The following is a 230,686-nucleotide window of genomic DNA, read 5'->3' on the forward strand; positions in this document are numbered from 1 at the left end:
AAGCCCGCCTGCGCAGATGGTACTGCAATCCTGTGGGAGAGTATGTCGCCGCCTTCCTTTGAAAAGGGTTCCCATAGGGAACCCTTTTTTGTTTTGGAGATAATTTAAATGTATGGAATGATAAAGTTTTTTTAAAATTCTTTTACACTAATCCAGAATAAGGTAACTTTATGTAGTAACATAAAACCAAATGCTATGAAAAAGTTACTTTATTTATCGATATTATTCTTGAGTTTAGGTATATTCGCTTCTTTTGAGAGTGTGAAAGCCTTAAAAAATGATTCATTTATTCAGGAGAAAGAATATAAAAAGATCGCTCCGGAAGAAGTGAAGAAGGAAGCCATAATAAATATAAAAGCAAAATATGGTGATTACCAGATAGTTGAAGCAGCAGTGGCTCCTGATGGAGAATATAAGCTGGTTTTAAAAAAGGATAATGCTTCTATAACTGCATTATTTACTGCTTCAGGCGAATTAATTAAGATATTATAAAAAAATCCGGTTAACTACCGGATTTTTTGTTTTTGTAAAACTCACATACAGAATTCATTATGCATTCGCTGTGTTTTGGATTGGATGGCCTGCAAGTTTCCCTTCCCAGGAAAGATATTGCCATACCAACTTCTGACCACATTGATCGTGGTACTATTTCCATCATTTCTTTCTCAATTTTGTCAGCTTCTTTTCCCTTAGCAATTCCAAGTCTCGGAGCTACTCTAACTACATGCAAATCAACCATTATACCTTCAGCAGGAACTCCGGCTTCTCTCATAATTACATTAGCGGATTTTCTGCCAATACCTTTTAAAGCTGTCAATTCCTTCATAGTAACAGGAATATTTTTATCCTGTTTTATGGTATCTGCAATTTCAAGAAGCCATTTGATTTTATTACCATGAAAACGTACTTCTTCAATATAAGGTAGCAACGATTTCTCATCAGTTTCAGCCAAAGATTTCATGTTTGGAAAAGCTTTGAATAAATTGGGAGCAATTTTATTGATATGTGCATCACTGTCTTGTGCAGATAAGACAACCATAACCAACAATTGATATAGATTTTTATAATCTAATGGATGTTGTTTGTTTTTATATTTCGCAATTAATGGCTTGAGAGCCGTAGCCCAATCAGTAGACTCATTAAATAGATCCATATTACTTTTCTTTAAAGTCTACAGATAAAGAATTGACACAATAACGCTGCCCTGTTTCAGTTGGTCCATCATCAAAGACATGGCCTAAATGACCGCCACAATTTGAACATAGAATTTCAGTACGTAACATTCCATGTGTAGTATCTCTGACATATTCAATTTTTCCAGGCAATGCTTCATCAAAGGATGGCCAGCCGCAATGGGAATCAAATTTAGAGCTGCTTTCGAATAAAGGTTCACCACAAGCACCACAACAATAGGTTCCTTTTTCAAAAAATAAGTTGTATTTTCCGGAATGGGGAAATTCAGTTCCTTTTTGGCGTAAAATTTTATAACGTTCGGAACCTAATTCGGTTTTCCATTCTTCTTCGGTTTTATTTACTGGATATTTCATAGTATCATTTTTTATCAGGTACAAATTTTATGGCAACAGAATTAGTACAGAAGCGTTTGCCGGTAGTTTCTGAAGGGCCATCATCAAAAACATGCCCAAGATGTCCGCCGCATTTTGCACATATCACTTCCGTTCTGACCATACCAAAACTGGTATCTTCCTTATAGATTACAGAACCTTTGATTGCCTGGTCGAAAGAAGGCCAGCCACAATCAGAATGGAATTTGGCACTCGAATTAAAAATGACATTTCCGCATGCTGCACAGACATATTTGCCTTTTTCAAAATGATTGTAATATTCTCCGGTAAAGGCTCTTTCGGTTCCTTTTTTCCGAAGCACTTCATATTGTTCAGGCGTCAGTTCTTTTTTCCATTCTGCATCGGTTTTTTGAACTTGTCCTGCTGTTTCTTTCTTCGATATTTCTTTTTTTTCCTGACTTTGACAGGATATAAAAGCAAAAAGCGAAACCAATAATACAATATAATGTTTCATGGGTTTTAATTTAGAAATTCTACAATTTTTTTTATGACTTTAGCATCACCTAATATTTTCCGGTGACCAAGGCCTTCTGTGATGAGTAATTCGTTATGTTTTAAATTTTCCTGAATATGGTAAGCAGCTTTAACTGGTACATCATCATCATCTTTATCATGAATGACCAAAACCGGAATCGCTACTTCTTTGGCAGCTTTATAGGCAGAAAAATTATCCATAGGCTCATTAATTTTCTTCTCAAAACTGGCCTTCATTTTTTTACTTATAGCAATATTCAGTCCTAATTTTTCAATAAAATCGTCCATAATATCTTCTACAACATCACCGCTTCCAATAATCACCGCTTTTTTTACTTTTAATCCTCTTTTTATAGCATTAAGAATTGACATACCTCCCAATGAATGTCCAATAGCAAATTCAAATGGTCCGAATTTTTTTTCTAATTCCAATATACTGGCAATAAATTCAGTCATATTGCTGGTTTTTCCTGCTGATTTTCCATGTGCCGGTGCATCAAAACTTACGGTAGAATAGCCTAATTTCAACATTTCATCAGCAATTTTAACCAATTGAGTGCCTCTGCCGGACCAACCGTGAACAAGTAATATTTTTTTATCGCTTGCACCATAATTATATACGACAATTTCTTTGTCTAGGTTTGGAATGAATACGTTTTGCTGAAGTGAATTTTGGTCCATCCCGATTTCTCGTTTTGGCAATTTATATTTTATAGGTGATGTAAAAAGTTTTGCCGCAAATTTCATTGCCAGTTTGGGTGAAATAGCTTCGGTTATTTTGGCAGCTATAAGTATAGATTTCGGTATTTTAAGCGATTGCTGGTGCGTTTTCGGATTTTCAGACATAACCAATTTTTATGCAAGTTAAAGTTTAATAAATTTAGGAATCATAAATTAAATATAAAAGATATTCACAGGTTGAAATAGGGAAACCCGAATCATTTCTAAATCAATTGGTTGCTTTGATGTCTGGTTTGGCTGTTTAAAAAAAACAAGACGTGGCATAAAGATTGTTAACATTTTAACAATAAATAAAGATTTCTAAAAAATTAAGTATCAAAGTAAATTAGTAAATTTGAGTAATAACCAATCAAAAATAGTTCTCATGAAAAGAAGATATCTGTTAATACCGATTGCAATATTTGGTATTGTTTATTCCTGTGCGACCAATCCATTTACCGGAAAAAGCACATTGGCACTGGTTCCTGATTCGCAGATTTTACCGTCAGCTTTTCAGCAGTATAGTACTTTTCTAAAGGAAAATAAAGTAGTAACCGGAACTGCTGATGCGCAAAGAGTGGTAACCGTTGGAACAAAAATTAAAAATGCAGCCGAAAAGTATTTGAATGCTAATGGTTATAAGGGTTATTTGAAAGATTACCAATGGGAATATAAATTGGTAGAAAGCAAAGAAGTAAATGCTTGGTGTATGCCGGGAGGAAAGATTGTTTTTTATACCGGAATCCTTCCAATTACAAAAGACGAAACGGGTATGGCTGTAGTTATGGGACACGAAGTAGCTCACGCCTTGCTAAATCACGGACAGCAAAGAATGAGTGCTGATGTATTACAACAACTGGGAAGTGTTGGTGTTGGAGCTGCTGTTGGAAACCAAAGCGAATCCATTCAGAAAATAGCCATGCAGGCGTATGGAGTAGGTACCCAATATGGTGTTACTTTGCCTTTTAGCCGAAGCCATGAAAGCGAAGCAGATAAAGTAGGTCTGACATTAATGGCAATTGCAGGTTACAATCCTGACCAGTCAGTTGCTTTTTGGGAAAGAATGGCTGCCAATTCAGGAGGCAATGCACCACCGGAATTTATGAGTACGCACCCGTCCAATGCAACAAGAATTGCAAACCTGAAAGCGTTGATTCCACAGGCAAAAGCAGAAGCTGCAAAATACGGCGTGACATTTAAATAAAAGATAATCTGGATTAGATAAAAAAATAATATCTTCGAAGCTGTTCTAATGAACAGCTTTTTTTATACCTAAAAACGAACTTATGCAAACACCTTTACCTAAGGGAAGTAAGAAATTAATGAACGCCTGGGCGTTTTATGATTGGGCAAACTCAGTATATCCTCTTGTGATATCTTCCGCAATTTTTCCTTTGTATTTTGGATTTCTTTTTCCAAGAGAAGCTTCCGATGTACAGTTTTTAGGATACGATTTCAAGGCGACGGCATTAATAAGTTTTGTTACTGCTTTCGCGTTTTTAGTTGTGGCTTTCATTTCTCCATTTCTTTCTGGTATAGCTGATTTTGTAGGCAATAAAAAACGATTTTTACAATTTTTCTGTTTTTTAGGAGCTGCCTCTTGCGTTGGAATGTACTGGTTTACGGTAGAGAATATATATTTTGGTATAACTTGTTTCTTTTTCGGACTTATAGGATTTTGGGGAAGTTTGGTTTTTTATAATTCCTACTTGCCGGATATTGCTTTTACAGAACAACAGGACGGACTAAGTGCAAAAGGCTATTCCATGGGATACATTGGCAGTGTTATCTTGTTACTTATTTGTTTGTATTTGATTTTAAGTAAAGAAGGAATGGAAGCGCTTGAAATGATGAAGGTTTCTTTCGCTCTTACAGGAGTTTGGTGGTTGTTATTTAGCCAATATGCTTTTTATTATCTTCCAAAAGGGAATAAGAATGCAGACAAGATTACAAAAGACATACTTTTGAGTGGCTTTAGAGAATTGAAGAAAGTAAAAAATGAGTTATTAAAGCAATTATCATTATCAAGATATTTGGCTGCTTTTTTTGTTTACAGTATGGCTGTACAAACTGTAATGCTGGTAGCAACTTACTTTGGGGAGCAAGAAATTAATTGGGCAGATACAAAGGAAAAAACCAAGGGTTTGATTATTAGTATTTTGGTTATTCAATTGGTAGCTGTTCTTGGCGCAATCATCACGGCAAAACTATCTAATAAGTTTGGAAACATAAAAACCTTAATTGTTATCAATTCAATCTGGGTGGTAATCTGTGTTTGTGCTTATTTTGTTACAGAACCGATTCATTTTTATGTAACAGCCTGCTTTGTAGGTCTTGTAATGGGTGGAATACAGGCACTATCACGATCAACATATTCTAAATTTCTTCCAAAAACCGAAGACACTACTTCATTTTTTAGTTTTTATGATGTGGCCGAAAAGATTGGTATTGTAATAGGAATGTGTATTTATGGCCTGATTGACCAGATAACAGGCTCAATGAGAAATTCTATAGTTTTTCTAGCGGTCTTTTTTATCGTTGGAGTTCTTTTGCTTTTTAGAGTTCCAAAAACGGAATCGAAAGAATAAAAATATATTTTATACGTTTCAAATAAAAAATATATATTTGGAAACCTAATTAACAAAACCTAACAAAAATAGAATGAACAAATTAAAATTTTTAGCTGCTTTTGTGCTGATTTTCACAGTTTTTAATTTCACATCCTGTGATAATGAGCCATTAGACAGCGCAATTGATCCTAACCCGCAACCGGGATGTGTTCCACCTACTTCTTTTCAAGCTAGCAATTTCATTGGAACGAATGTAAATCTAAGCTGGGCAACAAGTACTGGTGCAACTTCATGGGAAGTACAATACGGACCAACTGGATTTGCTATTGGAACTGGAACTTCAGTTTTTTCTGAAACTACTAATGTCACTATCCCAGCCCTGGTTCCAACAAATACCTATCATTTTTATATACGTTCAAATTGTTCAGAAAGTGAAGTTAGCTCTTGGATTGGACCAATTTCTGTTGGGACAAGCACTGGAGGTACTACAGGGAGAGCTTTGCGTATGAGAATTGGTGGAGAAGATTTTGTAGCAACGGATATAACTGCAATTAAAGGGTCATTACTGCCTGGAAGTTTTTATTTTAATATTACGGCAATTACGGGTTCAAAAGTTATGACATTAACATTTCAAGGCACAGATAATATGAATTCCTTTGAACTTCCGGCACGCGGAGGCATTACTTATGTAAAAAATATTTCTGACCCGTTAAGTGTATATATGGGAGTTCCAGAAGTAGGTGCAGAAGAGGAGCCTGTTGGTAATATAACTATAACAGCAGAAGACATGGTAAATAAAAAGGTTTCAGGAACATTTAATTGTAAAATTGTGCTTTTTGACAGCGTAACAGAAGAAGTTATTGATAGAAAGCAAATAACAAACGGAGTTTTTACCAATATTCCTTATACGATACAATAATTTTTCAAGTACTATAAAAAGCCCGGATGAGAATTCGGGTTTTTTTATGGCATAAAGATTGATTTTATATAAAAGCCAATGGTATTTTCGTTATAGTACTCTATTGGTTTTCAAAGAGATATTGTTTTTACTAGTGCAAAGTAAAATCTGCTCTAAAATTGTTTAATGACAAAATGACTTAAATATAGTATGCCAAATCAAAAAATAATCACACTTGACAATCTGTCACTCCAAGAATTCGACAACGATTCAGAATTAATCCCACTTTTAACTCCTGAAGACGAAGAAGAAATGAACAATGAGCAGTTACCGGGTGAACTTCCGATTCTGCCATTACGAAATACGGTGCTATTTCCCGGTGTTGTAATTCCAATTACTGCCGGACGTGATAAATCCATTAAATTAATCAATGATGCTAATGCCGGAGGTAAGGTAATTGGAGTTGTTTCTCAAATAAATGAGGAAGACGAAGATCCTTCACCGGAAGACATCAATAAAATAGGAACAGTAGCCAGAATCCTGCGTGTCTTGAAAATGCCTGATGGCAATGTGACCGTAATCCTGCAAGGAAAAAAACGTTTTGAAATTGATGCAGTTACGACAGAACAGCCTTATTTGAAAGCTAAAATCAAAGAAGTTCCTGAAAAGCGTCCTGATCATGAAGATGCTGAATTCGCTACAATTATTGAATCGGTAAAAGATTTGGCTATTCAGATTATCAAAGAAAGCCCAAACATTCCGACAGAAGCTACTTTCGCTATCAAAAACATTGAAAGCAAGTCTTTCCTTATCAATTTTGTTTCTTCAAACATGAATCTTTCTGTTAAAGAGAAACAAGATTTGTTGATAATTAATGACTTGAAGGAAAGAGCCTTATCGACACTTCGTTATATGAATGTTGAGTTGCAAAAGCTGGAATTAAAGAATGATATCCAATCCAAAGTTCGTTTTGACCTGGATCAGCAGCAGCGTGAATATTTCCTTCATCAGCAGATGAAAACCATTCAGGAAGAATTGGGTGGTGTTTCTCAGGAAGAAGAAATTGACGAAATGCGCCAGAAAGGACTAAAGAAGAAATGGAACGAAAAAACAAAGAACCATTTCGAAAAAGAACTTTCAAAAATGCAACGCATGAATCCGCAATCTCCGGATTTCGGTATACAGCGAAACTATCTCGAATTGTATCTCGAATTGCCTTGGAATGAATATTCCCAGGACAATTTTGATCTGAAACGAGCTCAGAAAGTATTAGACAGAGACCATTTTGGTTTGGAAGATGTTAAGAAAAGAATGATAGAACATCTTGCTGTCTTGAAGTTAAGAAAAGACATGAAATCTCCAATTTTGTGCTTGTATGGCCCACCGGGAGTTGGTAAGACCTCTATCGGAAAATCAGTAGCTGAAGCGCTAGGCCGGGAATATGTAAGGATCTCTTTAGGAGGATTGCGTGATGAAGCTGAAATCCGAGGCCATAGAAAAACCTATATCGGAGCCATGCCAGGAAGAATTATCCAAAGTCTTAAAAAAGCAAAAACGGCAAACCCGGTATTTGTATTAGATGAAATCGATAAACTTTCGAGTAGTAATAATGGTGATCCATCTTCTGCTTTGCTGGAAGTTCTGGATCCGGAACAAAACTCAGATTTCTATGATAACTTCTTAGAAATGGGATTTGACCTTTCTCGAGTAATGTTTATCGCTACTTCTAATAATATGTCAACAATCCAACCTGCTCTGAGAGACAGGATGGAAGTTATCAATATGACTGGCTATACTATTGAAGAAAAAGTAGAAATAGCAAAACAGCATTTATTGCCAAAACAGTTGAAAGAACACGGACTGACTACAAAAGACCTGACTATTGGTAAAAAACAGTTGGAAAAAATCGTGGTAGGCTATACCAGGGAATCTGGCGTTAGAGGTTTGGAAAAACAAATCGCAAAAATGGTCAGAAATACGGCAAAATCTATTGCAATGGAAGAAGAACATAACGTAAAAGTTACGGACGAAGACATTGTAAAAGTACTAGGCGCTGCCCGAATGGAACGCGATAAGTATGAAAATAATGAAGTAGCAGGCGTAGTTACCGGATTGGCCTGGACAAGTGTTGGCGGTGATATTCTTTTTATTGAATCAATTCTATCAAAAGGAAAAGGAAACCTGACCATGACAGGAAATTTAGGAACTGTAATGAAAGAATCGGCTACTATTGCGTTGGAATATATCAAGTCTAATGCGGAGCATTTAGGAATAGGGCCAGACGTAATTTCGAATTACAATGTACATATTCACGTTCCGGAAGGAGCTACTCCAAAAGATGGCCCAAGTGCAGGTGTAGCGATGCTGACTTCTTTGGTATCCTCTTTTGTACAGCGTAGGGTAAAGAAAAGCCTTGCTATGACTGGAGAAATAACACTTCGTGGAAGAGTATTGCCGGTTGGAGGAATTAAAGAAAAAATATTGGCAGCCAAAAGAGCAAATATCAAAGAAATCATCCTTTGCCATGAGAATAAACGTGATATTGATGAAATCAAACCGGAATATTTGGAAGGACTTACTTTCCATTATGTGAAGGAAATGAGCGAGGTTCTGGCAATAGCAATAACAGACCAAAAAGCTAAGAATGCTAAAGTATTATAATCTTTAAATACGCATAGCCCATATTATAAAGGCAAAAGTGAAATTAATTTTCAACTTTTGCCTTTTCTGTTTTATCTTTTGCTTTAAAAAATAATATCTTCGCATCTGCGTTATATATTCAGAAAATAAGGAAAATCCCTAGATGTTTAAGAAGCTGCTTATTGTTTTTTTATTGCTGTTTTGTGCTGAAGCTTTCAGCCAGATTGGTGGTAAATATGTTTACCAGTTTCTAAATCTGATGACTTCGCCAAGGCAGGCAGCACTAGGAGGAAAGGCTGTAACCATTTATGATTATGATGTCAATCAGGGATTCTTTAATCCGGCAACTATCAATCCGGAAATGGACAACCATCTTTCGGTAAATTATGGCAGCTATTTTGGAGAAGTAACCTATGGAACGGCAGCTTATGCCTATACCTATGATCGCCATGTCCAGACTTTTCATGTCGGAGTAAATTATGTCAACTACGGAAGTTTTGAAGGATATGACGAAAACGGACAAAAAGCAGCGGATTTTACCGGAAGCGAAATTGCACTTTCTTTTGGATATGCCTATAATGTGCCTTGGACAGATATTTTTATAGGTGCTAATGCAAAATTAATATCATCAACCTTAGAAAGCTACAGCTCTTTTGGAGCAGCTATGGATTTGGGAGCTTTGTATGTTGATGAAGATAATGATATCAATATCGGATTAGCAATACGAAACGTGGGTGTCCAGATAAAGCCTTATCAGGATACAAATGAAAAATTGCCAATGGAAATTATAGCCGGAATTTCCCAGGAATTAGAAAATGTGCCAATTCGTTGGCATTTGACTTTGGAAAACCTTCAGCAGTGGAACATTGGTTTTTCTAATCCCAACAGGTCAGAAGGCTCGTTAGATGGTGGTAGCAAAGAAGAAAAAGTTGGTTTTTTCAATAATGCTTTGCGACACGTGATCTTTGGAGCTGAGCTTTTTCCGGAAAAAAGTTTTTCCATCCGTTTGGGATATAATTTTAGAAGAGCTGAGGAATTGCGTATCGTGGAACAGCGAAATTTTTCAGGATTATCAGCTGGTTTTGGATTGCGATTCAATAAGATCAGATTTGACTATTCCTATTCCAGATATACTGCGGCAGCAAGCACCAGTCTTTTCGGATTAATGATTAACCTTCAATAAATTATTTTGGATAAAAAAATTACTATTGCCATTGATGGCTTTTCGTCTACGGGAAAAAGTACGCTGGCAAAACAATTGGCCAAACACTTAGGCTATATCTATGTCGATACGGGAGCGATGTATCGTGCTGTGACATTATATGCTATGCAACATGATTTTATTTCAGACACTCAATTTGACAAAAAAGCACTTATAGAAAAGCTACCAAAAATAAGCCTCCAGTTTCTTTTTAATCCCGATTTGGGCTATGCAGAAATTTTTCTCAATGAAAAAAATGTAGAGACTGAAATCAGGACGCTTGAAGTATCCAATTTTGTAAGCCGAATTGCAGAAATCTCTGAAGTACGTGCTAAGTTGGTAGAACAGCAGCAGAATATGGGAAAAAACAAAGGCATCGTAATGGACGGGAGAGATATAGGAACTGTTGTTTTTACAGATGCAGAACTGAAATTGTTTATGACAGCCAGTCCTGAAACCAGAGCCAAAAGACGTTATGATGAATTGCTCCAAAAAGGACAGGATGTGACGTATGAAGAAGTGCTAAAAAATGTCCAGGAACGCGATTATATTGATACCCATAGAGAGGACTCACCTTTAGTAAAAGCAGATGATGCCATAGAAATAGACAATTCACACCTTTCTATACAAGAACAGTTTGACAAAGTTTTAGGATTGGTAAATACTGTAGCTAAAACGTTGTAATTTTTTGTTTATCTCATTTTTAATAGTAGATTTACGGGCTGTTATATTTTCAACATACAAACTTTTTTATGGGAATAAAATTTAGGTTAACATTGATGAGCTTTCTCCAGTTTTTTGTTTGGGGAGCTTGGCTGATCACGATTGGAACATATTGTTTTAATGCAAAAGGCTGGACAGGTGCAGAATTTGGTGCCATATTTTCAACTTTAGGTCTTTCTTCTTTATTTATGCCGGCACTAACCGGAATTATAGCCGATAAATGGCTCAACGCTGAAAAACTTTACGGAATTCTCCACATATTATATGGTATTATCCTTTTATATGTTCCTGAAGTTAACGACCCTTCTATTTTATTCTACGTTATTTTTGGAGCAATGATTTGCTATATGCCAACCATTTCGCTTTCCAATTCTATTGCTTATACTATATTAAAGAACAATAAATATGATGTAGTAAAGGTTTTTCCTCCAATTCGTGTTTGGGGAACCATCGGCTTCATCGTGGCAATGTGGATTACAAATATTTTTAGTTCGCCAACTCCACCTAATATCTTTAAAGACTTAGGATTGAGTATTGGTAATGCAATGTCTTCCGTATCAGGAAATCCTATTTATGCCAACCAGTTCTATATTGCTGCTTTTGTAGCTATTTTGTTGGGAATCTATTCATTTACATTGCCAAAATGTCCGCCACAGAAATCAATTGCAGAAGATGCCAGTTTTGTGGAGCAATTAGGATTGAATGCTTTCAAATTGTTCAGTTCATATAAGATGGCGTTGTTTTTTGTGTTTTCTATGTTTTTAGGAGGTGCATTACAGCTTACCAACATGTATGGTGATGCCTTTTTAAACGATTTTGCTAAAATTCCTGAATATAAGGATTCATTCGTCGTTGAATATTCAACAATAATCATGTCAATCTCACAGGTTTCTGAAACCTTGTTTATTCTGGCAATTCCTTTCTTTTTAAAACGTTTTGGAATCAAACAGGTAATGCTGTTTTCTATGATAGCCTGGGTACTCCGTTTTGGACTTTTCGCTTATGGTGATCCGGTGCAAGGCCTTTGGATGATCATTCTTTCATGTATCGTTTACGGAATGGCATTTGACTTCTTTAATATATCAGGTTCCTTATTTGTTGAAACAACAACCGATTCTAAAATACGCGCCAGTGCGCAAGGATTGTTTATGATGATGACAAATGGTGTAGGAGCCTATCTTGGAAGCGTTATCAGTGGCTATGCTATTGACAAATATTTTACCCACGGAGATACAAAAGACTGGCATAGCATCTGGCTTTCATTTGCCGTATATGCGCTGGTGATTTCTATTGCATTTGCGGTAATGTTTAAACACAAACACAAACCGGAAGACGTCGAAAATATTTCACATTAAAAACAAAAAAAGAGCTTCAAATTTGAAGCTCTTTTTTTGTTATGGAATGTTGGGATGGTAAACAGCGGGCATATCTTATGTTTTGATTTGTAAATATTTAAGATAAAAGCTTCGTTCTGAAATTATTTGGCAGATTAAAAAATATTTATTAATTTTGCGCACCTTTTGGCGAAGAAGAGTTTCCTTTAGGTATCAACTATTTATGTAAAACACTTCTGTGTTTTCTGTCGCATCAAGAAACTCGAGAAAACATAGGATACAAATTTTTATCAGAACAAATGTCTGAACAAACAAAAACACAAGCGGAATTTTTAGAGAACTTTAACTGGCATAACTTCCAAGAAGGTATTGATGCTGTTGACGAAAAAAACCTGAAAGAATTTGAAGAGTTAGTTGAAAAAACTTTTATCTCTACAGATCAGGAAGAAGTAGTTGAAGGTGTGGTAGTTAGAATCACTGACAGAGATGCAATCGTTGATATCAACGCTAAATCTGAAGGTGTTATTTCTTTGAACGAATTCCGTTACAATCCAAACTTAAAAGTAGGAGACAAAGTAGAAGTATTAATTGACGTTCGTGAGGACAAAACAGGTCAGTTGGTTCTTTCTCACAGAAAAGCTCGTACTATCAAAGCTTGGGATAGAGTTATTGCTGCTAATGAAACAGGAGAAATCGTTAACGGTTTCGTTAAGTGCAGAACTAAAGGTGGTATGATCGTTGACGTATTCGGAATCGAGGCTTTCTTGCCAGGTTCTCAAATCGACGTGAAGCCAATCAGAGATTACGATCAGTATGTAAACAAAATGATGGAATTCAAAGTTGTGAAAATCAACCATGAGTTCAAAAACGTTGTTGTTTCTCATAAAGCGCTTATCGAAGCTGATATCGAAGTACAGAAAAAAGAAATTATCGGTCAATTAGAAAAAGGACAAGTATTAGAAGGTGTTGTTAAAAACATTACTTCTTATGGTGTGTTCATTGACCTTGGAGGTGTTGACGGATTGATCCACATTACTGACCTTTCTTGGTCAAGAATCAACCACCCAAGCGAAGTTCTTGAATTAGACCAAAAACTAAACGTTGTTATCCTTGATTTCGATGATGAGAAAACAAGAATCCAACTTGGTTTAAAACAATTGAACGCTCACCCATGGGATGCACTTGATGCTAACCTAAAAGTAGGTGACAAAGTGAAAGGTAAAGTTGTAGTTATCGCTGACTACGGTGCTTTCATCGAAGTTGCTGAAGGTGTTGAAGGTTTGATCCACGTTTCTGAAATGTCTTGGTCAACTCACTTAAGAAGTGCTCAGGATTTCGTAAAAGTTGGTGATGAAGTAGAAGCTGTTATCTTGACTTTGGATAGAGAAGATCGTAAGATGTCACTTGGTATCAAACAATTGACTCAAGATCCATGGACTGATATCACTGCTAAATACCCTGTAGGTTCTAAGCACACAGGTATCGTTAGAAACTTTACAAACTTTGGAGTTTTCGTAGAACTAGAAGAAGGAATCGATGGTTTGATCTACATTTCTGACCTTTCTTGGACTAAGAAAATCAAGCATCCATCTGAATTCGTAAGCGTTGGTGAAAAACTTGATGTGGTAGTATTAGAGTTGGATGTTGAAGGACGTAAATTATCTTTAGGTCACAAACAAACTACTGCTAACCCTTGGGACAAATATGAGGATTCATTCGCTGTTGGAACTATCCACACTGGAGAAATCTCTGAAATCGTTGACAAAGGAGCTACTGTAGAATTCGGCGATGATATCGTTGCTTTCATTCCAACTCGTCACCTTGAAAAAGAAGACGGTAAGAAATTGAAAAAAGGTGAAACAGCTGATTTCAAAGTTATCGAGTTCAACAAAGAATTCAAAAGAGTAGTTGCTTCTCACACTGCTATCTTCCGTGAAGAAGAAGAGAAAAATGTGAAAACAGCTTCTGAGAATACAACAATGTCTTCAAGTAATGCTACTGCATCTACTTTAGGAGATAACAATGATATTCTTGCTGAATTGAAAGCTAAAATGGAAAAAGGAGGGAACTAATCCTGACTGATTTTAATACAAAAGCCTCACAGAAATGTGGGGCTTTTTTATTTATTTTATAATATAATATTAAAATTTTGTTTACATTTGAAATCCTAAAATAAAGGAATTCTGTTCCTAATACGAATGTATTATTAAAAACTAACTATGAAGACTAATAAAAATCTGGCAATTATCTTTTTTGCATTATTGTTAAGCGTCGCATCATTTGCGCAAAAAGCACAGAAAAAAGCAAATATGAATGCTGTTAACCCAAAGTTTGACGCAACTAAAAATATTACCGACAACCTTACGGCTTCGCAGAATTATTCTTCTTTAGCAAAGGTTTTTAAAGCGGCAGAGTTTGACCAGTTGCTTCGTGAAGAAGGACCTTATACTATTTTAGCACCAAGTAATGACGCAATCAGCAGGTCTTCAGAAAATTTAGAATTCATGACCGACCCAAAAAATATTCACCGTACTAAATCTATAGCAGCTTACTATATCATTCCAGGTAAATGGTATGCAACAGATTTCGGAAAATTAATAAGAATGAGCCAAGGAAGAGGTGAAATCCTTACTGCTGATGGTGAGACGCTTGTACTTACTCTTGAAAATAGTACTATCTATTTGACAGATGCTAAAGGAAATAAAGCAAAATTAGTGTTCACAGATGCAATCCAGAGTAATGGAATTATTCACGGTATTGATAAAACTTTTTCCCCTAACTAAATAGAGAAAAAACAAATAAAAAAAGCCTCGCATTAGCGGGGCTTTTTTTATTTGTCAAGTCAAAAGTCCAAAATCTAAAATCAAAAATATTTTAAAGCTGACTCTCTATAAACATTAGCATAATTTGTTGATTGGTTAAAATTATATGAAACATAAAAACCAAAAGAAATGTATTTGCGTAAATGCCTGTATAAACAAAAAACATATAATTATGAAAACCACCAAATTTTTATCAATCGCGATCGTATTTACATTGCTATTTGGAACTGCTGTATTTGCACAAAAAGAGAAAACTGTCATGGTAGGCGGTGCTCCAATGTATCCATCAAAAAATATTATCGAAAATGCAATGAATTCAAAAGACCACACTACGTTGGTTGCTGCCGTAAAAGCAGCAGATTTAGTAACAACATTGCAAGGAAAAGGACCTTTTACCGTTTTTGCTCCAACAAATGAGGCTTTTGCTAAATTGCCAAAAGGAACCGTAGAGACTTTATTAAAACCAGAAAACAAATCAAAACTGCAATCGATTTTAACCTACCATGTAGTTGCAGGAAAAATGAACTCAGCTGATATTGCCAAAGCCATAAAGAAAGGAAACGGAAAGGCAGTTCTTACCACTGTTCAGGGAGGCAAGCTAACAGCCTGGATGGATGGCAAGACTCTTTACATCACTGATGAAAATGGTAATAAGTCAAAAGTTACTATTGCTGATGTGAACCAATCAAATGGAGTTATTCATGTAGTGGATACAGTACTAATGCCAAAAGCATAATTCAAACTATATACTATTTTTGAATTAAAATGAAAAATCCCGATACTATCGGGATTTTTCTATTTTTAAAAAGCATGTCTTAACGAAGAACAGCGCCAAGTTCTGTTTCCAAATTATGTTTTAATTTGCCCATAATCTTGTCTATTTGAGCATCTGTCAGGGTTTTTGAACTGTCCTGAATAATAAAGCTCACAGCATAGGACTTTTTGCCTTCAGGAAGGTTTTTACCTTCATATACGTCAAACAGATTAATGTCTTTCAGCAACGATTTTTCAGTCTGGCGTGCAATAGTATAAATAGAATCAAATGCTACATTCTCGTCTACTAAAAGAGCCAAATCTCTTCTTACTTCAGGGTATTTCGGAATGTCAGTAAACTTGATTTTGTTTGAAATTAATTTCAATACTGTATTCCAGTTGAAGTCGGCAAACAAAACTTCCTGTTTGATATCGAAATGCTTAAGTACCGATTTTTTTATTGTTCCCAATTCTACAATTGTATCGTTACCAACAGCAATGGCAATTCCTTCTGCGAATACGTCAGATTCTACTGGTTTGTTATTTGTTTTTTCTATACCAAGTCTTGATAGGATTCCCATCACATAACCTTTGAATAAGAAAAAGTCAGAAGGCTTCTGAGGCGTATTCCAGCTTTCGCTCAAACGGTTTCCGGTTGTAAATAAGGTCAGGTGCTTATTTTCGGTATATCCGGATGGTAGCTTGTGATATGACTTTCCGAATTCAAACAATTTCAAGTCTGAATTTTTTCGGTTGATATTATAAGAAACGGCTTCTAATCCTGAGAATAGGAGAGACTGTCTCATAGCGGACAAATCATTACTCAAAGGATTCATGATTAATACGTTGAATTCTTCACGAAGCATTTCAGATAACTTTACATATTCCGGAGAAGTCAGCGAATTAGCCATCATTTCATTAAATCCTTGCGAGTTTAATTGTGTCGCAATAATATTTTGAACCTTATAGTCCTCAGTTCTTGCCGAATTGGAAACTGTAGCGTTGAATTTTTTAGTGAAATTGACATTATTGTAACCGTAAACTCTCAATATTTCTTCAATTACATCAATTTCACGTTGTACGTCAACTCGATAAGAAGGAATAATCAGTCCTAATCCGGCATCCGATACGCTGTTTACCTTTATATCAAGTGAAACTAGGATCTTTTTGATCGTTTCTTTTGACAGTTCCTGTCCGATAATTTTTGTTGCTTTTGCGAAATTTAAAAACACAGGGAAATCTTCTATCTTTTTTGGATAGATATCAATAATATCAGATGTGATTTCACCTCCGGCAACTTCCTGAATTAATAAAGCGGCACGTTTTAGTGCATATTCAGTAATGGTTGGATCAATACCTCTTTCAAAACGGAAAGAAGCATCGGTATTCAATCCGTGTCTTTTAGCCGATTTTCTGATACAAACCGGATTGAAATAAGCACTTTCTAAGAAAATAGAAGTTGTGTTTTCAGAAACTCCCGAGTTTTTACCTCCAAAAACGCCTGCAATACACATTGGTCCGTTTTCGTCGCAAATCATTAAATCTTCTTCATGAAGTGTTCTTTCAACATCATCAAGAGTTGTGAATTTTGTTCCTGCTGCAACTGTTTTTACAATTACCTTATTGCCTTTTATTTTGGCAGCATCAAAGGCATGTAACGGCTGTCCCAATTCATGCATTACATAATTGGTAACATCCACAATATTATTTTTCGGTGTAAGACCAATAGCTTTTAGTCGGTTTTGCAGCCATTCCGGAGATTGTTTTACAACAATTCCTGAAATAGTCACGCCACAATATCTTGGAGCCATTTTAGCGTCTTCAACCTTGATGTCCATTTTCAAAGTCCTTTTGTCTACTCTGAAATTGCTGACAGATGGTGTAATCAATTCCGTATGTGCATTCGTCTGAAGCATACCGGCTCTTAAATCTCTGGCAACTCCAAGATGGCTCATCGCATCAGCACGGTTAGGAGTTAATCCTATTTCAAACACTTCGTCGTTTTCAATATTGAAAACTTTTGAAGCGGGCGTTCCGGGAGCATATTTGTCGTCAAGAACCATAATTCCATCATGACTGCTTCCTAAGCCCAATTCATCTTCCGCACAGATCATTCCGTGACTTTCCTGATCCCTGATTTTTCCTTTTTTGATTTGGAACGAATTTCCGTCTTTGTCGTATAATGTAGTTCCGATAGTTGCTACAGGCACTTTTTGTCCGGCTGCTACATTGGCTGCGCCACAAACAATCTGTACCGGAGCACCAGTTCCTAAATCTACGGTTGTTACTTTTAGGCGATCTGCATTGGGATGCTGAACGCAGGTTAGGACATGACCAACAACAATACCCTCTAAACCGCCTTTTATAGACTGGTATTTTTCAATACCTTCTACTTCCAGTCCTAAATCGGTCAGGAGCGATGCGGTTTCATCGGATTTCAAATCTGTTTTGATAAATTGCTTAAGCCAGTTATATGAAATTTTCATTTGTTGTTCTTAGTATTATTTTTTGTAAGGATGCAAAGATAGGTTTTTTTGATTTTTTCAAAGAATTTTAAAGCTCCTAAATTAAGGAAAAATGTCTTAAAATTATTGGAAACAGAGCAATTACGGGCTAGAAATTAAACGGCTTTAAAGTTCTAAAAATTTTGTTAAAATAATACCTGCCTGATTTTAATTTGGATATGGTAATTATTTGTAATTTTGTATCTTTTAAATTGAACTTTCCGTGGGAAAACATATTCACAAATTATCTGCTGCAGGATTATTAGTTACTTTAGGGATTATTTTTGGTGACATCGGAACCTCTCCGTTGTACGTTCTAAATGCGATAGTTGGGGACGATCCAATTAATTCAAGAGACATCATAGGTGCCATTTCGGCAATTTTTTGGACACTGACATTACAGACTACCGTAAAATATGTAATTATAACACTCCGCGCAGATAACAAGGGCGAGGGTGGAATCTTTTCTTTATATACCTTAATAAGAAAGACAAAAGTAAAATGGCTGCTTTTTCCTGCCATTATAGGAGGAAGTACGCTTTTGGCAGACGGAATCATCACACCGCCAATTTCGGTTTCTTCAGCAGTTGAAGGTCTTAGGGTAATCAATCCTGATATCCCTACTATTCCTATTGTTATTGCCATTATTACTGTCCTTTTTGGATTGCAGCAGTTTGGAACCAAACTTATTGGTAAATTTTTTGGGCCAATTATGTTTACATGGTTCTCGATGCTTGGAATTCTGGGAACGATTCAACTGGGCACAAATATTAACGTACTTTCTGCTTTTAACCCGTATCATGCTTACGAACTTTTGATGAACCATAAGCAGGGCTTCCTGATTTTGGGCGCTGTATTCTTATGTACGACTGGGGCAGAAGCATTGTATTCAGACTTAGGACATTGTGGAAAAGAAAACATCCGCGTAAGCTGGATTTTTGTAAAAAGTATGCTTTTGCTGAATTACTTCGGTCAAGGCGCATGGTTAATTTCACATGAAGGAAAAACTTTGGAAGCAGCCGGAGTAACGAATCCGTTTTATGCTATCATGCCGGATTGGTTCCTTCCTTTTGGAATTGGGATTGCGACGTTGGCAGCCGTTGTTGCCAGCCAGGCAATGATTAGCGGTTCGTTTACATTGATTAACGAAGCTATCCGTTTGAATTTCTGGCCAAAAGTAAAAATCAAATATCCAACAGAACTAAAAGGACAATTATATATTCCTTCCCTGAACTGGATGTTATGGTTAGGTTGCGTACTGGTAGTTTTATACTTTAAAGAATCTTCAGGAATGGAGGCGGCTTATGGTCTGGCTATCGTAATGACGATGTTGATGACGACTTCGCTTTTGAATTATTACCTGATCTTAAAGCGATACAATAAGATTTTTATTGCGGTATTGATTACTACCTATGCCATAATAGAACTTTCATTCCTGGTAGCCAACCTTCATAAATTCTCAGACGGAGGTTATATCACACTGCTCATTGCAATGATGCTTATGGCGACTATGTTTGTCTGGTTTTTTGCCAGAAAAATCAGAAACCGTTACCTGGTTTTTGTCAAACTTTCAGATTATCTGCCGGTTTTAGAAGATTTGAGTAAGGATTTGAGCGTACCAAAATATGCTACAAACCTGGTTTATCTGACAAGTGCCGACCATAGGACTGAAATTGAATCTAAAATCATGTATTCGATTTTGAACAAGCAGCCAAAACGTGCCGATATTTATTGGTTTGTCCATGTTCATGTTGTTGATGAACCGTATACGATGGAATATCGCGTAAATGAATTTATCCATGACGACGTAATCCGTATCGATTTCAGGCTTGGTTTCCGTGTGGCGCCAAGAATCAGCCTTATGTTTAAGAAGGTAGTAGAAGATATGGTAAAAAATAGGGAAGTAGATGTAACCAGCCGTTATGCTTCGTTAAATAAAAACAATATCATTGGCGACTTTAGATTTATATTGATTGAGAAATTTATTTCTTATGATAACGATTTGCCGTTCTATGAAAAATGGATTTTGGATTGCTACAACATCCTAAAGAAAATGGGACTTTCAGAAGAAAAGGCATTTGGGCTTGATTCCAGTTCCGTAACGATTGAATCGTTCCCGTTACTGATTACAGCTCCTAGAGAAATTTGCCTGACAAGAGTTGATTAACTCATATATAATAAATAAAAAAGCCGAAGCATTGCTTCGGCTTTTTTATTGTTTGAGAAATGAATATTAATAAATCAATTCTTCTACGTTTTTTTGGATATTTTCTGAGATTTTCTGAGTTGGAAGGTCGTTTGGATCATTTCCAAAAGGATCTTCAATTTCTTCTGCAATAAGCTCCAAACTCGCCAGTACATAAAAGATAAAAACAACTACGGGAATGACATAATAGCCTAATTGGAAAACGTAGCCAAAAGGCAATGTCAATACATAAGTAAAGATGAATTTTTTGATGAATGCACTATAAGAATAAGGAATAGGTGTGTTTTTGATTCTTTCACAGGCACCGCAGATATCGGTAAAGGATTGTATTTCTGCATTCAGGATAATCAGCTGGTCACCTGTAATTTTTCCGTCTTTATACATTTCATTGATACGTTGTATCATTGTTTTGGCTATCTGGTTAGGCTTGTGCTTATAATGGTCTTGCGATAAGGTTTTGTCGTCAAAAAGCTCATGGCTGATGCTTTCCATTTTTAAATGAAGGTTCAGGACGGAAGCGTAGGCAGGAATCATTTTCTTAAAAAACTCTTTGTCCTCATTATCGGTCAACATTACCGACAGTTTTATAGCCAGATTACGGCTGTTGTTGACTAAAGCGCCCCACATTTTTCGGCCTTCCCACCAACGGTCGTAAGCCGTATTGGTTCTGAAAACCAATAAAAGGGAAATGACAAATCCGAGCATATTGTGCATTATCGTTATGTTTTTGATAAGGCTATTAGCAGACAGATTCCAGTATACCAGTTCCAGATAGGCAATTCCGGCTGAATAGAGGGCGATAAGGATCATTATCCAGAAAAGCTTCCGGAAAGTATCACCCTTATGAAAGTAGAAGATGAATGAAAGCCATTCTTTAGGATTGTATGAGATCATGTTTTATAGTTTAGGTTTTTTTAACTTATATAGTTCCAAATATTTTTCTTTTTAGACATTTCGATAAAGGCCAGTCGCAGGTTTTGATGTTCCGGCTTTACCATTGGTGCATCGTCTTTTAATAACTTAACTGCACAATGTCTGGCTAATTGCAATATTTCCCGGTCTTTAACCAAATCAGCAATCTGCAGGTTTAATACGCCGCTTTGCTGTGTTCCCATCAAATCGCCCGGACCTCTGAGTTTTAGATCAACCTCTGCAATTTCAAAACCATCATTGGTTTTAGTCATGGTTTCCATTCGGATTTTACTATCATTGCTTAATTTATGTCCTGTCATTAAAATGCAATAGCTTTGCTCTGCACCACGACCTACACGTCCTCGAAGCTGATGTAGCTGTGACAAACCAAAGCGTTCAGCACTTTCAATAATCATCACGCTGGCGTTTGGCACATTCACTCCGACTTCAATAACGGTAGTAGCTACCATAATATTAGTCTTGCCTTGTGAAAATCGTTGCATTTCTGAATCTTTATCAGCTGGTTTCATTTTTCCATGCACAATGCTCACGCTGTATTTTGGCAGTGGGAAATCTCTCGAAATGCTTTCATAACCGTCCATTAGGTCTTTATAGTCCATGCTTTCAGATTCCTGTATCAACGGATAAACGATATAAATCTGCCTTCCTTTTTCTATTTCGTCCCTGATGAATTTCCATACTTTTAATCGGCTGGAATCATAACGGTGCACGGTTTGAATGGGCTTTCTTCCCGGCGGCAGCTCATCGATTACAGAAATATCGAGGTCGCCATATAAACTCATGGCCAATGTTCTTGGAATTGGTGTTGCCGTCATGACTAAAACATGTGGAGGAATCTCGTTCTTTTTCCAGAGCTTGGAACGCTGTTCTACTCCAAATCGATGTTGCTCGTCAATAATTGCCAGACCTAAATTATGGAATTTTACTTTGTCTTCCAATAGGGCATGAGTACCAATGAGAATATGAAGGCTGCCATTTTCTAATTCTTCATGGATAATTCTCCTATCTGAAGTTTTGGTTGAGCCTGTCAGTAATTTTATATTTATATTCAATGGTTTAGCTAACTCAACTAATCCGTTGAAATGCTGGTTCGCCAGAATTTCTGTAGGCGCCATAAGACACGCCTGAAATCCGTTATCCAGAGCCAATAGCATGCTCATCAAAGCCACTATTGTTTTTCCTGAACCTACGTCACCTTGCAGTAAACGGTTCATTTGTGCAGGATTTCCCATATCATTTCGGATCTCTTTCAACACTCTTTTTTGCGCATTAGTCAGGTCAAAAGGTAAGTGGTTATTGTAGAAATCATTAAAATAGATGCCTACTTTTTCAAAAGGATGTCCTTTGATTTTGTTCTTCCGAATCAGATTTTTTGTAATCAGTTGCAGCTGTATAAAAAACAATTCTTCAAATTTTAAACGGAATTGCGCTTTAGCCAATAAATCCGGACTTTTTGGAAAATGAATATTAAACAGCGCGGCATTTTTTGGAATCAGCTTGAGTTCATCTAAAAGATAATTAGGCAACGGTTCCCTAAAGGCTGCCTGCGTCTCTAAAAAAAGCTGCTGCATGATTTTGTTAATCGTACGGTTTGAAATTCCTCTCTGTGCGAGCTTTTCAGTCGAAGGATAAACAGGCTGCATGGCAGAACGGAGATTTTGCTCATGCTCTGCGAGCAATTCCATTTCGGGATGTGCCATATTGAATTGGCCATTGAATGAAGTACATTTCCCAAAAATGACATAGACGGTATTCAGTTTCAGATTTTCCCGTATCCATTTTTGTCCTTGAAACCAGACCAATTCCATTTCTCCCGTTTCGTCAACAAAAGTAGCGACCAGGCGTTTTCCTTTTTTTTGCTCAACGGTTTTGATATGGATAATCTTTCCAATTATCTGGACTTCAGCATTTGTATTCTGCAGTTCGTTTATTTTGTAATAGCGGGTTCTGTCAATATATCGGTTAGGAAATAAATTTATCAGGTCTCCATATTTGTGGATGCCTAATTCTTTGCGAAGCAATTCACCGCGGGCAGGCCCGACGCCTTTTAGGTATTCAATAGGAGTTTCTAATAAATTGTTTTGCATCGCTATATTAAAATACGAATATAAGCCATTAATTGAAAATTATAAAATGGTATTTTGATTGTAAAATAGATTCTATAATCTGGGTTTTGATTTATAAAAGTAAGATTTTGGCTAAAGAAAATGATATATTTGGAATTCAGAAATTGGAATCAAAATTATGGCAAAACCTATATATATCCTGGGAACAGGTCTTTCACATAACGGATCGGCTGTTTTGCTCAAAGACGGACGTGTTTGCGTAGGCATCGAAAAAGAACGCCTGAGCCGCAAAAAACATGACGGAGGCAATGATACGTTAGCAATACAATATTGCCTGGATGCTGAAGGAATAGGATTAGATGAACTTACTCTTGTGGTTCAATGTGCCAATTTTGATATTCCGAATCGGGATAATTTTAAAGGACCGAGAATTTTTTCAGGAAACGAAAAAATCAAGATCATAGATATTTCACACCATTTGGCTCATGCCTATAGTGCTGTTGGAACTTCGCCCTTTTCGGAATGTAATGTTATGGTTATAGATGGTTGTGGAAGCCCGTTAGATCAATTTTTACAACTTCACCCGGAACACAAGGAATATATATCCTCTGAATTTTTAAATGAGGTGCGTATGGTTTGTGAAAAAGACAGCTTTTATCATTTTGACGGACAAAAATTAACGCCTTTGGTTAAAGATTTCAGCATTATGTCTAATCACTCCGGGAGTTTTTCACTGCCAACGACCCAACATTCCATAGGTGGTTTTTATGCTACTATTAGCAACTATGTTTTTGGTGATATGGATGATGTGGGAAAACTAATGGGATTGGCTCCTTATGGGAAGTCCGGCCTATATGATTTTGAGGCTTTTGAATTCCAATCAGGAAATTTATTGGTCAATGAAAACTGGAAGACCCAATTTGACAATCCGTCAACTGGATATGATTATTTTAAAGAACATTTCGACTATTATGCAAACATTGCACGCTGGGCACAAGAACAGGTAGAAAAAGCCGTATTGCAATGCATCCATAACCGATTGGAAAAGTTTCCGCATCCAAATCTTTGCTATACAGGAGGAGTGGCGTTGAATGCCGTAGCCAATGCAAAACTAAAGGACTCAGGAGCAGCCCAGGAAATTTATTTTGAACCGGCAGCCGGCGATAACGGCTTGGCATTAGGTTGTGCTTATTATGGCTGGTTGGAATATCTGAAAATGCCAAAAATGCCTCATGATGGAAGTACCTGTTTTGGTAAATCCTATTCTGAAGCAGAAATTGATGCTGCCTTTCACAAAGAAGAAAACAAGAAATATATTCCGAAAAGAATAACAGATGAAGAAGAGTTACTTCATTATTGTGCTGAAAAGCTAAAAGAAGGAAAAACAATAGCCTGGTTCCAATCAGGATCAGAGTTCGGTCCCAGAGCTTTAGGCAGACGAAGTATATTGGCACATCCCGGTATTGAGAAAATGAAAGACCATATCAATCTGGATATTAAGTTTCGGGAAGATTTTCGTCCTTTTGCACCGGCTGTACTGAAATCTAAAGTTGGCGAGTATTTTGAATCGGCGCGTTACAGTCCGTATATGATTCTGGTCGATAGGACACGTGCCATTCATCAGCAAGAATTAAAAAATGTAACACATGCAGACGGTTCAGCCCGTGTACAAACTGTAGAAGAAAATTGGAATCCCAGATTTGCGAGGCTTATTGAAGCCTTTTATAAACAAACGGGCATTGCCGTTTTGCTCAATACCAGCCTGAATAAAAAAGGAATGCCAATAGTTGAAACGCCTGAAGAAGCGCTCTATTTGTTTGGAATAACAGATCTTGATGTACTGGTTATGGAAAATACGATAGTCGAAAAATAATTAGCTTAGCGGCTCTGTGTCATTGCGTGCAATTATTCTCGCAAAGGCGCAGAGCCGCAAAGATTGAAATATAATTTACTCCAGGGTTTTTAATAGTTCCAGTGCAGCTGGAGTATTCATACGTTGTAGTTCGGCTATCATCAGCTTTTTTTGCTCATCACTTATAGTAGCTTCCGGTTTTATAAATCCTTCCGGTTTGGCTTCTTTGAAAAATAAATCGTCTGTCCATTTATTTCGTAAGCCGTCTATTACCATATGGATACGATCTTCATTACCGCGATTGGCAACAGAATGGGTAAAATTAGCATCTATATACCAGCATTCGCCTTCATTCATCACCAACCGATTTCCGTCTAAAATAAATTCAACTTCCCTATTGGTAATTAGCGGAATATGTAGCCTAAAACAGCCATCTTCATAACCAAGGCAATTATCACTATGCGGCTTGACTTCCGCACCAACAGCCAGTCGTAATAAACGGACAGCTATTTTTTCGAACAACAAACCGTCGAGAATTTCCTGAAAATAGGCACATGAATTTAAAATTTCGGTTGGGACAAGTTTTTCAGTAACAGGCGAGGCGTAGATCTGGTCTGATTTTCCGCTTTCAGACATAAGGGCGATGGAAGTCCATTCGCCGTTATAATCCTTTGCGTTGTAATGGGCTGTCCAATTTTTATCAATAATCTTGTTGAGATCATTTTTAAGCTTTTCAGTATCAAAAAGCAGCGGAAATTTTATTGAGCGTACTAATTCCATATTTATTCTCTTAGCCATTTTTCCATTATAGGAAAAGCCTCTTTTCCTTCTTTTATTGCACGTTCTTTTCCATAAGTCAGGCCTGCCCATTCCAGTAGCGGCAATCCGATATAATTTTCACTGCTGAAATTTGAAATCAGCCATTCCGAATTGTCTTTGTAACCATTAGGGTGAAATACAAAATCAACGGGTAATTCGAGATGTTTTACAGCGGCAAATGACCAAAGCATAGCAGCGATTTCGTCACCTTGTGTAGGCCATTCAGGAGCCATTTGTTCTGTTCCCGCTACATTTCTTTCTGCCGGAGTTGTAACTGCCAGATGTCCGGCTTCATGCAACAGGTCGCCAGGATATTTTAGCTTTTCGTAATCGACATAAATAGTTCCTGGACCAAGAGCCAATCCTGGCAGGAAAGTACTGTCGTCAAGTCTTTTTTCGATGATAGCTATTCCGATTCCTTCCAGAAATCGAACCGTTTTTTGCAGTTCAGGATTTTCAACCATAATGAGAGCAGGTTTACGCGATACAATATAGCAAATCCATCGGAATCAAAATTAAAAACTTCTTAAAAAAGGAATTGTAATTGTTTCTGAAACCTTCGTAACTTTGAAATCAAGATATTTTTAAAATGAGACGATTACTATATACTTTCCTTCTTGTTCCTTCTTGTCTTTTTTCACAGCAGTTCCAAAAGGTCGATTTTAAAACGTTAAATGCTACGCTTGCTTTAGATGCAGCCCATAAAAAAATATCGGGCCATGTGACCTATACTTTTGAAGTGCTTTCTGCAATTGATACCATACGGATTGATGCTAAAAACATGACCTTTTCAAATCTGAAGATTAATAATACCGCTACGGAATTTAAAAACTCTGCAAAGGAATTACAGCTATACAAAGGCTTTAAGAAAGGGAAAAACACATTGGTTTTTGATTATGAAGCGGTTCCTAAGCAAACATTGTATTTTATTGGAGAAAAGGATCATCTTCAAATTTGGACACAAGGGCAGGGGAAATATACCAGCCATTGGCTGCCAAGTTTTGACGATGTAAATGAAAAAGTCATTTTCGGGTTGAGTATTTCGTATGATAAAGATTTTGATGTCTTGTCTAACGGGAAATTAAAAAACATGTCGGATAACGGAAACGAAAAGCAATGGGAGTACCAAATGGAAAAGCCCATGAGTTCCTATCTGGCGATGATTGCCATTGGAAAATTTGCAAAACAGACAGAAACAGCCGCTTCAGGAACGCCTTTGGAAATGTATCTTTCAAAAGAAGATGCGGAAAAGTTTGAATATACCTACAAGTACAGTAAGGTTATTTTTGATTTTTTTGAAAAAGAAATAGGGTTTAAATATCCATGGGGAATTTACCGTCAGGTTCCTGTAAGAGATTTTCTGTATGGCGGAATGGAGAATACGACATCCACTATTTTTTCTCAGGATTATGTAGTAGACGAAATCGGTTTTAACGACAGGAATTATATCAACGTAAATGCCCACGAATTGGCCCATCAATGGTTTGGCGATCTGATTACAGCGACATCAGGAAAGCATCATTGGCTACAGGAAGGATTTGCGACCTATTATGCTTTACTTGCTGAAAAGGAGCTGTTTGGAGAAGACCACTTTAATTGGGAGCTTTATGAAATTGCAGAGAAATTACAACAGGCTTCAAAAACAGATACGATTCCGTTGCTGAATGAAAAAGCCAGCTCGCTCACGTTTTATCAAAAAGGGGCTTGGGCCCTGCATGTACTGAGAGAAAACATAGGTGCAAAAAACTTCAATAAGGCAGTCAAAAAATATCTTGAAAAATACGCATTCAAAAATGTGAATACTGCCGAATTTTTAGCAGAAATCAATGCCGTTTCAAATTATGATACCAAGAAATTCCAAGAAGTTTGGCTTGAAAAATCTGGATTTGAAGTTACAGAAGCCTTGACAATATTACAGAAGAATAAATTTATTAAGCAATATCTCAATGTACTTTCAATGGCAGATAGGCCTTTGACGGAGAAACAATCTTTTTTTGAAGAAATAATCCAATCGGATGCTTATTATCCGATAAAAGAAGAAGTCTTTTTCCAATTACAACCAGTAGATTTTTCTGAAAAGGAACCTATTGTAAGACAGGCAATGGCATCAAAAGATATAAAAGTAAGACAGGCTGTTGCAAAAACACTCAATCAGTTTCCGGAATCATTCAGGCCTGATTTTGAAACTTTTCTGGAAGACAAATCCTATGTAACAAGAGAGATTGCCCTGAATGTCTTATGGTCGCAGTTTCCGGATAATCGTGCAAAATATCTTGACAAGTCCCGTAACTGGGTGGGTATGAATGATAAAAACCTTCGAATTCTTTGGCTTACGATGGCTCTGGTAACAAAAGATTTTGAGCCCGAAAACAAACCCGCTTATTATGATGAACTTCTAAGTTATGCTTCGCCTGATTACGAAAGTTCAATTCGTCAGAATGCCATAACCAATCTTTTATATATAAATACTAACGATACGAATGTTTTGCATGCTCTTATCAATCCGCTGACGCATCATAAATGGCAATTTTCAAAATTTGCCAGAGACAAGATAAGGGAACTAGCAAAAAAAGAAAGGTACCGACTGTACTTTTTAGAACTGCTACCTTCATTGCAGGATAATGAAAAAGCGATCTTGGAGAAATTGTTAAATCCATAGAATTGTTAAAATTAGTTCCAATTCAACAGAATAGCATTATTTTTAGAAAAAAATCATAGCAGATTTATGCGAGCATTAGTCATTTCAGGTGGAGGAAGTAAAGGAGCATTTGCCGGAGGCGTGGCCCAATACCTTATCAAAGAAAAAAATATTAACTATGATTTGTTTATAGGATCTTCGACCGGAAGTTTGCTGATTCCGCATTTGGCTTTAAATAGAGAAGACAAAATATTTAAGCTATATACTAATGTTGATATGGACAAAATTTTCAGTGTCAACCCTTTTATTATCAAGCATAAAAAAAAACAGGAAGTAATTACTATCAATCACTTTAATGTAATCAAGCAATTTATAAAAGGCAAGCGCACTTTTGGCGAAAGTAAGAGTCTTAAGAGTTATATTGAAGATAATTTTTCCAAAGAAGAATTCGATGAATTGCAGAATTCTTCAAAAGAAATTATTGTAGCGGTTACCAACATCACTAAAAACTGCGTGGAATATAAATCCATATTGGAATGTTGTTATGAAGATTTTTGTGATTGGATATGGATTTCCTGCAATTATATTCCATTTATGAGTCTTGTGACCAAAAACAGATTTGAATATGCCGACGGAGGAATTTCGAATGTAATTCCAATACAGGAAGCAATTAATCGTGGAGCAACGGAAGTAGACGTAATTGTATTGGAAACAGAACATAATACGGCAGAAAAAGTCATTGGAAAAAATCCTTTTTCACTGACAATCGATTTGTTTGGAACGATTATCGACCAGGTAGAACGAAAAGATATTATCATTGGCAGGTTGGCAGCTGCGGCAAAAAATGTAAAACTTAATTTTTATTATACGCCCACCAAACTCACAGATAATCCATTAGTCTTTAATAAGAAAATCATGCTCGACTGGTGGCATCAGGGTTATGAATATGCTAAAAATAAGAGCGAAACCATGAGCCAGATATAAATAAAAAAGCCTCGAAAATCGAGGCTTTTTATTTTTTACCAAAGTCCGCCGACTTCGTTTTTGATATACGCTAATGCGTTATTGCTAGGTGATTGTTTTTCTAATAGCTCACTCAGGACAATTTCACGCAGTTTGTTAGCAGTGTCAACTTCCGGATTTAAAGCTGCTTTTCGGATCATTTGGATCGTAGCATTTTTTGCAGTGGTAATAATCGTCCAGCATTCGTCCGATAAATAAATCTGCTGCGTAAGATTATGTTCAAATTCATTTTCTATATGCAAAACAACCAGATTTTGGTAGTCCATCTTATCGCTTGAATTCGGTGAGATGCGGATCAGTAAATTTGAAGGGTTGATTCTTTCTAAAAATAAAGCCATTCTTTCATATGCTTGCAGTCGGATAGGAAGAGCATTTTTACTAGCATCTCTTTGGATGAGGTATCTGCGTCGCCCTTCTTCATTTTTGGTATGCAGGCTGAAGAAATAATAAGCTACTCCACCAGTTATGACAGCAGGTAATGTATAGCTCAACAGCTCGATTATTTTTGTAGTGTCCATAGATTTTTATTTAATGAAAGCAAAAATAGAATAAAAACCGATATGGTGGTTAGTTGATAATGGATAGTTGATAGTTGATAGTGGTTAGTGAAGTTTGTGCCAAATGAAAGGAGATATGAATTTAATAACGTTTTCTTTTATACATAAAAAATATGACCTTAGTACTTCAGAACCTTAGTGCCTTAAATCATCTTATAATTGTTAAAAATATAATTTTTTATATGTATTTATATTTTTATATTTGAAAATGTAACTTGAATATAAAAATAACTTAAATTTTATGAGAAGAACTCTACTATTTTTAATTTTCGGTTTTATGACAGTAACCGGAATAAACGTTCAAGCCCAAAATACACTTACTGTTTTCGAAGAGATTTTATTTTATGACGGATATGCCGGTGTAGTAAATTTTCCGACTCCCGAAGGTGTTATTCGCCATAGGAATGACTTGTATGCCAAAAAGATCGATGGAGGATTATCGACTCCTTATGGCTCCAACATGACTATTGAGGTAATAATCAAGGCGTCATGTGATAATTATGACAGGATAGGGAATGTGAATCTTGCTCTTGTACCAAAAGGATTAATTGGTTATAGTCCTGACAATGTGCAACGAATAGAATTGGCCCGGTTTATTACGCCTTTTATGAATAAGAACAGGCAGCCTGACCAGGTTCCTTATACATTTTCTGCCAATAACTTATCAAAAATATTAAACGATCCTGGCTTAAATGCTGCTTATGATTTTTGGATGGAATTGGAAGTTTTTGGAGTTCCTTATGCTGCAAATACCCAAGTCGCCGGATGTTCCGGAAGAAATGATGTGTTTTATGGTACTTTGAATCTTATTTCAGATGGTACGCCAGCAGCATCGCTGCCAACTTTTTTACTTCCTTTGAATTTCAAGAAAAACCTGAACAATTATAATGAAAATGCTACGGATGTAGTTGGTCAAACCGTAAGGACTATCAATTTTAATATTCCCAATGCTATTACAGATGCAAAGTTATATCTGATAACTTCAAATCATGGAGCCAATGAAAATGGAGAAGAATACAATAGGAGATGGCATTATATTCAATTTGACAATGTTTCTGTCTTGACCTACAGACCTGGCGAACCAACTTGTGAACCTTATCGGGTTTATAATACCCAAGGTAATGGAATTTATGGATCCTCACCAAGAACACCAGCCCAATGGCAGTCGTTTAGCAATTGGTGCCCGGGTTCAACAATTCCAACAAGGGAAATTTCTTTAGGTAACGTAGCAGCAGGACAGCATACATTTAAAATTGAAGTACCAGATGCTGTTTTTGCAAATGGAGAAGGATACTTTCCGATTTCAGTATATCTGCAAGGATTAGGACCTGCACTTGATGTAAAAAAGTTTACGCCAAATGTATATAGCTTATTACCAAACCCAACAAGAAATGTCGTAACCATAGAAACCGATCAGGAAGTTAAGAACTATGCAGTTTTTAATCTTTTAGGACAGGAGGTTGCAAAAGGAACAGGTAAAATAATAGATATTTCAAAAGTTGCCCAGGGTACTTATCTTGTTCAGATAGAATTTATGGATAATGAAATCGCTACTCAGAAAATTGTAAAACTATAAATGACTATCGGGAAGTTTATATAAGACAATTAACATTCGATATTTCTATTATCAGGAACTTTGCGGCTCTGTGCCTTTGCGAGCAACTATTTCACGCAAAGGCACAGAGCCGCAAAGCAATAAAAACATAAACTTATTGGAATTTGTTTTTGGTATAAGGTTTAAAATAATCAATAAACCGTAAATGAAATAGGATAAATTTCAATAGCATAAGCGACCGTCTTTTCTTCCAAAATCCGATTATTTTTCTACAATCTAAATGCGTATTTTTGCGTGAGTAAAAGAATAATAAAATGCAGCACTATATAAGCCAGCTTAATGAAGCCCAACAGGCGCCAGTCCTTCAGAAAGACGGACCTATGATTATTATCGCAGGAGCAGGTTCAGGAAAGACAAGAGTATTGACAATCCGTATTGCATATTTGATGCATCAAGGTGTTGATGCGTTTAATATCCTGGCTTTGACGTTTACCAACAAGGCAGCTCGTGAAATGAAAAAGCGTATCTCTGATATCGTAGGTTCAAGCGAAGCTAAAAACCTTTGGATGGGAACTTTCCACTCTGTTTTCGCGAGGATTTTGCGTTCTGAGGCCGATAAGCTCGGCTATCCGTCTAACTTTAGCATTTACGACTCACAGGATTCAGTACGATTGATAGGTTCGATTATCAAAGAAATGCAATTAGATAAGGACGTTTATAAACCAAAGCAGGTTTTAGGGCGGATTTCATCTTACAAAAACAGCTTGATTACTGTCAAAGCCTATTTTAATAATCCGGAATTGCAGGAACAGGATGCCATGTCAAAAAAGCCGCGTCTGGGTGAGATCTATCAAAATTATGTAGATCGCTGCTTTAAGGCCGGTGCGATGGATTTTGATGACCTGCTGTTAAAAACGAATGAATTGCTGAATCGTTTTCCGGATGTTTTGGCAAAATACCAAGATCGTTTCCGTTATATCTTAGTGGATGAGTACCAAGATACCAACCACTCTCAATATTTGATTGTACGTGCTTTATCGGATAAGTTTCAAAATATTTGCGTTGTTGGAGATGATGCACAGAGTATTTATGCTTTCCGTGGAGCCAATATCAACAATATCCTTAATTTCCAGAAAGATTATGATGGTGTAAAAACATATCGTCTGGAACAAAACTACCGTTCTTCAAAAAATATTGTGGAAGCTGCCAATTCCATTATTGACAAAAATAAAACCAAACTGGAAAAAGTGGTCTGGACTGCCAATTCTGACGGGCCGAGGATAAAAGTACACAGAAGCCTTACCGATGGTGAAGAAGGAAGATTTGTAGCCAGTGAGATTTTTGAAAAGAAGATGCAGCTCCAGATGATGAACGGACAGTTTGCTATTTTGTATCGTACAAATGCGCAATCCCGTGCGATGGAGGATGCTCTCAGAAAGCGCGATATTCCCTATAGGATTTATGGCGGCTTATCTTTCTACCAAAGAAAAGAGATCAAAGATGTACTTTGTTATTTGAGATTGGTTATCAATCCAAAGGATGAAGAAGCGCTGATACGTGTGATTAATTATCCAGCCAGAGGAATAGGTGATACTACTGTTGAAAAGCTGACAATTGCGGCAAATCATTATAAGCGTTCGATTTTTGAAGTAATGGAACATATCGACAAGATCGATTTGAAACTGAATTCGGGAACGAGGTCAAGAATTGAGGATTTTGTAACAATGATTAAGAGTTTTCAGGTCATTGACCAAAGCCATGATGCGTTTTATTTGGCTGAGCATGTTACTAAAAAGACCGGATTGATTCAGGAACTGAAAAAAGATGGCACACCGGAAGGTATAGCAAGGCTTGAAAATATAGAAGAATTACTGAACGGTATCAAAGATTTTATTGAAGGACAAAAAGAAGTTGACGGAGCAAGAGGTGCCTTATCTGAATTTTTAGAAGATGTGGCTTTAGCTACTGATTTGGATAAAGATACCGGTGATGACGACCGTGTGGCTTTAATGACGATTCACTTAGCAAAAGGACTTGAATTCCCGTATGTTTTTATTGTGGGAATGGAAGAAGATTTGTTTCCAAGTGCCATGAGTGTTAGTACCCGAAGCGAACTGGAAGAAGAACGTAGGCTTTTTTATGTGGCTTTGACAAGGGCAGAACACCAGGCATACTTGACCTATGCACAGTCACGCTATCGTTGGGGAAAGCTAATGGATTCTGAACCATCGCGATTTATTGATGAAATTAAGGGAGAATATTTAGAATACCTGACTCCTACAGAAAACAATTACCGATACAAGCCAATGATTGATATGGATATTTTTGGTGATGTAGACAAATCAAAGTTGAGGTTGTCAAAACCTATGAATGGTACACCTCCAAGAAAATATGGGGATGAAGAACCAACACCTAACCATAATATTCGAAGATTAAAACCTGTTGATTCAAATCCACCGGCAAGTATTAGTGGTGCTGTCTCAGATACTAAATTAAACGTAGGTAATATTGTCATGCACGAACGTTTTGGAAAAGGGCAGGTGCTTAATATAGAAGGTGCCGGAGCAGACAAAAAAGCAGAAATCAAATTTGAAGTAGGAGGTATTAAGAAATTATTGCTTCGTTTTGCAAGACTTGACATATTGTCGTAACTTTAAATAAGTATTGGAACTTCTATTGAGAAAGAGATACAAGAGATATCTGTTTTTCAAAGACGGACTTTGCGCCCTTGCGGTTTTGCGAGATACTGTTTCACGCAAAGACACAAGGGCGCAAAGCAATTAAATTCCCGATAATCATTAACTTTAAAATAAAATGACAGCTAATGGCTCAGTTTATAAAAATATATCCTCAAAATCCAAACGAAAAAGAAATCGCCAAAGTGGTCAAAATACTGCGGGATGGCGGATTGGTAATTTATCCTACTGATACGGTTTACGGATTGGGATGCGACATCACAAATACAAAAGCATTGGAACGTATTGCTAAAATCAAGGGTATCAAATTAGAAAAAGCGAATTTTTCATTTGTATGTCATGATCTAAGCAATATTTCTGATTATGTGAAACAGATTGATACTTCTACATTCAAATTGTTAAAAAGAGCATTGCCCGGGCCGTATACGTTTATTCTTCCGGGAAATAATAACTTACCGAAGGAATTCAAGAAAAAGAATACTGTAGGTATTCGTGTGCCTGATAATTCAATAGCACTTGAAATTGTAAGGCAATTGGGAAATCCGATTGTTTCTACATCTATCCATGATGATGACGATGTGATTGAATACACCACAGATCCGGAACTGATTTTTGAAAAATGGCAGAATCTTGTGGATGTGGTGATTGATGGCGGTTATGGAGATAATCAGGCTTCTACTATAATTGATTTATCTGGAAGCGAACCTGTAGTTGTAAGGGAAGGAAAAGGAAGTATTGATATTTTATAGCTGTATTAGTTTTTTCGCAAAACTTTGGCTGTTGCAATAAATAATACTAAATTAGCAATACCAATTATTAAGAATCCTACTAGTGATAACGATTTATACCATATGCTATTCTTAATTTAAATATTTAATTGGTTATTAATAAAAAAAATTAGGGATACATAAAAAGCAGGCTTTTGGGCCTGCTTTTTCATTTACTCTTTATTCTGATGGCTTATTGTTTTGCCGCCATGTTTTTCATTTCTTTTTCAATCATATCATAGAACTGATCGATTTTTGGCAATACCACGATTCTGGTTCTTCTGTTGATTGATCTGTTTTCAGCTGAATTGTTATCAACCAATGGAATGTATTCGCTTCTTCCCGCAGCAATCAATTGTTTTGGGTTTACGTTTAATTCCTGTAATACACGGATGATTGATGTAGAACGTTTTACGCTCAAATCCCAGTTGTCAAGCAAGATTCCGTTTGATTTATAAGGAACATTATCAGTGTGTCCTTCTACCATACATTCAAAATCAGGTTTGCTGTTTACTACTTTAGCTACTTTAGCCAATACTTCTTTAGCTCTGTCACTTACAACATAACTACCACTTTTGAAAAGAAGCTTGTCTGCAATAGAGATGAAAACAACTCCTTTTTCAACATTAACTTGAATGTCCGGATCGCTGATTCCCACTGAGCTTTTTAAGCTGGTTACCAAAGCCAATGTTACAGAGTCTTTTTTCGTTAAAGCATCTTGAAGACGTGTAATTTTCAGGTCTTTTTCTTTTAGGCTCTCCAATGATTTTTCAAGATTTTCAGCTCCTTTTGAAGATAAGGTAGTCAAGTTACCCATATTGTTGATCAAATCAGAATTGTTCTTTTTCAAGAAATCGATTTGATGCGCCAATGCGTCTCTTTCTGTCAAACAAGTATTCAATTTTACTGTGGCAGTGTTTAGTAAATCTTGAATTTCTTTGTTTTTCGCTTCTAATTCAGCAATCTTCTTTTTTGAACCACACGAAGTCAGCGTAAAAGCTGCAATCGAAAGTATAAAAATGACTTTTTTCATAGGTTTCGGTTTTAAAATTTTAACAAATTTAAGGATTAAAAATAGGGTTTCAAGTTTAACAAGTATAAACTATTGTTAAAATTTGTTTTCAAAAACCTTGCCCTTTTTGACAAAATAGTGGTAAGTAATACTTTTAATTTTGTAGTAATTGTTGTATTGTTTTGATTCTCTTTTGTTTAGGAACTTAAATAATTTTAAATAAAAATAAAAATGTGCTTTGAGTACTGCCCATAGATGTGAGAACTTACCTTCGGTCATAAATTTGATTCCGGCAAGTCCGTCTTGTGAAAGACGTAGGAAAAGAACAGGGAAGAGTTTTTTTCCAGGCAGATTCTTAAGCATCATCCAAAGAGAATTGCGGAAATTGAGAAATGTCTTATGCGGATTAGAGTCTTTTAAAGTAGCACCACCTACATGATATACTGTAGATTTTCCACAATATTTCACTTTGAAATTTTGATTGAAAGCACGCCAACAAAGGTCGATTTCTTCCTGATGTGCAAAAAAGTCTTCATCAAATCCGCCCAACTTTCTGAAGATTTCTTTACGTATAAAAAAACAGGCACCGGATGCCCAAAAAATGTCAATACTATCATCGTATTGACCATTGTCTTTTTCAAGTGTCTGAAATATCCTGCCTCTGCAAAAAGGAAAACCGTATTTGTCGATAAATCCGCCTCCGGCTCCTGCATATTCAAACAGCTGTTTGTTTTTGTAGTCTAATATTTTAGGCTGTACGATAGCTGTTTCCGACTCATTGTCTAATAATTCAACGATGGGCTGTAGCCAGTTTTCGGTAACTTCAATATCAGAATTGACCAAAGCATAATAATCTTCTTCTACAAATCGGAGTGCCTGGTTATAACCTTTGGCAAAACCGAAGTTTTCCGTATTCTGTATGATCTTGACCGTGGGGAATGTGTTTTTTATAAAAGAAACAGAATTATCTGATGAGGCATTATCGGCTACATAAATTGTGGCTTCCGAAGAAAACCGCACAACAGATGGAAGAAATTCTTCAAGCAGTTTCTTACCATTCCAGTTTAGTATGACGATTGCGGTTTTTTTCATTGCGGTTTTTATCTAATTAAAATCAGGCAGCTCTTTCAGGAAATTGTATTTTTCGCTCTGGTAGTCCATTTGGCAAAAATAGTGATTCAGACCATTGGTTACCATCAAATATTCAGATTCCAATGCCATATTATAACGTGCTATCTGGTCGAAAGTGGTTTGGTTGATGATAATATCAGCCGATTTGCATTCTACTAACAGAAACAATTTGCCATTGGGCTGAAATACTACCACATCATAGCGTTTTATGAGTCCGTTGAGTTTGATGACTTTTTCTACGTTGATGTATGATTTTGGATATTTTTTTTCTTGTAGCAGGTATTGTACTACATTCTGGCGGACCCATTCTTCAGGTGTCAAAACGATAAATTTCCGACGGATTTCATCGAATATAGAAATCTTACCTTCAATGTTTTTGAACCGAAATTGATAGGTGTTGAAATTGAGCTGCTGCATGAATGCAAAGTAACAAAATTCTGATTTAAAAATTCATTACAAATCCGCCTCCCAGCTGTTTTCCATTATAAAACGGAGCCATCATTACTGTTGATTTGCTTTCTTTTTCACCAAAAAATGTTTTTTTAATAAACGGATGCAGCCAATAGGCCACTTTGGTACTCAGGATTCCTATTCCGGCTCCGGCTGCAACATCGGTAAGCCAATGGCGATCGTTATAAATACGGAATAATCCAGTTCCGGTAGCTACTACATAACCGGTAATGCCATACCATATAGATACGTCTTTGTATTCCTGCCACAAAAATTCGGCTCCGGCAAAGGCAGTAGCGGTATGGCCAGAAGGGAAAGAATTGTTGGAGCTTCCATCTGGTCTTTCAACTTTGGTGATGCCTTTAAGACTCAATACGGTTCCACTCATCAAAAGATAGGAAGTACCCATAATAATTGAACGATCTTTGAAGTTATGCTTTCCTTTAATTCCTAAAGCGTTTAAAGCATAAACGGAGGCGAAAGGAGCATATTGCGTAAAGTCGTCTATGGTTACTTTTTTATCGATGTCTTCATTGACTTCTTCCTTAATTTCAGAGTTGAATCCTTTGAGCCAGTCACTTTCTAACCCAATAACACCATATCCTATAAGGACTCCTGGAATGATTAACGCTTTGTAGTTGAATTTTAGGGTGTCTGCTTTCAAGGCAGGAATAGAATCTGTTACGTTTTGTTGGGCATAAGTCGCTATCGTATTGAAGAGAATACATAATAGCAGGATTTTTTTAGACATAGTTTATTCAATGAATGTTATTTTCAGATTTAACGCAACAGTAGTATTTTAATTGAGAGCTTAGGGCTTATTTAATCAAATCTTAAGGATAGCATTCATGAACTTTTTTTGCCTACTGTTTTATAATCTTAAATATTTGTACATTTGACATTTAAATTGACTATAATACGAGATAAGTATTGAATATTTTGAATACTGTTGAAGTATATGGTAAAAGTAGGGCGATCCAGCCTGCAAGCAATGAAGAATAAAGCAGTATATAATTATGAATTATAAGCAATATCCAGTACATCCGGCTCTTAAAAACTGGATACGTTATTTCTGGAGTTACGACGTCTGTACTTCAACAGCTGAGGCATTGCATGTTCGTTCTTTTGCAGACCGGTATCCAAGGCTTGTTTTTCAGGATATTTGCTCTTTTTCGCCAATTAAGGATGCAATGGGAACTGTCAAACCTATCTGTTATTTGAGTGGTGTAGACACGCTGCCTTCCGATGCATTTTGGGACAGCCAATTTTCTCATTTTGGAGTCAGTTTTCAACCTCACGCCCTGCATCTTCTTTTTGGAATAAATGCAGAAGAGTTAATAAATCAAATGCCGGACATACAGCTATTGGATAAGACTGAAATTCCGACCTTATTGCTAAATGCAAAAAGCCATATTGAAAGAGTCTCAATACTTAGTGAGTATTTTTATAAAAGGATATCGATAGCAAAAGGAGATATGGTTATTGATGATCTTTTTCACGGAGACTGGGCCGACCGTCTAGGAAATGAAAAAAATCTGGCTGCAATTGCTTCGCATTATCAAATTTCTGAACGACAACTGCAACGCAGGTTTAAACAAAATGTAGGCGTATCAGCCCGTAAATTTGCAAGGATTGCGAAATTTGAGAAATCACTACCGGCTTTATCCTTGGCTGATTATGGTAGCCTTACCCAATTGGCTTATGATTTGGAGTATGCAGACCAGTCGCATTTTATAAAAGATTTTAAATTATTCTCCGGATTTTCTCCCTATGAATTCGTCAGGCAATCCAGCCTGGGTTCTGAAAGCGCGTCCTTTATTTATATTGAAGAATTGACCTGATGTCGTTCTGATACAATTCTGTCAGCATTTCTGATTTTAATTTTGGAAAAGATTTCTAATCTATTCCAGTAATAGATTATCTAAAAACAATCTTAACGATTAAAATCATTAATGCACTATGAAAACAAGAAAAAAGAAAATTACTAGTTTGTTTGTTTTAACCATGATTGTCCTTGCTTTTACAGGATGTTCCAAGGATGATGGAGGGTCAGATACTACGCCAATTGCTGGTACGCATAAATTGGTTCTGAAGGCACAGACTTCAGGTTCAACTATCCATCATCTTCTGTATGGATATGACGATGAAATGACTTCAGTATCGGGAATAAGTGAGACTTCATGGACAAGCCCGGAAATTGCTCTGCCTGAAAATGCAAGTGTAGCAAATTTTACTGCCAACGCTGTGGGAGCAGATGATGCTTCAACTTTGAAAGTGCAAATATTTGTAGATGGTGTCTTAAAAAAGGAAGAAGTGGGAACGGGTACAATTTTGGCCGTTCGCGCTCGCCACAGCCTCAGATAATACCATCGTTTTAGCTGGCAGCTACCTACACTGTCATGGTTTTGGAACTTATTGCTATTTTTAGCAATAAGTTCTGTTTTTTTAACACTACTTAAAATTAGTATAAGAATATTAAATAGTAGCACTATCAGTATTTTTATTTGATAGTTCTGCGATTAAAGGCTTATTTTTGGGTTTTGATTAATACCAAATATAAAAGCAGTGGATGAGGTTGTAAAAATTGTCAACGATATCAAGGCCGGAAACATAAAGCCAGTTTATTTTCTGATGGGTGAAGAGCCTTACTATATCGATAAGCTCACGGAATATATGGAGGCAAATCTTCTTTCGGAAGAAGAGAAAGGCTTTAACCAAACTGTGCTTTACGGACGAGACGTGACTATAGATGATATTGTTTCTACGGCAAAACGTTATCCTATGATGGCAGAGCGCCAGGTTGTTATTGTGAGAGAAGCACAGGAACTTTCGCGAAGTATTGATAAATTGGAAACATACGCTGAAAATCCGATGCCTACTACGGTTCTGGTTATTGCTTATAAATATAAAACGTTAGACAAGAGAAAGAAACTAGTCAAATTTCTTGATAAAAAAGGTCTAGTATATGAAAGTAAAAAACTATATGAAAATCAGGTTGGCGACTGGCTCAAGCGAGTGCTTGCCGGAAAAAAACTAAATATTGAGCCTAAAGCAGCGGCTATGTTAGTTGATTTTTTGGGCACAGACTTAAGCAAGATTGCTAATGAGCTCGACAAATTGGCTATTATATTGCCACAAGGCAGCACGATAACGCCAGAGCTGATTGAAGAAAATATTGGTTTTAGCAAAGATTTTAATGTATTTGAGCTTCGTAAGGCCATTGGCGAACGTAATGTGAAAAAAGCCTATCAGATAGCACAATATTTTGCAGACAATCCGAAAGACAATCCATTAGTGCTAACAGTAGGACAAACTTTTGGTTTTTTTATCCAATTATTAAAGTATCATGGTTTGAAAGATCGAAGTCCTAAAAGTGTAGCTTCGGCTTTAGGTATTAATCCTTTTTTTGTGAAGGAATATGACGTGGCGATTAAGAATTACCCAATGAAAAAGGTAAGCCAAATTGTTGCTTCCCTTCGCGATATTGACGTAAAAAGCAAAGGAGTTGGTGCCAATGGATTACCACCGGGTGATTTGATGAAAGAAATGCTGGCAAAGATATTCGGCTGATAGGGCAGCAGTAGAGAGATATACTATATATAGAAATGCGTTTCACACTGAAACGCATTTTTTTGCTATATCATCGCAGGAAATAATTTGTGAATACATAATGTTTGTTCAATCGTTTTATAGCGGGAAAAGGTTTGTGTTTCTGAATTAATAATAGCCGTATTTTTTCATAGTTTTGTCTGTATTTCATTTATTTTATGTTAATTTGTTTGATAAATATCAACAATATGGATGCTGAAATACAAAATCTTCACGATGTCTGGCTTCCTAATAGAACTGCGGGAACGACACAGTCACATCAAATTTCGTTTGATGACCTGACGAATTCAATTATTAGCACAGGACCATTTTATTTTTATATTATTGATTTTTTCGACATGTCGCTTTCACATATCAGTCCAGCTCTTTATGATATGCATGGCTTTGATCCGGGAAACACATCATTTAATGACATATTAGCTGCAATTCACCCCGACGATTTAGAATTTGTTATTAAAGCAGAAGCATTCCTGACCCATTATTTTTCAGAAAACCTGGATCGTGATAAATTGTTGAGCTATAAAACAAGCTATTGTTTCAGGAGCAGATTGCATAATGGGGAGTATGCCTTATTCAATCACCAAGCTCTGATGCTCACGATGGATGACAATGGAGGATATGGAAAATCACTGAACATCCATACCCGTTTGGATCATCTCACCAATTTCAGTACCTATAAGATATCACTTATTGGTTTGCATGGAGAGCCCTCTTTTATGAATATCAACCTTAGTGAAAATAAAGATGGAATCATAGAATTTTCAAAACGTGAAATAGATATTATCAGGCTCTTAAGCAATGGTCTAAATAACAATGAGATTGCTAAAAAATTGTTTATCAGTCCACTGACTGTAAAAACACACCGAATGAATATCTTGGCCAAATCTAACTCAAAAAATACGGTCGAGCTTATAAAGAATAGCATCCTTCAAGGACTGATTTAGTTTTCATAATAGTAAAGAATACTCCTTTTGGAGTATTTTTCGAGGCCTATATTTATGCTAGTTTTGTTGGAACAAAGGCAGTAAAAATGTAAAAGCCGTATCATATTAAAGGCAAGTTTTTTCTTTTTACTCTTTGTCAAATTGCCCTTTTTTCTTCTTTATCACAATGTAAGAACTAGAAGATAGAATGTCAAAAAAAGTATAATCTAAACTTAACAAACCCCAACATTATGAAAGCTAAAGTATTGATAATTCTATTGGTTTTATGCTCATTCAACCTTTATTCACAAAGCAGATCAGAAATCATTAAAGAGATAAATGGCCTGCTTCAAAATGTAAAAGGCGTTCGTTTGAAGACTAGTGAAAGCGATCCGACACACATCAGGCATACCTACATGAATTTTTCGGAAAGCAGCAGTAAAAAAGGATGGGTTTCATTTACTAGTACAACATCATGGGGGAGTGGTTATGAAGATCTTACTATCACATATTCCTTTGATCCGAAGAAGATCGTAGAAGCAAGTCTAAACGATGAAGTTGACAAGGCACGGGGCAACAAGGCATTTCTATTTGCACTTACGTTAGAAGGCGATGATGTAGAGATAACTACGGTACAGGGCGGTAATACCACACGAGACAAATCAGATATGGTGGTCATGTATATTATGATGAAAGGCAGCGATGGGTATGAGATTTATGACAAGCTAGAGGAACTCTTTCAGAAACTTTATGAAATCTCTTAGATACTAACTGGTTTAAGTGCTTGCTATTTCAGTTTGTTCATGTCATATTCTAAAACAGTACTGACTAACCTTAAAAAATTAAAAGAACTTTATGTATCGCCTAACGATGAAAAAGGTAAGTCGGATCAGGATACTATTTTGGAAAAGATAATCAAGGCTGAAGAAACGCTTCCAAACTGCGCCATACGGCACTTATTACAAATAATATAGTCTTTGCTTCCTGATGAGGAAGAAGAGAAATTAAATACAGAATGATGAAAACCATATCCTAAAAAAATATGGAGAAGCAACATGTTGCACACCAAACTTATCGGATGCATTTAAGAGGAAAAGAAAAACATTTTTGGAAATGTAACTTTGGCATTTCTAAGCTGGCTGATATCCCGTTAGAAATCAGTGGTTATAAATCTATTGATTCTGAAATAGATGATCAGTTTTTATTATACCTGACTTCCAGGGTACCTATAATTCATGGCATTTATCTCAAATTTACTAACATTACTGATGAAGGAGTAAAACATATTAGTACGGTTACCGCTCTTTTTGAACTTACTCTGAGAGATCATAAAAATATAACAAACGAATGTTTGCCTTATCTGAATAGATTGACTGATTTGGAGTATCTGGATATTTTAAAAACAAAAATAACTCTTGAAGAACTGCCTGCCTTATCGCAACTCCAAAAATTAAAAGAACTGCATATTTCTTCTGAAAGCACAGATGAAGAATATCTTTTAGGAAAGGTTATTGCCATGAAAAAGATACTTCCCAGTTGCATCATATACATCAATTATAAGTCATACGAATAGAGAATAGCTATCCCTAAAAAGGGTAAGTATATGAAAGTTTATGCCAGACTGTCGAATTTATTTTTCTGACCCAATAGGTCGATGACGACCCTGACAACCGAATGCTCTTTTCGGATGCATTCGAGGAGCTTGATTCCGGAAACAGCCTCAAATTATTTGAAAACGGCATGCAGGCGCTTGGATACCTTAAAGAAGCACAATATTATTTTTCTTGACCCGAACATGGGAATAATGGGAGGCCTAGAGGCCCTGATAGAAATCAGGAAGGATGACCGTACAGAAATCTTTCTGTCGCCATCTATTCTACCTCTTCGGCAGAAAAGGACATTGAGGACACGCTTGCCGCAGGAGCCAACGTGTACATCACCAAGCCTAACGATTTCGGCAGGCTAAAGGATGCGATCAGGAAGGTGATCTAACATGCATTTCCTTACCGAAATGTTGGACAGGGAAACCTTTTTATTAGTAACATAAGGGCTACATAAAAAAAGAGGCGAAACGCCTCCTTTATTTATTGTAAAATACGGGAAAGTATTTCAACACAAAGACAGCCACCATACTTAAAAAAAGAAACCCGTCTCTATAATAGAACGGGCTTCTTGTTAATAGTTATCAAAAAATGAATTTACTGTTTTACGATTTTCAGTGTCTGTGCATTATCTGCCGAGGTAACTTTTACCAAATAGGTTCCTGGTGACAAAGCTGACAAATCGAGCGTAGCTTCATCGGCTTGGACAGACTTGTTATATACTTCCTGGCCTAACAGGTTGTAAATCGAAACCATCGTAATTTCCTGCTCGTAAGAAAGGTGAAGTAATTCTCTGACCGGATTAGGATAGGCTTTGACTTGCATAGACTTAAATTCATTTACAGCCAGGGCAGTACAGACGATAGGTGTCAGCGTATTTTTATTAGCGTTGGTTCCGTCTCCCAATTGTCCAACAGTATTAAGCCCCGTTGCATATAGAAAGCCATCGCTATTCATTATCTGTGTGAAAGATTCTCCCGCTGAAATCAAGGTTTTGTCTGCATTGGTACTTACCTGGGTAGGAACGACGATGTTAGTAGTGCTGTTTGTTCCAAAGCCCAGTTCTCCACTTTCGTTTTTGCCCCAGCTCCAAAGAGTGCCATTTGATTTCAGGGCAACGGAATGGTTGATTCCTGCTATGGCCTTTGCCCAATCATTACTTGATCCCACTTGAGTAGGGACTTCGGCTATACTTACGGTTCCCAAGCCTAATTTTCCCTCAGGTCCAAATCCCCATGTCCAAAGTGTCCCGTCTGTCTTGATCCCAAGGTTGTGGGTATAGGCGCCGTTTATGCTTTGCCAGTTGGTGGCTGTGCCAACCTGTGTAGGCACTAACTTGTTAATATTAGTGCCGTCACCTAATTGGTGTGTGCCATTCCAGCCCCATGCCCAAAGCGCTCCTGTGGTTTTAATAGCAAGGGAATGGTTGCCTCCAGTAGCGATAAGGCGCCAATCGGTATCGACTCCTATCTGGATGGGCTGGTTTTTATCAACAAGCGTGTTGTCGCCCAATTGTCCTAGGGAATTTCTGCCCCACGCCCAAAGCGTGCCATTGGTTTTTAGGGCAATGCAATGTCCTCCGGTTGTTCCTCTAGAGGCGCTTATACTTTGCCAATCGGTCGCGGTTCCTATCTTAACCGGAGAAATTTGGCGGGTATTGGCACCATTTCCTAATTGACCCCACGAATTGAATCCCCAGGCCCAGAGTGTCCCGTCGGTCTTTATGGCGAGGGAAAAATTATGTCCGGCACTGATTTTTTGCCAGTCGTTTGCTGTGCCGATCTGCACGGGCATGTTTTTGTCGACCGTGGTGCCGTCTCCCAATTCGCCAGAGCCGTTGTCGCCCCAGGCCCAAAGCGTACCGTCAGTTTTTAAGGCAAGGGTATGATCCGAGCCTGAACTCACTGTCTGCCAGCATTGTGCATAGTTTTGTAATGATAAAAAAATAAAAAATAGGGTAATTGTTTTCTTCATGTTTACTGTGTTTTCTTTTGAATTCGATCCAGAGATCGTTAATTGGATGGATAATTATTTTTTGTTGAATGCAGATCATATCACCCAGCATTTTCAATGTAATGATAAGGGATATGTTCAAAATAATTTCAGCTAATGAATAAGTGTGGCTATTTGAGATATATACGATGGTTTTCAGTACACATTCGTAAGAGATTTACAGTAAAGAATATTTTTCAATAAAAAAGGAGGCGTTTCGCCTCCTTTTTTTTCTTACCATTCGTATGCCAGGAGTATAAATATTGAACAATATGCTTCCCATAAGGGGAGGGTATATCTATCTGATCATTATCCCCAAGATAAATAGTGAAAGGCGACATCACGTTTGTGATGGCTATCGGCTAATTCGGGACAAACTCAAAGCTGTTGGTGTCCGTGCTAAACACGTCGGGATAATATACCTCGCTCAGCCAGATACTGCTTCCCCCTGCGCCGTTAACCAGCGGTAGGGATATGTCGGGTCCGGAACCCGTATCCCATGAGGCCCCGTTGTCCTGATTGTTGAGGAACTTCACCCTGAATTTGGTGATCTTGATTCTGGTAGGGATCTGCGTCTGGCAGTTGGTGCCGGTAAGCACTTGAAAACATAGATAAAGGAAGCCCACGCCATAGCGAGAGCAATCTGCTTATTAATCCATGTTTTCGTATTTTGAAGTTTTGTCGGTTTCAGTCGAAAAGGTTAATAGCTTACGCTAATGATATGTTATTTTATTGTTGTCTATTTCATTCAGATTATTTTATAGATCAAATGTAAATGTTTTTGGATTTCAATATAGAGGATGTAATGTTTTACTGTAGTTATCTAGGAACTCTCCCTAAAAAGAAAACACTCCAGGTTTTCCTGGAGTGCTTCTGGGCATTAAGATCTACTACCACCGCGATCTTAATAAGTGGGCATATATAGAAAAAAAGTTCCCTATTTTAACTAAATCTGTTATATATGCCCGATTAAAAGAAACCTAAACTTAATCTTGCTTGATTATTTTGATAGTTTTCACGGCATTATCGGCTGTTACTTTAACCATATAAGTACCGGAAGGCAAACCAGACATATCAATCTGTCCTTTATCATCGTTTATTGTTCTTGTCATAACTTGCTGTCCGATAAGGTTGAATACGGCAACATCTGTAATGTTCTTGCTATAAGAAAGGTTCAAGATGTTTTTTACCGGGTTCGGATACGCCTTAAAGGCTGTAGTATCGAAATCAGGGTTAGATAAAGACACATCAACAGATATGTTGTCTACATAAATCTGAGCTCTGTCTGTGATTGAATAGGCATTGAAACCTAAATAATATACACCGCTTGTTTGTACTGTGAATGTAGTAGAAGATTCAGCCTGAGTTTCGTTTGTAATAGACGGATAATCTACCAAATTTCTTGTCATCGCATTATAATCAGCAGAAGTACCTATGTTTACTTTCATGCTTTCTACATAAGTAGTGTTACCGCTGTTAGCATACTGGAATTTTAACACATAGTTAATTCCTGGTTCCAATTGTATTCCATTGCTATAAAACCATGCATTAGCCGGATTCGTAGAATTGAAGCCATAGTTCAATACTTTAGAGTTAAATCCGCCCCTGGTGATATTGTCTGTTTTCCAGTTATTTCCAGTACCAGCGTTTTGGCTTGAAGTACATGCTGGCAATGCAGGCGTAGTTGCATCTTCAAAATCAATTAAATAAGGAACTGTTTGCGTTCCACATGCTGTTCTGAAACTGAACGGTCCGGCCCAAGTACTCTTGTCTCCAGAACCACAGTCTCTGCGGACATAGAATTGGTAAGGAGTATTGGCAGAAAGTCCTGAAACCGTATGTTGATTGGCAACTCCTGTAGCTGTAGTTCCTGTACCTTGCGTAAATCCTCTTGGTCCGTATTCAATGTCGAATAAAGTTCCGGCGCTTACCCATGATAATTGTGCTGTCGCAATTGTTAGGCTTCCTGCTGTTCCTCCGGTTGGAGCAGGGCAGGATGGAGGAACGATGACTTCAAAAGTATAATCTTCTGCTTCACCATTTCCTGAATTAAACGAACAAGCGTCAGATGGACTACTGTTGTTATAATCCATACGGATTCTCATTCTGTAATTTCCTACAGGTGTCAATGCCGGTACGGTAATAGTTCCAGTTGAAGCAGCACCATAAGCAGTAGTATTGAATACTCTTTCAGAGGCTTCAAAAGTCATGTTGTTGTTCCAGTCAATCCAGATTGCAAAACCAGAACCGCTGCTATAAGCCGCACTGAAATCAACAGAAGCACCTTCATATTGTTGTACTTTCATTGCAGTATGGTTAGAATAACCGCCTGTTCCTATGTTTGTACCCGTGTTGCTAATGTTTGTTGCACCGCCGGTAGTCGTAAAGCTATTGATATAGTAACTTGTCGAAGTTGCAGTAGGTGTACAATAAGCCGTTGTGAAACGGAATGGTCCAGCCCAAAGACTCTTGTCTCCAGAACCACAGTCTTTACGTACATAGAACTGGTAAGCAGTATCAGCAGTTAAGTTTGTAATGCTGTATGGACTTGTTACACCCGTACCTGTAGTTCCTGTTCCTTGCGTGAATCCGGCAGGTCCGTATTCTACGTCAAATAAGGTCCCGTCGCTAGTCCAAGAAAGTACAGCTGAAGTTGACGTCATGCTTCCAATTCCAAGGTTAGATGGCGGGATGCATGATGGCGGAGCAATTACATCTAATGTATAGTCTTCAGCTTCCCCGTTTCCTGAATTAAATGAACAAGCGTCAGATGGACTGCTGTTGTTAAAATCCATACGGATTCTCATTCTGTAGCTGCCAATAGGAGTTCCAGCCGGAACTGTAAACGTTCCTGTAGCTGCTGCTCCATAAGCAGTAGTGTTGTATACTCTTTCGTCAGCATCAAAAGTCATGTTTTTGTTCCAGTCTACCCAAATAGCAAAACCTGAACCGCTGCTGTATGCTGCGCTAAAACTGATTGTTCTGCCTTCAGATTGCTGTACTTTTAAATTTGAGAAGTTAGAATAGCCTCCGGTTCCTAAAGTAGTACCAGTATTGTTGATGTTTACATATCCTTCTGTAGTAGAGAAATCTCTGATAAAGTAAGAAATCGATGTAGCAGCCGGAAGACAGTATCCGGTTCTGAAACTGAATGGTCCAGCCCATGGGCTCTTATCTCCTGAGCCGCAATCTCTGCGTACATAGTATTGATAAGAAGTATCTGATATCAGTCCGGTAGCATTATAAGGATTTCCAACAGAAGAAACCATAGTTCCTGTTCCTGGTGTGAATCCGGCAGGTCCGTATTCTACGTCAAATGTAGTTCCTTCGCCCATCCAGGAAAGCTGTGCTGTTGTAAAAGTCATATTTCCAGCACCTAGTTCTGTAGGAGGCATACAAGTTGGTGCAGTAGTTACTTCAAAAGTATAGTCTTCTGCTTCACCCGCGTAGGTTATTTCGCCCCAGTCCCAATCTTCATATTCAACAAAGGCACAAGGATTGTTTGGAGAACTTGTATTGTTATCCATCATTATTCTCATTCTGTAGCTACCCAAAGCAGTACCTGCAGGAACAGTGATAGTTCCTGTAGCAGCAGAACCATAAGAAGTAGTATTGAATACTCTTTCAGAAGCTTCAAAAGTCATGTTGTTATTCCAGTCTACCCAGATTGAAAACCCAGATCCACTGCTATACGCTGCGCTAAAGTTTACGGTTCCGCCAGTAAACTGCTGTACTTTCATTGCTGAATAGTTAGAGTAACCTCCAGTACCAAAGCCTGTGTTTAGATTATTGATGTTTATAAAGCCACCAGTAGTTGTAAAGTTCTTTACAAAATAACTTGTAGTGTTAGCCGCTGGCTTACATGGTCCAGTAAAGAAACGGAAAGGCCCAGCCCATGGACTCTTATCGCCTGAACCACAATCTCTACGCACATAGTAGTGGTATGCAGTATCTGGAGTCAGTCCTGTAGCATTATACGGATTGGCAACAGAAGAAACGATAGTTCCTGTTCCTTGTGTGAAACCTGCCGGTCCGTATTCTATGTCAAACACGGTCCCTTCACTCATCCATGAAAACTGTGCTGTTGTATATAATATATTTCCAGCTCCTAATTCTGTAGGAGGCATACAGGTTGGAGGAGTAACTACTTCAATTGTATAGTCTTCTGCCTCTCCATTTCCTGAATTAAACGAGCAAGCATTTGATGGATTACTATTATTATAATCCATACGAATTCTCAAACGATATTCTCCAACTGGAGTTCCGGCTGGAATAGTAAAGCTTCCTGTTGAAGATGAACCATAAGAAGTCGTATTATATACTCTTTCATCGGCATCAAAAGACATGTTTTTGTTCCAGTCTATCCACATAGCAAAACCCGAACTACCGCTATATGCAGCACTAAAGTTAACAACTCCGGTTTCGTAGTGACGTATTTTCATTGCGGTATAATTCGAATAACCGTTGGTTCCAATGCTTGTATTTACGTTATTGATATTGGTAATTCCACCAGTAGTTGTAAAGTCTTTTATGAAGTAACTTGTAGACGTTGCAACCGGAACACAGTATCCTGTATAGAAACGGAAAGGTCCTGCCCAGGCACTCTGGTTTCCTGCCCCACAATTTTTACGGACATAGTACTCGTATGAAGTTTCAGGAGTCAACGCTGTAACATCATAAGGATTTCCAACAGAAGAAGCCATAGTTCCAGTTCCTTGTGCAAAACCAGCAGGTCCATATTCTACGTCAAATACGGTTCCGTCACCCAGCCAAGAAAATTGTGCTGAAGTAAAAGTTGTATTTCCTACTCCAAGATCAGTTGGAGGCAAGCAAGATGGTGTTGGTATTACTTCGAAAGTATAATCTTCTGCTTCCCCGTTTCCTGAATTAAATGAACAAGCGTCCGATGGACTGCTGTTGTTATAATCCATACGGATTCTCATTCTATAGTTACCTAAAGGAGTTCCCGCAGGAACAGCAATAGTTCCCGTAGCAGAAGATCCGTATGCGGTAGTATTGAATACTCTTTCGTCAGCATCGAATGACATGTTGTTGTTCCAGTCTACCCAAATGGCAAAACCAGAACCGCTGCTATAAACCGCACTAAAATTGACAGATCCGCCTTCAAAGTAACTTACCTTCATCGCAGCGTTACCAGAATTATTGGTATAACCGCCTGTTCCAATACCTGAATTTGTATTGTTGATATTGCTTATTCCGCCTGTAGTGACAAAGTCTTTTATAAAGTAGCTGGTAGATGTAGCAACCGGAAGGCAATAGCCTGTGTAAAAGCTATATGGTCCAGACCATACGCTTTTATCACCACCTCCGCAATCAGTGCGTACATAAAACTGATACATTGTATTTGAAGTCAATCCAGTAGCATTATATGGATTAGCGACAGAAGAGGCATGTGTACCGCTACCTAATGCAAAACCTGAAGGTCCGTATTCTATATCGAATATGAATCCTTCGCTCATCCATGAAAGTTGAGCTGAGGTAAATGTAACGTTTCCGGCACCAAGATCTGTTGGTGGCATACATGATGGTGGATCGCCAATCTCTAAAGTATAATCTTCTGCTTCTCCATTTCCAGAATTGAAACCGCATGGATTGTCAGGATTTGACTTATTGTAGTCAGCCAAAACTCTCATACGATAGTTACCATTGGCAGTACCTGCAGGAATAGTAATTGTTCCCGATGCAGAAGATCCGTATTCAGTTGTGTTGAATACTCTTTCAGAAGTCTCAAAAGTCGTATTCCCATTCCAATCAACCCAAATAGCTAAGCCGTAAGTTCCAGTACTATAGGCAGCAGTAAAGTTAATGGTACCGCCGGCTGCCTGACGTACAATTTTTGTAGTAACATTCGAATAACCTCCGGTTCCTATTCCTGAGTTTGTATTTGTAATGTTAAGAAAACCGCCCGTAGTGGTAAAGTCCTTAATAAAGTAGCTGGTTCCTGTAGCTGCAGGTGTACAATAGGCTAATGTACCCGCAGTAGTACTTGTTCTTTGAGGCTGTAGCATTTTCGGCCCTGAATAGGCATAAAGAAAAATACCCATGCCTAAGCAATACAGCAATGTCATCCATTGCTTGGTTCGGAATTTCTTCCGATGGGGATGCGTAAAGTTTTTCATTTTTTAAGTATATTTGATTAAATTAAACAGGCGCTATCACAGCGCTATATTTTTGATATTTTTATTATGTATAAAAGCCATAACAGAATGATATCACTTCATATCTGTATGGCATAGGTATTTTTTATCTTACTCCACAAAGCTTTATGCTAAAAAGTAAGGCGCTCTCCAATTTTAATAGTGTATAACGCAATAATTTTTCATTTAATAAACTATGATGATTTAAAATTTTTTATGAAAAATGTTCGGAGAGCAGCCTTAACATCTTAGCTGATCTCTTACAATTTAACCCAACTAACGAAATTTAAATCTATACCCCCGTATTGCAAATCTCATTGTTGATTGTAAGAGGTCATTATCTTCCAGAGTGTTTTGGGCTTATTATTAAAAAACACTTCCCTGATGTATTCATAAAACTAAACGATGAAAAAAGGAGGGAAGCACTTTGTAATAGAAAAAGAAAGCTGCTCTTTCATTTTTAAGGACTAAAAAGTTGCTGTTAATCAAAATAACTAATCTGAAAAAAAATTACCCAAGCAGCCGTTCTAACTTATTTTATCTATGTGTCTTCATTCTATATTTATGATTAAGTGTCAGATTTCCAATTAAATGTTTTTTTAAAGTGCCTCTAGGCTTTATTTTGTATTAACTAAACCTAAGTTTATGAAGAAACTTGCAGAGGCACTTATTAAAAAAAAATTAGTATTTAGTATTTAATTAATTTTCACTGGTTGATTACAACAAGTCAAAGATTGTTTTTTGTCAGAGATATAACAATACGAAAAAAGTAAATGACAGTTATGAATGAGAATTTGATTGATATCATTCAATAAGTGTATTTTGGAGTTTCTATAATGAGTCTACGTTATTAGATTTGGTGTAAGATTTTACAGTAGTATTAATAGTAAGCAAGTTTTACCATCTTTAAACTTAAAACCCATTAAGTTTTATTTTGTAGGAATTTATTTTAGATTGATAAAATAATTATATTTGAAATATATCTTCTTATAAATTAAATGTTTATGATAGGCAACACAAAAAAAATGTTAACATTAATAGCATTGGGATTATATTCCAGTATGTTCTCACAGTCAGAGGGTATTGTTGGCAGTTCTGCTAACTATTCGGGTTGTATGAGCTATAATACGGGAGAAGTTTTTGTAGTTTTCAAGATTCAAAATGAAGATTTAGTATCAAAACCTTTAGAAACTCCTCCAAAAGAAAAGGAAAATTTACTTAAAGATGTTGATGATATTATTGTATATCCGAATCCCGTATCAGCCATTTTAAATATAAGTTCTATAAGTGGAAAATCCGTAGGAGAAATATTTATTTTTTCTTCAGAAGGCAAGATGGTTTTAAATCAAGAAGTGATAAATAATCAAATAGATTTATCTCGTTTGGCACAAGGAACTTATATACTAAAAACAGATGTTGCCAGTCCAAAGACTTTTAAAATTATTAAGCAATGAGAAAAATAGTTTACTTTTTATTTTTAGTGAGTTTTAATTTGTTCTCACAAACACCACCGCCACAAGGAATAAGCCATAGAGGAACTGTATACAGGTCTAATGGGCAAATTGTTAGTAATGCTAATGTAACAATCAAAGTTGAAATACTAGACTATACAACCAATCCATTTCTAGGTACACCAATATTCACGGAAACATTCTCTCCGATACATACGAATGTATATGGACAGTATAGTATTAACATAGGGAATTCTACTCCAACCAATAATGTCTTATTCAGCCAAATTAATTGGGGGAATAATACTAACAAATACTTAAACATTTTAATCGATCCAGATGGAGGCACTAATTTTACGATATCAGGAGGCAATCAATTATTGAGTGTTCCTTATGCTTTGTTTTCACAAACTTCTCAAAATACCAATACAGCAATCAGGGTATATAATACAATAAGCGAGTTAAGAACAAAAGTGGGAAATCCAGGTGAAATTGTTTACATAAAAGGACATAGCAATTATGGTGATGGTGGTCAGGGAAATTTTATCTGGCGAGATCTTCTTGCAACCGATATCAAATTTCCTGACAATGACGGTACTATTGTTAGACCTGCTGGTGTTGCTACCGGTGGCTGGTTTAGGCTTATTGATGGAAGGATTAATATTAGATACTTTGGTGTCATTGGTTTTGATATACAGGATGGTGAAAAAATTCAAAAAGCCATTGATTTTGCAGCTAAAAACGCAGAAAATTCAAATGCTACTGGCGCCTACTATACTAACAAAACCTACGCTGGATCTGTAGTGTATATACCTACAGGGAATTATTTAATTAAAAACTCTCTAATATTAAAAAGCGGTGTCAGTATTGAAGGAGAAAGTACAGCAACTACCATCTTGACTGCATCAAAAGATCAAAAAAATGGAAATATGATTGAAATGGACTCTGGAAGGATTCTAGGTGTAAATATTTCAAATTTAACTCTAACAGGTGGAGTTAAATTTGATGAAGATAATACAAAAAATGCTATATATTTAAAAGCGAAACCCGCTGGGACTGATAATGATGGAGGACTATGGAACGCTACGTTTAAAAATATACGTATCAACCAATTCAATGGATCTGGGATAGTATTAGAAGGAGGTGGTGGAGCAAACTATAATTATAAGCTTCCTAATCAAGATCTTATATTTGAGAATGTCAATATTGCACGTCAGACAGATGCCTCAGCCTGTTTATTGATTCAAGGGCAGCAAGGACAAATGACTTTTATAAATTGTGGATTTGATGGACGCTACGTAGGTTTTGATAACCCGAATGCAACATCAATGACCATGAGCAAATATTTTAATGTTGTAATTGAAAGTAATGCCCATGTTCAGTCTTCAGTGGTGAAATTTATAACCTGTACTTTCCAGTATTCGGAATATGGCGCTTTTATAAAATTTGGTGAAAACATTACTTTTGATAATTGCTGGTTCGAGATGCTTGATCGTGCAGTTGGTATAGTCCAAAGTAATACTGTACCGCCTCTTCCGAGTAGAGGAATAAATATTATTAATAGTAGATTCGCAAATGCTTCGGGATTTGGATCGTATTATAATAAGGTAACCACAGCAAATGTTATAGGCGGTATTCCTACTGGAAGCTGTATATATACAGAAGGTGCCCAGGTAAATGTGCAAGGAAACTATGTTGCCGTTTCCAATATTTATAATGAAAACAATTTATTTATTAGAAACTACAGTGTTGATTCACAGATAAATGCATCCAACAATTCTTTCCAGGTTCCGCAATTAGGAATGACCTATGGAATTGATAATAATATTATCAATAGTACAGTAAATGCAATCAATGCAGGCGGATATAGATTTGTAACAGTTAATAGTTCTGCTTCACAAATCAATGAGATAAAGTCAGTTTTGAGTGCAGGTGAAACCATAACAATAAGATCCAATGGCAATTATGTGAAGTTTGATACCTCAAAAAATATCTTATTGACCAAAGCAAGTCCAGTTTCTCTTGGTTATGGCGAAACAGCTACTTTTATGAAAGTAGATGGGACTTTTGTAAATGGAGGTGTTACCTATAGAGAATTTTGGCAGCTGATTAGTATTAATAAGGTTAATTAGAAAAACATTATTTCATATGTTTAAAACTGCAAGGTTGAATTGCAGTTTTTTTTAAACCCAAAATCATTTCTCCAAAAGGAAGTAAAGCCTGATTAATTTACAAATGCTAATGCATTGTAAACTACTTTTGCTTTGTCCTTGCTCAATAGTTTTATACTGTCATTATTAACTTTTTCCCATTGGTTTGGTTATTCTCCATTAATTGGTGTGCTTTACTTACAGTTTCAACACTTAATGGGCCTACCACATTTATATCGGATGGACTGATGATCTTCTTATCTATTTTATCAAAAAGATCCTGTAATGAGTTACCATAATAGTCAAGCTTTTCAGAACCATTTTTTAATGATGGTGCATAATTGGCTATATTGACAATAACTGTTGCCTTATCAAATAGCATTTCCTGGGCCTTTTCTGTTGAAAGAAAAGTTACATCAACATAAGTTCCAAAGATATCTACAAGTTCAGCGCATATTTCCGACATTTTACCACCAACTAGATCTATTACATATTCAAAATTTAGATTCTTTTTCTTTAACACATCGATTATATTGTCTTTTTTATAATCAATTATATTGTTCGCATTTAATCCAAGATTTTTTAAATGATGTATACTCTCATTATTTCCTGCGGTTGTATAAATGTTGGTATTTTCATTTGCCAATAATAATTTAATAAGAATGGTCCCAACACCGCCGGCGCCTCCTGCTATAAAAATTGGTTTTTCTTTTGGAATAGAAATTCTATTGAAGCATTGTAAAGCGGTCATCCCAACCATTGGTATTGAAGCTGCTTGCTCAAATGATAAGCTACTTGGATTCTTTGCAACTAATTGGGATGGTACACTGATAAATTCGGTATAAGTTCCATTGGAAGCCAGACTCCCAACATAGGCCGAAATCTTGTCTCCAATTTGAAATGAATTTACATTTCTTCCTAATTCAACAATCTCTCCGGAAAGTTCCCTGCCCAGAATAGGCGATTTTAATAATTTACTTTCAGTTGCACCTTGTCGCATTTGATAATCAATAGGATTAAATGCAGTCGCTTTGATTTTGATTAAGACTTCGTCTTCTTTGACTTTGGGATTTTCGATTTCAGTAAGTTCAAAATTTTCAACTCCTCCAAAACCTTTTAGTATAATAGCTTTCAATGTATCTTTTCTTAAAATTAGTACCAATCCATTTCCATCTTATAAGACATAAAGGAAAGAATAGGGCACTACGAAAATAAGACAAAATCATAGGTAATAAAAGGAATATTTGTATGCTATCGGTTGTCTGTATCACAATAAAAAAATAGATTTTTTAATTGCCAGAGTTTTAACCGTAACCAATGAAATAGAATATATTTGCGGCAAGAGATAAATAGTCAATTTTGTCCAAGCTAAGGTTTCAACTCTGAATTATGAGCATCTACAATTTTATATATTGCTTTTTTTATAAGTTCTGGGAAAAAAGAGGTAGTGACGGCCGGTTAACAGGTAGTATACATGTCTTGTGTGCACTGTTAATTCAACTACTTTTAGTAAGAGAGATTGTTAGAAGCATAACAGGAAGTATAATCTATAAGCTACCTAATTATGGTGAGTATGGAACCAATAAAACAATCTACCTTTTATGGTGTATACCTATGACCATTTGTTGTTTTTTATTTTACAATAAAAATAGAACAAAGAGATTATTGAAGAAATATTATATTGAATATAAGGATAATAAAAAAAACACAATAAGGATTCTCTGCTATTTTGTATTGCCTATACTAGTGCTTATAGCTCTTGGGGTAATTAGGCAAAGATTCTAAAAGATAGTTTGGTTATAGGCCGATGAGTTATGAAACCTTTTTTTCATAGACAAAAATTAAGAACACAAAAATTAAGAATGAATCAATTTAGTTTTAATGTTTATAGGCAATCAAGAGTTTTATGGTGTCTTTTTCTATCCCCATTTTTGTTTATTATCTCTATTATTATTGCATCTCATTTTAATTCCTTTTTTATTGCCTTTTTACTATTTCCAATCTTTTTGACAGTGTTGTATTATTATGTGGTTGGACACATAGTTATAACCGTTAAGGATGAAAAACTAAATTTTGAATGGAAAAGAAAAACATTATTTAATTATAAGGAGATAGAAGTCGTTAATCTTGAAGATATTAAAGTTATAGTTATTGATGAAGGAAGATTATTAAAAAAGATTAAAACTTTGGATAGGGTTATTTATATAAATAATTCAAAAATAGGCTCTCGAGAAGCAACTGATTTTATTACGTATCTGAGAAAAGTTACGAAACCATATAGTCCTGAAATAATTGATAGTTGGGATGAATTTGCTAGAAAAGGATATTTAAAATTAGCCTATAAGCTAACTAATGTTGTCCTGCTTTTTTCAATAATAGCAATCCTAATTTCCATACTATGTAATGCATTTAAAGTACAATTTCTTTTTATCTGTTTGATGTTCATTCCTCAGATGCTATTGCATAGGGCGCACATGAAAAGTAAATTAAAAGAATAAATCAAAAAATACATAGCAAGGTTATAAATGAAAACACTAGATTTTATTTTTTATAGGTTTTATAGAATGCAACTTTCAGTAAACAATTATACTACACCGGTTTTTTCAGCAATACTAGGGATTGTAACCGGGATATCATTTAATTTGACATGTTTATCCTATATCTTGTTTGATTGTATTACTGGTACAATTCCACAAAGAGTGTTTTCACCATTATTTTTTATTTTATCATTTGTCATACCATTAGTTATTCTATCCTTTATTTTTTTATATAAAAAAAGATACAAGCAAATAATTGAACGGTATGAAGATGAAGCAGATTCAGCAGTAATAAAAGGAAATATTTGCATAATAGCCTATTTGGTTTTTACCATTCTTTTTATAGGGTTAATGTTTTATATAATAGCACAAAATCATTAATGGAGCACTAATAATAATCAATTTGATGATTTAACTTAAATAAGTTAAAAAAAACTGTAAGTCAACCTTGCAGTTTTTTTATTATTTTTAAATAAACCATTCCCATGACCTACAAAAAAATACTAAAACTACTCAGCATTCTTCTATTTCTATGGTTCTGCATACACATCATTTACACAATAATTGATGGAAACAAAGACGAAGGAAAGTCAGCTGATATAGCAGTAATTTTAGGGACAACAGTAAATACAGATGGTACTTTGTCTGAACGGTTGGAAAAACGAATGGAATGCGGCCTGAAGCTATACCAAGACGGACGGGTAAAAAAGATTATCGTTAGCGGCGGACTAGGAAAAGAAGGCTTTTTGGAAGGTGATAAAATGAAAAAGTATCTGATAACAAAAGGAATGCTAGATTCTTTGATTATTGTTGACAATAGAGGCGATAATACTACCGCTACTGTAGCAAATACAATTCAAATGAGAGGCAGCCTGCATTACAACAGCGTTATTGTCGTTTCTCAATATTTTCACTTGACGAGAACCAAAATGCTGTTCAAAAAAGAAGGTATTGATAACGTAAGCAGCGTAAGTCCTGATTATTCAGAATACAGAGATTTTTATTCACTGTTCAGAGAATTTTTTGCTTATTATTACGACCGATTAAAATAAGGATATGGAGCCTATACTAAAAACACTTCCCTTAACACGTCTTGTTGGAATGCACAAGGAAATGTCACTAGCCAATAACCAAACATTTGCACTTTGGAGCGCTTTTATGCCCAGACGAAAGGAAGTTATAAACAGCCTGAATACGGGCCTTTTTTCCATGCAGTTATATGACACTACCTATTTTGAAAACTTTAGCTTAGACAGGAAATTTACAAAATGGGCCGCCGTTGCAGTAGATAATTTTGAATCCATTCCTGATGGTATGGAAAGTTACACCATTGAAGGTGGAGAATATGCCGTTTTTACACACAAAGGCGGACCCGAAACCGGAGCAGAAATATTTGGATATATTTTTAATACCTGGCTTCCCAATTCTGACTATGCTCTTGACAATAGAGAACATTTTGAATTATTAGGTGATAAATACAAACACGGAAATCCGGAATCAGAAGAAGAAATCTGGATTCCTGTAAAACCTAAAACGACAGATAAGACAAAAATAGCAGTAGCCCTTTTTGATAAGCTGGCTGATAGGTATCAGGATAAATATATGGACGTAGGATTATATGCCGATTCCTTGAACCTGTTTTGCGATAACATTCTAAAACCAAATGCCTCAATCCTGGAACTTGCTTGCGGGCCTGGCAATGTCACAAAATATTTACTTGAAAAACGTCCGGATTTTAAAATACTGGCTACTGATCTGGCCCCAAGAATGATTGAACTGGCAAAAGCCAATAATCCGTCAGCAACATTCAAACTGATGGACTGTCGGGATTTGGGCAAAGCCCCTAAAAACTATGATGGTATCGTAGCTGCATTTTGCCTGCCTTATCTTTCCAAAGAAGAAACTCAAAAACTCATTGCAGACGCATACAACATACTAGAGCAAGATGGCCTACTTTTCATAAGCACTATGGAAAATGACTATGAAAAATCAGGATGGGAAAAAGGAAGTTCCGGAGATGCTATATATATGCATTATTACCCGGCTGATTTTTTACTGACGACACTACAAACAAACGGATTCACCATAATTGATGAACGCCGTAAAAAATATAATGGACCTACAAACAATCTCGTAACCGACTTACTGTTAATTGCTAGGAAAGAGGAGAAAAGGTTCTAAGGTACTAAGGAACTAAGGGAAAACCTTAGCGCCTTAGCACCTCAGCGCCTCATTACCTTTATTCCCTCAGAACCTCAGCCCCTTAAAAAAACATTTTCCTTTCGGCAAAACCAATATTTTTCCCGACATTTGCAATTCACTTTTTTAAAAAGAATAAACAAATATATTTATGGGAATGAACAAAAACACCATCCTAGGCTGGGCAACCTTTGTCATGGTCTTGATGGGGCTGCTATTAATCGGCTTAGGCATATTCCGTTATGACGACGTAGCCGGTTGGGGTTTTGGAGCAGTAGGAATTGGCTTTTTTGCCATTGCATGGGTTTTCAGCTCGCTAAAAGGCCGTGTATAAAAAACATACGCAAACTATCGATAAAAAGAAATCCGCTGAAAAGCGGATTTTTTTATGAATGGGCCAGCTTACCTGGCGTAATACCAAACTTATTCTTAAAGGCAGTAGTGAAATGCTGCACATACTGATAACCGCAATACGCAGCAACCTCTTTAACCGGCTTATTTTCTTCTAACAGCATGCGTTTTGATTGCTGCATACGGATTTCATGCAGATAACCAAAAACAGTAGTGCCAAAAATCATCTTAAAACCCTTTTTGAGTTTGAAATCATTAAGCCCCACTTTATGAGCGAGTTCCAATAAGGAATAAGGCTGGGCAATATTCTGTTCCAACAATTTTTGAGCATGGTAAATCTTTTCCACATCCTCCTTTTTAAATTTCTCCGAAGCAGGTGTAGCCTGTACACTTTCAAACTGCTCAATCTGCAGCATGAAAAGTTCTAAGATTTTAGATTCCAGAAACAATCGCTTTAAAACACCTTTACGTTTACATTGGCTGATTTCAGAAAGGATAAGATTCATTTGCACCGTTATAGGCATATTGTGTGGACTCAGGCAATTGCTGATTTCCTGCTTGTCAATTTCTTTTAGAAAATTGTCGATTGTCTTACTTTCAGAATCAACAAAACGGTTAAAATAATTTTCTGTAAAGTGGATTTCAAAAACTTCATTTGGCATTTCCTGTTTACCACCGCGAAACTTTCCTTCAAAGTTGCTTGAATAAAAAAAGTTATGCTGCTGAGGTCCGAAAGAATAATCAAATTTGCTATTGAGTGACTCGACTTCGGCACTTCCTGTCAGTGAAAAATGCATCTCAAATACAGAACTGTCACTTTTGGCATGTAGGCATACCTCCTGATTCAATTTCGAACGGCGACGTAAAGTATGTACACCGTCAAACCATATTTCAGAAATATCGGTATATCCAATCCTGTTATCAAACAATTGGGTTTCCTGCTCAATGATTTCTGTTAGGCCATCATAAGCTGCATGGAAATCTTTTTCAAAAAGAATCTCATCCAGATCGCTATCATTTATGGTAATTTTCATGCTTATCCGTTTAACGTAAAACAACATCCGTCTTGCGTAACTAAAATAAGCAAGAAAGACTGACATTTGTACAAAGATAATTATTTAGAATCAATCTAAACAAATAAAAAATCAAAAATGACGACAGTACCAAAATGGCTGGGAGATACCATGGAAGTTGTGTATCAACGGTTCATGCATGAAATGGTTATAACCGATATAGAATATTTAGATAAAAAATTAAAAAGAGTACGCTTTGAAGGTGATTTCAGAAAAATAAAATTTACACCGGGTAATGTAATCAAGGTACGGGTAAACGATACGGAATACCGCCATTATACCTTGTCGGCCTTTGATGCCAAAGCAGGATTTTGTGAAATTGTTTTCTATCTGCATGGCCTGGGACCGGGAAGTTTATGGGCAGAAGGATTAAAAATGGGAGACAAAGCAAAACTATTAGGTCCGGGCGGAAAATTGCATTATTCCGAAAACCGGGAAAACCATTTTTTATTTGGCGATGAAACTTCCTTGGGCTGGATGAAATGTATGGAAGAAGAAGCCGAACGCAGAGGAGAGTTTTTCTTTGGTTTTGCAGAACTTGATGAAGCTCATCAGGATTGGGCGAGTAGGTTGGGAAGCTCAGTAAAAATTGTTGACAAATCAGCAGATTTTCCCGCACAGCCTGTTATTGATATCGTAAAAGAATGGGAAGAAGATTTCTGGGCGACAGCCGGAGATACGGTTTTTTACCTGACGGGACGTACAAAGTCAATTCAGGCTTTCCGTAAATTTTTGCTGTCAAAAGGAATCAGCAGTAAAAAAATAAAAACAGAACCCTATTGGGCAGAAGGGAAAAGCGGACTATAACAGCCCGCTTTTTTTATTCAGTACATTTAATTAGTGAGCAGAAACAGCTTTTAGACCCACAATTGAAGCAATCAATGTCACGATAAAAAAGATCCTCCAGAAATTAGCTGGGTCTTTAAAAACAAATATTCCAAGTAATACGGTTCCTACAGCACCAATACCTGTCCAAACAGCATAGGCCGTTCCAAGCGGAAGATTTTGGGTAGCTTTAATCAACAACGACATACTAATAATACACGCAACAAGAAATCCTCCATACCAGGCATAGGCTTCATTACCTGTGGCTTCTTTAGCTTTACCTAAACAAAAGGTAAAAGCAACTTCAAATAATCCTGCAATGACTAAGATAATCCAGTTCATAAACTTTTTTCTTTAAAAATTCTATACAAAGGTCGTTTCTTAGGATGGAACCTTTTTTTACAAATGATAAAAAATATTAAAAAGATGCTAAGCTGCTAAGGTGCTAAGTTTATATAAAAAGGTACTAAGTAGCTAAGGCACTGAGGTGCTGAGGTAATATATTTTGTGAATAAAAGAGAAAGTTATTGAAAGTAGATTTTATGTATCTTCTGTCATTTGATATAGCTCTCTTATTTTATTTCAGCCCTGATTCGGCTAAGGCTGACCTGAGTAATGCCCAGATAAGAGGCAATATAACCAAGCTGTATTCTTTGTACAAAATCAGGATTGTCTTTCAATAATTCCAGATAGCGCTCCTTTGCCGACTTGAACAGTTTGGAGATGAGCCGTTCTTCAGTTTGAACCAAAAGGCTTTCTGCAAATTTACGTCCCCAATTGGCTATGCTGATATCTTCAAGGAAAAGCTGTTGAAGGTCTTTGTTTTTGATTTCATACAATTCGCAATCTTCCAACAATTCTACGCATTCATAACCAGGAAGATTAGCTACATAACTCTTCATTGAAACAATTGGACTGCCTTCTTTGCCAAACCAAAAAGTGATATCTTTTTCTTCCTTTGGAGCAAACGCCCTAACCATACCTTTTTTTATAAAATAAATAGAAGTCTCAGTCTTGTCAGCTTCCAGAAGGATATGTCCTTTTGATAATCGGATTTCAGTGCTATATCCCAAGATTTTTTGTGCCGCTTCTTGAGAAAGCGGATATATTTGATTCAGTATTTCGAGAAGTTTCATTCAGGATAAATGTTTCTGCAAGGTAAGTTTTTTTCTGAAAAATGGAAAGAGGTTAGGAGAGGTACTAAGGTGCTAAGGTTATGAGGTGCTAAGAGGCTAAGGCACTGAGTTTCTAAGTTTGTGTGTTTTATATGTGTATGAGAAAATCATTGAAAAGTAATTTTTGTATCTTCTTTCATTTGATGTGGACTTCTGAAATCTGTATATCATTTTAATTTGTGGCTGAAATAAAAAAAGGTATTAAATTGCTAAGGTTCTAGGGCTTTTCCTTAGCTCCTTAGCACCTTAGTCCCTATATTTTTTATAAAATAATATAAAGACGTTAATTTTGTTGTAAAAGAATATTTATAAATCCAATAATGAGAGAAAAAGATTATTTTTGAAAGACTTGTATAACTGTTCTAATCTCTCTTTGATTGATGAAAATTACTTCTTTTATTACTCTATTCTTATTTGCCGTTCAGCTCGCTTTCAGCCAGTCTGAAAAACCAGTTTATGGAAAGGTCACTACTGATGGTTTTCCAGTTGGAGGCATTGAAGTTATCAATCAGACAAAAGGTTCAGTGGTGGTAACAGATGTTTCCGGAAAATTTTCTATCCCGGCAAAAGTTGGTGATGTCCTGATTTTTGCAGGAAAGAATTATACAACCAGAAGGATTACCCTTAATCAGAAAAATTTTGGAAAAGCAGGTGTCGAGACAAACATGAATCAGGAAGCCATACAATTGGTAGAAGTAGAAATCACTAAAGAAGTTGACGATGTAAAGCTACAGGCTCCCGTTGCTGTGCCATTGCGATCTGTAGATAATATACTAAATTCTCCAACAAATATGATGGTGTATAATGGAGCCATAAATCAAGGGCTTAATTTTGTGGCTATTGGTAAAATGATTGGGAAACTTTTTAAAGGAAAAAATAAAGATAATGTTATATCTAACATAGAAATGAAGGAGTATGTTTCTGATAATTTCAATAAAGACTTTTTTATCAACACTTTAAAGTTAAAAGAAGACGAGATAGACATTTTCCTTGAATTCTGTTACGCTGATCCTAAGATGGTATCTCTTGTCAATAACAATAATGTGTTGGAAACAAGCGACTTTTTGATTTCAAAAAAGGAAGAATTCAGAAAATTAAAAAACTAGATTAGTTCCATAAGTAAAAGTCTCCCGAATCTTATTTAGCTTTTACAACTGTAATCTTTGCGGCTCTGCGGCTTTGCGAGCACAATTTTCACGCAAAGATGCAGAGTCGCAAAACATACAACATATCGTTTCGAGAATCAATAAATTAAAATTTAAAATGAGAATACTATCAGTAAGGCAAGAGCCTGAATATAAAGATATAGCCATAAAATACCTTCAGCAAAGTTGGCCTGAAGTTTCACCAATTATGTATGAAGACTGCATTTCAAATTGTATTGATGCTGAACAATTTCTGCCACAATGGTATCTGTTGGAAAAAGACAATGAAATAATAGGCTGTGCAGGATTGATAACTAATGATTTTATCAGCAGAGGAGATTTATATCCCTGGCTTTGTGCTTTATATATTGATGAAAAGCACAGAGGAAACGGCTATGCAGCCTTATTCTTTGAAAAAGCAAAGCAGGATACCAAAACTGGCGGATTCAAATACCTGAATTTATGCACAGACCATATTGGCTATTACGAAAAATATGGTTTCCGATATATTGGACAAGGCTATCATCCCTGGGAAGAAGAATCGAGAATCTACCAGATAGAAGTATAAAAAAAGGAAGTATTTTTCCTTAAGAATTTCTATTGAGGTGTTTTTTGCTTTCTTTCTATTTCCGACTATCTTTGTAGCTTGTGAACACGAATTAACGTATAAAATAAATAAAACTCATGTCAGACGATAAGAAGGTAATTTTTTCGATGCAGAAAGTAAGCAAGACTTACCAAAGCAGCGACAAGCAAGTATTAAAAAACATATACCTTAGTTTCTTTTACGGAGCTAAGATTGGTATTCTTGGACTTAACGGTTCGGGAAAATCATCTTTATTAAGAATCATCGCCGGAGTTGATAAAAACTATCAGGGTGATGTGGTTTTCGCACCGGGCTATACAGTAGGTTATTTGGAGCAGGAGCCTCAATTGGATGAAAACAAAACCGTAATTGAAATCGTAAGAGAAGGTGTGGCTGAAACCATGGCTGTTTTAGACGAGTTCAACAAAATCAACGACCAGTTCGGATTGCCGGAAGTTTATGAAGATGCAGACAAAATGCAGAAACTGATGGATCGTCAGGCAGAACTTCAGGATAAGATAGACGCTTTGGGTGCCTGGGAAATCGATACCAAGCTAGAAATTGCTATGGACGCTTTGCGTACTCCGGAACCGGATACACCAATAAAAGTACTTTCAGGAGGAGAAAGAAGACGTGTGGCATTATGTAGGCTTTTATTACAGCAGCCAGATGTACTTTTGCTTGATGAGCCTACCAACCACTTAGATGCAGAATCTGTATTGTGGTTAGAGCAGCACCTTGCACAATATGCTGGAACTGTAATTGCCGTAACCCACGACCGTTATTTCTTAGACAACGTTGCTGGCTGGATTTTGGAATTGGATAGAGGTGAAGGTATTCCGTGGAAAGGAAACTATTCTTCATGGCTTGACCAGAAATCTACGAGAATGGCACAAGAAGAAAAAGTAGCTTCCAAAAGAAGAAAAACATTGGAACGAGAGTTGGATTGGGTACGTCAAGGAGCCAAAGGCCGTCAGACCAAACAAAAAGCACGTTTGCAAAACTATGACAAGCTTTTAAATGAAGACCAAAAACAACTGGATGAAAATCTGGAAATCTATATCCCGAACGGGCCTCGTTTGGGAACAAATGTAATCGAAGCAAAAGGCGTAGCAAAAGGTTATGGCGACAAACTTTTGTATGAAGATTTGAATTTTACATTGCCGCAGGCTGGAATTGTTGGTATTATCGGGCCAAACGGTGCGGGTAAGACTACTATTTTCAGAATGATTATGGGCGAAGAAACTCCGGATAAAGGAGAATTTACTATTGGAGAGACTGTTAAGATTGCTTACGTTGACCAAAGCCACTCCAACATTGATCCTAATAAATCAATCTGGGAAAACTTCTGTGATGGACAGGAATTAATCATGATGGGAGGAAAGCAGGTAAACTCAAGAGCTTATCTGAGCCGATTTAACTTTGGAGGAAGCGACCAAAACAAAAAAGTAAGCACACTTTCCGGTGGAGAAAGAAACCGTCTGCATTTGGCTATGACGCTAAAAGAAGAAGGAAACGTATTGCTTCTGGATGAGCCTACCAACGATTTGGATATCAATACGCTTCGTGCTCTGGAAGAAGGTCTTGAGAATTTTGCAGGCTGTGCGGTTGTTATTTCCCACGACCGTTGGTTTCTGGACAGAATTTGTACGCACATTCTTGCGTTTGAAGGAAATTCTGAAGTTTATTTCTTTGAAGGAAGTTTCTCTGATTATGAGGAAAATAAGAAAAAACGCTTAGGCGGCGACCTGACTCCAAAACGTATCAAATACAAAAAATTAATACGAAATTAAAAAACAACAAAATCTCGGTTCACGCCGAGATTTTTTTCATTATATAAGTATATTTGGATAAAAATTATCTATGCCCCGAAGTAGAATAATTTCATATGTTCTTATCCTATTATTTTTTTGCAATCTGTCCTTTTCACAAGAAAAGGATTCATTAAGGAAAGTAAGAGTTCGGATATATGATCTCATATGCAAAGCCGATGGCCTACTCATAGACCTAAAATATATGGAATCGTTACAGGTTTCAAAACAGGCTCTAAATTTGGCTTACAAGAACAAGCAATACGACTATGTTGCGATGTCCTACAATACTATTGCCGGCTGCCATGAAGAACTCCTGAATACGAAAATGGCGTTGGCCTATTATAAGAAAGCGCTCCAATATTCTGAAAAAACCAATAATGACACAATAAAAGACTGGATTCACAACAATATCGGCAATCTTTATAATTTTATGATTAAAGATTTTGATAAAGGAATCTACCATTACAAAAAATCACTGCAATACGCTAATAAAGGCGAAGATACTACTGAGATTATCTTTACGGAAATGAACCTGACGTGGGCTTATTTCAACAAAAAAGATTTTGAACAAGGATATCCCTATCTCAAAAATGTCGAAAAAAATCTTGACAAGTATGGTGACATTGAGTCGAGAGTAATTGTAAACAATCTTTTGGGAATGTATTACAGTAATAAGGGGAATAACAAGCTGGCCAGTTTTTATTTCAAGACCGCTATTGACTACGGTATCCGATACAAACAGCAGAATGCCTTGGCTGATACGTATGCAGAATATTCAAAACATCTTTTTAAAGTCAAGGATTATAAAAATGCCTATCTGAGCAAAATTGATTATGAAAAGCTAAAAGACGATTTGCACAATCATGAAAAAATGAAAAGTGCACAGATAGCTGGAGTTCAAATTGAATTAGATGAATCCAGAAGAAAAATTGATAAGATTGAACTGGAAAAATATGCGCAGCAGGAAAATCTTAAGAATTCAAAAATCATAGTTATCCTGTTTCTGGCCATACTTATTATTTTATTGTTACTGCTTTATACTTTCTATAAAAACAGCATCTATAGAAAGAAAGTTAACCAGCAGCTTTTAGAAAGTAATGCTGAATTAAAAATTGCAAAAGACAAGGCCGAAGAATCTTCTAAACTAAAAAGCCAGTTTATTTCTACCGTAACCCATGAATTAAGAACACCATTATATGGAGTTATTGGAATTACGAACCTGATTCTGGACGAACACAAAGAATTAGAAAATAGCCAACATATCAATTCTTTGAAATTTTCGGCGCGTTATCTTCTTTCGCTTGTTAACGACCTGTTACAGATTCACAAAATAGAAGATAAGAAGATAGTCCTTGAAGAGTTGCCACTCAACATTATGGACGAAATTGAAAAAGTCAAAGAAGCCTTGCAGTTTATTGCTATCAAAAACAATAACAAGGTCATTATTGATATAGACATAGAAATCCCGGAATACCTCATAGGCGATAAGCTGCGTCTGTCCCAGATTTTAGTAAACCTTACGAGCAATGCCCTAAAATTTACGCAAAACGGAACCATACGATTAGCCGCCGCATTAGAGAAGAAAGTTGGCAATATACATTATATCAAATTTGAAATTGTAGACAATGGATGCGGTATTGCGATAGAGAATCAAAATAAAATCTTTGAAAAGTTTGTGCAGATTGACAGGAAAGAGGGCGATTATCAGGGAACAGGACTTGGCTTATCGATAGTAAAACGCCTTTTAGAACTTTTAGGAAGCACAATCCATCTGGAAAGCAGAGAAGGTGAGGGGACAACCGTAACCTTTACTATTCCTTTTGAATACGATGCTAAAGCGACACAATCTTATATTGAAAATATTGACGTGGATACTACAAATACTTCTTCTTATAAAATTCTTGTTGTTGAAGACAATAAGATCAATCAGATGGTAACTAAAAAAATCATCGAGAAAAATAATTACCAATGCGTTGTTGTCGATGATGGTTATGCAGCTCTTGAAATTCTTGACAAAGAAAACTTTGATGTCATCCTGATGGATATCAATATGCCGGTCATCAACGGATTTGAAACAACACGTATGATTCGCGATAAAGGCATACAGGTTCCTATAATTGCGCTCACAGCATTTGATAAAGACGAAATTACAGACGAAGCAAGATTGTCTGGCATGGACGATATCCTAATCAAACCATTTGAACCGCTTCGCCTGTTTCAGATTATTAACAGCCAGATTGCAAAGCAGATACATTAAGCCTTATTTCAGATTGATTTCTGCATAAACCGGAAAATGGTCTGACGGATAGCGGCAATCTTTTGAATCGCTTAATGTAGCAAACTTGGTGACTTCCATTTTATTTCTATTGATAAAAATATAATCGATCCTTATCGTTACAGGTTTGTGGAACTCAAACGCATTAAAAGTACCTTCCGGCCCAAATACGATTCCCCTGCATACTTTTTGGGCATCGTCCATTTGTTCCTTAATAAGCTGTAATGGTTTTGTATCGGCTTCAAGATTAAAATCGCCCGTAAGAATAACTGGCAGGTTATCCCTATTGATTTTTCTGATTTTTTCTAAAATAAGCTTTGCGCTTTCAGCCCTGGCAATATCTCCTACATGGTCAAAATGAGTATTGAATACCAATATTTTCTTTTTGGTTTTCTTATTTTGAAACAAGCCATAGGTACATACCCTGTTGTAGGCGGCATCCCAACCTTTTGAAGGTTTTTCTGGAGTTTCAGATAGCCAGAATGTATCTTCGTCTACAAGTTTGAATTTATCAGAATTATAGAAAATAGCACTGTGTTCTCCTTTCGATTTCCCGTCATCGCGGCCTTTTCCAATAAAATTATAGCCAGTAAGCGTACTGTCAATATAATTCATTTGTTGAGGCAATGCTTCCTGTATGCCCATAAAATCAGGAGTATAAAATTTTACCTGATCCGTTAGAAACTCTTTTCGCTTTGACCATTGGTTTTCGCCATCACTTTGGGTATCGAGCCTGATGTTGTAGCTCATGATTTTAAGATCTTGCGAAAATACAGCCTGGCCAGCAAGCAAAATAAAAAGGAAAGCAGATTTCATGGTAGAGGAGATTTGTCGAACTACAAATTTAGAACAAAAAACGCTGGTTAATACCAGCGTTTCTTATTCTTTTTTGAAGCATCCGATTTTCTCGAATTATTTTCTTTAGACTTGTTTTTATGACGGAAATCAGGCTTTGCATTCGGATTTGGTTCTTCTTCGTCTTTCCACGGATAAGGATGGTCACCAATCGTTTTGACATTTACTTTAATCAGACGCTGTATATCTTTCCAGTAAACTTCTTCGTCTTTGGAACAAAATGATATTGCAATACCACCATTTCCGGCACGTCCGGTCCTTCCAATTCGATGCACATAAGTTTCAGGAACATTAGGAAGGTCGAAGTTGATGATGTAAGGTAATTTATCAATATCAATTCCTCTCGCTGCAATATCGGTAGCTACAAGAACGCCTACTTCTTTGCTTTTGAAACTATCCAATACGCGCTGTCTGGCATTTTGCGATTTGTCACCGTGTATGGCTTCTGCAGCAACTCCTTGTTTACGAAGCGCCTTAACTACATTATCAGCACCGTGCTTGGTTCTTGCAAAAACCAAAACATCAGAAATCTTTTCATTTCGGATCAAATGGTACAACAGTTTTCGCTTGTCGCTTTTATGAACGAAATAAACATGCTGCTCAACAGTTTCAGCCGTACTAGACGGTGGAGAAACAGAAACATATTGTGGTTCATTCAAAAAAGTATCAGCTAGTTCACGGATAGCCATAGGCATAGTAGCCGAAAATAAAAGCGTCTGTCTGTTTTTTGGTGTAAGCTTTACAATTTTTTTTACATCATGAATAAAGCCCATATCAAGCATCTGGTCCGCTTCATCCAGAACCAAAGTGTGTAAATGGTCAAGGTTGATAAAACCTTGTTTGTGAAGATCTAATAATCTTCCCGGTGTAACGATAAGTATATCAACACCTTGTTTTAAAATTTCTACTTGAGATACCTGCGAAACGCCACCAAAAATGGTTAACTGTACGAGGTTGGTATATTTTGCATAGGCATCAAAACTTTGTCCTATTTGTACTGCCAGTTCTCGGGTAGGCGTAACAACCAAAGCTCTGATCTGTTTTGTTTTTTTAGTTGAACCGACAATTCGATGTAAATGGTGAACGATAGGAATAGCAAAAGCGCCGGTTTTTCCGGTACCGGTTTGGGCACAACCTACCAAATCATTTCCAGCCAGGATAATCGGGATCGATTTTTCCTGAATAGGAGTGGCTTCTAAATAGCCAAGTTCATGGACGGCTCTTTGTATACTTTTAGAAAGAGATAAATCTTCAAATAACATAAAATCAAATTTAGTATTTGCATTAGTTGCAAATATGCGGCAAAGATAGTCTTTATTATTTAACGGATTTGTTATGATTTTTTACTGCTAAAAAAGAACAAAGCCCCAAATAAATGGAGCTTTGAACGCCTATTAACCAAAATAAAACAAACCAACATGCAACTACTCATGTTTTCTTCTATAAGCGATATAAAATATCTGCGGCAGGACAGTTAATGAAAAAATCATACAGAAAAGCAGGCCGCCTACGATCATAATGGCTAATGGTTTTTGAATTTCAGAACCCATCCCTGATGAAAGTGCCGCAGGTAATAGACCCATGGAACCCATCAGCGCAATCATCACAATGGGACGAATTCTGCTGTAAACACCTTCCGAAATGGCTTTTTTCAAAGGCATTCTTGCCCGAAGGTTATCTTTCATGACGGCAATCAATATGATTCCGTTTATGGTATTTACTCCAAAGAGGATAATAAAGCCGATACCTGCGGAAATTCCAAAGATGGTTCCTGTCATCCATAGCGAAAGGAAACCTCCCGCAAAGGCATAAGGAATTGTACTGGTTGCAATCAATGTGTCTTTCATATTTCCAAAATTGAAATACAGCAAGAACAGTATAAATAATAGTACTACCGGAACAATAATCGCCAATTGTTTTGAAGCACGTTCCTTACTTTCGAATTCACCCGCCCATTTCATAGTATTTTCCTTTGGAAGTTTAACTTCGGCTGCTACTTTTTTCTGAGCCTCAGCAATAGTACTTCCCAAATCGCGCCCTTCAATACTGAAACCAATGGCGATGTAACGGCTGTTGCCTTCTCTGTAAATAAATGTAGGCCCGGTCTGATAGCTGACTGTCGCAATTTCACGAAGCGGCACTTTTTTACCGTCCATTGCAGGAATCAGTATGTTTTCTATCTTTTCTTTAGAATCTCTGTATTCTTTTTCAAAACGGATTCTTACGTCAAACATACGTTCATTCTCATAGAAAGTAGTTGCCGCCTGTCCGCCAATTGTCATTGCAATTACAGCCTGTGCATCGGCAGTTTTCACACCATAACGCGACATTTTTGAATCATGAAGCTGAATTCGCAATTCCGGAAGTCCGATGTTTTTATACACATTTACATCTTCAATACCTTTGACTGGAGTAATTGATTTGGCTACCTTATTAGCATATTCTTCCAGCTTGAACAAATCATCACCAAATATTTTGATAACCAGCGGGCTTTTTACTCCGGCTACATATTCTTCAACGTTATCCTGGATTGGCTGGCTGAATCCGAAATTGATACCCGGATATTCTTCAAGTTTTTCTTTAATTTCTGAAATCAGGTCTTCTTTTGAAATTTTCCTTTTCCATTCGTTCTGATGCTTTAATTCCATGTGGAATTCGATATTGAAGAAGCCGGTAGGATCGGTTCCGTCATTTGGCCTTCCGGTTTGTGAAAGGATGAATTTTACTTCATCGAATTTCTGCAGCTTCTCCTTCATTTCTTTGGTTAAACGCACAGACTCGTCCAAGTTGATACTATTTGGCAATGTGGCACGAATATAAATCGCTCCTTCGTTCAGCTTAGGAATAAATTCTGAACCGTAGAACATAAATCGTCCAAAACAAACGGCAAGCAGTATTATAAAACCATATATAGTAGCCCTACGGTGCTTTTCACTCCATTGGAACATTTTGTATAGGTTATTCCTAAAGAATCGGGAAATTATATTCTCTTTTTCAACAATGTTTTTTGTCAGCAGGACTTTACACATTGCCGGAACATAGGTAAGGCTCAGGATTAGTGATCCTACTAAGGCATAACCCAAAGTAAATGCTAATGGAGAGAACATTTTTCCTTCTACTTTCTGGAAAGAGAAAATAGGCAACAAGGCAACAATTAATATGATTAGAGCGAAGAAAATATAAGTAGCTACGCTTCCTACGCTTTTCTTGATAAGTCCCATTTTAGACATATTGTTGAAACGCTGCATTCCTACCTTATGCGCTTTCTTTTCGAGCGAGACAAAAACCTGCTCTACAATTACGAGAGTTCCTTCTAATAACAATCCAAAATCAAGCGCACCCATAGAAATCAGGTTAGCCGGAAGTCCTTGTATGCGAAGCATGATGATAGCAAACAAAAACGAAAGCGGAATCACTGAGGCAACAATAACTGTCGTACGCCAGTTGTACATAAAGATAAAAACGATCAGAGATACAAGAAGTACACCTTCAATCAGATTTTTTGTAACCGTGTGAACCGTAGTGTTTACTAATTCTGTCCTGTCAATAAAAGGTTCGATACTAACACCTTTTGGTAAAATTCTTTCGTTTAGTTCGTCGATTCGGGTTCTTAGGTTGGTAATAACCTCACTTGGGTTTTCTCCACGAAGCATGACAACGATTCCTTCTACCAAATCATCGCTGTTGTCTAATCCAACTTGTCCTAATCGCGGTTTTGAGCTAATTTTTACTTCGGCCACATGTTTTACCAAAATAGGCGTAGAACCTTTAACTTCAATAAGGATATTTCCTATATCGTCAATATTGTCCAGTAAACCGACACCTCGCACAACATAAGCCTGGTCGCCACGTTGAATAACGTCACCACCTACATTTATGTTACTTTTAGAAACAGCTTCATAAACATCAAGTGGAGAAAGATCGTAGTTGACAAGTTCTGTCGGGTTGATTTTTATTTCATAGATTTTTTCTTCTCCTCCAAAACTTACTACATTGGCAACACCCGGAACTGAAACCAATTCACGTTCGATTACCCAGTCCTGTATGGCGGTAAGTTCTTTTATAGGCAAATCACCTCTTACCACATATCGGAAAATTTCACCGGTGGCTCCATAAGGCGGATCAATCTCAGCATCAGCTCCTTCCGGAAGGCTAACGCTTGCCATTCTATTTGACGCATATTGCTGCGCGTAAAAATCTTCTACGTCTTCATTGAAAAGAACGGTAACTACAGATAATCCGAAAAGAGAGATAGAGCGAACTTCCGCCTTTTTCGGTATCGTATTCATCTGCTTTGAGATAGGCAGTGTGATAAATTTTTCTACTTCTTCAGCGCTTCGTCCCGGCCATTGCGTAATGATACGTGCCCTTGTGTTTGTTACATCAGGAAATGCCTCGATAGGAGTGTGCATATAGCTTATGATACCTCCTGCAAACAACAACACGGTTGCAAAGAATACGATGAGCGAATTTTTGAGCGAGAAGGCTACTATACTTTGTACTAGCTTTTGCATAAAATTGAAATGATTGCTGTTATTTTAGGCTTTCATAAATCAGCAGCTGATTTTTAGAAATAATTTTTTCATTTTCCTGGATTCCCTTCTCAAAATAAACGACTTCGCTATTTTTAGTTACGGGATCTACCTGTCTGATTTCAAGATTACAATCATCTTTATAGATAACCACAAAATTTTGATTGTCGTCAAAGATGATAGCATTTACAGGCACGGCAAGTAAGGATTCAGCAGAAGCATTAGGCTTGTTCAGGATAATATCGGCAGACATGCCCGGTTTTAGTTTTAAGTTGGTATTTTTCATTACGACACGGGCTTTCAAAACGCGTTCCTCGGCGTCAAAAACCTGAGAAAGTGCTGAAATCTTTCCAATGAAAACTTCATCAGGATAAGCCAGTGTTTTAATCTTAACCTCCATGTTTTCCTTGATATTCTGCATATCTGTTGCATAAATATTAACCATTACCCAAACCTCATTCAGGTCAGATATCGTAAAAAGTGGCTCGCTGCCTGAAGAAATCTGCATTCCTGAGCTCATGTTCTTGGCAACTATAAAACCATTTGATGGAGCTTTGATCTGGAACACAGACTTTTCAGGACTGGCACTATACAATGCAAGGTTACTTTTTATATTTTCGAGTGAAGCTTTCAATACTTTGACTTCGCTTTCTGCCTGAATCAGGTCTTTTTGGGAAGCAATTCCATCCTCAAACATTGATTTTACAGACGAGAGTTGTCGTTGTGCCACAGTCAGCTGTGATTCGACTGATTTATTTTCAGATTGTAATCCATTGAGTTCGGTACTTTTGATTTCGGCCAATACTTGTCCTTTTTTGACATAATCGCCCAAAGAGAAATAAGTGTTGGTTACAACACCATTAATAAGGCTTGTAAACTGAACCACATTATCAGAATTGTAGGTAACATTTCCCGTCAGCGTAAAAGTTTCTGAAACGGGTTCTTTTTTTATTTCTTCAATTGTGATTTTCTTTTTAAGGTCGTCGTTGAGACAGAATTTTTCTTTTTTTTCAGGAGCAGCTTCTTTTTCGTTACAACTGAAAAGCAACGCCAATGGCACTAAATAGATATATTTCATAATATGTGTTTTCTGTGAATTAGAGAAGATTAAAGTTCTTTGCCTATTACAAACTGCAGTTCTTCAAAATGTTCATTCAGTTCTTTTTTAGAATCCAGAATGATGGTTTTATTTTCGAGATAAGCATTGACAAAGTCAAGATATTCCAGCATGCTTGTATTTCTCAGGGTGAAGTTTCTCTGATGGCTTTCCAAAAGCATGTCTAAGTCTTTTTCATAAGAAGCCTCAATGTTTTCGTATAATCTTTTAGATACGACCAGATCTTCATAAGCCTGGATGACTTCGTTTTGGGCCTGATTATTTTTTTCTTCTTTCATATACTGGCTTTTTTGGATCTCTATTTTGGCGGATTTAATATTCCCCTGATTTCTGCTAAAAAAAGGAAGGTCTAAAGCGAATCCTACACCTACGAAGTCATTCATTATATTTCCACCTCTATCATAGCTGGCTAACAAAGTAACATCGGGCGTGCGCTGTGCTAATTCATATTTGTACTTTCGGTTGTTGTATTTCTCTTCCAGAACTGATGCTTTTACGTCCGGGCGGTTTTCCAAAGCAGAAGATGTTAATTCAGCAAGATTGATGCTTGCTACTTTATCCAAATTCGGTACAAATTTCTCTATGCTGATTTTTAGATAGCTTTGTGGAGGAAGATTCATCAGCGTTTTCAGTTCTTTCTGAAGTTGGTTGTTCTCTTTTTGTAAATCACTCAACTGTTTTACAAATTCAAGTTCAGAGGCTTTCAGACGTATAAATTCGCTTTTGCTGATATTACCTTGTTTTGCCTGATTAGAATAGGCGGTAAGAAGTTTTTGGATGGAAGCCAGCTGTTTTTTATATAAGCTCTGTTTTTCCTGAGTATATTGCAGCTGCGTCAGGTTTTTTCGGAATTCCACTTTTAGGATACGCAGAAAATCCTGAAAATATTCTTGTGCTATTTCAACACCCACTTTTTCCATTTCGATCTGCTTTTTTCTTTTTCGCGCAGTATAGATGAGTTGTTCCAAACCGACAGTTACTTCGGAGGTTTTTCCCCAATTTCCAGAAATAGGAGGGAGCTGTTCTGATTTTGCATTAGACCATAAGTTGATCTCACCAACTTCCAATCGTGGATTAGGCCACAATTTGGCTTGGATTACTTGTGCTTCAGCCTGATCGATATTCAGTTTTTCTGATAGAAGCCTTAGGTTATTTTTTAGAAAAATAGTTTCGGCTTCAGCTCTTGAAACTGATATGGTGTCTCTTGCTGTAGTATTTTGAGCTTTTCCAGATAGACAAAAGCCCATAAAAATGGCGGTAAAAAAAATGCGTTTCAATTTGAGTCTGTTTTATAACTGCAAATCTATATCGCAAACATTATAAGCTTATTTGACCTACATTAGAAGTAGATTAATCCAACATTAGAAAACGATTAGAGTTTTGGAAATAGTAGGGTAATACGGGTTCCGGAATTCTCTTCGGAGTCAATAGAGAATTGGATGTTATTTTGTTTAAAAATAATGGTTGCAAGGGATAAACCAATACCGCTACCTTTGATATTGCCTACATTTTTACCACGATAAAAAGTTTGTTGTATGTAATGAAGGTCTTCTTTTTGGATGCCTTTTCCATAATCCTGTATTATAATTTGAAGTTGGCTGTTAATTTCAGAAAGCGAAATTTTTATAGGATTTCCATCGGAATATTTTACGGCATTTTCGATGAGATTATACAATGCCACACGAATTTGTACTTCACTGCCTTTAACCGATAATAATTCTTCATTTTCTACATTTAAGTCAATACCGATTTCCTGACTGTCATATATTTCAAAAATCTTGTCGTTAATGTCCCATAGCGTTTCATCAATCCGGAAAGTCTCATTTTCCTGATGTATGGTTTTTAGCCCTGAAAGCATCATAAGATTATTCAGGATTTCTTCAATATGGTAAACATTTTCTAATGCTTCGGAAGTTACTTTTTGGTACTCTTCGGGTGTTCTTTCTTTTTGGGCAAAAACTTCCAGGTTTCCGGAAATGGATGCAAGAGGTGTCTTAAATTCGTGAGAAACGTAGTTGATAAAATTCTTTTGTATGGCAAAAGTATCAGAAAGACGACTTAAAAGATTATTAAATGTAGTAATTAAATCCTGTACTTCATCATTTGTATTAGAAGATGAGATGGGATTATCTAAAGAGCTTAATTCCATTGAATTAACCTGGTTTATAACTTTTGTGATAGGACGATAAGCAATATTGGAAAGCAGTCGGCTTAGAAGAAAAATCAAAAGCAATCCGGTAAACAAAACGATAATCATAATGACTAATAATCGGTTGGTCTGCGATTTGAATACTTCGCTTTTCGTTTTGACAAATACCACAAAATCTCCCTGATTGTCATTATAAAAGATTCCGTAATAAAAATGGTTGTTGGACTTAAAGCTCAATTTTTTATTTTTTCGGATAAAGTCGAGATTCTCACGATTTATATTCTTGTCTGCCTGCTTTTCACCATAAACAATAATATTATTCAGGTCATAAACACGAACAATATCGTTTTGTATGTTCTCTTCAAATTGTTCTTTAATGGCGGAATGCTCATAATGCGGAAGCTCATCTTTTTCAAGATAGTAGATGGCAGAAAGCAGGCAGGTCTTCTGTAATTCTTTAAAAACTACTTTTTCGGAACTGTTATAGAAAGCAAAATAAATTAATACCGAAGCAATAATGAAAACAAATCCAAAAGTAAGGGATGAGATTAACGTTAAGCGATTTCGGATTTTCATAAGCTATTCTTTTAGCATATAGCCGGTTCCTTTGATGGTATGGATAAATTTATGCTGGTTTTCGTCTATTTTATTCCTAAGATAAGAAATATATACGTCTACAACATTGGTGTTGTTATCATAATGGATGCCCCAAACGGCATTTAGGATTTGTGTCCTGGATACAACTTTGTTCTTGTTTTCCAACAAAAAGAGCAGTAATTTATATTCTCTTGGCGATAAATCGATTGCCTGGTCATTTTGAAAAACCGAATGTTCGTCAAGGTTTACGGTCAGGTTATGGCAAAAATAAACCTGTTCTTTCTCTTTGTAATTAAATTTAGTTCTTCTTGTCAATGCGTTTATCCTAGAAATCAATTCCTTAAAATGGAAAGGTTTTACCAGATAATCATCGGCACCGCTATCTAATGCCGCAACTTTGTTATCCGCATCATCAAGCGCACTCAATACAAGGATAGGCGTATGATTTTTTTTGAAACGGATTAATTTCGTAAGCTGTATTCCGTCAATGCCGGGCAGCATAATGTCCATCAAGATAATATCCCATTCGCTTTCCGACACCATTTCACGTGCAATTTCTCCTGTAATGGCAAGGGTGACGGAAAATCCGTTTTCTTCCAGTCCCTTGATTACAAAATCGCTGATCCGTTTGTCGTCTTCAATGAGAAGTATATTCATCTATTTTTCTATTTCGCTTTTTGCCTTCATAAAATCGGTCACAAGATAGCCTATTAATTTTCCAACCAGCTGGCTGTTTTTAGAATCTCCCAAATCAGGCGCTCCTTCGCAAATATGAAGATAACATGCGTTAGGGTCCTGGCTAAAAAAGTGGATAAACTGACGTACTTCTTCTACAGAAAAGCCACTCAATGTCATCGCACTGCTTGGTATTCCGGGAATGGAATCCAAATCGATCTCAATGCCATAAAAATCATTTCGGATGAACGAATAGGCTCTTTCCATTTCCAATCGGAAATCTTTTTCCCTGCGGATGTTAATTTCGTCATAGGTATTGATTCGGACACGATCCTCTAATTTTTTGATTTCGTGTAGCACGCTTTTGGAAGTATAGCTTTCGTGAAGTCCAAAAACAAAATACTTTTTAAGAAAACCTTCTTCATAAGCATACGAAAAACCATTACCGCTGTGTCTTCCTTCCAATATTCTAAAATCAGAATGTGCATCAAAATTAACGGCATTGATGGCTTTTCCTTTAGCAAGGGCAGTTCCTTTGATATTTCCGTAGGCGTTATTGTGGCCACCGCCAATAATAATTGGAATTTTTCCTGCTTTGACAATATTGAAAATGATATGCGAAACTTCCTTGTCAATCTTTTCAACTGCTTTGGAAAGTTGTTTTCGCTCTTCGATAATATTAAAATCCAGATTTTCTACCTCTATCATATCCTCGGCAACATCTAAATGCCCTAAGACTAAAATCTGATTTCCTTTGCTAAAACGATTATGTTGGATGTTGGCGATGCTTTTTATGGTACTTTCCCAGGCAGAAGCAGCTCCCGGTCTTCCGTAATTGGCACGTACACCAATATCTTCCGGAATTCCGAACAGGACAAATTTTGCATCGGAAGTTTTTAGGTATTCTGTAGCATCCGCCCCTTTTGGGATGGTTTGCATTTTTTCGCCAAATTTGACTTCACCGCTTCGGAAATTAGTTACTCTTGCTAAATCGTGTACAGTAAAGGGAATAAGCTTTTCCATAAAAAATATTTAGGTTCAAAAATAATATAATTATATAAACTTACGTTAAGTGTCTTATAAATCCCCCAAAAAATTATTTAATTTGTTTAAACCATTACCACTACTATTATGGAAAATCAAAAAAGCAATTCAAGCCTAAAAGCGATTATCGTCGTTTTGGCAATTCTGCTTGCGGGGAGTTTAGTCTACATGTACAAAATGAGCAGCGATGCAAAATCGACTGAAACTCTTTTAGTCAAAGACAAGGAGAGTGCAATGAATGATCTTGCCGCTCTTAAAACCAAATTAGATGCTGCTATCTCAGAAAACACGTCCATATCGGATGAGTTGATTGCAGAAAGAGAAAAAGTTGTCAAATTGATGGCGGATCTCGAAAAATCAAAAGGAGATGTGGCTTCTCTGAAAAAATACCAAAGCCAGTACAATGTCCTTAATGCCAAATTTAATGCTTTAGCAAAGGAAAACGGATTACTGAAAGATCAGAATTCGCTTTTGACTACTAAAAATGACAGTATTTCTATGGCGTTAGGAGAAGCTAAGAAGTTTAATGATACGTTGGTCATCCAGAATGAAAATTTGGCCAGAACGGTTGAAAAAGCATCTAAGCTGACAGTAATGAATCTAAGAACTGAAGCCATCAAAGAAAGAAGTTCTGGAAAACAAGTTGTAACCGAAAGAGCAAGAAGAGCTGATAAGCTAAAAGTTTGTTTTGCAATAGCGCAAAATGACGTTGCTAAATCAGGAAACAAGTTGTACTACGTTCAAATCATCGACAGCAAAAACAATGTGTTAGGTGAGAAGAAGACAGAAGCTTTTGGCGATATGTCATTGACATACAGCTTCACGACTACGGTAGCCTATGAAAATAAAGCAGTTGATGTCTGCGAATTTTTAGATGGCAATGGCGTAGATTTTGAAAAAGGGACCTACTTTGTAAATATTTTTGACAAAGGAACACTAGTTTCAAAAACCAGCTTTGCGCTGAAATAAGACAGACAAAACACCAAAACTTAAACTGCATAGAAAAGGAGCCAATTGGCTCCTTTTTTTTGGAATCATTTTTGTTTTATATTTCATACATAAATAGAAACAAAAAATATGGAAATAGAATACTTAACTGATCTGCAAGATTTTGCCTTTATAGAGTATGATGGTGCTATCAAAACCAATGAACCCATATCTATTGAGGAGATTTTGGAATTAGAAAAACAATTTAATGATGGAAAGATGTTTCCAAAGGCACTTAGGGAATTATTATTCTTAGCGGGCAATTCCTGTAAACTTTTAGACTATTCAATTTTTAATTCACAGCAAGAACTTCAGGAATCTATTATTGAAGACCTAAAAAATGATGGTCTAGAAATGAAAAGGCCTTATTATACATTAGAAGTCTATGATGGGGGAAGCCCATTCTATTTTGTTTATTTGGATGAGGGAGATAATCCAATGGTCTATGTCGCTAAAAATGAATATGAAGAGTTGGAACTTATAAAAATAGCTGATTCTTTATCTGCATTTTTATCAAATCTGATAAAATCTCATAAAGAGGATGTAGAGAGAAGAAATGATTATTTAAAATTTTTAGAAGACGAAAAAGAAAGAGATTCGCAGAAAACTCCTAAAACCGTATATTCGATTATTAAGAAATGGGTTAAGAATATTTTTAATAAAAAAAGCTGAGTTTAAACCCAGCCTTTTAAAATGTTAATAACCTCACTTAAGCGGCTTTTTATGTGTAAATAGAATACTTAACTATACTTTAAAAATCAAACCAATTTTCCTTCAATAATTACCTGATCAATCAAGTTAGTGCCAAAAGCATACGGCAATTGGTAAAAAGAAGTGATAGGTTTAGTAATAATCAGGTTAGCACGTTTTCCTTTGGTAATAGAACCGTGAGTTTCTGAAAGTCCCATAGCATAGGCACCATTGATAGTAGCAGCATTGATGGCTTCTTCTGGTGTCATTTTCATTTTGATACAGGCTGTTGCCACTACAAAATTCATATTGCCTGATGGCGTAGTTCCCGGATTAAAATCGGTTGCCAGGGCTAACGGCAGTCCGGCTTCAATCATTTTTCGTGCCGGAGTATAGGGAATACTGATAAAATACGAGCAGGAGGGAAGTGCTACCGGCATCGTATCAGAATTTTTTAATATTTCGATATCTTCATCGGTCACAATTTCTAAATGGTCTACACTAAGCGCCTTGTGTTTTACACAGGCTTCAATACCGTTGATAGCTGTAAATTGGTTGACATGGATTTTAGCAGGCAGCCCGTATTTTTTGCCGGCTTCCATGATCCTTTCTGTTTCTTCAATAGAAAAATAACCTGTTTCAAGAAAAGCATCGATATAATCCGCCAGATTTTCAGCCGCTATTTTTGGCAGCATTTCATTAACGATAACATCAATATAACCGGAATGGTTTTCCTTATATTCCGTTGGAAATGCATGCGCACCCAGAAAAGTTGATTTTATGGCAACCGGATAATTTTCTTTTAATTTTTTGATGACGCGAAGCATTTTCAGTTCGCCTTCTACCGTAAGTCCGTAGCCGGATTTGATTTCTACGGCGCCAGAACCTTGTTTCATGACTTCTTCAAGGCGTTCCTTAGATTGCTGATAGATTTCTTCTTCAGTAGTCTCGTTTAGCTTTTTAGCCGAATTTAAAATACCGCCGCCTCGGTTGGCAATTTCTTCATACGATAGGCCATTGATGCGGTCAACAAATTCCTGAACACGGTTTCCTGCATATACAATATGTGTATGGCTGTCGCACCAGGCAGGAAGTACTGTTTTTCCATTGACATCAATAATTTGGGCTTCGGGAAGTTGTGGCAGGTTTTCCATTTTTCCAAAATCGCTGATTAGGTTATCTTCTATAAGCAGAAAAGCATTTTGTATCGTTGGAAGTTCTGACATTGCTGCTCCCGATACTTTATCAACGTGAGTATGTCGTACTTGAAGCAACTCTTTTATGTTTATCAACAGTGTTTTCATGGTTCGTAATGTTTACAAATTGGCTTGATAAGGTAGGATTTAGTGTTTTTCAGTAGCTCCAAAATCAAGCAGAAATATTTCTGTAAATGTAAAATGGAATTTTAAAAACTCCTATCTTTATGACAAATTAAAATGTCTTGAGAAGAATACGATACAAGGAAGTCAGGAAAGTACAGCCCAATTATTTTGAATATACCGGTATCCATAATACAGATTCGGTTGAAATGCAGCTGTTTGTATATGATGATTTAGGCTATGAGGAATACAAGAAAGTTTCTCTTGATCGTGTACGCAAAGAAATTCAAGATCCGTTGCAGGCAGAGGATGTCAAATGGCTTAACGTGCACGGACTCCATGATGTAAAACTAATCCAGGACATTGGCGAATTATTGAACATCCAGAATTTTATTATTGGCGATATACTCAATGTTTCGAGGAGAACTAAAATGGATGAGCTTGACGAAGTTCTTTTTTTTAGTATCAAATCTATTCTTCAGGAAGAAGAATCAGCTGTGGTCAGGGTAGAACAGATCAGTTTTTTGCTGAAAGACAATCTTTTGGTTTCTTTTCAGGAAAAAAAGAGCGACTTTTTTACCCATATAAGAGAACGTATAAAAACGCATAGTGGCATTGTCCGAAAAAAGAAAAGCGATTATCTGCTGTATCTTTTGCTGGATGCTGTTATGGAAAACTTTTTTATTACAATCGAAAGCTACGAAAATGGTATTGAGGCGTTGCTTGTAGAAGCCAAAAACAGTTATAAATCTGTTTTTCTGGAAAACATAGAAAAGGAGAGAGAAAATCTGAATTTCCTAAAACGTTCTATCATCCCGTTGCGTGATGCACTATTTAATCTAAAAACACATCAAAATGATGATAGTTTCGATAGCATTGAAAAATCCAATTATGCTTTTTTTGAACGTCTTTACCAAAAAAGTCTTGAGCTCCTGGAACAGATTGATTACGACTTAAAGTCATTGGATAGTGCTTCAAACGTATTCTTTTCTTCCCAAAGCCAGCGCATGAATCAGATTATGAAAACGCTGACTATATTTTCTGTGATTTTTATGCCGCTTACGTTTATTGTGGGCGTTTACGGAATGAATTTCGAAAACATGCCGGAACTGAAAATGGAGAATGGCTATTTTGTAGTCCTTGGCGTAATGTTCCTAACAGTACTTGGAATGGTCTATTATTTCAGAAAAAAACACTGGTTCTAAAACTACCTACTAAAAATCATCAATTATCCTCTCCCAACTTATGAAAAAATTTAAAAGCGATATTTCAGGCAAAGAATTTCCGGAAACTGAAAGAGTTACAGCCAATCTGGTTCGTAAATCCATATTAGACTTTATAAAACTGGATCATCCTGACTTTGAAGATGATAAATGCATGTCAATTGGAGAGCTTCATTCCTTCCGTGAAAAATATATTGCTGAAATGCTTCTGAAAGAAACCGGTGAGCTTTCTGAAATGGAGCATACCGTATTAAAGGCATTAAATGACAACACGATTTTGGCAGACAAATTGGATGATGACATCCAGGAGTTTACATTTGGACAGAAGATTGCCGACAAAGTAGCTACTTTTGGCGGAAGCTGGACGTTTATTCTTTCGTTTATGGCTTTTCTTTTTCTGTGGATTGGCAGTAATGTACTCTTTTTATTAGACAAAGGTTTTGATCCATATCCGTTTATCCTTTTGAACCTCATTCTGTCCTGTATTGCAGCTTTGCAGGCGCCTATCATTATGATGAGCCAGAACCGACAGGAAGAAAAAGACCGCGAAAGAGCTAAAAAAGATTATATGATCAATCTGAAATCAGAACTGGAAATCAGAATGCTCCATGAAAAAATCGACCACCTTTTATTACATCAGGAACAATCATTGGTTGAAATTCAAAAAGTCCAGATGGATATGATGGAGGACATTTTGAAAAAGATTGAAAACAAAAAACACCAATAGTCAAACAGAGATATTCCTAAATCGTAGTGAAGCTGCTATTAAAAGTTACAGTAGCGCAACAGAAAAAAGTAAAAAATGCTGGCAAAAGATTTCGACCTGTTTAAACAGAAATACAAAGAAAACTGCAAGACTGAGAGCTCAAATCCTGCCATTCTGGAATTGTATTCGTATATATTAAAAAACGAGGTTATAGATAGTGATGTATGGATAGTTGGAGGCGGAAATGATACAGTAGTCAGAATATTAGAACGGTATTTCTCAGATGAAGATTGGAAAGAACTCGAACTTGAATTAGAAAATTGGACTACGAATCAATTGGAAATATTTACGGAATGCATTGTAGAAGGAAGTACAGAAAGTGACAGTGATGATTTGAATTCTACAATAATGAACAGGTTCTATCTCCTAAAGAAATTATTAGTTATTGGAGAACAAAGAGACAGGTTTAGGAATGACATTTTCTTAAAATTAATTGACAATATTGAATTTCTAAATAAGTGTAAATCCATAACATTTGAGGAAGCCACTGAGGTTGCAGGTTATTTTGACTATTCTGAAAGAATAAAAGACGAAAAATATAAAGATGATATAACAACAATTATATTAAAAGCAATGATAGAAAAATCAGGCAATTAATGTAATTGTTATTTGTAGTCAGTTTGTTAGCGGTTATTCGGATATTCCTGTATCCAATGAAATCCGGTATTGACCAGGCGGTAATCTTTTAATGTTTTTTTAGTAAATTCTGCCTGAATGTCTTGCTGACCAAATTTTCCTTTTAAAAGAAATGTTTTTGGCGTTTTTTCTTCATAATGTAATACAGAGACTTGTGCTGTATCCTTGTACGATTTAAACTCTATTGTATTTTTAATCGTGTCAATTTTTAAAGTATAGTAGCTTGTGCTGTCAGCTTCGGTACGGATACTGCCGAAATTTCCGGAAATATGCAGCCTATTCCATAGTATGTTTTTGTCTTCAATCTTTTTCAGCGAATCGTTTTCAGATGTATAAAAAGCGGTTGTATGATAGCTGCCTTTTAGCGGTGCTTCTGGAGCCAATGAACCATTGGTACGCATATAATCAACACCCATGAGAATAATATCAGCGGTGAAGCCTAAAACCAATAGTGTTTTTCCAATACTTCTTGCTCTAACCTTCCATTTGTTTTCAAAAACCAGTTTGCAATGGTCGAGGGTTTCCGTCTTGTTGAGAATGAAAAAATTATATAGCTTTCTCAAATTAGGTAGCAGTATGATGATTGAAATAATCAAAAGGTGACTTGAGAATAACTTGACAGGAACGTCAAAGCAGAAATTCATCAATACTACATTGCTCATTACCGCCACACTAAGCAGGGCACCCAATGTTTTGGTATTGTGAAAGAGCAGTAAAAAACCGGCTCCTGCTTCCATAATTCCGGTAAAGCCTCCATATATTTTAGAATGTCCCATAAATGTCCAGAGCAATCCCATTGGAGTAGCATCACCAAAATTTTCTTCCAAGCGACCATAATCATGAAAAGCAAACTGTCCTTCGACAAGCTTGAATATACCATAGATAACGAGATACGGTCCGACATAATAACGGGCATATACGATGAGCCAGTAATACAGTCTGTCGTAATTGATTCTTTTTCTGGTAATAAAAAAGAAAATAATTGAAGCAAGTAAAGCTAATAATACATAAGTGAAAAGCCTTACGTAATCAAAAGTAGTATCGCCGCTGCCAGTGTTAAGTATCTGTTGCAAATTTTTGATTTGCAGTATGTTTTTCCCAACCCATAAGTTTATGATGTTGACAGCGTCCTCATACCAGTCCGTTAGGATATTGACTCCAGGAATCTGGCTGAACGGAAAAGGAAACATATAAAAAAACAGATAGAAAATAAGAAACAAGGTAAAAAACTTGCGGGCAGGCGACCATTGTTTCTCAGTTAGGGGATGAGTTGTGATCATATGTATTTGATTGATGATGATTACGAATATAAAAAAAAATTGAAATAGAAAGAGCTTGCAGAAAGATTTTTAGGATGTTAAATAAAATGCAAAAATTTGATTGTAGTATGTATGCATGTGTTTGATTGAAAATAAAAAAGCCTGAAGTAAAACTTCAGGCTTTTTAAACAACCACCCTTTCAAGGTTTCTAACCTTGAAAGGGTTAGAAAGATTATTTCAAACTTCCCACCATGTCTTCCGGCTTCACCCAAGCATCGAAATCTTCAGGAGAAACATAACCAAGACGAACGGCTTCTTCTTTTAAAGTAGTACCGTTTTTGTGTGCTGTTTGTGCAATTTCTGCTGCTTTGTAATATCCAATCTTAGTATTTAAAGCTGTTACAAGCATTAATGAGTTGTCAACCAATTCTTTGATTCGAGTATAGTTTGGCTCAATACCTTGTGCGCAGTGCTCATCAAAAGAAACACAGGCATCACCTAACAAACGTGCAGATTGCAGGAAGTTAGAAGCCATCAACGGCTTGAATACGTTTAATTCATAATGACCTTGAGTACCTCCAATTGTGATAGCTACATCATTACCCATTACTTGAGCGCAAACCATTGTCAAAGCCTCACATTGTGTTGGATTTACTTTTCCTGGCATGATAGAAGAACCTGGTTCGTTTTCCGGAATAAGAATTTCCCCAATTCCTGAACGTGGACCAGAAGCCAACATTCTTACATCGTTTGCAATTTTGTTTAATGATACAGCCAGTTGTTTCAAAGCACCGTGTGTTTCTACAATAGCATCGTGAGAAGCTAAGGCTTCAAATTTATTAGGAGCCGTCACAAAAGGATGTCCTGTGAATTTTGCGATATATTCTGCTACTTTTACATCATAACCTTCAGGCGTATTTAACCCGGTTCCTACGGCTGTTCCACCCAAAGCTACTTCAGACAAGTGTGCCAATGTATTTTTAACAGCTTTTAATCCGTAGTTCAATTGAGCTACATAACCTGAAATTTCCTGGCCTAAAGTCAATGGTGTCGCATCCATTAAGTGCGTACGGCCAATTTTCACCACATTTTTGTAGGCTTCTGCTTTGGCATGAAGTGTATCTCTTAATTTTTCTACACCTGGAATTGTTACCTCTACAACTGCTTTGTAAGCAGCGATATGCATTCCTGTTGGATACGTATCGTTAGAAGATTGCGACTTGTTTACATCGTCATTGGCTTTTACGAACTGATCGCCTTCGCCAATCTTGCCTCCAGCTAAAACCTGTGCTCTGTTTGCAATTACTTCATTAACGTTCATGTTGCTTTGTGTACCTGAACCGGTCTGCCAGATTACCAAAGGAAATTCTCCTTCCAACTTGCCAGCCAGAATTTCATCACAAACCTGAGCGATAGCATCTCTTTTTTCTACTGGTAAAACTCCCAGGTCATGGTTAGCAAAAGCAGCCGCTTTTTTCAAATAAGCAAAACCTTCGATGATTTCTTTTGGCATGGAAGCCGACGGGCCTATCTTGAAATTGTTTCTTGAACGCTCCGTTTGAGCTCCCCAGTATTTTTCTGCAGGAACCTGCACTTCTCCCATCGTGTCTTTTTCTATTCTGTATCCCATTGTATTGTAATTTGTTTGTTGTTATATAGTATTCATTCTGTTATACTCGGTTAGTTTTTCGACCAAAATCTTTTTAAGACTTTTATGTGTCGTCTCAAGGCTGTTTGCCGATATGCTTACGGCTGCTCCAAAAGATTTGTAATTAGCAGACATGACCTTACGCTTAAAGCTGCTTTTTTGGGAAGCAATAAATTCTTCAGGATTTTTCATGACAATAACGACAGAAGCCTGGCCTGCATATGATGTTTCAGTGATGGCTGTAATTTGTGTCCATCGAATAAATCCGGCACTGATACCGCTCGAATTATCCGTGATTCCTTCAGGCGAAATGATTAATCCGTCCGATTGGGTGGATAATTTTTTTATGATTACGATAGTAAGAAAGCCAAAGAAAAGAATGGATATGATACCGACGATTAATACGGCAAGAGGAAATCTCAAAAAACTTGAATCTATTTCCTGATGTTTAACTACCATCCAAATTCCCAGAATAACGAATAGGAAGGAACTCAGCAATGCGAGTACCATTTTTTTCCGACTCAGTTTTATGATTATCCTTTCAGAAGAAGTTTCCATCTCGATATAATTAGTTGGCTGACAGAAATTCACGTTACTATTTTAAAAAAAACTTTTGAGAGATTTTTTAATAGCTTACTGAAAGCCAGCCCAAAAATAAGGATTATAAGTAGGTTTAAAAAATGATTTAAAAATTATTTTTGCTGTTTTTATTGGTCAAAATGAATATTACAACTATCTTTGACAGGTATTCAAAAAATTCCGGAAAACATGTTTGAATTTCAACAGTATTTAGGTTTCTTACTTTTCTTGACTATTTTAACCATCGGCTTCTGGTTGATGATTTTTTTAGTTAGCCTTCTTCCATATTGGATTGGCGGTGCTCTTCTTGAGAGATACAAAGAAAGAAAGAACAAAAAGAAAGAGTAGTTCAGTTAGATCTGTACTCAAAATAAAAAGGGAACCAATTTGGTTCCCTTTTTTTATGGAAAAGCCTCCGTTGCCAGAGGCTTTTATATTATCCGCCCATATATTCTTCACCGCCGTTATCGCCGTCGGTTCTCTTAGGCTGTTTTTCTCTTTCGTTTTTCTTTTTGTTGAAACGGTAAGTAAAAGAAAGCGTAATCTGTCTTTCTCTCCACTGCATTTCAGAATAGGCATTTTGTGTTGCCAGGTTGGTTTCTGTAATTCTTTTTCTGGAATTGAAAAGGTCATTTACGTTTAATGCAACTGTTCCTTTATCTTTCAATACATCTTTGCTGAACGCCATGTTAGCACTGATGATTCCTTTTGATCTTCCTTGTGCATTGGTTTGAGGTGCATTGTAAGTAGTGTTGGCCTGCCAGTCGATTCCCAAAGGAAGGTTGATTTTTGAATTGATTCGGGCAAACCAGGAATAAGCCGTATTGCTGAAATCGATTGTCTGTGAATTGTTGGATAAGTCAGTATATGTATAATTTCCTTTAGTCTGGTTTCGGAACAGGTTGAAGTTACTGTTCAATCTCCACCATTTGTATGGGTTGTAAGATAGCGTAAATTCAAAACCAAAACGATCTTCAGAACCAACGTTTACCGGAGAAGTTACTAAAGTAGAAATACCATTGATGATTTCTGTATTTCTTACATACTGTACAGCATCTTTTGTTCTGTTAAAATACATGGAAGTATTAAAAGTCAGTTTTCCAAATTTGTTCAGATAGCCAAAATCAAGAGCATCAGTCATTGACGGATCTAAATCCGGATTACCTCTAAATAGGTTGATATTACTCGATAAGCTCGAAAACGGGTTGATAGAACGGGAACGAGGTCTTGAAATCCTACGGCTGTAGCTTAACGAAGCACTGCTGCTCTCATTGAATTCATACGTTAAGAATGCACTTGGAAAGAAATTGTTGTATCTCTTGTTCTTGTATATGTTTTGAGTCAATTGGTTGATATCGATATTAGAATCTTCCCAACGCAAACCTACCAAATAGGACATTCTGTTGATCTTAGTACCAAACTGGCTGTAAAACGCGTTTACTTTTTCTTTATATTCCAATGTGTTAGTAAACTGCGGATCATTTTCCCAGGCACCTGATCCATAGTTGAAATTCTCAACAGAATAATCGGTCAAAAGATTATTGAAATTTCCACGATATCCGGCTTCAAACTGGCTTTTTTCACCAATTGGCAATACATAATCTGTCTGAAGTAATGATCGGTTTTGTTTCTGGATGTTACCCGTTCTTTGATCGCTTATTGCAGTGCCATCCAATACATTTCTACTAGGAATATCTGAGTTTTCATCGTCGTCACTTTGTGAAAAGGAAAGGTCAACGGTTAACTGATGTCCATCTTTTTTGAATTTTTTGATGAAATTTGAAGAGAAATCAACGTTTTCATCTTTTTCAGACTCCATATTGAATCGGTTGGTGATACTTTGCAGATTCATCGCTGGATCATATCGGTATTGGAAAACATTATCCGGGTTCTCGCCAGAACTTCTTCTATATGATAAAGTATTTGTCCAAGTAGTCGATTTGTCCAGATACCATTCCACACCGAAGACTCCATTGTAACTTTTGCTCAATCTTTCGTTGTTTCTTCTTTCTTTTAAGTAACCTGTAATATCTCCGTTTTCATCCAGATATTCCGTATCTGTCATAGAGTTCCCAGGCCCTTTTCTGTAGCTATATCCTTGTGTAGTGAAAAGGTTGAATTGTTCCGTTTTATAATTAATCGTTCCGGTAAATCCGTGATTGGCAGGATCTCCGGTTGTAGCGGTCACCGTACCGTTAATACCTTGATTTTTTCCTTTTTTCAGGATGATGTTAAGAATACCGGCACCACCTTCAGCATCGTATCTGGCAGAAGGATTCGTAATAACTTCTACTTTATCTACAGCATCAGCAGGAAGCATTTTTAAAGCATCTGCAATATTGATACCTGCTAAACCGGAAGGTTTTCCATCAATCAAAATTCTCACGTTTTCATTACCACGAAGACTTACATTTCCTTCAACGTCAACAGAAACAGAAGGAACGTTGTCTAAAACATCGCTTATGGTTCCGCCCTTGACAATCATATCCTGTCCCACGTTATATACTTTTTTATCTAGTTTGATTTCTACAGTCGAACGTTCTGCACGAATTTCAACAGCATCAAGCATTTCGGCTTCAGCTTCTAAAGCAATCGTTCCAAAATTTTTATCCTCCTGTATGGCCAGCTGTTTTATTTCGATTGGTTTGAAGGAAATGAATTCAAACTTCACATCATAAGTACCTGCATTTGCTTCTATTGAAAACTCACCATTCTCGTCAGTCATTCCTCCGGTTATAACATCGGGACGCCTGGAGTTTTGTAGCGTTACCGTAGCATATCCCAAAGGTTGAGAAGTTGACTTTTCGGTAATTTTACCTGTGATTTTTACTTTTTTAGCCTGCGGCCTTTCCTGTGCGTAGCTGAGAAGTGAAACGGATAGCAATAGGAGGGTTATTGCAAATTTTAGATTTTTCATTAACTAGAATGTTGATTATTTAGCTTAAGACAGCAAAAGTAGGCTTTGGTTTAAGCCTGATTTCATAAAGGTTTGTTAAATAAAACTATTTGGCTTTCTTAGAGAATTTCCAGTATTTTTTCTGGTGGTCGGCCTATGGTGGCTGTTTTGCCATTAATCACGATTGGCCTTTCAATCAGAATTGGATTTTCAACCATTATTTTGATAATTTCTTCATCAGATAATGTTTTGCCTTTAAAGTTTTGTATCCAGATTTCTTCCTTTTGGCGTACCAGTTCAATAGGTGATATTTTCAAAAGTTTTATAATGGATTTGAGTTCTTCGGTTGTAGGAACTTCTTTAAGATATTGGATAACTTTAAACTCTTTTCCGGATTTTTCAAGCAGGCTAAGCCCTTCTCTTGATTTTCCGCATCGAGGATTGTGATATATCGTAATCATAGTGTTCAGATTTAAATAAACCGCAAAGAAAAGAAATGCAATTTAAAAATAGATGATTATATCATAACAATTGAATAAATTAGAGGACGAATAATATACTAAACTAAAACTGAAGATATGTTTATAGCTCAAGGCTTTAAGAGTAAAGGGAATACATTTGGGAGATATATTATAGGCTCGATTATAGTAATCATTGCTTCTACACTGGGGCAATTTCCGCTTATAATTGCTGTCGGAATAAAATCTTTTGAAGAAAACAAGGGTTTTCCAACCGATCAGACTGAGTTGTTAACCTCTCTTGATTCGAACCTGACGCTTTTCCTGATGATGATTTCATTTATAGTTGCTTTGTTGGCCTTGTTTTTTGTTGTGAAATATTTGCATCAGCAGAAATTTATTGAAGTAACTACTTCACGACCAAAAATGGATTGGAAACGCTTTTTCTTTTCGTTTGGGCTTTGGGCAACGATTATGATTGTCATGACTATAGTTGCCTATTATGTTTCACCACAGGATTATGAAGTTAATTTTAAGCCGGTTCCCTTTGCCATACTGGCTATTATCGCTATTGCCCTGATACCGTTACAGACCAGTACCGAAGAGTATATTTTTAGAGGCTATCTTATGCAAGGTTTTGCACTTTTGGCAAAAAACAAATGGTTCCCATTGCTAATGACTTCCCTAATTTTTGGACTGCTCCACATCATGAACCCGGAAGTTGAAAAAATGGGCTATATTATTATGATATATTATATAGGTACAGGTTTATTTCTAGGTATTTTGACATTGATGGATGATGGTATTGAATTGTCACTTGGATTCCATGCTGCGAATAATTTAATCGGAGCTCTGCTCTTAACATCAGACTGGTCGGTTTTTCAGACGCATTCCATTTTAAAAGACCATTCAGAACCTGCAGCGGGATTTGATGTTTTACTTCCTGTTTTTATACTTTTTCCAATTCTTTTATTTATCTTTAGTAAGAAGTACCAATGGAATAATTGGAAAGAGAAATTGACCGGAACCATTCCGGATAGCCCAATAACAGAGAACACCTACCACAATAATCAATTTGAAAAAAACGATGGACAATCCAACCTATTATAATGTACACAACCGTTTTAAGCTGAATGGCTTTCACTTAGACAGAGATGATTTATGCCGTGTCGCCTATAGTTTCATAAAAGAAGGTGAAGCCTTTGAAAGACCGGTTGGTGCTTTTTTATTGGATTGGTTTGATGAGAAAGACTATATCGAAATGACGACTTCAGGAACCACCGGAACTCCCAAAAAAATAAGAATTAGCAAACAGGCTATGGTAAATTCGGCCTTAGCTACCGGAGACTTTTTTGAATTGGTTCCAGGTAATAAGGTGCTTCATTGTCTTCCGGCAAAATATGTAGCAGGAAAGATGATGTTTGTCAGAGCTTTTATTTTAGGGCTGGATATAGACTTTGTAGAACCTACTTCAACGCCTTTAGAAAGAAACGAGGAAACTTATGATTTTGCTGCTATGGTTCCGATTCAGGCGCAACATTCATTAGATAAGCTCGGACAGGTAAAAAAACTGATTATTGGTGGTGCCAAAGTTAGTTCTGCTTTGGCTGAGGAACTCAAAAAAATCCCTACAGCGATTTATGAGACCTATGGTATGACAGAAACCATTACGCATATAGCCGCTAAAAGAGTAGGAGAGGAAGCCTTTCAGGTTTTGCCGGGCATAAAGGTTGCTGAAGACGAAAGAAGTTGTTTGGTCGTAAATGCACCGGCAATTTCAGAAGAAGTAGTTGTGACGAATGATGTCGTTAAAGTATTGAATGACCATGAATTTATTTGGCTTGGCCGAATGGATAATGTTATAAACAGTGGCGGAATAAAACTTTTTCCAGAACAGATAGAAGAAAAATTATCACATAAGATTGACCGTCGATTTTTTATAGCTTCACAGGAAAACGAAGAACTAGGAGAGAAACTGGTTCTTGCCGTAGAAGGTGATCCCTATGTAATTGATGATGAGGCTTTCGGTGAGCTTGGCAAATACGAAAAACCAAAAGTAGTATTGTTTATTCCGAAGTTTTTAGAAACACCGACAGGGAAAGTATTACGAAGAGAAAGTTTATCCAGTATATAAAAAAGAGCGCCATTAGGCGCTTTTTTTAATCGTATTTTATTTTTATCAGAAATTTGTAATCGTCAAACGTTACTGTTTCATTATTTTTAATGGATTGGGTTTTCCATTCATTGGTTGCTTCAAGCCGGGTTTCTTTGTTGCCTTGCTTTAGAATAACCGGCATTTTAAAATCAGATACATCTGTAATCCATCTGAATTTTACTTCTTTCTTCTTGAAAACTACTTCTAATTCAGGAATATTTTTGTACTTAAGGTATTGTTCAAAAATTGGAGTTAGGTTTTGGCCCGTTTCAGTATTGAAAAAGGCAATGACAGTTTCGGTATCGATAATCTTATGGCGGTATGTTTCGGAATATTTAAGAAGCATTTTCCACCATTTTTGATCATCATTGACAATATGGCGAAGCGTATTCAGAAGTAGTGCTCCTTTATAATACATATCGTTAGAACCTCTATGATTGACACCGTAGTTGCCAATAATTGCACTTCTGTTAGAAACGCGATTTTTTTGTCCATTAATATATTCCATAGCCTTTTCATAGCCATAAACACATTCTACAAACACCGATTCTGAATAGGTTGTAAATCCTTCATGAATCCACATATCTGCAATGTCTTTTGAAGTAATGCTGTTTCCAAACCATTCATGGCCGCTTTCATGGATGGTAATATAATCGAAAAGCATGCCTATTCCTGTGCCGGAAATATCACTTCCCATATAACCTTTTCGGTATTTATTTCCATAAGCAACAGCGCTTTGATGTTCCATACCTAAATAAGAAGTTTCAACTAATTTATAACCGTCTTCAGCAAATGGATACTTGCCAAATTTAGCTTCGAAACAATCCAGCATCGGTTTTACTTCTTCAAAATGTTTTTTTGCTTTTTCTTCATTTTCAGGAAGAACATAATAATCCAAATCCAATCCGTTATGGCTGTCATGGATATGGACATAATTGGCTATATTGACCGTAATATCATAATTATTAATCGGACTTTTTACTTCCCAATCCCAACGTGTATATCCATTTTTCAGCTTTTCACTTCCTTTAAACCTGCCATTGGAAACATTCATTAATCCATCCGGAACGGCAACTTTTATCGTAGCGCCAAAATCAGGTTCGTCGCTTTGGGAATCTTTTACAGGATACCATAGGCTAGCGCCTGTTCCCTGTACAGCAACTCCAATCCATGGTTTTCCTTGACTATCAGTCTTGAATACAAAACCACCATCCCATGGTGGATATTTTGCAATTTCAGGATTGCCTGAATAATAAAAACGTATGGTTTTGTCGGTTCCGTCAACAACTAAAGGTTTTGGGAAAACAATAAAAACAGCATCGAATTCTCTTTTATATTGTAACGGTTTGCCTTCAAAAAGAATACTGTCAACTTTCATATTCTCGAACAAATCGACTTGGATTTTTTGTGTACTTTTTAAAGTTTTAAAAGTAATGTCATTGTATCCCTTAATTGATTTTTCTTCCGGATTAATGGTAATGTTCAGGTCATAACGCTGTACATCATAACATATTCTTTCAAAAGAAAAACCACCACGAAGCGAGTCTTTCCTGGTGAATTGCTGAGCAAGGCTTTTCTGAAACCCTAGCAAACAAATAAAGAAAAGAAGGTATCTCGTCATTATGGAAGTTTTGAGAGGTTACTGTGGTTTTCGGGATTTGATAATCGTAAAGGTGCGGATTTTTATTTCTCCGGTATTGCTCAGGACTTCTTCTTTTTCAGATACGATGGTGTCAATCTTAAATCCGGAAGTTTCAAGCAATGCTTTTGCCTTTTCCATATCATAAAGCTCGAACCCGTATTTTGAAAAAGGGATTTTTTCCATTACTTCTTTTGGAATAAAAGCCAATATGAATGTACCGTCTGGTTGTAATACCCTAAAAATTTCGTTTAGATATTCCTCAGGATTTTTCCAAAAATAGATAGTATTGGCTGTAAAGATACTGTTGAAGAAAGAATCTGGTTGTGATATCTTTTCTCCGTCAGTAAGCTCAAAAACAGCTTTTTTGGAGGCTGTAAATTCAGAATTGAGTTTTAGGGCTTCTTCAACCATCAGTTCTGATACATCAATACCGTAATATTTTAAATCAGCTTCTTTTTCAAACAAATATTTGATATGGATTCCGTTTCCGGGTCCAATTTCTAAAATGGTTGAATGCGCTTTTATATCAACCTGATCTATGGCATGACGAATCATGTTGTCGTTTGCCACATTCATACTATAGGCTGTCTGTATGCCGCTTTCACCATTCGGATGGCTCAATTGTCCGGCAAGTTCCTGAAGTTCTTTTTCTGAAAGATTCCCCATGTTGACTAATTAGACTTGAATTACACCCAGGTTAAATTGCTTTTCTATTGGAGCATGGTTGGCAGCTTCGATTCCCATGGATATCCAGGTTCTGGTTTCTATAGGATCAATAACAGCATCTGTCCATAAGCGTGAAGCCGCATAATATGGAGATACTTGTGCATCGTATTTCGCTTTTATCTTATCAAAAAGTTCTTGTTCTTTTGCTTCGTCAACTACTTCACCTTTTGCCTTTAGTGATGATGCTTCAATCTGCATTAATACTTTGGCTGCCTGAGTACCACCCATTACAGCCAATTCAGCACTAGGCCATGCAAAGATCAATCTTGGGTCATAGGCTTTTCCGCACATGGCATAATTTCCTGCACCATATGAGTTTCCAACAACAACCGTAAATTTAGGCACAACAGAGTTTGAAACTGCGTTTACCATTTTTGCACCGTCTTTGATGATGCCACCATGTTCTGATTTACTTCCAACCATAAATCCAGTCACATCTTGTAAGAAAACCAAAGGGATTTTCTTTTGGTTGCAATTTGCGATAAATCTAGTGGCTTTGTCAGCTGAATCGGAATAAATAACGCCTCCAAACTGCATTTCGCCTTTTTTGGATTTTACAACCTTACGTTGATTGGCTACAATTCCTACTGCCCAACCGTCTATTCTGGCATAACCGGTAATGATAGTCTGGCCATAACCTTCTTTATACGCTTCAAATTCAGAATTATCGACCAAACGTTTGATGATTTCCATCATATCGTATTGTTCCGATCTGGATTTAGGCACAATACCGTAAATTTCTTTTTCGTCTAAAGCAGGTTTTTCAGGTTGTATTCTGCTGAAGCCAGCTTTGTCGTAGTCACCGATTTTATCTACGATATTTTTTATTTTGTCTAAAGCATCTTTATCATCTTTCGCCTTATAATCTGTAACACCTGAAATTTCGCAATGCGTTGTTGCTCCGCCAAGTGTTTCGTTGTCAATAGTTTCGCCTATGGCAGCTTTTACCAAATAGCTTCCCGCTAAGAAAATACTACCGGTTTTATCAACGATTAAGGCTTCATCGCTCATAATAGGAAGGTAAGCGCCTCCGGCAACACAGCTTCCCATAACGGCAGCGATTTGCGTAATACCCATGCTGCTCATGATGGCGTTATTTCTGAAGATTCTTCCGAAATGTTCTTTGTCTGGAAAAATTTCATCCTGCATTGGAAGGTATACTCCGGCACTGTCTACCAAATAAATGATAGGCAGTCTGTTTTCCATTGCTATTTCCTGGGCGCGAAGGTTTTTCTTTCCGGTAATCGGGAACCAGGCTCCGGCTTTTACGGTAGCATCATTAGCTACTACGACACATTGTTTTCCTTTGATATAGCCTATTTTGACTACAACACCACCAGATGGACATCCGCCATGTTCTGCGTACATTCCATCACCTACAAATGCGCCTATTTCAATACTTTCTTTTTTAGGGTCCAGAAGGTAATCAATTCTTTCTCTGGCAGTCATTTTACCTTCTGCGTGTAATTTTTCTATTCTTTTTTCGCCTCCGCCTAATCTTACTTTTGCGAAGCGTTGTTTTAAATCAGATAATAAAAGTTTGTTGTGATCTTCGTTTTTATTGAAGTTGATATCCATAATGTATAGAGTGTATTTTGCTTATTTTTTTGAGATTGCTAAAATACGAAAACGTTTGCAATAAAAAAGAAATCGGCTTTCTGGAAGTGCCGTCTAATATTATGAAATCGTAAATTTTAATAACTCCTTATTTATGATTTATTAATGTTGCCTTAACATTAAAGGGATACATTTGCACCATTAAATAACAAATCTATGTCTTTAAACAGTATCTTCCAGTTTTTAGTTCCTAAAGATAAAAAGTTCTTCCCTCTTTTCGAACAAGCATCACAAAATTTAATCTTATTGGCAGAAACTTTGCACGAAGCGGTAAATGCACCAAAGTTAGAAAGAGAGAACTATTTCAGAAAAATTGAAGAGCTAGAAGCTATTATTGAGGAAATTACACATAAAACTCACTTAGAGCTAAGCAGAAACTTTATTACTCCATTTGATCGCGAAGATATTTTTGCTTTGGTAAAGTCAATGGATGATGTGGCGGATTATATGCACGGTGCTGCTAGTAGAATGCGTTTGTATCAGGTAGAAAAAATCACGAAATCGATTCGTAAATTAACAGAAATCAACTTGGAAGCCTGCCAGCATATTGGTGCGGCAATAAAAGAGTTGAAAGATTTGAAAAATCTTAAGGCTATTGCTGATGCCTGCAAAAAGATTAATAAGTTAGAAAGCAAGGCAGATAACGTTTTTGATAAAGCGGTTGCTGATATTTTTGAAAATGAGACTGATGCTAAAAATATCATCAAGTATAAAGAAGTTTTGTCTGCACTTGAATCAGCATCTGATAAATGTAAAAGCGTAGCAAACGTTCTTGAATCTGTGGTAGTTAAGCACTCCTAAATCATTTTTGACTCAACAATTTTATGGATTTTACAATATTAATTGTCATAATCGTTCTTGCATTAATCTTTGATTATATCAATGGTTTCCACGATGCAGCGAACGCGATTGCAACTATTGTTGCGACAAAAGTGCTTACTCCATTCCAGGCAGTTGTTTGGGCTGCGTTCTTTAACTTCTTGGCGTATTGGGTTTTTGGATTTGGTGTCGCTGATACCGTGGCAAAAACAGCCAATACGATGGAAATTAACCTGACGGTTATTTTAGCGGGAATCATAGCCGCAATATGTTGGAATTTATTGACCTGGTGGCTGGGAATTCCTTCCAGTTCTTCACATACTTTGATTGGTGGTTTTGCCGGAGCTGCAATTGCTCATGCCGGTTTTGATGTAGTTACCTGGTATAAAGCAGGAAGTGGTGGTGGAATGCCTTCTGGTGTAGTAATCATTATCGCCTTTATTGTCCTCGCACCCTTGCTTGGAGCACTGGCCTCGTATCTGATATCGATATGGCTTCTCAATTCATCTAAAAAAAGTATTTATCCTAAAATATTTACGGGTTCTTTGATGTTGGCTACAATTGTTTTTGTTGCCTTTCAGATGGTTCCTTACGAAAAAATCAAAAAGCCGCGTTTTGACTCCCATTTTTGGAGTGTTGTTTTTGAAGCACACAATATCAAGTGGTTTTTAGTAGCATTTATTATATTGTCTGTGAGTACATTCTGTTTATTCTTTAGCAGAATGAGCCATAGTAAATCAGAATCATGGTTAAAAAAGATGCAGCTTCTTTCATCTGCAGCCTTCAGTTTGGGACATGGTGGAAATGACTCGCAAAAAGTAATGGGTATTATTGCTGCGGCTGTAGCTGTTTATATCCACACTAATGGTCTTCCGCAGGAAAGTATGCCGGAATGGTTGAATGTGGTACTTCCTGATGAAACAGGAGATTTCCATATGCCTGCCTGGATTCCGCTTGCCTGTTATTCTGCGATAGCTGCCGGAACGTTGAGTGGTGGTTGGAAAATCGTTAAGACCATGGGATCAAAAATTACAAAAGTAACTTCATTTGAAGGAGTTGCTGCGGAAACTGCCGGAGCCTTGACTTTATATTTTACAGAGCATTTAAAAATACCGGTAAGTACAACGCATACGATTACGGGTTCGATAATCGGAGTTGGTTTGACAAAACGTGTTTCTGCAGTTCGTTGGGGAGTTACCGTTAGCCTGATTTGGGCATGGGTACTTACAATTCCAATTTCAGCAATTTTAGCAGCTTTGTTTTATTATCTGTTGAATTTATTCCTTTAAGAATATCATATAAAAACCACTGCTTGCAGTGGTTTTTTGTTTTTAGCAGATTCTTAACCTGATGTTGGAAACTAAATTATTATTTTTAATAAAAATAAAAATATGAAAACAAGAGACTTTATCATTCTTTCAATACTGGTAACCAATATGGCTATGGCACAACTTAAAAAGGTTGATTATAAAGATAATGCGCAAATTTTAAGCGGTTTTTCTGCCGTACCCAAAAAAGCATTAGCAAATAAGCCGGGAGTTCTTATTCTTCCTGCCTGGAAAGGCGTTGATGAACATTCTAAAGAAACAGCAACCAGGTTGGCTGATATGGGATATTATGCTTTTGTGGCAGATATTTACGGAGTAGACCAAAGACCAAAAGATGCAAAAGAAGCAAGTGCTAAGGCCGGATATTATAAAACAAATATTGAAGAATACCAGAATAGGATTTCACTCGCTTTGGCTGAATTGGTAAAACAAGGAGCTGATGCCGATAATATTGTGGTAATAGGATATTGTTTTGGAGGTACCGGCGCATTGGAAGCGGCACGAACTAATATGAGAATTAGGGGAGTGGTGTCATTTCACGGAGGTTTGAGCAGAGATGTTTCTCGTGAAATCGCAGCTATACAGCCAAAAGTTTTAGTACTGCATGGAGCTGATGATCCGTATGTTTCAGAAAAAGAAATTAAGGATTTCCAAAATGAAATGAGGACAGCCAAATCCGACTGGGAAATGAATTATTATGCCAATGCGGTTCATGCGTTTACTGAAAAAAGTGCCGGAAACGATAATTCAAAAGGAGCTGCCTATAATGAATTGGCAGATAAGCGTTCATGGGAAGCGATGAAGCTGTTTTTAAAGGAAGTCTTGAAGTAAGAAAGTAAGAATTATGGGAACTTTGCGGCTCTGCGTCTTTGCGAGCAATAATTTCACGCAGAGCCGCAGAGCCGCAAAGGTTAAAATGTATGAGTTTTATTGATGATGTGTGATTTCGGTTTCTTCCTGTTTGTAGATAATCGGCAGTGAGATAAAAAACGACGTACCCAATTCTTTACCCGGACTTTTTGCAAAAATTTGCCCCCTGTGTAATTCTACAAATGATTTACAGATCGATAATCCTAAACCGTTAGAGCTTTCTTTGCCTGTTGGTTTGGAACTCAATTTCGCGAATTTTTTAAAAAGCTTGTCTGCATCTTCGTCATTTAATCCTTGTCCCTGATCTTTAAACTCGATTTCTACAAAATCATCAATCTTTTTAGCGATAATCTTAATTGTAGTATTACTGTATGAATATTTGATAGCGTTGCTCAAAAGATTATGAAGCACGTCTGAAATTTTTGTCTTGTCGATATTGATTCTCGGAAGCGAATCTTCAATTGTCAATTCTATAATCTGGTTCTTTTTGTTGGCCAGTAATTCAAAATTATTGATTAATCGATCCAGCATTTCTTTCAAATCGGCTTCTTCTATAGAAAGTCGCTGTTCTTTTTCTTCATCCTCTGAAAGTTTGAGCAGATCGGTCAGTTTATTCTGGATGGTAGCGACACTATGCTTAATCATGTCGGTCATCTTTGGCATTTTTGAAGTGTCAAGTCGTAAGATGTCATTGGCAAGACTTATGGAGGCCAATGGGTTTTTGATTTCGTGCAAGGCTATGCCCATGAGTTCGTTCTGCGACTTAATAATCGTATTGTAGCGTAATCTGCTTTCTAATTTATTGATAACAATATCAGCAAGCGTCCTAAGCATATCCATTTGATGTTCCGTAACTTCTTTAGCAACACTGTCGATAACGCAAACTGTCCCGACAGAATGACCTTCAGGAGATTTCAAAGGTGCTCCTGCATAAAAACGTATGCCGTTTGGACTGCTGACAAAGCGATTTTCTAATAAATCCGGAATGGCATGGGTGTCGTTAAATACCGTGATTTTTTCATCGAGGATTGCCAACGAGCACAAGCTGTCTTCTCTGGAAACTTCAGTTGCCTGAAAATCACCAATGTTTGCCTTGAAGTAAACGCGATGTTCATCAACAAAAGTTACAAAAGCATTTTTGGTATTGAATATCTGGGAAGCTAATAAGGCAATTTTGTCAAAGGTATCCTCAGAATGCGTATCAAGAACTTGATAATCATAGAGTTTTTGAAGCCTTAGGGCTTCGTTGTTTGGAATATAGGAAATGGGTTTATTGTAATTCATGTCATTTTCTCAGATCGGGATCTAAAAATTAATTTTAGATTTAAGAATCTTAGATAAAGATAGGACATCTGTTTGTAGAAATTGTTACACTAAAGCCAGAATTTCTTAAAAAAATATTAAAAACAAGGAAATGCAAAAACGCGAATTATAGCTCATAGCCAATAAATTAGCTTCTTGAGGTATAATCCGCGTTTTATTTTTTAATATGACTATTCTTCTTCTTTTTGTCCCATCATCATCAAAAATGATTTCAGGAACTCATCGATTTCACCATTCATTACAGATTCCACATCGCTGGTTTCGTATTCCGTCCTTACGTCTTTTACAAGTTTATACGGATGCATGACGTAGTTTCGTATTTGTGAACCCCATTCGATTTTCATTTTTTTGGCTTCAATCTCGTCACGCAGCGCTTGCTTCTTCTTTAATTCAATTTCGTACAATTGCGATTTCAGCAACTGCATGGCTTTGGTCTTATTATCCAACTGAGAACGGGTTTCTGAATTCTCAATAATAATACCTGTCGGATGGTGACGAAGTCGTACGGCAGTTTCTACCTTATTGACGTTCTGTCCACCGGCACCGCTCGAACGCATGGTTTCCCATGAAATATCGGCAGGATTAATTTCAATTTCAATCGTATCGTCTGCCAAAGGATATACATATACTGAAGCAAAAGAAGTATGGCGTTTTCCATTACTGTCAAAAGGAGAAATCCTTACCAGTCGATGTACACCATTTTCGCCTTTTAAATAACCAAAAGAATAATCGCCTTCAAACTCGAGTGTTACGGTCTTGATTCCGGCAACCTCGCCAGCCTGGAAGTTTAATTCTTTGATTTTATAGCCATTCTTTTCGCCCCACATCATGTACATACGCATTAGCATCTGTGCCCAGTCGCAACTTTCTGTTCCACCGGCTCCTGCTGTAATCTGTAAGACGGCACTCAAAGAGTCACCTTCGTCAGATAACATATTTTTGAATTCGATGTTTTCGATATGCGTATTGGCCAGATTGTACTGTTCGTCCAGTTCTTCGGCTGTCATTTCGCCTTCCCTGTAAAACTCATAAGCTAATTGCAATTCATCGGCAAGAGAAACCGCTTTGTCATAATCTTCAACCCATTTTTTTTTGGATCTCAGCATTTTAACGTGAGCTTCGGCTTCTTTTGGATTGTTCCAAAAGTCTGGAGCTAATGTTTTTTCTTCTTCGTTGGCAATTTCAATTAATTTCTTATCGACGTCAAAGATACCTCCTTAACGCACCAAGGCGCTCCACAATACCTTTAATTTGTTCGGTAGTTGTCATAAATTTTATATTTTTATACCCACAAAAATAAGGTATACTTTTGATATTATGGAAATAAATTTAGTAAGCGATACGGTAACAAAACCGACAAATGAAATGCTACAGCAGATGTTTCGTTCAAAAGTAGGTGATGATGTATATAAGCAAGATCCGACTGTCAATGAATTGGAAGAGATGGTCGCCAGTATATTTGGGATGGAAGCCGCTCTTTTTTTTCCTTCGGGGACTATGGCAAATCAAACGGCAATAAAATTACATACCAATCCGGGTGAGCAGATAATCTGCGACAAATGGTCACATATTTTTCATTATGAAGGAGGAGGAGCCTCATTTAATAGTGGTGTTTCCTGCTGTTTGGTGGATGGGAAACGCGGTATGATTACGGCAGAACAAGTGGTCGAATCTATCAATCCTCCGGCTTTTTACCATAGTCCGCTAACCAGTCTGGTAAGCATAGAAAACACGACAAACAAGGGTGGGGGAGCCTGTTATGAAATAGAAGAACTCGCCAGGATAAAAGAAGTTTGCAAAGAAAATAACCTGAAATACCATTTGGATGGCGCCCGTTTGTGGAATGCCTTAGTGGCAAAAAGACAAAATCCAAAACATTTTGGAGAATTGTTCGACACAATTTCCGTTTGCCTGTCAAAAGGACTAGGAGCACCGGTAGGTTCGGTACTGTTAGGCGATAAAGAAACGATGGATCGCGCCTTAAGAATCAGAAAAATATTTGGCGGGGGAATGCGTCAGGCAGGTTATTTGGCTGGAGCTGGAATTTATGCTTTAAAACATAATGTCAGCCGTTTGCAGGAGGACCACAATAAGGCAAAAGAACTAGCCTACATACTTAAACAATTACCTTGGGTAGAAAGCGTTGAACCTGTGGAAACCAATATCTTGATATTTGCTGTAAAACCACAGTATAATGAAGATATAGTAATTGAAAAATTAAAACAGAAAAATATCTTTATCAGCTCGTTAGGCAAAGGCAAACTCAGAATTGTTACGCATTTAGACTATAGAGATGTCATGCATACTTATGTTATCGAAACGCTGCAAAAACTAACTTTTTAGCAGTAGGCTGTAGGCTTTAAGCTGTATGCAATCGCATACAGCTTAAAGCCTATAGCTTAAACTATTTAAACATATCCATACCCGGAATATTAGGCATGCCGTCTTTTGCTACGGCACCTAATTCTGCTTCGTTTACCGCAGTAGCTTTTTGGATAGCTTTGTTCATAACTAAGACAAGATAGTCTTCAAGCTGTTCTCTGTCTTCTAATAAACTGTCATCGATATCGATTGACTTTACTGTACGGTTAGCCGTAAGCGTAACTTTCAAAAGCCCGTCATTGCTTTGCTCGTCAATTAAAACAGAATCAAGTCTTTTTTTAGTTTCTTCTATTTTTTGCTGGGTTTCTTTTAGTTTGCCCATCATACCCATTATGTCTCCAAACATTGTTGATAATTTTTATGATTTGTAATTGCTAAATTATTAAATTGCATAGTTATATTCAAGGGAGAATTAGATGAAAAATAAATTAATTTTATGTTGCCTTTGTATTATTTTTGCAACTTCATATTCGCAAAATACATTTCGTAAGATGTCAATAACAATACCCCCACCAACAGCAAAAAAAATACCTAAAACGCTAGAAAAGCATGGCGACAAAAGAATGGACGACTATTTTTGGTTAAATGACAGACAAAACAAAGATGTCATTGACTATTTGAATAGTGAAAATCAATACTATGAGGAGATGACTGCTCATACTAAAGGTTTAAAAAGTTTGCTGTTTGAGGAAATGAAAGGCAGAGTTAAAGAAGATGATTCTTCTGTACCTTATTTTCTTAATGGCTATTGGTATATGACACGCTTTGAAACGGGCAAGGATTATCCAATCTATTCCAGAAAAAAAGGTAGTCTTGCTGCTAAGGAAGAAATTCTTTTCGATTGTAATGAATTAGCAAAAGGACATACTTATTTCCATTTAGGAGGACTGAGTATTAGTCCGGATAATAAATATGCTTCTTTTGGGCAAGATATTATAGGAAGAAGAATTTACACGATTCAGGTAAAAAATCTCCAAACAGGTAAGCTGTTGGCTGATAAAATAGAAAATACAACAGGTAGTTCGACCTGGGCTAATGATAATAAAACCTTGTTTTATACCCAGCAAGACAAACAAACCTTGCGTTCTGATAAAATTTTTAAGCATAAACTGGGCGGAAAGCAATCGCAAGATGTTTTGATTTATGATGAAATAGATGATACGTTTAATGTTTCTGTAAGTAAAGAAAAATCAAAAAAATATATCGTAATCAGTTCTTCAAGTACTTTGACGACTGAATTCAGAACATTATTAGCAGATGATCCGGATGGGGAATTTAAGGTTTTCCAGCCAAGAGTGAGAGGAATGGAATACAGTATTGCTCATTATGGCGATAGTTTTTACATTCTGACTAATAAAGACAATGCAACCAATTTTAAATTGATGAAAACACCTGAAAAAGCGACTTCTCAAGAGAATTGGAAAGATTTGATTCCGCATCGCGAAGATGTGCTGTTGGAAGATATTGAAATTTTTAAAGATTATTTGGTTATTGGAGAACGTTCCAACGGATTAAACAAGATAAGGATTATGCCTTGGAATGGAAAAGGAGAGTATTACCTTCCGTTTGATAGTGAAACCTACACTGCCAATATTTCCACAAATCCGGACTTCGATACACAGATTTTACGATACAGCTATCAATCGCTTGGAACTCCATCTTCTGTAGTCGATTTCAATATGAAGACTAAAGAGAAAGAAGTTAAGAAGGAGCAAGAGGTTCTGGGAGGAAAATTTGATAAGAAAAATTATGTAGAAGAAAGAGTTTGGACAACTGCACAAGACGGCACTAAAATTCCTATTTCTATGATTTATAGAAAAGGAATGAAAAAAGATGGCAAAAATCCATTGCTGTTATATGCTTACGGTTCTTATGGTGCTACTATGGACCCTTATTTTTCATCTACCAGATTGTCACTATTAGATAGAGGATTTATTTATGCTATTGCCCATATTCGCGGTGGTGAAGATATGGGAAGATTATGGTATGAAAATGGCAAGCTGCTTCACAAAAAAAATACCTTTACAGATTTTGTAGATTGTTCAAAATTTGTAATCAAAGAAAAATTTACTAGTCCTGAACATCTTTATGCTGAAGGCGGTTCTGCGGGTGGATTGTTAATGGGAGCTGTTGTAAACATGGCACCTGAATTATATCATGGTGTTATCGCACAGGTTCCTTTTGTAGATGTTGTGACAACCATGTTGGATGATACCATTCCGCTTACTACCGGAGAATATGATGAGTGGGGAAATCCAAACGAGAAAGAATATTACGATTATATGAAATCTTATTCGCCTTATGATAATGTCAAAGCGCAGAATTACCCAAATATGTATGTATCAACCGGACTTCATGATTCTCAGGTGCAATATTGGGAACCGGCCAAATGGGTTGCCAAATTGAGAGCATTGAAGACCGACAAAAATTTGTTATTCCTTGATACTAACATGGATGCGGGGCACGGAGGCGCATCAGGTAGGTTTGAAGCATTGAAAGAATTAGCTAAGGAATTTAGTTTTTTGTTAGATTTAGAAGGAATTGAAAACTAATTAGATTTTTTTTGTTAAATTTGCAAGGATTTGAGGTCAATAAAAAGTCAATGAGTTGCCTTGATTAACTATTTTTTTATGAAAGAAGAAATAAAAGCTTATAATAACGTATTGGAATTAATAGGTAACACCCCACTTATTAAGCTCAATAAAGTCACAGAAAATATAGAAGGTAATTTCTACGCAAAAGTAGAAGCTTTTAATCCAGGGCACTCCACTAAAGATAGAATTGCATTATACATTATAGAGGAAGCTGAAAGACAGGGGATTTTGTCGCCAGGTGATACAATAATTGAGACGACATCAGGAAATACGGGATTCAGCATTGCAATGGTGAGCATTATAAAAGGCTACAACTGTATTTTGGCAGTAAGTTCGAAATCATCGAGAGATAAAATAGATATGCTGAGAAGTATGGGAGCTAAGGTGTATGTTTGCCCTGCCCACGTTTCAGCAGACGATGAAAGATCCTACTACAACGTTGCAAAAAGACTTCACGAAGAAACAAAAGGGTCAGTTTACATCAACCAATATTTCAACCAACTAAATATTGATGCTCATTACAAAACAACCGGGCCTGAAATCTGGGAGCAAACCAACGGAAAAATTACGCATTTAATTGCCTGCAGCGGAACTGGAGGAACTATCTCAGGAGCTGCAAAATTTCTTAAAGAAAAAAATCCAAACATTAGAATATTAGGAGTTGATGCTTTTGGTTCTGTATTGAAAAAATACCACGAGACAAAAGAATTTGATGCTAATGAAATCTACCCATACAGAATTGAAGGCTTGGGAAAAAATTTAATCCCTACTGCAACCGACTTTGATTCTATTGATAAATTCATAAAAGTAACCGACGAAGAGAGTGCACATGCTACAAGAGAAATAGCCAAAAAAGAAGGCTTGTTTGTAGGATATACTTCGGGAGCTGTTCTTCAGGCGATCAAACAATATGCTGAAGAAGGCGAATTTGATAAAGACAGCAACGTAATTGCTATTTTCCCTGATCACGGTTCAAGATACATGAGTAAAGTATTTAGCGATGACTGGATGAACGAACAAGGGTTCTTCGACAGCGTTAATGTTGAAGAAGCACAGAAAATAGAATTCATAAAATAACCAATTTTATAAAGCATAAAAAAACTCCAGAAATATCTGGAGTTTTTTATTTTGAATAGTTCAAAGATTAGCCTTTGGTTACTTTTCCTGAACCGCTGATGTTTTTCTTGATAGATGGGTCGCCTTTATATTTTACGCTTCCTGAACCCTGGATATTGGCAGAAAGATCTTTTGTTGTATTTGTTTTGACATAGCCAGAACCAGATATGCTAACATCTGTAGCTACCGAAGTAAAATCAGAAGCATCTAAACTACCAGAACCATGAATGCTTCCTGAAAGGACATTCGCTTTTCCGTCCAGTTCTATTTGTCCGGAACCGTTGATTTCAGCCTTAGCTATGCCGGTATTTAGATTCAGTTCAATTTTTCCAGACCCGTCCACTTTTACAGAAGCTGATTCAGCGTCTACTTTATCTAAGTCAATTTTACCGGAACCGCTTACAGAAGCAACAAAATTACTAGATTTGATAGCAGCATCAGATTTGATACTTCCAGAACCAGATATGCTTACTTCATCTAATTGTTTGAAAGGAACTGTTATGGTCACGCTTCCATTAAAGCTTATTTTTTTTGATCCTCCAGAATAGATTTTCAATGTGTTTCCTTTTACTTCTGTCACTAGATTTTTTAGAGCAGCTTCATCACCTACAACAGTAAGCGTATTCGTGTTGCCAGAAACTAGGATGATTTTTGAAGAACCTTTGGATTCAATTTTAGAAAAAGTACCAACAGTTCTGCTTTCTGTTTTGGTTTGGGAATTTGCTACTGCTATAAAGAATAAACCGAATAGCAATAAGAATTGTGTTTTTTTCATGATGATATATTTTAATGATTGAAATGTAAATTTAAAGAATATCCTATAAATAAAAAAACTCCTGAATTTTCAGGAGTTTTTAGGTGAAAATATAATTCTGCGATTATTCTTCCATTGTATGATAAACGTTTTGAACGTCATCATCCTCTTCGATTTTTTCCAATAGTTTTTCCACGTCAGCGACTTGATCTTCCGTAAGTTTTTTAGTTACCTGCGGAATTCTTTCAAATCCGGAAGAAAGAATTTCAATACCTCTGTTTTCCAATTCTTTTTGGATAGCACCAAAACTCTCAAAAGGAGCATAAATCAAAATGCCGTCTTCATCGGCAAAAATTTCTTCTGCACCAAAATCGATGAATTCCAATTCCATTTCTTCAATATCGATACCCTCTGCAGGAATTCTGAAGTTGCAGGTATGGTCAAACATAAATTCTACGGAGCCTTGGGTTCCCATAGTTCCATTACATTTGTTGAAATAACTTCTGATGTTGGCTACAGTCCTGTTATTATTGTCTGTTGCTGTCTCAATAAGAATTGCAATTCCGTGTGGAGCATAGCCTTCAAACAATACCTCTTTATAATTTGCCGTGTCTTTGTCGGTTGCTTTTTTAATAGCTCTTTCGACATTGTCTTTCGGCATATTTACAGCTTTGGCATTTTGCATGACAGCTCTTAATCTTGAATTCGATTCAGGATTAGGGCCGCCTTCCTTAACCGCCATTACGATATCTTTTCCAATTCTTGTAAATGCTTTAGCCATTGCTGACCAGCGCTTCATTTTTCTATTTTTTCTGAACTCAAACGCTCTTCCCATTTCTAAATTTTTTTATACGTTGCAAAAATAAGTTTTATCCTTTTTTATTTCAAATCTATTTTAATCTTTTGGAACATGTTTTGAAATAAATTGTTCTCCGGTTTGTTCCCATTCCATATTAACGGCAACTTTGTTCTGGTAAAATAATGAATTCAGCTTATTATATTCGCTGATTTCATTATTTACGGACTTCACGAGATTATTGAGATTATCAATTTCCTGCTTTGTTCTGTGTTTTTCCGGTTTTTTCTCCAAAGCCTCTTTAGTGTCTTCCAACTGTTGATTCAGCATCAGAAACGAAATTACTTTTGGAGTCAGCTCGATAGCTTCTTTTTTGTAAAATTCAAGCGCTTTTTTAGTAGCAGTGATTAAACTCGCATCTTTATTAAAAGGTGCTGTTGTTTTTAATTTTTCAAGACCTTCATTGGCATATAATTCTAATGAAGAAGCCTGTTGTTGTATGGCATTCAGGTCTTTTTGTTCAATCGATTTCATTAAATTGATATCGGTTACATTCGCTTTGAAAAAAATAAGGAATATTTCCGTATGGTATTTGAATACGGCATTGGAAGCCCTCATTTTTTTACTCAAGTCAGAATTATTATCGGTAATCTGGATATTGTATTTTTTTCCAAAAAGTTTCTGGTTCGTATTGAGTTTTTCGACTTCATCATTGATTTTTTCGTTAACCAGGTCACGGGCCATGATATAGGCTTCCATGAAATCATAAGACTCTTCAGCAACTTCCTGCATATCAATGATTTTCTCGTATTCGTCATTGATGTATTTTTCCGAAATGGACAAATAGGACAGGAACTGGTCACGGTATTCCGTATCGCCTCTATAGCCATTTTTTAGTCCGCCTATTTTTTTGGAAGCATTCTGTATTGATTTGAGCAAAGTCTTTCGGGATGCATCAATTTTTCTGGCACTTTTACTATGGGCGACAGCTTTTGTATAATTCCACGTATTTCTTGAAATGACAGCAGATCCTTTTCCTATGAAGTTCAGATAGTCAATTGGCGTTTTAAAACCCTGAGATTTGGCTATGGTTACAATAAATAAGGTGAAAATGGCGAAGATTATTTTTTTCATGGAAAGGCTAGTCTTTTTTCGAAGCATAGTAATCGGAAATTATGTTGATGCCTTCCATGACATAAGTATTCGTCTTTAAATCCTTAATTCGGTATTCACTGATGCTTTTTTGGAATTCGTCAAATTTTAAAATTTCCTTTTCGTAAGAGGTATTTGCAATTTCAAAATTAGCAGGTGTCTCGACAAGTTTTTTTACAGTATCAAAAACCGTATCAATACTGTGTACATCTTTGAATATACTTTCAAAATTGAGCAATATTGGGTCTTTTGGAGAATTATAAATGGAATTGATTTTAGTGTTCAGGGCGTTTATTTCTTTAAAATAAGCATTGTTGCTGATTCTTTTTTTGCTTTGTGCAATTAAGATTTCAAAATCGCCTCTTGAATAAGGAATGAATTTGGCTTTTGTAGAAATGACATCATTTTTTAATGCAGTTTTGCTGCTCTTTTCTCTTGAAATGATGCCATCATATAGGGTAGGAATTGCTACATCGGGAACAACTCCGGTTAGCTGGTGGCTCTTTCCTGTAATTCTATAGAATTTCTCAATCGTTAGTTTCACAAAATCCTGTTCATTCCCATTTTCAATTGGAAGAATTTGCTGCATAGAAGCTTTGCCTAATGTAGTGGCACCTATAATAATTGCTCTGTTGTAATCTTGCATTACAGAAGCAAAAAACTCGCTTGCAGAAGCAGAATTTCCATTCACAAGTACAACGATTGGGCCACTGTACACCAAACCGCGATTGAAATCCTTGATGATTTTTTGTTCTTTTTTATTATTGACTAAAACCGATATAGGCCCGGCATCGATAAACATTCCCGAAAGTTTTATGGCTTCTTCCATAGAACCGCCGCCATCATCTTGCAAATCCAATATCAGTCCTTCTACATTGTCTTTTTTTAGCTTTAAAATTTCTTTGGCAACATCATCTGAGATCCCTTGCACCGTATTTCTGTCAAAATCGGTATAAAAGCTAGGAATATTAATATATCCGATACGAGTACCACCTTTTGATACAATATAGCTGTAGGCCGCATGATCGTCGGCCTTCATTATTTTTTTCTGTAGCGTGACATCATAGAGTGTCCCGTTTTTCTTTTTAAGAGAAAGCGTAATTTCTTTATGCGTATCTGAAAAGATGATACTTCCAATGGTTTCCAGCGAACTGCAGGAAACAAGAAGTTCTTCACCTTTTTTAGGAGATACTTTGATTACCTGATCTCCTTTTTCAATGATTTCGGTTCGTGCAGCGGGGCCACCCGGAACGATTTCCTGAACAATTAATTCTTCGTTCTCATTCAGGCTGACATACATTCCCAATGAAAGATTGTCGGTTGAAAGCTCCGAAAGGAAAGATGATTTGGTGTCGTATGAAAAGTAGGAGGTATGCGGATCGAAATAGGAACAGAAGATAGAATAAAAGCTGCTTCTGATATTCTTTTCAATACCTTCTTTAGAATCCAATCGGTTGGTAATTCTGCATAAGGCAGTTTCAAAAATCTTTTCTCTTGATTTTTTTTCTATGCTTGCAAAGTTCTGCTTTAGGGAATCATAGTTTTTACTGGTTTTGGCAATATCTTCCAAAATATCAAAACGCAGTCTTTTTGCAAATACCTTTTCAACATCTTCAGCTTTTACGTAAAAAGGAAAATTCTTTTTTGTAAAGCGAATAGTGTCGTTTGTATTGTAATCCAGTTTTTCCTTTTGCAATTTTTCGATAGCCAGTTTGCTTCTTTCTAAAGCTGCTTTGTATGTTTTGGCGAAATCTTCGAAAAAGGAACAGTCGTTACTGGCAATATAATCATCAAATTTGAACTTGTACTTTGACAGGTAATCATATTCTGTTTTCAGAAAGATGTTTTTGTCAGTATCTAATTCATTCATCAATGCTTCAAAAACATAAACCGATAGACTATCATCTACCGGTTTAGGATTGAAATGCTCACGTTGTATGAGCTTGTTTATTTTTATAAGAACATCGCAGGATTTACCACTATCTTGTGAATAAGATGTAAAAGTAACAAGCAGTAAAAACAGCAAAATTCTATTCATATATTTTTATTTTTTATAAAAAGGCAATTTAACAACTTTTGCCGGAACATCATTTTTTCTAATGCGAATAAAAATTTCACTATCTACTCCGGAAAATTCTGTTGTAACATAACCCAGTCCAATTCCTTTATTCAAAGATGGTGCCATAGTTCCAGAAGTAACTACTCCAATGATGTTTCCATCCTTATCAACAATTTCATAATCGTGACGAGGAATTCCTCTTTCTGTCAGCTCAAAACCTACAAGCTTTCTTAAAGCTCCTGCTTCTTTTTGTTTTAACAGGTTTTCAGAATTGGTAAATTCTTTATTGAATTTTGTAATCCAACCCAACCCGGCTTCAATAGGAGAAGTAGTATCGTTAATGTCGTTTCCATAAAGACAGAAACCCATTTCCAGACGAAGCGTATCTCTTGCTGCTAATCCGATAGGTTTGATACCAAAAGATTTTCCAGCTTCAAATACTTTATTCCAGATTTGTTCAATACTGTCGTTTTTTGCATAGATTTCAAAACCACCAGAACCGGTATAGCCAGTTGCAGAGATAATCACATCAGGTACGCCAGCGAAATCTGCCACTTCAAAGTGGTAGTATTTTATTGCTGCAAGATCAACAGAAGTCAAAGATTGCATCGCTTCTACAGCTTTTGGACCTTGAATGGCTAATAGAGAATAATCATCAGAAATATTTCTCATTTCTGCACCAACATCATTCTTTGTCGAAATCCAATTCCAGTCCTTCTCGATATTTGAAGCATTTACAACCAATAAATACTGGTCTTCTTTCATTTTATAAACAATCAAATCGTCTACAATACCGCCATTTTCGTTTGGAAGACAAGAATATTGCGCTTTGCCCACTGTTAATGTAGAAGCATCATTTGTGGTTACTTTTTGGATTAAAGCCAAGGCATTTGGACCTGAAATCAGAAATTCCCCCATGTGCGAAACATCAAAAACTCCAACTCCGTTGCGGACAGTTTCGTGTTCAATAGTTACTCCTTCATATTGTACTGGCATATTGTATCCTGCAAAAGGAACCATTTTAGCTCCAAGACCTTCGTGAACATGCGTAAGCGCGGTATTTTTCATTTGTGCTGTGTATAAAAATTAAAGTTGCTAATTTATTGTTTTTTTTGCAGTTTCAAAGGCGAAACGTACTGATTTTTTAGGAATATTATACTCTAAACGAGGCACAACCTGCATGGTTTTTTTTATATTTGAAAACAATCCAAAAAATTATGAAATTAAGCATCAGAAGAATAGGAATTCTTTTTTATATACTTTTTTCCATACAGTTGTATGCGCAGAAACAGGTTGCCATTACAATTGATGATGTTCCAAACACTTGGAGATTCCAAAAGGATGGATTTCAGTCTTTATTATTGAAAAAACTGGATTCATTGCAGTTACCGATTGCCATTTTTATCAATGAACAAAAGATATATGAAGTAGATTCGGTCATAAAAAATTTCCGTCTTTTAGATGATTGGGTAAAGCGAAAGTATATCACTTTAGGAAACCATACTTTTAAACATTCGTCCTATTCTGATGTAGGTTTTACGGATTTTACCAATGATATTGATAAAGGAGAAGCTATTACCTGGGAACTGGCAAAAAGATATGGAAAGCCCTTGAAATATTTTCGTTTTCCGTATAATAATTTGGGTAAAGACAGCTTGCAGCATAAAGAAATTGAGCAGTATCTGACAAAGAAAGCCTATCGAATTGCACCTTTCACTGTAGAAAGTGAGGATTGGGTTTTTGGTGATGTATATGAATACTATCTTGCCAAAAATGATATTGCCAATGCCAGAAGTATCGGAGAGAAATATGTTAAGAAAACTATTGAATTTTTCGAGTTTTTTGAAACGCAGGCAACACAGCAATACAAAAGATCTATCTCTCAGATTTATCTATGCCACGACAATGCGCTGAATGCAGAGTATTTACCTAAAATTGTAAAATTGCTAAAAGCAAAAGGCTATTCATTTGTGAGTCTTGATGAAGCATTACAAGATCCTATGTACCAGCTGAAAGATAATTATTATAAATCATGGGGAGTTTCCTGGTTTTACAGATTGATGAAATCTCAAACAGAAGCAGCTGCTATTATGCAAAAAGAACCAAACAATGATGAAATAGAAAAGCGGTATAATGATATCACAAAAGATTAAGTCCAATAAAAAATCCCGATTATAGATAATCGGGATTTTTTGTGAGGGCTGACCGAAAAATTATTTTTGGTCGATATATGTTTTGTTTCCGTTTTTGTTGATATAATATTTCCCGCCTTTAGGCCCGGTATACACTTTTTTACCGTTGTAATATTCGCCGGAAGCCTTATCTTTTATATCGGCAGTAGCTTTTTTAGTTTCAACTTTTGCATCTGCTTTTGCTTTAGCAACATCTGCTTTTGCTTCTGTTTTTGTTACCGCGACTTTTTCTTTCGCTTTTGCAGTTTCAACTTTTGCATCCGCTTTTTTCTTAGCTACGTCCGCTTTCGCTTCTGTTTTTGACACTACAGCCTTTTCTTTGGCTTTAGTCACATCTTTCTTAGCAGATTCTTCTGCTTTTTTTGCTTTTGCGTCAGCCTTATCAACAGCTTTTTTGCTGTCTGCTTTAGCTTGGGCTACTTCAGCTTTCGCTTTCTTTTTCGCTGTTGTTTCCTGAGCGTTCATGTAGCCGGAAAATAACAAAGCAATACCTAAAACAATTAATTTTTTCATACTTTGTGTTTTTTAATTTGAATTAAAATTAGTAAATTAATTAATACAAATGAATAGATTTGTAATACAAATTAAACATTTCAAATCATTATGAGATTTCTACAGCTAATAGTGTGCCTAATTATTGTTTCGTCTTGCAAAAATCCTCAGGAGGTGGTATATAGTGATGCTTTATTATCAAGCAATCGCAAATATATTGACGAAAATGCTGCGATTTTGGAAGCAGCAAAAGCCAACATCAGCGATACTGCTTTTGTAAGTCTGAAAGATTACGGAAAGGATTTCTTTTATGACATGAAATATGCCACAGAAAATAATTTCTTAAAAACAAAAGTATACGATTGCCCTGAGTGCTATCTCCGGTTTAAGACGGTAAAAGCTTTGATCAAGGCAAATCAGGATTTTTTAAAACTAGGATATAAAATTAAGATATATGATTGCTACAGACCTTTGGATGTGCAGAAGAAGATGTGGGCTATAACACCAAATCCAACCTATGTAGCTGATCCTGCCACAGGTTCCATACATAATAGAGGAGGGGCTGTAGATATAACACTAACGGATTATAGCGGCAATGAGATCGATATGGGAACAGGATTTGACCATTTTGGTCCGGAAGCATCACACGATTATAAAAATATTTCGGCGGAAGCTATAGCCAATAGAAAGCTATTAAAGAACATAATGCTAAAAAACGGATTCCGATCATTTGCGTCAGAATGGTGGCACTATAACCTTATGAATGCTTCGACTTTACCAATATCTAATTTTACATGGGATTGCAAGAACTAGTCTAGTTCAGGCATTTGAGATGGTCGATAAAGAAATTTTCAGGATATGATTTCTCTCCGTTTAACTCAGAAACAAGTTCTCTTTTCATAATATAATCGACAGTTTCTGTAGCATATTTTATACGGATCAGAGAAATTGGTGATTTTTCCAATTCTTCCATTGTATTTTTCATAAATAAGAATTTCCCTGTAGAAATTCGGATATTGGAACTTTGGGCTTCATCACGAATCATAGAACCGCAACTTCCTTCGTCAGCAATCAACATGGTAATTATTTTGCCATTTGCCAATTGCAGATATACTCTTGAGTTTTTGTCAAAGCAATAGGTTTTGATAAAATCTTTGCTTTTTTGAATGAATTGGAAATTCAGCAATGGAGTTTCGTTAGCATTAATTAATGAGAAAAAGATATAACTGGAAGTGCCGGCAAAATTTTTCTCATAAACGATTTTTTGCACTGTTTCTTTATAACTACCTATAGAATCTGTAAAATTGGAACTGTATTCACATTTTTTCTGGGCATGAAGTCCCATTTGGAGCATTAAAAAAGTAAGTAAAAGCAATCGTTTCATTCTTGTGTTTTTATTTTGTTGCAAAGTAATACTATTTTATCATTATTCATATTGGTAGTAAAAAAACAATAAAGGTTTCCTCCGTCGCTTATTTTCCACTTTTTTCGAATGTTCTCTACGGTTTCCGGAAAATTTCGTACGGTTATGTTTGCTTTTTTATTCTGAAGCGATTGCTTCATTTCGGCTTTGCCGTATTTTATCACTTCTTCTATTTGAAATACTCTTCCCGGAAAATCAAGTAATTCGTCAGAAGTGTAAAGATGCGAATGCGGATGAAGTTTGTCTAATTTGAATGTGGTGCTTACCGTTTCAAAAAAACCGGATTTCATTATGGAACTGTTGGGTTCGTAAAGATATTTTTTAGGTAATCCGTAAAAGGCACCTTCGTTTTCACCTAATATAAAATCCAGTTTTTCAACTTTTTCTTTGGTGTTATTTAGTGTAATAATTTTAGTATTACCTGTGTATCCTTTTGAAATTTCCCAAAGCAACTCTTTAACTTCGTTTTCAATAGCTACAATATGGATTGCCTTGACATTGGTAAGTTCGGTTAATCCGGCGGCAATATCCAGAATTGGAGCCGTTTTTATCAGCAGATTGTCAGAATATCCAAAGTAAAATTCTTGCAGTTCAGGGACATTTGGCAGGCAGTCTTTTAAAAGAAAAACTTTTCCCTTTGCGTCATTTCGTCTTGAGGGATCAATATAAATCCAGTCAAATTTCCGATTCAGTTTTTGTAGTATTTCAGAACTATCGCCTGCAAAGCATTCAATGTTGTTAGCATGTAGTAATTTAAAATTATGACTTGCAATTTCAGATAATTCAGCATTCATTTCACAATGCACAATCGATTCTATTTTTTTTGAAAAATAGTAGCTATCAATTCCAAAACCTCCGGTCAGATCAATAAGGCTTTTTCCGGAAACAATCTCCGCTTTGTAAGAAGCCGTCTCTTCTGAAGAAGTCTGTTCTATTGATAATTTTGTCGGATAAACTATATTTTTGGTTGCATACCAGGTTGGAATCTTCTGTTCTGCCTTGCTTTTTGCTGCAATTTGGTTTAACAGCACGGCAAAGTCGATTTCAGGAAACGGATTTTTTTGAAAAGCCAGCTTTGAAATATCTTTTCGGATATTGGCTTCTATAAAATCCTGGATTTCGGGTTTTAGAATTTCAGAGATCAAATGTGTCGGGTTAAAACTTTTACGATAGGATTCTGTGGGAAAAACTCTTTGGCAACTACTTTTACAATAGTATAAAGAGGAACAGCCACTATCATTCCCAATACTCCAAAAATAAAACCGCTGGCCAGAATTACAACAAAAATCTCTAAAGGATGTGAATTGACACTGTTTGAGAATATTAATGGAGTTGTGATGTTGTTATCGATAATTTGGGCAATGGTATAACCAATCAATACATATAATGTGGTTGATAGCATTTCGCCTTGCGATTCAGGGTCCATATGGCCAAGCATCGTTAGTATGGCAACCAGTATAGTAGCGATAAGTGGGCCAATGTAAGGTATGATATTTAATATGGCGGTAATAAAGGCGATGATAAATGCATTCTCTACGCCAAAAATCAGCAATACTATCAAATAACAAATGAATAGGGCGGTTACTTGTCCAATAAGTCCGATAAAATAGCGGCTTAGGAGATGGTTTATTTTCCGGAAAGAATTCAGGATTTTGTCTTCGTGTTCGTTTGGAAGTATCTTTTTTGCATTGATGATAAACAGCTTCTGGTCTTTCAAAAAGAAAAAAGTAATAAAAATCACGGAACCTATAGCAACTCCAACATTCCCCAGTATTGAGACTAAAGAGTTTATGAAATTAGGAATAAAGTTCAGATTCAGTTTAGAGGAAAGATCAGATTGCTTGACCATACTTTCGATATCAATATTATGGTCTGAAAAATAACCTTTCAGCCTTTCCGTCAAATCAACCAGATCGGTTTCAAGTCGGGCGGTGTCCAATAAAGAAAGGTTTTCTCCCTGAGAAACAATCAGTGGGACAAACATCATGATAAAGCCAGCCAAAAGCAATATAAAAAACAAGAGAGTTACTATAACAGCTACAATATGGTTGAATTTCAGTCTTTTTTCCAGGAATTTGACTATCGGATTTCCAATCATGCTTACAATTAAGGCGATGAACAGGAAAAGAATAACGGACTGGATTTTAAATAAAAGAAACAGCAAGAGCAAAATTCCGGTTATTATTGCCAAAGCACGTAATATTCCGTTAGCAATCGTTTTTGAGGTCACCATATCCTTAAATTTTTTTAGAATCTAAATTTAGTCAAAAAATCGAAGTTTTTCTAAAAATAAACTTCCGTGTCTAGTTATTAAAAATATAGTAAATAATATTCGCTCCCATTTTTAGTGCTTTTTCACGAACTTCTTTAGGGTCATTGTGCACTTCCTGATCTTCCCAGCCATCGCCCAAATCCGTTTCGTAGGTATACATAAGTGCCAACCTATTGTCTATAAAAATTCCAAATGCTTGTGGTCTTTTATTATCATGCTCATGGATTTTTGGGATTCCGGCAGGAAATGAAAAAGGTTTTTGGAATATAGGATGGTTTGCTGGAATTTCAACAAGGGCATTATTTGGGAAAACTCTTTTTAATTCCCTACGAATATATTCGTCCATTCCGTAGTTGTCGTCTATATGGAGAAATCCGCCAGAAGTGAGGTAGTTTCTCAAATTGACTATTTCAGAATCGCTAAATACGACATTTCCGTGACCGGTCATGTGCACAAACGGATAGGAGAACAGGTCAGGGCTTCCCGGTTCGACCGTGGCGGGTTTTGTCGCAATTCGGGTATTGATATTCTGGTTACAGAACTTAATCAGGTTGGGCAAAGAAGTCGGGTTTGCATACCAGTCACCGCCGCCATTGTATTTTAACAAGGCAATTTCCTGTGATTGAGCAGCAAAGGAAAAGCAGAACAAGAATGCTAAATATATTTTTTTCATAATCACAACCGGATTTATTTTTCGTTTATAAAAACAACGCTATGGCAGGCAACGACAGCGGCAGTTTCAGTCCTTAACCGCGTATTTCCTAAAGTTACCGGAATATAGTTATTCTCCATTGCCAATTTGATTTCTTTTTCAGAAAAATCGCCTTCAGGACCAATCAAAATGGTTACATCCTGATTAGGTTTCACTGTTTCTTTTAATGATTTTTTCTGTGTTTCCTCACAATGGGCGATGAGTTTTAGGCTTTCATTTTTTTGCTGCTTTATAAAATCCTTAAACGAAACAGGTTTGTTTAATTTTGGAAGATAATAATGCAACGACTGTTTCATCGCGGATAATATAATCTTGTCAAAACGGTCTGTCTTGACAATTTTTCTTTCAGAATGTTCACAGATAATGGGTGTGATTTCGCTGATACCTATTTCGGTTGCTTTTTCTAAAAACCATTCAAAACGGTCGTTCATTTTTGTTGGAGCAACGGCTAAGTGAAGTTGGTAATTAGTGGCTTCTCCTTTTTCTGAAGCAATAATTTTTACCAAACATTTTGAGTCTGAAGCTAATGCAATTTCTGTTTTAAATAAAAAACCTAACCCATTGGTTACGTATAAATTATCACCTTCTTTTTTTCGTAATACTTTAACTATATGTTTGCTCTCTTCCTTATCAAAAAAAAAGGTTTCAGTATCAGCAGTGATGGTTGGATTGTAAAATAATTGCATAATTAAAACTGGATTCTGGCTTTGGAAACGACTGAATTATCTTCAAATTTTTCAGCAAGATATTTATGATATCCGACAATTCCAATCATAGCGGCATTATCAGTAGTATATTCAAATTTTGGAATGAATGTTTTCCAGCCGTATTTTGCTTCTGCTTCTTTTAAAGTCTGTCGGATTCCGGAATTGGCAGAAACGCCACCTCCAATAGCAATCTGATTAATACCGGTTTGCTTCGTTGCCAGTTTTAATTTATCCATCAGGATTTCGATGATGGTATACTGTATGGAAGCACAAATGTCATTCAGATTTTCTTGAATGAAATTTGGGTTTATCGCCACATTCTTTTGGATGAAATACAAGATGGCAGTTTTTAATCCGCTGAAACTAAAATCAAGTCCGGGAACTTTTGGTTTTGTAAACGAAAAGGCTTTTGGATTTCCCAATTTGGCATATTTATCAACCAAAGGCCCGCCGGGATAGGGAAGTCCCAGTATTTTGGCACTCTTATCAAAAGCTTCGCCCACAGCATCATCTGTCGTTTCTCCAATGATTTCCATATCAAAGAAATCATTAACCTTCACAATCTGTGTATGTCCACCGCTGATTGTCAGTGCCAGAAAAGGAAATTCGGGCTTATCAAATCCTTCTTCATCAATAAAATGGGCCAAGATATGGGCATGCATATGGTTAACCGCTATCAATGGGATTTTTAAGGCCAACGATAAAGATTTGGCAAAGGAACTGCCCACTAACAGTGATCCCATAAGGCCGGGACCTTGCGTAAAAGCTATTGCATTTAACTGATTTTTGTCGATATTTGCTTTGCGAATGGCCATTTCAATAACGGGAACGATATTTTGCTGGTGAGCTCTCGAAGCAAGTTCAGGAACGACACCACCATATTCGCCGTGAATGCTCTGATTTGCAACAACATTCGACAGGACTTTGTCGTCTTGCAGAATAGCTGCTGCTGTATCGTCGCAGGAACTTTCAATAGCTAATATAAAAAGAGAGTTATTTCCCATAAAAGGGCACGGATTTTGAATTATATTTGACAAAAATAAAACAATTAAGAGTATCAAAAAATTTAAAAAAATAGTATTTCGTACCTTACTGGGTATAATTCTACTTTTGCTGTTACTCGGCATTGCTCTTTCACTGCCTTTTGTTCAAACTAAAATCGCACATTACGTTACCGAAACATTAAATGAAGATTATGGAACAGACATTAATGTTGACCAGGTCGCTATTTCAATTTTTGGCGGTGTGAAACTAAAAACGGTACTGATTAGGGACCATCACAAAGATACCCTGATTTATGCGAATTCCATCAAAACTAATATTTTAAGTTTCAAAAAACTCAAATCAGGAGATTTGATGTTTGGAGATATATATGCGGATAAGCTTTTCTTTAATCTTAAAAATTACAAAGGCGAAAAAGAATCCAATATCAATGTTTTTGTAGGATTGTTTGAAACCGGTAAAAAATCACACAAACCTTTCCAGCTCAATGCAGATAATATTTATCTGACCAAAAGCCATTTCAGGGTTACTAATGAGAATGCGATTACCAAAACAAGCGTAGACTTTACAAAAATGGATGCCAGCGTACGTAAATTTAGGATTTACGGAAGCGATATCACCACAGAAATACGAAGGCTCGCCTTTCATGACCATAGAGGATTGAATGTAAAGGATTTGACAGGAAAATTCAGCTATTCGAAAGAAAGTATTCTTCTGAAAGAACTGACTCTTTTGACGAAAGAATCGAATTTAAAAGGAAATGTAGTGCTTACTTACAAAGAAGGCGGGTTGGCTGATTTTGTAAACAAAGTCCATTTTGATGTGGATGTGGATTCTGCCTCAATTTCTACAAATGACCTGAATCATTTCTACAATGAATTCGGCAAAAACAAGAAATTTAATTTTTCGACGATCTTAAGTGGGACAATGAATGATTTTTTTACCCGCAATCTAAAGCTGATTGTGGATAATCATTCCCAGATTGTAGGAGATATTAATTTTAAAAACCTCTTCAATCCGGATAAGGATGCATTTCTTATTCGCGGGGAGTTTAAAAAACTTTCATCAGATTATGCAAACCTAAAAACAATCCTGCCTAGGATACTTGGTGAAAAACTACCTTCGTCACTAGAATATTTAGGCGATTTTGATATTACAGGTAATGCACAAATCACGCATTCTGATGTAAAAGCAGATATTTATCTGACAACTTCTATAGGTGAACTTGCTGCCGACCTTCAGTTGTATGATATTGATAATATTGACAATGCTTCCTATAAAGGAAATATAAACTTTGATAAGTTCAATATAGGAAGGTTTTTAAGACAGAAAGATTTCGGGCCGGTATCATTGGATTTAGAAGTAGCCGGAAAAGGATTTACGCGAAAATTTTTGGATACAAAAGTGAGCGGCAAAATTTACAGCCTGAATTTCAAAAAATACAATTACAAAAATATCGAGGTAGACGGTACGTTTAAAAATCCGTTGTTCCAAGGAAAGGTTGTCGTAAATGACGAGAATTTAAAAATGGATTTCAAAGGATTGCTTGATTTGAGCAAATCGGAAAACCGTTATGATTTCCATGCCCTGATTGATTATGCCGATTTGAATAAGCTGAATCTTGTCAAAAGAGATTCAATTTCACTTTTTAAAGGTGATGTTACAATGCAGATTACAGGAAACAGCATCGACAATATGTATGGCGACATTTCGATTTCGCAGACTTCGTATCAAAACCAGAAAGATATCTATTTCTTTGATGATTTTACAATACAGTCGCGTTTTGATGAAAACAGGGTACGCTCTATCATAATCAACTCTCCGGATATTATCAAAGGACAGATAGTAGGGAAATATGAATTTAAGCAGGTACCAAAGATTATTGAAAATGCAATAGGTAGCTTATATACCAATTATAAACCGAATAAGGTCAAGCCTGGGCAGTTTTTAGATTTTAACCTTTCCGTTTATAATAAGCTTATCGAGGTCTTCCTTCCAGAAGTTTCAATAGGAACCAACACGGTCGTTTCCGGAAAAATGACTTCGGATTCGAATGAATTCAAGATGAACTTCGATTCGCCAGAGATTGAGGCCTATGGAAATTATTTTGATAAAGTCTCTCTCGAAATAGACAATCAGAACCCGCTGTATAATGCCTATATTGAAATGGACAGTATCAAAACAAAGCGTTATAAAATCTCGAATTTTAGTACGATTAACGTAAAGCTTGAAGATACGCTGTTTTTCAGAACCGAATTTAAGGGCGGCAATGAAGCCAAAGACTTTTATAACCTGAACGTTTATCACACTATTGATGAAAAGAACAATAACGTGGTTGGTATTAAGAAATCTGAAGTCAATATCAAGGACTATTTGTGGTTTCTGAATGAAAATGATGCCAATGATAATAAGATTGTTTTTGATAAGAAGTTTAAGAATTTCTCTATCGAGAATATATTGATGACGCATAACAACCAAAGAATTGAACTTGGCGGAATTATTAAAGACAGTACCTATAAAGATCTTAAATTGAGCTTTAAGGAGGTAAGTCTCGGTAAACTACTGCCCGCTATGGACAGCCTGCGTATTGACGGAAAACTGAATGGAGAAATCGATTTTAAACAGAACAAGTCAATTTACCAACCTACTTCTACAATTACAATTGACAGCCTTAACGTGAATAAAATTGCTTTGGGTAATCTTTCTGTGCAGATTCAAGGGAATGAGAACCTGAATAGGTTTAGCGTCAATTCTGTATTGGAAAATAACAATGTCGAAAATTTCATAATTACGGGCGATATAGGAATCTTAAACAAGCAAACGCTTTTTGATCTGGATTTTAAATTCAATAGATTCAATCTCGGAGCGTTGAGTCCGTTAGGAGGTAATGTCATTTCAAGGATTCGTGGATTTGCTACAGGTAACGCCAATTTTGCAGGAACATTAAAAGATCCGCAAATCAACGGAAGGCTTTTCCTGGATGAAGTAGGGCTCAAAGTGCCTTATCTGAATGTTGACTATGAATTTGATGAACGTTCAATTGTTGATTTGACGGAAAACCAATTCCGTTTTAACGATGCAAGAATGACCGATACCAAATACAAGACAAAAGGATATCTCACGGGAAGTATTAAGCACCAAAACTTCAAAAAGTGGATACTTGACCTGAATATACAATCAGACAGATTGCTGGCATTGGATACGAAAGATTCTGATGATGCCATGTATTTTGGTACAGCTTTTATTGCCGGAAAAGCCTCGATAAAAGGACCAACAAACGGATTGTTGATTACTGTAGATGCAGAGTCTAAGCAAGGAACCAACATCAAAATTCCTATAAATTCAGCTGCGGGTGTAGGAAACAATACGTTTATTACTTTCCTTAGCCCGAAAGAAAAATACAATCTGGAAAAAGGTATAACAGAAAAAATTGTAAATAATTCAGGACTTGAATTGCAGTTTGACTTAAAGATTACACCTGAAGCAGAAATAGAGATCATTATTGACCGAAACACGGGACATGCCCTAAAAGGAAAAGGTGATGGTACAATGAGACTTGAAATTAGTACGCTCGGTAAGTTTAATATGTGGGGCGACTTTCAGGTTAGGGAAGGAGAATATAATTTCAAATACGGAGGAATTATCGATAAGAAGTTCTTGGTTAAGAAAGGAAGTTCTATTTCATGGGATGGAGATCCGCTACGGGCGCGTCTGAATATCGATGCGATTTATAAGACACAGGCCAACCCGGCAGTTTTGCAGGATAACGCTTCCTTTAACCGTAAGGTTCCGGTTGAAGTTGTAATTGGATTGACCGGAAACCTGATGAATCCGGATCCTGACTTTACAATTAATTTCCCAACCGTGAGTTCTGTATTGAAATCGGAATTACAGGTAAAACTGGATGATAAGGATACCCGTGTCAACCAGGCACTATCGCTTTTAGCTACTGGAAATTTCCTAAGTTCAGAAAACGCAGGAACGGCAGTATACGGAAGTTTGTTCGAAAGAGCCAGCGGTTTGTTTAATGACCTGTTTCAGGACGAAGATGGTAAATTTACCGTTGCCTTAGATTATCAGATGGCAGACAGAACGCCTACTGCTGAAACCAGCAGTCAGTTTGGAATTGCTATTACGACACAAATCAATGAAAGGATTTCTATCGACGGAAAAGTGGGTGTACCTGTTGGCGGTGTCAACCAATCCGTTATTGTTGGTAATGTAGAAGTGAAATACAGGGTTAATGAAGACGGAACTCTAAATTTAAGAGTATTTAACCGTGAAAATGATATTAACTATATAGGAGAAGGAATTGGATATACACAAGGTCTTGGAGTTTCCTATGAAGTCGATTTTGATACCTTAAAAGAATTATGGTATAAGATTTTTAATATCAAGACCAAAGAAGAAAAAGAAAATACTACAACTGATCATATGCCGGATTCGGATCTTTCTCCTGATTTTATCCAATGGACACAGGATAGAAGGAAAAAGCCGGATACACAAAAGGCTGAAAAACCAAAAACAGAGCAGCCAAAAATTCCAGACATGGATTAATACTAAATACTCATTGTGAACTTTGCGGCTCTGCGTCTTTGCGTGAAAATAATTGCTCGCAAAGACGCAGAGCCGCAAATAAGTTTATAGAAATAGTTCCAATAATGGATTAATCTTTTATCAACTTGGCGATTTTTACCCTATAATTTACAAAAATTACCAACTTCACAGCAACAGAAATAAAAACTTATCAACGAAATCGATTGAAATTCTAATTGTTTCCTAAATTATTAAAAACCCTATCCTTAAAGTAATATTTGTTTGCTAATTTTACAGTATTAACAGCAAATAAATGTCAAAAACAATAAAAAAAATCGGCGTACTGACATCTGGAGGAGATTCTCCGGGGATGAACGCCGCTATCCGTTCGGTTGTCAGAACCTGCGCTTATCATAACATTGAATGTATCGGAATCTACAGAGGATACCAAGGTATGATCGAAGGCGATTTTAAAGAAATGGGACCTCGAAGCGTAAACAATATCATCAATAAAGGTGGAACGATTTTAAAATCAGCCCGCTCTAAAGAATTCATGACTGAAGAAGGCAGAAAAAAAGCGCATAGCAATTTGTCTGCTGCAGGTGTAGAAGCCTTGGTTGTTATTGGTGGTGACGGAAGTTTTACCGGAGGTTTGGTTTTTAACAAAGAATATGACTTCCCAATTATTGGAATTCCGGGAACTATTGACAATGATATTTACGGAACTACCCACACATTAGGATATGACACTGCTTTAAATACTGTTGTAGAAGCTATCGATAAAATCAGAGATACGGCAAGTTCCCACAACCGACTTTTCTTTGTAGAAGTTATGGGACGTGATGCCGGCCATATTGCCCTAAATGCGGGAATTGGTGCAGGAGCAGAAGAAATATTAATTCCGGAAGAAGATCTGGGACTGGAGCGATTATTAGAATCGTTACGCAAAAGTAAACTATCTGGAAAATCATCTAGCATTGTAGTAATAGCGGAAGGAGATAAAATCGGAAAAAATGTTTTCGAACTAAAAGATTATGTTGAAGAAAACATGCCGGAATATGACGTTCGTGTTTCTGTTTTAGGACATATGCAGCGTGGTGGAGCACCTTCTTGCTTTGACCGTGTCTTGGCTAGTCGATTGGGAGTTAAGGCCGTAGAATCGATCCTAGACGGAAAGAGCAATTATATGGTAGGACTTCTGAATGACAAGATTGAACTGACTCCTTTAGAACAAGCTATCAAAGGTCATTCGCAAATAGACAGGGAGCTGTTACGAGTATCGGATATCATGACGACTTAATTTTTAGTCGCAATTTCCCACAAACAAGTAAATAAACAAATTATATAATCGGCAGAAAGCGCGCGCTTAAAGCCCAAAGCAAGTAAAAAATGTCAAAAGTAAAATTAGGAATAAACGGTTTCGGTAGAATTGGTCGAATCGTTTTCAGAGAAACCATAAATAGAGATAACGTAGAAGTAGTAGCCATTAACGACTTATTAGATGTAGAACATTTGGCCTACCTATTAAAATATGATTCGGTACACGGTCGTTTTGCAGGAACAGTTGAAGTAAAAGACGGAAAACTTTTTGTGAATGATAGGCTGATACGTGTAACAGCAGAAAAAGATCCTTCTGTATTAAAATGGGACGAAGTAGGAGTAGATGTAGTAGCAGAATGTACCGGAATTTTCACAACTCTTGAAAAAGCAAACGAGCACATCAAAGGCGGAGCTAAAAAAGTTGTAATTTCAGCACCATCAGCAGACGCTCCAATGTTTGTTATGGGAGTAAACCACACAAAAGCTACAGCCGCAGATACGATTGTTTCTAATGCTTCATGTACAACAAACTGTTTGGCTCCATTAGCGAAAGTAATCAATGACAATTTCGGAATTGTTGAAGGATTAATGACAACGGTTCATGCGACAACGGCAACACAATTGACAGTTGACGGACCTTCCCGTAAGGATTTCCGTGGCGGAAGAGCTGCTCTTTTAAATATTATTCCGGCTTCTACCGGTGCTGCTAAAGCAGTAGGAAAAGTAATCCCGGAATTGAACGGAAAATTGACAGGGATGTCGATGCGTGTTCCAAACGCCGACGTTTCTGTAGTAGATTTGACCGTAAAACTTCAGAAAGAAACTACTTATGATGATATCATGAAAGTATTGAAAAATGCTTCAGAAACAGACTATAAAGGTATTATCGGATATACTGAAGATGATGTGGTTTCTCAGGACTTTATTTCAGATTCTCGCACTTCAATCGTGGATGCTAAAGCGGGTATCGGGCTAAACTCGACTTTCTTTAAGCTCGTTTCCTGGTATGATAATGAATACGGATATTCGAGCAAACTAATTGATTTATCTGTACATATCGCACAATTGTAATTAATAATTGAATGGTCCCGTCATTACTATTGACGGGACTTTTTTATTTTCAGAAACAATCTATACATATTCCCAAACCATTTTTTCCTTACTTTAGTTTTTTAAATCTTTCCTGGACTACAATTCCAGGGCGGGTTTGTTATAAAAATAAAGAGGATTAAGAAGCTGTTTTTTACGGCTTCGGCAGTAATTATGAAACAAACTAACAAACCATAAATGAAATTATTAGTAGATAGTGGCTCAACAAAGGCAGATTGGATTGCATTAGATGATAATGGCAATAAGTTGTTTACCACGCAATCTTTAGGACTAAATCCTGAAGTTTTAGATAAAAAAGAAGTTATTGAGCGCTTGGAAGACCGTTTCGATATCTATCATAACCGTAAGGACGTAACGCATCTTTTTTTCTATGGAGCCGGATGCGGCACAGACCGTATGAAAAATTCACTTTCTGAAACGTTCAAGGAATTTTTTCCACATGCAGAAGTATCTGTAAAGGAAGACACATACGCAGCGGCTTATGCGACAAACCCGACTAATGAAAAGGCAATCATATCGATTTTAGGAACGGGTTCTAATTGCAGTTACTTTGATGGAGTAGAATTGCACCAAAAAATACAATCGTTAGGCTATATTGCTATGGATGATTGTAGTGGCAACCGTTTTGGTAGGGATTTAATCCGTGCTTATTATTTTAACAAGATGCCTAAACATTTGGCTTCTCTTTTTGAAAAGGAATATGATTTGGACCCAGATGTGATCAAAAACCATTTATATAAGCAGGCCAATCCAAATGCCTATCTGGCAACATTTGCTAAATTCCTTATCCAACATAAAGATGATGAATTTATCCAAAAACTCGTATTCGAAGCGATGCAGGTTTTTGTAGATAATTACATCACTCAATTTGAAGACTGTCGTGAAGTACCGGTTCATTTTGTAGGTTCCATCGCTTTTTACCTGAAAGATGAATTAAAGCAAGTACTTGATAAAAACGGTTTGAAACTGGGCAATGTTTTAAGAAGACCGATTGACGGACTAATAGAATACCACAAGATTAACTAAATCGTAAATACAAAAAAGCCGCTCCAATTGGAGCGGCTTTTTTATTTTATATAAGGTAAAGAAATTTCTATAATCCACTAATCAGTGCTATTGAAACTATTTCATAGCAATCATCGAAATTTCAACATTCACGCCTTTTGGCAATCCTGCCACTTGCACGGTTTCTCTTGCCGGAGCAGTTTTTTCATCAAAATAACTTCCATACACGGTATTTATTCTTGCGAAATTGCCCATGTCCATAATAAAAATGGATGTCTTTATTACATTTTCAAAAGTCATTCCAGCTTCTTCCAAAACAGCTTTCATATTTTCCATTACTTGTTTGGTTTCGGTTTCGATATCATCTAAAACCAGTTCGCCAGTTTCCGGATTGATAGCAATCTGTCCTGAAGTAAAAAGAGTATTGCCAAATGCTACAGCCTGATTATATGGCCCTATTGGCGCCGGAGCTTTTTCTGTAAATATTATTTTTTTCATACTAAATTTGGATTAACGTAATCTTCTGTCTGGTTGTCTTCTCTTATCCCACTTAATATCGCTCAATACTGAAGATTTGATTCCTATAAAGAATCCCCAGGACGTGTAATCTCCAAGAGGAATCCAGTTAAAATCCATTCTCCAGCTTAATAAATCTCTTTCAAAACGAAGTTGAGTAAAGGTAACACCTTTCTGAACAAAGTCATAACCAGTTGATACTCCCACTTTCCATCGCGGTGTCAGGTCGATATTTCCGGAAATCATTAGGGAATTGTTTGTTATTTGATTTTGTCGGGCGGAATTATTATAGGTTAGGGAATAGGCCAGGTTCAGATTCCATGGAAGCAGAGCATGATAGAATTTTGTCCTTTTTTCCGCTTTCTCCGTATCGTCGTCATTAAATTGGCTTTGCCTGTTGTCTCCTAAATCTCTTGCAGTTCCAAACAAATCATCTTCACGTCCTCCGTTTCTTAATCCTTGATTTTTCAATGGATCAGATCGGTCATTTTCGTTTGTTCCATCTGAGCTTGAGAATGAATAGTTAATAGTAACATTGGCACTTGACAGACGGAATAGGCTTCCTCCATTGTCAATATTGAACTTGTCTATTCTTCTATTGGCGTTATCCAGAGCGTAAGGATCAAGAGTAGCAGCGAAGTTAATGTTCATTTTCTCTTTAAACAGGGCAGTACCACCACTCACACGTAAAGGAGCTAATTTAAGCGAGTCGGCAGTCATATCGTATGAAGTAGAGAGGTTCAGGTTGTTCAACAACATAACCTTTTTGGCTTCCGTCTTGGTGCTATCTTTGTCTGTTACTTTTGCCTCAAACGTATTACTCAAGCTAAATCCAATATTGTTGGAAATGTTTTTTCCTGGTGCTCCATAAATTCCTCCTTCAAAACGAGTATATTCTTTTAGCATAGTTCCCGTTCCATCTGGATCGTAAGTATCATAATATTTTGAAAAGCTTGGGGTATAGCTATAAGAAAGCGAAGGTCTCATAACGTGACGTATCGCTTGTATTTTTTTGGTTTCTCCAAAATTGAACGTACCATAAACGGTTGTACCTATACTACTGGAGAAATTATAAGTTCTGAATGCATCAAACCCACGAATATCAAGGTTGTCTATTTTTTGAGTTACCGGATTGAAACGTTTTTCGATAGTTTTCAGATACCAGACTTCGTTATAGCTTCCACCGGTAGATACGCTAAAATATTTAAAAACTTTGAAGTTTGTGCTGACAGGAATTGTATGCTGGAAACCAACGCGTGCGTCCCTAAACATCTGAGGTTTGAAAAACAAAGAATCTTTGGTAGATATTTGGTTTTGAGCGTTTAGGTTGTACTGGAAGTTGATGTTTTTTATAAATCCTTTTTTAGTTTCATCTTCAGAAGCAAATGGGAAGATTCGGTCAACGCTACCTTGAAATGTTGGTAAAGTCATGTTAATACTTTCAGTCTGCGTGTTTTGGGAATGCGTAGCCGTAACGGACATATTCACCTGCGGAACCGAATTAAAAGTTTTGGAATAGGAAACAGAAGAGGTTAATGTATTATTTAATGCAGAACCTACGTTAGCCTGGTTCATAGACCGCTGGTAATATTTACTACTTCCTAAGTTTACTGAGGCAGAAAATCTGGAATTAGGATTGGCCTTTGGATCTTGTGTATGTGACCATTGGATATTATACTGTGTTGCTTTGGTATAATCAGGAAAACCACGTTCACTTTGGATCTGATTTTCAAAACGAATATTTACGTTGCCTCGGAATTTGTATCGCTGTACATAACTGGATTCAAAACGCATGGCATAACTTCCGTTGGTATAATAATCCCCCAGAATGGCAAGGTCATAATTGTCTGAAAGAGCAAGATAGAGACCTCCGTTTTGTAATGCAAAACCCTGTCTGTTTGTGTTGTTAGGCGAGGGAAGGATTAAACCTGAGGTTCCTTTGTTTGACATAGGAAAAAAAGCAAAAGGAATTCCTAAAGGTGTCGGGACATCGGCAATAACCATATTGGTAAGTCCTACAACAGCTTTTTTTCCTGGCACAAGTTTTAGCCTACGGGCAAGAAAGTAGTATTCCGGATCGTCAATATTCTTTGAAGTAGTTATTCTCGCATTCTTAATGAAATAAACAGAATCGTTTTCTTTTTTTGTGATCTCTCCCTTAATATTTAATTCGCCTTGAGTAGATCGGGAGTTCCATACCAGCGCTTTTTTAGTAACCGTATTAAAACGAATAGAATCGGGTTCGATAACGTTGTCTCCTTGCTTAAAAACAGGGCGTTGAGTGTAATTTCCGAGTGAATCCTTAATCCTTCCGGCATACACTTCGTTCTTTTCATAATCCATAACAATGATTCCTGCTTTAAGCTCGAAATCCTGATAATACAGTTCTGCTTTGTTATAAAGAGTAAGCTGCTTTTTTTTCTGATCCATTTTTTCATAATCTACAGCCTTACGTTTTATTCTGCTTTCTAAAAATGCTTTTTTAACGGGTTTTGTAGTGTCTTGCGCGGTAGAATCGACAGGTTTAACCAGGTCAGACAAGCTTACGGTAGCAGTATCTTTTTTTGTATTTGGCTGTTTTTCAGCAGCTATTGTAGTAGATTTATTTTTTCCTTCTTGAGAATAAGTTTCCGCGGTTCCTAATGTTAGGAAAATTGCTGATAAAACGATATGAAATAAGTTTGTGCGCAAAGGTTTAAATACTATTTTTGTAAAAATATGGCTTAATTTTTGACGTGCCAAACTTACATATATTTTTCCATCAAAAATAAGGAAATATCAAAATTATAGCCATAGCATTTTTATTTAAATTAACTTTAGCAACATATGTACATCCATAAGAAATTCAAACATTCGCTCGTCATATTAGCCTGTATTGTATCTTTTGCTGCTTTTGGACAATCAGGGGATAAATTTAAAGTAGTTCTTGATGCGGGTCATGGTTCAAAAGATTTTGGGGCAGTAAAAAATAACTTCGTTGAAAAAAACATTGCACTTGCTGTTGCTTTAAAGGTGGGAAGATTGCTGGACAAGCAGCCTAATGTTGATGTAGTATACACAAGAAACACGGATGTATTTATCGAACTTGTAGAACGTGCCAATATTGCAAACAGAGCAAATGCTGATTTGTTTGTTTCGATACACTGTAATTCGAATCCAAATTCTGAAGCTTTCGGAACAGAAACGTATGTAATGGGTCTTACTAAGGTAAAATCGAACCTTGAAGTAGCGAAAAACGAAAACGAGGTAATTACTCTTGAAGCAGATTATAAGGTAAAGTATGCGGGTTACGATCCAAAATCACCGGAATCTTTAATAGGTATTACACTAATACAGGAAGAGCACCTTGATCAGAGTATTGCTGTGGCAAGTAAAATCCAGGATAATTTCACACAACAATTAAGTCGTAAGAGCAGAGGAGTAAAACAGGCGCCTTTTATGGTACTGCACAAAACATCTATGCCTAGCGTTTTGATTGAAATGGGATTTTTATCGAATAAGACTGAAGGACAATATCTGAATTCTGAAGAAGGCCAAAACGAAATTGCAAAAGCTATAGCCGACGCAATTATGGGTTACAAAAAAGAATATTACGGAGGTACCTCCATAGAAAATAAAATTGATAAAGAAGCACTAAAAGTTGAAAGACCAAAAGAAGTGGCTTCGACTGCAAAGAAAGACAGTGCTAAAGCTCCGGTTACTAAGGTTCCTGAGCCTAAAAAACCAGAAGTAAAGACTGCTGAAACAAAAACAGATTCAAAAACAGATTCAAAAGGCGTATTGTTTAAAGTACAGATTTCAGCAAGCGGTACCAAACTCGATCTTGTTCCTAGCAATTTTAAAGGCCTGGATAATATTTCGATGATTTCTGAAGGCAATCTATATAAATATATGTATGGCGAAACCAGTGATTATGAAAAAGCAAAAGAACTGGTACAAGAAGCCAAATCAAAAGGATTTACCACTTCCTATCTTATAGCCTTTAAAAATGGCAAAAAAATCAGTATCCAAGAAGCATTAAAATAGCTTGTTGGAGAAGCGTTTGAAATTATTTAATTAAATTTGTTTAAAAACACCGAAGCTTTGAAAATATCAAGAGAAGTCAAAACAGCTATTTTAGTAATTTCCTCAATATTATTGTTTATTTGGGGATATAGTTTTTTAAAAGGAAGAGATCTTTTTAACGATTACAAGACATTTTATGCCGTATATGACGAAGTAGAAGGGCTGGCTCCTTCTGCACCTATAACTATTAATGGTCTTGCTGTTGGTAAAGTTAATAGCATTACCTTAAATGGAAACGGAAAATTATTAGTAGAACTTCAGGTGAAAACCGATTTTCCTATATCGAAATCAAGCGTTGCTAAAATTTATGAGCCGAGTTTTATTGGCGGAAAAAGCATTGCCATTATTCCAAATTTCAAAGACCCTGTAGAAGCTGAGAACGGACAAATTTTATTGACAGATGTAAAACCGGGCATGCTTTCATCTATAGGTGATAAACTTTCACCGCTACAACAAAAAGTTGAAAAGACGGTAGTCTCTGCAGATAGCTTACTAGTAAATATCAATAACATTTTTGATAAAAAAACACAAGAGAATCTAAAGGCTTCTATTGCTGAATTGGCTTCAACCATGAAAGAGTTCAGTCAGGCTGCAAAAGGAGTGAATTCATTAATTGCAGACAATAAGTCAAAAATTGATAACACTTTTGCAAACCTGGATCATACATCGTCAAATTTCTCTAAACTTTCCGATTCAATAGCACAGGCTAATTTAGGACAGGCAGTGAAGAAACTTGAAAAATCACTTGCAAATGTAGACAACATCATCAACGATGTACAGGCAGGAAAAGGTTCTTTAGGAAAGCTGCTTAAAGATGAAGGAATGTACAAAAATCTGGAAGGTGCATCACTTGAGCTAAAACAATTGCTTGCTGACCTGAAAAATAATCCGAAGCGTTATGTACACTTCTCTGTTTTCGGAAAAAAAGGAACACCGTACGTAGAGCCTAAAACCGAAACAAAAAAGATAAAAGATACTATTAAAAACTAGGAAAGCGGATGAGCTATATCGATAATATATTATTTGCGGTTTTACTGGCTGTTGGTTTTGGATATTTTATATCAAACGTTAAAAAACTCATCCGTAACATCAAGCTGGGGCAAGATGTGGATCGTTCTGACAATAAAAAGGAACGATGGGCGAATATGGCCAGGATAGCTTTAGGCCAATCCAAAATGGTTAAACGACCAATTGCCGGAATACTTCACATAATTGTCTATATTGGATTTGTTGTCATTAATATAGAGCTTTTAGAAATTATCATTGATGGTCTTTTCGGTACGCATAGAGTTTTTGCTTTTATGGGTATGGCATACAATATATTAATCGGGTCTTTTGAGATATTGGCTATTTTGGTTCTGGTTGCCGTAATTACTTTTTTGGCAAGAAGAAACATTATTAAGTTAAAGCGATTTATTCATAACGATTTAAAAGGCTGGCCAAAAAGTGATGCCAATTATATCCTTTATTTTGAAATCGTCCTAATGTGTCTTTTCTTATTGATGAATGCTGCCGATTTGACTCTGCAACATAGAGGAGCGCCTCATTTTATAGAGGCAGGTGCATTTCCAATTAGTCAGTTTATAACTCCAATATTTAATAGTATAAATACTGAAACGCTTCTTATTTTAGAAAGAGTTTTCTGGTGGATGCATATTATAGGGATTTTAACCTTCATGAATTATCTTTATTTTTCGAAGCATTTGCACATCCTTTTGGCTTTTCCAAATACCTATTTCGCAGACCTGAATCCTCTTGGAAAATTTAATAACCTGGAATCGGTAACCAAAGAAGTTAAGTTAATGATGGACCCGAATGCAGATCCGTTTGCTGCTCCGCCGGCTGATACTGACGCTGCTCCTGCAAAATTCGGAGCAAGTGATATTCAGGATCTAAACTGGGTACAGTTGTTAAATGCTTATACTTGTACGGAATGTGGGCGTTGCACGTCTTCTTGTCCGGCAAACCTGACAGGAAAAAAACTATCGCCTAGAAAAATCATGATGGATACGCGTGACAGGGCAGAAGAAGTAGGAAGAAACATCGATGCCAATAAAGGCGTTTTTGTACCAGATAATAAAACATTACTAAACGATTATATTACTGCCGAAGAACTTTGGGCATGTACAAGCTGTAATGCCTGTGTTGAAGAATGTCCGGTTAATATTAGTCCGCTTTCTATTATTATGGATATGAGACGTTATCTTGTAATGGAACAAAGTGCAGCTCCAATGTCATTGAATGCTATGATGACCAATGTTGAAAACAATGGAGCACCATGGCAGTACAGTCAACAGGACAGGCTGAATTGGAAAAACGAAAACTAAAAAACAGTAGCTATTTGATAGTTCCATTAACTAATTAGTTTACAATGAAAACAGAAGATATCGATAAAAATTTAATGTCGGCTACCGAAAACGGAGAGCAGATCAGTCCGATATTGCCTGAAGGAATTAAAAACTACCTTATTGATATTGACGGAACTATTTGTGATGATATTCCGAACGAACAGCCTGAAAGAATGCTGACTGCTGCGGTATATCCTGATGCACTTGCAACTTTGAATCGATGGTATGACGAAGGACATGTAATTTTCTTTTTCACATCGAGAACAGAAGCGCATCGCGAAATCACTGAACAGTGGTTAAAAATACACGGATTCAAATACCACGGAATGGTTATGGGAAAACCGAGAGGCGGTAACTACCATTGGATTGATAATCACTTGGTGAAAGCAACCCGTTACAGAGGAAAGTTTACAGATCTTGTAGAGAAAGAAGTGACCATACAGGTTTTTGATGACGGAAAACACGAATAAAAAAGGGTAAAACTATATAAATACCCGAAACGAAACTATACAAAATATGTCAGAAGTTTTATCAGTGCCAACAATGGCCGAAATGTTAGCTCAAGGAAAACAGCCGGAAGTACTCTTTTGGGTAGGTTGTGCCGGAAGTTTTGACGATAGGGCAAAAAAAATAACCAAAGCTTTTGTTAAGATATTAAACAGGGCAGACGTTTCGTTTGCTGTGCTTGGTACGGAAGAAAGTTGTACAGGAGATCCTGCCAAAAGAGCTGGAAATGAATTTTTGTTCCAGATGCAGGCCATGATGAATATTGAGGTGCTGAATGCCTACGAAGCAAAAAAGATAGTAACCGCTTGTCCGCATTGTTTTAATACATTAAAAAATGAATATCCGGAATTAGGAGGGACTTATGAAGTTGTGCATCATACACAGTTTTTAAAATCTCTTTTAGACGAAGGAAGGCTTACTATTGAAGGCGGTCAGTTCAAAGGAAAAAGAATTACTTTCCATGACCCTTGTTATCTTGGAAGAGCCAATAAAATTTATGAAGCGCCTAGAGAGCTGATTCAAAAACTTGACGTTGAACTTGTCGAAATGAAACGTTCAAAAGCAAATGGATTATGCTGTGGTGCTGGTGGCGCTCAAATGTTTAAAGATGCGGAACCAGGAAACAAAGAAGTAAATATTGAGCGTACGGAAGATGCTCTTGAAACCGCTCCTCAGATTATTGCTGCCGGCTGTCCGTTTTGCAACACCATGCTTACTGATGGTGTAAAACATAAAGAAAAAGAGGCAGAGATAAAAGTGATGGATGTTGCAGAATTGATAGCTAATGCTAAAGATCTGTAAAAAGCTATAATCTAAGAAATCAATTCCTCCGATGAAAAAATTACTGTTTGTATTTGTACTGTCATTATTTTGCCTGAGTGCTAAAAGCCAGGATATTCTTGATGTATTAACAAAAGAAGTCTGCTCCTGTGTTAATGAAAAAATGAAAACACTGAAAGATGCAACAGCAGAACAAAGACAAATGCAATTAGGATTGTGTATTGTTTCAAGCTATTCAAACCATGAAAAAGAAGTAACCGCCAAATATGGCGATATTATTGAAACCGAAGGAGCTATGGAAAAATTAGGTAGTGATGTAGGAATGAAAATGGTGAGTATTTGTCCAGATTTATTGATGATGTTTGCTGACATGGAAGCTGATGAAGCAGAAGCGGAAGAAATTCCGGCGCTTAGTTTGGAGGGAAAGATAGTAGAAATAAAATCAGAACAGTTCCTTACTGTTGTTGTCAAAGATAATTCAGGTAGAAACCATACTCTTATGGTATTGACATTCTTTGAAGACTCGAATCTCTTGATAGAGAATAAACTCAAGAAAAATGACAAAGTTTCCGTTGAATATTGGGAACAAGAATTTTATGATCCAAAAGCCAAGGATTTCAGGAATTACAAAGTGATCCAAGGCATAAAAAAAATACAATAATTATGTATATTCCTTTTGAAAATATGCCAGACGAATCAAAAATCTGGATATACCAGTCCAATAGAAAATTCTCAGATGATGAAATGGCTGAAATCGAATCAGACCTTAAAGCATTTGTTGAAAATTGGGCAGCTCACGGAACAGGTCTTGAAGCATCGTATTTGCTACAATACAATAGATTTATCATCTTAGCCGTAAATCAGGAAGTACAATCGGCAACGGGTTGTTCTATAGATAGTTCGGTTCAATTTATACAACAACTAGAGCAGAAATACGGCGTTGATTTATTGGATAAGATGAATGTTACTTTCAAGCTAGGTGAACATATTGCCCACAAACCATTGGTCGAATTTAAAAAAATGGCCAAAGAAAAAGCCGTTTCGGCAAACACAATTGTTTTCAATAATCTCGTTAACACTATAGGAGAATGGCATGAATATTGGGAAGTTCCAGCAAAAGAAAGCTGGCATAGCCGTTTCTTCTAAACCAAATTTTTTTTGAATGAGATATTTTGTTGTAGCGCTACTGTTCATCAGTCAGATTGCCTTTTCGCAGCTTCGTGAACCTAAATTAACTTTAGATAGAACCAAAGAAACAATCTGGGTTGACAGCATCTATAATAAAATGACGATGCAGGAAAGAATAGGACAGCTTTTTATGGTTGCGGCCTATTCTAATAAAGATAGCGTTCACTTTAATGCTATTGATAAACTTATCAGAGACCAATATATTGGAGGAGTAATTTTCTTTCAGGGCGGACCTGTACGTCAGGCAAGATTAACCAATCGTTTCCAATCAAAATCTAAAGTGCCACTTTTTGTAGGTATTGATGCAGAATGGGGATTGGCTATGCGTTTGGATTCCGTCATCCGTTATCCTTGGAACATGACTCTTGGAGCCATCCAGGACATGAAATTAATTGAAAAAGTTGGTGAAAAATACGGGCAGCAGAGCAGAAGAATGGGCATACAGTTCAATTTTGCTCCTGTTTTGGATATCAATACCAATCCTAAAAATCCAATTATAGGCAATCGTTCGTTTGGTGAAGATAAAATTAACGTAACCGAAAGAGCGCTCGCTTTGATGAAAGGTATCCAAGATCAGGGTGTTTTCGCAACCGGAAAACATTTCCCGGGACATGGTGATACGGAAACCGATTCACACCATACGCTGCCAATGCTTAATTTTACAAGACAGCGAATTAACGACATCGAATTTTATCCTTACAAAAAATTATTCCGTGAAGGTCTTGCCAGCGTTATGGTAGCCCACTTAAATGTTCCAAGTCTGGAGCCAAGAGAAAACTATCCTACATCGCTTTCTTATAATGTAGTGACTAATATCTTGCAGAACGAGCTTCATTTTAAAGGACTTATTTTTACGGATGCTCTGAATATGAAAGGAGCGACAAATTTTAAACAGCCGGGCGACATCGATTTGGAAGCCTTTAAAGCAGGGAATGATATTTTGCTTTTTGCAGAAAATGTTCCTTTGGCTTTAGAGAAAATTTGTGTTGCCATCCAGGACACTGTCATTTCAGAAAAAAGACTGGAACAATCTGTAAAGAAAATATTGAGATATAAATACATGGCCGGATTGAATAATTACAAACCGATTGATATTCCGTATTTGTATGATGACCTGAATAATTCCGATGCACAAGCTTTGCAATATCAATTATATGAAAATGCGATAACGGTCTTAAAAAATGAAAACGAAATCTTGCCGATCAAAGATGTAGCTAATGAAAAAATAGCCTATGTAAAGCTGGGCGATGATACCAATACTTCTTTTTTGAATACGTTGCGACAGTATGCCGAGGTCACAGAAGTTCAAAATGACAGCTTACATCTGATGATTGAAGACTTGAAAAAATATACAACCGTAATCATTGGATATCATAAAGCCGACGGAGCCTGGAAAAAGCATGATTTTACAGTAGATGAATTGGTCAAAATTCAGGAAATAGCTAAAAACAATAAGGTAATCCTTGATATTTTTACAAAACCATATTCCCTGATTCCGATAAATTCTTTCAGTGATATTGAAGGATTGGTTGTTTCGTATCAGAATAGTGAGGTAGCACAGAATGTTTCAGCCCAGCTTATTTTTGGAGCAATCGAATCTAAAGGAAAACTCCCGGTTTCAATAGGAACTGCCTTTAAGGTAAATGACGGATTAAAGACAAAAAAACTCAACCGTCTTGGTTTTACTGCTGCAGAGAATGTTGGCATGAGTTCTAAAACATTGGCAAGAATTGATCTTATAGCCAATAATGCGATCGAAAGACAAATGACGCCTGGAATACAGGTTCTTGTAGCAAGAAAAGGAAAAGTCGTATATCAGAAATCGTACGGTTATCATGACTATAAAAATGAAATAAAAGTTAAGAATTCGGATATATACGATGTAGCTTCTTTGACAAAAATAGTTTCTACTTTGCCAGATGTAATGCAGCTTTATGACCAGAAAAAGTTTACTCTTGATACCAAATTAGGAACGATGCTTCCGGTTTTTGAAAATACCGACAAAAAGAACATCACATTTAAAGAATTGCTATCGCATTATGCCCGACTTCAGGCGTGGATTCCTTTTTATCAGGCTACGCTAAATGCAGACAAAAAGCCTAGTGATAAATACTATAAAAATAGACTGACTCCGGAATTTTCGTTGCAAGTAGCCGAGAACTTATTCTTGAGAAATGATTATGAAGATACTATCATCAAGAAAATAGCCGAGAGCAAGCTGTTGCCAAAAAAGGAATACAAATACAGTGATTTTACATTTATAATCTTGAAGGAATATCTTGAAAAAGAAACAGGAAAAAAACTAGATGTTTTATCTGAGGAAAATTTCTATAAAAAACTAGGAGCGAATAGTACAACATACAACCCGTTGAGAAAATTTGACATGAGTGTCATTCCGCCTACAGAAGAAGATAAATATTTTAGATACCAAACCATTCAAGGATATGTGCATGATATGGCAGCAGCTATGCAGGACGGAGTAGGAGGCCATGCAGGAATCTTTTCGAATACAATAGATTTGGCTAAAATTATGCAGATGTATCTCCAAAAAGGAAATTATGGAGGAGTGCAGTTTTTTAGTCCTGCTACATTTGATGCTTTTAATACCTGCTATTTTTGCAAAGAAGGAAACAGAAGAGCTCTAGGTTTTGACAAACCGCAATTGCCGGGCACACCAGGTCCAACATGCGGCTGTACTTCAAAATCGAGTTTTGGACATACCGGATTTACCGGAACAATGGCTTGGGCCGATCCAGAGGAAGAACTTATTTATATTTTCCTATCTAACAGAACCTACCCGGATTCAAATGCGCCAAATACTTTATCGAAAGAGAATGTTCGTGAGAATATCCAGAAAGTAATTTACGATGCAATAGAAAAGTAGGAGTTTAACCAAACCAAAGAATATCATGCAGTCAACAGCAAAAAATCCGCAAGAATATTTAGACAATCTTCCTGAAGAAAGAAAAGAAGCTGTCAATAAATTAAGGAATGTTATTCTGGAAAAACTTCCAAAAGGCTTTGAAGAGAACATAAACTATGGAATGCTTTGCTATTGCGTACCATTTTCATTATACCCGGACGGATATCATTGTAATCCTGAAATCCCCTTGCCATTTCTAAGCCTTGCATCGCAGAAAAACTTTATAGCATTGTATCATATGGGAATTTATGCCGATCCAAAATTGCTGGATTGGTTTGTAAACGAATATCCAAAACATTCCAAGCTAAAACTCGACATGGGGAAAAGCTGTATCCGCTTTAAAAAAATGGATCAGATTCCTTATGAACTAATAGGAGAACTGCTTGGAAAAATCTCACCTGAAAAATGGATTGAGATATACGAAAGAGAGTTTAGGAAGCAAAACGCAAAATAATAAAAAGCCAATCTTATTTAAAGATTGGCTTTTTTTAAAACTAAAACAAACCTCGCTTTTAAAATCATATTCTTGATATTATTTTATCAGCTCGATCTACATTACTTTAATGAGATACAAAAGATTCATGGAGGTTGCGTATCATTTTACCAAAAAGATACATTTAACTTATTTTTTATGATAAATCTAAGTTGGATTTCTATGAAAATGGTCTGGTCGTTCTCAAGATTGTACAAGCGTTAATTTTAATGAAAATTCAGTTTTGCCTTACTTTTTTGAGTATTTTCGTTACTCATTTTAGGAGTAATTATGAAAATTGCAATTGTTTGCTACCCAACCTTTGGAGGTAGCGGCGTAGTCGCCACAGAATTAGGTCTTGAATTAGCCAGAAGAGGACACGAAATACATTTCATCACTTATAGCCAGCCTGTGAGATTGGCACTTTTGAATCCAAATATTCACTATCACGAAGTCAACGTTCCCGAATATCCGCTATTTCATTTCCAACCGTATGAATTAGCCCTTTCCAGTAAGCTGGTGGATATGGTCAAGCTGCATAAAATTGAATTGCTTCACGTTCATTATGCCATTCCACACGCTTATGCAGGATATATGGCAAAGCAGATGTTGAAACATGAAGGTATAAAAATCCCAATGGTAACAACACTTCACGGAACCGATATTACCTTAGTGGGAAGCCATCCTTTTTATAAGCCGGCAGTAACATTCAGTATTAATAAATCCGATATAGTTACCTCGGTTTCACAGAGTTTGAAAGATGAAACCTATAAGCTTTTTGATATTAAAAAAGACATAGAAGTAATTCCGAATTTTATTGAAATCAACAAAAACCGACTGGATGAGAATGCGCCTTGTCAAAGAGCTTTGATGGCATCTAAAGAAGAAAGGATCATAACCCATATCAGTAACTTCAGAGCTATCAAAAGAATTCCTGATGTTGTAAAAGTTTTTTATAAAATTCAACAAGAAATACCGGCTAAGTTGATGATGGTTGGTGAAGGTCCGGAAAAAGAGAAAGCAGAAATTCTGTGTGAAGAGCTGGGAATCAGTGATAAGGTGATTTTCTTTGGCAACAGTAACGATATTGATAAAATATTGTGTTACACAGATTTATTTTTGCTTCCGTCAGAAACAGAAAGTTTTGGTCTGGCGGCTTTAGAAGCAATGGCTTGTGGTGTTCCTGTTATTTCAAGTAATTCCGGCGGACTACCTGAAGTTAATTTTAGCGGAATTTCAGGATATTTGAGCAATGTAGGTGATGTTGACGATATGGCAAAAAATGCGTTATCAATTTTGGCAAATGATGAAGAATTGAGTAAATTTAAACAAAATGCCCTGAATGTGGCAAAACAGTTTGATATCTTAAACATCATGCCTTTGTATGAAGCCATTTATGAGAAGGCATTAAAAAACAAGTAATTATGAAAAAACTAATCTTGATGCCGTTTGTTTTTCTGCTGTTTTGTTGCAGCAGTACGAAAAAAGCAGCTGATCAAAAACCTGCAGAAGTGAAAAAAAATCAACAAACTGCCTTGTATCAGATTTTAAGTGAATCTGCTTACCAAGGTAAGGAGGTAAAGTCCTATGAAATCATAAAAGACAAAGCGTCATTAGAAAAACTATACGAAGCTATAAATGATCCCCAGATACCTAAAATTGATTTTTCAAAAGAAAGAATTGTCGCATTATTTATGGGACAAAAAAATACAGGAGGTTATGCAATTAAGGTCAAAAACGTTACAGAAAAAGGAGGGAAGATTTATGTTGATGTCAAGGAAAGCAGTCCCGGTTCTGGTGATATTGTAACTATGGCTTTAACAAATCCTTTTACCATAGTCAAAATCAATTCAACAAAAGAAATCATATTCCAATAAAAAAAAACATCCCGGATATCCGGGATGTTTCTTTTATAGCTATATCTGTTTTTAGAAAGTGTAACGGATACCTAACGCGATGTCTGGTCCAAAACTATTGTCTCTAAACTCGTCATGGTTGAAATACAACTCAGGTCTGAAATCTAAAGATAGCATCAAAGGAATATCAAATTTATATTCGATACCGATATCACCGGCAACAAAGAAAAACGTACCGCTGTCATCTGCTCCTCTGTAGTCATAGCTCCAGGTACCAAGACCACCACCAACACCGGCATACCAGTTAAAGCCTCCTTCAATGTTCCATACCCATTGGTATAAACCAGTCAATTTGATTGCATCAACATGGTTGCTATCTCTCCAACCTAAGTCTACTTCTAGACGATTGTTGCTTGACAAACCTCTTTGATAGGAAATCTCACCACCAAAACCATCATTGTCTCCAAGACGTAATCCCAATGCATTTTTTGAAATTTCTTGGGCTTGCATACTGAATGCCATCCCTGCTAGCATAAAAGCTGATAAAAACAATTTTTTCATAAAATTTAATTTAGAGTTTTATACAAGGTAGCAATAATATTGCCAAAAAATGTTAAATTATAGTTTTTATAACACAAAAAAGGTGACAAATTTTATAAATTACTGATAATCAAATAAAAAATGAACTCGTTTTTTTGACTTTATTTTGTGACAAAGAAGCTTGTCATTAACTTTTCAGTCAATTTTGTTTCCATTTCGTGGTAATCTTCTTCAATAATTTCCTCATTTTCGGAATGGCGGTATAATTTCCAACGTCTTTTATTGTATTCCAAAGCGGTCAGATTTTCAACCCAATCACCGGAATTAAGATATACAGTTTTTCCTTTTTTGTTTGTCTGATTTAATATCTTAGGTTCGTGAATATGACCACAGACAACATAATTGTATTTGTTTTCAATAGCCAGATCTATGGCTGCCGTTTCAAAATCCGATATAAATTTGATGGCAGATTTAACACCCGACTTTATTTTTTTTGAGAAAGAATAAGGCTCTTTGCCCATTTTTTTTAAGCACCAGTTAATAAAGCGGTTAAGCAATATCAGATAATCATAACCAATACCGCCAAGCTTGGCAATCCATTTTGCGTGATGAACGGAAGAATCAAAAACGTCACCATGAAAGAACCAGGCCTTTTCACCATCTAAATCTAAAACTAGCTTATCGACGATAGAAAAATTACCAACTTTTGAATCGCTGAATTTACGTAACATCTCATCGTGATTTCCTGTAATATAGTAGACCTGAGTGCCTTTTGAAGTAAAATCTAAAATTTTCCGGATTACTTTTAGATGGGATTTTGGGAAGTACGATTTTCGGAACTGCCAGATGTCGATAATGTCTCCGTTTAAGATTAAGATTTTGGGCTTAATGGAGCAAAGATAATTGTGAAGTTCTTTAGCATGGCAACCAAAGGTACCCAGATGCACATCTGAGATTACTACTAAATCAACAACTCTCTTTTTCAATTTATTGTGCTTTAAAAGTTTAACAAATAAATAAAAGATACGTGACATAATACTTATGAGAATGTTAACATATAGTGATGATATAATTAAGTCTAAATCTTGTGCATAATCCCTACATTTGCGTTAAAATGAAATAAAATGGCAGGAAATAGTTTTGGAAATCTATTTAGACTTACAACTTTTGGTGAGTCACATGGTGAGGCTTTAGGAGGAATAATTGATGGTTGCCCATCGGGAATTACTTTAGATTTTGATGCGATCCGTTTTGAAATGTCACGAAGAAAACCCGGTCAGTCAGCTATTGTAACACAGCGAAAAGAAGATGATGAAGTGCAATTTTTGTCTGGAATCTTTGAAGGAAAAACAACAGGCACACCTATCGGATTTATTATACCTAATACCAACCAGAAATCAGATGACTATTCTCATATTAAGGACAGTTACAGGCCTAGCCACGCTGATTATGTATATGAACAAAAATACGGAGTCAGAGATTACAGAGGCGGCGGCAGAAGTTCGGCTAGAGAGACGGCTAGTAGAGTAGCGGCGGGAGCCATTGCAAAACAGGTAATTCCAACAATAAAAATTAATGCATTTGTTTCTTCTGTAGGGGATATCTTTATTGATAAGCCTTACCAAGCATTGGATTTTTCTAAAATAGAAAGCAATCCGGTACGTTGTCCTGATGAAGCTACGGCAAAAAAGATGGAAGATTATATAAAGGAAATACGAAAACAAGGCGATACGGTTGGTGGAACCATAACTTGCGTAATTCAAAATGTTCCGATTGGTTTGGGTGAACCGGTTTTTGATAAACTTCATGCTGAATTGGGCAAAGCAATGCTGTCTATAAACGCAGTAAAGGGTTTTGAATATGGAAGCGGCTTTTGCGGTGCAAAAATGAAAGGAAGTGAACATAACGACCTATATAATTCGGATGGTACTACAAAATCTAATCTTTCCGGAGGTATACAAGGCGGAATTAGTAATGGAATGGATATTTATTTCAGGGTTGCCTTTAAGCCTGTGGCTACGATAATGCAAAAACAAGAAACTTTGGATGTACATGGCAATATTGTAGAAATGCAGGGAAGAGGAAGACATGATCCTTGTGTTGTTCCAAGAGCTGTACCTATAGTAGAAGCGATGGCGGCATTGGTTTTGGCAGATTATTATATCCTTGGTAAAAAACAATTAACATTGCATTTAAAGGATGATTTTAATAAATAAAAATGAAAATAAATTAAATATAAGTTTTTTGAAAATTATCAAAAACTGATTTTTTACTGATAATTTTGAAGAAGTCATTAAGTTTTTAACGTAATGGCTTTTTTTATTCATATATAATCTATTACATTTGTGAGTAAATAAAAAAAACTTAATCTTATGAAAAAAATTTTACTATTATCTCTTACGGTACTTGGATTCAACCAAGCAGTAAAGAGTCAAATTGTTTTCCAAGAAAATTGGGATGGAGCAGGGCCTGGAATTGCAGGATGGACACTTTATAATGTGGACAACAAAACTCCAAATGCTGCTGTAAGCTTTGTTAATGCTGCCTGGATTTCTACTGGCGAAGAATTTGACAATAAAGTTGCGATGAGCACCTCTTATTACACACCAGTAGGAGCTTCAAATGACTGGTTGGTTTCTCCTTCAATTGCTATTCCTGCAGGGTCGAGCAGATTGTATTGGGATGCTAAAGCTTATGATGCGACCTATAGAGATTCTTACAAGGTTTTCATTTCTACTACCGGAAATGCAGTCGCAAACTTTACTACCCAGTTATTTGTTCAAGGTAATGGTACAACTGGTACATCGGGTGAAAATACTGACTGGACAAGAAGATTTGTTGATTTAACAGCTTATGCTGGCCAAAATGTGTATATCGCTTTCCAAAACTTCTCAAACGATATGTTCCTTCTTGCCATAGATAACATACACGTAGTTAATAATCTTACATGTGCAGCTCCTGAAAGAGTTATTACAAATGTTATTAATCCTACAAGTGCAACAATAAGCTGGACTGCAGTTGCTGGCGCAACAGGTTATGATATAGCAGTTGGTGCTCCTGGATTTACGCCAACAGTTACAGGTACTTCTGCTACAAATTCATATACAACAACTACACCGCTAACACCAAATACCAGATATCAATATTATGTTAGAAATTCATGTGGCAGTATATGGGTAGGCCCGTTTTCTTTCTTTACGCCAAATAGTTTGCCTTATACTTATGGTTTTGAAACTTCAGCTGCAAGCGGAGGTTATAATGTAGATGGATGGTCTGGGGCATTCTCATTAAATAATACAGCCGGTGCTGCTTTTTATGCAGATGGTGTGCAAATGTCATTCAGTAACTCTTCTACTACAGCTGCTACTAACAGATGGTTGTTTTCAAGACCAATTAGCTTATCAGCAGGTGAACAGGTTACCCTTAAATTTTCTACACGTTCAACAAGTTCTACAATAAATAATACGTTATTGGCAAAAATTGGAAATGCTCCTACGGCCACTGCTCAAACTACGACCTTATCTACTGTTACCGTTGTAGGTCTTACATTTGTAGAAACGACAGCAACCTATACGGCTCCTTCAGCTGGTGTGTATTATTTCTCTTTTAATCATAATAATGCTGCTACTCCTACTGGGGCAACATCAATAGTTCTGGATAAAATTGTTATGACTTCAGTATTGAGTACTAATGAATTCTTAGCTTCTAAATTATCTGTATATCCAAATCCATCAAATGGTATCGTAAACATTTCTAGTGATTCAAATGTTTTATTAAATAACCTTACTATTACAGATTTGAATGGCCGTACAGTTAAAACTGCTAATTTAAATGGAGATTCTTCTGCACAAGTTAACATTTCTGATTTGGCTGCAGGTGTTTATATGATGAACATTAACTCTGACCAAGGATCAATAACTAAAAAGATTATTAAAAACTAAAATTTAGTTAACTTTTTATTAAAGCCATTAATTTTAACTTAATGGCTTTTTTTATTTGTGCACAAAAACCTACATTTGCAATAACTAAAAAACTTTATATTATGAAAAAACAATTACTTTTTGCAGGACTTTTATTTGGTTCTGTTTTTAGTGTAAATGCACAATTATTGCAATCTGAGAACTTTAACTCTTTGACTATTGGAAATGTTGGGACTGATTTAACAGGTGCTACAGCTGGTCAAGGAGGATTATTTACTTTTAGCGATGCAGGAGGAACAAATGGTGCAAATTCAAATTATCAAATTGTTGCTGATAATGCTACTCAAGGAAATGTCCTTCAAATTATAGGATCGAATGCAGCAACTGGTAACCGATTTGTTTGGAAAAACGGATTAGATGCATCTTGGACTTCAAGAACTAGTGGAAACAATGTTATTGAATTGGAATTTTCTTTCTTTTCTGGTGCAGCAACTACTAGTAAATCAGTATTAAGACCACTTATTTTTACTGCTGATGGAACAGTTATTGGAGGATTTAACTTTAATATGAGTACCAAAAAGCTAGATGGTTTTGCTTATGGTGATTTCAATCAGACAGGTACTCCAGGGAACTATACAATCAGTTTGGCTACAGGAGGTTTATCTGTACCTGCTAACACATGGATTAGAGTAGGATTTGCATATGATTCAACTACAGGTACATTTACATGGGTAAGTAATGATCTTGATGTTGGTGGAACTATTGATGGTGCACCTGGATATGTTCCAGCTGAATTTGATGTAGTTGTTATTGCAGGAACAGCAAATACCGTAGCTTCAACTTTTAGATTTGATGATTTTACAGTAAGAGCTACTGCTGTTGAGAATTTATTGTCTACAAATAAAGTTGAAGCAAACAAATTCTCTGTTTATCCTAACCCATCTAATGGTTTAGTTAACATTTCTAACGATTTGAATTCTACTTTAAGTTCAGTTAGCTTTTCTGATTTGAATGGACGTACAATTAAGACCGTTAAATTGAATGGAGATTCTTCTGCTCAAGTTAACATTTCTGAATTAGCAGCTGGTGTTTACATGATGAACATTAGTTCTGATCAAGGAACAATAACTAAAAAGATTATCAAAAACTAATTAGTTTTTAAGATAAAAAAGAAAAAGCCAAACTTTTAAGTTTGGCTTTTTTTATTATAAAAATTTTGCTTTTAATTCAGGTGTAGGAATCATACAGGCATCTTTTTTTCCATACCATTTGTATCGGTTTCGGGCAATATAATCGTATACGGCATTGGTTAAAAAATCAGGGAGTATAGAAAACCAACTGATTGCTGTATATATGCCGCCCAATTCTTTGGCAATTTTTAAAGCAGCCTGAGCTTTGTAGTAATAAGCCTTGCCTGGTTCATACAAGAGAATTGAATCGATCTTAGCAGTATCAATACCAATATGGTTTATTATCTCCAGACCAATTTCTGATTGTAATGCTACAAACCGGAAAATATCTTTTTTATCATGCTTGATGATAAATTGTATGGAAGAATCGCAGAGATTGCAGACTCCGTCAAACAAAATTATCTTTTTATCTAGGGGCAAATTAATCATACTTATAATTATTTTTTTGCTTCTACCAGCTCTAAAGTTTCTAAATTCACTTTCGAAGTAAAGATACCATAATTAACCGTGACCTTGTTCTTCTCGATTTTGTCAATTGTTCCGATGGCTTTTCCGTCAACCAATCTAACACGATCACCAAGTTTTAAAACAGGTTTTGGTTTATTTGCTTCTTGCTTGATAGCTTTGATTTTCTTTTCTTTTTTCTCTTCTCGAATTTCCTCTACTTTAGCCGTAACTTCCTTGATTACTTCTTTCTGGACAATTTCTTTAGCCTTTTTTTCTTTAGCGGTTAATTTTTTTCGCTTAGAATTTTCAATTTCAATCATTTTCAGGAATTCTCCTATAAGTTCCTTTTTATTTTTGTTGTTGAAATATTTTTCAGAAATATCATCCAACTTTTGTCCCATATAGATCAAACGCTGATTGGCATCATATAATTCCTGATAGCGTTCCAGTTTGTCTTGAATTTTGGAATTGATAGACTCCATTTTTTTGCTTTCTTCCCGAGCTTTGCTTTCTTCTTCTTTTAAATTTTGTGACGTTTTTTCAAGTTTAGAACGTTCCTTTTGAAGTGTTGCAATAGTTTTATCAAAACGTACTTTTCCTCCTTCTATTTTTTTCTTGGCACGGTTAATCAGTCCGAAAGGAATACCGTTTTTTTGAGCGACTTCAAAAGTAAAAGAACTTCCGGCTTGTCCCAACATCAGCTTGTACATAGGTTCTAATGATTTTTCGTCAAATAACATATTTGCATTAGAAGCATAAGGCAGTTCATTTGCCAACATTTTTAAGTTGGAGTAGTGCGTGGTAATAATTCCAAATGCTTCCCTATGGTAAAACTCTTCCAAAAAGGTTTCGGCTAAGGCACCTCCCAATTCCGGATCTGAACCTGTACCAAATTCATCAATAAGAAACAATGTCTTGGCATTGCACTTTTTAAGGAAATAGTTCATGTTTTTTAAACGGTAGCTATAGGTACTCAGGTGATTTTCAATAGATTGATTGTCTCCTATGTCTGTCAGTATACGGTCAAATAAGAAAGTTTCGCTACGTTCATGCACAGGAATAAGCATGCCGCTTTGCAACATTAGTTGTAGCAGTCCTACTGTTTTTAAGGAAATTGTTTTTCCTCCGGCGTTAGGTCCAGAAATTACAATGATTCTGCTTTCGTTGGTCAATTCTATAGTCTGAGGGAAAGTAATCTCGTTCTTTTTCTTATTGTTGAGATAAAGAATAGGATGATAGGCTTCCCTGAAATACATTCTTTTTTCGTCGGTTATAGTGGGCAAAATACCATTAATTCTGTTGGCATATTTTGCTTTCCCGGCAATCACATCAATATCGCTCAGAAACTCCTGATACGTTTTCAGCAGGTCTAAAAACGGACGTATATCGTTTGTTAACTGCTTTAAAATTCGTGTAATTTCTTCCTTTTCTTCATATTCCAGATTGCTCAGTTCTCTTGAGAAACGCAAAGTAGCTTCTGGTTCAATATAGGTAATGCTTCCTGTTTTTGAATTTCCTAAAATTGTTCCTTTTACTTTACGCCTGTACATGGCCAGAACTGCCAATACGCGGCGGTTTTCTACGATACTTTCTTTGATATCGTCCAGATAGCCAAGTCCGTTGTATTGGCTCAATGCCATGCCAAAACTCTGATTGATTTTGCCACGAACCATATTCATATTTCTTCGGATATCAACAAGGGCAGGAGAAGCATTGTCTTTTATTTCACCGTATTTGTCTACGATTTCATCTATTTTCTGCGTGATGTACTTGGTATACTCTACTGTAGTGGCCTTTTCGCTTAATTTTGGATAATAGTCATTAAATTTTTTAAGGAAAAGCAACAATACATTGACAGTGTCTGAAATAGTAGCAATTTTTCGAAAGCTGCCTACTTCAAGAAAACTATCTTCTATGGCAAGAAATTTTATTTCATTGCTAATCGTTTCGAATCCATGATTAGGAATCGCATTATTATTTGTAAAGGAAGAAACATATTCGGACGTTTGTTGCAAAGCATCCATCAGCTCCTTTTTATGTTTAAAAGGCGTAATCTGAAGTGCCTTTTCCTTTCCGATTTCTGTGTTACAGATTTCTGAAATGGCTTGCAGCACGGTGTTAAATTCTAAATCTTGTAATGTTTTATCTGTAATATTGGTCATTTTATTTATAGCGGTTTTTATATACAAAAATACAAAAAACTAAGCTGCCGGGCTTGTCAAGTTTTTTGCTTAAATGAATTATTTTTTTAGTTTGTTTTTGGTTAAACTTTCCGAAATTTACGGCTGGAAAAAGAAGCTAAGGTGAAAAGGGATAAAGGTGCTAAGGTGAAAAAGTAAGAAAGTTGAAAGCCAGAAGCTCTTTTTTATAACCAAATTATTTTTTACCGTAAACTATCGACTATCCACTAAAAACTATCAATTTTAAAAACCATGCAAGTAAAAATACATCCTTCCTGGAAAGCCGTTTTATCAGAAGAATTTGAAAAACCTTATTTTCATCATCTCATTGATTTTGTAAAATCAGAATATATTCATCATATATGTTATCCGAAAGGAAGTCAGATTTTTTCTGCTTTTGATCATTGCCATTTTGACGATGTAAAAGTTGTCATTATCGGCCAGGACCCATATCACGGACCGAATCAGGCCAACGGATTGTGTTTTTCTGTTAATGACGGAATTCCTTTTCCTCCTTCCTTGTACAATATTTTTCGAGAAATCGAATCTGATCTAAGCAAGCCGCTACCAAAAACCGGAAATTTGGAGCGTTGGGCAGACCAAGGCGTTTTACTTTTAAATGCTACGCTAACTGTTCGAAAAGGTGAGGCGGGAAGTCACCAGAAAAAAGGCTGGGAGACTTTTACAGATGCCGTTATCCAAAAAGTTTCAGACGAAAGAGAACAAGTAGTTTTTTTACTTTGGGGCGGTTTTGCGCAAAACAAAAGATCACTAATTGATAGCTCTAAACATTTGATTCTTACTTCAGGCCATCCTTCACCATTAAGTGCCAACAGAGGACTTTGGTTTGGAAACAAACATTTTAGCAAAACGAACGAATACCTTAAATCTTTAGGTAGAAAAGAAATAGATTGGTAATATTCTTTCTATTGTACCGTAAAATTATAATATCCTGCTGTTAGATTGTTTGTGGTTGTCTGAATCGTAAGAAAAGTATTTTTGGAATTATTGTTATTCGATGACAATTCGAGACGAGATACTTCTGAAAGACCAAAAACAAGTCTGTATTCGCCAGTTTGGGATAATGGTATTCCGGCTCTGAATTTGTAATTTTGAGAAATTGGCTCATAAATACTTTCGGCAATCACAAAAAAATCGGCCACAGCATCACCCTGATCTTTGATTACATTTTGAATATCAATAGTTGTCCAAGTATTAGCTCCAGTCTTTTTCTCCAATCCATAGGCAAAACTAAAGGAAGCTCCTCCGGTTGTCTTGAAAATATCCAACGGAGTTGTCTGGTTTGGTTCGGGCTGGTATCTTGAAAAATTAGTGTTCAGCCAAAGGACATCGCCTACAGCATAACTGTTTTGGTGTTCAATCGTTATCAGGTTTGGAATAGAAGTATACTTTGAATTGTAGAATTCATCATCATTACCACAGCCTGTAACAGCTGCCATTCCAATTATTGCTAAAAATAATATCTTTATCGTTTTCATAGTAATTTTATTAGAATCTGTAGCCAAAATTCAATCCCACACGAGGAACGACTTCCGGGCTTTTGTCAGTATTGAAAAGATTTTTTCCCATTCCTAAGAATAATTCAAGGCCAAATTTTTCCTGAATATACAGTTTATATCCTAAAGCACCTCCAATAGCTACATCTGTATAATTGTCTTTAAAAGTGCCATAATAGCCATTTCCGGATTCGTCAACAAAACGCTGCAACTCTCTGTATTTTCCACCGTTTGCAGAAACAAATACTTCTGCAAAATAGAAACTTTTTTGGCTGTGGGATAAGGAATAGCGTACAAAGGGATTGACTTCATATTTAGGAAGCGTACGGTCATAGCCTTTGTCAAAATCGTCTTTGGCATCTTTGCTATCCTGAATACTACCACTAATACCTACAGAAAAATTCTCGTTTAGGAAACGTTCATAGCTGACATGGACTTTAGAAAATGCTATAACGGAAAGTACATCGAATTTTACTTCATTTTGTTTTCTTGCAAAGATGTTTGTACTTTCCTGTGCATTTGAGAACTGGAAAGCGAGCAGTGCTGCGAAAAGCCATTTTTTCATAGTTGTCTTTTTGTAAACTGATGTAAATATAGAAAAAGATTGGTTGGTTTAGATGATAGTTGATAGAGAATAGTTGATAGTGGATAGTTGGTTGAGGATAGTTGATAGTGGGTAGTTGATTTAGATAAACAGAAATCAAAAATCACAAATCCAAAATCATAAATCACAAATCCTAGTTTAGCGTTAGGGCGCCTAGAATTTCTTCAGACATAAAAGGGCCACCCGGATAAGTGGCGGTATAATCCAGGTTGAGCCAGATTTGGCCGCGTTCGTCAATATGATAATGGAGTTCTTTGCCTTTACTTTCCTGTTTGAACAATACTTCTTTAATAAGATAGTTGATTGCTTCGAGATCAGCCTTTTTGTTTCCGATAAGTACCTCAGGATAAATATGCCCGCCGGTATGGATAAGCCTTGGTGTTCCTCCAACAGCCCGTACGCAAGCAGCCATAAGGATAGCATGGTCATCACAATCGCCAGAAAAATGGATCAGGGATTCGGTAGCGCGGGCAATGTATTCCTTTCCTTTAGGATCACTTACATAATTCCAGCGACGCTGTATTTCCTTAAACACGGCAAAACTCTGTATTTGTCTGCGGTACTCGCTGTATCCTTTGACATTCCTGAAGTATTTGGTAGTAGCAAGCAAGGCAAAATTCCGAACTTTTGGATTGTCATATTCAATAGCGTTCAGGATTTTTGACTTGTTAGGGAATGGCAAAAGTTTTGAAATAATAATATCCTGTGGATTAGGATTTTCGGACATGCTATACACCATCGAACGGTAATCTTCAAAGACACTGTTAAAACCATAATTTCCAAAGAGACTTCCGTATATCAATGCAATCAGATACAGAGCAATACAAAGAATGATAATGGTTTTCATCAGTCTTAGAATCAACTGGATGATAACAACTACAAGAATGAAAAGAAGAATTCTGTCAATGTGGAAATACCAATTCGGGTCAATAATATTCTGGTGGATAATGATAAACACAGGAATAGCAATCAATATGTTCAATAAGAAAATAATGATATTGTCCCAAGGTTTTTTGACCTGGAGTTTCTCTTTTATTTTTTTGAAGCTTATGTTACCTTGTTTCTCCATATCAACCCAAAGGCCGGCTCAATCCTGTTAGATTTGCACTATATCTGCAAAAGTACCTTTTTTATCAATAATAGAAAGTTCTAACAGTTGATTTTGAACATTGTTTAACGTTTTGTTATCCAGTGATTTTTGTGACCATTCTGTTAAGGAAAGCCATTCCTGGATGTCCTCAATTTTTTGATTGTAACGGGACGATAATGTTTTGTCTATGCTAGGAATATCTTTGAATTCCTCTGTTGTTTGATTGATAATGTCCAGTATAGTTTTAATGATTTCCGGCTGTGTTTCCAGAATTTCATTTCGCACGGCAATTACAAAACATGGCCAGGGAGTAGGGCAGTCAGCAATTCTTCTGAATATTCCCTTATCAACGAAAGGTTTTGTCATAAAGCGCTCCCACATAAAATAATCTGCTGTTCCAGCTGTTAATGCTTCAACTGCACCATCAATGGTATTTATAATTTCAAACTGTAAATCTCCCGTTTTCCAGCCCTGATTGTGTGCATTGACATAAGCCATAAGCTGAGAACCGGAACCAATTCTGCTGATAGCTACCTTAGTTCTTTCCAGGTCGGAAAGGGTTTTGTATTTTGAAGCAGCGCCAACGTGAATTCCCCAAATAAGAGGTGATTGTACATAGACTTGTACAATCTTACTCGGATTTCCGGAAACAATATCTTTAATAATCCCTTCGGTCAGGATTACAGCTATATCCGTCTCGCCCTTACGAAGCATTTGGCATAGCTTGCCTGTTCCTTCAGGGACATCAGTCCATTGCAGATCAATGTTCTGTGCTTCAAATTCTCCATTTTCTATGCAAAGATGCCAAGGCAGGTTAAAATGTTCGGGCACTCCGGCAATTTTTATCGTTTTCATGATGAATAACGGTTTTGTATTTGTTTGATATGGTGTTCTAAGTGAGCAACATAGTCACTCATTAAGAATCTCAGGTTAATTATGGATTTATCGTTCAACTCAATTTCATAATGCAATGCTTCATTGTCGACGGATTTAAAAATCCTCAGAATTTGCTTGTTCAGCGAAAGCCAGAGCTGGATTAATTCCTTACTGTCTGTTGATTGATACTGGCCTATATTTACTAAATCTTCCTGGTTATATGTTCTGTATTGGTAGGGTTTAGGAGCATAATGTATTTCAGTAAACCGTACCAGATTGTGAACTGCTGAGTCAATCAAATGGCCTAGTATTTCTTTTTTAGACCATTTGTTGTCTCGTTTGAAATCTAAAACCTCTTCCTTTGTTTTATTAAAATAATCGAGATTTTCAACCAGCAGTTCTTCAAATTTAAGAATCACTTCTTGTAACATCAGGAATTATTTGCCAATTTATCTAACGTATAAGCAATCAATTCATCTACAGCCTTGTAAGGATCTTCACTGAAAGTGCCACTTGCACGGTTAGCTATAATAGCATTTAGCGATAAAGCATTGTGCCCAAGTAGTGCGGAAAGTCCATAAATAGCAGCCGTTTCCATTTCAAGATTGGTGATTCTGTTATCATTAAAATTAAAATTATCCATTTTCGCATTTAATTCCGGATCCTGGATTTCAAGACGCAAAACGCGGCCTTGTGGTCCGTAAAATCCGCCTGCCGTTGCTGTAATTCCTTTAAAGATTTTATCGCTTTCAATTAGTTTTTCTAGTTTTTCGCTGCAACGTACTACATAAGGTTTTCCTTTTCGGATATCCCAGTTTGTATGATGGAGGAAGGCTTCTTCTAAAGCATCATCGGTAATCGTATCAATTTTATAGGAACGGAGCATGTTATCTAATCCCAATCCGAATTTAGACATGACAAAGCTGTCTACCGGAATATCTTTCTGTAAAGAACCTGATGTTCCGATTCGTATGATGTTTAGGGAAGTCAGTTCTTCTTTTGGCTGACGTGTTTCCAGATTGATGTTGACAAGCGCATCCAATTCGTTAACTACAATGTCGATGTTGTCTGGGCCAATTCCGGTTGACATTACCGTAATTCTTTTTCCTTTAAAGATTCCGGTTTGTGTTTTAAATTCTCTTTTTTGAGTTGAAAATTCAATGGAGTCAAAAAACTGAGTGATTTTTTCAACTCTATTCTGGTCGCCTACGAATATGATGTCGTTTGCAATATGTTCTGGTTTTAAATTCAGGTGATAGACGCTGCCATCAGGGTTTAAGATTAATTCTGAAGATTGTATCATTTTTTTTGAGTTTCTATGCTTTATAGTGGCTAAGCCGCTGAGTGAAAAAGCCAGTTATTAAATTATTTTATTTGTAAGAGCTACGTTATCCGCCAACACGTTTTACCTTAAAGCCTTTTTCTTTAAGGATTGTCATTATCTTGTCGCGATAATCACCCTGTATGATAATTGAATCGTCTTTGAAGGTACCGCCTACACTTAATTTTGTTTTCAGTTCTTTGGCCAGAATCTTGAAATCGTCATCAGATCCGGTATAGCCTTCTATTATGGTAGTTGGCTTTCCTTTTCGTTTTTCGAACTTGCAGATCATCGGCTCAGCCTGGACCCAGAGCTCTTTTGGCTCGGTTTGAGTTTCTTCGATTTCTTCAGACGGTTCGTGGTCTGGGAAAAGCTTTTTTAATTGGTCATGTAAATCCATAACTGTTTAATTGGATTTTTTATTAAACGCAGTGTCGTTTACTACTATCTTAGTATTCTACAAAATCAAAAAGACATCAAGCAAAACTCAATGTCTTTCTAATAAAGTATAAATGTAAAACTTATTTTTTGATTAATCCCAAATCAACTAAACGTTCGTGCAGGAATTCTCCGGCAGAGATGTCTTCATATAATTTTGGATTTTCTTCATCGATACAGTTTTCAAGGCAGTCCAGACGCATATCGCTTACAGGGTGCATGAAGAATGGAATCGAATAACGAGAAGTTCCCCACAATTCTCTTGGAGGATTGACTACTTGGTGGATAGTAGATTTAAGTTTGTTATTGGTATGTCTTGAAAGCATATCGCCTACATTAATTACCAATTCGTCCGGTTCTGCAATAGCATCAATCCAGTCACCATTATGGTTTTGTACCTGAAGTCCACGGCCTTGAGCACCCATCAATAAAGTAATAAGGTTGATGTCGCCATGTGCTGCTGCACGGATAGCATTTTCCGGCTCTTGTGTAATTGGCGGATAGTGGATAGGACGTAATATGGAGTTTCCTTCTTCGGCATATTTGTCGAAATAGAATTCATCCAAACCTAAATGCAATGCCAATGCTCTCAATACATAAATTCCTGTTTTTTCCAGCATTTGGTAGGCATCTTTTCCTACTATATTAAAACGAGGTAATTCTTTTACCTCAACGTTGTCAGGATATTCTTTAGCCCATCTTGAGTCTTTGTCAACATACTGGCCAAAATGCCAGAATTCTTTCAAATCTCCCTCTTTTTTACCTTTAGCATGTTCTTTTCCAAAGGAAACATAACCACGCTGTCCACCAATACCAGGGATTTCATAACTGCTTTTGGTTTCTAGTGGCAGGGAGAAGAAATTTCTGATTTCGCCATACAACTCATCTACCAGTTTGTCATCTAAAAAATGACCTTTTAATGCTACGAAGCCTATGTCTTCGAAAGCTTTTCCGATTTCATTTACAAATTTTTGTTTACGTTTCGGGTCGTCCGAAAGGAAATCACGCAAGTCAACACTAGGAATATTTTGCATACTCTTTAAAAATATATGTTAATAACTTTGCTAGGCGTCAAGCCTTGTTATCACAAATGTATAGATTATTTTGAGAATTTAATTTCAAAAGTTATTAACAATAGAAAATTCTGTAACATTAAGAGTTTATGCTGTTATTTTTTTATACTTTTGGGCGAGTTAAAAAATTACGCAAACCTTTTCGTAACTACCTATGAATTTCGACAGAAAAAACCTGACCAACGAGCAATTATTAGATTTATATAAAAGAATTTTAAAGCCCCGATTGATTGAAGAGAAGATGCTGATTCTTATCCGTCAAGGAAAAGTTTCCAAATGGTTTTCCGGAATCGGGCAGGAGGCAATAGCCTGCGGTGTTACTGCTGTTTTAGATAAGGATGAATATATTCTTCCTATGCATAGAAACCTTGGAGTTTTTACAGGAAGAGACATTCCTCTTTACCGATTGTTTTCACAATGGCAGGGAAAGGCTAACGGATTTACTAAAGGACGTGATCGTTCGTTCCACTTCGGAACTCAGGAATATAAGATTATAGGAATGATTTCGCATTTAGGCCCTCAGATGGGAATTGCGGATGGAATCGCCTTGGCTAACAAACTAAAAAAGAACGGAAAAGTTACGGCTGTGTTTACCGGAGAAGGTGCAACCAGTGAAGGAGATTTTCATGAAGCCTTGAATATTGCTTCGGTTTGGGAATTGCCGGTGATGTTTGTAATTGAAAATAACGGTTATGGGCTTTCAACACCTACCAACGAGCAATACCGTTGTGAGAATCTTGCCGACAGAGGTATAGGTTACGGAATGGAGGCGCATATTATTGATGGGAACAATATATTGGAAGTTTTTACCAAACTATCAGAATTAAAAGCTTCGATGATAGAAAACCCAAGACCGGTTTTGTTGGAGTTTAAAACGTTCAGAATGCGCGGCCATGAAGAGGCTAGTGGTACCAAATATGTGCCTCAAGATTTAATGGATATGTGGGCTATCAAAGATCCGGTAGATAATTATAGAAAATATCTTTCGGAATTAGGTGTGCTTACGCAGGAACAAGATGATGAAATCCGTTCTGAAATCAAAAAGGAGATTGACGAAAACTGGGCTATGGTACAAGCCGAACCTGAGCTTGTAGCTACTTATGAAGAAGAATTAAATGATGTTTATAAACCTTATGAATTTGAAGAAGTTACTCCTTCAGATAAAAAGATAAATATCCGTCTTATTGATGCCATTTCCAATAGTTTGAAAGAGTCTATGGAGCGTCATGAGAACCTGGTTATCATGGGACAGGATATTGCAGAATATGGTGGTGCTTTTAAGATTACGGACGGTTTTGTAGCACAGTTTGGAAAAGAAAGAATTATCAATACGCCTATATGCGAAAGTGCGGTGGTATCTGCCGGAATGGGACTTTCAATCAACGGACATAAAGCTATCGTAGAAATGCAGTTTGCAGATTTCGTCTCGACAGGTTTTAATCCAATTGTGAACCTTTTGGCTAAATCACATTACCGCTGGTTGGAAAATGCAGATGTGGTAGTAAGAATGCCTTGCGGTGGCGGAACTCAGGCAGGACCTTTCCACTCACAGACCAATGAAGCATGGTTTACAAAAACACCAGGCTTGAAGGTGGTTTATCCGGCTTTCCCATATGATGCCAAAGGACTTTTGAATACTTCTATTAACGACCCGAACCCGGTACTGTTTTTTGAGCACAAATTATTGTACAGAAGTATTTATCAGGATGTTCCGAAAGATTACTATACGCTTCCGTTAGGAAAAGCTTCCTTGTTGAAAGAAGGTAAAGATGTAACAATCATTGCTTTTGGAGCTGCAGTACATTGGGCGTTAGAAACTTTGGCAAAGAATCCAGAAATTTCTGCTGATCTATTAGACTTAAGAACATTACAGCCGTTAGATACTGAAGCGATTTATGCTTCTGTAAAAAAGACAGGAAAAGCAATCATTCTTCAGGAAGATACGATGTTTGGCGGTGTAGCCAGTGATATTTCCGCTATGATTATGGAAGAATGTTTTGAATATCTTGATGGGCCGGTAAAACGAGTATCGAGTTTGGATTCTCCAATTCCATTTACAAAAGCACTGGAAGACCAGTTTCTGGCAAGAGGACGATTTGAAGAAGCTTTAAAAGAGCTGATGGCTTACTAAGATTATAAAGTAATACAAAAAAAAGGTGTAGATTTCTCTACACCTTTTTTATTTGTGATTAAATAAGCAATATAACTTAATTAGATATAGAAACTAACTGATAACAGCATTTCTCATTACCATTGATTCCATCTAGTTTTATGAAAGTTGCTGCCTGACCATTGGACAAAGTTAGGGTAGCTCTTCCGTTCAAAACAAAATTTTTACCTGTCATTTCATTAACCGTGCTCATTTCATTAAATGTCACACTTCCTTGATCTGCTCTGATAAAAATGGTTTCTCCAGCTATTATAGTTGAATTAATTCTGTTTATTATATTATTAGTACTTCCTACTGGAACTTTGACAAAAACTATTTTTTTTCCTAAAGTCTCAATACCTGAAGTTGATGTTCCATTTAATGTGGAAACATTTTGGATAGAAACGTTTTGGACAATTCCAATGGTCTCACTCAAACGAATATCTTGGAATGAATTGTTTTTAGCATTTATTACGTTGTTGTTGCCAATACCAGTAATAAACCTTTCGTTGTGTGCTAATGGACTATTGGGATTTGAAACGGTTACATAATTATTTTCTACTGTCACAGATGAATCTAATACAGATATACAACGGCCCGTTCCAGGAGGCAAAAAAGATATAGGTCTTGAGCCTTGTCCGGCAGCATTGGCAAATCGACAGTTGCTGATATTTATTCCGGAGCTATTGGTAATATCAATACTTATATCAATATCTTCAAACCAACAGGTGTCAAAAGTAATATTTTGTACGTTTTTTATCTTATAGCCGTATCTGACATGTCCCCCGGTAGCACAGTTTATGAATGAGAACTCACATGGATTTACATAATCTGTATTGCTTTCAATCAAAACATTTACTCCATCCAGACCCGGATCAACATCATCATAAAAATAAGGAGCTTCAAAAATACAATTGATGAACGTACTTGTATTTAATTGGCCGGTTATTTTAAGACAGTTATAATCGACGTGTTTTCGGGTTATCCATACGTTTTCAAAATTTATGTATTGATTGGGTAAGAAGTAATCTGTGATTGATCCAGGATGAACAGTTTCGCCTCCTTCTAGATGAATACCATGTCCTTTGCAATTATTCATTCTTATATTTTTGAAACTACAAGTCCAAGCCCCACCTTCTCCTTCTTCCTCTTTCGAGTCTTTAATTCCTTTAAGGTGTATTCCGCCGGTACCTACCACATCTTTTAAATCAAATACAAAATTCTCCATTTCCGTATTTACAATCGGTCCTGGTGCCAGTTTAAATATATAATCGTAATGTGGGGCAGTTTCAAGAACTACAAACATGCTTCCCTTGCCACCAAGTAATTTTATGCCTGATTTGAGCTCTATAGGCTTATCAATAAAATAGGTCCCGTTTGGGAAAAGCAGAGTCATTTCTCCTGACCTTTTGTTATACCAAAAATTCTCGTTGACATAATTGATTGCCGCCTGTATTTTATCTGAATTGGAAAAACCAACCGGTGTTGTATTGGCAGGATATTCATCCTTAATAACCCCAAAGAATAAGATATTGAGATGTCCTGAATATTGTCTGAACCATCTGCCGTTTGCAGGCGACCCCGCAACACTGGATTTAATAATCGTACCATCATTTGGTGTTTGTACCGTGTCTTGAGGAGCACTACCTTTACCGTCTTTTTTATAAATAAAAATACCCTCGCCTCCGTCGCCTTCATTATAATAACCTTTAACATATACTACAGTGTTATCATAATCACTACCGATAAAAATGTCATGGATTTTTAAATCCTTAATAGTATTCAAAGTTTCAATCATAGTTTTTAGGTTTAAGATAATTTAAGAAGTTTATTTTTAAGCAAATTATTATTTAGGCAGCCGGTTTTTAACCATCTGTATTTGTCCCATATGATTGGCTTGGTGTTCCATAACGTGAAACCAGGCAAAATAATTATTCATGGATTTTTCTTTGGTTAAGGCATTAAACCATTTATCGTTTTTAGTCTTTAGCAAGCGTAAGGTTTCATTACGTACCTCATCCCATATTTTCAGATAGTATTCAATAGGTTGGCCCACCAAGGCTTTTCTGGCAGGATCTCCTAGTTCAAGAGCTAAATCCCATTTTGCTTTTTCTTCTTCGTTGAATTCTCTGTTTTCAAAAGTAAAGACTTGATAGAATTTTTCTGTTGCAGCTAAATGGTAAACCATTGCACCAATCCTGTTGGCGTCTTCAACCAAAAGATAATCGGTCTGTTCCTTAGTTAGATTTTTGATGCTCGAAGTAATACGGGTTTTTAAATTTTCAAGCATAAATACTGTTGTCCCGATTTCTTGAGAATAGCCTTTTTCGGGTTTGACAATATACTGTGCCTGCACAGCAGATCCTATAAATAGGATAACGACAACACATGTGAGTAAGATTCTGTTTTTCATGGCTTTATCAATTTTATTTTAATTTTAAAGATAAAACAATTTATAAAAAAAAAGCTGTTAAAAATATGTTATAAGAAATGTTTAACTTTATTATTTCAACTTTATACCCATGCCAATACCGACATTCCATTTTCCATCAGCAGTTGCTGTTTTTGCATTATAATATAGCGGAATCTGGAAAGCTAATTTCCTATAGCCGTAAGTAAGTCCAATTCCAAGAGTTGGCATTACAAATGAGTTTTTTACTTCCGATTTATCTTCTTTGAATCGCAAGGAGGGAAGCATACCCAACAATAGTTTAGATTTTCCGGATGTAATGCTAAGGTTTGGGCCAGTAAAATTTAAAAAACCTCCCTTGTCAACGTAACCTGCTAAAGCAGTTCCTTCAAAAAAGGCAAACGAAATTTTAGATTCTTTAGGTATGGTGGCAGTTTCGATCGTTTGTGCTATGGAGAGGGTAGTGATAAAGGAGGTAAGGAGACAGTGTCTAATAGTAGTTTTTTTCATATATGATTTTTCATAAGGCAAATTTAAATGCCTTGATAGTAGTATATATGATGATGAAAGAAACGAGTAAGAATTTGTAATAACAGGTGCAAAAATTGAATTGAATAGCAGATTGCCTATAAAAAAAGCCCGTCTATAATTTTGTAGACGGGCTTACATGCTTTATTCTTTTTTGAATTCTATTTCCCTGCCAGATTGCTTTAATAGCATTTCTTTGGTATCGGGTTTGAAAGTCAGTTGGATACCTGCTTTGTCAAAAGTAAAAATGTTATTGCCTATGGCTTCTAAAGGAAGAGGGGATTGACCTGTGGCTTGTGCACTTAGCGTGTTTTCTTGTCTTGCGATGGTTATCTTGAAAGGCATTCCTTGTGCGGCATAGGTTCCGGTAAGGGCTTCTAATTCTTCGGGTTTAATGTCGATAGCTTTAAACTCAGGAATTTCATACGCCTGACCAAAAGCAGCCATAACAACAATATTGGTTATCAGGTCGAGCTTATAATTGGTAGCATTTGAGGTAATGGCATAGCTTATTTTGTCGTTTTCAAAATTGGTAAAGATAGATTTATAGCCATCTATTGCGCCATCATGCCCAATGCCAGGGTGATTTTCGAATGAATAATCAAATAGGCCCAAACCGTAATTGTTCTTTAAAGTTTTCATTTTTGAAATACTCTCCTTACTAATGATTTTTCCGTTGAATAAGGCATCGCTGAATTTGACCAAATCGGCGGAGTTACTTTGAATTGCACCTGCTCCCATAGGAATAGAAGCATGTGTATTGGCATGAGGATTCCAGCCATTGGAAAAAGTATAGGACATTGCTTCGCGGTTTGTCGTACTTTGAGAATGCCCAAAATAGGTGTTCTTTAATTGTAGAGGTTTGATTATATAAGCAGTAAGGATTTCGGAATACTTTTTCTTATAAATATGCTCCAAAATATAGGAAAGCAGTACATAATTTGAATTGCTGTAAGCCGATTTCGTATTGGGTTCAAAATCGATTCCTGTTTTGATGATAATCTCCAATATTTCTTTTTCCGATTTAGGCTGTGTATGCCAGCTAAGATAATCTGCATTGCCTGTGAGGCTTCCGATTCCGCTACTGTGATTTAATAAATTTTCAACGGTTATTTTTTTTGCATTGGGAAGGTCTGGAAAGAACTTGTCTATCGTGGTATTCAGACTGATTTTTTTTTGTTCAACGGCCTTTAGTAACAAAACAGCGGTAAATGTCTTGGATATAGAACCTATGCTGTAAATAGTATGGTTGTCTGCTTTGATTTTATTTTCAATATTTTGGAAGCCTACGGTTTTGGTATAGATTATCTCGTTGTTTTTTGAAATGGCAACACTTCCCATAAACTTGTCATGGCTTTCTAAGGTTTCCAGATAACGGTCTAGTTTTTTGCCATCAAAAGATTGGGAGAAAGAAGTGGTAGCGATGCACAATAAGAAACAGATGGCAATTAGATTGAGTTTCATGTTTATTTATTTTTTAATCGTTTAGAAAGTTTTAGAAGAAATGTTATAATGACAAAAAGAATAAAAGCTGATACAGCCATTATAGGAATAAACAAATTGCCTAATTGTTCGTATTGCCGGTAATTGATAGATGAACTGCTTATTTTTCCTAATACGAAAATATCATTGTTGCGATAGAAAAAGCCAACGTTTTCCGGATCGAAGATTTTTGCAAAAATCAAAAACACGAATGAGAATAAGGATAAGTATAAAATCAGGAATATGATGTATGATATTCCATTGGTAATATTTAGTAATAATGCCTTTATTATTTTTACCGGATTGAAAGTTTTGGTGGCTTCTTCCAGTTTTTTTTCTGAAACTAATTCTTTTAGGAAGATTTCAGGGCGGCCTAGTTTGTCAAAAATATCAAGCAGGCTTTCTACTTCATTGGTATTTGATAGAGAAAAGGCTTCATAAATATGGCTGTTTATTTCCAACAATGTTTCGTGCTGGTTTTCTTTACTAAGATCTTTTACAGCATGTTTTACTCTGCCAATGTAATCTTTATATAGTCTTTTTGCGTTAGTATCTGTAAATGTAATTTCTTGAAATTTCATGGCTAAATAGAATTGATGGTTTGATTTAAATTATCCCAATACGCTTTCATTTGCGCTATTGTAGATTTTCCTTCTTTTGTAATCCTATAGTATTTTCTGGGAATACCGGATTGTTGTTCCACCCAATTATGTTCTACCAGATTTTCATTCTTTAGCCTGATGAGCAAAGGATATAAAGTTCCTTCGGCTATATCAATATCAGTTATCCTTTTGATTTCACTAATCAGGTCGTATCCGTAATATTCTTTTTCCTTATTGAGAATATTCAGCACAATAAAAGAAAGCGTTCCTTTCTTCAATTGCGATATCCATTTGTTTTTATATTCTTCGTTCATGAGGCAAATATAACAAAATACATAGTATAACAATGTATGTATTTGTTTTTTATTTTATACTGAAAAAATGAAATCGGAACTATTTGATGCCACGGGGCAATTGGGGAACAGTGTGAAAAAAATCTACACTTCTTGGTTGTTTACGAAATGTTAAAACTCCCTGATAATAGGAGGTTCTTGAAATGGCATGGCACTTGCTTACCGTGTTGTTGTGAGTTCTTTCCTATAATTTTCTACGGTTTTCCACACAGGGTAATCTTACAAATAAAAGGGAAATCTCATAACACCACCATTACTAAACTCAATTTTACGACAATGAAAAGTGAAACAATTACTTCAAAAGAATTTTATTCTTCCAAAGCAGATGCCAGGGAAGATGAACAAAGCTTGACAAGTTTTATCTTTCAGGTGAATAGCCTGATTCTCGAAAAAATGCTTTTTTTTCGATCTCCAAAAAAGGCAAACCTGATGATATTGACAGGTACTTTCCTGCTGATGATTATAGGCGCTTACTTAGCTTATGAGTTCCAGCCGGAGTTCTACCAATTTAATGTTGAAAGGCTAAATTCAACCATAGGTTTTCCTTTCCTGGTACTTGCAAGTGCTCTGCTGTTATTTAAGGCAGGTTTTATGCTGTATAGCATTTACCTGTATTTTCGATACAAGCCTATAAAATCAGTTTCAGATGAATTATTGCCAACCTGTACGGTGATAGTTCCTGCATATAATGAAGGCAAATTAGTTTGGGACACATTGCTTAGTATAGCAGAAAGCGATTATCCACAGGAAAAGCTACAGTTATTGGCCATTGATGATGGAAGTCAGGACGATACCTGGTATTGGATGCAGCAAGCCAAAAAACGTTTAGGTGATCGTCTGTCGATTTACCAACAGCCAAAAAACCAAGGAAAACGTCACGCACTTTACCGTGGGTTTAATATGGGAACAGGAGAGATATTTGTTACTATAGACAGTGATTCTATCGTAAAAACCGATACTTTGAGAAACCTTGTGAGTCCTTTTGTGACAAATGAAAATTGCGGAGCTGTTGCAGGAAATGTAAGAGTATTGAATAATGAAAAAGCAATACTTCCAAAAATGCTGAATGTAAGTTTTGTGATGAGTTTTGAATTTATCCGATCTGCAGAGAGCAAAGTTGGTACGGTATTGTGTACTCCCGGAGCATTAGCAGCATACCGTAGACAAGCTGTATTTGCGTGTTTACCGGAATGGATCAACCAGACTTTTATGGGACAGGCATCCGATATAGGGGAAGATAGAGCGATGACAAATATGATTCTTAAACAGGGTTATCATGTACTGTTTCAAAGAAATGCTTACGTACTTACAAATGTTCCTGAAAAATACAATGGATTATCCAAAATGTTTATCCGTTGGGGCAGAAGCAATGTAAGAGAAAACCTAATGATGTCGAAATTTGTTTTCAAAAATTTCAGGAAAGAATCTAAGGTAGGTGCAAGGCTGATGTTTTTGAATCAGTTTCTGACTCTTGCCATGGCTTATCCATTCTTATTATTTATGTTGTACTTTATACTGATACATCCGGTATTGTTTTTTAGTTCAACGCTTTTAGGAATATTAATATTTTCAAGTTTCCCGGTATTCTTTTATGCAAAGCGTCATAATTTTTCAGAATCTTTATGGGCGTATTCGTATAGTATCTTATATACTTTCGGATTGTTCTGGATTACGCCGTATGCTATTGTTACTGCGGGAAAAAGAGGATGGCTTACGCGATAATTACTCTAAAAATAAAATAGTAACAGCTGCTTGAAAAGGCAGCTGTTTTTTTAATAATACAATCTAAAATCGAGCAACTTACATGCTGCATAATATTTCTCATGCAATAGCTCAACAATTTCAATAACATTGTCTTCGTCCTGACAAAAGCTAAAGAAGGCATTATCCAATGGATTGCTGTTTGCTTTACTGGAGCGTAATCCATAACCCGAAACGGCTTTGGCCCCGGTAACATCTAAAAAATATTGGGCTTCTTCTCCGTCAAGCTCTAAAGATTTGGTATTGGCAAAATGCAAAATCTTTCCTTTCATTTTTCCTTCAAAGAGTTCAGCAATTTCTTCAAGGCTGTAATAATAGTTATTTAAGCAAATAGTATTTCCTTCGCCAGGCACAACCAGATAGATTATTTCATAATTTTTAAAATTATGATCTTCATATAGCAAGGCATTAAGGCTTTCTTCTAATCCTTCTATCGTATCACAGGTTTTGTAAATACTGTCAATACCCGTTTGAAGTGCCAGCTTTTCTAAGCTTTTAAAAGTTTCGGTAGTTTCTTCTGTATCGATATCAGGGACTGCTTCAAGACAGAAGATAAATTTGTCATTATCCATAAAGTAGACGTCGTAAAAAGCAAAGGTAACTTTTTATTTGGAGTGTATTATTGATGCTTTTTATCTGTTGTTTATCTTTTGGTTATACTAAATAAGCATTAGATATTTTCAACTACTACATCGTTTGTCGTTTTTAGATTCTTTATATGATAAATATCTAAAAGGATAAATAGAGAAATTACCAGATTACCCAATATATAGAATGTTAAGGGTTTTCCAATTGGTAATATTTTTAGAAAAAGGCAAATAAGCCAGACAATAAAAATATAAGCATTGAAAATACCGGTAAAAATGTAAAAGAAATTGGCTCTTAATTTATTTTTTCGCCCTTTTTTGAAATACAAAATTCTCAGGAGAATTAAGATAAACCCAAGAATAAGGCAAGAGAGAATACTAGCTACATAAAATATAAATAATCCAAATCCGCGAATGAATCCATCCTTATCAGTGAAATACTCAAAAAAGCCATATAAAGCCCATATGTTTATTAGGATAAAAGATAGGGTAGTAAATTTATAATGCTGTTTATCTTTAACGTTTTCCATTTGCTATAGTTTTGTATTGTTACTGATATCTGGCAAATATATCAGTTTAAAGATATGTACTTAAATTTATCCAAAGATATAAGGTTACATGGATTTTTATAAAATTTTAAAATAATTCCTTCTCATAAACATTTTCTTATCTTTAAGCCTTAATTTATTCCCTATATGAAAAAAACATTCCTTTCGTTACTTGTTTTGGCTTCGCTTTATTCTTGTAATAAGACTGCCAAGACTGACGCAGTTTCAGAAGAGTTTTCAGATATTCATTTTGAAAACTATAAAGAACATTTTGTTGATGAATTATGGAAACTCAATCCAGGTTGGGCTTCAAGTCAAGGTTACCACAAATACGATAGCGTTTTGGTGATTCCTGATGATGCCTATGAGCAAAAACAGTTGCAGTTTTCTTCTGTCCAATTGGATTCATTAAAAAAATATTCTTTAGAAAATCTGTCGGATAATAACAAGACGGATTATCAAATGATTAAAAACCTTCTGGAATCTATTACTTTTAATATCAAGGAAGTAAAATCAGACGAATGGGATCCTTCTGGTTATAATGTGAGTGGTTCTTTTGCAGAAATGCTAAATGGGAATTATGACTCGCTTGAAGTACGCCTAAAAAATATCAGCCTGAAAATGGATAATATTCCGGCTTATTATGAAGCGGCCATAAAGAATATAAAAAACCCTACAGTTGAACATACACAGTTGGCAATTGCACAGAATTTAGGAGGTATTTCTGTTTTTGAAACCGACCTTAAGGCAGCTGTAGAAAAAAGTAAATTAAGCAAGGAAGAAAAAGAAGCCATTTTAGGCAAGGCAAAAACATCTGTAAAAGCGATTCAGGATTATGTTGCCTGGTTGCAAAAACTGGATAATAAAACGCCTCGCTCTTTCCGACTTGGAAAAGAACTATATGCCAAGAAGTTTGATTTTGATATTCAGTCGGGCTACAATGCAGAGCAGATTTATCAGAAAGCAATAAGTCAGAAAAAAGAATTGCATGATAAGATGTTTGTGTTGGCCGACAAACTTTGGAGCAAATATATGGGCAATGCGCCTAAGCCAGCTGATAAGTTGACACTAATCAAACAGGTAATCGACAAAATTTCATTGCAGCATACAACACCTGAGAAATTCCAGTCTGAAATTGAAAAGCAGATTCCGGAATTGACAGCCTATGTCAAAGCAAAAGACCTTATTTATATTGATCCGTCCAAACCGTTAGTTGTACGAAAAGAACCGGATTATATGGCGGGAGTTGCCGGAGCTTCAATTTCAGCACCTGGTCCTTATGACAAAAATGGCAATACGTATTATAATGTAGGAAGCCTTTCCGGCTGGTCTGCAGCCGATGCAGAAAGCTATCTGAGAGAATACAATAATTATATCTTGCAGATCTTGAATATCCACGAAGCCATTCCGGGACATTATACACAATTGGTTTATAGTAACCAGTCGCCAAGTATTATCAAGGCTATTTTAGGAAATGGAGCCATGATCGAAGGCTGGGCTGTGTATGCAGAGAGGATGATGTTGGAAAGCGGCTATAAAAATTCAGACGAAATGTGGCTGATGTATTATAAATGGAATCTGAGAACAATCTGTAATACTATTTTAGACAACAGCGTACACACCCGAAATATGTCAAAAGAAGATGGTATTCATTTATTGACCAAAGAAGCATTTCAGCAGGATGCAGAAGCTGAAGGGAAATGGAAACGTGTAACATTGTCACAAGTACAGCTTTGTTCTTATTTTACAGGATATACAGAAATCTATGACTTTAGAGAACAGTTAAAAAAACAACAGGGCAAGAATTTTAACCTGAAACGTTTTCATGAAAAATTCTTAAGTTATGGCAGCGCTCCTGTCAAATACATCAAGGAATTGATGCAGAATGAAAAAATGTAATTTAATTGAAAATTTAAAACATTATAAAATAAAAAGGACAGCTAATAATGCTGTCCTTTTTTATTATTCAAAACTAACGCCTTGTTTTTTAAATCCTTCATAAAGCATAATTCTGGCTTCACTGACTGCTGCTTCTGTCCTGTGGATATTGCACCAGAATTGAATTTTTAGCTGGTATTTCGTATCAGAAATAAAACTGTAAAAAAACTGGGGCACTTTTTCAGAATGAATCGTTGGAATTTTACTGATACAGCTAATAATAGTTTCTTTAATCTGCTCCTGTGAGATTTCTCCTTGTAATGTAAAACTTAAATCAACCAGCTTAGAGTTATTGGTATACGTCCAGTTTACGATATTTTGCGACAGTATATTTCCATTTGGGACAATAACTTCGGCACCATTGGAAGTATCTATTTTGGTGGTTCTTAAACCGATGGTTTTTACTCTTCCGGATTGGGAGCCAACATCAATTACATCACCAATCTGAATTGGCTTGTCAAAAATCAGGATAACACCCGAAACAAAATTGTTTACAATATTCTGTAATCCTAAACCGACTCCAACACCTAGCGCTCCTAAAACAATAGTTATTTTATCCAAAGGAATTCCTGCAGCAGAAATAGCCAACAGATAACCTAAAATGAGCAAAAGAAGTCGTGTAATCAATAATTTGGAATGCTGCTTCTTATTGATACTTTCTTCATCTTCATTATCAATTTCTCCAAAGAAGTAAGCCACATATTTCTGGATGATATGAGCAATCCAAACGATTATGAGGAATAATAATATGTTGCCAATGGTAAATGAGAAGTTTCCGATTTTATTTTTTGTAGTCAGCAAAGCAGTTATCGAATCATAAAATACGCTGGAAAGATTAAGATTGGATGCAATGACAATTACCCACAAATAAATAATAAGAAGCATGAAAGGCTTTTTAAGGTTTTTTTCAAGATTTCTAAAGTCAAAAATCTTTGTAATACCTCTGCGGATTCGGATCGTATAAATTTGTAATGTAATTATTTCAAGTATAATTTTCAGGAATACGGAAAGAGCAATAACCTGTGTCAGTGCTATGACAGCTGCCAGGCTTAAGGTATGCGCTAAGGAAACACGCCCGAATACATTAAAAATTACAGCCAATATGTTCAAAACCAGAAATAAGGTTTTTGCATATTTTAAAAGACCTTTGATATACATTTCTTCCTGTATTGTTTTCAGATAGGCTAGCCCAAAGCGGATACACGCCAAATTCACTAAAATAAAAACACAACGTTGGAACTGGCTCACTTCTACAAAAAGATCCATAAAGCTGAACATAACAAAAATAGTGACCAGTAAGAGCCAATTTCGGAAAGCTTTTGGTGTCCATCTTTTTTTGAACAATATGGTCAGTACTATGAGAAGTATCAGATGCGTAAATTCAATAAAAAGGGCAGGAGCATATAGGTTTATGGCAATGACGATATTAAGTATCAGTACCACAACCGGCAATATGGCACCTTGATTCAGATAGCGAAATTCGAAAATTTCTAAAGATTCCATCTGATGTACTTTTTTTAAATATTTCAGGTTGAAACTGATCCACCAGAATAACAATCCGCCAAGCAATAACAATAAAAAAGTACTACCAAAGCTGTAACCAAAATAGTAAGCTGACGCTTTTTGTTCAGCATTAAATTTTTCTTGAAAATAAGCCTGCATTTCTTGTTCATTGGTAGTACTGCTGTCCCACAAATGCGGATGCTCGTTTCCTAAAAGCGAAACTCCCGACTTATTGAGGCGTTCGTTGACAAGAATAAGATCTTTGGAAACCAGCATCCTTTTTTCAACGATTACTTTTTTCCAGTTATTAAGAGAGTCGATATTAGCCTTTAAAAGACTGTCTGTCGTGATCCATTTAGCTTTTAATTCTTTTAGCTGAGGACGAAATTCTTTGATAAGAAGGCTATCTTTTATAAGTTTTCTAAAAACAGTATCGTTTATGATTGCTTTGTTGCCTTTCCGAATTTTGACAATCCTTTCGTCGTTTTCGTTTAGTTTTTTCCAGTAGAGCTCAAATTTTTGCTGAAGTTCCAGTAAAACTTTACGGTACATTTGCTGATTGCGGACATTGCCATTGTTTTTTGCTTCAAGATTGGCATCGATGAGTTTTAATGCATCTTTTGTCTGTTTCATTTCTCCTAGAAGAAAGAGTACTCCTGCATCAAGTGCGCCTTTGCCTTTGGCATTGTCAAGCATTTCTCCGGCTCTTTCGATAGACACCAGATAATCACTGGCAGCCAGTTCATCATCAGCAAATATAGAAGGCTTGCTTTTGTTCTCAACTGTAGGTTTTTCAGCCGCTTTTTTTTCTTTTTCCTGTGCTGTAGCAGCTATTCCTGACATAAGGAATAAAACGAGCAGGAGCCGTAGGGTAGTGCTATGTGGAAATTGCTTAAAAAAAGTTTTCTTTTTCATTCTAAAAACTAAACTTAGTAATTGATTTTGATTGATGGAATTATTTCGGCTTATTCTAAAATTTCACGGATTTGTTCCTCCAGGTCGGCAAGGCTTTCAAATTTTTTAAATTCGAGTTCTTTCCCCAATGCTTCGAGTTCGGCAGTGATTTCCAATAACAATTCTAAAGCATCCGATTCGTTGCCTTGTTTGTTTTCGTCAAAATCAGTACCTGTCAAAAGTCCTTCGTTATACATTCCAACACACCATTCTTCAATAAAATCGGATAGTTTTATTTCAGCAGGGTTATAGGATTTCCATTTGTCTTTGGCACAGGCAGCGGCTCCATCTCGGTCAGACCAGAAACACATGACCGGCATGGGTTTTCCGTTTTCGTCCTCATAATTTGTAGAATCGAGTGTGGCAAACCCAATGTTGTTTTCAAGCCCGAATACCTTTTCTGTCTGGCAGATCTTTTTAATAAAATTTTCATGGCGCTGTTGCAGCTGCAATATATCCTGAATCATGATGTGATATTTAATAAGCGTAAATGTAGCAATTTTGCAGGATTCTAAAACTTGTTATCTCCGTCTAAAAGATTTCCGATACCTCCTAAAATACTTCCTTCATCTCTGTTTTTTCCACCGCCCTGAGGTGCTGCAGCCCAAACTCTTCCAGCCAACCTGCTGAAAGGAAGTGATTGGATATAAACAATTCCAGGTCCGGTCAAAGTAGCGTAAAATAGTCCTTCACCACCAAAAATAGTATTCTTGATACCGCCAACGAATTGAATGTCATAGTCAACATTTTGAGTAAATCCAACAATACAGCCCGTATCTACTTTAAGGACTTCGCCTTGAGCCAGTTCTTTTCGAGCCAATGTTCCTCCTGCATGGACGAAAGCCATTCCGTCGCCTTCCAGTTTTTGCATAATAAAACCTTCACCGCCAAACAATCCACGTCCTAGTTTTCGAGAAAACTCAATACCAAGAGTAACGCCTTTTGCAGCACAAAGAAAAGCATCTTTCTGGCAGATAAAACGTCCGCCATATTCTGTCAGGTCAATAGGTACAATTTTACCAGGATAGGGTGAAGCAAAGCTTATTTTGCGTTTTCCGTGATATTGGTTGAGAAATACTGTCATAAAAAGACTCTCGCCTGTGAGAAGTCTTTTTCCTGCAGAAAACAGCTTGCCCATAACGCCTTGGGTTTGGTTGGAACCGTCGCCAAAAATAGTGTCCATTGTAATGCCGTTATCCATCATCATAAAGCTTCCTGCTTCTGCCACTACTGCTTCTTGTGGATCTAATTCAATTTCCACATACTGCATTTCTTCGCCATAAATCTGATAGTCAATTTCGTGTGATGTCATTATTGTATAGTTTTTTGATTTGATAGTTATTGGTAGAATTTGTCGTAAAAATGTTACAATAGATTCGCCGATAATTAAAGGTATAAAAAAAGGAGCAAAATCAACTTGCTCCTTTTTAAACTATAAGTTTATTTAATACTGATTGCAAAACCGCCGCCTGGCGCGATTGGCTGTTTCAGCTTTGTTTTTGAAGTCACCTTAACGGTTCGTATCGTGTAGCTTTGTGGATTTTTGTCATAACTGGCATCTTTTCCATCGGCATAAATAGTAGCCGTATACGTTTTTCCTTTTGGAAGATAATCGAAAGTAACTTCAGCAGTTCTTGGATTTTCATCCGAAATTCCACCTACAAACCATTCGTTTTTACCTTTTGCTTTACGGGCAATCGTGATATAGTCGCCAGGTTCAGCTTCCAAAATATAGGTATCGTCCCAATCAACAGCTACATCTTTGATGAATTGGAAAGCATCAAGAAATTTGTTGTAGGTTTCCGGAAGATCAGCAGCCATTTGCAACGGACTGTATAGCGTTACATACAGAGCCAATTGTTTTGTTAATGTTGTATGTACGAAAGAGTTATTCTCAGGATTATAAGCACTGATTTTGGTTTGGAAAATACCCGGTGTATAATCCATAGGACCGCCCATCAAACGTGTAAAAGGCAGAATGGTTGTGTGGTCAGGATTGTTTCCTCCAAACGATTCATATTCGGTTCCTCTTGCAGATTCATTACCAATCAGGTTTGGATACGTTCGACTTAATCCGGTTGGACGTACCGCTTCGTGAGCATTGACCATAATTTTGTATTCGGCTGCTTTTTTGATAGCATACAGATAGTGGTCAATCATTGACTGGCTGTAATGGAATTCACCTCTTGGAATAATATCTCCAACATAGCCGCTTTTGACAGAATTGTAACCATTATCAACCATAAACTGATAGGCTTTGTCCATATGGCGCTCATAGTTAGTCACAGAACCTGACGTTTCATGGTGCATCATCATTTTTACGCCTTTGGATGCTGCATAACGGTGAAGCTCTTTTACATCAAAATCAGGATAAGGTGTTACAAAATCAAAAACATAATCTTTGGATTTGCCAAACCAGTCTTCCCAACCTTCGTTCCAGCCTTCCACAAGCACGGCATCAAAACCATGTTTGGAAGCAAAATCAATATATTCTTTTACATGAGCCGTGTTTGCAGCGTGTTTTCCATTAGGTTTGGTCTTGGAATAATCGGTTATGCCTAATTGTACACTTTCTAAATCGGTGTACGCCCATGAGCTTTTCCCGGTAATCATTTCCCACCAAACACCTACATATTTCACAGGCTTAATCCAGGAAACATCTTTATATTGTGTCGGTTCGTTCAGGTTAAGGATTAATTTAGAAGCCAGGATATCGGCCGCTTTGTCGCTTACTACAATTGTTCTCCATGGTGATTGCGTTGGAGCCTGAAGATAACCTTTGTCACCAATTGCATCTGGCGTTAGCCATGATTCTAATATCATATTGCTGTCGTCAAGATTCAATGACATACAGGAATAGTTGACTAAAGAAGCCTCGTGGATATTGATATACAATCCGTCTTTGCTTTTCATCATCAGTGGCGTCTGCAATCCGGTAGGAGAGAAGGTTGTCTGTGAAGCATTTGGAGTAACGGCAGCTTTCATCTTTCCCCTCACTTCGGAAAGATTTGAAGTTACGGTACTATATTCCTGAGTATCATAGTCGCCAGGAAGCCAAAAGGCTTTGTGATCTCCAGCCAAAGCAAATTGGGTTTTCTCTTCCTTAATAACGAAATAGTTCAGATTTTTCTGTTCCGGAAATTCATATCGGAATCCAAGCCCGTCATTGAATAAACGGAAACGGATCTTAATATACCGGCCGTTTGCCGCTTTCTGGCTCACTGTAACCAAAAGCTCGTTATAATGGTTACGGATGTTTTTTTGCTCTCCGAGTATTGGACTCCAGGTTTCATCAAAAGTATTTTTTTCGGTTTTGTCAATCTGGAAACCATCCAGAAATGAAGTGCCATTTTTTAGTTCAAGACCTAATTTGCTGGTCTTGATAACCGCTTTTTTCTTGTAAGTAAGCTCGTAAGTAGGTTCTCCTTTAGAAGAAAGTCCAAATTTTAATTCAAGATTTTGGTCGGGAGACGTAATCTGTTGGGCATTTATGACAGCATATGCCATAAGGAAAAAGGCAGACAATAGTCTTTTCATAAGATTTTCGTTTATTAATAATAGTAAATTCTCAAGTCTCTAAAAACGTTCTTCAAAACTTCCTCACTAAGTATATGATAAACTGAGAGCCTATAGGATAGTATGTTCTTGCCAAAAATACTATAAATTCAAATAAATTAGGCCTTAATAGTGCTGAGTAGCTTATTTTTATCAATCTTGTCTTAAAAGCCGTGAAAAAATAAGCAAAAAGCATTTTTCTAAAATTGTTTTAACAAATACTTAGTGAAGAACTCAAAATAAATCTATAATTTTGAACTTAGTTTTTCTGTAGAAAATGAGAAAATTATATTTTATGCTATTGGTTATGCTCGGGATCTTTATGATGCCTGAGTCTTCATTGGCCTGCGGCAAGACTTCTCAGAAAAAAAACTGCACTAAAGAAATCACTACTTCTAAGAAACATAAGGATACTTGTTGTGAGAATAAAGACAGCTCACATAGTTGCAAAGGAAAGTGTAAAAATACTTCCTGCGTTTGTCCTGTTTCATCTGTAAATGCGGTAGTTTTTATGTATCAGGAATTTGCAAACAATCTGTTTCCTTCAACAGAAAAAAGATTGGAATTTTATCATACTGAAGCAGACTTTGCTTCAGGTTTTCATTCCATCTGGCAACCTCCTAAAATAGGCTAAGATTATTTTGTGACAGCCATAAGTCTGTCTAATTGAGAATATTTAGTTTATATTATACCTAAAACAATTACCATGAAATCATTATCTAAAATAATGGCAACACTTGCCATGCTATTTATATTTACTGCCTGCGAGGCACAAATCAAAAACGAGAAAAAAGAAAACGTAAAAATCTACGGCAATTGCAATATGTGTAAAAGCACTATTGAAAAAGCAGGAAATGTGAAGAAGATTGCTAAAGTAGAATGGAATAAAGATACCAAGATGGCTTCTATTGCCTATGATCAGAAAGCAACCAGTCTGGACGAGATTTTAAAAAGCATTGCTCTTGCAGGATATGACAGCGATACTTTCCGTGCACCGGATGATGTTTATGCCAAATTACCGGAATGCTGCCAATATGATCGTGCTGTAAAAACGGCTGCTAAAACAGAAATGGCAGATGCCGGACATTCAGGTCATACTACTGCAGCAATATCAGAAAAGGAACAAAGTCAGCTTAAAGCTGTTTTTGACAATTATTTTGACGTAAAAGATGCCTTGGTAAAAACCGATGGAAAATTAGCTTCTGAGAAAGCGAAAGGTTTGGTGAAAGCCGTTAATGCAGTAAAAATGAACGAGCTAAAAACTGACGAACATAATGTTTGGATGAAAGTATTAAATGATCTGAAAGGTGATGCAGAGCATATTTCAGAAACTACAGATGCAAAACACCAAAGAGATCACTTTATAACCTTGTCAAAAAGCATTTACGAATTGCTCAAAGTTTCAAAATATGAAGTCCCTGTCTATTATCAATTCTGTCCTATGGCAAATGATGGCAAAGGAGCAAACTGGCTAAGCAAGGAAAATGCAGTTAAGAACCCTTATTATGGTTCGCAGATGCTGACTTGTGGAAAGACAGTTGAAACGATAAAGTAAAAAGGGAGATAATGAATATAAAGAACTATAATCCTGCTAAATTTCTGCTGCTGTTAGTAATGCTAACAGCAGGCAGTATGCAGGCACAAAAAGTAGTGCGTTACGACCTATACGTAAAAGATACACTTGTTAACTACGCAGGTAAAGAAAAAAGAGCTATAGCCGTAAACGGGCAAATTCCAATGCCAACTCTTACGTTTACTGAAGGTGATATAGCCGAAATTGTAGTGCATAATCAGTTAAAAGAAAGCACATCGCTCCATTGGCACGGCGTGTTTTTACCAAACAAGGAAGATGGTGTGCCTTTTCTGACACAAGAACCTATTGCGCCCGGTGCTGTATATACGTATCGTTTTCCAATTATACAGAACGGTACGCATTGGTACCATTCTCATTCTGGTTTGCAAGAACAGATTGGAATGTATGGTAATTTTGTGATGAAGAAGCGTGAAGATGATAAAACGTTCCGAAAAGGTATTGATGATCTTCCAACCGTTCCGATAGTTTTAAGTGAATGGACGAATCTCAATCCGGATAACGTAGACAGAATGCTTCATAATGCGAACGATTGGGCTGCTATAAAAAAAGGAGCGACACAATCTTATGTTGAAGCCATACGGGAAGGCCATTTCAAAACCAAAATCAAAAATGAGTGGAAGCGTATGCTTGCTATGGATGTGAGCGATGTTTATTATGATAAGATATTAATTAATGGTGTCAATTCTACTGATTTAAAAAGTGTTGATGGAAGACAGTTAAAAGCCGGTGATAAAGTAAGACTGCGTATTTCAAACGGCGGAGCATCATCTTATTTTTGGCTTCGTTATGCCGGAGGCAAGATAACGGTTGTGGCTAGTGATGGTAACGATGTTGAACCCGTAGAAGTTGACAGGTTGATAATTGCTGTATCAGAAACATATGATGTGGTTGTTACCATTCCAGAAGAAGGACTTTCATATGAGTTTTTAGCAACTACAGAAGACAGGACACAATCAGCAAGTTATTTTATCGGAAACGGCGTCAAGCAGCTTATTTCTCCACTTCCCAGATTAAAGTATTTTGAGGGAATGAAGATGATGAATGACATGATGAAAATGAATGGTGACCTGGATGATATGGGAATGAGTATGAGCCTAAACCAAATGGATATGAATGTGGTTATGTATCCTGAAATTACAGGCGATGCCAAACAAAAAGATACCAAGCAAAAAACGGATCATAGTCAGAACGGAATGAATATGGAAGAAGATCCAAATCGTTACAATGCAAATGCTTTAGGTGATATAGTAACTCTAAATTACGCCATGTTGAAATCGCCTCACAATACGGTTCTCCCAAAAGAAGCTCCTGTAAAAGAATTGAAATTTACATTAACTGGGAATATGAACCGGTATGTTTGGAGTATGGACAATAAAGTTCTTTCGGAAACAGACAAGATTCCAGTAAAGAAAGGAGAAATATTGCGTATCACCATCTATAATAATTCGATGATGCGTCACCCGATGCACTTGCATGGTTTTGATTTCAGGATAATTAATGGCAAAGGAGAAAACGCACCACTCAAAAATGTAATGGATATCATGCCAATGGAAACCAATACTATTGAATTCCTTGCTAATGAAGAGGGTGATTGGTTCTTTCACTGTCATATTTTATATCATATGATGGCTGGAATGAATCGTGTTTTTGCTGTTGGTGACTATGATAATCCTTTACTTCCAAATAAAGAGAAAGCCTATAAAATGCTACAGAAAGAAAGCAATATGCCGCATTTTATGGCGCAAAATGATTTTGCAACCAATGGTAACGATGGAGAAGCCATGTTTCAGAATGCAAGATGGTCGTTGGGAACAGAATGGCGGTTAGGTTACAATGATATGCATGGTTATGAAGTAGAAACCCATTTAGGCCGATTTATTGGAAAAATGCAATGGTTTATGCCTTTTATTGGTTTTGACTGGCGTTATAGAAGGATGGGAGAGGATGAACATGAAAAGAACATATTCGGGCAAAAAAATAAAAAGGACAGCCGAAGTGCGGTGAGTTTAGGATTTATGTATACGCTGCCTATGCTGGTTAATTTTCAGACAGAGGTATATCATGATGGTATTGTCCGTTTGCAGTTAATGCGAGAAGATATCCCGATTTCAAAAAGATTACGCGCAGGTTTTATGGCTAATACAGATTTGGAATATATGGTAGACCTGAGATATGTGCTCAATAAAAATATGGGTATCCGTACGCATTATGACAGTGATATGGGTTTTGGTGTAGGTTTTGTACTCAATTACTAATTGACCTAAAAATAAAAGGCTTCCAATTTTGGAAGCCTTTTATTTTTCTCTATCTATCTTATTTTTTCTTAAGCACGAATGCTTCCTCAATTTTCTTACGGTCTTTTTCAGTTAGTTTTGACGTTTTTTTCAGTTTATCAGTAAATTCTGCTACTTCTTCAACAGTAGCCGGACAGCCCAAATTTTCACCTTTAGCATTAAATGAATCTGCCAGCAAATTGCCATTGGCGTCATAAATCTGCCAGAAAGGAATACCGCTGTTATCTGCTTTGTATTTTTTTAAAATATCATCAGCGCCCGGATTTTCAAGGTTTTTATTGGCTTTGCTTTCCTGTACAACTAAAAACGTTGTTACATAGTTTTTGTCAAAAAAAGGCTTGACAGTTTCCGTTTCCATATTGCTTTCCATCTTCTTGCACCATTTGCACCAGGAAGCATGATACATTACAAAAACATTTTTCTTTTCTTTTTTTGCTTGAGCAAAAGCTTTTTCCATGATTTTATCAGCGCTTTCTTGTGCCGATGTCTGGGTTATGGCACCAATAAAAAGCAGACAGAGTAACAGTGATCTTAATTTCATTGCTTTAAAAGTTATTTTTGAGAGTTAGTGAAATGATTTATAACAATAAATGCATATAACAAACTTAACGATTCGTTTTTATATTTCCTTACATTATAGACAATAAATAAATCCTATGAATTAGCTGAACAAAAAGTTAAAAACCGTGCCATCAAGATAGGGATGCCTAACTTTGTATTTTATACAACCTAAAACAAACATACCGAAATGGAACAATTACAAGGAAGAAAAGCATTGATAACAGGAGGAAGCCGTGGTTTAGGAAAAGCTACAGCATTAGCCCTAGCCGCAGAAGGTGTAGATATTGCTATTACAGGAAGAAATGAACAGGCTTTTTTGGAAACTATAGCCGAATTGCAAGCCTATGGTGTAAAGGCAATCTATTCTGTTTTTGATGTAGCCGATTTTGAAGCGACGAAAAAAGGAATTGCCTATATCCACGAAGCATTTGGGGCCATCGATATACTTATCAATAACGCTGGAACAGCTTCTTTTGGGAGTTTTTTAGAAATGGAACCATCAAGATGGCAGGAAATTCTAAATGTAAACGTTATGGGAATCTATAATGTAACTTATGAGGTACTTCCGGGAATGATTGCCAGAAATACGGGAGATATTATTAATGTTTCTTCAACTGCCGGACTTCGTGGTAATGCAAATACAACAGCCTATACGGCATCAAAATTTGCGGTAGCCGGGTTGTCGGAAGCATTGATGATGGAAGTGAGAAAACATAATATTAGGGTTTCAGCTTTGATGCCAAGTACAATAGCTTCGGAAATGTCACTTTCTTTGAATCTTACAGATGGCAATCCTGATAAGGTTTTACAACCCGAAGATTTTGCAGAATTGGTTGTTGCCCAGTTAAAACTGAATAGAAGGGCATTGCTTAAATCAGCATCGCTTTGGTCTACAAATCCTTAAACAAAAAATAAAATCCCCTCAATTGAGGGGATTTATTATTTCTAAAGATAGCCTAACAGCCAATAGATTATAAAAAATAGAATGATGGTACCTAGGCATCCGCCTCCGAGCTTCTTGGCTCCCCATCCTGCTAGTAGTGTTTTAAAGAATCCGTTCATAGCTTTTGGTTTAAGGTTTTGCTTAAAGTTAGCTATTTCTTTTCGGGTTTGTTTCTATTTTAAGACAGAATTAATTAATATTTTCCGCTAAGCAATTCGCCACCAATTGGCACTTTTGTATCCAACCCTAACTTTTTCATCATTTCATAAGTCGTACAGATGGCAGCTGTCGTAACTGGAATCCCTATTTCCTTTTCAAGCAAGTCTACAGCTTCCAGGGATGGCATTTGTACACAGGCAGAGGCAACAAGAACATCCGCATCTTTCAGGTTTAGTCGTTTGTAAATCTCTAAAAGATTCATCGAATCTTGTGCAGCTACTTCCAGATTGTCTGGTATTTCTAAAGCTACAAAATCAACGACTTCAAATCCCTGATGCTCGATATAATCTACAACTAACTGTGTTAGCGGTTTCATATAAGGCGTAATGACAGCTACTTTTTTCGCTCCCAAAACTTTTAGTCCGTTGATTAATGCGCCAGCACTGGTCACGATTGGAGTAGGGAAACCATTATTGACAGTTTCTTCATGCAGATTGGTTTCCGAAACACAGTGATAGCCACGTCCCATACTCATAATAGCAACAAGACAGGCATAGCCCATCACGTCTACTTGAGCATCTGAAAGTTCTTGTGCGCATTTCAAGCTCATGGCATCCATAGCCTCCAATTCTTCTTTGGTTACCTTTTTCATTCGCATTCTGCTGGAATGGAAGGTAAATCTTTCTGGCGCGATAGTTTCTCTGGAACGGAACAAAGCCGGTATCTCAGTTTCCATGGTTATATTTGAAGAAGGAACTATCTGGCCTATTTTATATTTTTTCATCGTAGTTATGAAGTCTAAAGTTGTTAAGTATAAAGTCTGAAATCCTAAATCGTAAGTATAAAGTCAAAAATCTAAAATCGTAAATCTAAAATCGTAAATCGAAAGTCAAAAATCTTAAATCGAAAATTATTGAATTTTCTTAATCGTATTAACTAACGTTCCAATTCCTTCTACGGTAGCTTCAACGACATCGCCGTCCCACATCCATTCTTGAGGATTTCTTCCTGCGCCCACACCAGCTGGTGTTCCGGTAGCGATAATGTCGCCTGCTTCAAGCGTAAATACTGTGCTTAAGTCATTAATCAGATCCGGAATCCTGAAAAGCATGTATTTTGTATTTGAATTTTGCTTTTCAATACCGTTAACCGTTAGTGATAAATTAAGATTATGCGGGTCTTCGATTTCGTCTTTGGTAACCAGAATTGGTCCCATAGGAGCAAAAGTATCTTGTCCTTTAGAAACAATCCACTGTCCCGCACGACGACAATCTCTGGCACTAATATCATTGATAACCGTATAACCAAAAACATAATCCATTGCATCTTCTTTGGCAATGTATTTTCCTTTTTTGCTGATGATTACTGCCAATTCAACTTCCCAATCCAATTGTTGCGTCAGTTTTGTGTTGTGAAGGATAGCTTCGTCTGTACCAATGACAGCTGTTGGCGGTTTAGAGAAGATAACCGGCTGTTGCGGCAAATCTTTTGATGTGTCTAATGTTCTTGCCGATTCTGCTACGTGTTCCGTATAATTCAGCCCAATTCCGATAATGTTTTTTCTTGGTTTAGTAATCGGTGCCAATAGCTTTATTTCGCTTAAAGGAAGTGAAGCTGAAGCGATGGCATTTTCAGAAGAAGTCTTTATTATTTCAGCAATTCTGCCTACTTCTTCCAGTCCAAGATCAATAAGTTCCAACATGGTTTTTGGAAATTCTTCATTGTGCTTGTGCGAAAACGCTTCAAGGTCAAGAACTGTATCATTGTTGAAAATCCCAAGTTTTGGTTCTGAATTTTTATGCGTGAAAGTAACTAATTTCATTTTATTGTATTGCTATGGTTTTTATGGTTGTATTTTCTTTTTTCTTTCAGGTTTTAACTTTGAATTATCTGAAATCCTCCGTTTTCTTCATAGGCTCTTTCTTGGTATAATCCTAAAGATTCAATAACCGGAAGGTCGTTAAAAGAAAAAAGGCAGGCATCTTCGGTTTCTGAAAGATTTACGTGTTCGTGCACGGCCCAGGAAGGAACACAAAAAATATCCCTTTCTTTCCAATCATAACGTTTTCCATTAATCACAGAATAACCTTTGCCTTTAGCACATTGATAAACAAAAGATCCAGTGTGTTGGTGCGCTTTTGTATGTTCGCCAGCTCTTAGCAACTGCATCGATGCTCCCATAGTCTGCATGACATGTCCGCCGGTTACCGGATTGGAATAATGCATTAATATGCCGTCATAAGGAGAGCCGTCGTTTACCTGAGCAGCTTCTAATAGGGAAGGATAGACATTCTTCCATGAATATTTGAACAGAGGAGAATAGGGTTTGTCCCAAATTTTATCAGCAGGCAATAATCCTGATCCTCCATAAGTTAATGGCGAAAAATTAACCGGATACTTTAATTCTTGTTTTCCATCATAAACGGCATAGTCGTTAGCTTCTAAGGCATTTACCAAAGGAATATCCAGACCATCCTGCCAGATACAGGTTTTTCCGTCTGCTGCAACACCGTGCTCGTGCCAGGTGCTGTTAGGTGTAATTACAAAATCATTGACTTCAAACGTAATCTTGTTGCCATCTACGACTGTATAACCACCTTGTCCTTCCATGATAAAACGAAGCGCAGAAGCTTTATGGCGGTGAGCCGATGTGCTTTCTCCCGGACGGGTAACCTGTATGCCGGTATATAGCCAGCCTACGGCTGCGCTTACATCCTTTCGTTTGTCATTTACAAGATAAACCACACGACGTCCGGCTTGTTCCGGAGTTACCAGTTCGGATGATTTGAGTACCAATTCCCTCAGGTTTTCATATTTCCAAAGCATAGGAACAGAAGAAGTACGAGGTTCCCAAGGTTCAATATCATTTGCTACGGTCCATAAGGCGCCAGCTCCAAGTGTTTCTAGTTCTTTATAGTAAGCCTCAAGTTCAGGAGTATCCTTAACGCGGGCTCTTCCAATTACGTCGTCGTTGAATTTTGATTCCATATTTTTTTATTTTTTAGAAAACTCTTCATGGTTATCTATAAAGGTAATCTTTCTTGTTGGTGCAACATTTACTCTAAGGTCAAAAATATCGAAACGGTTGTAATGACCTAATATATCGTGCATCTGTTTTGGCTGGATGCATTTGGATAGATCAATATCAGCATAAACGATTCCTTCTTCATCGATTAACGGTTCTCCAACAACAGCACCGTTAGGACCTATTATTCCAGAGAAAGCAGAGTTTTTTCTTGTTAGCAATTCCTGAACATTTGGCACATCTTCTTTCAAAGCATCCATAATTTCTTGTGAAATTGTAGAACAGGAAACAATCGTAAACAGTTTTCCTTCAAAAGAGTGGGCAGCAGCCCGTATCTTTATCGCTTCAGCCATATTATAATCGGGAGGTGCTACCGGCAAGGAAATATAATTAGCGATATGGATCAATTCGCCTTGCGAAAGCAAAGTAAATCGGGCTAAAGTATTTGTGTTTTCTCCACAGGCTAATGTCCCAATTGGACCTATTTCAGTAGGATATACTTTTAAGGAAGAACCATCACCGCTTGTCCATGTAAGTTTTTCAGCCCAAGTAGGTACCAATTTTCGATGTCTTCCAATAAGTGCTCCGTTATTGTCTATAATCAGGTTTGTATTATAAATTTCTCCGTAGCTATTTCCTCTTTCATTGATTCCTATAACAACATGCACATTGTGTTCTTTGGCAGCCTGACACAGTTGTTGCACTTCGGGACCGTCTGTCGTTATAGAACATTTGTATAAAACTTCATACCATTTGCTGCCTTGTACAGGAGTCATAATCCAGTTCCAATACGGATAACCCGCAATAAAAACTTCAGGAAAAGCAACAAGAGAGGCTCCGTTTCCGGCAGCTTCCTTGATGAATGCTACAGCTTTATCTGTAGTGGCCTGTGCGTTTAGAAATACAGGGGATGTTTGTACTGCAGCGGCTTTAAATTTTGGAAATTCCATTCTATTTATTATTTATGATTTCGGATTTATGATTTCGGATTTATGATTTTGGCTCTTACTTCTCTATATCCTAATTTTTTGATTTTAGATCTTTGATTTATGATTTATACCTATCTAAATTGTCTATTCTCTATCATCTATAGTCTGTTTTCTGATAAAAAGGGTGTTATTTTTTGTTTCATATCTTCACTAAAAGGCTCGGATTTGATACTTTCCCTGTTTTTGCTGATAGCTACATTCACAAGCGTAACCTCGCCTTCAAGACAGGTTTTTCCTTGCTCGTCTTCAAAACGGAAACCGCAAACCATTGAGGCGCTTCCCAGATTAGTTACCCATAGATGTTTGGTTAGGATTTCTCCCAATCGGGCAGCTTTCTTAAACTGTACTTTTAAATCGACAGTCGGGATGCCGTTAGTTTCATGTATCGTTGCAAACGGACGTTCTAAGGCTTCTTCAAACCAATCTTCCACCAAGGCGTTTAGCATTTCAAGAAAACGAGGATAAAAAACAATTCCGGCGTAATCAACGTGTTGGAAACGTATTTTTTCTTCTTTAATAAAGTGATTGCTCATATTTTTTTAAAGGCTTTATGATATTTTAAAAACTTGCAGCAGTAGCTTTTCTCCAAAAAGAAATGAAGTTTTCCGGAACAGTATTTTCATTTAGCAGGCTGCCATTTTCAAGCTCAGGATAGGTTTCTGCAAATGTCTGGATTTTGGTTCGGTCAACTCTCATACTAACTACATGTCGGTCAACTTCATCTGGATGAGATATTCCCGCTGAAGCCATTAATTCCATAGCACTTTTAACCGTTTCATGTTGAAAGCGAGCTACCCGTACACTCTTTTCTTCCGGTACTAATCCTTTAACCAATCTCGGGTCTTGAGTAGCAACTCCCGTAGGGCAAGTGTTAGCATGACATTCTAAAGCCTGGATGCAGCCTAAAGCGAACATCATTCCTCTGGCTGAATTGCAAAGATCAGCACCGGTAGCTAACGTCTTGATGATATCAAAACCTGTAATGATCTTGCCACTACAGATAATTTTGATTTGGTCTTTAACGCCAAAGCCAACGAGACAATCGTATACAAAGGCCAATGCATCTCTTAATGGCATACCCACGTGATCAGAGTATTCTTGTGGAGCAGCACCAGTACCGCCTTCGCCACCATCAACAGTAATAAAATCAAAATATGTTTTTGTTTCTACCATGGCTTTGCAAATGGAAATAAATTCCGATTTGTTTCCAATACAGATTTTCATACCAATAGGTTTTCCGCCAGAACCTTTTCGCAATAACTTGATAAAATCCATTAATTCTAACGGAGTTGAAAAAGCAGAGTGGGTAGGTGGGGAAAGAATATCTTTTCCTTTACTTACCAGACGTATAGCTGCAATTTCATCGGTTACCTTTTCTTTTGGCAATATTCCACCATGTCCCGGTTTAGCGCCTTGTGAGAATTTAATCTCAATCATTTTTACATTGTCAAGAACAGCTCTTTTAGCATATTGCTCATAAGAAAAATTACCATTTTCATCACGACAGCTAAAATAACCTGTACCAATGTTCCAGACTACATCGCCGCCTTCCAGATGGTAAGGTGAAAGGCCTCCTTCACCGGTGTTATGATAAAATCCACCCTGTTTCGCACCTGAATTAAGTGCCTGTATCGCATTACGGCTCAGGGAACCAAAACTCATAGCGCTGATATTATATAAACTGGCATCGTATGGCTTTTCACATTGGGAAGATCCAATTTTAATTTTTGGATTACTATCGACCTTTGAGAACGGAATGGCTTTGATACTATGGTTGATCCATTGGTAGCCTATTTCGTAAATGTCTAATTGTGTACCAAACGGGTTAGAATCGGTCTCTTTTTTGCTTCGCTGGTATACAAGGCTTCTTTCTAAACGGTTGAAAGGCTTTCCATCAAGATCCTTTTCAATAAAGTACTGGCGCACACCCGGACCTAGAGATTCTAAAAGGTAGCGCATTCTTCCAACAAGAGGGAAGTTTCGTCGGATTGTTTTCTTGGACTGGAACATGTCATACAATCCCATGATTATCAAAGGGATGAATATTAGCAATAGGAAGCTGGCTTTCCAGTTGATATAGGTCATTATACTGATGATGGCCAATACCGTGATGCTTAATACTACAAATACTTTTCTCATTAGTTTGTTTGTTTTTTAAAAGAAATTATCAAGGATAATATTAGTGAATTTTACTCAATTTCCCTTGCCAAAAGCCTTTAATTTATATCGCTGTATTTTTCCTGTTTCTGTCTTTGGAAGCTGTTCCAAAAAACGGATTTCTCTTGGATATTTATAAGGAGCTGCATTTTCTTTAAACCAGTCCTGTAACGTCTTTACATATTCATCACAAGCCTTGGATTTATCTGCCAGGACAATATAGGCACATACGAGCATGCCTCTGTTTTCATCGGGAAGTCCTACTACAGCACATTCTGATATATCATCGTGTTTGAGCAATACGCTTTCAACTTCTATGGCTGCAATGTTGTATCCCGAAGAAATAATCATATCATCGCCACGGGCTACAAACCAATAGTAACCGTCTTCATCCTTACGGAAGATGTCGCCGGTAAGGTTCCAACCATCTTGTACATATTCTTTTTGTTTGTCAGTCCGGTTCAGGTATTTGCAACCGGTAATTCCTCTAACGGCTAACCTTCCAGGCTCATTAGCTTCTAATTCGTTGCCTTTACGGTCTACGATTCGGGCTTCATAACCTCGTATTGGCAGACCTGTAGCACCTTTTTTCATATTCTCTTCGTTTGATGATATGAAAATATGTAGCATTTCTGTTGCTCCAATACCGTCTATTATTTTTAAGCCAGTAGCTTCATACCAGTCTTCCCAGACTTTTTCAGGTAAGGTTTCACCGGCAGAAACGCATTTACGTAGTGACGAAATATCATAATCTGCTACTTTGGTAGTCAACACCCTCCAAGCTGTTGGAGCGGTGAATACGATAGAAACCTTATGATTTTGTATGGCTTCCAGTAATAGTTCCGGACTTGGTTTTTCAATAAGAAATGTTGAAGCTCCGAAATAAAACGGAAAGAGAACAAGACCTCCCAAACCAAAGGTAAAACCTAAAGGCGGACTGCCTGTAAAAATATCTTCAGGAACAGGCTGTAAAGAATACTTAGGAAAAGCTTCGCAAATTAGGAGTATGTCTTTGTGATAATGCGAAGTCATTTTAGGGTTTCCGGTAGTTCCGGAAGTAAAACCAATAAGGGCAACTGAACCGGCTTTTGTTGGGAAGTTCTGGAATTCCTTAGGTTTGTTGTGCATTAGCGTTTCAAGCTTTGACATGCCTTGTTCAGTACCGTCAAACGTAATAACCTGCTTTAGAAAAGACGATTTTACGGCAGCTAATGCTTCTTCCAAACGATAATCGCAAAAAGCATGTGATATTTCAGCACTGTCAATCATGACTTCAAGTTCTTTTTCACGTAGTAAAGGCATAGTTGCTACTACAATACCGCCTGCTTTGAGCACAGCAAACCAGCAAGCCACAAACATTGGGTTGTTGGCAGCTCGTATCAGTACACGATTGCCAGAAACCAAGCCTAAATCTTCAACTAGCACATGGGCAATCTGATTGGCCTTTTCGTATAAATCCTGATACGTCCAGTTTTTTTCAAAAGTACGCATGGCAATATGATGCCCACGACCTTCTTTGATGTGAGAGTCTAATAGTTTTTCTACGCAGTTAAGATCCTCCGGAAACTGAAAATCCGGGTGATCGTAGATATACTCCGGTTGCAGTTTTTGAGAAGGCAGGTGCTTTTGTGCGAAATTATCTAGGTACATTTTAATTACGAATTTCAAATTATCAATTGTCAACTATAAACTATCTTTTATGGCTTTCCGGTTTCAACGCTTTCTTCATTCCTTCAGCAGCTTTTCGTTCGCTTAATTTATAAGGATAAAGATGTGATATTCCTGCTTCATAAGCATTCGGAATATCTTGTGAAGGATACTGTTCATAAGCCTGAGCATTCCTTACAAAACCAGGATCAAGCAATAACGGCCTTCCCAAAGCTACCAAATCAGCTCTTCTGTTGAGGATGATAGTATTAATCTGGTCAATATCTTGTATGGCTCCGGCGGTAATGACCGGAACATCTATAGAGTTACGTATGGCATCCGAAAATGGAGTCTGGTACATTCTTCCATAAGCGGGCTTCTGATAATTTACAGTATATCCCGAGGATACGTCAATACAATCGGCTCCGGCCTGTTGAAATGCTTTTGCTATTTCCAATACATCCTCAGAAGTAATGCCGCCTTCTGCCCAATCGTTTGCTGAAATCCTTACAGAAATAGGACGATTCACATCAAAACTTTCCCGTATAGCACGGAATACTTCCAGAGGAAATTTAAGCCTGTTGGTTACATTTCCTCCATATTCATCTTTCCGGTTATTTGTTAGAGGTGATAAGAATGAGGCCAGTAAATAACCGTGATTAGCCTGCAATTCAATCATGTCGAATCCGGCCAGTTCTGCATTTTTTGCTGCATGGCGAAATTGCGTAATAACATTTTCCATATCCTGCCTATCCATTTCTTTTGGAACCGGCATTTTATCGTTATACGATATTGGAGAAGGAGCGAGGAGCTTCCATGGAGTTTCAATCGATACATCATGACCTTCCCAAGGACGTTTTACAGCGCCTCTTCTGCCCGAATGCCCAAGCTGTATTCCTATTTTACTTTTGCTATTTTGATGAACAAAATCAGTTATTTTTTTCCAGCTATCTATTTGTTTTTGAGAGTTTATAAGCGGGCAACCTAAAGTAATTTTTCCTTCTTCGCTTACTGCAACAGATTCAGTCAATATAAGTCCCACACCGCCTATGGCGCGGCTTCCATAATGTACCAGATGCCAGTCGGAAACTAATCCGTCCTGAGCCGCATATTGTTCCATTGGAGCCATGACAATTCTGTTTTGCAGGTGCATTTGGCGGAGTTGATATGGTGTAAAGGCTGGCGGTGTCTTACTTTCTGAATTGCCTATAGAGCTATTAAAATCTTTTAGTACAGCATCTGTGAAAGAAGCATCTCTTATAGCAAGATTTTCGAAGGTAACTTTTTTAGAACGTGTCATAACACCAAAGGCAAACGGCAGAAAATCTTGCTGAATATGTCTGTCCATGTCCTCAAACCACTCCAACGATACTTTAGCAGCATGTTGTATCATTTCTACCCGTTTACGACGACTTTGCTCGTAGGCGTGGAAAGCCTGTGGAATGTCGTTTGGATGGGCAGAGATGGCATCGGCCAGTGCAATAGCACATTCCATAGCCAATTTGGTTCCCGAACCAATGGAATAGTGTGCAGTAGCTTTTGCATCGCCCAGAAGTACGATATTATCTTTATGCCAGACGGTATTCGTGATAACCGGAAAATTTCTCCAATGCGATCGGTTTGAAATTAGTCCATGCCCGTCTAATTCTTCTTTGAAAAGTTCAGATAGCTTTTGTATAGTAGCCGTTTCGTCTTCAGTCACGAAACCTGCTTTTTTCCAGGTTTCCGGCGAAGTTTCAAATATCCAGGTACTTTTTCCTTCTTCATATTGGTACGTATGGGCTACAATAGGACCATATGGTGTATTTCTGAAAAAATAAGTAAAAGCATCTAACGGACGAGTAGAGCCCATCCATACGAACTTGTTTTTCTGCAATGCAGAAGTGGTACCGAAATCAGTAGTTTGTTTGTCTCGGAATATACTGTTAATACCATCGCTGGCTACAATTACATCAGAATCTTTAAATTGTGCAAGGTCTTCTACGACATGCTCAAAATGCAAAACAACGCCTTCTTCACGACATCTCTGCTGTAGGAGTTGCAGTAAGGTTTTTCGGGAACAGCCGCAGAATCCGTTTCCTGTAATGCGGACTTTTTGGCCATCGCGTGCAATATCAAGATCATCCCAGTAGGCAAAACGGCTTCGGATTAGTTCATAGGATTTTGGATCACGAGAAAGAAATTCGCTCAATGTCTCGTCTGAAAACACCACACCAAAGCCAAAAGCATCATCTGCCTTGTTGCGTTCATAAACGTCAATCTGAAACTCCGGATTGGCCTTTTTGGCAAGTATAGAAAAATAGAGTCCTCCGGGACCGCCCCCAATTACGGTTATTTTCATTTTATTACTGTCTTTTAATTACAAATATTTCACCTAATTTGGAATAGTTTGATCCTGCGAGCCTTGCAACAGGTTTGTATGTATCCATATTGATTTTATGATCGTCGAGCAGTACCTTTTCGTCAAAATGAAACATCACGACCCTGCCAATTACGACAGTAGCACCACCATATTTGTGTCCTTCAAGAGAATAATGATGGACAAGTTCACATTCAAAAGAAATGGGACTTTCTTTAACTCTAGGCGGACTTACCTTAACACAAGAAACGGGAGTGAGGCCGGCAAGTTCAAATTCATCAATATCTGCGTGTACCGTCTGTGCGGTAGTATTCATGGCTTCTACAATGTCTTCGGTAACCAAGTTTACAACAAATTGTCCAGTAGCTAATGTATTGGCAAGAGTATCTTTTTTCTGCTGATTTGAGTGAGCTGTTGCGAACATTACATGAGGCGGATCATCACCTACAACATTAAAAAATGAGAATGGAGCAAGGTTATGAATGCCGTTTTCACTAATGGTGGATATCCATCCGATAGGCCTCGGAATAACAGCTCCGCTGATGAGTTTGTAGATGGCTTTTTGATCGAGTTCGTCAGGATTGAATTCCATTTTATTTGCGTTTGTACAAATTAAAGGAAATTTTTAGAATTATTTTTTAGGGTATGTATTTTTAAGAGGGTAAAATTAGGAATAGTGTAAAAATTCATAATTACTAATTTGGAATTATGAATTTTAAATAACATGCGTTTTTATATGGTTTTATGTTTTATTTGGTTTTTTTTAACATAAATGAGGAAATCCGTAAGGAAGTATGTTAATTCATTGGTAGTATTGTTAGAAGAAAAAACCGACAAAACTTTGATTTTCCGGCTCTGTTTTTAACCAACTACCACAAAAAAATGAAGCAAAAAATCCTACTCTTATTATTTTTTATCCCCTATTTTCTTTTTTCACAAGAATATATCTACAAAGAATTTGGGCTCAATGAAGGTTTGCCCAGCCTACAGGTCTATAATATATATCAGGATAAAAATGGTATTGTTTGGTTCGCTACTGATAGAGGCGTAGCCAATTATAATGGTTATGAAATCAGGTCATTTGGAGTTGAGGATGGACTGCTGTCTAATGTAATCCTGAGCTTTTATCCGCAACCAGATGGTAGGGTGTATTGTTCTACTTTTGACAACACTTTATTCTATTTTGATGCTGATTTTAAAGGTTTTAAGCCCTATAAATACAATTCTATCCTTACTAAAACATTAAAACACAACCAGACCATACAAAATATTTATTTTGATAAAAAAGAAAACCTATTCATAAGTTCTATTTTTAAGATAGGGAGACTGGTTATCAATAATAAAGGTGTTATTGTTGAAAATATAAAAAAACCTTTTCCTTCTTATGTAAATGGAGAAGTCAGCTATTCTGTTTACGAAAAATATGATAAAACATTGTTTTATTATGTCACAGACGATGTATCTAAACTAGGTCCTCAGTCGGTAAATGTATTTAGTGGGGATGGAAAGATCGAAATTATCGAACTTCCTGATTCTGAATATTTGGTTTACAGGAATGAATACGATATATCGGTACGAGATAAGAACGGAAAGCTGATTGCAAAAGTAGAAAATAGTTTCAAGCCCTTGGTAATAAAGGCAATTGACAGCTCTCATTTTTTTATCGGTTATCTGTTTGGCGGTGGTAGTATTGTTGATATAAAAGGGAAAATTACAGCTTCATTTTTAAAGGATCAGTCTGTTACTAATTTCTTAATCGACAGGGAAGGTGGATATTGGTTCACGACTTTATATTCGGGTGTATTTTATATCAAAGAATCTAAGATTAGGGTTTATAGACAGAACAGTATCGATATTCCTATTTATTCTCTTACTAAAAATAAGAATAATGAGCTTTTTGTAGGTTATGACAATGGTAGGATTTTAAAGATTGATCGCGATAATAATTCAAGTGTATATTTTAATTCAAATAATATGGTACGATCGTTTATGGAGCATGATTCCCATACAGGTTATTCTTTATCATTTTATCAAAATCAACTTATCAAAAACAAAAAGCAGCCCAAAGTAGAATCCTACCAGGCTTATGTCCTTAAATTCTCAGAATCTGCTGAAAAAGGAATACTTGTTTCTCAACTAGGCGGGATTTATCAGGTTGATTTAAATGGAAGTCAACCAGAACGACTCATCAAACTTCCATTCAGGGCTCATGATGCTTGTTATTGGAAAGATGATATTTATATTGGCACTCCGCAAGGTGTATATGTTTATACTCCTGATGGAAAATTAAAAGCACTCAAAAGCCAGAACAAGCTTTTTGGCAACAGGATTGACGATATTGATTATAATGAAAAACGAAACGAGCTTTATTTTGCTTCTTTGGGGCAAGGGCTTATTATTTATGATAAGACCACTGAAAAGGTAACCTCCATTACCAAAAAGGATGGCCTATTTAGTGACATTGTTAATGAAGTACATATAGAAAATGAAAATGAAATCTGGATTTGTACAAATTCCGGATTGAATAAAATCACATTCGGCACTGATGGAAAATTTAAGCTCACCGGATTAAAGAGTTCCCACGGATTACTTAATGATGGGATCAGCGATGTAGAAATCATAAATGACAGAGTTTGGATTGCGTCAAAGAAAGGATTGGCTTATGCACCGAAAGAATTATTTGAGGGTTCAAAAAAAAATACAGACTATCTTTTAAGGCTGAAGCAAGTACTTGTAAATGAAAAAGAAACAAGTCCTGAATATTTAAGTGGCTTGTCTTATGACGAAAATAGGATCGAATTTAATTTTGAAGCCGTATCGCTAAAAAATGAAGGCAGACTTGTGTATAACTACAAATTAGAAGGGCTAGATAAAAAATGGTACAGTACCAAAAACAGGAAAGTTACTTTTTCTTCACTTCCGCATGGTGATTATGTGTTTAAAATTGCTGCGAAAGATCCTAATGTCATGCAAAATGCAAGTTTTCTGGAAATTCCTATCCATATAAAAGCGCCTTTCTGGAAAGAAATCTGGTTCGTCATATTGTCTGTTGTTGTTTTGCTCTGCATTGTTTATTTCTTTTTCAAGCTTCGGGTACTCTCCTATAACAAAGACATTACGCGGGAACTGCTCCGCATTTTGGTTAGAAAAATAAAAAGAAAAGAAAACTATTTTGTTTTTAAAGAAGCTGGAAGAGATATCCGTATAAAAACAGATACGATTTTATATGTAAAATCATCCGGCAATTATATAGAACTGGTAACCGAAAACAAGACCTATGTAGTACGCTGCAAAATAGGAGATTTTATTGACGAGACACCAGATTCGTTGGAATACTTGAGAATCCATCGTTCGTATATTGTGAGGATTGATAAGGTAGATACCAAATCCAAGACAGAAGTGATTATAAACGGAGAAAAGCTTCCTGTAAGTGCATCCTACAATGATGCAATTGACAATCTTGTTTTTTAAACAAAAAAATCATCACAAGAATCCAATAATTCGTCCCAGCCCCTTTTTTGTTGGTCACTATTTTGATACTAAAACGTCACAAATAGCTAAAAATAAACATTTTATGATTTTGTTAAGAATAGTTTTGTCTCAGCTTTAATTCATGATGTAGGTGAATTCCTCATAAAGGTTTTTCTCTATTAAATGGATGACAGGCACAAACGAAACCCAAACCATTCATTAACTTAAATTGTAAAAAAATGAGAAAAAAATTAAAAAACATTGGATTGATTTTAGTATTTCTTTCTTCCTTGGCTTATGTATCCTGCCATAAGGACGAAATTTTTAGTGACGAGGAGCAGTTGGCTGCCCGTGAAACAGGATCTAAAAATATAATCTGTAATGGTAAGAGAGTTCTGCGTTTTAATTCGCTGGCTGAGCTGCAGCAGGCACATTTGCAACTGTATCAGCAATATGAGAACGGCAATCAAGAAGAACAGGTATTGGTTGACTATGAAACTGCGAATAACTTTTATTCGTTGCGAAAAAAAGCAGAAGATATGGACGATGGCATTATTCCGGATGATCCTACTTTTGATGAAACTAAATTTACGCTTGATCCTATTTTGGAAACACTACTTAATCAGGATGGAATGATTATTATTGGTGATAGACTTTATATCTGGGATTCGGGTTGTCTTATTCAGAGCATTCCCTTTTCATGCTCTAATTATGAAAATCTATTGGCATTTTTTAATGCTTCAAAGACAAATTCTACTAGTGTGATGCATTCTATTTTTATTAATAATAATATGCAGAATGTAAATACCTGTGATGATGCAAATTATGATCTTGAAACTATTTCTGAAAATAGAGGTAAAGTGGGGCCAGGTAAAGTAGAGGTGAAAAGTAAGAACGGTTGCGGATATGAAGTAGTCATAAACAGTAACTTTGTTAAATGTACTGAAGAATGGAATTTTTATAAAATTTCATACCAAAGCATTAAACCATTAGATGCAGGTCTTCCGTTAAATATCTTTTATCTTTCTAGTGCTTTTGGAGATTTGGATGGATTAGAGTTTAGTCCTACTGGAGATGATGGCTCATTTTATCCTATTTCGTTGACGTTTCAAGATCAAAATTATGGATATGTGGTGCCATTTTCAACTCATTTTTTTATACGAATACCAGTAGCAGAAACTAATATTTTTAATGTTAGCCTTTTATCTTCAATAGAACTGCTGCAAGGAAATTCTTGCTCATCCTTTGATGCGGTTGATATTGATAATAGCTGTCCATTCACTATAATAGCTATTAAAGATAATGCCAGTTCGTCACAAGCTACCTGGATATTTTCCATTCCTCAAACAGAGGATTGTCCGATTGGGGAAGGTAAAGTCTTATGGAATTTTGGTGATGGAACAAGTGAAACAGCCGGACCTTCCATAACCCATACCTACACTATGCCTTGCAAAATGACATATCTAACAGTTACTGCTACAGTAAATGGTATGATGTGTGGTGTAACAGGTAAGGTGTTAACTAAAGGAAATATTCCTTACGGTAATCCATGTATGAGGGAAAACTATAAATTCCCGACTTATAAAGGTCATGCAAATGGGAAAAAATATAAACTTGTTTCACAACTAAAAAGAACTTTTATTGGGAAATCAAAAGTTATAAACAAATATAAACATGGTATAATGGGATACAAAACAATCAAAAGTATTGGAGCTATTTATAATCCGGCTGCTAATAATAGTGGTTGCTTGGAGCTCAACATAACCTCTATACTAGGTCCTAAGATAACAAATGGGAAAAAACGTAACAGGCAAAAAGCATTATCCGTAATGAATCTTCACATTAATGCTGAAAATCCATATAAAATAAACTTTTCACATTCTAACGGATTTACTCATGCCCTTACTGCTGACGATTTGTATTGCAGCCAATAAACTTTAATAGAGTTTTTTTAAAAAAAACCGTCTCAATTGTTGAGACGGTTTTTATTTTTATTGTATTGCAAACATCATTACCAGCTTATCGCCTTTATAAAAGTTGAGGGTCTGTTCGGCAACGTCAAAACGTAATGTTGCCTCAGAAAGATAGTTTCGCATTTTTGTTTCAGTACTGGCAGCGTCTTTATCTATGCAAGCCATTTTAGTGCCAGCCAAGGCAGAGAAAGTAATTTGGTCAGCAGTAGCAGTATAAGAGCCAAAGAAGTTATTGCAACCGCTGTTTCCGGATACTTTTTTGCTTTTTACATCAAATTGCAGATTTGCTTTGCCATAATCTTTACCTACATTGTCCATTTGTATCAGTTTCCATTTTTTACCATCAATAAATGCCCACAGCTCATTTTCGGTAGGAATAGTAAAGGTTAAGATTACTTTTTTTGTTTTTGGATCTTTAAAATGTACAGTATTCTTTTCTGTATGAATTTCGAAATTTTTCTTCTCGATTGTAGTTTTAAATTCTTGTTCTAATTGCATGCTTTCCGGGTCGCAGGCCATCAAAGTACCCATCAATAGGTTTATTTGAATCTGGTTGCCGTTCAATTGATAACCGGCGTTAAAACGGTTACAGCCGCTTTTTCCATAAATACTATTTTTAGTATTGTCGATAGTCAGATACACCTTACCGTTACTCATGGTTTTACCGTTTATTTGAGATAAAACCATTTTTTTATTCAAATAACCGGCATCTATTGTTTTGACTTGTTTCTTGGAAACTAATTTTTTTAAACGGTAGGTATAGGCTGAAACATCCATAGGTATATTACCCTCTCTTTTGGTTTTGATTACTTTTAATTTATATTCATATCCGGGTTGGTAATTAAAACCTTCTATAGTACTGTAAAAGTTACTCCATTGTTTTGCATTGCCTTCTTTTACCTGCATACAATCCATAGGAGCCACACCCATACAAGGAACGGTGTTCTCTTTTACTTTCATAGTAATGGTTTTTTGTGCGAAGGCCAGAGTACTTGCACCTAAGAATAGTAGTATAAACTGTAGTTTCATTTTTTTAATTTTTTATGAGATTATTAATTTGTTACTGTTTGTAGGCATAAACCGAGCCAATGTTTTAATACATTCAAATAATCCGGGTTAATATTGTACTAAAAATGGCGTCAATAAGCTAGAGCAATTTGGAAAAAGCTCCAAGGGCTTTGTCATTTAGTTAAAAACTTATGTCAAAAAGCCGTTTTCACAATTATTAGAATTATACTGATAAAATAAAAAATGTTGTCGGGGCGTTAGTGGGAGAGTTATTTTGCCTGATACAACATATAATGTGCCTTAAATGGCTTTTAGTGTTTATGTCCGTTTGCCACACATAAATTTTAAGCTAAAAATAGTGTTACCACTATGATATCTCGCTTTTTCAGAATTAAAAATATTCATGTTACAAATGTAACAAATAAATTTTATTTTTAGAAAAAGATAAAATATAAAATTCAATTCATGTTAAAAAAAATAGATTAACTAATAATATTAATAATTGAATCACATATTCTTTCTCGTTTTTAACTCTTTCTGACTATAAAAAAACGAAGCTTTTTTCATAAGCCTACTTCAATAATCATTATTTTTACTCATCTAAAAGCCTTAAAAATGCCTGCTGCAGAATTGCAAAAATTTATCGTCGTACTATTATACGGCAGCTTGGTCCTGCAGTCGTTTATTGTATTGGTCAATCCAATGAATGTAAACAAAAGAGCCAACCTGTTTTTTGGGCTATTTTTGTTTCTTTGGTCCAGCTTCTGGCTTTTTGATATTACTGCCTTGTGTGGCCTGCAAGTTGGAGCCATATTGACTCAGGCGGTTAGTTTTCTACAGATTTTCACACCGCTATTCCTGTATTTCAGCGTAGTTTTCTTTATCAATCCAAATTATGTTTTCAAAAAAGCAGATCTGGCTTGCCTGATTTTACCGATCATCTATATTGTCTTGATGTTTGATCCGCCGCATGGTATAGTTTATAGCATGATTCCTATTTCGCACAATCTGCCTTATATTGCTATTGTCTATTTTAAAATACGTCGCCACCAAAGAAGAATAGAAACGATTTCTTCTAATACAGAAAATATCAGCCTGCAATGGCTAATTAAGGTCACTTCTTTATTGTTTGTAACCATAATTATTACAGAAGGTTATGAGTTGTATAATATATTTATTGAAAAACGGCACGAACATATGGTGATGGACTTGCTGTTTTTGGTAATTGTATACCTAACATCCTATTATTCGTTACGACAGAAAGAAATTTATCCGTTGGATGAAGCGCAACGGAAAGAGCTTTTGGAAATAGAAGCAAAAGATGGAGAATCGGAAGGAAAGAAGAAATTGCTTTCTGACGCTGAATTAGAAAATCTGAAGCAGAAGCTGACATTTTTGATGGAAACGGAAAAACCCTATCTGGATGGTGAGCTTAATCTGATCAAACTAGCGGGATTATTGGGTATCAGTGCGCACCAGCTGTCGTATTTGATTAATCAGGGATTTGATGAAAATTTCTTTCAGTTTGTAAATGGTTATAGGGTAAGGCAGGCCCAAAAGCTGTTGTCAGAAAAGAAGAACCGATTCTCTTTATTGGGTATTGCCTATGAATCGGGATTTAATTCCAAGACTTCTTTTAATACAATCTTTAAAAAGATGACACAGCAAACACCGTCGGAATATAGAAATGGCTTGAAGTAAATTCTTTTTAAGTGGATAGTTGATAGTTGATAGTTGATAGTGGATAGTTGATAGTGGAAAAATTCGAAAGGCATAGCAATCGCTATTGACCTTATTGTATTAGTTATTGTCTTAAAATCTTTTCCATTGCTTTTCCTTTGGCCAATTCATCTACCAGTTTATCCATGTAGCGAATCTGCTGCATAAGTTTATCTTCAATATCTTCAACACGGTAACCGCAGATGACTCCTGTGATTTTAGAAACATTAGGGTTAATTTGTGGAGCCTCAGCAAAAAATGTTTCCAAATCTGTTTTCTGGTCGATTACTTGCTGCAAACTTTGCTTATCATATCCTGTTAGCCAAAAAATAACGGTATCTAATTCTTCTTTGGTACGTCCTTTTTTTTCTACTTTATGGATATAATGCGGATAAACGCCAGCAAAAGACATCCTAAATACTCTGGTGTTATTCATTATTAAGGCTATTTGTTAGTTAGTTGCAAATTACAAAATACTGGTAATATAAAAAACCGACTTAATTTATCAGACGTTAATTTAGTATATTGCATCAAAAGAAGAGACGAAGCAAATGGTAAAAAAATACGCCATATTCTTTATTGTTTTCTATACGTTTTTTTGTCAGGCACAAATAGCTGATACGCTTTCTACTCAAAAAGCCCAAAGGAGTATAGAAAAATATGACGACTATATTAAGTTGCGGCTGGGACTTAGTAACAGCTTTAATTCCTTTCGTATTAAAGATAAAACAAGCCGGTTAGATTTTACTTTGTCTCCCAATCAGCGGTTACGCTCAACACTAACACTTATTTATAAATTCATTGAAATAGATTTGGGATATACTCCTGAATTTCTCCGTTTTAATAAAGATGATGCTATCAAAGGGCATACAAAGTTTTATAATTTTGGAACACGGCTCTACCTCGGGTCATGGATGCAAGAACTTCAATATGCCAGGACTAAAGGCTTTTATATAGATGGGAATGATGTTGGATCGGAACAAAACATTTTGTTTCCCCATTTTCAGGTACAGAAAATAGGAGGAAGCACATCCTATATCTTCAATCCTGATTTTTCATTCCGGACAATTTTCCTGCAAAGTGAATGGCAGCAAAGAAGTGCCGGCAGTTTTGTACCCAGCATTAGTTATTATTTTACGCAGATCAAAAACAACAATCCAAGCAAGGACAATATTTTTGATATAGCTATTGGACCGGGATATTATTACAATTGGATCATACGGGATAAATTTCTTGTATCAGCTGGAGCTTATAGTGGATTGGGATTTAACAGTACGAAAACTGTTTACAATGATGGTACACCACATGAAATTTCAGAAAGTTTGTCCTTTCAGGCTCAATTCCGGTTAACGGCAGGCTATAATTCAGAACACTTTTTTGCAGGAGCGGCTACAAGCCTGAATTCATTTTCTTATAGTTCCGATACTTTAATCCATGTAGAAGATCAGCAGCAATTTCTGGAATTTTATATAGGATATCGCTTTAAGGCACCAAAACGTATTAACAGTTTATTTGAGAAGAAATAAATAGATTTCGCAATCGAAATGATTGCATGCTGTATAAATTGTTAAAAAATCTATATGTTAACTTTTTAAAATATGTTTTTTTATGATTTTTTTAAGATATATTTACAGTGTGCAAATATACCCCCATGAAAAAGTTATATTATGCCTTCCTGTTGTTCTGCCTTTGGCAAAGCATACAAGGTCAAGGGCTTTATATACCCGATGCTAATTTTAAGGCTAAATTGCTGGCAGCTGATGTCAGTAATGAGATTGCCAAAAATCGGCAGGGACAATATATTCGTATTGATACTAATAGGAATGGGGAGATTGAAGTTGCTGAAGCTCTGGCTGTCAGTTATCTGAATGTATCTTTTGCTGTTATTTCTGATCTTAGCGGTATTGAATATTTTGAGGCAATTACAACTCTAATCTGTAATAATAACCAATTACTTTCTGTTCCTACATCAGATTTGCCTTTATTAACTTTTTTACAGTGTACAGATAATAAAATTACTTCATTAGACCTGACTCCATGTCCAAAATTGTACAGTCTTTATTGTGCCAATAACCGATTGGAGAATTTGATATTGGATAATCCAAGCTTAAATTTTATTGACAGCCAGCATAATAATTTGGTTTCGGTAAATGTGAACAATTCTCCTAATTTAGAGTATTTTTATTGTTCCTTTAATTCTCTTACTAATATAGAACTTTCAGACTGTTGGCGTCTCCAGGATTTAGAATGTTCTTTTAACCAACTAACAACTCTTGATCTAAGCAGGCAGACCAGACTTCACAATCTGGAATGCCATAACAACCAATTGGGATCACTACAATTAGCAGGAAATTCGATCAAAAAACTATATTGCCATAACAATCGATTGACACAACTGAATTTGTTAGCTCAAACGGCTTTAGAAGAACTTAATTGTTCAAATAATATCTTAACAGCTTTGGATCTTAGAGGACTAACTAAACTAAAGCGAGTATTGATGCAGAATAATAGAGTGGTTTCGTTTAATGACCTGATCGATTATCCGGAGTTGGTAAGTTTGATTGCAGACAATAATAAGCTATTGTCGTTAACGGTTTCCTGTCCATTAATAAGAGAGTTAAGTCTTGCCAATAATCAGTTGGAAAGTCTTAGGATTTATAGTAGCCCGGAACTGAGTGCCAACGGACTTAACTTTAGGAGTAATCCTTTGGCTTTATTGGACGTGCGCGGTTTTGAAAGACTCGTATCCTTATCTTGCAATAACTATGGGCTTACAAATGCCTTAACTGTAGTAGCAGATGAAGGACTACAATCGGTTAGCTTTAATGGCAACAGATTGCAATCTTTGGATATTTCCCAATGCCCGGGCGTCGAAAGGCTTAGTTTTGGATCAAACCCGTCACTTACTTCACTTTTTGTAAAGAATGGTAAATACAATGCAGTATCTTTAGAAGAATCCCTGCGGAACGCACCGCGTCTTCGTTATATTTGTGCCGATGAAAATGAAATAAATGCAATAAAGAGACAACTTGTGGCAATATATGGATTTGAATGTGAAGTCAATTCATACTGTACTTTTGCACCAGGCGGCCGATTTAACATTGTAAGAAGCAAAACTAATTTTGACTTTAATAAAAATGGTTGTGATTCAGAGGATATTGTCGCCTCTTTTGCAGGCTATAAAGTAATCCAGGGAACAACAGAAACAATATATTTTTCTGATAAGAACGGGCAATATAACCTGCCATTACTAGATGGAAATACTACTATTATTCCATTACTGGCTAATCCTAATTATTTTGAGGTTACGCCTCCCAGTGTCACTTATACTTTTTCTGAGCAACAAGCGCCTTTGGAACAGATTTTTTGTCTGAAAAATAATGGAGAGTACTCTGATTTGGAAATTTCTATATTACCTTTAAATGATGCTGTACCTGGATATGTAGCTGATTATGCGATCTCATATAGAAATAAAGGAACCAATATACAGTCGGGTGACATTGAGTTACGGTTTGATACTGCAGTACGTCCAGAACCGCGCTCACTATCAGAAACATTACAAGATACGGGACGTTTATCCTGGTCTTTTACTAACTTAAAACCTTTTGAATCGCGCACTATTCCTTTACATTTTAGATTAAATTCTCCAACTGATATGCCGTCACTCAATAACGGTAACATTCTTAATTATAAAGTTGCTATAACTTCTTCTTTATTAGATGCTGTTCCGGAAGACAATAGTGCTGTTTTACGCCAGACTATAGTCAATTCTTTTGATCCGAATGATAAAACCTGTCTGCAGGGACTTACGGTTTCTTCTTCATTCATAGGAGAATATGTGCATTATATTATCCGATTTGAAAATACAGGCAACTATGTTGCGAAAAATATTGTAGTAAAAGATCTTATCGATCTGGATCGTTTCGATATAAGAAGCCTTACACCAATAGAAAGCAGTCATAGTTTTAACACTAAAATTAGTAATACCAATATGATTGAATTTGTTTTTAAAGACATCAATCTTCCTTTTTATGATCATATTAATGATGGATATATCGCTTTTAAAATCAAAACAAAGTCGTCTTTATCACCAGGTGATAGTTTTAGCAATGGCGCCAGCATTTATTTTGATTTTAACCTGCCTGTCATGACGGAAAGAGCTGTAACCACAATTGAATCGCTTGGAGATAAGGATCATGAATTTTCAAGCCGATTTACAATTTTTCCAAATCCGGCAAAAGACATCCTGACCATTACGAACAAAGAGGAACTGCAAATGAAATCTGTTGCCATCTATAACATGATGGGACAACCTGTAATGATGTTATCCAACAATAACGACAACTCCATAGTATTTGACATATCGAATTTGGCTTCAGGAAACTACGTTGTCAAGATTTATTCAGATGAAGGAATTGCAACCCGCAAGTTTATAAAGTACTAATAAAGCAAAATAAGGGTAAAATTGTATATTTGTAAGGAAGGTCACCGTCTTTTTACAACATATATTGCAAAAAAATGAAAAAATACCCTGCGTTTCTTCTCGCCGCACTATTAGCTGTTGCTTCCTGTAAAACTACCCATACGGTTCCAGCAAAACTATCTGGCATTGAGGTTCAAGGCCATCGTGGTGATAGAGGTCATTTTCCAGAAAACAGCCTTGAAGCTTTCCGCAGTGCCGTAGACAAAGGCGCTGATGTTATTGAACTTGATGTGGTTATTTCCGGAGATCAAAAAGTGGTGGTTTCACATGAGCCTTTTATGTCGTCTGAATATGTATCACTGCCCAACGGCATGCCTATTCCTCGTGATAAAGAGAAGTCATATAATTTATATAATATGACATACGATAGCATTCGAAAGTTTGATATCGGTTCAAAAGGAAATACGCATTTTCCTGAACAGCAAAAATTCAAAGCCTATAAGCCATTATTTTCAGAAATGATCGATGATATTGAAGTTTATACTGCTAAACATAGACCAAACAAACCCATACGTTATAATATAGAAATCAAGTCAGGAGCAGACCAATATGGCAAATCCCAACCACAACCGGATATTTTTGTTGCTATGGTTATGGAGATTATAAAGAAAAAAGGAATACAGAATAGGAGTAATATCCAGTCTTTTGATCCGGCAATACTAAATGTGTTGCATAAAAAATATCCTGATATAACCATTGCTTTTTTAGCAGGCGATAGGGGACTTGCAAAGAATTTAGCAAAGTTAGACTTTAAGCCTCAAATTTACAGTCCACATTATGAGCAAGTCAATCGAGCTTTGGTAGATTCAATAAGAACAATGAACATGCGTTTGATTCCATGGACAGTAAATGAGGAAAAAGATATCAACAAAATGATTGAATTAAAAGTGGATGGCATCATTACTGATTATCCTGAAAAAGTAATAAAAAAACTTTAAATAAAAGTATTTAAATTACTTATTATCATTTATTTACATTTAGGATAAATTCTTTTGCGTTAGCTAATTCTACTTAACTATTTGAAATTTTACGCCAGAATATATTTTTACATTTAATGTTTCGCTACTCAGCGCCTTTCCGTGAAAATAATTGCTTACAAAGACACGGTACACAACATTATTTTTCGCTAATTTTTGATTCAATAAAGAAAAGCGTTTATTTTTATAGCTAAATTAGAGGCTCATAAACTACCAAGATGTATAAAATACTATCACTCGATGGAGGCGGAAGCTGGTCTTTATTGCAATTACTTACCTTAAAAGACAGATATCCTGATATGACAGGCCATGCAATTCTCAAAGAATTTGATATGGTAATTGCTAATTCTGGCGGGAGTATCATCTTGGCCGCTTTGGTAGAAGATTGGTCTTTAGACAAAGCCGTTGCTTTATTTAAAGAGCAAAAAATCAGAGAAAAAATTTTTAGCAAGAACTCGTTTTGGGAACGTTTTTTCCCGGTTGATTATATCAAGAGCATAGGCCCTAAATACAGTTCCAAAAGAAAAGGAAAGGCTTTTCAGAAGTTGTTTGTAGAATCGGCTAAAAGACAAATGAACGAACTTCCTGGTTTTATTGGAAAACCGGATTTAAAACTGATTGTCTGTACCTACGATGCCTTGAATAATAGGGCAAAATTCTTCCGGTCGTATGGTAGCGGGCCTTACTATGATTCGGTAAAGCTAACGCAAGCCATTCACGGCTCTTCAAATGCACCTATACAATATTTTGATTTTCCGGCCCGTTTCAAAGCCAAAAACTCAGAAGTGTTTTTTGAATTATGGGACGGAGCCTTGGGAGGATTTAACAACCCGATTGCTGCAGGAGTCATTGAAGCTATAAAATCCGGAGTGCCAAAAGATTCCATCACTTTAGTTTCTTTAGGAACTTCAAATAAATCAATGTCGAATGATGATAAAAAGAAGTTTTACGACATCAAGCAGACAACTATAGAACAACGTCATAAAAAATATAAATTCTGGTTATGGAAACCGCAATTGCAATTCTTTAAGATGTCGATTGTAAACCAGGCAAAAACAATATTATATGAACCACCAGACTGGTCTAATTATGTAGCGTTGATGTTTCTATTTGGTGAAGATTATAAAAATGGACTAAATTCAGCCCAGTTGAAACGGTTTATAAGGCTTTCGCCTATGATCCATACCGATAAAAATACACTTCCGGAAGTTGAGAAACTGCTGAATACGCTATATGGTATGGATATGAACCTGACAAAAGATGAAGAAATCCAAAAATTAGAAGAATGTTATGTCAACTGGAAAGAAGGCAAAATACCTAACCAGCCTATAGAATATTCCATTACCAGAGAAAATGAGCTGCTGCCTAGCTTTGGACACGTTAAATATAATGATGGCATAAGCGATTGGAAATCGTAATCTTACTACATAACAACCTAAAAGCCCTAATTATCAATGATATATATTGACCGGTTAATTGTAATTTTCCTATTAGGAGGTTTTGCCTTATTGACTATGCTGGTGCTTTTCAATCCGTTAAAAGTCAATAAAAAGGCGAATATATGGTTGGGATTGTTTTTATTTTTGTGGGGCACTTTTTGGATCGATGAAGCGCTGGATATTCTGGAAATACAATCTGTTAGTAGGTCATTTTCATTTGTTTTGAATTTTCTGCAATTTTTTACTCCACTCACATTTTATTATAGTGTTGTTCATTTTACAAATCCTACATTCTCATTTTCTCTTAAAGAAGTAAAACACCTTCCACTGGCATTTTTGTTTTTGGTTCTATTGTCACTATCGTTTTTTTATGACAAGGCTGATAAAAACAGCCTTACGACATGGCTTACAGTCATCATGCTCATTCAGAGTTTGTTTTATGCGCTTTATTCCTGTGAAATAATCAACCGTCATCAGAAAAAAATCCAGCAATTTTCTTCAGATACTTACCCGATAAGCCTAAACTGGCTAAAATATATTGCCTATATAATATTAGGTTCCGGAATTATAATCACAATATATAACATCATATTCATTGCTGAAAGGCCAAGTATATACATGAATTTCGCTTTCCTGATAGCAATTTATTTTATTGCTTATTATTCGTTAAAACAAGAAGAAGTTTATCCTATAGAGCCACAACAAGCAGAAAGTATTTTTTTGCTAGATGAAGAAAGTAAAACCAGTGAACCTCAAAAGTTCAGATTGCTTGGCGAAGAAGAAACCGAACTTATAAAACAAAAACTGTTGGTAATTATGGAATCCGAAGCACCGTATCTTGACGGGGATCTGAATTTGATAAAGCTATCCCGATTGATGGGAGTGACTCCACACCAACTTTCTTATGTTATCAACACAGGATTTAATGAAAACTTCTTCCAGTTTATCAACAAGTATAGAATTGAAAAAGCAAAACAATTGCTGGGCGATAGCAAAAACAATAACCTGTCTATTTTAGGAATTGCCTTTGAGTCGGGTTTTAATTCCAAGACGTCGTTCAATATCACTTTTAAAAAATTTACTGACCTTACACCTTCAGAATTTAAAAAAAAGAGTTCCGATTTATAAAACCGAACTTTTTGCTTTTTAAGCACTTGTTTTATAGCACTTTATAAGATATCCGTTTTACTCAAAAAAAGAGTTCGCTTCTATAAATCTAAACATTTTAGCAGTAGCTAGAGTATACTTTTGACAGAAAAAAGATAATCATGCTACAAAAGAATAACGAAACAGCTGCACATGGCAATGAAACAGAATATGCTGTCGTTACCGGAGCCAGCCAGGGTTTGGGAAGGGCTTTTGCCTATGAACTGGCTAAAAATAATATTCCACTTATTTTGATGAGCCTTCCAGGGCAAGAACTTTTGGAATTGTCATCAGAAATTTCAGAACAATATGGCATACCCGTTTTTTATTACGAAACCGATTTGTCTGTCAAAGAAAATGTACTGGATTTTGCTGCTTGGGTCAATGCTAATTTTTCAGTGTTTATGCTAATTAATAATGCAGGAACCGGTGGCAGTAGGAGATTTGATGAAGCCTCGGCAGAATATATCAGCAAAATTATCCAGGTAAATGTAATGGCCACTTCACTGCTGACCCATCAATTGCTTCCAAATCTGAAAAAAGCAGAAAAGGCTTATATACTGAATGTATCCAGTATGGCGGCATTTTGCCCTATTGGTTATAAAACGGTTTATCCCGCTTCTAAAGCCTTTGTGCATTCTTTTTCCAGAGGATTATGTGAAGAATTGAAAAACACTAATGTTTTTGTCAGTGTTGTGAATCCGGGTGCGATGAAAACAAGTCCTGAGATTACCCGACGAATTGAAAAGCAAGGGTTTTTAGGAAAACTAACGCTTCTTAATCCGGATGCTGTAGCAAAATATTGTATCCAGCAATTGCTAAAACGAGATACAGTAATTATGGTCAATAGAATGAGCTGGCTTATGCTTGTTATTCTTCCAATCTGGATAAAATTGCCACTATTGACCCGATCGATTAAAAGGGAACTAAGTGTAGAAGTATGAAAACAGTTTTTGTTACGGGTGCCAATGGTTTGTTGGGAACAAACTTAATACATGAAATGCTTTCTCTTGGCTGGCAGGTTAAGGCATTAGTACGCAATCCGGATAATTATAAAGGAGAACAGCATACTTATTTGGAATTAATAAAAGGAAATTTGTTTGATGACTTAGCTCCTTACATGAAAGGATGTGGTATAGTTATCCATATTGCGGCCGAAACCAGGCAGGATTTATTACGCTATTCCGATTATCAAAAAACAAATTGTGAGGCTACGGTAAGTTTGTTCCAGTCTGCGCTTGAATCCGGATCAGTCAAGAAGTTTGTTTTTGTAAGTTCAGCAAACACAGTAGGGCACAGCGATTTTTTTGAATTGGGTTCTGAAGATAAAGCCGTACGTTTTCCGTTTAAGGAATCGTATTACGCCAAAAGCAAACTGGAAGCAGAGAATTTCCTGTTAGAGAACAAAGAAAATATGGACGTAATTATCGTAAACCCGACATTTATGCTTGGCGCTTATGATACAAAACCCAGTTCCGGTAAAATAATTCTGATGGGATGGAAAAAGCGTATCCTGTTTTATCCGCCGGGAGGGAAAAACTTTGTAGATGTCAAAGACGTTTCGAGAGGAATTATTGCCTGTATTCAAAAAGGAAAAAACGGAGAAAAGTATCTTTTAGCAAATAACAACCTGACTTATAAGGCTTTTTTTAAATTGCTTAGTGAGCACTCTGAACAACGCCCAATTATGATAGGCCTTCCTAAATGGCTGCTTCATCTGTTAGGTTATGGAGGTAACTGTGCAAGGTTCTTCGGATTGGAAACAAGTATGAGCCTGACTAATATGCGTATTCTGTGTCAGGACAATTTTTTTACCAATAAAAAGTCAGTTAAATATCTTGGAATCCAATATCGTCCTATAGAGGATGCGATACACGATGCTGTGTCCTATTTTAAGTCGGAAAATATACTGAAGTAAAATTATTGCTCAAACTTAGCGGCTCTGTGTCTTTACGTGAAAATAATTACTCGCAAAGACACAGAGCCGCTAAGCATAAATGCATTCTTTGCCTTTTATCCTCTCTACTTTTTTATTCATTTATCAGACTATACTTAAAAAGTAAATTTTTTAACTACACGGGCATACTTAAACAGAGGCCTTTTACTTCCGTATATCATTTGATTTAAATAGTTTTTACTATATATATTTAACACAAACACCTAATATTCAATTTCTTATAAAAAAAATACTACACGTGTATATATGCGTCTATCGTTTTTGTTTTTTATTCGTCTTGTTTTTTTTCTTTGTAAGGTAACATCCCGTAGTTAGACCTAAACAGGCTCCACAGAATGAAACAACCTTATATTGAAACTAATTCATGCCCAACATAGTATTATTATTTAGCCTATAACAATATTGAAACTTAAAGCCGTTGTTACCCGTCGCAAAATGGGTATATAATTGCAGAAATGTTCCTGATAGAGGATGCGCCAATAAACGTAAAACCTTTTGGGCAACTAGTAATTAAATTCCTGTCCCCCTGGGTTTTTATTTTAGTACACCTCTTATCTATCAACCTTATCATCTTTGTTTGAGAATGTTCTTTTATAATTTGAAATCAAGCAATCTCATTCTTAATTGTTGTTTAAGGTATCATTCCTAACAAATTCTGCTTTAAAGAGTTTTTAGGTATTAATTATTAGAATTAACAAATCGACAAACTTAACCTTAAAAAATCAGTGATGAATAACAAATTTCTAACCTTATTATTTGTTATAGGAGTTTATAGCGCTTATGGACAGGTTGGGATTGGAACAGGAATACCTAATGGTTCTACCCAGTTGGAGGTCGTTGCTAATAACAGAGGTATTTTATCAGAAGTTCCTCTTGCCGGTACAACAGCTATTACTTCCAATGCTACATCCGATTATTACGTGCATTATAACCAGTTACAGGAAAACAATAGAAATCTTGAACGATCGCAGAAAGCATCACGACAGACCATCATGATATTGATTCCCTTTTCGGTAATCTGCGGTATTTTGCTATTGTTCTTGTTCTGTGCTTATAAAAAAATCAGAAATGAATATAAAAAGAAAGCGGCATTATATGAGATCATCGAAAATAAAAACATTTCCTTATCGAAAGCTGATGCAGTTAAATCGAACCTGGTTTCTATACTGGCGCATGATTTCCGTTCACCTCTAATTTCAACGCTTTATATGATGCGATTGCTAGAACGAAATACGGAACTACTTACCCAATCAGAAAAAGAATCTTTTTATATGGCCATAAGCAACGATATTTCAGTAACCTTGGAAAATTTTGATGCTACCTTGCAATGGATCAAGCGCCAACTTGGAGAATTCAAAATCAATTTGGAAACCGTAAATATCCGTTCGCTACTTGACGAAGCTATTGCCGGCTACAATGTGCAACTCAATGAAAAAGGCATTGCGGTTATTAATAATATACCCGATGGTATTGTAGCTACATCTGACAGAGAAATGCTGCAATTCGTAAACAGAAACCTGTTGTCGAATGCATTAAAATTTTCTCCAAAAGGCAAAACGATTGCTATAGATGCCTTCAAAACCGGGAACGAAATTATAATTTCTGTAAAAGATGAAGGACCAGGACTATCAGATAATCAAATAAAAAAACTGTTTTCTATAAGCAATAAAGCGGGTTCAACACATCAAGGTGCAGGTATTGCACTTTCGTTTAGTAAAGATTTTATAATAAGACTTGGTGGACGGATTTGGGCTGAAAACCGCAATACGGGCGGTACTATTTTCAGTTATGGTGTTCCATCTGGCTCAATTGATAGAGAAAGAACACCTTCAAAGATTGTGGCTTAATCACTACCGGTAAGATGGTTTTCTAAATAACTTTATCTACTTCCTGTTCGTCAATTATGTTGATGTCGTTTTTTAAATGATCGATGAAATAGGAAGGAGATATACCTGTTTCTTTTTTAAATATCGTAGTAAATACCTCTCTTGACGAAAAACCGCATAACTCTGCAAGATAACTTATTTTATATTCTCTGTGTTTGGGTTCTTCATAAAGCAATTCTAGGATATAGTTTATCCTTAAGCCATTGATATAATTATTAAATGATTTTCCTTTATATTTTTTTATAACTTCAGAGAGATATCGTGTATTGGTATTCAGATGATTGGCCAACCAGGTAAGACTAACTTCCTTTTTAATGACGTTTTTAGATTTTTCAAACTTCTCCAATTTCAAGAGTAGGGCATCGGCAGTTTCCTCTGTAATGGCAAGCGGCTTATCTGATAAAGTCTTGCTATAATTTTCTTCTTCAGTAAAAACGCTAGATTTTTTTTCGGCCTTCAGTTTTTCAATTAAGTTTTCATAGTTTTCGTGTAAAATTCTGTTCTTTCTTTTCCAGAATAGCCTTACAGCAAAGGCTATAACGACAAGAATGCAACTAGAAATAATTACTATCATAATAGTATGCTTCTTTTTTTCCTGCAAAACGATTTGATTTACAGGTGCTTCAATACTTGCATTTTGAGACGCGTTAATACTGTCGTTTATATGGGTATACAATTGCATATACTTTTTTGACAGGTTTTTGTTGTCTATTTCAAGATAAGAGTTTGCAAGCATTTCATAAGCCTCTTTACGCATGTAAGGTGAATTAGCTTTTCTTTCTAATTCTAAAGCATTGGTTGCATATTTTATAGTGTTATTATAGTCTTTTTTTGCTTGGAAGAATCGACCAAAAGAATTTGATAATAGCACTCTGTTTATCGCCATGAGCTTGTATTTTTTATTATCGTATATGGCTATAGCATCCAAAAAATATTTTTCTGCCAGATCTACTCTTTGTGGTTTATGTTGATTTATATAGAACATGCCGATATTTGAGTTTGTACCGGCGAGTATATCATATTTGTCATTAAGTTTAGTATCCGGACTGTTGTCATCAATTTGTTTTATCTCTTCTAAACTTCTTTTCAGGTAATGTAAAATACTATCTTGAGAATAATTGTCGTCCATACGATCAAAATAGGTTATCATATTTCCGTAAATGAGAGATGTTTTGTAATGACGCGTATTTTTCTGCTGTATTTTTTTTGAGGCCTTTAGGGCAGCTTGATATTTTTCATAACTTGCTTTGCTCAATCCCAATTGTCCGTGCGCAAGTGCCATCATTCTATATAAATCTGTGAGTACAGTATAATTTTTGAGTTCCAATGCCAGTGGTTCCATTTCCCTACTAGTCTCAATTACTTTTTTGTAATTATCCTCACGCATATAAAAAACGGTTAACATACTTCCGCTTTTTAGCATTCCTTCTTTATATCCTATATGCTTGGATGCTTCTCTTGCTTTTAGTATAATTTTTAAGCCTTTCTGATTGTCAACAAAGTCTAAAGTATATCCTGCATCCTTTAATAATTTGTCGATATCCTTTTCATTTAATTGGGCGTTGAGTACAGTAGTAAACAAGCAGAGAAGGATGAAAACCGAAAATATTCTTTTCATAATTTTTAAAAATTGAGTACCACAAATTTAATTGTTTGTAATATACGCCTTACTCTTAATATTATTTTTGTTATTTATAGAAAAGACGTCTGTGAAAACCATAATTTTATATTTTATAGTTTAATTGTTTTATAATCAGTTATTTAATTGAATGTTTTAGTGTGATATATTCCGAAATGATTACATACATGCATTTACTTGCGTAGTTTTTTGACTTAAAATTGCATCAGATTTCATGCATTATTTTTTAATCACAAATTACTATGGTTTTAGAAAGTATTTCAGGTTTTTATAGCAAATTAATTGAAATTGGAACTGAAAAGGATACACACAAAATGAAAGTGGAACACATTAAGTTATGGAACAAAAGTTTTCTTTCGCTTTCTCTTTTATTTTTTGCTATTGCGGTATGTGATCTTATTTGTATTTCCTCTTTAATTTCGTATTGTTTCTTTTTGCTGTCAATTCTTTTCTTTTATGGGATATTCACAGATTTAAAATTTAATGTCCTTGCACAGACCTATACCTATCTATTATTAAGTTTTATTTTTTTCTATATATCCTCTCACACAGGGCTTGGATCAGGAATTCATTTCTATTACATTCCCCTGATTCTGTCTTTGCCTTATTTTTTAAAGGTCAGTAGAAATAAAAAGGCAATAGCATTAATATGTTTTTTTCTATTTTTTGTAGTGTTTTTAGATGTTAAAACAAATTCTGTTGAACATCCGAAGAAGGACATGATTTTTTTAGAATCATTACTAGGGTCACTTGGGCTCGTATTCTGGTTTATCTATTTTATAATAAGAAAACAGGCCATATCGATTAAATATTATAAAAAAAGAGTTGAAATGTGGATAAGGGAAGCAGAGATTGATATGGATAAATTAAAGGAAGTTATTGATATGGCTGTACAGAACAATAGTCATTTTTTTCCAAAATTTAAAAAACTGTACCCTTACTTTTGCGAAAGGCTGATTGAGATACAGCCCAATGTTGTGGCAAGCGAACAGGAATTTTGTGCCTATATAAAATTAGGCTTTACAACAAAGGAAATAGCTAAGTTCACCAATTCTAGTATTAGAAGCATTGAAGGAAAAAAGTATAGAATTAGAAGAAAGTATAATATTAGTGAAAAGGTTGATATATATATATGGGCTGCTAATTTATAAAGAGTTGGGTATTTTAAATTTACAATAAAGCGGATTATACTTTTAAATGTTATTTTTGTTTTTCATCCTAAAGCTAAGATTAGTTACCAAATATAAATGTAAGGAAATGACAGGAATAGAAAATTTAGGAGGCTTCATAATAGCAGCAATAATAGTTGTCACAACTCCAGGAATTGATACTATAATGGTATTGACTAGGAGTATTTCAAAAGGCAAAATTGCTGGTTTGTATTCTGCATTAGGCGTTAGTTTAGGATTAATTTTCCATACATGTGCAGTAACCTTTGGGCTTTCCTTAATTATTGCGAAATCAGCAATTGCATTTGGCATAATTAAATACTTAGGCGCTGGCTATTTAATCTACATAGGAATAAAAGCATTGTTATCCAAAAGCGAACAGACTGAAATCAAACCAATTCAAATGAAAAACGAAGGGAATCGAAAAATGTTTGTGACGGCTTTTATAAGCGATATTTTAAATCCTAAAATCGCAATATTTTTTCTAGCGTTTTTACCACAATTCATAAAATCAACAGAAATAAATTACCTGACTCCGTATTTGGTGCTTGGCTCAATTATGTTTTTAATTACATTAGTATGGTGTTCATTGTTAGCAGTTATGGGAAGTAAAGTAGCAATATTGTTTAACAAAAATAAAAATGCAGAAAAGTGGATGAACAAAACATCTGGTTTAGTTTTTATCTTACTAGGGCTAAAAGTAGCATTTACAAAAAAGTAATGCTTAACTAAGACTAATGTGAGCTTCATTATTCCCAATGTTTAATAGAATCACAACGGCTATCTTTTCCTATAACCCGGAATATTCAATCCCAAAACAATATCATGCGTAGCAATTTGCACGCTATCCTTAAACTGTACTTTTACAATTCCGCTTCCACCACGTTTTTCCTGTGGATATTTTTTAAAATGTGTCGCCAGTAATTTATCATCAGTAAAATTGATTTCATCGGTATAATATTCGTTAGCAACATCCGGTTCCTTAATTGACAAATGGATATGTGCCGGCGAAACATCATTGGGATAGGGAGCAGGGCGGATAGTCCTGATGGTATATTTTCCGTTTTTATCGGTTTTAACCCAACCTCGGATATGACCATGCCGTTTTACTCTTTCATCTATTTCTGGTTTCGGCGAATAATAGCCGTTATTATCGGTTTGCCAGTAATAAATAATGACATTTGGTGCCGGTGTTTTTTGGTCTAATTGAAAAACAGTTCCACTAACAATTAGTTTTTGACCTTTTTCATTCCAACCAGGACTTGTATCCATAGCATGCAGTTCGTTGGGCATTCCGATATACATCAGTTCACAACCGTCACAGCCATCACCAACAATTGGATTGCTTTTATTTACGGACTTTTCCTTGATTTGTTGTCCATTACAACTTACAAATAGCAGCTGGATAAAAATCAATTGGTAGAATATCATTTTTTTCATGATCAGATTTTTATACAAAATGATAATGAAAACAGTTGATTTCCAACTCAAATGAGCTAAGAGGAGTTTATTTTAGGGTAAGCTGATGTTGTTCCGAAAATTGGAACTTGAAATTCTTCACATAATTACGGCTCATACGCAAAACGGTACTATTTGTAAGCGTAATATCATAATCGCCATTGTGTCTTGATTGGACAGATAAAATCTTATTTATATTCACGATATGGGATTTATGAATACGTATAAATTGAGCAGGGTCTAATTGGGCTTCCAAAGATTTTAAAGTTTCAGGATGCAGGTATTTTTTAGAAACATGGCAAATATCAACATAAGGAGAATTGGCAGTAAAATGAAATATATCATTGACTGCTATTACGGATTTCTTATTACTGCTAGAAATTAAAATAGAGTTGGTATAACTTTTTGTTTTATTTCCCTGAGGTAGCTCTAAGGTTTGATTTTTTTGATTTGAAAATGTAAATACGGTCACTAGAAATCCATAAATGATAACCGTTTTTATAAAATAAGCAGACAAGCCAAAATTAAAAGTTTGCCAATAGGAAAAGGTATGGGAATAAAAAGCTTTTGAAAGAACCCAGACCAATGCCGGATATAAAAGCAAATGCACTACAATTGCCAAACTTATAAAGAGCAATTTGAAGGTTGTCTTTTCAGTTTTCTGGATTGGCTTTAGAAGTAATGTCAGCAATGGAAAAAACAGAATCCAATACGAACTGAATAGTAAAGATTCAGAAATATAAAATGCACTGTTTTGAAATAGAGTTGACAAATAATCTATACTCACATTTGTTATAATAAACAAAATCAGACAGCCAGCAAAAATAGATTTCAATTTCTGCCTGTTTTGAGAAATGAGATATGTGAGTTGAAGTGCCAAACCAATCGTTATATATCTTTTACAAAGTAACTTAAAAGTTGGCAATAGGCAATTCTCCAAGGATAGCTTTTTTACTTCACTAGGAAAATTACTGTTAAGGTATGGCTAAAATCGGTTTAGGTATAGTGTAAAATGGCTAACTTTAATATGCAGTTGGCGCTAAGCCAAATAAAAAGACTGTATAACTGATTACTTCAAACCTTAAAATCTACATTATGAAAAAGGCAAGCATTCTAATTTGCACGATTTGTATGGCCTTATTAGGCACAAAAAGCCAAGCACAGGAATTTTATGTCCGAGGCGGCTTAGGCTTTGTTACCGAATCCGGAAAAACAGAATTTAACAATGCCGACCCAAATGGGCTGACAATGATCCAACAATCTACAGACATTACTGTAAATCCCGACGGAAGTATGCGGATAAAATCTCTAAATGGTACTTTAGGTGGCGGATTTAAAGGAACTATTACAGCTGGATATATGTTTAATAATTATATAGGAGCTGAAGTTGGTTTTAATTACTTTTCGGGATATGACAAAACCATCGGGAAACTTACAAGCCCGCAGTTACAGTCTGAAGAAGTAGCCCATCTGAGAGGGTTGGACATTATTCCTGCCATTTATATTACTCCAGGTTTAAGCAAATTAAATCCGTATGCGAGAATTGGAGCTATTGTACCTACAGCGGGAACTCTTTTTATTGAAACAACAGCTAACCAAACTAACGGTGGTGGGCAAGGAACCGATATCCATGTTGATGCCAAGTCAGAAGTAAAATCCAAATTTAGTGTTGGTTTTGTAGGCGCATTGGGTCTAACGTATCCCGTAGCACCAAAATTGCAGATTTTTGGAGAAGTAGAATTTAAAAGTCTGAGTATTAAAAGTAAATCAGCAGAAATAACAGAATACAAAACGACAGCCGTTACTAACGGAAATGCCGTATTAGTTCCTGGCCAGCAATTAGCTGACCTTCCTGTTAATGAGAAAAAATTTGTTTTTTCTGATAGCTATACTCAGGGAGCGCCAGATCCTAACTCTCCACGTAAATTGCCAACGCAATATGTAAATGCCAGCGGTATAGGAGTTAATGTAGGTATACGTTATAGTTTTGGAAAATGAAAAAGCTAGCTGCATATTGTATCTTCCTGCTTTTTATAGGAATACAAACAGGACAAGCACAATCTGTCACAGGAAAATGGAAAACCTTTGATGACGAAACCGGTGCAGCCAAGTCAATTGTCGAAATCTATGAGAAAAATGGCAAGATTTACGGCAAGGTTGTAGAAATTCTTGAAAAGGGAAAAGAAGACAAAACCTGTGATAAATGTAAAGGCAGCAAAAAAGACAAACCAGTAAAAGGATTGGTAATTATTGAAGGACTGTCTAAAGATGGAGATACATGGGATGGAGGTACTATTTTAGACCCTAAAAATGGAAAAGAATACAAATGCCATATCAATCTCGAAAATAATGATAAACTCAAAGTACGTGGTTATATAGGTCTTTCTTTATTGGGAAGGACGCAATATTGGACCCGCGTTTAAAAATAAAAAAAGCTCCCAATTCGGGAGCTTTTTTTATGCATTCTTTTTCCTTCTTCTTTTTCTCAAAATAGGAGAGGAAGGATATTTTCGTTTGGGTGTCAGGTTGTTGAAAATCAAAGCGACAATTAAAAGGATAAGCGCACCGCTCAATACAGGAAAAATAACATAACCATATCCCAGTTCTTTTATTTGTGGCCCACCAGTAACAGCAATCAGAGCTGTAGCTCCACCTGGTGGATGCAATGTTTTTGTTATCTGCATCAATACAATAGATAAAGATACCGCTAAGGGAGCGGCAATCCATAAAACATCAGGAACCAGCTTTTGGACAGTAACACCAACAAGTGCAGAAACGACATGTCCGCCAATCAAATTGCGGGGCTGTGCCAAGGGACTATGAATTACACCATAAACCAATACACAGGAAGCTCCAAAGGAACCTATCAGAAATATAAAATCATTTTCATTGAACGATCCGTATTGCAAATAGGCGATAAGTCCCATTCCGACAAATGAACCGATAAATGCCCAAAAATGTTCTCTAAAATCAACCAGCGTTTCTTTATAAAGGACATATCTGGTTTTGCGATACGTTCGTTTAATTTTTTTTATCGGCATTAGGCAGTTGTTTTGGCAGTATAAGTATATACCGTATAAGGACACAGCTTTTGGGCTACATATTTAGAAACTAATGAAACTACCAATATAGGCCAGAATAAAACATAACTACCTACCAGTCCGCAGACTAAAAACAAAGCGGTAAAAGGGGCACTAATACTGGCGCTAAGCATCGCTGCCATTCCTATAACCATAAAATTGAGCGGAATTATTCCCGCATCAAAAAAACGATTGGATAAAAAAGCCAGCAATAGACCAAGAAGCGCTCCGATAAAAATACTAGGAGCAAAAACACCTCCATCGCCACCAGATGAAAGCGTAACGGAAGTTAGGATTGGTTTTAAAAGTATGCAAGCTGTTAAGGTTAAAAGCACGGAAATAGCAGGCGTTGTATTGGAAGTTGCTATATTTTCTTTTACAGCATGATAGCCATCTCCAAATAATTGAGGAAAAAGAAACAGTCCAATTCCAACTATCAATGCTCCAAATACGACCCTGTAATAAGGCGTTTTTATTTTTAAAAACCAAGACTTAATCTGCAATACACATTTTGTAAGATAGACCGAATTCATACCTGCAATTATCCCTAATAAAATAAAATAAGGTATAGCATGATAATGCCAGGTTGAAAGACCAATAACAAAAAGGGGCTTTTCATCCATAAAAAACAAAAAAACTCCCGCTACACTTGTAGCGATGATTGTTGCAAATAAGAACGATTTGGATGCTTTTTTTGAAATGACTTCATAAGCAAATAAAAGACCGGCTATTGGACTGGCAAATAAGGCAGCAACACCGGCCGAAACTCCGGCGCAAATCAATTCAGTCTTATATTTTTTCAAAAAACTTTCTTTAGAATGCGCAATGGAACCCACTGCTGCAGAAGCCACCACAGTCGAAACTTCAATCCCAGTAGAACCACCAAAAGCGACTGTAATTAGTCCATTGATAAAATGAGATGGGATTTTATAAGCAGGAAGGCTTTTACCCGGTTTGGTACTCTCAAATACCTCTTTGATTCCTTTGTTCTCCTTATTCTTAAAAAGATAAAGTCTTAAAAAATAAATTACTGAAAGCCCTAAAAACGGAAGTATTAAAAGCAGGAAATTATACTTTTCAGCCCTGCCGAAAAAAATTCCTTCATAATGTTCTGTTACATGTTTTAGCGAAATGGCCAGAAGTGAGGCTAAAAAACCGACCAACACTGCTGCAAGAGCAAGCTTAAGCCACATTAGCCCAAGCAGTTTTTTACGAGTTTGCATCTTATTTTCAGGATTTATGCAAAGATAGTTTATCCATAGGTTTTCTACTTTTAATTTAACGTTTTAAATAGGGCTATAAGTTCATAAAATCTGAGAAAAATAATGCTCACAGATGCCTATTTACGGCAATGTTTATTATATTTACATTCATTCAATCCATCTATAATTTAATACGATTATGAGTTATTATCAAGTCAAGAACCTGGAGCAATACTTTAAGCATTATAACAAATCCATACGCGAACCGAGGAAATTTTGGGACAAAATTGCTGACGAGAATTTTACCTGGTACCAAAAATGGGACAAGGTTGTAGAGTTTGACATGCAGGAGGCCGACGTTAAATGGTTTTTAAATGCTAAAGTTAATATTACTAAAAACTGTATTGACAGGCACTTGGCAAAAAGAGGAAATAAAACGGCTATTATTTTTGAGCCAAACGATCCGAAAGAAAAAGCACAACACATTACTTACAATGAGCTATACGACAGAGTAGCAAAAATGGCCAATGTTCTTAGAGAACAAGGAATTAAAAAAGGAGATCGGGTTTGCATCTATCTTCCTATGATTCCGGAATTGGCAGTTTCTGTTCTGGCTTGTGCCCGAATAGGAGCAGTTCACTCTGTTATTTTTGCAGGATTTTCTGCTTCGGCCGTAACCACAAGAATAAACGATTCGCAATGTAAAATGGTTATTACATCTGATGGAGCCTACAGAGGAAACAAATCAATCGACCTTAAAGGTATTATTGACGAAGCTCTGGAAAAATGTCCTACAGTTGAAAAAGTTCTTGTAGCCAAAAGGACAAATGTAGAAATCAATATGAAAACAGGCCGTGATCTGTGGTTACAGCCTTTATTGGAAGCAGCAGTTCCTAACAATGTAGCTGAAATTATGGATGCAGAAGATCCGTTATTTATTCTTTATACTTCTGGTTCTACAGGAAAACCAAAAGGAATGCTGCATACGACGGCTGGTTATATGGTTTTTGCGGCTTATACGTTCAAAAACATATTTAATTATGAAGAAAATGATATTTACTGGTGTACTGCCGATATCGGCTGGATTACAGGACATTCCTATATTCTATACGGCCCGTTGTTGAATGGTGCTACTACTGTAATTTTTGAGGGAATTCCGTCTTATCCTGATTTTGGAAGATTCTGGGAAGTTATTGACAAACATAAAGTCACTCAGTTTTATACGGCTCCAACAGCTATTCGTTCTTTAGCAAAAGAAAACAGCGAATGGGTTGAAAAACATGACCTGTCAACATTAAAAGTAATTGGTTCTGTAGGAGAACCGATTAATGAAGAAGCATGGCACTGGTACAATAACCATGTGGGTAAAAAAAGATGCCCGATTGTTGACACCTGGTGGCAGACAGAAACCGGAGGAATCATGATTTCACCGCTGCCTTTTATAACACCAACAAAACCTACTTATGCTACTTTTCCGCTACCGGGAATTCAGGCGGTTTTGATGGACGAAAAACGCAATGAAATTGAAGATAACCAGATTGTAGGAAGCCTTTGTATTAAATTTCCCTGGCCGGGAATGGCACGAACCATATGGGGCGATCATCAACGATTTAAAGAAACCTATTTTACGGCCTTTCCAGGGAAATACTTTACAGGAGATGGCGCATTACGCGATGAAGTAGGTTATTACAGAATTACAGGCCGTGTTGATGATGTGGTGATTGTTTCCGGACATAACTTAGGAACGGCTCCTATTGAAGATGCGATTAATGAACATCCGGCAGTAGCTGAATCAGCAATTGTTGGTTTCCCTCACGATATTAAAGGAAATGCGCTATACGGATTTATCATTCTGAAAGAATATGGCGAATCCAGAGACAGGGCGAATTTGGCAAACGAAATCAACCAGCATATTTCCGGACATATCGGACCTATTGCAAAACTGGATAAAATTCAGTTTGTTTCCGGACTGCCAAAAACACGTTCCGGTAAGATTATGAGACGAATCCTGAGAAAAATTGCAGAAGGCGATTTCTCTAATTTTGGAGATACGACTACGTTACTTAATCCTGAAATTGTTGAAGAAATTAAGAACGGAAGAGTCTAAATTTATTTGAATTTAATTATAAAAACAGCTTCAAGATAATTACTTGAAGCTGTTTCTTCTTTAGTTTTTGAGATCCAATGTTTTTACATCTCCGTTAGGCGTTATGATATGGTATAGTTTTTTGGTTTCTTCTTTTGGTTTTTTCTTTGTCTTATAAGAAATGTTGAATTCCATTACATATTGGATGCCAACAACCGGAGAATCAGAATTCATTATTTTATCAAAAGAATCTATATCAATACCGTCATAATAAAAAGCCTTGTCTTTTCTCTGTTCTTTTCGAATCATTACCTTATTAGAACTGTAGTACTCGTTATAATAGTTTGTATCTGAACTTTCAAAGGCAGTAAAGGTTTTATATTGCTTTCCTGGCTGTATACTATAAAAATTTACAGACAGCTGTGGCAATTCTTCAAAATCCCTTTTTCCATATTTGTCATAAATTTTACTTCTCGATTTTAAAATCTCATTAGCTTCAGCTAACATTTCATCATAGATTTTTTCGGAATCGGCTTTTTTGTAATCGACTTTTATGATATTATGGATTTCATATTCTGAAGCCAGATCGATCAACTTATCAAACAGGTTGGCATCTTTTAACTTGATGATAATGTTTTTCTTTATTTCAAATCCTTTACTTTCCTGGGTTATATTCACCTGATTGGAAGTAGAAGATGATTTATAGTCGTAAATTTTAGTCTGAGAAATAAAATCTACAAAAATCTCCTCATCCTTGATTCCCATTTTTTTCAAAGCACTTTTAAAACCATCCAGACGTTTGTTGATTTTGGCATTGCAATCTTTTACAGACAACGCTTCATCATTAAGCCCTAAGGTAACCATATAAGAATCAGGTTTTATATTGTTTAGGATAGCAATACGATAGGTAATACCATCATCATTATAACTGACTTTTTCGGCATTTGGAAATCCGCCCATATTTTTATAGTTATACGGATTCTGATTAGTATACACTTGATTAGCGCCATGCTGTGCATAAGTCATTCCAAAAAATAAAATACCTGCAATTGTGATTTTTAATTTCATCTTGATTTTTGTTTTAGATTAATGATGCAAGATTACATCGCTATCCAAAATTGAGTCCGGTAAAACCACTTTCCTTTGGCTGTAACCTTTTTACAGTAGTTTTACAGCAGATTTACACTATATTTTTATACCTTTCGAACTACTTTTGAATTCATTTAATTAATGACCGAATTAGAATTTTTCCAACTTTTGAAACAAGAAGTGCTTTTGGCCTACCAGAAGCAGTATCCTTATTTTAAAGGAAATTGGAAAAGTTTTTCTTCTCAGGATATTCAGAATCTGATTGAATTAGTTGAAGAAAAAACAAGGCAGAGCATTAGTGAAAAATGGATTTATACTCATCTTAAGGCCGAAACCAACTCCAAGCTGCCAAGAAAAGACATGCTTGACATTTTAAGCCAATTTTCTGGATTTTCCGGTTGGGATGAATTTGTCTTTACGAATAGGGAAGAGGCTGTTGATAAGAAAGAAAATCAATCAAAAAAAGGGAAAAAGTATTTTATAGTCATTGGTATTTTAGCTGTTTTAATCGTTACGATTGTGTTTTTGGCTTATCCGGGAAAAAATTCGACACAGAAATTACAGCTAAAAAATGAATTTACTAACGAAACCATACAGGCAAAAGAGGTAAGGGCGTATACGATTGAAGACAATAAAAAGGTTGAAATTCCTATTCGAAATTCTGAAATAGAAGTAGCTGTAAAAGAGGATAATACTAAGATTGTCATCCAAAGTCCTTATTATAAAAAGCAGGAAGTAAAAGTTAACAAGGCTTCTGAAAAAACAGAAATCCTATTACAGCCAGACGATTATGCCATGATGCTTAAAGCCTTTATGAAGTCTGACATTAAAGATTGGGAAACTCGAAAAATACAACTCAATAAAATCTTATCGGATAATCTGGAAGTCATAGTCATGCTAAAAAACGACCTAGGAGCCGAGTATTTCAACAAAAATGAGTTTTCTGAAAAACTGGTGATTCCTACTGAATCCGTAAAAAGAATGCAGATTCTGGAGATTAAAAACGACAACGAAGGAAAGATTGAATTTATAAGAATCAAACAATAATGAAATATTTCATAGTCATAGTATTCTTTTTTTATAACTGCGCTTTTGCACAGCAAGCCAACAATGCTGCTTTGGAGAACAGTATAAAAGCTAACTTCTCTATAAAAGTTTTAGAAGCCTATGAGGAAAATTCCTTTTCAAAAGTGGAAGATTTTTATGAACTTTTGGAAATGTATTCAGATAAAAATGCTTCAAATTCCCTTAAAAAACAGCTTGAAGAAAGGATTGATGCCTTGTATAAAGAAAATACTTTGGTTTCCGACTTTTTTACTTCTGATAGAATACCAGTAAACAAATTGCTTGAAAAAATAGCATCCAAAGGATTGAAATTTGAAGTAAAGAATATCCAGAAAGTAAAAACCTATGGCAACTATTGGACAGCATCTTATATACTGACCATCCAAAGAGATACTGAAACCCTGCAAAAAAATATATCCCAAAGAATTTATTTCTACCCGGAAGAAAAAATGTTTGGAAATAAAAAGAAAGAAGTCTGGAGCCTTTTTTTGGGGGAGATAGAGTAATAAAAAACTCATTAAGGAATCAATTACTGAAATTACTTTCAATCTTTAGTTACAGCCATTTTTCTTTTTATTCCGATATAGCTGGTATTAAGTCCTGCATGATTTTATCTACTTGTTTGTGACCGTAAGGCGTATTGTATGCTGTTGCAGTAATTACAATAACAATAGGATAGTCCTTAAAAATAAAAACCCTATTGCCTCCATTACCACTTGAATAATAAACTTCATAGTCCTTACCATTTACGTTGTAAGTTTTATTCCAAAATAGATAACCATAATATTCGTTTTCTGATAGTTCTATTTGGTGTGAAAAACTTTTCTCAATCCATTCCTTTGACAAAATTTGTTTACCATTCCAAACACCTTGATTTTTATATAATTGTCCAAATTTAGCATAGTCTAATGTACTTAATTGTAAACCGCCTGCCGTATTAGCCACTTTTTGAGGTGTAAACTGCCATTTATATTTTGTAATGCCCAGAGGTTGGAATAATTTTTTGTCAGCATATTTTTCTAAACCATTTGGAACAGATTTATGAATAATGTCACCCAGAACCACAACGCCGGCAGTAAAATAATCCCATCTTTTACCCGCTACTTTCGTTTGGTCAATGGGTAGGTTTAATGTAAAATCAACCCAGTTTTCAGTAGGATACATATTTTCTTCGTTACCAGGTGATTCAGAACTCATATCGGAACCGTCAAAAGACGAGCTCATCGTAAGCAAACTTTTTAACGTAATACTATCTTTTGAAGGAGAATAGTTTTGAAAAGATTTCAGATTGTAAAATTCGTTTAAAGTTTGCTCTTCACTTTTTATGTATTTGTCTTTGATTGCAATGCCTAAAAGAGTTGATGCAAACGATTTTCCAACAGAACGTGTGTCGTGAAGTGTATTTCTGTTGGCTCCGTTAAAATATTCTTCAATTAATATTTTACCGTCTTTTATTGCAACAATACTTGTAATGTCCTTATAGAATTTCGTTGCGATTTTCCGGTTTAATGCTTCAATTTTAGAAGTATCAAATTTTTCTGTTGAAATTTTCCAATCTTTGTTTGGTTTTATAGATTGAACCTTGACAAGGTTTTCATTTATTTTTATTTCTGGAACAATAATTTTTAGTTGTCCCTCGGCAATTATATTACCAGTAAGAACCTCGGTCTGTTTTAAGTAGGGTCTGATTTCAATTTTAAGAATATGTTCTCCATTTGTAAGAGCTTCTTGTCCACCATTGGAAAAAAATCTGTTCCATAAAAATCTACCCCATGAATCTTCATTTGTCGAACTGATTAAAGGAATTCTAAAAACCGTTTTTTGATTTTTACTGTCAACACTTCCCGCACCAACATTTAGGTTTTCAATATAAATTACCTTATTGTCAACAATAAATGAAAATTGATAATTCCCATTTTTTGCAAGCTCGTCTGCGGTAAGTTGTGGAGAAAGTATATGCAGGTAATTTGTTAATGAATTGCCTAAAAAAACTCTAATACTAAGGTCGGTTTTATCTTTTAATTCAAAAGAGGTTAGAAAGTCAGATTCCTTAAAATTTTCAATAGGAATGAGCTTGTCTATAAAAGCAATCTTACCAATGTTTGATTTATGAATTGAATAAACTATACTATCTCTTTTTACAAAATCAACAGTCTGCCCAAACAAGTTATGTGTTGTTAGAAAAATTGTAGTAAAAAGGACAAGCCGTCGTATCATGTTTTTGTTTTTTAATAATTGTAGTATTGTTTTTTTAGGCATATAATATCCCTTCGGCTTTGATCTATGTCAGATTTTTATTACCGATGTTTGCAAATATACCGAAAAGGCTGAGAGAAAAAACTTCTTTTAGAGAAAGAGCTGCCAATCAAAATAGGGCAAAGCCATTTTTTGCAAATCGCTGGCACTATGATCTGTAATTAAATATAATCCACAATATAACAGAAGTAACCGCGATTTAGAATAGTTAAACTGTCAATTTTCCGACAGAAAATGGTTATATTTACAATAGACAAATAAAGATCAAAAATGAAAAAAATAGGATTTTTATCATTTGGACATTG

At 36.2% G+C, this 230,686-nt stretch carries 192 protein-coding genes and 1 pseudogene (1 of these 193 cut by a window edge); 96 read left to right on the plus strand and 97 right to left on the minus strand.

Annotation, left to right across the window (positions count from 1 at the left end; translation table 11 throughout):
* Positions 1 to 195: 195 nt before the first annotated feature.
* Positions 196 to 492, plus strand: a complete 297-nt coding sequence (locus ABH942_RS08180; RefSeq protein WP_370030907.1) for a hypothetical protein — start codon at positions 196 to 198, stop codon at positions 490 to 492.
* Between the two features lie 10 nt (positions 493 to 502).
* Here ABH942_RS08180 and nth read toward each other — a convergent pair whose 3' ends face one another.
* The 4 genes from nth to ABH942_RS08200 are packed head-to-tail and all read right to left on the minus strand — an operon-like array spanning position 503 to position 2,906.
* Positions 503 to 1,153, minus strand: coding sequence for an endonuclease III (nth, locus tag ABH942_RS08185; protein WP_370030909.1), 651 nt, complete (start codon positions 1,151 to 1,153; stop codon positions 503 to 505).
* Between the two features lies 1 nt (position 1,154).
* Positions 1,155 to 1,547: a peptide-methionine (R)-S-oxide reductase MsrB gene (msrB, locus tag ABH942_RS08190; protein ID WP_370030911.1), complete on the minus strand. Its 393-nt coding sequence runs from the start codon at positions 1,545 to 1,547 to the stop codon at positions 1,155 to 1,157.
* Positions 1,548 to 1,551: 4 nt separating this feature from the next.
* Positions 1,552 to 2,040 (minus strand): peptide-methionine (R)-S-oxide reductase MsrB, encoded by a 489-nt coding sequence (msrB, locus tag ABH942_RS08195; protein WP_370030913.1) that lies wholly within the window; start codon positions 2,038 to 2,040, stop codon positions 1,552 to 1,554.
* Positions 2,041 to 2,045: 5 nt separating this feature from the next.
* Entirely contained in the window at positions 2,046 to 2,906 is an 861-nt protein-coding gene (locus ABH942_RS08200; protein ID WP_370030915.1) for an alpha/beta fold hydrolase, read from the minus strand.
* Positions 2,907 to 3,165: 259 nt separating this feature from the next.
* Here ABH942_RS08200 and ABH942_RS08205 point away from each other — a divergent pair, with 259 nt between their 5' ends.
* The 10 genes from ABH942_RS08205 to ABH942_RS08250 all read left to right on the plus strand — a co-directional run bounded on the left by ABH942_RS08205 (position 3,166) and on the right by ABH942_RS08250 (position 15,704).
* The gene (locus ABH942_RS08205) at positions 3,166 to 3,984 is read left to right on the plus strand and encodes a M48 family metallopeptidase (RefSeq protein ID WP_370030917.1); all 819 of its coding nucleotides are present in this window, start codon (positions 3,166 to 3,168) and stop codon (positions 3,982 to 3,984) included.
* An 82-nt stretch (positions 3,985 to 4,066) separates the two neighbouring features.
* Positions 4,067 to 5,368, plus strand: coding sequence for an MFS transporter (locus ABH942_RS08210; RefSeq protein WP_370030919.1), 1,302 nt, complete (start codon positions 4,067 to 4,069; stop codon positions 5,366 to 5,368).
* A 73-nt stretch (positions 5,369 to 5,441) separates the two neighbouring features.
* A complete protein-coding gene (locus tag ABH942_RS08215; RefSeq protein WP_370030921.1) occupies positions 5,442 to 6,269 on the plus strand; it encodes a DUF6252 family protein in 828 nt (275 codons plus the stop codon).
* Between the two features lie 189 nt (positions 6,270 to 6,458).
* A complete protein-coding gene (gene lon / locus ABH942_RS08220; protein ID WP_370030923.1) occupies positions 6,459 to 8,909 on the plus strand; it encodes an endopeptidase La in 2,451 nt (816 codons plus the stop codon).
* Positions 8,910 to 9,051: 142 nt separating this feature from the next.
* Positions 9,052 to 10,071: a type IX secretion system protein PorQ gene (porQ, locus tag ABH942_RS08225; protein WP_370030925.1), complete on the plus strand. Its 1,020-nt coding sequence runs from the start codon at positions 9,052 to 9,054 to the stop codon at positions 10,069 to 10,071.
* Between the two features lie 6 nt (positions 10,072 to 10,077).
* Entirely contained in the window at positions 10,078 to 10,773 is a 696-nt protein-coding gene (cmk, locus tag ABH942_RS08230; protein WP_370030927.1) for a (d)CMP kinase, read from the plus strand.
* Between the two features lie 68 nt (positions 10,774 to 10,841).
* A complete protein-coding gene (locus ABH942_RS08235; RefSeq protein WP_370030929.1) occupies positions 10,842 to 12,167 on the plus strand; it encodes a nucleoside permease in 1,326 nt (441 codons plus the stop codon).
* A 278-nt stretch (positions 12,168 to 12,445) separates the two neighbouring features.
* Positions 12,446 to 14,218: a 30S ribosomal protein S1 gene (gene rpsA, locus ABH942_RS08240; RefSeq protein ID WP_370030931.1), complete on the plus strand. Its 1,773-nt coding sequence runs from the start codon at positions 12,446 to 12,448 to the stop codon at positions 14,216 to 14,218.
* Between the two features lie 147 nt (positions 14,219 to 14,365).
* On the plus strand, positions 14,366 to 14,929 hold the full coding sequence (locus ABH942_RS08245) for a fasciclin domain-containing protein (protein ID WP_370030933.1): 564 nt from the start codon (positions 14,366 to 14,368) through the stop codon (positions 14,927 to 14,929).
* Between the two features lie 211 nt (positions 14,930 to 15,140).
* Positions 15,141 to 15,704 (plus strand): fasciclin domain-containing protein, encoded by a 564-nt coding sequence (locus ABH942_RS08250; RefSeq protein WP_370030935.1) that lies wholly within the window; start codon positions 15,141 to 15,143, stop codon positions 15,702 to 15,704.
* A 79-nt stretch (positions 15,705 to 15,783) separates the two neighbouring features.
* Here ABH942_RS08250 and pheT read toward each other — a convergent pair whose 3' ends face one another.
* Positions 15,784 to 18,207, minus strand: coding sequence for a phenylalanine--tRNA ligase subunit beta (gene pheT / locus ABH942_RS08255; protein WP_370030937.1), 2,424 nt, complete (start codon positions 18,205 to 18,207; stop codon positions 15,784 to 15,786).
* 241 nt (positions 18,208 to 18,448) lie between these two features.
* On the opposite strand from pheT, the gene ABH942_RS08260 reads away from it, so the two are divergent.
* Positions 18,449 to 20,392 carry a KUP/HAK/KT family potassium transporter gene (locus tag ABH942_RS08260; protein ID WP_370030939.1) on the plus strand — a complete coding sequence of 648 codons (1,944 nt, stop codon included), beginning with the start codon at positions 18,449 to 18,451 and terminating at the stop codon, positions 20,390 to 20,392.
* A 66-nt stretch (positions 20,393 to 20,458) separates the two neighbouring features.
* Here ABH942_RS08260 and ABH942_RS08265 read toward each other — a convergent pair whose 3' ends face one another.
* Together ABH942_RS08265 and recG are read right to left on the minus strand one after the other, a co-directional pair.
* On the minus strand, positions 20,459 to 21,325 hold the full coding sequence (locus ABH942_RS08265) for a bestrophin family protein (protein WP_370030941.1): 867 nt from the start codon (positions 21,323 to 21,325) through the stop codon (positions 20,459 to 20,461).
* Positions 21,326 to 21,345: 20 nt separating this feature from the next.
* Positions 21,346 to 23,451 (minus strand): ATP-dependent DNA helicase RecG, encoded by a 2,106-nt coding sequence (recG, locus tag ABH942_RS08270; protein WP_370030943.1) that lies wholly within the window; start codon positions 23,449 to 23,451, stop codon positions 21,346 to 21,348.
* A 157-nt stretch (positions 23,452 to 23,608) separates the two neighbouring features.
* Here recG and ABH942_RS08275 point away from each other — a divergent pair, with 157 nt between their 5' ends.
* Positions 23,609 to 25,303, plus strand: a complete 1,695-nt coding sequence (locus tag ABH942_RS08275) for a carbamoyltransferase (RefSeq protein WP_370030945.1) — start codon at positions 23,609 to 23,611, stop codon at positions 25,301 to 25,303.
* Positions 25,304 to 25,378: 75 nt separating this feature from the next.
* Here ABH942_RS08275 and ABH942_RS08280 read toward each other — a convergent pair whose 3' ends face one another.
* Together ABH942_RS08280 and ABH942_RS08285 are read right to left on the minus strand one after the other, a co-directional pair.
* Positions 25,379 to 26,080: an aspartyl/asparaginyl beta-hydroxylase domain-containing protein gene (locus tag ABH942_RS08280; protein ID WP_370030947.1), complete on the minus strand. Its 702-nt coding sequence runs from the start codon at positions 26,078 to 26,080 to the stop codon at positions 25,379 to 25,381.
* Entirely contained in the window at positions 26,065 to 26,565 is a 501-nt protein-coding gene (locus ABH942_RS08285) for a hypothetical protein (RefSeq protein WP_370030949.1), read from the minus strand. Before ABH942_RS08285 ends, ABH942_RS08280 begins: the two co-directional genes overlap by 16 nt.
* Before the next feature lie 125 nt (positions 26,566 to 26,690).
* Here ABH942_RS08285 and ABH942_RS08290 point away from each other — a divergent pair, with 125 nt between their 5' ends.
* Together ABH942_RS08290 and ABH942_RS08295 are read left to right on the plus strand one after the other, a co-directional pair.
* Positions 26,691 to 28,760 (plus strand): M1 family metallopeptidase, encoded by a 2,070-nt coding sequence (locus ABH942_RS08290; RefSeq protein ID WP_370030951.1) that lies wholly within the window; start codon positions 26,691 to 26,693, stop codon positions 28,758 to 28,760.
* A 66-nt stretch (positions 28,761 to 28,826) separates the two neighbouring features.
* Positions 28,827 to 29,723, plus strand: coding sequence for a patatin family protein (locus ABH942_RS08295; protein WP_370030952.1), 897 nt, complete (start codon positions 28,827 to 28,829; stop codon positions 29,721 to 29,723).
* Positions 29,724 to 29,758: 35 nt separating this feature from the next.
* Here the strand turns inward: ABH942_RS08295 and ABH942_RS08300 are convergent, their stop codons facing one another.
* A complete protein-coding gene (locus ABH942_RS08300; protein ID WP_370030954.1) occupies positions 29,759 to 30,280 on the minus strand; it encodes a hypothetical protein in 522 nt (173 codons plus the stop codon).
* 280 nt (positions 30,281 to 30,560) lie between these two features.
* On the opposite strand from ABH942_RS08300, the gene ABH942_RS08305 reads away from it, so the two are divergent.
* The 3 genes from ABH942_RS08305 to ABH942_RS08315 all read left to right on the plus strand — a co-directional run bounded on the left by ABH942_RS08305 (position 30,561) and on the right by ABH942_RS08315 (position 35,319).
* Positions 30,561 to 31,895: a peptide-N-glycosidase F-related protein gene (locus tag ABH942_RS08305; protein WP_370030956.1), complete on the plus strand. Its 1,335-nt coding sequence runs from the start codon at positions 30,561 to 30,563 to the stop codon at positions 31,893 to 31,895.
* Between the two features lie 293 nt (positions 31,896 to 32,188).
* Positions 32,189 to 34,525 (plus strand): ATP-dependent helicase, encoded by a 2,337-nt coding sequence (locus tag ABH942_RS08310; RefSeq protein ID WP_370030959.1) that lies wholly within the window; start codon positions 32,189 to 32,191, stop codon positions 34,523 to 34,525.
* A gap of 173 nt (positions 34,526 to 34,698) precedes the next feature.
* Positions 34,699 to 35,319 carry an L-threonylcarbamoyladenylate synthase gene (locus ABH942_RS08315; protein ID WP_370030960.1) on the plus strand — a complete coding sequence of 207 codons (621 nt, stop codon included), beginning with the start codon at positions 34,699 to 34,701 and terminating at the stop codon, positions 35,317 to 35,319.
* A 211-nt stretch (positions 35,320 to 35,530) separates the two neighbouring features.
* On the opposite strand, the gene ABH942_RS08320 is transcribed toward ABH942_RS08315, so the two are convergent.
* From ABH942_RS08320 to ABH942_RS08335, 4 genes are all read right to left on the minus strand, one after another.
* The gene (locus ABH942_RS08320) at positions 35,531 to 36,370 is read right to left on the minus strand and encodes an OmpA family protein (RefSeq protein WP_370030962.1); all 840 of its coding nucleotides are present in this window, start codon (positions 36,368 to 36,370) and stop codon (positions 35,531 to 35,533) included.
* 75 nt (positions 36,371 to 36,445) lie between these two features.
* Positions 36,446 to 37,441, minus strand: coding sequence for a glycosyltransferase family 2 protein (locus tag ABH942_RS08325; protein ID WP_370030964.1), 996 nt, complete (start codon positions 37,439 to 37,441; stop codon positions 36,446 to 36,448).
* A gap of 12 nt (positions 37,442 to 37,453) precedes the next feature.
* Positions 37,454 to 37,897 carry a type I restriction enzyme HsdR N-terminal domain-containing protein gene (locus ABH942_RS08330; protein WP_370030966.1) on the minus strand — a complete coding sequence of 148 codons (444 nt, stop codon included), beginning with the start codon at positions 37,895 to 37,897 and terminating at the stop codon, positions 37,454 to 37,456.
* 25 nt (positions 37,898 to 37,922) lie between these two features.
* A complete protein-coding gene (locus ABH942_RS08335; RefSeq protein ID WP_370030969.1) occupies positions 37,923 to 38,681 on the minus strand; it encodes a phosphatase PAP2 family protein in 759 nt (252 codons plus the stop codon).
* A 265-nt stretch (positions 38,682 to 38,946) separates the two neighbouring features.
* Between ABH942_RS08335 and ABH942_RS08340 the strand changes: the two genes are divergently transcribed.
* The 7 genes from ABH942_RS08340 to ABH942_RS08370 all read left to right on the plus strand — a co-directional run bounded on the left by ABH942_RS08340 (position 38,947) and on the right by ABH942_RS08370 (position 44,035).
* Positions 38,947 to 39,771 (plus strand): helix-turn-helix domain-containing protein, encoded by an 825-nt coding sequence (locus ABH942_RS08340; protein ID WP_370030971.1) that lies wholly within the window; start codon positions 38,947 to 38,949, stop codon positions 39,769 to 39,771.
* Between the two features lie 163 nt (positions 39,772 to 39,934).
* Positions 39,935 to 40,294, plus strand: a complete 360-nt coding sequence (locus tag ABH942_RS08345) for a hypothetical protein (RefSeq protein ID WP_370030973.1) — start codon at positions 39,935 to 39,937, stop codon at positions 40,292 to 40,294.
* 201 nt (positions 40,295 to 40,495) lie between these two features.
* Positions 40,496 to 41,500, plus strand: a complete 1,005-nt coding sequence (gene holA / locus ABH942_RS08350) for a DNA polymerase III subunit delta (protein ID WP_370030975.1) — start codon at positions 40,496 to 40,498, stop codon at positions 41,498 to 41,500.
* A gap of 227 nt (positions 41,501 to 41,727) precedes the next feature.
* Positions 41,728 to 42,483 (plus strand): LuxR C-terminal-related transcriptional regulator, encoded by a 756-nt coding sequence (locus tag ABH942_RS08355; protein WP_370030977.1) that lies wholly within the window; start codon positions 41,728 to 41,730, stop codon positions 42,481 to 42,483.
* A gap of 350 nt (positions 42,484 to 42,833) precedes the next feature.
* Positions 42,834 to 43,226 carry a hypothetical protein gene (locus ABH942_RS08360; RefSeq protein ID WP_370030979.1) on the plus strand — a complete coding sequence of 131 codons (393 nt, stop codon included), beginning with the start codon at positions 42,834 to 42,836 and terminating at the stop codon, positions 43,224 to 43,226.
* A gap of 39 nt (positions 43,227 to 43,265) precedes the next feature.
* Complete coding sequence (locus tag ABH942_RS08365) at positions 43,266 to 43,436, plus strand: hypothetical protein (RefSeq protein ID WP_370030980.1); 171 nt, start codon at positions 43,266 to 43,268, stop codon at positions 43,434 to 43,436.
* A gap of 68 nt (positions 43,437 to 43,504) precedes the next feature.
* A complete protein-coding gene (locus ABH942_RS08370; RefSeq protein ID WP_370030982.1) occupies positions 43,505 to 44,035 on the plus strand; it encodes a hypothetical protein in 531 nt (176 codons plus the stop codon).
* Between the two features lie 625 nt (positions 44,036 to 44,660).
* Here ABH942_RS08370 and ABH942_RS08375 read toward each other — a convergent pair.
* Positions 44,661 to 46,037, minus strand: coding sequence for a T9SS type A sorting domain-containing protein (locus tag ABH942_RS08375; protein ID WP_370030984.1), 1,377 nt, complete (start codon positions 46,035 to 46,037; stop codon positions 44,661 to 44,663).
* A gap of 1,004 nt (positions 46,038 to 47,041) precedes the next feature.
* A complete protein-coding gene (locus ABH942_RS08380; protein ID WP_370030986.1) occupies positions 47,042 to 52,195 on the minus strand; it encodes a GEVED domain-containing protein in 5,154 nt (1,717 codons plus the stop codon).
* Between the two features lie 1,022 nt (positions 52,196 to 53,217).
* On the opposite strand from ABH942_RS08380, the gene ABH942_RS08385 reads away from it, so the two are divergent.
* Together ABH942_RS08385 and ABH942_RS08390 are read left to right on the plus strand one after the other, a co-directional pair.
* Positions 53,218 to 53,667, plus strand: a complete 450-nt coding sequence (locus ABH942_RS08385; protein WP_370030988.1) for a T9SS type A sorting domain-containing protein — start codon at positions 53,218 to 53,220, stop codon at positions 53,665 to 53,667.
* Entirely contained in the window at positions 53,664 to 55,796 is a 2,133-nt protein-coding gene (locus tag ABH942_RS08390; protein WP_370030990.1) for a glycosyl hydrolase family 28-related protein, read from the plus strand. The genes ABH942_RS08385 and ABH942_RS08390 overlap by 4 nt, the downstream gene beginning before the upstream one ends.
* Positions 55,797 to 55,947: 151 nt before the next feature.
* Here ABH942_RS08390 and ABH942_RS08395 read toward each other — a convergent pair whose 3' ends face one another.
* Complete coding sequence (locus ABH942_RS08395; RefSeq protein ID WP_370030992.1) at positions 55,948 to 56,949, minus strand: zinc-binding alcohol dehydrogenase family protein; 1,002 nt, start codon at positions 56,947 to 56,949, stop codon at positions 55,948 to 55,950.
* An 877-nt stretch (positions 56,950 to 57,826) separates the two neighbouring features.
* On the opposite strand from ABH942_RS08395, the gene ABH942_RS08400 reads away from it, so the two are divergent.
* The 4 genes from ABH942_RS08400 (at position 57,827) to ABH942_RS08415 (ending at position 60,884) form a co-directional block, all read left to right on the plus strand.
* A complete protein-coding gene (locus ABH942_RS08400) occupies positions 57,827 to 58,312 on the plus strand; it encodes a hypothetical protein (protein WP_370030994.1) in 486 nt (161 codons plus the stop codon).
* A gap of 524 nt (positions 58,313 to 58,836) precedes the next feature.
* Positions 58,837 to 59,403 carry a YdcF family protein gene (locus ABH942_RS08405; protein WP_370030996.1) on the plus strand — a complete coding sequence of 189 codons (567 nt, stop codon included), beginning with the start codon at positions 58,837 to 58,839 and terminating at the stop codon, positions 59,401 to 59,403.
* 4 nt (positions 59,404 to 59,407) lie between these two features.
* Entirely contained in the window at positions 59,408 to 60,532 is a 1,125-nt protein-coding gene (locus tag ABH942_RS08410; RefSeq protein ID WP_370030998.1) for a GyrI-like domain-containing protein, read from the plus strand.
* Positions 60,533 to 60,701: 169 nt separating this feature from the next.
* Positions 60,702 to 60,884 carry a CAL67264 family membrane protein gene (locus tag ABH942_RS08415; RefSeq protein ID WP_056073191.1) on the plus strand — a complete coding sequence of 61 codons (183 nt, stop codon included), beginning with the start codon at positions 60,702 to 60,704 and terminating at the stop codon, positions 60,882 to 60,884.
* A gap of 52 nt (positions 60,885 to 60,936) precedes the next feature.
* Here the strand turns inward: ABH942_RS08415 and ABH942_RS08420 are convergent, their stop codons facing one another.
* Positions 60,937 to 61,935, minus strand: coding sequence for a helix-turn-helix domain-containing protein (locus ABH942_RS08420; protein WP_370031000.1), 999 nt, complete (start codon positions 61,933 to 61,935; stop codon positions 60,937 to 60,939).
* A 117-nt stretch (positions 61,936 to 62,052) separates the two neighbouring features.
* Between ABH942_RS08420 and ABH942_RS08425 the strand changes: the two genes are divergently transcribed.
* On the plus strand, positions 62,053 to 62,781 hold the full coding sequence (locus ABH942_RS08425; RefSeq protein WP_370031002.1) for a siderophore-interacting protein: 729 nt from the start codon (positions 62,053 to 62,055) through the stop codon (positions 62,779 to 62,781).
* A gap of 30 nt (positions 62,782 to 62,811) precedes the next feature.
* On the opposite strand, the gene ABH942_RS08430 is transcribed toward ABH942_RS08425, so the two are convergent.
* Together ABH942_RS08430 and ABH942_RS08435 are read right to left on the minus strand one after the other, a co-directional pair.
* Positions 62,812 to 63,141, minus strand: coding sequence for a multidrug efflux SMR transporter (locus ABH942_RS08430; protein WP_370031003.1), 330 nt, complete (start codon positions 63,139 to 63,141; stop codon positions 62,812 to 62,814).
* 230 nt (positions 63,142 to 63,371) lie between these two features.
* The gene (locus ABH942_RS08435; RefSeq protein ID WP_370031004.1) at positions 63,372 to 63,935 is read right to left on the minus strand and encodes a Crp/Fnr family transcriptional regulator; all 564 of its coding nucleotides are present in this window, start codon (positions 63,933 to 63,935) and stop codon (positions 63,372 to 63,374) included.
* A 419-nt stretch (positions 63,936 to 64,354) separates the two neighbouring features.
* Here ABH942_RS08435 and ABH942_RS08440 point away from each other — a divergent pair, with 419 nt between their 5' ends.
* The 4 genes from ABH942_RS08440 to ABH942_RS08455 all read left to right on the plus strand — a co-directional run bounded on the left by ABH942_RS08440 (position 64,355) and on the right by ABH942_RS08455 (position 69,776).
* On the plus strand, positions 64,355 to 65,080 hold the full coding sequence (locus ABH942_RS08440) for a hypothetical protein (protein WP_370031006.1): 726 nt from the start codon (positions 64,355 to 64,357) through the stop codon (positions 65,078 to 65,080).
* Positions 65,081 to 65,237: 157 nt separating this feature from the next.
* Positions 65,238 to 65,687, plus strand: coding sequence for a GNAT family N-acetyltransferase (locus tag ABH942_RS08445; RefSeq protein ID WP_370031008.1), 450 nt, complete (start codon positions 65,238 to 65,240; stop codon positions 65,685 to 65,687).
* Positions 65,688 to 65,803: 116 nt separating this feature from the next.
* On the plus strand, positions 65,804 to 67,498 hold the full coding sequence (ettA, locus tag ABH942_RS08450) for an energy-dependent translational throttle protein EttA (RefSeq protein WP_370031010.1): 1,695 nt from the start codon (positions 65,804 to 65,806) through the stop codon (positions 67,496 to 67,498).
* A gap of 223 nt (positions 67,499 to 67,721) precedes the next feature.
* Positions 67,722 to 69,776 carry an ATP-binding protein gene (locus ABH942_RS08455; protein ID WP_370031012.1) on the plus strand — a complete coding sequence of 685 codons (2,055 nt, stop codon included), beginning with the start codon at positions 67,722 to 67,724 and terminating at the stop codon, positions 69,774 to 69,776.
* 3 nt (positions 69,777 to 69,779) lie between these two features.
* On the opposite strand, the gene ABH942_RS08460 is transcribed toward ABH942_RS08455, so the two are convergent.
* The 8 genes from ABH942_RS08460 to ABH942_RS08495 all read right to left on the minus strand — a co-directional run bounded on the left by ABH942_RS08460 (position 69,780) and on the right by ABH942_RS08495 (position 80,742).
* Complete coding sequence (locus ABH942_RS08460) at positions 69,780 to 70,610, minus strand: endonuclease/exonuclease/phosphatase family protein (protein ID WP_370031014.1); 831 nt, start codon at positions 70,608 to 70,610, stop codon at positions 69,780 to 69,782.
* A 47-nt stretch (positions 70,611 to 70,657) separates the two neighbouring features.
* Entirely contained in the window at positions 70,658 to 71,911 is a 1,254-nt protein-coding gene (locus ABH942_RS08465; RefSeq protein WP_370031016.1) for a DEAD/DEAH box helicase, read from the minus strand.
* 162 nt (positions 71,912 to 72,073) lie between these two features.
* Positions 72,074 to 75,163 carry an efflux RND transporter permease subunit gene (locus ABH942_RS08470; protein ID WP_370031017.1) on the minus strand — a complete coding sequence of 1,030 codons (3,090 nt, stop codon included), beginning with the start codon at positions 75,161 to 75,163 and terminating at the stop codon, positions 72,074 to 72,076.
* Positions 75,164 to 75,182: 19 nt separating this feature from the next.
* Complete coding sequence (locus tag ABH942_RS08475; RefSeq protein ID WP_370031019.1) at positions 75,183 to 76,259, minus strand: efflux RND transporter periplasmic adaptor subunit; 1,077 nt, start codon at positions 76,257 to 76,259, stop codon at positions 75,183 to 75,185.
* 29 nt (positions 76,260 to 76,288) lie between these two features.
* Entirely contained in the window at positions 76,289 to 77,545 is a 1,257-nt protein-coding gene (locus ABH942_RS08480) for a TolC family protein (protein WP_370031021.1), read from the minus strand.
* 125 nt (positions 77,546 to 77,670) lie between these two features.
* Complete coding sequence (locus ABH942_RS08485) at positions 77,671 to 79,023, minus strand: ATP-binding protein (protein ID WP_370031023.1); 1,353 nt, start codon at positions 79,021 to 79,023, stop codon at positions 77,671 to 77,673.
* 3 nt (positions 79,024 to 79,026) lie between these two features.
* The gene (locus tag ABH942_RS08490) at positions 79,027 to 79,701 is read right to left on the minus strand and encodes a response regulator transcription factor (protein ID WP_370031025.1); all 675 of its coding nucleotides are present in this window, start codon (positions 79,699 to 79,701) and stop codon (positions 79,027 to 79,029) included.
* A complete protein-coding gene (locus ABH942_RS08495) occupies positions 79,702 to 80,742 on the minus strand; it encodes a formimidoylglutamase (protein WP_370031027.1) in 1,041 nt (346 codons plus the stop codon).
* A gap of 108 nt (positions 80,743 to 80,850) precedes the next feature.
* Here ABH942_RS08495 and ABH942_RS08500 point away from each other — a divergent pair, with 108 nt between their 5' ends.
* Together ABH942_RS08500 and ABH942_RS08505 are read left to right on the plus strand one after the other, a co-directional pair.
* Entirely contained in the window at positions 80,851 to 81,732 is an 882-nt protein-coding gene (locus ABH942_RS08500) for a hypothetical protein (RefSeq protein ID WP_370031029.1), read from the plus strand.
* Between the two features lie 108 nt (positions 81,733 to 81,840).
* Positions 81,841 to 82,422: an SMI1/KNR4 family protein gene (locus ABH942_RS08505; RefSeq protein WP_370031031.1), complete on the plus strand. Its 582-nt coding sequence runs from the start codon at positions 81,841 to 81,843 to the stop codon at positions 82,420 to 82,422.
* 86 nt (positions 82,423 to 82,508) lie between these two features.
* On the opposite strand, the gene hutI is transcribed toward ABH942_RS08505, so the two are convergent.
* The gene (gene hutI, locus ABH942_RS08510; protein WP_370031033.1) at positions 82,509 to 83,744 is read right to left on the minus strand and encodes an imidazolonepropionase; all 1,236 of its coding nucleotides are present in this window, start codon (positions 83,742 to 83,744) and stop codon (positions 82,509 to 82,511) included.
* Positions 83,745 to 83,881: 137 nt separating this feature from the next.
* Here hutI and corA point away from each other — a divergent pair, with 137 nt between their 5' ends.
* From corA to ABH942_RS08525, 3 genes are all read left to right on the plus strand, one after another.
* Positions 83,882 to 84,964 (plus strand): magnesium/cobalt transporter CorA, encoded by a 1,083-nt coding sequence (gene corA / locus ABH942_RS08515; protein WP_370031035.1) that lies wholly within the window; start codon positions 83,882 to 83,884, stop codon positions 84,962 to 84,964.
* A gap of 40 nt (positions 84,965 to 85,004) precedes the next feature.
* On the plus strand, positions 85,005 to 85,709 hold the full coding sequence (locus tag ABH942_RS08520) for a DUF1003 domain-containing protein (protein WP_370031037.1): 705 nt from the start codon (positions 85,005 to 85,007) through the stop codon (positions 85,707 to 85,709).
* Between the two features lie 75 nt (positions 85,710 to 85,784).
* Positions 85,785 to 86,345, plus strand: a complete 561-nt coding sequence (locus tag ABH942_RS08525; RefSeq protein ID WP_370031039.1) for a hypothetical protein — start codon at positions 85,785 to 85,787, stop codon at positions 86,343 to 86,345.
* A 26-nt stretch (positions 86,346 to 86,371) separates the two neighbouring features.
* Here the strand turns inward: ABH942_RS08525 and ABH942_RS08530 are convergent, their stop codons facing one another.
* The 5 genes from ABH942_RS08530 to arsC form a co-directional block, all read right to left on the minus strand.
* Positions 86,372 to 87,664 (minus strand): hypothetical protein, encoded by a 1,293-nt coding sequence (locus ABH942_RS08530; RefSeq protein ID WP_370031041.1) that lies wholly within the window; start codon positions 87,662 to 87,664, stop codon positions 86,372 to 86,374.
* 212 nt (positions 87,665 to 87,876) lie between these two features.
* Positions 87,877 to 89,274: a class II fumarate hydratase gene (fumC, locus tag ABH942_RS08535; protein ID WP_370031043.1), complete on the minus strand. Its 1,398-nt coding sequence runs from the start codon at positions 89,272 to 89,274 to the stop codon at positions 87,877 to 87,879.
* Between the two features lie 21 nt (positions 89,275 to 89,295).
* Positions 89,296 to 89,850 carry an STM3941 family protein gene (locus ABH942_RS08540; RefSeq protein ID WP_370031044.1) on the minus strand — a complete coding sequence of 185 codons (555 nt, stop codon included), beginning with the start codon at positions 89,848 to 89,850 and terminating at the stop codon, positions 89,296 to 89,298.
* Positions 89,851 to 90,307: 457 nt separating this feature from the next.
* Entirely contained in the window at positions 90,308 to 92,788 is a 2,481-nt protein-coding gene (locus ABH942_RS08545) for a TonB-dependent receptor domain-containing protein (RefSeq protein WP_370031046.1), read from the minus strand.
* A gap of 98 nt (positions 92,789 to 92,886) precedes the next feature.
* Complete coding sequence (arsC, locus tag ABH942_RS08550) at positions 92,887 to 93,228, minus strand: arsenate reductase (glutaredoxin) (protein WP_370031048.1); 342 nt, start codon at positions 93,226 to 93,228, stop codon at positions 92,887 to 92,889.
* A 117-nt stretch (positions 93,229 to 93,345) separates the two neighbouring features.
* Between arsC and ABH942_RS08555 the strand changes: the two genes are divergently transcribed.
* Complete coding sequence (locus tag ABH942_RS08555; RefSeq protein WP_370031050.1) at positions 93,346 to 94,335, plus strand: lysostaphin resistance A-like protein; 990 nt, start codon at positions 93,346 to 93,348, stop codon at positions 94,333 to 94,335.
* The gene (locus tag ABH942_RS08560) at positions 94,313 to 95,359 is read left to right on the plus strand and encodes an AMP-binding protein (protein ID WP_370031051.1); all 1,047 of its coding nucleotides are present in this window, start codon (positions 94,313 to 94,315) and stop codon (positions 95,357 to 95,359) included. Before ABH942_RS08555 ends, ABH942_RS08560 begins: the two co-directional genes overlap by 23 nt.
* A gap of 25 nt (positions 95,360 to 95,384) precedes the next feature.
* Here the strand turns inward: ABH942_RS08560 and ABH942_RS08565 are convergent, their stop codons facing one another.
* From ABH942_RS08565 to ABH942_RS08575, 3 genes are read right to left on the minus strand one after another with little or no spacing between them, the layout of a single operon-like run.
* Positions 95,385 to 97,001: a M1 family metallopeptidase gene (locus ABH942_RS08565; protein ID WP_370031053.1), complete on the minus strand. Its 1,617-nt coding sequence runs from the start codon at positions 96,999 to 97,001 to the stop codon at positions 95,385 to 95,387.
* 18 nt (positions 97,002 to 97,019) lie between these two features.
* Entirely contained in the window at positions 97,020 to 97,688 is a 669-nt protein-coding gene (locus ABH942_RS08570) for a class I SAM-dependent methyltransferase (RefSeq protein ID WP_370031055.1), read from the minus strand.
* A gap of 9 nt (positions 97,689 to 97,697) precedes the next feature.
* The gene (locus tag ABH942_RS08575; protein ID WP_370031057.1) at positions 97,698 to 99,326 is read right to left on the minus strand and encodes an acyl-CoA carboxylase subunit beta; all 1,629 of its coding nucleotides are present in this window, start codon (positions 99,324 to 99,326) and stop codon (positions 97,698 to 97,700) included.
* 195 nt (positions 99,327 to 99,521) lie between these two features.
* Between ABH942_RS08575 and ABH942_RS08580 the strand changes: the two genes are divergently transcribed.
* From ABH942_RS08580 to ABH942_RS08590, 3 genes are all read left to right on the plus strand, one after another.
* Complete coding sequence (locus tag ABH942_RS08580; protein WP_140000167.1) at positions 99,522 to 100,166, plus strand: DUF47 domain-containing protein; 645 nt, start codon at positions 99,522 to 99,524, stop codon at positions 100,164 to 100,166.
* Positions 100,167 to 100,189: 23 nt separating this feature from the next.
* Complete coding sequence (locus ABH942_RS08585; RefSeq protein WP_370031060.1) at positions 100,190 to 101,473, plus strand: anion permease; 1,284 nt, start codon at positions 100,190 to 100,192, stop codon at positions 101,471 to 101,473.
* A gap of 102 nt (positions 101,474 to 101,575) precedes the next feature.
* Positions 101,576 to 102,343: a dienelactone hydrolase family protein gene (locus tag ABH942_RS08590; RefSeq protein WP_370031062.1), complete on the plus strand. Its 768-nt coding sequence runs from the start codon at positions 101,576 to 101,578 to the stop codon at positions 102,341 to 102,343.
* Between the two features lie 96 nt (positions 102,344 to 102,439).
* Here ABH942_RS08590 and ABH942_RS08595 read toward each other — a convergent pair whose 3' ends face one another.
* A complete protein-coding gene (locus ABH942_RS08595; RefSeq protein WP_370031064.1) occupies positions 102,440 to 103,666 on the minus strand; it encodes an ATP-binding protein in 1,227 nt (408 codons plus the stop codon).
* A gap of 209 nt (positions 103,667 to 103,875) precedes the next feature.
* A protein-coding gene (gene prfB, locus ABH942_RS08600; RefSeq protein ID WP_370031066.1) for a peptide chain release factor 2 occupies positions 103,876 to 104,974 on the minus strand; the annotation gives its coding sequence in 2 pieces (ribosomal slippage) (positions 103,876 to 104,910 and positions 104,912 to 104,974; 1,098 coding nt in all).
* Positions 104,975 to 105,022: 48 nt separating this feature from the next.
* Between prfB and ABH942_RS08605 the strand changes: the two genes are divergently transcribed.
* A complete protein-coding gene (locus ABH942_RS08605; protein ID WP_370031068.1) occupies positions 105,023 to 106,048 on the plus strand; it encodes a low specificity L-threonine aldolase in 1,026 nt (341 codons plus the stop codon).
* 61 nt (positions 106,049 to 106,109) lie between these two features.
* On the opposite strand, the gene ABH942_RS08610 is transcribed toward ABH942_RS08605, so the two are convergent.
* Entirely contained in the window at positions 106,110 to 106,433 is a 324-nt protein-coding gene (locus ABH942_RS08610) for a YbaB/EbfC family nucleoid-associated protein (protein WP_370031070.1), read from the minus strand.
* 145 nt (positions 106,434 to 106,578) lie between these two features.
* Here ABH942_RS08610 and ABH942_RS08615 point away from each other — a divergent pair, with 145 nt between their 5' ends.
* The gene (locus ABH942_RS08615; RefSeq protein ID WP_370031072.1) at positions 106,579 to 108,639 is read left to right on the plus strand and encodes a S9 family peptidase; all 2,061 of its coding nucleotides are present in this window, start codon (positions 106,579 to 106,581) and stop codon (positions 108,637 to 108,639) included.
* A gap of 78 nt (positions 108,640 to 108,717) precedes the next feature.
* Positions 108,718 to 109,758 (plus strand): PLP-dependent cysteine synthase family protein, encoded by a 1,041-nt coding sequence (locus ABH942_RS08620; protein WP_370031074.1) that lies wholly within the window; start codon positions 108,718 to 108,720, stop codon positions 109,756 to 109,758.
* Between the two features lie 67 nt (positions 109,759 to 109,825).
* On the opposite strand, the gene ABH942_RS08625 is transcribed toward ABH942_RS08620, so the two are convergent.
* The 5 genes from ABH942_RS08625 to gcvT all read right to left on the minus strand — a co-directional run bounded on the left by ABH942_RS08625 (position 109,826) and on the right by gcvT (position 115,626).
* Entirely contained in the window at positions 109,826 to 110,572 is a 747-nt protein-coding gene (locus ABH942_RS08625) for a head GIN domain-containing protein (protein WP_370031076.1), read from the minus strand.
* 103 nt (positions 110,573 to 110,675) lie between these two features.
* Positions 110,676 to 111,386: a YebC/PmpR family DNA-binding transcriptional regulator gene (locus tag ABH942_RS08630; protein ID WP_370031078.1), complete on the minus strand. Its 711-nt coding sequence runs from the start codon at positions 111,384 to 111,386 to the stop codon at positions 110,676 to 110,678.
* Positions 111,387 to 111,446: 60 nt separating this feature from the next.
* Positions 111,447 to 112,481: a hypothetical protein gene (locus ABH942_RS08635; RefSeq protein WP_370031080.1), complete on the minus strand. Its 1,035-nt coding sequence runs from the start codon at positions 112,479 to 112,481 to the stop codon at positions 111,447 to 111,449.
* A gap of 7 nt (positions 112,482 to 112,488) precedes the next feature.
* Positions 112,489 to 114,537: a S41 family peptidase gene (locus tag ABH942_RS08640; RefSeq protein ID WP_370031081.1), complete on the minus strand. Its 2,049-nt coding sequence runs from the start codon at positions 114,535 to 114,537 to the stop codon at positions 112,489 to 112,491.
* A 6-nt stretch (positions 114,538 to 114,543) separates the two neighbouring features.
* Positions 114,544 to 115,626: a glycine cleavage system aminomethyltransferase GcvT gene (gene gcvT / locus ABH942_RS08645; protein ID WP_370031083.1), complete on the minus strand. Its 1,083-nt coding sequence runs from the start codon at positions 115,624 to 115,626 to the stop codon at positions 114,544 to 114,546.
* A gap of 149 nt (positions 115,627 to 115,775) precedes the next feature.
* On the opposite strand from gcvT, the gene ABH942_RS08650 reads away from it, so the two are divergent.
* Positions 115,776 to 116,711, plus strand: a complete 936-nt coding sequence (locus ABH942_RS08650; protein ID WP_370031085.1) for a polysaccharide deacetylase family protein — start codon at positions 115,776 to 115,778, stop codon at positions 116,709 to 116,711.
* A 60-nt stretch (positions 116,712 to 116,771) separates the two neighbouring features.
* Here ABH942_RS08650 and ABH942_RS08655 read toward each other — a convergent pair whose 3' ends face one another.
* Entirely contained in the window at positions 116,772 to 117,263 is a 492-nt protein-coding gene (locus tag ABH942_RS08655; protein WP_370031087.1) for a hypothetical protein, read from the minus strand.
* A gap of 90 nt (positions 117,264 to 117,353) precedes the next feature.
* On the opposite strand from ABH942_RS08655, the gene ABH942_RS08660 reads away from it, so the two are divergent.
* Positions 117,354 to 118,055 carry a M15 family metallopeptidase gene (locus ABH942_RS08660; protein WP_370031089.1) on the plus strand — a complete coding sequence of 234 codons (702 nt, stop codon included), beginning with the start codon at positions 117,354 to 117,356 and terminating at the stop codon, positions 118,053 to 118,055.
* A 1-nt stretch (position 118,056) separates the two neighbouring features.
* Here ABH942_RS08660 and ABH942_RS08665 read toward each other — a convergent pair whose 3' ends face one another.
* From ABH942_RS08665 to tsaD, 6 genes are all read right to left on the minus strand, one after another.
* Positions 118,057 to 118,626: a hypothetical protein gene (locus ABH942_RS08665; RefSeq protein WP_370031091.1), complete on the minus strand. Its 570-nt coding sequence runs from the start codon at positions 118,624 to 118,626 to the stop codon at positions 118,057 to 118,059.
* Positions 118,623 to 119,810 carry a class I SAM-dependent methyltransferase gene (locus ABH942_RS08670; RefSeq protein WP_370031093.1) on the minus strand — a complete coding sequence of 396 codons (1,188 nt, stop codon included), beginning with the start codon at positions 119,808 to 119,810 and terminating at the stop codon, positions 118,623 to 118,625. Before ABH942_RS08670 ends, ABH942_RS08665 begins: the two co-directional genes overlap by 4 nt.
* Positions 119,807 to 120,898 carry an AI-2E family transporter gene (locus tag ABH942_RS08675; RefSeq protein ID WP_370031095.1) on the minus strand — a complete coding sequence of 364 codons (1,092 nt, stop codon included), beginning with the start codon at positions 120,896 to 120,898 and terminating at the stop codon, positions 119,807 to 119,809. Before ABH942_RS08675 ends, ABH942_RS08670 begins: the two co-directional genes overlap by 4 nt.
* A 70-nt stretch (positions 120,899 to 120,968) precedes the next feature.
* Complete coding sequence (locus tag ABH942_RS08680) at positions 120,969 to 121,610, minus strand: DUF4159 domain-containing protein (RefSeq protein WP_370031097.1); 642 nt, start codon at positions 121,608 to 121,610, stop codon at positions 120,969 to 120,971.
* A gap of 14 nt (positions 121,611 to 121,624) precedes the next feature.
* Entirely contained in the window at positions 121,625 to 122,335 is a 711-nt protein-coding gene (locus tag ABH942_RS08685) for a 16S rRNA (uracil(1498)-N(3))-methyltransferase (RefSeq protein WP_370031099.1), read from the minus strand.
* Between the two features lie 2 nt (positions 122,336 to 122,337).
* The gene (gene tsaD / locus ABH942_RS08690; protein WP_370031101.1) at positions 122,338 to 123,360 is read right to left on the minus strand and encodes a tRNA (adenosine(37)-N6)-threonylcarbamoyltransferase complex transferase subunit TsaD; all 1,023 of its coding nucleotides are present in this window, start codon (positions 123,358 to 123,360) and stop codon (positions 122,338 to 122,340) included.
* A gap of 106 nt (positions 123,361 to 123,466) precedes the next feature.
* On the opposite strand from tsaD, the gene ABH942_RS08695 reads away from it, so the two are divergent.
* The 4 genes from ABH942_RS08695 to ABH942_RS08710 all read left to right on the plus strand — a co-directional run bounded on the left by ABH942_RS08695 (position 123,467) and on the right by ABH942_RS08710 (position 131,350).
* On the plus strand, positions 123,467 to 127,915 hold the full coding sequence (locus ABH942_RS08695) for a translocation/assembly module TamB domain-containing protein (RefSeq protein ID WP_370031102.1): 4,449 nt from the start codon (positions 123,467 to 123,469) through the stop codon (positions 127,913 to 127,915).
* A gap of 292 nt (positions 127,916 to 128,207) precedes the next feature.
* On the plus strand, positions 128,208 to 129,194 hold the full coding sequence (pfkA, locus tag ABH942_RS08700; protein ID WP_370031103.1) for a 6-phosphofructokinase: 987 nt from the start codon (positions 128,208 to 128,210) through the stop codon (positions 129,192 to 129,194).
* 89 nt (positions 129,195 to 129,283) lie between these two features.
* Positions 129,284 to 130,285 carry a type I glyceraldehyde-3-phosphate dehydrogenase gene (gene gap, locus ABH942_RS08705; protein WP_370031105.1) on the plus strand — a complete coding sequence of 334 codons (1,002 nt, stop codon included), beginning with the start codon at positions 129,284 to 129,286 and terminating at the stop codon, positions 130,283 to 130,285.
* A 216-nt stretch (positions 130,286 to 130,501) separates the two neighbouring features.
* Entirely contained in the window at positions 130,502 to 131,350 is an 849-nt protein-coding gene (locus tag ABH942_RS08710; RefSeq protein ID WP_370031107.1) for a BadF/BadG/BcrA/BcrD ATPase family protein, read from the plus strand.
* 96 nt (positions 131,351 to 131,446) lie between these two features.
* Here ABH942_RS08710 and ABH942_RS08715 read toward each other — a convergent pair whose 3' ends face one another.
* Entirely contained in the window at positions 131,447 to 131,827 is a 381-nt protein-coding gene (locus tag ABH942_RS08715) for a RidA family protein (protein ID WP_370031109.1), read from the minus strand.
* Between the two features lie 12 nt (positions 131,828 to 131,839).
* Complete coding sequence (locus ABH942_RS08720; RefSeq protein ID WP_370031111.1) at positions 131,840 to 134,587, minus strand: putative LPS assembly protein LptD; 2,748 nt, start codon at positions 134,585 to 134,587, stop codon at positions 131,840 to 131,842.
* An 84-nt stretch (positions 134,588 to 134,671) separates the two neighbouring features.
* On the opposite strand from ABH942_RS08720, the gene ABH942_RS08725 reads away from it, so the two are divergent.
* The 11 genes from ABH942_RS08725 (at position 134,672) to ABH942_RS08775 (ending at position 146,005) form a co-directional block, all read left to right on the plus strand.
* Positions 134,672 to 135,871, plus strand: a complete 1,200-nt coding sequence (locus ABH942_RS08725; protein ID WP_370031113.1) for an N-acetylmuramoyl-L-alanine amidase — start codon at positions 134,672 to 134,674, stop codon at positions 135,869 to 135,871.
* 57 nt (positions 135,872 to 135,928) lie between these two features.
* Complete coding sequence (locus ABH942_RS08730; RefSeq protein ID WP_370031115.1) at positions 135,929 to 136,900, plus strand: MlaD family protein; 972 nt, start codon at positions 135,929 to 135,931, stop codon at positions 136,898 to 136,900.
* An 8-nt stretch (positions 136,901 to 136,908) separates the two neighbouring features.
* Positions 136,909 to 138,237 carry a 4Fe-4S dicluster domain-containing protein gene (locus ABH942_RS08735; RefSeq protein ID WP_370031117.1) on the plus strand — a complete coding sequence of 443 codons (1,329 nt, stop codon included), beginning with the start codon at positions 136,909 to 136,911 and terminating at the stop codon, positions 138,235 to 138,237.
* 44 nt (positions 138,238 to 138,281) lie between these two features.
* The gene (locus ABH942_RS08740) at positions 138,282 to 138,728 is read left to right on the plus strand and encodes a phosphoheptose isomerase (RefSeq protein ID WP_370031119.1); all 447 of its coding nucleotides are present in this window, start codon (positions 138,282 to 138,284) and stop codon (positions 138,726 to 138,728) included.
* A gap of 46 nt (positions 138,729 to 138,774) precedes the next feature.
* The gene (locus ABH942_RS08745; protein ID WP_370031121.1) at positions 138,775 to 139,566 is read left to right on the plus strand and encodes a (Fe-S)-binding protein; all 792 of its coding nucleotides are present in this window, start codon (positions 138,775 to 138,777) and stop codon (positions 139,564 to 139,566) included.
* Between the two features lie 31 nt (positions 139,567 to 139,597).
* On the plus strand, positions 139,598 to 140,206 hold the full coding sequence (locus ABH942_RS08750; RefSeq protein WP_370031123.1) for a hypothetical protein: 609 nt from the start codon (positions 139,598 to 139,600) through the stop codon (positions 140,204 to 140,206).
* 2 nt (positions 140,207 to 140,208) lie between these two features.
* Positions 140,209 to 140,691, plus strand: a complete 483-nt coding sequence (locus ABH942_RS08755; protein ID WP_370031125.1) for an ABC transporter ATPase — start codon at positions 140,209 to 140,211, stop codon at positions 140,689 to 140,691.
* A 16-nt stretch (positions 140,692 to 140,707) separates the two neighbouring features.
* A complete protein-coding gene (locus ABH942_RS08760) occupies positions 140,708 to 143,617 on the plus strand; it encodes a glycoside hydrolase family 3 N-terminal domain-containing protein (RefSeq protein ID WP_370031127.1) in 2,910 nt (969 codons plus the stop codon).
* 25 nt (positions 143,618 to 143,642) lie between these two features.
* Positions 143,643 to 144,110 (plus strand): DUF1801 domain-containing protein, encoded by a 468-nt coding sequence (locus ABH942_RS08765; RefSeq protein WP_370031129.1) that lies wholly within the window; start codon positions 143,643 to 143,645, stop codon positions 144,108 to 144,110.
* Positions 144,111 to 144,419: 309 nt separating this feature from the next.
* Positions 144,420 to 145,550 (plus strand): N-acetyl-alpha-D-glucosaminyl L-malate synthase BshA, encoded by a 1,131-nt coding sequence (gene bshA / locus ABH942_RS08770; protein WP_370031131.1) that lies wholly within the window; start codon positions 144,420 to 144,422, stop codon positions 145,548 to 145,550.
* A gap of 2 nt (positions 145,551 to 145,552) precedes the next feature.
* Complete coding sequence (locus tag ABH942_RS08775; RefSeq protein ID WP_370031133.1) at positions 145,553 to 146,005, plus strand: protease complex subunit PrcB family protein; 453 nt, start codon at positions 145,553 to 145,555, stop codon at positions 146,003 to 146,005.
* Between the two features lie 51 nt (positions 146,006 to 146,056).
* Here the strand turns inward: ABH942_RS08775 and ABH942_RS08780 are convergent, their stop codons facing one another.
* Together ABH942_RS08780 and ABH942_RS08785 are read right to left on the minus strand one after the other, a co-directional pair.
* The gene (locus ABH942_RS08780; protein ID WP_370031135.1) at positions 146,057 to 146,545 is read right to left on the minus strand and encodes a hypothetical protein; all 489 of its coding nucleotides are present in this window, start codon (positions 146,543 to 146,545) and stop codon (positions 146,057 to 146,059) included.
* A 140-nt stretch (positions 146,546 to 146,685) separates the two neighbouring features.
* Complete coding sequence (locus tag ABH942_RS08785) at positions 146,686 to 147,510, minus strand: UDP-2,3-diacylglucosamine diphosphatase (RefSeq protein WP_370031137.1); 825 nt, start codon at positions 147,508 to 147,510, stop codon at positions 146,686 to 146,688.
* Between the two features lie 138 nt (positions 147,511 to 147,648).
* On the opposite strand from ABH942_RS08785, the gene aroC reads away from it, so the two are divergent.
* The 3 genes from aroC to ABH942_RS08800 all read left to right on the plus strand — a co-directional run bounded on the left by aroC (position 147,649) and on the right by ABH942_RS08800 (position 151,595).
* Complete coding sequence (gene aroC, locus ABH942_RS08790) at positions 147,649 to 148,740, plus strand: chorismate synthase (protein ID WP_370031139.1); 1,092 nt, start codon at positions 147,649 to 147,651, stop codon at positions 148,738 to 148,740.
* 156 nt (positions 148,741 to 148,896) lie between these two features.
* Positions 148,897 to 150,465 (plus strand): choice-of-anchor J domain-containing protein, encoded by a 1,569-nt coding sequence (locus ABH942_RS08795; RefSeq protein WP_370031142.1) that lies wholly within the window; start codon positions 148,897 to 148,899, stop codon positions 150,463 to 150,465.
* 101 nt (positions 150,466 to 150,566) lie between these two features.
* Positions 150,567 to 151,595: a T9SS type A sorting domain-containing protein gene (locus ABH942_RS08800; protein ID WP_370031144.1), complete on the plus strand. Its 1,029-nt coding sequence runs from the start codon at positions 150,567 to 150,569 to the stop codon at positions 151,593 to 151,595.
* A gap of 117 nt (positions 151,596 to 151,712) precedes the next feature.
* Here ABH942_RS08800 and ABH942_RS08805 read toward each other — a convergent pair.
* Both ABH942_RS08805 and ABH942_RS08810 read right to left on the minus strand, forming a co-directional pair.
* A pseudogene (locus ABH942_RS08805) lies at positions 151,713 to 152,063 on the minus strand (thiol-disulfide oxidoreductase DCC family protein); the annotation flags it as partial.
* A gap of 8 nt (positions 152,064 to 152,071) precedes the next feature.
* Positions 152,072 to 154,243: a DNA mismatch repair protein MutS gene (locus ABH942_RS08810; protein ID WP_370031147.1), complete on the minus strand. Its 2,172-nt coding sequence runs from the start codon at positions 154,241 to 154,243 to the stop codon at positions 152,072 to 152,074.
* Between the two features lie 270 nt (positions 154,244 to 154,513).
* Here ABH942_RS08810 and ABH942_RS08815 point away from each other — a divergent pair, with 270 nt between their 5' ends.
* Complete coding sequence (locus ABH942_RS08815) at positions 154,514 to 155,179, plus strand: uracil-DNA glycosylase (RefSeq protein ID WP_370031149.1); 666 nt, start codon at positions 154,514 to 154,516, stop codon at positions 155,177 to 155,179.
* 8 nt (positions 155,180 to 155,187) lie between these two features.
* Here ABH942_RS08815 and ABH942_RS08820 read toward each other — a convergent pair whose 3' ends face one another.
* From ABH942_RS08820 to ABH942_RS08855, 8 genes are all read right to left on the minus strand, one after another.
* Complete coding sequence (locus tag ABH942_RS08820; RefSeq protein ID WP_370031151.1) at positions 155,188 to 155,760, minus strand: hypothetical protein; 573 nt, start codon at positions 155,758 to 155,760, stop codon at positions 155,188 to 155,190.
* A 10-nt stretch (positions 155,761 to 155,770) separates the two neighbouring features.
* The gene (locus ABH942_RS08825; protein WP_370031153.1) at positions 155,771 to 156,343 is read right to left on the minus strand and encodes a DUF3575 domain-containing protein; all 573 of its coding nucleotides are present in this window, start codon (positions 156,341 to 156,343) and stop codon (positions 155,771 to 155,773) included.
* A 172-nt stretch (positions 156,344 to 156,515) separates the two neighbouring features.
* Complete coding sequence (locus ABH942_RS08830) at positions 156,516 to 157,451, minus strand: transglutaminase (protein WP_370031154.1); 936 nt, start codon at positions 157,449 to 157,451, stop codon at positions 156,516 to 156,518.
* A 27-nt stretch (positions 157,452 to 157,478) separates the two neighbouring features.
* Positions 157,479 to 158,327 (minus strand): substrate-binding domain-containing protein, encoded by an 849-nt coding sequence (locus tag ABH942_RS08835; RefSeq protein WP_370031156.1) that lies wholly within the window; start codon positions 158,325 to 158,327, stop codon positions 157,479 to 157,481.
* Entirely contained in the window at positions 158,324 to 158,779 is a 456-nt protein-coding gene (locus ABH942_RS08840; protein ID WP_370031158.1) for a DinB family protein, read from the minus strand. Before ABH942_RS08840 ends, ABH942_RS08835 begins: the two co-directional genes overlap by 4 nt.
* Positions 158,779 to 159,651, minus strand: a complete 873-nt coding sequence (locus ABH942_RS08845; protein WP_370031160.1) for a nucleoside phosphorylase — start codon at positions 159,649 to 159,651, stop codon at positions 158,779 to 158,781. The genes ABH942_RS08840 and ABH942_RS08845 overlap by 1 nt, the downstream gene beginning before the upstream one ends.
* Positions 159,652 to 159,736: 85 nt before the next feature.
* The gene (locus ABH942_RS08850; protein ID WP_370031162.1) at positions 159,737 to 160,069 is read right to left on the minus strand and encodes a translation initiation factor; all 333 of its coding nucleotides are present in this window, start codon (positions 160,067 to 160,069) and stop codon (positions 159,737 to 159,739) included.
* Between the two features lie 121 nt (positions 160,070 to 160,190).
* A complete protein-coding gene (locus ABH942_RS08855; RefSeq protein WP_370031164.1) occupies positions 160,191 to 161,141 on the minus strand; it encodes an isopenicillin N synthase family dioxygenase in 951 nt (316 codons plus the stop codon).
* 193 nt (positions 161,142 to 161,334) lie between these two features.
* On the opposite strand from ABH942_RS08855, the gene ABH942_RS08860 reads away from it, so the two are divergent.
* Positions 161,335 to 163,311, plus strand: coding sequence for a thiamine pyrophosphate-dependent enzyme (locus ABH942_RS08860; RefSeq protein WP_370031166.1), 1,977 nt, complete (start codon positions 161,335 to 161,337; stop codon positions 163,309 to 163,311).
* A gap of 76 nt (positions 163,312 to 163,387) precedes the next feature.
* Here the strand turns inward: ABH942_RS08860 and ABH942_RS08865 are convergent, their stop codons facing one another.
* From ABH942_RS08865 to ABH942_RS08890, 6 genes are all read right to left on the minus strand, one after another.
* On the minus strand, positions 163,388 to 165,127 hold the full coding sequence (locus tag ABH942_RS08865) for a hypothetical protein (RefSeq protein ID WP_370031168.1): 1,740 nt from the start codon (positions 165,125 to 165,127) through the stop codon (positions 163,388 to 163,390).
* 48 nt (positions 165,128 to 165,175) lie between these two features.
* The gene (locus ABH942_RS08870) at positions 165,176 to 165,742 is read right to left on the minus strand and encodes a DUF664 domain-containing protein (protein WP_370031170.1); all 567 of its coding nucleotides are present in this window, start codon (positions 165,740 to 165,742) and stop codon (positions 165,176 to 165,178) included.
* A gap of 90 nt (positions 165,743 to 165,832) precedes the next feature.
* A complete protein-coding gene (locus ABH942_RS08875; protein ID WP_370031172.1) occupies positions 165,833 to 166,249 on the minus strand; it encodes a hypothetical protein in 417 nt (138 codons plus the stop codon).
* A gap of 162 nt (positions 166,250 to 166,411) precedes the next feature.
* Positions 166,412 to 167,731: a serine hydrolase domain-containing protein gene (locus tag ABH942_RS08880; protein ID WP_370031174.1), complete on the minus strand. Its 1,320-nt coding sequence runs from the start codon at positions 167,729 to 167,731 to the stop codon at positions 166,412 to 166,414.
* A 2-nt stretch (positions 167,732 to 167,733) separates the two neighbouring features.
* A complete protein-coding gene (locus tag ABH942_RS08885; RefSeq protein ID WP_370031177.1) occupies positions 167,734 to 168,330 on the minus strand; it encodes a hypothetical protein in 597 nt (198 codons plus the stop codon).
* 2 nt (positions 168,331 to 168,332) lie between these two features.
* Complete coding sequence (locus tag ABH942_RS08890; protein ID WP_370031179.1) at positions 168,333 to 168,665, minus strand: PadR family transcriptional regulator; 333 nt, start codon at positions 168,663 to 168,665, stop codon at positions 168,333 to 168,335.
* Positions 168,666 to 169,097: 432 nt separating this feature from the next.
* Between ABH942_RS08890 and ABH942_RS08895 the strand changes: the two genes are divergently transcribed.
* Positions 169,098 to 170,426 (plus strand): glycosyltransferase family 2 protein, encoded by a 1,329-nt coding sequence (locus ABH942_RS08895; RefSeq protein WP_370031525.1) that lies wholly within the window; start codon positions 169,098 to 169,100, stop codon positions 170,424 to 170,426.
* A 50-nt stretch (positions 170,427 to 170,476) separates the two neighbouring features.
* Here the strand turns inward: ABH942_RS08895 and ABH942_RS08900 are convergent, their stop codons facing one another.
* Positions 170,477 to 171,037, minus strand: coding sequence for a DUF6642 family protein (locus ABH942_RS08900; RefSeq protein WP_370031181.1), 561 nt, complete (start codon positions 171,035 to 171,037; stop codon positions 170,477 to 170,479).
* Between the two features lie 98 nt (positions 171,038 to 171,135).
* Positions 171,136 to 171,582, minus strand: a complete 447-nt coding sequence (locus ABH942_RS08905; RefSeq protein ID WP_370031182.1) for a hypothetical protein — start codon at positions 171,580 to 171,582, stop codon at positions 171,136 to 171,138.
* 165 nt (positions 171,583 to 171,747) lie between these two features.
* Between ABH942_RS08905 and ABH942_RS08910 the strand changes: the two genes are divergently transcribed.
* Positions 171,748 to 173,499, plus strand: a complete 1,752-nt coding sequence (locus ABH942_RS08910; protein WP_370031184.1) for a DUF885 domain-containing protein — start codon at positions 171,748 to 171,750, stop codon at positions 173,497 to 173,499.
* Between the two features lie 63 nt (positions 173,500 to 173,562).
* Here the strand turns inward: ABH942_RS08910 and ABH942_RS08915 are convergent, their stop codons facing one another.
* From ABH942_RS08915 to ABH942_RS08930, 4 genes are all read right to left on the minus strand, one after another.
* Positions 173,563 to 175,956, minus strand: a complete 2,394-nt coding sequence (locus tag ABH942_RS08915; RefSeq protein ID WP_370031186.1) for a mechanosensitive ion channel family protein — start codon at positions 175,954 to 175,956, stop codon at positions 173,563 to 173,565.
* Between the two features lie 50 nt (positions 175,957 to 176,006).
* On the minus strand, positions 176,007 to 176,462 hold the full coding sequence (locus ABH942_RS08920) for a DUF2750 domain-containing protein (RefSeq protein ID WP_370031188.1): 456 nt from the start codon (positions 176,460 to 176,462) through the stop codon (positions 176,007 to 176,009).
* 44 nt (positions 176,463 to 176,506) lie between these two features.
* Positions 176,507 to 177,307 carry a TIGR00266 family protein gene (locus tag ABH942_RS08925; protein WP_370031190.1) on the minus strand — a complete coding sequence of 267 codons (801 nt, stop codon included), beginning with the start codon at positions 177,305 to 177,307 and terminating at the stop codon, positions 176,507 to 176,509.
* 128 nt (positions 177,308 to 177,435) lie between these two features.
* Positions 177,436 to 179,532 (minus strand): glycoside hydrolase family 97 protein, encoded by a 2,097-nt coding sequence (locus ABH942_RS08930; protein ID WP_370031191.1) that lies wholly within the window; start codon positions 179,530 to 179,532, stop codon positions 177,436 to 177,438.
* Between the two features lie 295 nt (positions 179,533 to 179,827).
* Between ABH942_RS08930 and ABH942_RS08935 the strand changes: the two genes are divergently transcribed.
* From ABH942_RS08935 to ABH942_RS08945, 3 genes are all read left to right on the plus strand, one after another.
* Positions 179,828 to 180,184 (plus strand): hypothetical protein, encoded by a 357-nt coding sequence (locus ABH942_RS08935; protein WP_370031193.1) that lies wholly within the window; start codon positions 179,828 to 179,830, stop codon positions 180,182 to 180,184.
* Between the two features lie 72 nt (positions 180,185 to 180,256).
* Positions 180,257 to 181,105, plus strand: a complete 849-nt coding sequence (locus ABH942_RS08940; protein WP_370031195.1) for a DUF3347 domain-containing protein — start codon at positions 180,257 to 180,259, stop codon at positions 181,103 to 181,105.
* 59 nt (positions 181,106 to 181,164) lie between these two features.
* The gene (locus ABH942_RS08945; protein WP_370031527.1) at positions 181,165 to 183,399 is read left to right on the plus strand and encodes a multicopper oxidase family protein; all 2,235 of its coding nucleotides are present in this window, start codon (positions 181,165 to 181,167) and stop codon (positions 183,397 to 183,399) included.
* Positions 183,400 to 183,457: 58 nt separating this feature from the next.
* Here the strand turns inward: ABH942_RS08945 and ABH942_RS08950 are convergent, their stop codons facing one another.
* Positions 183,458 to 183,979, minus strand: coding sequence for a thioredoxin family protein (locus tag ABH942_RS08950; RefSeq protein ID WP_370031197.1), 522 nt, complete (start codon positions 183,977 to 183,979; stop codon positions 183,458 to 183,460).
* Between the two features lie 207 nt (positions 183,980 to 184,186).
* Here ABH942_RS08950 and ABH942_RS08955 point away from each other — a divergent pair, with 207 nt between their 5' ends.
* Entirely contained in the window at positions 184,187 to 184,903 is a 717-nt protein-coding gene (locus tag ABH942_RS08955) for a 3-ketoacyl-ACP reductase (protein WP_370031199.1), read from the plus strand.
* Positions 184,904 to 185,135: 232 nt separating this feature from the next.
* On the opposite strand, the gene ABH942_RS08960 is transcribed toward ABH942_RS08955, so the two are convergent.
* The 9 genes from ABH942_RS08960 to ABH942_RS09000 form a co-directional block, all read right to left on the minus strand.
* Positions 185,136 to 185,837 carry an Asp/Glu racemase gene (locus ABH942_RS08960; protein WP_370031201.1) on the minus strand — a complete coding sequence of 234 codons (702 nt, stop codon included), beginning with the start codon at positions 185,835 to 185,837 and terminating at the stop codon, positions 185,136 to 185,138.
* A gap of 174 nt (positions 185,838 to 186,011) precedes the next feature.
* The gene (locus ABH942_RS08965) at positions 186,012 to 186,923 is read right to left on the minus strand and encodes a fumarylacetoacetate hydrolase family protein (RefSeq protein ID WP_370031204.1); all 912 of its coding nucleotides are present in this window, start codon (positions 186,921 to 186,923) and stop codon (positions 186,012 to 186,014) included.
* Between the two features lie 53 nt (positions 186,924 to 186,976).
* A complete protein-coding gene (locus ABH942_RS08970) occupies positions 186,977 to 188,089 on the minus strand; it encodes a cupin domain-containing protein (protein WP_370031206.1) in 1,113 nt (370 codons plus the stop codon).
* Between the two features lie 6 nt (positions 188,090 to 188,095).
* Entirely contained in the window at positions 188,096 to 189,076 is a 981-nt protein-coding gene (locus ABH942_RS08975) for a carbon-nitrogen hydrolase family protein (protein WP_370031208.1), read from the minus strand.
* A gap of 137 nt (positions 189,077 to 189,213) precedes the next feature.
* Positions 189,214 to 189,648, minus strand: coding sequence for an acyl-CoA thioesterase (locus ABH942_RS08980; RefSeq protein WP_370031210.1), 435 nt, complete (start codon positions 189,646 to 189,648; stop codon positions 189,214 to 189,216).
* A 25-nt stretch (positions 189,649 to 189,673) separates the two neighbouring features.
* Positions 189,674 to 191,254, minus strand: coding sequence for an FMN-binding glutamate synthase family protein (locus tag ABH942_RS08985; protein ID WP_370031211.1), 1,581 nt, complete (start codon positions 191,252 to 191,254; stop codon positions 189,674 to 189,676).
* Positions 191,255 to 191,308: 54 nt separating this feature from the next.
* On the minus strand, positions 191,309 to 192,922 hold the full coding sequence (locus ABH942_RS08990) for an AMP-binding protein (protein WP_370031213.1): 1,614 nt from the start codon (positions 192,920 to 192,922) through the stop codon (positions 191,309 to 191,311).
* Positions 192,923 to 192,962: 40 nt separating this feature from the next.
* On the minus strand, positions 192,963 to 195,260 hold the full coding sequence (locus tag ABH942_RS08995) for an FAD-dependent monooxygenase (RefSeq protein ID WP_370031215.1): 2,298 nt from the start codon (positions 195,258 to 195,260) through the stop codon (positions 192,963 to 192,965).
* Between the two features lie 4 nt (positions 195,261 to 195,264).
* A complete protein-coding gene (locus ABH942_RS09000; protein ID WP_370031217.1) occupies positions 195,265 to 195,870 on the minus strand; it encodes a flavin reductase family protein in 606 nt (201 codons plus the stop codon).
* Between the two features lie 290 nt (positions 195,871 to 196,160).
* Between ABH942_RS09000 and ABH942_RS09005 the strand changes: the two genes are divergently transcribed.
* Both ABH942_RS09005 and ABH942_RS09010 read left to right on the plus strand, forming a co-directional pair.
* The gene (locus ABH942_RS09005; protein WP_370031218.1) at positions 196,161 to 198,749 is read left to right on the plus strand and encodes a two-component regulator propeller domain-containing protein; all 2,589 of its coding nucleotides are present in this window, start codon (positions 196,161 to 196,163) and stop codon (positions 198,747 to 198,749) included.
* Between the two features lie 239 nt (positions 198,750 to 198,988).
* The gene (locus ABH942_RS09010) at positions 198,989 to 200,683 is read left to right on the plus strand and encodes a hypothetical protein (protein ID WP_370031220.1); all 1,695 of its coding nucleotides are present in this window, start codon (positions 198,989 to 198,991) and stop codon (positions 200,681 to 200,683) included.
* 57 nt (positions 200,684 to 200,740) lie between these two features.
* Here ABH942_RS09010 and ABH942_RS09015 read toward each other — a convergent pair whose 3' ends face one another.
* Positions 200,741 to 201,751, minus strand: a complete 1,011-nt coding sequence (locus ABH942_RS09015; RefSeq protein WP_370031222.1) for an META domain-containing protein — start codon at positions 201,749 to 201,751, stop codon at positions 200,741 to 200,743.
* A gap of 594 nt (positions 201,752 to 202,345) precedes the next feature.
* Between ABH942_RS09015 and ABH942_RS09020 the strand changes: the two genes are divergently transcribed.
* Positions 202,346 to 203,431, plus strand: a complete 1,086-nt coding sequence (locus ABH942_RS09020) for a helix-turn-helix domain-containing protein (RefSeq protein WP_370031224.1) — start codon at positions 202,346 to 202,348, stop codon at positions 203,429 to 203,431.
* Between the two features lie 103 nt (positions 203,432 to 203,534).
* Here the strand turns inward: ABH942_RS09020 and ABH942_RS09025 are convergent, their stop codons facing one another.
* The gene (locus ABH942_RS09025; protein WP_370031225.1) at positions 203,535 to 203,885 is read right to left on the minus strand and encodes a DUF2200 domain-containing protein; all 351 of its coding nucleotides are present in this window, start codon (positions 203,883 to 203,885) and stop codon (positions 203,535 to 203,537) included.
* A gap of 115 nt (positions 203,886 to 204,000) precedes the next feature.
* On the opposite strand from ABH942_RS09025, the gene ABH942_RS09030 reads away from it, so the two are divergent.
* The 8 genes from ABH942_RS09030 (at position 204,001) to ABH942_RS09065 (ending at position 215,298) form a co-directional block, all read left to right on the plus strand.
* Positions 204,001 to 204,975 (plus strand): DUF4421 family protein, encoded by a 975-nt coding sequence (locus ABH942_RS09030; RefSeq protein ID WP_370031228.1) that lies wholly within the window; start codon positions 204,001 to 204,003, stop codon positions 204,973 to 204,975.
* 125 nt (positions 204,976 to 205,100) lie between these two features.
* Entirely contained in the window at positions 205,101 to 207,893 is a 2,793-nt protein-coding gene (locus ABH942_RS09035; RefSeq protein ID WP_370031231.1) for a T9SS type A sorting domain-containing protein, read from the plus strand.
* Between the two features lie 74 nt (positions 207,894 to 207,967).
* Entirely contained in the window at positions 207,968 to 208,870 is a 903-nt protein-coding gene (locus ABH942_RS09040) for a glycerophosphodiester phosphodiesterase family protein (RefSeq protein ID WP_370031233.1), read from the plus strand.
* A 257-nt stretch (positions 208,871 to 209,127) separates the two neighbouring features.
* On the plus strand, positions 209,128 to 210,327 hold the full coding sequence (locus ABH942_RS09045; RefSeq protein WP_370031235.1) for a patatin-like phospholipase family protein: 1,200 nt from the start codon (positions 209,128 to 209,130) through the stop codon (positions 210,325 to 210,327).
* 36 nt (positions 210,328 to 210,363) lie between these two features.
* Positions 210,364 to 211,476, plus strand: a complete 1,113-nt coding sequence (locus ABH942_RS09050) for a helix-turn-helix domain-containing protein (RefSeq protein ID WP_370031237.1) — start codon at positions 210,364 to 210,366, stop codon at positions 211,474 to 211,476.
* 140 nt (positions 211,477 to 211,616) lie between these two features.
* On the plus strand, positions 211,617 to 212,438 hold the full coding sequence (locus tag ABH942_RS09055; RefSeq protein ID WP_370031239.1) for an SDR family NAD(P)-dependent oxidoreductase: 822 nt from the start codon (positions 211,617 to 211,619) through the stop codon (positions 212,436 to 212,438).
* On the plus strand, positions 212,435 to 213,412 hold the full coding sequence (locus ABH942_RS09060) for an NAD-dependent epimerase/dehydratase family protein (RefSeq protein ID WP_370031241.1): 978 nt from the start codon (positions 212,435 to 212,437) through the stop codon (positions 213,410 to 213,412). The genes ABH942_RS09055 and ABH942_RS09060 overlap by 4 nt, the downstream gene beginning before the upstream one ends.
* Before the next feature lie 767 nt (positions 213,413 to 214,179).
* On the plus strand, positions 214,180 to 215,298 hold the full coding sequence (locus ABH942_RS09065; protein WP_370031243.1) for a sensor histidine kinase: 1,119 nt from the start codon (positions 214,180 to 214,182) through the stop codon (positions 215,296 to 215,298).
* Between the two features lie 22 nt (positions 215,299 to 215,320).
* Here ABH942_RS09065 and ABH942_RS09070 read toward each other — a convergent pair whose 3' ends face one another.
* Positions 215,321 to 216,955: a helix-turn-helix domain-containing protein gene (locus ABH942_RS09070; protein WP_370031246.1), complete on the minus strand. Its 1,635-nt coding sequence runs from the start codon at positions 216,953 to 216,955 to the stop codon at positions 215,321 to 215,323.
* Positions 216,956 to 217,218: 263 nt separating this feature from the next.
* On the opposite strand from ABH942_RS09070, the gene ABH942_RS09075 reads away from it, so the two are divergent.
* Together ABH942_RS09075 and ABH942_RS09080 are read left to right on the plus strand one after the other, a co-directional pair.
* On the plus strand, positions 217,219 to 218,127 hold the full coding sequence (locus ABH942_RS09075; RefSeq protein WP_370031248.1) for a helix-turn-helix transcriptional regulator: 909 nt from the start codon (positions 217,219 to 217,221) through the stop codon (positions 218,125 to 218,127).
* Positions 218,128 to 218,233: 106 nt separating this feature from the next.
* The gene (locus tag ABH942_RS09080) at positions 218,234 to 218,866 is read left to right on the plus strand and encodes a LysE family translocator (RefSeq protein ID WP_370031250.1); all 633 of its coding nucleotides are present in this window, start codon (positions 218,234 to 218,236) and stop codon (positions 218,864 to 218,866) included.
* Positions 218,867 to 218,925: 59 nt separating this feature from the next.
* Here the strand turns inward: ABH942_RS09080 and ABH942_RS09085 are convergent, their stop codons facing one another.
* Positions 218,926 to 219,585, minus strand: a complete 660-nt coding sequence (locus tag ABH942_RS09085; protein WP_370031252.1) for an intradiol ring-cleavage dioxygenase — start codon at positions 219,583 to 219,585, stop codon at positions 218,926 to 218,928.
* 67 nt (positions 219,586 to 219,652) lie between these two features.
* Positions 219,653 to 220,438, minus strand: coding sequence for a LytR/AlgR family response regulator transcription factor (locus ABH942_RS09090; RefSeq protein WP_370031254.1), 786 nt, complete (start codon positions 220,436 to 220,438; stop codon positions 219,653 to 219,655).
* A 260-nt stretch (positions 220,439 to 220,698) separates the two neighbouring features.
* Here ABH942_RS09090 and ABH942_RS09095 point away from each other — a divergent pair, with 260 nt between their 5' ends.
* Together ABH942_RS09095 and ABH942_RS09100 are read left to right on the plus strand one after the other, a co-directional pair.
* On the plus strand, positions 220,699 to 221,601 hold the full coding sequence (locus ABH942_RS09095; protein WP_370031255.1) for an outer membrane beta-barrel protein: 903 nt from the start codon (positions 220,699 to 220,701) through the stop codon (positions 221,599 to 221,601).
* Complete coding sequence (locus ABH942_RS09100) at positions 221,598 to 222,026, plus strand: DUF2147 domain-containing protein (RefSeq protein WP_370031257.1); 429 nt, start codon at positions 221,598 to 221,600, stop codon at positions 222,024 to 222,026. The genes ABH942_RS09095 and ABH942_RS09100 overlap by 4 nt, the downstream gene beginning before the upstream one ends.
* Positions 222,027 to 222,059: 33 nt before the next feature.
* Here the strand turns inward: ABH942_RS09100 and ABH942_RS09105 are convergent, their stop codons facing one another.
* Together ABH942_RS09105 and ABH942_RS09110 are read right to left on the minus strand one after the other, a co-directional pair.
* Entirely contained in the window at positions 222,060 to 222,644 is a 585-nt protein-coding gene (locus ABH942_RS09105) for an HPP family protein (RefSeq protein ID WP_370031259.1), read from the minus strand.
* Positions 222,644 to 223,906, minus strand: coding sequence for a chloride channel protein (locus tag ABH942_RS09110; protein WP_370031261.1), 1,263 nt, complete (start codon positions 223,904 to 223,906; stop codon positions 222,644 to 222,646). Before ABH942_RS09110 ends, ABH942_RS09105 begins: the two co-directional genes overlap by 1 nt.
* A 178-nt stretch (positions 223,907 to 224,084) precedes the next feature.
* On the opposite strand from ABH942_RS09110, the gene acs reads away from it, so the two are divergent.
* Positions 224,085 to 225,992, plus strand: a complete 1,908-nt coding sequence (gene acs / locus ABH942_RS09115) for an acetate--CoA ligase (RefSeq protein ID WP_370031263.1) — start codon at positions 224,085 to 224,087, stop codon at positions 225,990 to 225,992.
* 60 nt (positions 225,993 to 226,052) lie between these two features.
* On the opposite strand, the gene ABH942_RS09120 is transcribed toward acs, so the two are convergent.
* The gene (locus ABH942_RS09120) at positions 226,053 to 227,039 is read right to left on the minus strand and encodes an SIMPL domain-containing protein (protein ID WP_370031265.1); all 987 of its coding nucleotides are present in this window, start codon (positions 227,037 to 227,039) and stop codon (positions 226,053 to 226,055) included.
* A gap of 162 nt (positions 227,040 to 227,201) precedes the next feature.
* Between ABH942_RS09120 and ABH942_RS09125 the strand changes: the two genes are divergently transcribed.
* Together ABH942_RS09125 and ABH942_RS09130 are read left to right on the plus strand one after the other, a co-directional pair.
* Positions 227,202 to 228,107: a hypothetical protein gene (locus ABH942_RS09125; protein WP_370031267.1), complete on the plus strand. Its 906-nt coding sequence runs from the start codon at positions 227,202 to 227,204 to the stop codon at positions 228,105 to 228,107.
* A complete protein-coding gene (locus ABH942_RS09130) occupies positions 228,107 to 228,631 on the plus strand; it encodes a hypothetical protein (protein ID WP_370031270.1) in 525 nt (174 codons plus the stop codon). The genes ABH942_RS09125 and ABH942_RS09130 overlap by 1 nt, the downstream gene beginning before the upstream one ends.
* Before the next feature lie 67 nt (positions 228,632 to 228,698).
* On the opposite strand, the gene ABH942_RS09135 is transcribed toward ABH942_RS09130, so the two are convergent.
* Positions 228,699 to 230,342 carry a serine hydrolase domain-containing protein gene (locus tag ABH942_RS09135; RefSeq protein ID WP_370031271.1) on the minus strand — a complete coding sequence of 548 codons (1,644 nt, stop codon included), beginning with the start codon at positions 230,340 to 230,342 and terminating at the stop codon, positions 228,699 to 228,701.
* Positions 230,343 to 230,651: 309 nt separating this feature from the next.
* Here ABH942_RS09135 and ABH942_RS09140 point away from each other — a divergent pair, with 309 nt between their 5' ends.
* Positions 230,652 to 230,686, plus strand: the beginning of a protein-coding gene (locus ABH942_RS09140; protein WP_370031273.1) for an LLM class flavin-dependent oxidoreductase. 988 nt of this gene lie beyond the right edge of the window; 35 of the gene's 1,023 nt are visible here — the first part of the coding sequence; its start codon is at positions 230,652 to 230,654; its stop codon lies off the right edge, out of view.

Source organism: Flavobacterium sp. 28YEA47A (assembly GCF_041262125.1).
Lineage (GTDB): Bacteria > Bacteroidota > Bacteroidia > Flavobacteriales > Flavobacteriaceae > Flavobacterium.

Excerpts from the sequence above, each read along its gene's own strand:
- ABH942_RS08865 (WP_370031168.1), bottom strand. The coding sequence starts at position 165,127 with ATGATTGAAACTTTGAATACTATTAAGGATTTAAAAATCCATGACATT.
- ABH942_RS08680 (WP_370031097.1), bottom strand. The coding sequence starts at position 121,610 with ATGAAAAAAATATATTTAGCATTCTTGTTCTGCTTTTCCTTTGCTGCT.
- ABH942_RS08815 (WP_370031149.1), top strand. The coding sequence starts at position 154,514 with ATGCAAGTAAAAATACATCCTTCCTGGAAAGCCGTTTTATCAGAAGAA.
- ABH942_RS08875 (WP_370031172.1), bottom strand. The coding sequence starts at position 166,249 with ATGAAAAAAACTACTATTAGACACTGTCTCCTTACCTCCTTTATCACT.
- ABH942_RS08460 (WP_370031014.1), bottom strand. The coding sequence starts at position 70,610 with ATGAAATCTGCTTTCCTTTTTATTTTGCTTGCTGGCCAGGCTGTATTT.
- ABH942_RS08355 (WP_370030977.1), top strand. The coding sequence starts at position 41,728 with ATGGATGCTGAAATACAAAATCTTCACGATGTCTGGCTTCCTAATAGA.
- ABH942_RS08580 (WP_140000167.1), top strand. The coding sequence starts at position 99,522 with ATGTCTTTAAACAGTATCTTCCAGTTTTTAGTTCCTAAAGATAAAAAG.
- ABH942_RS08990 (WP_370031213.1), bottom strand. The coding sequence starts at position 192,922 with ATGTACCTAGATAATTTCGCACAAAAGCACCTGCCTTCTCAAAAACTG.
- ABH942_RS08635 (WP_370031080.1), bottom strand. The coding sequence starts at position 112,481 with ATGAAAAAAATAATCTTCGCCATTTTCACCTTATTTATTGTAACCATA.
- ABH942_RS08740 (WP_370031119.1), top strand. The coding sequence starts at position 138,282 with ATGAAAACAGAAGATATCGATAAAAATTTAATGTCGGCTACCGAAAAC.
- ABH942_RS08955 (WP_370031199.1), top strand. The coding sequence starts at position 184,187 with ATGGAACAATTACAAGGAAGAAAAGCATTGATAACAGGAGGAAGCCGT.
- ABH942_RS08315 (WP_370030960.1), top strand. The coding sequence starts at position 34,699 with ATGGCTCAGTTTATAAAAATATATCCTCAAAATCCAAACGAAAAAGAA.
- ABH942_RS08500 (WP_370031029.1), top strand. The coding sequence starts at position 80,851 with ATGGAAAATCAAAAAAGCAATTCAAGCCTAAAAGCGATTATCGTCGTT.
- ABH942_RS08905 (WP_370031182.1), bottom strand. The coding sequence starts at position 171,582 with ATGGAAAACGTTAAAGATAAACAGCATTATAAATTTACTACCCTATCT.
- ABH942_RS08325 (WP_370030964.1), bottom strand. The coding sequence starts at position 37,441 with ATGAAAAAAACCGCAATCGTCATACTAAACTGGAATGGTAAGAAACTG.
- ABH942_RS08590 (WP_370031062.1), top strand. The coding sequence starts at position 101,576 with ATGAAAACAAGAGACTTTATCATTCTTTCAATACTGGTAACCAATATG.
- ABH942_RS08285 (WP_370030949.1), bottom strand. The coding sequence starts at position 26,565 with ATGGTTGAAAATCCTGAACTGCAAAAAACGGTTCGATTTCTGGAAGGA.
- ABH942_RS08745 (WP_370031121.1), top strand. The coding sequence starts at position 138,775 with ATGTCAGAAGTTTTATCAGTGCCAACAATGGCCGAAATGTTAGCTCAA.
- ABH942_RS09045 (WP_370031235.1), top strand. The coding sequence starts at position 209,128 with ATGTATAAAATACTATCACTCGATGGAGGCGGAAGCTGGTCTTTATTG.
- ABH942_RS08290 (WP_370030951.1), top strand. The coding sequence starts at position 26,691 with ATGAGACGATTACTATATACTTTCCTTCTTGTTCCTTCTTGTCTTTTT.
- ABH942_RS08410 (WP_370030998.1), top strand. The coding sequence starts at position 59,408 with ATGGAGCCTATACTAAAAACACTTCCCTTAACACGTCTTGTTGGAATG.
- ABH942_RS09050 (WP_370031237.1), top strand. The coding sequence starts at position 210,364 with ATGATATATATTGACCGGTTAATTGTAATTTTCCTATTAGGAGGTTTT.
- ABH942_RS08615 (WP_370031072.1), top strand. The coding sequence starts at position 106,579 with ATGTCAATAACAATACCCCCACCAACAGCAAAAAAAATACCTAAAACG.
- rpsA (WP_370030931.1), top strand. The coding sequence starts at position 12,446 with ATGTCTGAACAAACAAAAACACAAGCGGAATTTTTAGAGAACTTTAAC.
- ABH942_RS08295 (WP_370030952.1), top strand. The coding sequence starts at position 28,827 with ATGCGAGCATTAGTCATTTCAGGTGGAGGAAGTAAAGGAGCATTTGCC.
- ABH942_RS08480 (WP_370031021.1), bottom strand. The coding sequence starts at position 77,545 with ATGGGCTTTTGTCTATCTGGAAAAGCTCAAAATACTACAGCAAGAGAC.
- ABH942_RS08345 (WP_370030973.1), top strand. The coding sequence starts at position 39,935 with ATGATTGTCCTTGCTTTTACAGGATGTTCCAAGGATGATGGAGGGTCA.
- ABH942_RS08470 (WP_370031017.1), bottom strand. The coding sequence starts at position 75,163 with ATGCAAAAGCTAGTACAAAGTATAGTAGCCTTCTCGCTCAAAAATTCG.
- ABH942_RS08960 (WP_370031201.1), bottom strand. The coding sequence starts at position 185,837 with ATGGAAACTGAGATACCGGCTTTGTTCCGTTCCAGAGAAACTATCGCG.
- ABH942_RS08845 (WP_370031160.1), bottom strand. The coding sequence starts at position 159,651 with ATGATACAATCTTCAGAATTAATCTTAAACCCTGATGGCAGCGTCTAT.
- bshA (WP_370031131.1), top strand. The coding sequence starts at position 144,420 with ATGAAAATTGCAATTGTTTGCTACCCAACCTTTGGAGGTAGCGGCGTA.
- ABH942_RS08300 (WP_370030954.1), bottom strand. The coding sequence starts at position 30,280 with ATGGACACTACAAAAATAATCGAGCTGTTGAGCTATACATTACCTGCT.
- ABH942_RS08200 (WP_370030915.1), bottom strand. The coding sequence starts at position 2,906 with ATGTCTGAAAATCCGAAAACGCACCAGCAATCGCTTAAAATACCGAAA.
- porQ (WP_370030925.1), top strand. The coding sequence starts at position 9,052 with ATGTTTAAGAAGCTGCTTATTGTTTTTTTATTGCTGTTTTGTGCTGAA.
- pheT (WP_370030937.1), bottom strand. The coding sequence starts at position 18,207 with ATGAAAATTTCATATAACTGGCTTAAGCAATTTATCAAAACAGATTTG.
- ABH942_RS08940 (WP_370031195.1), top strand. The coding sequence starts at position 180,257 with ATGAAATCATTATCTAAAATAATGGCAACACTTGCCATGCTATTTATA.
- ABH942_RS08835 (WP_370031156.1), bottom strand. The coding sequence starts at position 158,327 with ATGAAAACGATAAAAATTGCCGGAGTGCCCGAACATTTTAACCTGCCT.
- ABH942_RS08210 (WP_370030919.1), top strand. The coding sequence starts at position 4,067 with ATGCAAACACCTTTACCTAAGGGAAGTAAGAAATTAATGAACGCCTGG.
- ABH942_RS09035 (WP_370031231.1), top strand. The coding sequence starts at position 205,101 with ATGAAAAAGTTATATTATGCCTTCCTGTTGTTCTGCCTTTGGCAAAGC.
- ABH942_RS09070 (WP_370031246.1), bottom strand. The coding sequence starts at position 216,955 with ATGAAAAGAATATTTTCGGTTTTCATCCTTCTCTGCTTGTTTACTACT.
- ABH942_RS08180 (WP_370030907.1), top strand. The coding sequence starts at position 196 with ATGAAAAAGTTACTTTATTTATCGATATTATTCTTGAGTTTAGGTATA.
- ABH942_RS08335 (WP_370030969.1), bottom strand. The coding sequence starts at position 38,681 with ATGTCTAAAAAAATCCTGCTATTATGTATTCTCTTCAATACGATAGCG.
- ABH942_RS08780 (WP_370031135.1), bottom strand. The coding sequence starts at position 146,545 with ATGAAAAAATTGTTTTTATCAGCTTTTATGCTAGCAGGGATGGCATTC.
- ABH942_RS08885 (WP_370031177.1), bottom strand. The coding sequence starts at position 168,330 with ATGAAATTTCAAGAAATTACATTTACAGATACTAACGCAAAAAGACTA.
- acs (WP_370031263.1), top strand. The coding sequence starts at position 224,085 with ATGAGTTATTATCAAGTCAAGAACCTGGAGCAATACTTTAAGCATTAT.
- ABH942_RS08985 (WP_370031211.1), bottom strand. The coding sequence starts at position 191,254 with ATGAGAAAAGTATTTGTAGTATTAAGCATCACGGTATTGGCCATCATC.
- ABH942_RS08310 (WP_370030959.1), top strand. The coding sequence starts at position 32,189 with ATGCAGCACTATATAAGCCAGCTTAATGAAGCCCAACAGGCGCCAGTC.
- ABH942_RS08435 (WP_370031004.1), bottom strand. The coding sequence starts at position 63,935 with ATGAAACTTCTCGAAATACTGAATCAAATATATCCGCTTTCTCAAGAA.
- ABH942_RS08475 (WP_370031019.1), bottom strand. The coding sequence starts at position 76,259 with ATGAAATATATCTATTTAGTGCCATTGGCGTTGCTTTTCAGTTGTAAC.
- ABH942_RS08415 (WP_056073191.1), top strand. The coding sequence starts at position 60,702 with ATGGGAATGAACAAAAACACCATCCTAGGCTGGGCAACCTTTGTCATG.
- ABH942_RS08935 (WP_370031193.1), top strand. The coding sequence starts at position 179,828 with ATGAGAAAATTATATTTTATGCTATTGGTTATGCTCGGGATCTTTATG.
- ABH942_RS09075 (WP_370031248.1), top strand. The coding sequence starts at position 217,219 with ATGGTTTTAGAAAGTATTTCAGGTTTTTATAGCAAATTAATTGAAATT.
- ABH942_RS09030 (WP_370031228.1), top strand. The coding sequence starts at position 204,001 with ATGGTAAAAAAATACGCCATATTCTTTATTGTTTTCTATACGTTTTTT.
- ABH942_RS08925 (WP_370031190.1), bottom strand. The coding sequence starts at position 177,307 with ATGACATCACACGAAATTGACTATCAGATTTATGGCGAAGAAATGCAG.
- ABH942_RS08650 (WP_370031085.1), top strand. The coding sequence starts at position 115,776 with ATGAAATTAAGCATCAGAAGAATAGGAATTCTTTTTTATATACTTTTT.
- ABH942_RS08685 (WP_370031099.1), bottom strand. The coding sequence starts at position 122,335 with ATGCAATTATTTTACAATCCAACCATCACTGCTGATACTGAAACCTTT.
- ABH942_RS08570 (WP_370031055.1), bottom strand. The coding sequence starts at position 97,688 with ATGGGGAATCTTTCAGAAAAAGAACTTCAGGAACTTGCCGGACAATTG.
- ABH942_RS08365 (WP_370030980.1), top strand. The coding sequence starts at position 43,266 with ATGTCATATTCTAAAACAGTACTGACTAACCTTAAAAAATTAAAAGAA.
- ABH942_RS09020 (WP_370031224.1), top strand. The coding sequence starts at position 202,346 with ATGCCTGCTGCAGAATTGCAAAAATTTATCGTCGTACTATTATACGGC.
- ABH942_RS08945 (WP_370031527.1), top strand. The coding sequence starts at position 181,165 with ATGCTAACAGCAGGCAGTATGCAGGCACAAAAAGTAGTGCGTTACGAC.
- ABH942_RS08750 (WP_370031123.1), top strand. The coding sequence starts at position 139,598 with ATGAAAAAATTACTGTTTGTATTTGTACTGTCATTATTTTGCCTGAGT.
- ABH942_RS08565 (WP_370031053.1), bottom strand. The coding sequence starts at position 97,001 with ATGACGAGATACCTTCTTTTCTTTATTTGTTTGCTAGGGTTTCAGAAA.
- ABH942_RS08980 (WP_370031210.1), bottom strand. The coding sequence starts at position 189,648 with ATGAGCAATCACTTTATTAAAGAAGAAAAAATACGTTTCCAACACGTT.
- ABH942_RS08620 (WP_370031074.1), top strand. The coding sequence starts at position 108,718 with ATGAAAGAAGAAATAAAAGCTTATAATAACGTATTGGAATTAATAGGT.
- ABH942_RS08465 (WP_370031016.1), bottom strand. The coding sequence starts at position 71,911 with ATGTTATTTGAAGATTTATCTCTTTCTAAAAGTATACAAAGAGCCGTC.
- ABH942_RS09065 (WP_370031243.1), top strand. The coding sequence starts at position 214,180 with ATGAATAACAAATTTCTAACCTTATTATTTGTTATAGGAGTTTATAGC.
- ABH942_RS08950 (WP_370031197.1), bottom strand. The coding sequence starts at position 183,979 with ATGAAATTAAGATCACTGTTACTCTGTCTGCTTTTTATTGGTGCCATA.
- ABH942_RS09110 (WP_370031261.1), bottom strand. The coding sequence starts at position 223,906 with ATGCAAACTCGTAAAAAACTGCTTGGGCTAATGTGGCTTAAGCTTGCT.
- ABH942_RS08965 (WP_370031204.1), bottom strand. The coding sequence starts at position 186,923 with ATGAAATTAGTTACTTTCACGCATAAAAATTCAGAACCAAAACTTGGG.
- ABH942_RS09000 (WP_370031217.1), bottom strand. The coding sequence starts at position 195,870 with ATGGAATTCAATCCTGACGAACTCGATCAAAAAGCCATCTACAAACTC.
- ABH942_RS09105 (WP_370031259.1), bottom strand. The coding sequence starts at position 222,644 with ATGCCGATAAAAAAAATTAAACGAACGTATCGCAAAACCAGATATGTC.
- ABH942_RS09130 (WP_370031270.1), top strand. The coding sequence starts at position 228,107 with ATGAAATATTTCATAGTCATAGTATTCTTTTTTTATAACTGCGCTTTT.
- ABH942_RS08830 (WP_370031154.1), bottom strand. The coding sequence starts at position 157,451 with ATGGAGAAACAAGGTAACATAAGCTTCAAAAAAATAAAAGAGAAACTC.
- ABH942_RS08765 (WP_370031129.1), top strand. The coding sequence starts at position 143,643 with ATGCAGTCAACAGCAAAAAATCCGCAAGAATATTTAGACAATCTTCCT.
- ABH942_RS08625 (WP_370031076.1), bottom strand. The coding sequence starts at position 110,572 with ATGAAAAAAACACAATTCTTATTGCTATTCGGTTTATTCTTTATAGCA.
- ABH942_RS08910 (WP_370031184.1), top strand. The coding sequence starts at position 171,748 with ATGAAAAAAACATTCCTTTCGTTACTTGTTTTGGCTTCGCTTTATTCT.
- ABH942_RS08655 (WP_370031087.1), bottom strand. The coding sequence starts at position 117,263 with ATGAAAAAATTAATTGTTTTAGGTATTGCTTTGTTATTTTCCGGCTAC.
- ABH942_RS09095 (WP_370031255.1), top strand. The coding sequence starts at position 220,699 with ATGAAAAAGGCAAGCATTCTAATTTGCACGATTTGTATGGCCTTATTA.
- ABH942_RS09025 (WP_370031225.1), bottom strand. The coding sequence starts at position 203,885 with ATGAATAACACCAGAGTATTTAGGATGTCTTTTGCTGGCGTTTATCCG.
- ABH942_RS08920 (WP_370031188.1), bottom strand. The coding sequence starts at position 176,462 with ATGATTCAGGATATATTGCAGCTGCAACAGCGCCATGAAAATTTTATT.
- ABH942_RS08890 (WP_370031179.1), bottom strand. The coding sequence starts at position 168,665 with ATGAACGAAGAATATAAAAACAAATGGATATCGCAATTGAAGAAAGGA.
- ABH942_RS09015 (WP_370031222.1), bottom strand. The coding sequence starts at position 201,751 with ATGAAACTACAGTTTATACTACTATTCTTAGGTGCAAGTACTCTGGCC.
- ABH942_RS08855 (WP_370031164.1), bottom strand. The coding sequence starts at position 161,141 with ATGCAAAATATTCCTAGTGTTGACTTGCGTGATTTCCTTTCGGACGAC.
- ettA (WP_370031010.1), top strand. The coding sequence starts at position 65,804 with ATGTCAGACGATAAGAAGGTAATTTTTTCGATGCAGAAAGTAAGCAAG.
- ABH942_RS08520 (WP_370031037.1), top strand. The coding sequence starts at position 85,005 with ATGAAAAAATTTAAAAGCGATATTTCAGGCAAAGAATTTCCGGAAACT.
- ABH942_RS08420 (WP_370031000.1), bottom strand. The coding sequence starts at position 61,935 with ATGAAAATTACCATAAATGATAGCGATCTGGATGAGATTCTTTTTGAA.
- ABH942_RS08610 (WP_370031070.1), bottom strand. The coding sequence starts at position 106,433 with ATGTTTGGAGACATAATGGGTATGATGGGCAAACTAAAAGAAACCCAG.
- ABH942_RS08995 (WP_370031215.1), bottom strand. The coding sequence starts at position 195,260 with ATGAAAATAACCGTAATTGGGGGCGGTCCCGGAGGACTCTATTTTTCT.
- ABH942_RS08810 (WP_370031147.1), bottom strand. The coding sequence starts at position 154,243 with ATGACCAATATTACAGATAAAACATTACAAGATTTAGAATTTAACACC.
- ABH942_RS09060 (WP_370031241.1), top strand. The coding sequence starts at position 212,435 with ATGAAAACAGTTTTTGTTACGGGTGCCAATGGTTTGTTGGGAACAAAC.
- ABH942_RS08825 (WP_370031153.1), bottom strand. The coding sequence starts at position 156,343 with ATGAAAAAATGGCTTTTCGCAGCACTGCTCGCTTTCCAGTTCTCAAAT.
- ABH942_RS08715 (WP_370031109.1), bottom strand. The coding sequence starts at position 131,827 with ATGAAAAAAATAATATTTACAGAAAAAGCTCCGGCGCCAATAGGGCCA.
- ABH942_RS08425 (WP_370031002.1), top strand. The coding sequence starts at position 62,053 with ATGACGACAGTACCAAAATGGCTGGGAGATACCATGGAAGTTGTGTAT.
- ABH942_RS08505 (WP_370031031.1), top strand. The coding sequence starts at position 81,841 with ATGGAAATAGAATACTTAACTGATCTGCAAGATTTTGCCTTTATAGAG.
- fumC (WP_370031043.1), bottom strand. The coding sequence starts at position 89,274 with ATGGGATACAGAATAGAAAAAGACACGATGGGAGAAGTGCAGGTTCCT.
- ABH942_RS09080 (WP_370031250.1), top strand. The coding sequence starts at position 218,234 with ATGACAGGAATAGAAAATTTAGGAGGCTTCATAATAGCAGCAATAATA.
- ABH942_RS08640 (WP_370031081.1), bottom strand. The coding sequence starts at position 114,537 with ATGAATAGAATTTTGCTGTTTTTACTGCTTGTTACTTTTACATCTTAT.
- ABH942_RS08265 (WP_370030941.1), bottom strand. The coding sequence starts at position 21,325 with ATGATCTCATACAATCCTAAAGAATGGCTTTCATTCATCTTCTACTTT.
- ABH942_RS09010 (WP_370031220.1), top strand. The coding sequence starts at position 198,989 with ATGAGAAAAAAATTAAAAAACATTGGATTGATTTTAGTATTTCTTTCT.
- ABH942_RS08915 (WP_370031186.1), bottom strand. The coding sequence starts at position 175,956 with ATGAAAAAGAAAACTTTTTTTAAGCAATTTCCACATAGCACTACCCTA.
- ABH942_RS08320 (WP_370030962.1), bottom strand. The coding sequence starts at position 36,370 with ATGAAAAAAGTCATTTTTATACTTTCGATTGCAGCTTTTACGCTGACT.
- ABH942_RS08775 (WP_370031133.1), top strand. The coding sequence starts at position 145,553 with ATGAAAAAACTAATCTTGATGCCGTTTGTTTTTCTGCTGTTTTGTTGC.
- ABH942_RS08800 (WP_370031144.1), top strand. The coding sequence starts at position 150,567 with ATGAAAAAACAATTACTTTTTGCAGGACTTTTATTTGGTTCTGTTTTT.
- ABH942_RS08930 (WP_370031191.1), bottom strand. The coding sequence starts at position 179,532 with ATGAAAAGACTATTGTCTGCCTTTTTCCTTATGGCATATGCTGTCATA.
- tsaD (WP_370031101.1), bottom strand. The coding sequence starts at position 123,360 with ATGGGAAATAACTCTCTTTTTATATTAGCTATTGAAAGTTCCTGCGAC.
- ABH942_RS08895 (WP_370031525.1), top strand. The coding sequence starts at position 169,098 with ATGCTTTTTTTTCGATCTCCAAAAAAGGCAAACCTGATGATATTGACA.
- ABH942_RS09125 (WP_370031267.1), top strand. The coding sequence starts at position 227,202 with ATGACCGAATTAGAATTTTTCCAACTTTTGAAACAAGAAGTGCTTTTG.
- ABH942_RS08850 (WP_370031162.1), bottom strand. The coding sequence starts at position 160,069 with ATGGATTTACATGACCAATTAAAAAAGCTTTTCCCAGACCACGAACCG.
- ABH942_RS08540 (WP_370031044.1), bottom strand. The coding sequence starts at position 89,850 with ATGGAAACTTCTTCTGAAAGGATAATCATAAAACTGAGTCGGAAAAAA.
- ABH942_RS08975 (WP_370031208.1), bottom strand. The coding sequence starts at position 189,076 with ATGGAATTTCCAAAATTTAAAGCCGCTGCAGTACAAACATCCCCTGTA.
- ABH942_RS09135 (WP_370031271.1), bottom strand. The coding sequence starts at position 230,342 with ATGATACGACGGCTTGTCCTTTTTACTACAATTTTTCTAACAACACAT.
- ABH942_RS08455 (WP_370031012.1), top strand. The coding sequence starts at position 67,722 with ATGGAATCGTTACAGGTTTCAAAACAGGCTCTAAATTTGGCTTACAAG.
- ABH942_RS08970 (WP_370031206.1), bottom strand. The coding sequence starts at position 188,089 with ATGGAATCAAAATTCAACGACGACGTAATTGGAAGAGCCCGCGTTAAG.
- msrB (WP_370030913.1), bottom strand. The coding sequence starts at position 2,040 with ATGAAACATTATATTGTATTATTGGTTTCGCTTTTTGCTTTTATATCC.
- ABH942_RS08275 (WP_370030945.1), top strand. The coding sequence starts at position 23,609 with ATGGCAAAACCTATATATATCCTGGGAACAGGTCTTTCACATAACGGA.
- ABH942_RS08340 (WP_370030971.1), top strand. The coding sequence starts at position 38,947 with ATGAATTATAAGCAATATCCAGTACATCCGGCTCTTAAAAACTGGATA.
- nth (WP_370030909.1), bottom strand. The coding sequence starts at position 1,153 with ATGGATCTATTTAATGAGTCTACTGATTGGGCTACGGCTCTCAAGCCA.
- ABH942_RS08880 (WP_370031174.1), bottom strand. The coding sequence starts at position 167,731 with ATGAAACTCAATCTAATTGCCATCTGTTTCTTATTGTGCATCGCTACC.
- ABH942_RS09005 (WP_370031218.1), top strand. The coding sequence starts at position 196,161 with ATGAAGCAAAAAATCCTACTCTTATTATTTTTTATCCCCTATTTTCTT.
- ABH942_RS08710 (WP_370031107.1), top strand. The coding sequence starts at position 130,502 with ATGAAATTATTAGTAGATAGTGGCTCAACAAAGGCAGATTGGATTGCA.
- ABH942_RS09040 (WP_370031233.1), top strand. The coding sequence starts at position 207,968 with ATGAAAAAATACCCTGCGTTTCTTCTCGCCGCACTATTAGCTGTTGCT.
- ABH942_RS08235 (WP_370030929.1), top strand. The coding sequence starts at position 10,842 with ATGGGAATAAAATTTAGGTTAACATTGATGAGCTTTCTCCAGTTTTTT.
- ABH942_RS08575 (WP_370031057.1), bottom strand. The coding sequence starts at position 99,326 with ATGGATATCAACTTCAATAAAAACGAAGATCACAACAAACTTTTATTA.
- gcvT (WP_370031083.1), bottom strand. The coding sequence starts at position 115,626 with ATGAAAAATACCGCGCTTACGCATGTTCACGAAGGTCTTGGAGCTAAA.
- ABH942_RS09085 (WP_370031252.1), bottom strand. The coding sequence starts at position 219,585 with ATGAAAAAAATGATATTCTACCAATTGATTTTTATCCAGCTGCTATTT.
- ABH942_RS08665 (WP_370031091.1), bottom strand. The coding sequence starts at position 118,626 with ATGAAACGATTGCTTTTACTTACTTTTTTAATGCTCCAAATGGGACTT.
- ABH942_RS08760 (WP_370031127.1), top strand. The coding sequence starts at position 140,708 with ATGAGATATTTTGTTGTAGCGCTACTGTTCATCAGTCAGATTGCCTTT.
- ABH942_RS08755 (WP_370031125.1), top strand. The coding sequence starts at position 140,209 with ATGTATATTCCTTTTGAAAATATGCCAGACGAATCAAAAATCTGGATA.
- ABH942_RS08530 (WP_370031041.1), bottom strand. The coding sequence starts at position 87,664 with ATGATCACAACTCATCCCCTAACTGAGAAACAATGGTCGCCTGCCCGC.
- ABH942_RS08630 (WP_370031078.1), bottom strand. The coding sequence starts at position 111,386 with ATGGGAAGAGCGTTTGAGTTCAGAAAAAATAGAAAAATGAAGCGCTGG.
- msrB (WP_370030911.1), bottom strand. The coding sequence starts at position 1,547 with ATGAAATATCCAGTAAATAAAACCGAAGAAGAATGGAAAACCGAATTA.
- ABH942_RS08525 (WP_370031039.1), top strand. The coding sequence starts at position 85,785 with ATGCTGGCAAAAGATTTCGACCTGTTTAAACAGAAATACAAAGAAAAC.
- ABH942_RS08585 (WP_370031060.1), top strand. The coding sequence starts at position 100,190 with ATGGATTTTACAATATTAATTGTCATAATCGTTCTTGCATTAATCTTT.
- ABH942_RS08605 (WP_370031068.1), top strand. The coding sequence starts at position 105,023 with ATGGAAATAAATTTAGTAAGCGATACGGTAACAAAACCGACAAATGAA.
- ABH942_RS08405 (WP_370030996.1), top strand. The coding sequence starts at position 58,837 with ATGACCTACAAAAAAATACTAAAACTACTCAGCATTCTTCTATTTCTA.
- ABH942_RS08330 (WP_370030966.1), bottom strand. The coding sequence starts at position 37,897 with ATGCAGCAGCTCAATTTCAACACCTATCAATTTCGGTTCAAAAACATT.
- aroC (WP_370031139.1), top strand. The coding sequence starts at position 147,649 with ATGGCAGGAAATAGTTTTGGAAATCTATTTAGACTTACAACTTTTGGT.
- ABH942_RS08735 (WP_370031117.1), top strand. The coding sequence starts at position 136,909 with ATGAGCTATATCGATAATATATTATTTGCGGTTTTACTGGCTGTTGGT.
- ABH942_RS08840 (WP_370031158.1), bottom strand. The coding sequence starts at position 158,779 with ATGTTACAAGAAGTGATTCTTAAATTTGAAGAACTGCTGGTTGAAAAT.
- ABH942_RS08820 (WP_370031151.1), bottom strand. The coding sequence starts at position 155,760 with ATGAAAACGATAAAGATATTATTTTTAGCAATAATTGGAATGGCAGCT.
- ABH942_RS08560 (WP_370031051.1), top strand. The coding sequence starts at position 94,313 with ATGGACAATCCAACCTATTATAATGTACACAACCGTTTTAAGCTGAAT.
- ABH942_RS08495 (WP_370031027.1), bottom strand. The coding sequence starts at position 80,742 with ATGGAAAAGCTTATTCCCTTTACTGTACACGATTTAGCAAGAGTAACT.
- ABH942_RS08485 (WP_370031023.1), bottom strand. The coding sequence starts at position 79,023 with ATGAAAATCCGAAATCGCTTAACGTTAATCTCATCCCTTACTTTTGGA.
- ABH942_RS08390 (WP_370030990.1), top strand. The coding sequence starts at position 53,664 with ATGAGAAAAATAGTTTACTTTTTATTTTTAGTGAGTTTTAATTTGTTC.
- ABH942_RS08440 (WP_370031006.1), top strand. The coding sequence starts at position 64,355 with ATGAAAATTACTTCTTTTATTACTCTATTCTTATTTGCCGTTCAGCTC.
- ABH942_RS08795 (WP_370031142.1), top strand. The coding sequence starts at position 148,897 with ATGAAAAAAATTTTACTATTATCTCTTACGGTACTTGGATTCAACCAA.
- ABH942_RS08375 (WP_370030984.1), bottom strand. The coding sequence starts at position 46,037 with ATGAAGAAAACAATTACCCTATTTTTTATTTTTTTATCATTACAAAAC.
- ABH942_RS08445 (WP_370031008.1), top strand. The coding sequence starts at position 65,238 with ATGAGAATACTATCAGTAAGGCAAGAGCCTGAATATAAAGATATAGCC.
- recG (WP_370030943.1), bottom strand. The coding sequence starts at position 23,451 with ATGCAAAACAATTTATTAGAAACTCCTATTGAATACCTAAAAGGCGTC.
- hutI (WP_370031033.1), bottom strand. The coding sequence starts at position 83,744 with ATGAAAACACTGTTGATAAACATAAAAGAGTTGCTTCAAGTACGACAT.
- ABH942_RS08675 (WP_370031095.1), bottom strand. The coding sequence starts at position 120,898 with ATGGTGACCTCAAAAACGATTGCTAACGGAATATTACGTGCTTTGGCA.
- ABH942_RS08660 (WP_370031089.1), top strand. The coding sequence starts at position 117,354 with ATGAGATTTCTACAGCTAATAGTGTGCCTAATTATTGTTTCGTCTTGC.
- ABH942_RS08545 (WP_370031046.1), bottom strand. The coding sequence starts at position 92,788 with ATGAAAAATCTAAAATTTGCAATAACCCTCCTATTGCTATCCGTTTCA.
- pfkA (WP_370031103.1), top strand. The coding sequence starts at position 128,208 with ATGTCAAAAACAATAAAAAAAATCGGCGTACTGACATCTGGAGGAGAT.
- ABH942_RS09055 (WP_370031239.1), top strand. The coding sequence starts at position 211,617 with ATGCTACAAAAGAATAACGAAACAGCTGCACATGGCAATGAAACAGAA.
- ABH942_RS08205 (WP_370030917.1), top strand. The coding sequence starts at position 3,166 with ATGAAAAGAAGATATCTGTTAATACCGATTGCAATATTTGGTATTGTT.
- ABH942_RS08860 (WP_370031166.1), top strand. The coding sequence starts at position 161,335 with ATGAATTTCGACAGAAAAAACCTGACCAACGAGCAATTATTAGATTTA.
- ABH942_RS08725 (WP_370031113.1), top strand. The coding sequence starts at position 134,672 with ATGTACATCCATAAGAAATTCAAACATTCGCTCGTCATATTAGCCTGT.
- ABH942_RS08385 (WP_370030988.1), top strand. The coding sequence starts at position 53,218 with ATGATAGGCAACACAAAAAAAATGTTAACATTAATAGCATTGGGATTA.
- ABH942_RS08245 (WP_370030933.1), top strand. The coding sequence starts at position 14,366 with ATGAAGACTAATAAAAATCTGGCAATTATCTTTTTTGCATTATTGTTA.
- ABH942_RS08370 (WP_370030982.1), top strand. The coding sequence starts at position 43,505 with ATGGAGAAGCAACATGTTGCACACCAAACTTATCGGATGCATTTAAGA.
- ABH942_RS08380 (WP_370030986.1), bottom strand. The coding sequence starts at position 52,195 with ATGAAAAACTTTACGCATCCCCATCGGAAGAAATTCCGAACCAAGCAA.
- lon (WP_370030923.1), top strand. The coding sequence starts at position 6,459 with ATGCCAAATCAAAAAATAATCACACTTGACAATCTGTCACTCCAAGAA.
- ABH942_RS08900 (WP_370031181.1), bottom strand. The coding sequence starts at position 171,037 with ATGGATAATGACAAATTTATCTTCTGTCTTGAAGCAGTCCCTGATATC.
- ABH942_RS08430 (WP_370031003.1), bottom strand. The coding sequence starts at position 63,141 with ATGAACTGGATTATCTTAGTCATTGCAGGATTATTTGAAGTTGCTTTT.
- arsC (WP_370031048.1), bottom strand. The coding sequence starts at position 93,228 with ATGATTACGATATATCACAATCCTCGATGCGGAAAATCAAGAGAAGGG.
- ABH942_RS08280 (WP_370030947.1), bottom strand. The coding sequence starts at position 26,080 with ATGGCTAAGAGAATAAATATGGAATTAGTACGCTCAATAAAATTTCCG.
- ABH942_RS08595 (WP_370031064.1), bottom strand. The coding sequence starts at position 103,666 with ATGAATTACAATAAACCCATTTCCTATATTCCAAACAACGAAGCCCTA.
- ABH942_RS08215 (WP_370030921.1), top strand. The coding sequence starts at position 5,442 with ATGAACAAATTAAAATTTTTAGCTGCTTTTGTGCTGATTTTCACAGTT.
- ABH942_RS08870 (WP_370031170.1), bottom strand. The coding sequence starts at position 165,742 with ATGAAAAACAGAATCTTACTCACATGTGTTGTCGTTATCCTATTTATA.
- ABH942_RS08250 (WP_370030935.1), top strand. The coding sequence starts at position 15,141 with ATGAAAACCACCAAATTTTTATCAATCGCGATCGTATTTACATTGCTA.
- ABH942_RS08490 (WP_370031025.1), bottom strand. The coding sequence starts at position 79,701 with ATGAATATACTTCTCATTGAAGACGACAAACGGATCAGCGATTTTGTA.
- gap (WP_370031105.1), top strand. The coding sequence starts at position 129,284 with ATGTCAAAAGTAAAATTAGGAATAAACGGTTTCGGTAGAATTGGTCGA.
- ABH942_RS09100 (WP_370031257.1), top strand. The coding sequence starts at position 221,598 with ATGAAAAAGCTAGCTGCATATTGTATCTTCCTGCTTTTTATAGGAATA.
- ABH942_RS08555 (WP_370031050.1), top strand. The coding sequence starts at position 93,346 with ATGTTTATAGCTCAAGGCTTTAAGAGTAAAGGGAATACATTTGGGAGA.
- ABH942_RS09120 (WP_370031265.1), bottom strand. The coding sequence starts at position 227,039 with ATGAAATTAAAAATCACAATTGCAGGTATTTTATTTTTTGGAATGACT.
- ABH942_RS08305 (WP_370030956.1), top strand. The coding sequence starts at position 30,561 with ATGAGAAGAACTCTACTATTTTTAATTTTCGGTTTTATGACAGTAACC.